Here is a 230,686-nt window from a genome sequence, read left to right as displayed (position 1 = left end):
CTCTGATTTGAAGATTCGTGATGTTGATATTTCTTGCTCCCAATAATGTCGTAATTCGTCCGATTTCGCCAGGGTGGTCCGGGATATCGATATACAAATCGTTCAAAGGAGGTAATGCACCCGTTTTGCGCTCAGGCAAGCTGTCGCGGAATTCTCGTGCCGTTTTGAAGAAGTGCTCGATTCCTTCTGGATCTCCCTGTTCTACGAGGTGAACGACATCTTCCAATGCGTTTGCCCAATCTTTTGCGATTTTGAGGATCGGGTCACGGTTTTGCAGCAAAATATCACGCCACATCTGGGGGTTGCTCGAAGCAATGCGTGTAATGTCACGGAAGCCACCAGCAGCAAGCGTGGTATGCCAAGCATTTTCCTCGTCATACCCTGCCACTAGATTGACCAAAGCAGAAGCGAGGATGTGCGGGAAATGACTAACCGCACCCACGACCTGATCATGCGAAGCCGCGTCCATTTGCACGACTTTTGCACGAGTGAGTGTAAGTAGTTCAGACAATTGCTTTACTTTCTCTACAGATGTTCCCGGCGCTGGTGTCAAAACATAGTAGGCGTTTTCCATCAGACGGTCAGAAGCAGCTTCCACGCCGGATTTGTGCGAGCCGGCCATCGGATGTCCACCAATAAACGTAACATGATCGGGAATGACATCCGCCGCTTGTCTGACAATGCCTGCTTTTGTACTTCCAACATCCGTAATGATCACACCCGGCTGCAGCTCCATTTCCACTAACGAGCGAATGGTTGCAACGATTTGCTCTACAGGTGATGCGAGGAAGATGACATTCGCTTCTCGAACTGCGGTCTGCAAATCTGTTGTGCCAGCGTGAATGACACCTAGAGTCAGTGCTTTATCCAAACAATCCTGACGTAAATCGTAGCCGACTACCCGAATATTTGGATCGCGTCGCATCGACAGCGCAATGGAACCGCCAATTAACCCAACGCCGATTACAGTAATAGTGGTTTTTTTCATCTCCACTCTCTATCCTTCCTTTATCTCTCTTAGACAAAGATGCCGAGGCATGCCCGGCATCTTTGTCCTTTTATTTCAATGCTCCAGTCACGATTTCTTTTAAGACGGAAAGAATCTTATCATTTTGCTCTTTGGTCCCGATAGTAATACGTTGGAAACCCGGGAAACCTAGCGCATTACCAGAACGAACGATGATGCCTTGCGAGAGCAGCTTTTTGAATACCTCATCGGAATCCATTTTCAAATCAACCAAGATAAAGTTAGTCTGAGATGGATAGTAGGAAAGCCCCCACTCGTCAAAGGAATCGGTAAACTGCTTCATGCCTTCACGGTTACGATCGCGGCATGATTTCACAAATTCCTGGTCTTTCAACGCCGCACGTGCTGCTACTTGGCCAAGTGTGCCTGTATTGAACGGCTCACGCACATGTTCCAGAGAGGAAATGAGCTCTTCTGACGCGATCCCGTAGCCTATACGAAGAGCAGCCAGACCGTAAATTTTGGAGAACGTACGCAAAATAATCAGGTTCGGATACTCAGCGAGCATCGGTACTGTTTGTGGATATTCTGGATCAACCACATACTCGTAGTAAGCCTCATCCAAAACGACGAGCACATCTTTTGGAGTCTTTTTCATAAAAGCTTCCAACTCGGATGTTGTTACAATCGTGCCTGACGGATTGTTCGGGTTACATACCCATACGACCTTCGTTTGTTCGTTGATGGCAGCCGCCATCGCTTCGAGATCGTGAACGCCATCTTTCAACGGCACCTCAATCAAGTCTGCACCTTCAATAATCCCATTTGAGCGATATTGCGAGAACGTTTGCGTCGCCATGACTGCATTTGTTCCTTCGCTCAAAAAAGCACGAGAGATCATCAACAGAATTTCATCAGACCCATTGCCGAAAAACAATTGGCTTGGTTTGACCCCGAGGAAGTCAGCAAGATCCCAGCGTAGATTAAGGCTTGCACCGTCAGGATAAAGGGCCAAATTGTCCAACTGTTCCGAAATAGCAGCTTTCGCCTTTGGTGAGGAACCAAAAGGATTTTCGTTGGACGCCAGTTTGATGACTTCGGTTAAACCAAATTCACGTTTCACGTCATCAATGGGCTTGCCAGGTTGATATACCGGGGCATTGAGTATGCGTTGTTTCGGTTGCATCCACGTTCACTCCAGTCACATTTTTCCCACTATTGTAGCGCACTGGCTAACTGATGTACAAAGGTTTTTATTTTTTCTACAGCTACTGGCAGTTGTTTAAGGTCTTTCAGCTGCTCAGCATGCTCCTCGATTTGCTGTACAATGGCGCTTCCCACAATGACACCATCCGCATGGGGTGCTACTGCACGTACTTGATCCGGCGTGGATATTCCGAAGCCTACCGCAGTAGGAACCGATGTGCTGGCCTTTACTCGTTCCAGAAAAACTGCCAAATCCTCTCGCAGGTCCGCCCGGGCACCCGTCACACCGAGCGACGATACACAATAAAGAAATCCGGTTGCTTGCGCGCCAATCGTATTGATTCTGGAACTGGAAGTTGGTGCTACGAGTGAAATGACATGAATGCCATTCTGTTTTGCTGCGGTTATTGCAGGACCGCTTTCCTCAATCGGCAAATCAGGAATGACAACACCGTCCGCCCCATAAGCGGCAAGATCGGCAAAAAAGCGCTCAATGCCATACTGCAAAACCGGATTGAAGTACGTGAACAGGACGATGGAAACCTCCATCCCTGATTCGCGCAGCCTTTTCACCAATTGCAAAGCATCCCCGATCGTCACGCCATTTTTCAGGGCGCGCTCTGAAGCCCGTTGAATCGTTGGGCCGTCTGCCAATGGATCGGAGTAAGGGACGCCGAGCTCAATGAGATCTGCTCCTGCTTCGACCATCGCTTTTACGAGATGAAAGGTTGCTTCTATTGTAGGATCGCCTACGGTTAGAAATGGGATGAATCGTTTGCGATCACGATCCGCGAATAATTGATCGATTCTGTTAAGAGCTGTCGTCATGATTACTCTCCCCCTTCTGCTGTTAGCGCTTCTTGAATAGTTAGTACGTCCTTGTCGCCTCGACCGGATAAACAAATGACTAATAGCTTGTCTGAAGACATCTCTTTCGCACGTTTTATCGCTTCAGCTATGGCATGTGCGCTCTCCAACGCTGGAATGATGCCTTCCGTTTGGCAAAGCACTTGAACTGCCTCGAGTGCTTCTGCATCTGTTACCGAAGTATACGTCACTCTTCCACTGTCTTTGAGATAGGCGTGCTCAGGTCCTACTCCTGGATAATCCAAGCCAGCCGAAATCGAATGCGCTTCTTGCACCTGACCGCTTTCATCTTGCAACAAGTAGGTTAAGGAACCGTGGATGACTCCCGGGCGTCCGAGTGTTAGTGTTGCCGCATGCTTTTCCGTATCCATTCCTTTTCCTGCGGCTTCTACCCCTCTGAGCGCGACAGACTCGTCCTGGATGAACGGATAAAACATACCAATCGCATTACTGCCGCCACCAACACAAGCAACAACCTCATCTGGAAGCCTTCTGAGCATTTGCAGGACTTGGCTGCGCGTCTCTTCTCCGATAATTTTTTGGAATTCGCGAACCATGTATGGGTATGGATGCGGGCCAACCACAGATCCGATGACATAAAACGTGTCATCTACGTGAGAAACCCAATGGCGAATCGCTTCGTTTGTCGCATCCTTAAGTGTACGAGAGCCGGATACCGCAGGGATGACCTCTGCTCCAAGCAGCTTCATCCGAAAAACATTCAACGACTGGCGACGGATATCTTCTTCCCCCATGAATACCTTGCAAGAGAGCCCAAGCTTTGCTGCCACGGTTGCACTTGCCACTCCGTGCTGACCAGCACCCGTTTCGGCAATCATTGATTTTTTGCCCATCCGTTTGGCAAGCAATGCTTGACCCAAAGCATTGTTCAATTTATGTGCGCCCGTATGGTTGAGATCTTCTCTTTTCAAATAGATCTGGGCACCGCCGACCGCTTGCGTCAAACGCTCTGCATAGGTGAGCGGGGTTGGGCGTCCAGCATACTCGCTCAGCAATCCATTCAATTCCTGAACAAATGCCGGGTCACGACGCGCTTCTTCAAAAGCGATCTCGAGCTCTGTCACCGCATTCATCAAGGTTTCCGGAATAAACTTGCCTCCGAAGGCACCAAATCGTCCGTTTTCGTCAGGCACGACTCGCGTAGTTGTTTGAATGTTGTTCATGCGCCTTCACCCTCTCTACCAATGTTTTTATTTTTTGAGCGTCTTTTACGCCATCCGTCTCTACTCCACTGGACACATCGACTATGCCTGCTTGATACTGTCCCATTAATTCTCCGACATTCTCCGCATGAATTCCTCCAGCGATGATGCAGTCTGCTGCCCCGCATGCTGCTTGTAATGCAGGAATTTGCTCCCACGAAAACTTTTTGCCTGTACCACCTGCTTGACTAGGGTCATACGTATCAAATAAAAAGGCACTGACAATACCCTGATAGCATTGAATTGCTAAAGCAGCATCCGCTTCTCCGCCCACAGCCAACGCCTTCCACACCGGAAGAGCGAACCGCTCCTGAACTTTCTGGCAAAATTGTGGCGTCTCCTGTCCATGCAACTGGATCACGGATAACGGTGCCTCGCTTAGTACTTCCTCCAGCTCTTCCATCGTCGGATTAACGAACACGCCAACAGTAGGAGGGTGACCCGGAACGGCTGCAAGCAATTGTCCAGCAGTCTGGGCATCAACTTGTCGCTTACTTGGGGCAAAAACAAGGCCTACGTAATCGACTTCCAGCTCTTTTAACAGTGCAAGTGTTTCCGTCCGCTTGATCCCACATATTTTCAAGCGAGTCATACACTCACCCCCGGTGCCGCTTCTCCCACGAGATCAATAACTGCGCGCTCGACGTCTGTTTGACGCATGAAATGCTCTCCAACCAGCACAGCCCGAGCACCTGCACTCTGTACATTCTCAATATCCGCCGGTGTCGAAATTCCACTTTCGCTCACGATCGTCAGTGACGCAGGCAGTTCTGCAATCAACTCATGCGTAACGGCTAGGTCCGTTTGAAACGTATTTAAGTTTCGATTGTTGATCCCAAGCAATTTCGGTTCCATCGCTTGAAAAACAAGCTCACATTCGCGTTTGTCATGTACCTCAACCAGTACATCCATGCCCAGCTCCTCGGCAGTTTGGTTCAGGTGTCGAAGCGTTTCTTGATCGAGAATCGCAGCAATGAGCAACACACAATCAGCACCTGCTGCTCTTGCTTCCACGACTTGAATTTCATCCAGAAGAAAGTCTTTTCTGAGTAACGGGCGTTCAACTACCTCGTGAATTTGCCGTAGATAGCTTAAACTCCCTTGAAAAAAGGACTCGTCTGTCAAAACAGACAAACATTCTGCTTGAGCGGCCTGATAAGCCTTCGCGATGGTCACTGCCTGGAAATCAGGTCGGATTAACCCTTTGGACGGGGATGCTTTTTTCACTTCGGCAATCACGCTTACAGGCCGTACACTTGTCTCCAATGCTTGACGAAATCCGCGTGGACGTTGGACTTCCTTCGTTGCATAAAGCAATGCTGAAACGGTTGTATCTGTATAAAGACGTGCGATCTCCTCGCGTTTCTTTTCCACGATTTTACGAAGCATGAATCATACCTCCTGCGATGTGACGAACGTGCTCCAGCTTGCGCATGACCAGTCCGCCGTCGATCAGTTCCGCTGCACGTATAACCCCAGTTTCAATCGAGCTAACCCGATCTGCGAGGTAGAGGATCGCACCCGCATTCAGTAAAACGATGTCGCGTGCTGCCCCACGTGCTCCGGAAAACACGTCGTGAATGATCTTGGCATTCTCATTGGCATCACCGCCACGCAAAGCATCCTTCTCATGTCTGCGCAGACCGAACTGCTCTGGCTCGATTTCATATGTCAAAATACGCCCATTCCGCAACTCGGCAATATGACTCGTTCCGGTGACAGTCAATTCATCCAGTCCATCCGAGCCAGCTACAACGAGCGCTCTTTTCACATCGAGCTCGTGTAAGACTGCGGCAACATTCGGAAGCAGCTTGGCATCATAGACGCCCATCAGCTGATGGCTGGCACCTGCGGGATTCGTCAATGGTCCAAGTAAATTAAACACCGTGCGAATCGCCAATTCTTTTCGCGGGCCAGCCGCATGCTTCATCGCTTGGTGGTACAGAGGGGCGAACAGGAAGCAGAGATTGGTCGCACGCAGGCAATCTGCGGCGTCCTTGGGAGATAAATTAACGGGGACTCCCAACGCTTCCAGCACATCAGCACTTCCACTTTTGCTGGAAACCGCACGATTTCCGTGCTTGGCGATGCGTACACCGTCAGCTGCTGCGACTACTGCACTCGCCGTCGAAATGTTAAAGGTATGACTTCCGTCTCCACCTGTTCCGCAGGTGTCTACCAGACCTGGAAGCTCGATGGGAAAATTCATCGCGCGCGCTCTCATGGCTTTGGCAAAACCGATAATCTCTTCCACCTGCTCGCCCTTCAAGCGAAGGCTCGCTAAAAATGCACCAATCTGAGCTGGAGTTGCCTTTCCGTCCATAATCTCGCCCATAGCCTCTTCTGCAACCGTCCGTGTTAAGTGCTTCCCTAGCAGAATTTGTTCCAGCGCGTATGTTAGCATGACAACTCCACCTTTCTGACAAACAGCTGTTCCGCTTTTTCCAACGCAGAGAGCATCGCTGCTGCTTTGTTCACCGTCTCTTGGTACTCACTCGCAGGGACCGAGTCCGCTACGATGCCTGCACCTGCCTGCACATGTGCGTAACCATCCTGAAAGAACAACGTTCGAATCGTGATACAGCTATCGAGTGAACCATCAAATGAAATGTAGCCAATTGCTCCCGCATACAGATGACGTGCGTCAGGCTCAAGCTCTGCAATAATTTCCATTGCCCGCAGCTTGGGAGAACCGGATACCGTACCGGCCGGAAAAGCACTCAGCAATGCATCGAAAGCGTGCAGTCCCTCACGAAGCTTGCCGGTCACATGCGAAACCATATGCATCACATGGGAGTAGTTTTCAATAACCAACGCTTCCTCCACTTTCACGCTTCCGTAAGTAGAGACCTTTCCTACATCGTTGCGCCCCAGATCCAGCAGCATGTAATGCTCGGCTCTCTCCTTTTTATCTGCCAAAAGATCAGCCGCGAACGCTGCATCTTCTTGTGGGGTTGCCCCTCTTTTCCGCGTTCCTGCAATCGGACGCATCTCTACTTTTTCATCTTCTACACGCACGAGTAGTTCTGGTGAAGTCCCGACGACTGTCTCGCCCTCGTATTCGAGATAGTACATGTACGGGGAAGGATTCAATGTACGCAGCAATCGATACACCGCAAAAGGATCGACATCCGTCTTTACGGAAAAACGTTGGGATAACACGACTTGAAAAATGTCGCCGGCTGCAATGTATTCTTTCGCCTGCACGACTAGCTGCTCGTATTGCTCACGCGTCATATTTGGCTGTACGGTCAATGGCGCTGGCGTATCTGTTGCTACTTGAATGCGTTGATCCATTTCAAGCGGAGCCATAACCTTGGCAGCCAGCTCCTCGATTCGTTCGCAGACTTGCTTATATTTTTCGCCAATTGTATCCGCAGTGTCTCCTGGCTTAACATGGAGATTCACAATCAATTGAATTTCCTGCTTCAAATGATCAAAGGCGATCATCTCATCGACAAACAGAAAGCGCATATCCGGCACGCGTACAGCTTCCTTGCGATGTGCTGGCAAATTTTCGAAGTATCGCAGCGTATTGTAGCCAAAAAAGCCTACCGCTCCACCACTGAGACGAGGCAGCCCGGGCAGCTTTGGGCTTTTGTAGCGATCGGTTTCTTCACGCAAAAAGGAAACGGGATTTCCTGTGTGGACATGCTTTTTACCAGTGCGATAGGAAACCGTGATTTCTTCACCTTTTGCTTCCACGATTTGAAAAGGATTCATGCCAATGAACGAAAAACGCGCCCAGCGAGCACCACCCTCTACGCTCTCCAGCAAAAAGGAATCACTTTTGCGAATCTTCTGATACAAACGAATTGGAGTCTCTTGATCTGCCAACAGTTTCATGCTTACAGGGATAAGGGAATACGACGCCGAAAGGGTCTTGACCTCGGCAAGGGAAGGGAAATACATGGACTCTCATCTCCTCAATTAGTGGGAGAGAAAAGGGAATGAGGCATCCACCTTTTCTACACCCGCTTCTAGAGCGAGAGGTAGGGGGAGAAATTTTAGTATACAAAAAAATCCAGACAAAGAGACCTGGATTGGGTGTCAATATGTACCCAGCCTTCTCTTCTCTCCTCAACCTAACTCATCTCAACTCTGCTCAACTCATTCTCTGCTCTCAGCCGGCTTTTGCTTATTACCGGAAAAACGAGGCGCTCTCGTTTCACTTATGGTAAAAGAGAGCACCCTAATTTGTCAACCTCGATTTGTCAAATCCGGGCGCAGCTTGACTGCATCACGCAAAAAGACGTGATGAATTTCTTTTGCTGTCTTGTCCGTATTCACATGCATCATGACACGAATACAAAGCGGCAAGCCACCTGGCACCGGGATTTCTCTTGCGCACATGAGTGGGACGTATTGCCAAGCTTCTCCTTCAAGCAGGCGGGCCGCTTGAGCGGGGAAGGTCGCACAGAGGTCCTCGGTCGTCGTAATAATAATGCTACCAATATCTTCGGGGTTTACTTCGTTGCGGCTTACCATTTCCTCCAGCAACCATTTGGTAGCGGAGACAATCTCTTCGCGCGTATCGGCTTCCACTGTGACCGCGCCTCTGATTCCTCTCGTTCCCATCCTTATCCCTCCACTTCTTCTCTCATAACTCCCAGTATGAGTTCTTCTTCTATATTTTTGACGACTTCAACCTGCCCGATTGCCCTAGGCAGCACCAAGGCCAGCTTTCCGCCTACTGTCTTTTTGTCTCGTTTCATGGCTTCCAGCACAGCTTCTGGCGAGAGATTGCCCGGCCACGCCGTTGGCAGGTGGAACAATTCCAGCATCCGTTTTGTGCGATCGTATACACCTGTCTCGGCAAAACCAATCCGTTCCGCTACCTTTGCAGCCAAACACATCCCAATGGAGATAGCTTCCCCATGATTCAGGGTGGAGTAAGCAGACAGTGCTTCAAACGCATGACCAAACGTATGACCCAAATTCAGCAATGCACGCTGCCCCTGCTCTGTCTCGTCTTGAGAAACAATCGCCGCTTTGACTGCGCAGCCTTTTTCAATGGCTTTCCCTAATAATTCTGAATCGAGCTGCCATAGCCTATCAGCGTTGTCCTCCAGCCAATCGACAAAGGCAGCGTCAGCGATAAGTCCATGCTTCACAACTTCTGCAAAGCCTGCTGCGACTTCCCGCTTCGGCAAGCTATGCAAGGCTTTCGTGTCATAAATAACAACTTTTGGCTGATGGAAAGCCCCGATGAGATTTTTTCCGAGTGGATGATTGATCGCTACTTTTCCGCCAACCGAGCTATCATGTGCGAGCAAGGTAGTCGGCATTTGTACGAAATCAATGCCGCGCATGTACGTAGCAGCCACAAATCCAGCCAAGTCACCGACGACTCCACCACCGAGAGCCAATACAGCAGACTTCCTATCCAGCCCTGCATCAATGGCCTCTGTCATCAATCGCTCGTAGACAGTCAGGCTCTTCGATTGTTCTCCAGCAGCAATGACTGCTGAGTGTGCTTGATACCCATGCTGCCTCAATACACCCAGCAAAGGCTCTAAGTAATGAACGGCTACGTTCTCATCTGTGACAATCATCAGCTTGCTAGTAGAAGCAATCCCTGCCTCTACTAGCAACGCTGCTGCTTGGTGCAAAAGACCATCGCCTATCACAATTTCGTAGGAACGCTCGCCAAGCTCAACAGTCAGCTTCTCCACGCTCATTAGAATTTCTCCGTGTACGCACGGTATTGACGTACGTTTTCTTCCATGTCGTCGAGAGAGTCAGAAGGGAATTTTTCGCACATGGCATTCGCGATCTCCCATGCTACCACTGCCTCCGCAACCACACTTGCCGCTGGAACAGCACAGCTGTCGGAACGCTCAATGCTCGCTGAGAATGGCTCTCTCGAATCAATATCCACACTCATCAGTGGCTTGTACAAGGTAGGGATCGGCTTCATGACACCGCGAACAACTACAGGCATTCCTGTCGTCATTCCGCCTTCGAGTCCTCCTGCACGATTCGTTTTACGGCTGTAGCCAGTTTCTTCATTCCAAACAATCTCGTCATGAACTTGCGAGCCTTTCAGACCGGCTGCCTCGAATCCGATTCCGATTTCAACACCTTTGAAAGCCTGAATGCTCATTATCGCTTGTGCAAGACATCCATCCAGCTTGCGGTCCCATTGCACATGGCTACCCAAGCCAATCGGCACGCCTTCAACGATCACTTCTACGGTACCACCGAGGGAATCCCCGTCTTCTTTTGCTTTGTCAATCGCTGCCATCATTAGCGGCTCCGCTTCTTTATCCAAGCAGCGCACTGGCGATTCTTCTGTGCGCGCAATCAGCTCGTCCAGACTTACTTCTTGTCGCTTCGCCACGATCTCATTAATCTGGAGTACCTGTCCGCCAATACGGATACCAAATTGAGCCAGCAATTGGCGAGCGACTGCACCAACAGCTACGCGGACAGTAGTCTCACGAGCGCTGGAACGTTCCAGAATATTGCGCATATCGCGTTGATGATACTTAATCGCCCCGTTTAAATCAGCATGTCCAGGACGTGGACGGGAAACACGACGCTTTTCTTCAGAGCCTTCCTCTACAGGCTCAGCACTCATGATGCCTTGCCAATGCGTCCAATCCTTATTTTCAACGACCAGTGTGATAGGAGCTCCGGTTGTATATCCATGACGGACACCAGAAAGAATTTTCACCTGATCCTTTTCAATCTGCATTCTTCTGCCGCGGCCATGGCCTTTCTGACGACGTGCCAACTGCTCATTAATTTCCTCAATGGAAATCGGCAGGTTGCTCGGTACGCCTTCAATGATAGCTGTTAATTGCGGCCCGTGGGATTCCCCTGCTGTCAAGTAACGCATCTCTATCCTTCCTCCATCCTCCTGGCAGCCTGTATCCCCTAAAGGCACTCTTTTCGGGGTGCTGTCCTTTATCACTTTTAAGCGCTATAATATCATACCTAGTACGCCGTGGAAATACAAAAGTGACAAACGTTTGCGAAAAACCTTTTGGTCTTACAGGAAAACGCCCCTCCGAATAAGGAGAAGCGCTCTCTTTACGCTACCGCGAATGAACGAAGCGTTTATATTTTCCTACACGTTGAAAAAAGGATTGGGGCTCAGCGGTTTGCGAGTGTGATCCACGCGTATCAAATCATCTAGTTGTGTCCTCTCCGCCCCTAATATCTGACCACACTCTTGCAACGTGATCAAGCCTCGACGGTATGCCTCGATGACCTTGTGTTTGTCCATCTGCTGCCTCCTCTTGCAAAGTAGGTATTCCTAGTCTAGGGAAAAAACAGCAGAGATATACCAAGGCCAACCTGAATCAACCCATTTTTCGATAGAAGAACGTATCCTCTGTCTCCAGTTGGTATTGCTGCGGCTGAAAAATTTGTTCTGTGCTACCTACAAAGAGTACCCCGCCAGGTTTTAGCGCCCGGCTAAACTTATGATACAGCTCATGCTTTGCTTCTTCGGTAAAGTAAATCATCACGTTCCGGCAAATAATTAAATCAAATTGAGAATCAAATGAGTCCGCCAATAAATTATGTTTTTTGAACGTCACTTTTCTCTTCACTTCGTCCGTGATGCGATAGCTGAGTGTATCTTTTTCAAAATACTTCGTAACGAGGTCTTTTGGACAATCTTGCAGGGAACGGTCCGTGTATACCCCTTGCTTTGCTTTTGCCAGTGCACCCTCATCAATATCAGAAGCGAGCACGGTCGCATCCAACTTCTGACGTAACAAAATAAGTGAAAGTGTGTACGGCTCCTCCCCTGTCGAGCATGCCGCACTCCAGCATTTCACCCGCGGGGATTGCTTTGCCAAGCGTGGCAAAATTTTATTCTCGAGAACTTCCCACCGTCCTGGATTTCGGAAAAATTCCGATACGTTGATGGTCATCCGATCGAGGAACTCGTAGAAAAGCTCCTTGTCTTTAGCGATGGCATCGAAATACTGGGCAAATGTGGTGTACCCCCGCTTTTGTCTCAACGAGGTTAGACGGCGCTTCATCTGTGCTTCCTTGTAGAGGGCAAGATCAATTCCAGTCATTTTTTTCACACTAGCTATAAATTGGAGAAAGTCCTTATCTTCCATGCTGAATCGTACCCCCTTTGCAAACTCCCTATTTTCATTCGCTATATTTCGTCATAATCCTATCTGTTTTGACAAAGATTTTGACAAAAAAAAGAAAACCCCAATAAAGGGGCTTTCTCGAACAGTCTTAGATCCAGCGTTGGATAGTTTTCTCGAAGGAGAGAACTTCTTCAGCGGAGAACCACAGGCCGATTTCACGCTCAGCGCTCTCAGGAGAGTCAGAACCGTGGATGATGTTCATGCCAACGGAAGTAGCGAAATCGCCACGGATCGTACCGGAAGCAGCGTCAACTGGGTTTGTTTTGCCCATCATAGCGCGAGCAGTTGTGATTACGTTGTTACCTTGCCATACCATTGCGAATACTGGACCGGAAGTGATGAAGTCAACCAGTTCACCGAAGAAAGGACGCTCTTTGTGCTCTGCATAATGCTCTTCAGCCAGTTCGCGGCTTACTGTCATCAGCTTAGCACCTACGAGTTGGTAGCCTTTTTTCTCAAAACGGGATACGATTTCCCCGATCAGGTTGCGTTGTACGCCATCTGGTTTTACCATAAGGAATGTTTTTTCCATTGTATGTATGCCTCCATTAGAGCTATGTATTGGTGCATAGGACACCAACGAAAATTTTATCAAAACTAGCGTGGTCAAGCAACAGGCAGACGGTCAAAATATCATTAAAATTTGCGATCGACGATATAATTGGCGATACCTGTCAGGGATGTCTTAGCTTGGTTGTTAGGCAAACCGGCGAGAATGGCATGCGCACGGGCGATATAGCGTTCGGCGAGGCGCTGCGAAAAGGCAATGCCCTCATCTTCTCGCACCATACGAACTGCTTCATCCGTATGATCCCAAAACGTATTTTTCGCGATCCATTCCTGGAATTGCGCACGTGCTTTTCCATGATGAGCCGAATAAAGCGCAGGCAACGTAATGTTTCCATGCACCAAATCACTTCCAGCCGGCTTCCCTAATTGCTTCTCCGTCCCTGTAAAGTCCAAAATGTCGTCGGTAATTTGAAAAGCCATCCCCACATTGTAGCCATACCAGTACATTTTGCGGATCATATCAGCTGACGCGCCGCTTGCCACTGCTCCTAATTGACAGCTAATCGCAATTAAAAGCGCCGTTTTTCGTTTAATTCTGCGTAAATAGGTACGGAAGTTTTGGTCCCAGTTATTCAAATCCTTTACTTGCTGGATTTCTCCCTTGCAAACCTCAACGATTGCATTCGAAAGAATTTGGTGCAATTGCGGGATCGGGAGCTGGGAGGCAATGGCCAATGCCCGTGCAAAAATATAGTCGCCGGCGTACATGGCTACTTTGTTATCCCACTTCATTCGAACCGTATCTTTCCCGCGGCGCTTATCCGCATCATCAATTACATCATCATGCACCAGGGAAGCCATGTGGATCAGTTCGAGAGGAACGGCCACATGCTTTAATTTTTTGACGTCGTAATTGCCCCACTTACCGCCAAGCAAAACAAAAACGGGTCGAATCCGCTTTCCTCCTGCCTTGAGCAAGTGAGTCGAGGATAGATACAGCTCTCGAACCGGCGTATCAATTGCTTTCTCCAGTTCATCTTCTATGTATTGGACATCTTTTTTCATCTTGAAGTAAATATCGACTAGATTCATCCGTTCCACCTATCTCGTCAACGTAGTATTGGTCTGTCGGCCGCCAGCTTGCCACAGATCGACGGTTGCAGGTGCCGATAGAAGTCCCAGCTCCGCTGCGCATCGGTAATAGTACTCCAGTCCAATCCGCTGAACGTCACCGAAATCGTGCTGTAATCCTTGGAAATAGTGGATCCATTGCTCTTTCTCTCCACCGAAATGCGTGTGAACGTAGTCAATCAATGGGGCTGTATTTTCCCTTGTCTTCCTTTTGCTCTCTAAAAAAGAGGCATGGACGTCCGCGATCAGGTCATGATGTTCAGCAATAACTGCTCGACGAAGAGCCCAAATGGCAAAGGTCATAGCATAGCCCGTAAATTGATGCCACAGCTCTCCTAGGTCGTAAACATGAAGGTCTTTGGCCGTTCGCTCAGCGGTAATGGCGTCATCCCCGATCAAGAGCGCTGCATCAGCATCCTCCAGCATTTCATGCAAAATAGGTTCCTGTGTAACGTAGGAAATCTCATATTCGTAAAACTTATGGAGAATGATCTTTAAGAGATTCACTGTGGTAGCCGATGTGTTGGTCAAGGCTATTTTGGCACCGTTTACTTGTTCAATCGGCTTTTTGCTGAACAAGAAAAGGGAGCCTACTCTCCCTTTGGCACTGACAGACAGATCTGCCAATGCCACGTATTCGGAGGCATGCTCTGCATAGCTAAACGAAGAAATCGGTCCCAAATCAATCTCGCCTTTTGCCATTGCAGTATTTAACTGGGCAGGAACTTGGCGGATGAATTCGATTCGGTCTTCGAATTTAGCCTGATCAAAATAGAAGTAAACCGGCAATACATTGGTATACAAAATTTGTCCAACACGCAAAGACTTTTGCATGCGTTTATTCCCCCCAACGCCGGAATAGCGAATGTGGTACATCAATTGCATCCAAAGTTTTCCCTACCACAAAATTAATCAGATCATCCATGGTTTGCGGTTTCTGATAGTAGCCTGGCATGGCAGGTAGAATCTTGACTCCCAGACGGCTTAATTTGAGCATGTTCTCGAGCTGAATCGCATTGAGCGGCGTCTCTCTCGGAACAATGACCAATCGCCGACCTTCCTTGATCATGACATCAGCAACGCGCTCCAGCAAATTGCCGGATGCGCCATGTGCGATGCCAGAAACAGTCCCCATCGAGCACGGTACTACGATCATACCGTCACAGCGATAGGAACCACTGGCTGCGGGACAATTAAAATCTCGCAGTCCCCAATAATGTAGCTCACCCGAAAAGTCTTGTTGCAGTTTCTCCTGCAAAAGAGCTTCTCTATCATCCGTGTGCCAATCCAGTTCATCACGAAATACTTGCCAGCCTGCTTCTGTAATCATCAAATGAACGATATGTCCAGCACGCAAAAGCTCCTGGACGACTCGAACACCATAGATAGCACCACTTGCACCTGTTATCCCGACAGCCCACTTTTGGTTGTTCATGCAATCACCAAATCAATCATCGTAAAGGTAAACATCACGACACTCAAGATGCCGTTCATATTAAAGAATGCCATATCCAGCTTGGACAGGTCGGTTGGCTTCACCAGCGTGTGTTCATAGATCAAAATCGCACCAGAAATGAGCACACCTACCAGGAACCAAATCGACAAGTCTGCAACTACATACAACGACATCAGACCAACGAAAGTAAGAACGTGGCATATGCGGGCGATCAGAAGTGCATTGGCAATTCCGAAGCGGCTCGGCATGGAAAAAAGTCCTTCTTTTCGGTCAAAATCAGCGTCCTGGCATGCATAAATGATATCAAAGCCTGCTGTCCAGAACATAACGGATGCAAACAATAGAAGGCCGATGCCATCTACTTGACCCGTTGTCGCTACCCAGCCCCCTAGCGGACCAAATCCGATGGCAACACCGAGAACAAAGTGACAAAGCCAAGTAAAGCGTTTTGTATAAGAATAAAGCACCAGAACGAACACAGCGAGCGGCAACAATTTCACAGCCAAATCATTTAACTGGAATGCAGCAATGAACAACACCGCAAAGGACACCGCGATAAACAAAATGACTTCGACAATCGAAATGAGGCCAGCAGGAATCGCTCGTGTGACGGTCCGAGGATTTTTCGCATCAATTACCCGGTCGATGACACGATTTAAGGACATCGCAGCACTGCGAGCGCCCACCATCGCTACCGTCACCCAAAAAATTTCTGACCAAGTAGGCCATGCATGCTCTACCACAATGCTTCCCAAAACAGCTCCCATAAAAGCAAAAGGCAAGGCAAAAAGGGAGTGCTCGAATTTAATCATTTCCAAGATGATTTTTAATTTACGTAGACCCATTTATGACACTTCCTATCTAGTGAAGAAATACCGGTTTACTCCTCATATTATGGCTTTGTGCCAATATGCAAGGCTGATACGCCGCCCATAAACAATTTGACCTGAACCGGGTCCAAGCCTGCTTTCTGAAACATGCTTGCCAGCTCGCGGCTGTCCGGGAAATTGGTCAGGGACTGTGGCAGCCATGCATACTCTTCGTATTTGTTGACTGTCAGCTTCGCGATCAATGGCAAGATTTTGTAGAAATATAAGTAAAATAGCTTCCGGTACGGAATGAATGGTGGCTTGGACACTTCCAGAGAAACGACTTTGCCCCCTGGCTTCACTACACGTGCCATTTCATTCAACACCTGCTGGACATCCGGCACATTGCGCAGGGCAAATCCGATTGTCACGAAGTCGAATGTATGATCCTCGTAAGGCAGATTCATTGCATCTGCGTTCACTAGCTTTACATTGTTGCCAACACCTGCGTTCGCCACTTTATATGCCCCTACATCCAGCATATTCTGGCTAAAATCAAGGCCAACAACACTGCCTTCTTTCCCAACAGCCTTGGCCAATGCAATCGTCCAGTCTGCTGTACCACAAGCAACATCCAAAGCCGTATGCCCTGACTGGATATTCATCTGCTTCATCGTGTAATTACGCCAAGCAATATGACTGCCAAAGCTGATTACATGATTCATTTTGTCGTAATCGTTTGCAATGCTCTCGAAAACGGAGTGAACGTACTCTGCTTTCTCATTCATCTGTGTCTGGTTCACTTGGCTACATCTCCTCAATTACCTTCTTCAAGCGACTGATCCGATGGGAGTACCGTGCCGTAATGGATGCAAGCATGTTCCGCGTCTCTGCAGGATGCAGCGTACGCACCATTTGCTCACATAAACCGATTAATTCGAGGGCTTTCCCCTCGACGCCTGACAAAACTTGCGTGAGTGTAGCCCCGGGTTTTTGCAGCAAAAAACGGGCAAAACCAAAAGGGACTTGTTCTTGCCATTTGAGCTGCTCCCACTCACCGATCACACTCTCTACCTTGGCTGTTTGCTTCATCAGATCACTCCAGAAACGACGGCGATCCGCTGAATCGGCATACTCCTCTACAACAGCCACGTATAAGCCTGTATCAATCGTATTTCGCAGTTCCCAGTACTCTTCATCTGATAAAGTCTTGCTATCTCGCCCAGCGATGTAGAGTCTCATTTTCGCTTCGTTCACTCGCTGAATAGCTGCCGACAACACTTGAATGGCTTGGATTTCACCCGCTGAAGCCAAAAGGTGATAATAACGACTGCTGTAATAATCACCGGCAAGTACGGTCAGCTGTCGGTTTCGCTCCGCGCTCTGTGAGGAGTCGTACTCATTTTTCACGAGCTCATGGGTGTCCAGTCCCAATTGGACTAGCCCAGTTGCTGTACATAAAACCGAAGCCTTTTCCTTCGGCATGCCTTGTTCCAGCAAAAAAAGGTACAACAGCTCTAGACGATTTTCCGCCATGGAAGGAACGTCAACATAATGTTCTACATAGGAATGGGTGATTCTCTTGTAGATTTGTTCGATAATGGACCGAACCTCTTCTACATTCGGGGAAAGTTCTTTGCTCATGCGTCCTCCTCCACAAGCTGCACAACCTAAAGATGTCTGCCTGTTCCGTACTGTTCCTTACTCTTCGGTCTTCCTCTGCCGTCCGGTCAAAAGGCCGTCTCTACTATCATACCATACTTCTTCCATCAGGGACTAATTCGCTCATAAAAATACGGCTCGATTCGAATAGGAAATGTACTGCTTACAAAGGTCTGAATATCCGAAGGATCGGTCAAAGGTTTGTCTTGTCCTGCAAGCTTTCCAGTTGTCGATTGTATGGCAATCAATAATCTCGATTCTTTTGGTGGATCCGTCTCCTCCAACAAGCGATAGTACACGGGCCCGACATTGTCTGCATAGGTATACAAGTCGTATGTCAAACGGTAAAAATCTTGATAGACGGTGTTTAACTCTACTTTTTCGTCAGGTTTCACCACAAAATCGACATAGATCGATGGGTTTTCCCATTTTATACGCTTAATATTATAATGTGTCGACATCCTTGTAAACAAATCAAGGGCATTTTGCTCGCTTAAGTGAATGGCACGTGCTGACTGAAATGTCGGTATATCCGCTTGCATCCACTGATTTGTGGGAACGAGCGACAGCATCAGAGCCAAGAAAGTGGAAACAGCAATCGCCATCAACAATTGGCGCGGCATAGACATCCCTCCTCTCCTCCATTGTACAAACAAAAAAAGCAGGCTATGCCTGCTTCTTAGCAAAACGACTTGTTCTTTATTCGGTCGTATCCACGACGCCATGCTGCGAGTAAATCACTGCTTTTCCTCGCACTTTAATTGCAGAGGTGTGCTCCGTAAATTGAAAAATCATGACTTCGCCTTTATCGAGCTTCTCTGTATGATGAAAACGCGTATCAGTGCCTCTTGTTAATCCAATCACATGAACGCCATTTTCCTTCGCTTTGACTACGAAATAATCCTGATTAAATCCCGATGATTGTGCCAATGTGTTTCCTCCTGACCAATACGGTATGCGCGTACGTCTAGTATGATGCCCCTTCTGACTCCAGACGGCTCATGATCTTGTCTACATAGCGCTGTGTCTCTTGCGGCAATTGGTCAAACTTCGCTTCTAGCTCGTCATCACTGCTGATTCCCAGACGACTCATCCGACCTGGGCCAGCATTGTAAGCAGCAAGTACTACTTTCACATCTCCATCATAACGATCCAAAAGCGATTTTAAATATTTTGTTCCACCTTCAAGGTTTTCATCAGGGTCGTATACATTGCGGACTTGCATGGCTTTTGCCGTATTGTCCATCAGCTGCATCAAGCCCTTTGCCCCTGCGTGAGATTCTACATTCGGATTGAAATTGGATTCGGCCCTGACGACCTCTCTCACCAGATCAACGTTCACTCCGATCGCTTTCGCTGTCTGATCAATCTTGTCCAAGATTTCCGGAGTAGGAACAGATGGCCCTTTGGCAAAAGACAAGGACTGCTCATTTTGAATCTGCGTAGGAATCTTCCAGCTCCTGGATCCATCTAGTTTGGCCAAAATCTCCTGCGAACTGATTACCCGCTGGCCGGTTGTTGCTAACTGGGACTGCAAGATGTCCGAGAAGAGCCCCTCGTCTCCATACGAAAGCGAAGAGGCATCATAGTTTTGCGGTAATGTTTGCAAATATGGTTGAAGTGATACAGGCACCTTCATAGCATTGAACAACCCTTCCCTAGCTTGTCTACCTATCATTATAAAAAAGAAAGATCAGGAAGCCAATAGCAAATTGGTACTACTTGGGAGAGTAGCAATTATACACATAAAAAAAGAAGCCTCTGTTCAAGGCTTCTGATTGTTATATGCAGATGGTCGGAATGCAGGGATTCGAACCCTGGACCTCACCCACCCCAAGGGTGCGCGCTACCGGGCTGCGCCACATCCCGACTGTACATCCGTACTATACAATATTTTACCTATAGAGTCAATATAATTTCCTTATTTTTGCATTCTGATTAGCGCATCAAACTAATGACTTCTGCACGCGCAGCCGCATCTTTCTCAAACATACCGCGAACAGCAGAGGTGATCGTTTTTGAGCCTGGCTTTTTCACGCCACGCATTGTCATGCACATATGCTCTGCCTCTACTACCACAACTACGCCGTGCGGATCGAGCTTGCGCATAATCGAGTCAGCTACTGTCGCTGTAATTCTTTCCTGCAACTGCGGACGTTTCGCCACGGTATCGACCGCACGCGCGAGCTTGCTCAGTCCTACTACGCGGCCTCCACGCGGTACGTAAGCGACATGCGCTTTTCCGAAGAAGGGAACCAAGTGATGCTCACACATAGAGTAAAACGGAATGTCCTTTACTAACACCATTTCCTCATGATCTTCGCTAAAGACAGTCTCGAAATATTGCTCTTCGTCTATATGCATGCCCTCAAATACTTCGGCGTACATTTTCGCAACTCGCTTAGGGGTATCCAGCACTCCTTCACGATCAGGATCATCCCCCACTGCCTCTAGGATCATGCGAACAGCTTGCTGTATTTTATCTAAGTCGACGTTCATCATTGTACCTCCTACGTAACGGCATACGCCTTGTTTCTCATCACTAAGGTCTGCCTGCTCCAAATCAGTGCCAGACTTAGTGCCTGCTCGCGATCAAAGCCAATCTTACCATATCGTTTAAAAAAAGACAAAAAGATATCCCAGAATTCTCATAGGCAAACTGTATGTAGATAGAAAAAAATCCACATTTTATCAATGTGGATTTTTTTATGTAAGTGCTTCGTTCTCAAAAGAAACAACTACTTGATGGAGTCTTTGAGTTGTTTACCTGGTTTAAACGCAGGTACTTTGCTGGAAGCGATTTCGATCTCTTCACCAGTTTGTGGGTTACGACCTTTACGAGCCGCACGTTCACGAACTTCGAAGTTACCAAAGCCGATCAGTTGGACTTTATCACCAGTTTTCAATGCATCTGCAATTGCGTCAAGAACTGCATCAACTGCTTTTGTTGCATCTTTCTTGGTGAGTTCTGTGGTTTCAGCCACTTTTGCAATCAGTTCTGTTTTGTTCATTATATTCACCTCCCCTCAAAGAACACCAAGTCCTAGCTATTATTTTTCTTAACCGAAACGAAGCGTTTTATACACGAATGGTTGTTTTTACCGATCTGACAAGCTTATAGTAATACACCGATTTCTTAAATTCAAGCCCCTCCTGTCGAAATTGAACGAAATACAAGAAAAAAAGGCATCTCGTCATGTCAGATGCCTTCCCTCTATTTGTTATTTATAGGACTTCAGAACTATTTATTAGAGTATGATCGCTATCAGGCCACCCGATCCCTCGTTGATGATTCGACCCAATGTCTCCTGTAATTTGTATCTGGCGTTGTCTGGCATCATGGTAATTTTCGCCTGAATACCCTCTCTTACGATGGAATGGAGAGAGCGTCCAAAAATATCGGAGTTCCAGATGGAAAGCGGGTCTTTGTCAAAGTCTTGCATTAGATAGCGTACAAGCTCTTCACTCTGCTTCTCTGTACCGATAATTGGAGCAAATTCAGACTCGACATCCACCCGAATCATGTGAATAGATGGCGCTGTTGCTTTAAGTCTGACACCAAAGCGCGGTCCCTGGCGGATTAGTTCAGGTTCGTCCAAGGTCATTTCATGCAACGACGGGGCTGCTATACCGTAGCCCGTACTTCGGACCATGTGCAATGCTTCCGCTACCTGATCAAACTCGCGCTTGGCATGGGCGAACTCCTGCATGATTTTCAGCAAATGATCTTTGCCATTTATCTCTACTCCGACAATTTCCATCAAGATGCGGTCATACAGTTCATCTGGCGCGTAGAGGTCAATCTCTGCGATCCCTTGCCCCATGTGCATACCAGCAAGAGAGGCCCTCTCTACGAAGTCATAGTCATTGAAGAAGCCGACGACACGGTCCACATCGCGTAACCGGCGGATGTCCTGCACGGTCTCACGTACAGCTTCCTCGTAGTTCTGACGCAGCCAGTGCCCGTTTTCCAGCACCATTACCCAGCTCGGTAGATTGACATTTACTTCATGAACTGGGAATTCGAACAGGACTTCTCTCATGAGGAGCAAGATTTCCTGCTCGGTCATATGATCAACCGACAAGGCAACGACTGGTACATCGTATTTTTCTTGGAGTTGTACCCGAAGGTTTTGTGCTTCGTCGGAGCGCGGACGCGTCGAGTTCACAACGATCACGAACGGTTTTCCGACTTCCTTCAGCTCGTTTACAACCCGCTCCTCCGCATCGATGTATCCTACACGCGGTATTTCCGCGATGCTGCCATCCGTTGTCACTACAATCCCGATGGTCGAGTGTTCCTGGATAACCTTGCGCGTTCCGACTTCGGCCGCTTCCTCAAATGGTACAGGCTCTTCATACCAAGGTGTATTTACCATTCTTGGGCCATTGTCGTCTTCAAAGCCCTTTGCCCCTTCTACCGTATAGCCAACGCAGTCAACGAGGCGGACATTGATGCTGAGTCCTTCTGTCACATGTACGTTAACGGCCTGATTCGGAACAAATTTGGGTTCTGTTGTCATGATTGTTCGTCCTGAAGCGCTCTGCGGCAACTCATCTGTCGCTCGTATCCGCTCCGCTTCAGAGTTGATATTCGGGATGACAACTTGCTCCATAAACCGCTTGATAAAGGTCGACTTTCCCGTACGAACAGGGCCTACCACTCCGAGGTAGATGTCTCCGCCCGTCCGCTCGGCAATGTCTTTAAAGATGTCGACTCGTTCCACCATCGATGACCTCCTTCTATTTGTCTATTTTTACACTATGACCGATTTTCCGAATTATCCCTGACCGCCAGTATTTTCGTAGGGAATCTCGTACTAGTTTTGTGGACAGTACAAATATATGTATTTTTGCGTTAACTAGAACAAAAAAAAAACGACCCTGATGCGAGTCGTTTTTCACGAAGTTAATTTAGTTTGAGAAGCTTCGGATCACCATCGACCATTTCATATGGAAACGATTTCGCGGGTACGAACATGGAATTGCGCGCCAGCACGTACCTCGGGTCTGTTTTTTCCGGTACGGTTACTTTTGTATTCCGGAGCAATTGCGCGATATCCGCAGCGTAATCAATTCCGACTTGTCCTTCAGCGTTCATGATCAGTGGCAGTAAGTAAGTCCCCATTGTTGACGGTACTTGCCACGCTTTTAAACCGAGCCGGTCATGATCAATGGAATAGTATCCATTCCCCAAGTCAGCGAGTATAGGTAGCTTTTCGAAATGATTCTTGTAACGGTCTACTTCGCTTTGTACATCCCCCACTGTGCTGACAGCGGTCAAGTGAATGAGCTTCACTGTGGGTTTTGTTTCCACATCAATCAGTACATACTTGTATACGCCGCCTTTTTCAAATGCATTCCCAGGTACATCCGGCATGTATTTCGGAATCATCTTACGGAAATCAATCTCGTATTTTTCAAAAATAGGAGTATCAAGGGATTTCGTTTCGATTGGCAACACTGCTGTGTCTTTCTGGAATTGCTCAACCGCTTTTTGCGTTGCATCTACAAAAAAGGTACTAGGAATTTGATTCTCTGCTCTGCGCTCATCCGGATACAAGCATCCAGATAAAAGGGTAGTCAGAATCGTCAAACTGATCACAAGCTTGAACGATTTTCGCCACGATTGCCACATCTTATGTATACACCTCTTACATTCCATCTTCATTTTCTTTGCGTTGTCGCTCGAGTGCAGCCGCTACCACTGATTTCAGCTTGCTTTCTGGAATCCTGACTGTACAATCCTTTTCTGTCGTTTTTGCCTGACAGGCCAAACGAATCCCATTCGCCAGATCCTTTTCAGGCAGCTTTCGCTTTTCCAATGCCGTTGGCGGGCACAGCAGGCCATTCTCAACGACCACGCGGCACATCAGACAAGATGCGTGTCCACCGCATCTCTGCGGGATTACGACGCGAGCTGACGAAGCTACACCGACCAAGGTTTGCCCTGTCCTCGCCTTCACATTCTTCTTGCTCGGGAGAAAGGTTACTTTCCCCATTCCGTCACTTCCTTTACTAGTACGGCCGATGAGCTACCTTGACTGTTCCTGTTGAAACAACCTTTGTCTGGCAGCCTAATCTGTAGCCGTCTGCGCGTTCAGCCTTTCGCAATCGCAGTTTTTCTTCTGGTGTCACTTCGTTTAAGTACTCTGCCCCTTCCAAAACTTGTGTACGGCATTGTGCACATACCCCTCTTTGGCATGCATGGCCCCACACAATGTTATTGTTTTTCGCAAGATCAACAATGGATTGATTCAACTCGATCGAGACTTCATGACTGCCTGCACGAGTAAGTAGTGTGATTGTTGACATCGTTTATCCTCCCTAGACAAAAATCACAATCAAAATCATGACAAGCACGACAAGTAATAGTAAGAATGCGATGGTCTTCACAAGGAACCGCAAGAACCCATTGGTTATTTTCCTGGCAAAGATCATAAGTAAATTGCAGACGAACATGAGCCCAATGGCGATTAAGGAAATGTTCATCTTTGTCATAGGATCAATATACATCGGGACTGCAGCATCCTTTGCATTTTTTGCTTTATTATACCATATTTCCCCCTCATCGTCTGACGCTTGCGAACCTAATACTAGACATTCGCATAGACTATCCTGATGAATTCGCCCATTGGAGGGATGAAACGTTGAGTAATAAAGTAAGTAATCGAAAATGGCGGAATCCATACGCGCCTATACCCAGCAAAAAGTTAAGCGACCAAGTCGAAAATGTCTCCCTTTCTATTTCACCGAAAAAAATCCTGCCCGCGGTTGATTTGCGCACCTCTGTTTCGAAAATGCGCCATAATATCAAAGGGATCGGCAGCACGATTCGGCAGGTAGAAGACACGATGGATTCGTTGTACGGGGCGATGGAGATGATTGAGAACCTCGGAAAACGCACACCTGAGCCTGAAGTTGTTGCCGAAAAGCCTGCTACTGCTGGCAAACGCAAAGCTGCCCCAGAGCCACAAAAGGCAGTAGAAACACCACCCCCGCAGGAATCAGGCTTAGGCAACCTTTTGGCCAATATAGATATCGGGCAATTACTGGGTCTCCTGCAATCCCCTTTGGTCCAGAACCTGATTACACAGGTAAGCGGCAGCACCAAGGAACGAAAAAAAGAGGGATAAGATCCCTCTTTTTTTCTTGCAATCTGTAGGTCAGCCATGTCCCTGTAGAGCCATGATTGTTCCTAGTCTTACTGTATGACGGTTTTTGTTGCAGGTAACGGGCATAATCGCCCATTTCTCTTATTTGAGCAGCTTGGTCAAGGTCGACATGTCACCTAGATTGATTTCCTGATTGCGAAACATCTCAATGACCTTATCTTCCTTTTCAGGAGTTAATTGCTTGCCACTAAGGGTGGCGAGCGTGCGAATGATTTGACGCAGCTTGGTCTCGTCTTCAAAATCACTGCGCTTGACCTGACCGGCTAGTGAGCGAAGCTTTTCTTCATCGACATTTTCCGTTGCTTTCCCTTGCAAGCGCTCAAAAAGTCGTTTCGACATATTATTCATGTGAAATCTCCTCCTGCACATGGGCTTTCACCCTATGGTATGTGCAGAAGCCTAAATCGGTGATACTTCATTCATGACTTATTCGGCATCGGGATTGAGGTACGCCATTTCAAAGGTTTTTCCGCGCCCCATCAGTTCTTCCACGCCTTGACGAGCTTCTTTTCCTTCAAACAGCATGCCGTACAGAACCGTAGTGATTGGCATTTCAACCTGCTCGCGTTGCGATAACGAAAAGGCTGCATTTGTCGTGCGAACGCCTTCGACGACCATCCCCATCTGTGCCAGTACGTCATCGAGTTTTTTTCCTTGTCCGAGCATATAGCCTGCACGCCAGTTTCGGCTGTGTTTACTCGTACATGTGGCAATCAAATCGCCAACACCAGCCAAACCTGAAAACGTAAGCGGCTTAGCACCGAGCTTGATGCCCAGACGGCTAATTTCCGCCAAGCCACGGGTCAACAGGGCTGCCTTCGCGTTGTCTCCATACCCTAAACCATCCGACATCCCTGCACCAAGTGCAATGATATTCTTCAACGCTCCGGCGATCTCAGCGCCAATCAGGTCCGGGTTGGTATACACACGAAAATTCGTATTCATCAGCAGATCCTGAGAACGCAGCATGCTTTCTTCCGATTCAGACGCCATCACAACTGTTGTTGGTTGCCGTTTGACTACTTCCTCGGCATGGCTCGGTCCTGATAACACTGCCAATCTGGACGCAATCTCTTTCGGCACCTCTTCCGCAATGACTTCTGACATTCGCTTCAAGCTTTGCAATTCAAAGCCTTTTGTCGCATGAATCAAAAGGACATCCGGTTCCAGGTGCGGAGCCACTTGCAGGCAGATTTGGCGCATGGCATGGGAAGGAACAACGAGAAGAACAATGCGCTTCCCTACTACAGCCTCTTGAATGTTGGTCGTCGCCACTATGTTAGCTGAAAGCTTTTCTCCCGGCAGGTATTTTTCATTCACATGCTTGCTGTTTATTTCCTCAGCCAGCCTGGTATCCCGTACCCAAAGCGTGACCTGATGACCGTTGTCCGCCAAGACTGTAGCAAGTGCCGTTCCCCAGCTTCCGGCACCAATCACCGTAACATTTTGAATCAATACGTCCCCCTCCACTTTTCTCATGTCCGTTCGTACATTATCCCAGCTTCCGGTTGGACTTGTCTCCTAGTTTCCGCTCGTTACCTGAAAGAAGATTGCGGATATTATTATAATGACGAATGTAAGCAAAGATTGCGATCGCCAAGCTCGCCCAAATAAAGGAAATGGGTTTGTCCAACAAATAAAGGGTAAATGGAATAACCGTTACGATAACCAATGACCCTAATGAAACAAAGCGAGTGATCGCAATGACTACGACAGCCATCACGGCAGCAATCAAAAATGCCAAGGGAGAAAACCCTAATACGACACCCAGCGTGGTCGCAATGCCTTTCCCTCCGCGAAATCCAAAAAAGATTGGCCAATTGTGACCCGCGATAACAAACAATCCTGCCACTGCGTACGCTGCCGGATCCCCCGTCATCAGGTGAGTCAGTCCCATTGCAGCTATTCCTTTTACTGCATCAAGAAGGAGAACGGCAATGCCGGGGCCTTTTCCTAACACCCTGAGGGTATTGGTTGCACCGGCATTTCCGCTGCCATGAGAACGAATGTCAATTCCTGCGACTTTTTTGGCGATAAGATAGCTAAAGCTAATAGAACCGATTAAATAGCTAAGCACCCAGGATAATAACACCATGGCGTTTTTCTCTCCCTACGTTTTTTTCCGTGTCCAGATTCTAACTGGTGTGCCTTCAAACACAAATGCTTCACGGATCTTGTTCTCTATGTAACGTTCATAGGAGAAGTGCATGAGTTCCGGATCGTTCACAAACAGAATGAACGTCGGCGGTTTCACCGTTGCTTGTGTCGCATAGTTGATCTTCAAGCGTTTGCCGCGATCAGATGGTGGAGGCGTACGGATCGTCGCATCTGTTACCAAATCATTGAGAACCGCGGTAGGAATGCGCATCGTATGTGCTTGAGCTACTTCATTGACCTTCGGTAGAATCGTATGGACACGTTGCTTCGATTTTGCAGACACATACAGGATCGGAGCATAATCCAGGTATTTAAACTCTTCGCGAATCAATTCTGTGAAGCGTTGCATCGTTTTGTCGTCTTTTTCAATCGCATCCCATTTGTTCACGATAATAATGACACCACGACCAGCCTCATGTGCATAACCTGCGATTTTCTTGTCTTGCTCGATAATGCCCTCTTCCCCGTTAATGACAACAAGAACGACGTCGGAATCTTCAATGGAACGCATCGCACGCATTACACTGTATTTTTCCGTTGTTTCATACACTTTTCCACGCTTGCGCATACCTGCCGTGTCTACAAGAACGTAGCTTTGGTCATCACGCTCAAATGGCGTGTCGATCGCATCACGGGTCGTTCCGGCAACCTCACTGACAATGACTCGCTCTTCACCGAGAATCGCATTCGTCAAGGAAGACTTCCCGACGTTTGGACGACCGATGATGGATACACGAATAACATCGTCTCTCTTCTCTTCGTCATCCTCTGCTGGGAAATGCTGACACACTTCTTCCAGCATATCTCCCAAGCCAAGACCATGGCTACCCGAGACAGGGAATGGCTCGCCTAAGCCCAGGGAATAAAAATCGTAAATATCCGCACGCATTTCCGGATTATCCGCTTTGTTCACTGCGAGTACGACAGGTTTTCCCGTCCGATTCAGCATCCGTGACAGTTCCACGTCCGCATCTGTTACACCTGTACGGCTATCAGCAATCATAATGATGACATCTGCTTCGTCAATTGCAAGCTCTGCCTGGTAACGCATCTGTGTAAGAATCTCGTCGGTCTCGCCAAACTCAATTCCACCGGTATCAATCACATGGAAAGTATGCGTTAACCATTCACCTTTCCCGTACAGGCGGTCACGGGTTACACCCGGCATATCCTCCACGATCGCGACTCGTTCGCCAATCAATCTGTTAAAAATCGTGGATTTCCCCACGTTGGGTCTCCCCACAATGGCTACCACTGGTAATCCCATAATCAACAACACTCTCTCTCATTTACGTTTTGACTAGCTAATCATACCATACACTACTTATGCCGAACAATGATAAGGGTATCGGCGCTTACTTCATGCACCATCCCGTCTAGTATCTTTTCCAGCGTGAAAGCTGTTTGCTGCATAAGCTCCGTAGTAGACTCGATAAAAATCGGCACACCACCCGCTATCCTGTCTTTGTTCGTCGTAATCGCCGCCAAGATTACTCCTGTCATGGCCTACAGCTCCTTTTTCATCATTCTAGTCTTCGTTGGCATTCGGAAGACGCTTTCGAGAATCGGGACTGCACGAATGACGGATGTTGCACGTTCCACATCTTTTTCTTGCGGCAATAAAAATACACCCATTCTCCCCGACTTTATATCACGTTTTACCAAGGGTGTTAGCGATGGCTCTCCCGTATCGGTATATACGCCTAGTTGCGTTGCGGCATCGTGCAAAATCGCTTGCCGCTGTCCAGGGTGGGCAAGCGTGACCTTGGCATTGGCATCCCGCGGTGTCAGAATAAAACCTACGCCTTGCTCACCTATGATCTCTTGAGCATCTGCCAACCCGACGTTCATGATGTAAATGTCGTTCACATACAAGTCTCTTCCTTCCATTCTCACTTCCCCCGGCTCGATCTCTGCAATCAGCGATAGTGTTTTTCCAGAGCGCAGCTTGCGAGAAATCAACAAGGCGATGACACCTGCAATGACACCTCCCCACCAATGAAAGAGAATGGTAGCCGTCGTTGTCACCAAAGAGGTAAACATGACCATGTAATTGCGTCCTTCAAACACCATTGCGATCCCTTCGATATAGGGGCCACCACGGGGCACCAGCTCCCGTTTATCGATCTCATTAAGCGTAGTGCGTTCCATGTTCCTCACATCACGGAATTGTTGAGCAGCCAACGTCAAAAATGTGACTGCCGTGTAATTCTCCTTGAGCAGAGCAGGAATCGCTAACGCTCCGAGCGCGGATGCGATCACGCCAAGTGAAACGTGAATAATTTTTCCGTGGGGATAGGTTGGATATTGTCGATAATCTGTTCGCAAAAGATGAATCCGGCACAAAATGCCGAATAGGAACCCCAGAACTAACGGAAACACATAATCATATGCTAGCAATCCCTTCAACACCCTAGCGTCACCTACCCGTATCGGAATGGGAAGACTCTGTTTCTGTTCTACCAAGGATACGACGAATCGCAGACCAGACTATGCTGACAAGAGCCCATAGAGATAGGCTACTCCACAGTAAATCTTGCGCATACTCGGATCCCCACTGACAGGAACCCGACAATTTCCAAAAATATAGCGAATGTATCGCATCTGCGAGAGGCAAGGAGAGCGTCAGCTGAAACAGCTGTCCCAGATGTGTTCTACTCATCAAAAAAATGGTACTGACTCCAACAGCAGGTACGATGATCCGCTCGTCCCAAAACAGCAAGATCGGATCGGTAAAAAACAGCCAGCGTAGCCAAAATAGCAAAAGAGCCGTTGCCAGCGCACTCAGCAAGTACAATCTGCGTATTTTAGAAATGAGCTTGGTGTAAAGGACAATGCTTGCGATCAGTGGCAATATCGTTCCACTTAGACTAACTTGAATAGGGGCAAAATAGATTTTCCAGCTAACAAACGAACAAATTAAAAATGCGCTGATCACTGCGAGCACTCGTCTGCGTTCCATCTTCATGTTTCGCAGCTGCAAGTCAAAGCTTCCCATCCAGACAAGACACAGTAAAGACCACTGGATAAGGATCGCAACGGTTCCCTCGTTCATGTTCATCTCCTCAAAATGATGGTTGTCTCCCAAAAGTATGCCTCAACCAAGGAAATTTCATGAATCGAATGCTCGTCCACTACCTAACGTTGCGCCAGTCTCTCCAATTGCACGTGACGAAGCCTCGCTCTCTCTGCTGTTTTTCCCGTGATCATAACAGGCGTACAAACGGCATCAGCCAGACCTTTCATTCCTAGTGCCGTCATCGCCACACGAATTTGATGATGCCATCTGTCGACGGTAGACAAGCAATCTTCCAGAGATTCACGTTGAACCAGACGCAGCATTGCCCCTGCCATCCCGACAGCGGACGCACCTAAAGAAGCGGCTTTGACTACATCGAGTCCATGACGAACACCACCTGTTGCAATGTATGACACTCCTGAGTGACCGACAGCATTCGCTTCTAGCAAGCTCTCCACCGTCGTGAATCCCCAATCCTCGAACATGGCATTTGGCTGATCATTTCGCATATTTTCGACTTCAGCAAAATTTGTTCCGCCTCGTCCACCCACATCGATTGTTCTGATTCCGATTTCTATGAGCTTCTCGATTGATTCCTTTGCCATTCCAAAGCCGACTTCTTTGACAATAACCGGCACATCCAGACTCTCCCTGATCGCTTGAATCCGCTCCAGATAGCCGCGAAAATCCCGATCCCCCTCAGGCATTAACAGCTCTTGCATGACATTCAGATGGATTTGCAATCCGTTCGCTTCCATCATCTCCACCGCTGCTATTGCCTGCTCCACTGTCGCTTCTGCCCCCACATTTGCAAACAAGATCCCCTGTGGATGTTCCCTTCTGACAATCCGATAGCTATCCGTAACATCTGGATCACGCAAAGCGGCCATTTGTGAGCCAACAGCCATCGCCAGATTTCGTTCCCTCGCAATGATCGCCAGTTTTTGATTGATCTGGGTAGTCCCACCGGCTCCACCCGTCATCGCATTAATCATGATCGGTGAGGAGAGTCGCAAGGATGCGATCTCGGTGTCCAGTGAGGTTTCTGCAAGTGCTACATTCGGCAAGCTGTTCGGAACAAAGCTGACATCATCAAAACTATTTGCCCCATTTTCCCCGGTGATAAGAGCATTTCGAATATGGTCCAATTTTCTAATCGAACGACGATCCATTGTACCCCTCCTAGACTTTCGCTCTCAGAAAAAAGGGATACGCCAGAGCGTATCCCCATGAATCCTACTTTTTATCTTACTTGAACTTGTCTTTCAGATCACCGAACAACTCGCCCAATGTCACGCCCATTGGTTGGTTGTTTTCTTGCGTGAATTGTTGCTGTTCACGCTTGCTCGCACGTTCTGCCTGCTCCACACGGTCTTCTTCTACCGCACGGATACTGAGGCTAATGCGTTGTTCTTGTGGAACAACATCCAAAACCTTCACCTGTACCTCTTGACCCTCTTTCAACACCTCACTAGGTGTATTCACCCGACGATTTGCAATCTGGGAGATGTGTACGAGGCCTTCGATTCCAGGTGCCAGCTCAATAAATGCACCGAAGGACACCAGACGTTTTACCGTTCCATTCAAAATAGAGCCCGCTTTGAAATCTTCTGCAACGTTCGCCCATGGACCTGCTTGCGTTTCCTTGATGCTAAGGCCAATGCGCTCGTTTTCACGGTCAATTTTGAGGACCTTCACTTTTACCTTGTCGCCTTCTTTCACGACATCGGACGGTTTATCTACACGGTTCCAAGCAAGCTCAGATACGTGAACCAATCCATCAACACCACCGATATCTACGAATACGCCGAAATCGGTCATGCGCTGAACCGTTCCTTCCAATACTTGACCCACTTGGATTTTATCCATAATGGATTGCTTATGCACTTTTACTTCGTCTTCCAAAACCGCTTTGTGGGACAGGATGACTTTATTCTTTTCCTTATCCATTTCTACTACTTTCAAAGCCAATGTTTTGCCTTTGTAGTCGGAGAAATCTTCAACAAAATGACGCTCTACCATGGAAGCCGGAATGAAGCCGCGAACGCCTACATCAACAACAAGGCCGCCCTTCACTACTTCTTTCACAGCCGCTTCAATGATTTCACCCGCTTGCATTTTTTGCTCAAGATCAGACCAAGAGGATTCCATTGCTACTGCTTTCTTGGAAACAACGAGCTCTTCTTTCTCGTCGTTTAGTTTGATGACTTTCACTTCGAAAGTATCACCAACTGCTACTACATCAGATACCTTTTCAACATGCAGTGGAGACAGTTCGCTGATAGGAATCAGACCATCGTACTTGTAACCTAGATCTACAAGCGCTTGTTTGTCCTCAACTTTTGTTACGGTTGCCTTTACAACATCTCCTACGGAAATCGTTGTTGCATCCGTCAAGCTTACGTTCGTTTCTTCCATCATTCAAAAGACCTCCTTAATACCATCCAGTCCCAAACGTCTATGTACAGGTTGTGTACAACCTCACTACATGAAGCGGGAGCATGTATATTTTTAACTGTCGCCTGATGGCTGACAGTTAGTACTGATGAAGCCAGTAAGTTCCAGCAGTTTTAGTATTCGTCCCTTTAGCAATTCTATACCGTTTGCTAAGAGAGATGCTGGTTTCGTAATTGCTTGATGTGCTCCATAATCAGATCGCTTGTTTCCTTCAACGTATCAGCGCTTGATTTGGCCTCGCGTAGTTGAGTCAGATCGATCGGTTTACCGTAAACGATCTTGATGGAACGAAACGGTCGATATGGCCCGATAATGGCTACCGGAATGACCACAGCTTCTGACTTGAGAGCGAACATCGCCACACCTGGCATCGCTTCCCCTGGTTCCCCTGTTTTGCTGCGGGTTCCCTCAGGAAAGATTCCAAAGATTTTTCCATCTTCCAGCAATTTGAGAGTCGTGCGAATGGCCGCACGATCTCCTGCACCCCGTTTAACCGGAAATGCACCGAATTTGGTAATGAGAAAGGATAAGACCGGAATTTTGAACAACTCTTCTTTGGCCATGAAAAGAACCTGACGCTCGATGCCACCCCCGAGAAGAGGTGGATCCCATAAAGAAATGTGGTTGGCACAAAGGATCACTGGGCCTTCCTTAGGTATATGTTCACGCCCGATCACTTGCCAACGAAAGACAAGCGAAAAAATGATGCGAAAAAAACCTCTGAATAAACGATAGTAACTCAATGGGTTGACTCTCCCGTTCGCTCGCAGATTTGCAAGATGCGATCGACCACCTGATCAATGGTCATTCCTGTTGTGTCTACCAAAACGGCATCTTCCGCCTGACGCAACGGCGCGACTTCTCTCTGCATGTCCCGTCGATCTCGCTCTTCGATTTCTTTTTCCAGCTCAGCCAAGTCTGTCTGGGTACCTTTTGCGAGTAGTTCCTTCCAGCGGCGTTCTGCACGCTCTTGAATGGAGGCCGTCAGAAATATCTTCACGTCAGCGTCTGGCAAAACATGAGTACCGATATCTCTGCCGTCCATGACGACATTGCCTTGCGTCGCCAATCGTCGCTGGAGCACAAGCATTTGTTCACGTACAGAACCGTAGCTCGCTACAATGGAGGCGTACTGGCTCACTTCTGTGGAACGTATCCAGCTCGTGACATCGATTTCATTCCAGTATACATGTTGCTGTCCATTTTCCCGAACTAGTTGAACCTTGTTTTTTTGCAAAAGTTCGGAAACTGTAGACTCATCGCTGATAGGGAGCTGATGATGGTGGACTGCCCAAGCGAGGGCACGATACATGGCACCCGTGTCAATGTACACGTATTCCAGTTGACCCGCTACTTTTTGGGCGACAGTGCTTTTGCCTGCTCCCGCTGGTCCATCAATGGCAATGTTCATTACTTCTCACCTGCTATGTACGTTAGTTCGGATGGGAATAAAACAAGAAAAGCTTCTGTCGAAGCCCTTTCCCATTCTTTGTGTGATGAAAAAACGATTCAAGACCGTTTTCTATGTTATCTATAATAGTACCATAGTATGGAAGCATGCGCAAACCTTTAGGGCTCTCTGGACACGCCTTCCAAGCGCTCTGTTTCGATTAATACTAATCTTGCGGGTACGTACTGAATGAGGACTTCGCCTATGGTCAGTACAATCGCACATACGACAATTCCAATCATGATGCCTTTTTCTACCCGTTTGGAAAAGCTGCGAAAACGATCGTTGTACTGACTGGTCAATAGGGTCACTTCCTCTGATGAAGCGTCAATCCACAACGCCTTTTTTGCGAAGCTCTAGCTGTCTCTCGTAACACGCTCTAACCACTTTTGCTCGATCTTGCTCACTGATCTGAGTGAACTTACCTGAAATCCATTGGTGCAAACCTTTTTCTTCCGCCGGTTTTTGTCTGACGATTTCCATCACAACAAAAGCATGTTGAACCTGTCCATTTTTACTTGGAAGGGAAATCCAGACGTGCAAGTTGTCTTTTTCCTTCAAATGATAGCTTTCCTCACAGCTAAAAGACAGCCCACCACCACTGATATCTAACGTTCGTGCTAGAAAATGATAACGGCGAATCGGATCATCCAGTTTGACTGCGATGTCTACCGTGGTGTCAATTCTCAAGTAGTTTCGTCGCTGTGTGCGCACAATCTCCTCTTTAGCCGGCAGTTGCAGAAGCAGAACAGGAATGTGATTGTTTTGTCTGCCGACAATCGCAGAGCGGAATTCATAGCGTGAGCCATCCTCACCAACATACCAAACCAAGCATTCTGTCCCTGGTTGAAACACCCCAGTCCGTCCAGTGTTTTCGCTGGTCGGCAACTCGATAGAAGCTACATCCTCCTTCAAATCAGCAACACGGCTTTTGAAGGTTTGCAACTCCGTTTCTTCTGAGGAACTCGTGAAGTTTAGTCTTATTATTTGTCCTATTCGTGGAAGCATCATAAAGTAATTGTTCCTCCCCTTCCTATCACCCTTTCCATTATATACCCTTTTGTTTCGAATCAGCAAATAGGGAAAGCCGCTAAAAAACTAGCTTTCCCCCTATTTTTTTAAGACTATTGTCCTTCGTTCTGTCCCGATCCCGATCCCGTTTCCATTTTCACAACTTCTTCTTCTTCTCCATTCACGGCATTGATGTAGACCATGTACGAATTTCCTTCAAAGCTGCCTGTCATTTCCCACGCCAGCACTTCTTTTCCATCGTTTTTCCCTTCGATTAGGGCAAGTCGCTGATCCGTCACTTTTACACTCGGATTGACTTTTTTCCTTGCTTCTTCTTTCGAGAGGCGGGGCTTGGAGAGAATTCTCTTTTTGTGATTAAACAGATACTCCGTGGAATTATAGGCAGTAACCTCTCCGTTGTCCAACGCAATCTCAACGACCACCCCGTCCGGATAAATTCTGACGCCATCCTGAACTGGCACAAACGTAAAGAGTGCGTTGCGGTCGTAGCTGTCAATCTCAGAGACCTGCATATTGTCAAATCCATGGTTCTGCAAGAACACTCGACCTTTTTCTTCCGCCTGCTTCATGTCCAGCTTTTCCTCGCCAATTCCACGCTCGTTCATCATCCAAACGACTTTTCCACCCCGTTTGGTAACATCAAGGTTAATACCTGTCTTGTGCCCGTTTGGCGTGACATGTACGCTATACGCCGAGTATTCCTGCCCCTTGCCATTATCGTTTACTTCCACTTTCGCATCTCCAGGCTTCAACCCGAGAAACGATAGTGCACTCTTCTCTGCTTCCTCTTTTGTTGCTGGTTTGCCATCGATCCCTTTGATTCGCTGCTGCTTTTTCTTATCGAGACTCTGTATTCCAACGCCCCAGTCTAAATCAGGGTATTCCTGCACTTTTTTCTCAATGGTTTGGAATCCGTCGATGATGGAATTGTCCTCTTTGTTTTTATTGGAGGCCAAAGCCGTCTCGACATCCATCCATCTCAATTGTTTGTCCATCGCGACGGTTTGTACCTTGCGCAGCTCATCCTGGATTTCCTTTGCTTGGGTGTGAAGGCTCTTCAATGTCTTGTATTCACTCTGACTCAATGGCTGCTTGTCGAGGTCACGCACAGCGACGCGATAGGAAAAATCCGCGACCCTCGACAGCATTTCTTCTGTTTTGTTAAATGCCATCAAGGTCAATGGCAGTTGTCCGACATCCGCTTGTGCCGCATAGGAAAGGCGCCAAACACTCGTCAAGATAGGGGTCATTTGTCTGCGCGAGTTGACCACCAGCGATTTGCCAAGCTCATCGTGCAGCTTGTCCACATGATAAGTAAGATCATGGAAAGCCCGTTGGTATGAGTTTTCCGCTTTGATCAAGACCGAGTTCTTCTCATTATGCTCCTGATATCCCCACACGCCAGCGCCTATTAAGGCAACTAGGGCAACGGGAAATAACACGCGTGCTGTTGCTCCATATACCATCCCTTGCCACTCCTCCTTTGATTATGCATCCATTATCTGCAAAAGATATGTTTCCCGATCTTTTTCACCTGCGGCCTGGTCCAAATCCAACCGGATGTTGCTGTATCCGGATTAAAATAGTATGTGCAGCCTCCCGTCGGATCCCAGCCGTTTAGTGCATTCTTCACTGCTTTCGTCGCACTTTCATTCGGAGTAAGCCATATTTGACCATCAGCAACTGCTGTAAAAGCACGTGGTTCGAAAATCACAGCCGAGGGCGTATCAGGAAACGTAGGGCTCTTGACGCGGTTCAATATAACGGCAGCGACAGCAACTTGCCCTTCAAACGGCTCTCCTCTTGACTCCCCGTAAACAGCATTCGCCATGATTTTTAAATCATTGTCAGAGACTCGTGAAGGATGGAAGCTGGCTTTGGTTTTGACCGTCTTATCCTTTGCTGCAGGTGCAGCTATCTGCTCCTCTTGTACGGCAGCTACATTCTTTTCCTTCCAGACAGCCTTGTATCCACTCAAGCCCGCTGCCACCAACATCACCAACACACCTGCGATCCAGATTGTACGCACGGCTGAATCCTCCTTGGCATGTATTGAAATCTTTGCATAGTGTTGGTGGAGGAAGAGTGGATTATGCATGTAAATCTGGATATAGAAAAAGACCGATGCTCTTTGCATCGGCCCACATAGATTTGTCACACTTTTTTAGTTGGGATGGAAAAGATCAGGACTCATCAATCCGAAAATGCTTGTCGTTATCACACAGGCACTGCTTGAACCCTGTTTCTATTTGCCCTCCAGGTTCTCGATGACCACGCAGTGTAAACTTTTCTCCACATACATTGCATTGAATTGTCACTTTTGCTCGATCGGTTTTTAGCACGTACGTCTCCTCCTTACCGTCTATTGTGGACGTGAAGAGAGATTTTTAGAACCGAAATCGTGTGCTCTTTGTACCTTTTTTAAGCCCTGCCACCACAATACAAGCATGAATGGCACAATCACTACCAACCAGTTTTGGACCGCCAAAAAAATCAAGTTGTACAAAGCATGCAAGCCGATCGGCAAGGTAATCGACATCCATAAAAAAAGCCGTTCATGTTTGGCGTCCTTGGAAAACTTGGCCCGTCCGAGATAATAGCCCATCCACACCGCAAACAGCGCATGGCTGGATACCGGCAGAAAGGCACGCCAGATGGCGATATCTGTTCCATTGATAATGAGGTAAAACAAATTCTCCAACGTAGCAAAACCAAGTGACACCGCAACCGCATAAACAATTCCATCGTATGGCTCATCAAATTCGAAATGTTTATAAACCGTAAAATAGATGACCATCCATTTAAAAAATTCTTCCACGACAGCGGATTGGAAAACTTCCGCGACAATGCCATCCCGCCAGTTCCATTCATTCTGCATGATGTACTGTAGTACCATAATCGGTACGACCAGCAGCATACCAAAGATAAACGACCGGATGACCATTGAAATCGGCTCCGGTTCGAGACTGTCACGCAGGTAAAAGTAACTTAAGATGGCGATACCGGGGGCAACTGCCGCGCCGATCAAAGCAATCATCTTTTATTACTCCTTTACACAAGACTATCATTCATCGTACCATGAATAATGGTTGATGAAAACCCGCTACAGGAGAGAGATCATGTCAAAAAAAATTTTGGTAGTGAACACAGGCGGTACAATTGCCATGTCTGTCGATGACTCAGAAGGCGTAAAGCCATTGGATGATCAAGCAGTCAACAAAATCCTTCCTTTTTTAGAAAAACACGCGGATGTCACCATGAAAAATGTACTCAACCTACCTAGCCCTCATATGACTCCTGCGATCATGAATCAGCTGCGTCTCGATATTGAGGAAGCCTTTGAACAAGATCACTATGATGGCATTGTCATTACCCATGGGACTGATACGTTGGAGGAGACCGCATACTTCCTGGATCTGACTTTGTCGGTCAACGTCCCGATTGTCGTAACCGGCGCCATGCGCAGCAGTAATGAGCTCGGAGCTGACGGTCCAGTCAATCTCATTTCTTCCGTTCGTGCAGCCGCAGATTCCGACAGTCTGAACAAAGGGGTTATCGTTGTTTTTAATGACGAAATTCACGCGGCACGTCACGTAACGAAAACACACACGAGCAATGTCGCTACCTTCCAGTCGCCACAATACGGACCGATTGGAACCATTGCGAAAAAAAGCGTGCAATACCACCACGCTCCATTGGATCGCGAGCATTATGCCATTACCCATGCTGATGCGAATGTCCCGTTGATCAAGGCAGTTGCTGGTATGGAGCCTTCTTGGCTACAGTTTTTATTGGAGCAGCAAATTGATGGACTCGTCGTAGAGGCGTTTGGATTGGGAAATCTTCCACCCGCTATCATCCCTACCCTGCAGCAGTTACTGGACAAAGGCGTACCGATCGTCCTCGTCTCCCGCTGCTACAATGGCCAGGTGCAGGATATCTATGACTATGAAGGTGGAGGCCGCAAGCTAAAAGAGATGGGCATCATCTTCTCCAATGGCTTAAATGGGCAAAAGGCTCGTCTCAAGTTAATTGTAACGCTGCAAAAAACACGGACTTTCAAAGAGCTGCAGCTGTTGTTCGACCAGTAAATCATATGACGTAAGCCTCCTGGTTCTTCAGGAGGTTTTTTTTTCCTTAAAAATATAACTTGAACGGTGCTGTTGTGGTGGGGAGGAAACAGGAGAAAACGCTCAGATTCTAGGGCCACCCGCTGGGGGATTGACTGTACGACTCCATGCAAAAAGCGAAACCGCGTCCAAAGTTGTCCCTTCAGGATGTGTTTCAGAGGTGGACGCTTAAGAGCGTGTTTCGCTTTTTGCATTTGCGTCTCGGTCGGTGTCCCTAAGATCTTCGCTTTTTTCTCCTGTTTCCTCTACGAGCTTACCGTTTTAAACAGGTTTTAAATGCCTTAAAAGATTGAAGAGTGTTACCTGTCACGATAGAGAAGAATATTTCCAGGCGTAGCGACTTGTGAAGTCCTCCCAAGCGGAGAAGGGATTCGCGGGTAAAAGAAATGCAACCGTGCCCTCGCGACGTAGCGGCTACCACTTTTGCGTTTCCCCGCGAATCCCTTCGGAGCGGACAGTCTCAACCCCCAGCAGGACGGAGCCTGGAGCCTAGGCTGGAAATATTCTTCTCTACACTACAGCCACATCTCAAGCAGCCAATAAAAAAGGCCCCGCCAAAACGGCGGAGCCATGCTTTCTCAATATATGGAGGGTTGTTTGAAGAATTATACCCAACCGCGGAAGCGAGAAGCCTCAGCCATCTTGCGGGCACCAACCATGTAAGCAGACAGACGCATGTCAATGCGACGAGTTTGAGACATGGAGTATACATTTTCAAACGAACGAACCATTACTTTTTCCAACTTCTCTTCTACTTCTTCTTCAGACCAGTAGTAGCCTTGGTTGTTTTGTACCCACTCGAAGTAGGAAACAGTCACACCACCAGCACTAGCAAGTACGTCTGGAACCAGAAGAATTCCACGCTCGGTCAAAATCTTAGTCGCTTCCAAAGTAGTTGGGCCATTTGCCGCTTCTACTACGATTGACGCCTTGATGTTGTGAGCGTTTGCAGCTGTGATTTGGTTTTCGATTGCTGCCGGAACCAAAATGTCGCATTCCAGTTCAAGAAGCTCTTTGTTGGTAATCGTGTTGTTGAACAGTTTTGTAACTGTACCAAAGGAATCACGACGATCCAACAAGTAGTCGATATCCAAACCGTTTGGATCATGCAGCGCACCGTATGCATCAGAGATACCTACAACTTTAGCGCCTGCATCATGCATGAATTTTGCCAAGTAACTACCAGCGTTACCAAAGCCTTGTACAACTACGCGAGCACCTTTTACATCGATGTTACGACGCTTTGCTGCTTCACGGATGCAAATGGTTACACCTTTTGCAGTAGCTGTTTCGCGGCCATGGGAACCACCCAGCGCAATTGGTTTACCCGTAATGAAACCAGGCGAGTCAAATTCACGGATACGGCTATATTCGTCCATCATCCACGCCATGATCTGTGAGTTCGTAAAGACGTCCGGAGCCGGAATATCTTTAGTAGGGCCCACAAGTTGGCTGATTGCGCGAACGTAACCGCGGCTCAGTCTTTCCAGTTCGCGGAAGGACATTTCACGCGGGTCGCAAATGATACCGCCTTTACCACCGCCATATGGCAGATCGACGATACCTGCTTTGAGGCTCATCCAGATAGAAAGTGCTTTAACTTCATCCTCAGTAACTTCCGGGTGGAAACGAATGCCCCCCTTGGTCGGACCTACTGCATCGTTGTGCTGTGCACGATAGCCCGTAAATACCTTTACTTCGCCATTATCCATGCGAACCGGAATACGTACAGTCAAAACGCGTAGCGGTTCCTTCAAGAGTTCAAACATCGATTCTTGGTAACCTAGTTTCTCCAGTGCTTCCTTGATCACCGTTTGAGTTGAATGGAGCAAGTTCAATGATTCTTGCTTTTCTTTCCCTTCGGTGCTTTCGGTTACCACGTCTTGATTACCCATTACTTACCACCTCAAAAATGTTTTCGGTCAATGCCGCCTTTAGTATACACGCTTGTATCATTTATGAGAAGCTTAAAAATGTTTTTTTTCCATTTCGAAAACGTTTTCGTGCCTTGTTTTGCATAATCATTCAATTATTTACCATTCATTTTGAAATCGCTTTTACAGACACCGTTTTATACCAGTAGCTTCAAATGCACGTCCAGCCATGCTTCTATTGTCCCCAAACTTGTTTCTTTCATTACAGGATTAGTGAATTTATGCCATAATGGAAAAGGTAATGTGGAAGTTTATTCATGGAGGTGTTTTTATGAAAAAAAAATCTGTTTTGTTTATTTTTGCCCATCCCGATGACGAAACGTTTGCTTGTGGGATTTCCATTTCCAAATATAGTGAGACCAAAGTGGCCAGCACACATCTATTATGCGCAACAAAAGGGCAAGCAGGAAAAGCTGGCGAACCACCGTTATGCACACCGGAAGAACTCCCCCGCTTTCGCGAGCAGGAGCTTCGCGACGCTTGTGCCATACTTGGATTCGATCAGGTAGACGTCTGGGAATATCAGGATAAGTTCTTAAACACAGTGCCCGTAGATGAGCTCGTTACTCGTATCCACCAGGCTATTCACCAGATCCAACCGGAAATCGTCGTCACGTTTGCACCGCATGGCATCTCCGGACATCCTGACCACTTAGCGATTAGTCATGCTACCACCCAGGCTGTCCTTTCTTTAGGCCCAGAAACAAGTGTGCGAAAGCTTTATTATGCGACTCGCTCATCCGACGAAGGATTTGGTACGATGAAGCCTCCCTTTACAGATCCAATCGAGAGCATTACGACGATCATTCACGCACCTGAATATATGCCGAAAGTAGCTGATGCCTTGCGGGCACACAGAACACAGCACTTATCAGTAGAGCGCGTATTTCCAGGTGTAACAAAAGGCGAGCACGATTCTGTTCCGCCAAACAATCATTACATCTTGGCTTGGCACAGCCTTCCGAACTATACCCTTCAAGGTAAAGAGGCTGATTTTTTTGACGGCCTAGTATAATCGATACAGACAGCAACAGCACCTAGTTGGTTGACTAGGTGCTGTTTTATATTCCCAGACATTTCTTTTTTGATTACGTGAAATGCCTGCATATTTCTTTTACAGCATCGTCGGCAACGATCACTTTCCCGTATTCTTCCAACACATAAATCGTTATCGGCGTCGCTTCTCCGTACTCAGAGAGGATCGCAATTAGCTTGTGATAACGCTCTTGATCCAAGTCGACTTCCTCCAGCACCAGATGATATTTTCCCTGGTAGAAGTAGGCAGCCCCGCCATTGGTCAAAAGGGCGTTAATGCGGTGGGCGGCTTCAACCATATGCTCAAAGTCCCGGAAGGCATACATGATCAAATCGCTTTCTTCCAATGTTACCTCTAGCTCGTATACATCCTCGTCTTCGAATTCTTCCTCTTTTCCGTCCTTTGAGCCCGTCTTGCCACGCGTTACGATTACGACCATTCCCTGAGCTGGCAAGGCGAACACTTCAACTGCAACAGGCCCTGATACCTCAAACCCTAATTCGTGATAAGCCTGTTCCATCATGTCGTTGAACAGTTCATGAACTTTAGGAATGTCACGCCACATGTCTTCTTTTTCTATCCCGCGCTCTGAGAGGTCGTCAAAAGTTAAAAAGATTCGTATTTTATCTTGACCAAGGCGTTCAACACGCATGACTGTCCCTCCTCGCCATCCAGTCGTACTACAAAATATGATGGTAAGCCTGTAAGAGTTCTCCACATTCTCCGGCGAATACCTGTTGGCATTCATCCATTTTTTGATGGACTGGAAAATACGGGGTAGTCCTATCATATCACATTTAGTTACTGGAACAAAGCTACCATGACACCTACGCAGCATTCGCCTGCCGATGTCGAATCCACTCACGAAAAAAGAAACTTTGTTGTTGTCTGTCACTTCCTGCGCTTTCCCAGGAAAAGTTCCCCTTCATTGTTCTTCTGTATTTATATTTGGTTCTGCTAGTTCGGGTTCCTTCTCGTTCATAAAGGTTTGTACATGAAAAAACGCCCAGAATCAGGCGTTTTTCTACATCTCCAATTCACGCAGCCGCTTTTGAATCCAAATGGCCGCCTGTGTCCCATCTCCCATGGCAATCGACACTTGCTGAGAATGCTCATTGATATCGCCAACAGCCCAGATGTTGGGATGATCCGTTTCTTTTGTTCGCGGGTTCGTTTGGATGTGGCCTTTTTCATGAATTTGCACGGAAAAACCACGTAAAAGCTCTGTCAATGCATGCGCACCAGGAAAAGCAAGAAATGCTCTTTCTACAGACAACTGTTCACCTGAAGATAGCTCGATTTCCTGCAATTGCCCCGCCGTATGATGAAGAGCACATACTTTTTCCTCCCGATACATGATACCTCGTTTGCTCAGTTCAGAGACAGCCTGCCTATCCACCTGCATTTCTGCATGGTTAATGACTGTTAACCTGTTGGTATAATAAATAAGTTCGTCTGCCATCGAAACAGCGTGTGGGCCCGCTCCAATGATTGCCGTGGTTTTGTCAACTGTTTCATAGCCGTCACAGTCGGGACACAAGAAAATCGATATCCCTACACAATCGGAGAAGCCAGGGATGGCTGGGAACGGATCACGCATGCCGGTTGCCAAAACCAGCGTTCGCGAAGTAAGCGTATGTATGCCGCTTTTTGTACCTATCGAAAATAAGCCGCTTGGGTCGGTAGAAAGCTTGGTTACCTCATCTGTTATCAAAATTGCTCCGTATTTTTGTGCTTGCTCCTTGCCTGCATGACGCAAAAAATCGCCACTAACCCCTTCCGAAAATCCGAGGATATTTCGGTAGGCTTTGGCGATTGTTGATCGACCACCTGGCATATCAATGACTGCAACGCGTCGAAGGCATCTTGCAAGTTGAATGGCAGTTTGAAGCCCTGCAATCCCGCCGCCGACAATGACTGTATCATACTCCACTTGCCTCCACCTACTTATCCTTTTCCCGATAGCATGACCAGTGGAGCACGATCTCATTACTGAACGAGTGGAACCAAAACAACTCTTCCTTCGACGAGCCCTGCTTCTGAATGAAGCCCGTTGTATTTTGCGATTCGTCTTACGTTCGAGTTATTTCCATAGTACTTTCGGGACAGCATAAACAACGTTTCCCCCTTCTTCACCACATGCTTGACGATCTTTGATTTTGTTACAGGTGGTGTTGAAGTTGGTTTTCCCGGTGTAGCTACTTTGATAGGAGAAGTACTCGTGATCTGGTTTGTCTTGCTTACAGTTGTACCAGTCGAAGTTTTGGCTGGAACTGGGCTCACAGCTGCTGTCTGTGCGCTTGTTGTCGACTTCACCGTCGGTTCAACCGGCTTTGATTCGATCGTTTTCACTTTGTCAGGAGGGGTGGTCACATTTGCATTAGAATCAGGCGTAGGAGTGAGAACGACGGATACAGGCTCCTTTTCTCCTGCCTTACTCCCTTGCGAGGTGGTAATCGCTTTGCTAACTTCCTTCCCTTCAACATCTTTCACTTCAACACTACCAGAAGCTACTGACTCATTTGGGATATTGGCCCTGTACAACTCAAAACCAATCAACCCGAAAAAGACGAATCCAAACAAGTACAATCCCGGTTGAATCCACTTTTTAAACGAGAACGACGCTTTAGGGCGAGTATGACGGGAGCGTCGGGGTGGTAATGGATTATGCTCAAGATTCATTCTTCCTCCCCCTTTTTCTTGATTGTTTTTTGTAGATAAAATGCTAACATGACGTCAATAAGGATATGAGCCACAATCGAGGGCCAAAGCGACTGATAATGGGAAAACAAGAGCCCCAAGATCAAGCTTGTACCAAATACACTTATGATCATGAGCGGTTTTTTCAAATAACGTACGTGGATCAGTGTAAAAATAAGGCTGCTCCAAAAGTTCCCGGCAAGCGATTGAATCACTCCACGGAATAGCCATTCCTCTCCAACCCCTACTACCATACAGACGAGGATCGTGGTGGATGGTAACATGGCGCCAAAAACTTTTTCATTGATACTGTCATCATCCTGCCATCGCTTCGGCAAGTAACGATCCATCACTATACTCGCGATGATAATACCTGCGGCTACAAACACGGCCCACAGTACGGCATTCCAGCCTGGCAAAGTAAACAAGGACAGAGTAGCATCCCAGCCCAGCACTAATAAGCTACCGGCAGCAGCCACTCCCATCACGATTCCTTGTGTCAACCATAGATTCAGCCGAAGAGTGGCTTCATCCACCTCTAGCCGATCTTCCTTCACTCGATGTTTCTCTCCTTTATTTGTTCGGCAAAAGAGTGTCTAACGCCTGCCGCAAATTCCATTTGATTTGTTCATTCTTTGCGATTGTTTGGTCATTCGTTTGGAAATACGCATCCATAGTTAGGCCACAATTCTTACAGCAGTACAGATCAAATTGATGATCCTTTTCTTTGAAATACGTATTAATGCTCGCACGCAAACAGTTTTCTCCTCTTACGTAAGATACCATTTCTGCTAGCTTTTTTTGCTTAAAGCTTTTTCTCTTTTCTGTTTCCTGCCAAATGGTATGAGCCTTTGGATAGGACTCTCCCGCAGCAGCAGCTTCGTTTAAGCCCAGCACTCTTTCCGTATAAAAGGCAAGGAGAGCGCCCATCTCTTCGGATATATCCATCATCGCCAATGCCTCGTTCGTCAAAGGTACTCCAGTATTGCACAACTGCTCGTATTTTTGAACTTGCGCTTGTGTCGGGTACTCCTTCTCCAGCATGTGCTGATGAATCTGCAAATCGTCCCACGAAAATAAAAGCAGCGCATACCCGGGCTTGCCGTCACGGCCGATCCGTCCGATTTCTTGTGCGTATGCCTCTAAACTGGCTGGCATTTGATAATGGATGACGTAGCGAATATCTGGCTTGTCGATTCCCATACCAAATGCATTGGTTGCAATAATAACATCCAGCTCTCCTGCGAGAAATTGGGATTGAATCAGCATTCGCTCCATGCTGTTCATGCCCCCGTGGTAACCGTGAACGCGTTTTTTTCCTTCGAGTTGATAAGAGGCTGCCAACACATCTACTGCTTGTCGCGTGCTGCAGTAAATGATTCCAGGCCCCTGCAAACGATCGATCTGATCAAATACATACGAACGCCTGTCTGTTTCCTCCCCAACTTCAACCAGATCATAGGCGATATTTGCCCGATTGAGGGACTGCAACACAACATCTTCCTTTTTAATGGAAAATAAGTTGCAAATTTCCTCACGAACAGACGCCGTCGCAGTCGCCGTCACAGCCAGAACAGGAGGTGCACCCAATTGTTTCACGACTTCAGGCAATCGCAAGTAATCTGTGCGAAAGTCATGTCCCCATTGCGAGATACAATGCGCTTCATCAATTGCGATCAGGGACACCCTCGCTCGCTTTAACACTTGTTGGACATAGGTCTGTTGAAGCTTTTCAGGAGAAATATACAGAAGCTTGTACGCACCTTCCGAGAGCCCTTTCAAAATTTCGCGGGACTCTGTCGGATCTTGCAAGCTGTTCAAATAGGTAGCCGGAATTTTTTTTCGCGCTCGAAGCTGCTGCACCTGATCGACCATCAAGGAGATCAATGGGGAAACCACGACGGTCAGACCCGGCAAAAGCATTGCTGGCAGCTGATACGTCACTGATTTCCCACCACCTGTTGCTAATAGCCCGAGAACACTTCGTCCATGTAGTAGACGTTCAATAATAGGCTCCTGACCGGGGCGGAACGAGTCATATCCAAAATGCAGCTTTAATCTGTCGTACATGAGCTGTTTATTCATTTTGCCACCCTCGTCGCCCGTGCCAATGCCAATCGGATCTGCAAATACGTTACTGTTGCTTCCAATTGATCCTTGATGAGCCGGAGTCTGCTTGTATCGAGTCGCTCACTCGTTTCCACGATCTCTTTTGCCAGCTCATTCGGTAAATACGTTGTCATGTCCCATTCCGGACAGCGCAGGGCAATCTCTACCAAATGATCTTCTATTGTACTTTCTTTCATTTGTCGTCTCTTCGCTATTTCCTTTTTGTCACAGCCAGTCTGAAGCATTGCGTACGTTCGGGCAGCACTTTCGGTGAGACGTGGATCAAGTTTGTGGGATTCTGTAACCAGTTTTGATAAAAGAGGATAATGATTGCTCTCTGCAAGCAACGTCTGAATCGACGCGGCTAGCCCATATCGAAATTGCAGCATGAGATAGCTACGACTCGTTTGGCGAATCTCTGCTACTTGCCCCATGGTCTTGCCAACTTGTCCTACTCCTGACAGTTGACAAAACAAAAGCTCCTGCACACCTTCATCCAGGGGCTCCCATAATCGATATAGCTCGTCAGACAATTGCTGTTTCCAAGCATTTCGCAATGTCCCATCAGATAATTGATTTTTTACCCAACGCTGCGCTGGCTTGTCCGAAACGACCGGAATGAAACCGAGATCACCCTGATGCATTTGCGAGATCGTCTGCACCATAAGATGAAGTCTATTCCAAAATAGTTCGATTCGCTCCGCCAAATCAGACTGGGTAAAAGGTGCGAACCATACATCAAACCGATATTTTTGGTACATGTGTTTGGCATGCTGCAATCCTGTATCAGAAAAGGTAAAGGTCGGTTTCGAGTTTGTTCCAACTGCATCAACAGGTAAAATCCAGCCTGCCTGAAATAAAGTTGAAACTATTTTCTCCCAATCCTCTCTTGGAAAACGAGAAAACATCCGATAATACGGATAAAGGGTATACAAATGCACATCTTGCAGTGTCTGATTGGCTTTTCTGCCACGCAGTATGTAGTAGGCTGATTGCAGCGTTCGTTCATTGGCCAGAGGTAACATGGCATTCAAGGCGACCGCACATAAGAGGTCCTGCTCCTCTGCCGCACTGTTCCGACTGTTCATTGGTACTCCTTACATCATTCTATATTTTTCAAAGCTCAAAGTAAGCGAAGTAAACTGCATCATTGTATTTGGAGGATAGTATGACAAAACGATTGAAAAGAACTGAATTTATGATGGCGTACATGATCATCATAACACTTGCATGCACAGTTGGTGGATTTTTTTTCGGGGCCCATTATATGAAGACACAATTGGAGTCGGAACAAGCCGCCGTACTCGAAGCTGAGAAAAAGGAAGCCGAAAAAGAAAAAATGCTACGTGAGCAAAAGCTGTACAACGAACAGGACTTTATCCGATTTTACTATGCCGTTTATGCACCGCTGCTTGATCTGAAGCAAGCACATTTTGATACAATGGATAAGTGGAATCAAATGAACGAAAGTGAACGGACCGAAGGCTTGAAGCATCTTAGCAGTTTAGCTGACCAGACAAGGAAAGAGCTGGAGAAAAACGTTCCCTTGCCGACGTCACCCATGCTGAGACAAGCTCACGCCACCTTTACGAACAGTGTACGGGCGTATTTGGATAGTATGGAGCAGATTCGTTCCGATCAAAATAAGGCTACGACTGCTTCCATTGGAGCTAGCCTGACGCTTTTCCAAAATAACTGGCTAACCGCACAGGAAATGGTGTATCACTCCATCGCGTCTTGGGAATCGGCTTATGTGGTGAAGCAAGGCATGCCGAAGCAATTGCCTGGAACCGTTAACACCGCACAGTGGAAGCAGTATCCGTTCCATTACCGCACCTATCTCGCAGCTGTCGCCATGTCAAAAAGCAATCAATGGAGCAGCTATAGTCCTGAAGACTTGACTGCAAGACTTGATTTGCTCATTGCATCCAACGAAGTTCAGGCACTAGGAATCAAGGATTTAGCCGCTGCCGTGAAGATTTTGAACGCGACAGATGCAGTATCTGCGGGAGATTTTAAACGCTTGAATACACAGCTCTACTCCGTGCTAAGGGCACCTGAAATCCCTCTTTATAAGTAGTCGTACATTTTTAGACTGATTCAATCTTGAAATCTTGTCACCAAGAGCATACAATGATCTATGATAGTGGACGTACCACTTCGGTATGGGAGGTGAAACCACGATGACTACATGGGTAGATAAAGATACTTGTATTGCTTGCGGTGCTTGTGGCGCCACGGCTCCTGACGTCTTTGATTACGACGATGAGGGCCTTGCGTTCAACAAGTTGGATGACAATGCGAACAGCGTTGAAATCCCGGATATCCTGCATGACGATGTTCGTGATGCTGCTGAAGGATGCCCGACCGACTCTATTAAAGTGGAATAGTATTCCATCTACTAATGGAAGAAACCTCTTACGTACTTCGGTATGTAAGAGGTTTTTCATTATGCCCTCCTCTCCTCCATTGAACAAATGATCGACAACTTCCCGTTCTTTCTTTTGTAATTTTTCGATAAGATAATAGCAACAGCAAAATCCGAACATTAAAATGCGTTTTTTCCATTTTTTGTGATGTAAACATCTTAACGTTCGTGTTTTGGTCGTTTTTGTAGTGTTTCCAGCATGAAACTGAGTATTATTCACGAACGATAACCGATATAAAATAATTAATGTTCATTTTTTCTCGTTTTTCTTCTTGACGGTGTTATTTTGACGTGATATCGTAAGTACAAATCTTACGAAACACCTTATAAAACAACAGCGATGACGAAGAAACGCTGTGATTGAGAAATCCCCAGAGAGCCGATGGTTGCTGCGAATCGGCGATTTCTCCCACGGTTAAGCACTTCTGAGCTGCTGCGTTGAAAATGGATTCACCATCCAAGTAGACGCAAACGGTAGAACCGTTATCTCTTTTAGGTCATGTACCTACCAAGGCTCTTTTTTGAGAAAAAAGGAGCGAATGAGGGTGGCACCGCGAAGCAAAGCCTCTCGTCCCTCACTGTTCTGTAATAGGAGCAGTGTGAGAACGGGAGGTTTTTTTGATATGCACTTATTTAGGAGGAGAGAACCATGTTTGCAGACAAAATGATCTTGAGAATCCCTGGCCCTACCCCTATTCCACCACGGGTCCAAAATGCGATGAACCAACCGATGATTGGACACCGCAGCGGCAAATTTTCCGCTCTTTTCGCCCGTACTGCTGAAAGACTGAAGCCTTACTTTGGCACCAAGCAGGACGTATACATCTTGGCAGGTAGCGGAACGAGTGCGCTGGAGATGGGCGTCGTAAACACGCTTCAACCAGGCGATGAAGCTGCCGTCCTCGTCAGCGGTGCATTTGGTGAGCGCTTTGCAAAAATTTGCGAGCGTTACGGTATCATCGCCCATCGCGTGGAAGTACCTTGGGGCGAGGCGGTTACACCTGGGCTGATTGAAACATTCCTGCAAAAAAAGCCACAAATAAAAGCCGTATTTGCTACGTACTGTGAAACATCCACTGGGGTAGAAAATCCGATTGCTGACTTGGCGAAAGCAATCCGCACTCATTCGGACGCCCTCTTCATTGTGGATGCAGTAAGTAACCTTGGTGCGGTTCCATGCGAAATGGACGCTTGGGGTGTCGATATCGTAGTAACTGGCTCGCAAAAAGCTTTCATGTTGCCAACAGGCCTTGCCTTTCTCGCTGCGAGTGAACGCGCATGGCAAGTGATTGAGCAAAACAAATCGCTCGCCTTCTATTTGGACCTGAAAGCATACCGCAAGAGCTTGGCCGAGCAAACAACACCGTATACGCCTGCTGTATCCCTCATTTTCGGTCTCGCCGAGGTATTGGATATCATGGAGGAAGAAGGCTTGCCAGCTATCGTAAAGCGCCATGAACTAATGAGAGACATGACTCGCGCAGCGATGAGGGCATTAAACATAAAACTGATGGCAGAAGATCAGTACGCATCTACGACCGTTACTTCTTGCGATCCTGAGGGTACCTTTCATGCAGAAGCTCTCCGCAAAATGTTAACGCAGCAATTCAATATCACGATTGCTGGCGGCCAGCAGCACCTGAAAGGCAAGATCTTCCGCATCGGGCACATGGGTTATTGTGAGCCATTGGATGTCCTGCAAGTCATTTCTGCGATTGAATTGTCGCTTCACCAAATCGGTGCTCCAGTTGAACTGGGTGCTGGTGTAAAAGCTGCTCAGGAGGTGCTCATCGCACATGTATAAAGTACTCATTACTGATCCACTTAGCGAATTTGGAATTCAACAGCTCTTGGACGCTTCTGATGTAGAAGTGGTTCGTCAAACAAACCTCTCCCCTGCCGAACTGATCGATGTGATTGGCGACTACGATGCACTCCTCGTACGCAGCCAAACCCAAGTAACAGCAGAAGTACTTTCCGCCGGCAAAAGGCTGAAGGCTGTCGGTCGCGCGGGTGTTGGGGTCGATAACATTGATATCAACGCTGCCACCCAAGCAGGTATTCCGGTCATCAACGCTCCGGACGGCAACACCATCTCCACCGCAGAGCATTCGTTTGCCATGCTGATGGCTGTTGCTCGTAACATCCCTCAAGCTCACAAGAAGCTAGTAGACGGTACATGGGATCGCAAAAGCTTCCAAGGGGTTGAGTTGAACAACAAAGTACTCGGAGTCATCGGTATGGGCCGTATCGGTTCTGAGGTTGCGAAGCGTGCGAAAGCATTTGGCATGACCGTCATGGGCTTCGATCCTTTCATGACCGAGGAACGTGCGCAAAAAATGGGTGTAACTAACGCAACTGTGGATGAAATTTGCCGCAATGCAGATTTCATTACCGTCCATACTCCGCTGACAAAAGAAACCCGCCACATCATCAGCACGCGTGAATTCGCGAAAATGAAAGATGGCGTTCGCTTGATCAACTGCGCTCGCGGAGGAATCATTGACGAGAAGGCTCTCTACGAGGCGATTACCGCTGGAAAAGTCGCGGGGGCAGCTCTGGACGTTTTCGAAGAAGAACCACCTGTAGACAACCCTCTCGTCGGTCTGCCTCAAGTGGTAACGACTCCACATCTGGGAGCTTCGACCATTGAAGCACAGGAAAACGTGGCCGTAGACGTATCGGAAGAAATCCTGAAGGTTCTTCGTAACGAGCCATTCAAAAATGCCGTGAATTTGCCTTCGATTCCTGCGCACGTGATGGAAAAAGTCCAACCGTACTTTACGTTGGGTGAAAAGCTGGGCCATTTCCTTGCCCAAGTGACAGTAGGTTCCATTTCGGAAATTTCCATTAAATATAGCGGCGAATTGACGGATGTAGACACGTCTCCGCTGACTCGCACTGTCCTCAAAGGTGTACTGTCCTTCCGTCTAGGAGAGGTAGTCAACTATGTGAACGCCCCGATTCTAGCAAAAGTCCGTGACATCACCGTAACGGAGCAAAAGACAGCACAAAACAAGGGCTTTACGAACTTACTGACTGTTAGCTTAAAAACGACGCAAGAGACACGCACAGTGGCTGGAACGCGACTCAATGGTTACGGTGCACGTATTGTGAAAATTGACGACTTTGCGATTGACGTAGCGCCTGAGGGCTATCTGCTCTACATTCACCATAATGACCGTCCAGGTGTGATCGGACGTGTCGGTTCCATCTTGGGTGAAAACAGCGTGAACATCGCAACGATGCAGGTAGGACGCCGTGATATTGGTGGAGACGCGATCATGATGCTCTCTGTCGACAAACCATTGACGCCGGAGCTTCTCGATACGATGGGTGAGCTGGCGGAAGTGAAAAGCGTTACACAAATCGAGCTGTAGGTTCTCCCTTCCACAGAGAATAGACCTGGCCTTCTGCCGGGTCTTTTTCTTTACCCTGATTTTGGTTAGAGCTATAATGGGACAAGATAATTCTACACACCTAGGAAGGAGCTTCTTATGACGAATCAGGCATTATTCGCTATTGGTATCTTTTTAGTTACCTATGCATTTATTATTAGCGAAAAGTTGCATCGAACCATTGTCGCCATGTCCGGCGGAATTCTCATGGTCTTGTTCGGGATCGTTACACAGGAACAAGCAATTCACCATATCGACTTCAACACGCTCGGCCTACTGATTGGGATGATGATCTTGGTTGCCATTACGGCGCAGACCGGTGTTTTCAAGTATGTAGCCATCCGTGCAGCAAAGGTCGCAAAGGGCAAACCGATTCGTATCCTCGTCTACCTGAGCTTGATCACGGCCATTGCCTCCGCCTTTTTGGACAACGTTACTACTGTACTTCTCATCGTACCTGTGACGTTTAGCATCGCGCGCCAGCTCCAGCTTAATCCGATTCCTTTTTTAATCAGTGAAATTATCGCCTCCAATGCTGGAGGAACTGCTACGTTGATCGGTGATCCACCGAATATCATGATTGGCAGTTCTGTGCCGGAGCTTGATTTTATGAAGTTTCTCGTGAATTTGAGTCCAATTATCATCGTGATTATGGCTGTCACCGTTGTTTGCTTGGTGCTCATATACCGTAAGCAGTTAGTAACATCACCTGAGTTGAGTGCAAAAATCATGCAGTTAAATGAGCGTGATGAGATTACCGACAGCCGTTTACTGAAAAAGTCCTTAACCGTCATGGCGCTAACGATTTTAGGCTTCATGCTGCACGGAGCGCTTCATTTAGAATCGGCCACGATCGCTCTGACAGGTGCTTTTCTCTTACTTCTGCTAACAGGAGAACACTATCTAGAAGATGCGATAAGCAAAGTGGAATGGAATACGATCTTTTTCTTCATTGGTCTATTTGTTCTCGTCTCCGGTTTAGTTGAAACTGGTGTGATTGCAAAACTCGCCAATGAAGCGATGAAACTGACAGGTGGAGATTCAATGAAAACCTCCCTGTTAATTCTCTGGTTGAGCGCAATCGCCTCTGCCTTCGTTGACAACATCCCATTCGTTGCCACCATGATTCCGATGATCAAGGAAATGGGCTCCCTCGGGATCACCAATTTGGAGCCGCTTTGGTGGAGCCTTGCACTCGGGGCGTGTTTAGGTGGTAACGGTACTTTAATTGGGGCTAGTGCCAACGTGATTGTTGCTGGCTTGGCTGCAAAGGAAGGACATCACATCGGCTTTTTCAGCTTTATGAAGATCGCCTTCCCGTTAATGATCCTGTCTATCTTGATTGCTCATGTCTACGTTTATCTACGCTATTTTATTTGGTGAGGAGGAATCACTCTTGTTCCATTACACCTATAATCAAGAGGAAATCGAGATCAAGGAACAAATTTCACAGCAAGATGCTACCTACCAAATTGTCGTAAAATCTGAGTCCATGCGAGCTCGTGTCAAAGAAGTTCGTCGTTATTTTGAAGGGAACAAAGACTATACAGATGTCCTGTTTTTTTCACGAGAGGATGGATCCTTCGAAGTAATCGTCCGTCTCAACATGATTGAATCCTTTTTGATTCATGCCTTTCGCTTCAAATGCTTGCAATCGATTAGTTGGGAATAAAAAAACTCCGCCGTTTCTACATACGGCGGAGTTTTTTATCTACAGAATGGAAAGGATATCGCGCACATCATCGAGAATAAAATCTGCTTTTTCCTCTTCAAACTTGCTGCGCGCATCTTGACCAGACAGTCCAGTCAATGTCGCTGCAAACTTGCAACCGATTGAGCGAGCCGCTAGAAAATCAGCGAGTGAATCGCCGACGATCAGCACCTCTTCTCCATTTTCGATTGGTAATGAAAAATGGACAGCATCACTAATCGGTGCATCGAGTCCGAGCAACCCTTTTACATAGCAATAAGGGTGTGGCTTGGACATCGGCGCAAAGCTAGGAAATGCTTCTTCCGCATCGAGTACGTGAGAGGCAGTTACGACACGGTTCGGGTCAAACCATTCCAGTATGTTCATCTCACTAAGGGGAACATGCGTCTCAATGGTAGGACGCCCGGTTCCAATCCCCAGTGTGTATCCTTTTTCTTGTAACGTGCGGAACAACTCGACCATTTCTGCAGGTGGTACAATCGGAATCTCGTCTGCCAAGAAGCCCTTCTTGCCTGGCTGCATGGTTTCACGCCCAATCGATGCCGCCACACGTTCGTCACCGAGATACCATTCTTGAAACGTCTTTTGAATCAACTGCCATAGATCACTATTGCGAGAGAACATTTCTGTTGCAATACCGCAACGCTCTTTTGCAATCTGATTCAAGTAGAGCAGCATTTCTGCTTTTTGTGCAGAACCTTTGGCAAAATCAGCGGTGAAAGCTGCGTAGTCTACTTGGAAATCAGGCGCATAAGTGGCAGCCCACTCTTTCACTTTTGCCAGTTGCGGTCGATCAATTTGTTCGACAAGAAGGCTCGTTGCTTCTGGAACTTGCGTTTTAACCACTTCAATCAAACGAATCAACTGATAGGAAAACGCGAGGAAAACCATGTCCCAGTTGGAGTTGATTCCACGTGACTTGATAAAGTTTAGCACTTCATCATGAGCGAAAACTTGCTCGCGCACTCGTCTGATTTGCGCTTCTTCAGGAGAAGCACTGAATTCCTCGCCTGCAAGCCCTACATACTGCGGGCTATACAAAAATTCCCACACTGTCAATGCAGAAGCATCAAAGTATCGCTCTTCACTCAACATAACCCCGTCAACATCAAATAAGATCGTTTTGATCATTTCTCTCTACACTCCTATTTGTTTTTATGCATTATCAAGGCGATTGTAAAAGTCGTTCCCTCACCCAGTTTACTTTGCACACTAATGGTGCCCCCATGTGCCTCGACTAGGTTTTTCGCAATGGCTAGTCCAAGACCAGTCCCACCAAGTCGTCCACGTGTACGAGCCTTGTCAGCTTTATAGAATCGCTCAAAAACAAACGGCAAATCTTCTTGCGGAATACCACTGCCTGTATCGCTGATCTCAACCAGCAATGTTTTATCCCCGCGAGCCCGAATGGTGACGCTTCCCCCACTTGGCGTATGTCGCAGCGCATTATCAATCAAGTTCGTTAGCACTTGCTCCATACGATCAGGATCAATGAGCACATGAGTATACGTCGTCGATATTTCAAGGAAGAGATGGATTTCGCGTTCTCTCGCCAGATTGGTGAATTTACGTTGAATGCGCTCCAAATATGGGCGCAACTCCATCGTCTCCTGGAACAATTCAACATGACCTGCTTCCATCCGGGCCAGGCTAAGCAATTCATTCACCAGCTTGGTCATGCGCGCTGACTCGTCATAGATAATCTGCGCCAATTCTTTATGCTCTTCCGGTGTCGCTACGATATCATCCACAATCGCTTCACTGTACCCTTGCAGCATGGATAGAGGTGTTCGCAGCTCATGGGATACGTTCGCCACGAAATCATTACGCATCTTATCCAGCTTACGCTCCTGCGTGATGTCTCGAAGAACAGCAACCGCTCCACGGATTTGATCCTTATCGTTCAAAGGTACCATGACAACAGACCATATCCGCCCTTGAACAGGGATATCCTCTGTCACTTCCTGTCCGGTTTGCAAAACCTGCTGATAGAACGGGAACAGCGGCACAGGCTCATCCGAATGCTCGAAATCCCAATCTCGCAAAAATCGTTCCGCTGGCGGATTCGTCACAGCCAGCTTACCGTTCGCATCTATCATCACAACACCATCTACCATGCTTCTAAGAACGCTTGCCAGCTGCTCCTTCTCTTTGGACAGTGCATCGACTAACTGATTGAGCTTGCTTGCCATCGTGTTAAACGACGCCGCCAGTTCACCAGTCTCGTCTTGGGTCCTGATCGGGATTTCAGCATGAAAGTCCCCTTCCGCAATGCGATGCGCCGTTTCTTTCATCTGACGTAATGGAGTCGCAATACGCGATGAGAGGAAAAAGGCGAATACAGTGGTAGAGACAAATCCGATGACGCCAACCACAAAGATTAAAAATCTGACTTCCCTAACCGTATCATCAAAATCTTCAATCGCCTGATACATGACCACTGCGCCCGTTTTCCCTGCTGCCATTTCTAAAGGAACCGCAACCGCAAGAAGTTCATGCTTGTTATTTGTACGGTCAGCGGATTTATTCACTTCAATATATATCGTTTTGGTTGCCGGATGCTTGCCTGCCAGCGCATCAGTCAAACCCAATGCAGGATTTTGGAGCAAAAGGTCTATTGGAATACGCGGAAGCCCAGCCCCTTCGCTCATACTGACTTGCTTTCCTTTTTCATCTAGAATGACCATGCCCGTATGATGGACCAAGCCAAACCTGGAAGCCATCTCCATAGCGGCTGTCATATCTGGACTTTGCGCCAAACCGACTGCGATACCGTCTGCCAGATCATGCAAATTCTTGGACTGCCGATTGCTATAAAAGCTGTCAAAGGATTGAACGAGCAACAAACTGAAGATCGTCAAGACGAGAGCAAATAATGCAATAATCGTCATCCATAGCTTTCCGACTACACTGCGAAAAATAACGTCCACTTTACTTTGGCACCTCTAGCTTGTATCCGACGCCCCAAACCGTGGCGATCATATTGGCTGCTTGCGGAGAAACACGGTTCAATTTTTCGCGGAGACGCTTGATATGCGTGTCCACCGTACGCAAATCGCCAAAGAATTCATAGTGCCACACATCTTTCAACAGTTCTTCACGCGTAAACACTTTATCCGGCGACAATGCCAGGTAGTGCAGCAGCTCATACTCTTTTGGGGTCAGGCTCACCTCTTGGCCACTTGCGATGACTTTGTGTGCATCGTGGTCAATGGTCAATTCCGGGAAAACAAGAACAGAATGACTGTTGAAAGTCTCTGTCTTCAAATACGCTGTTGCGGAAGAGCGACGAAGAATCGCTTTTACCCGGTACATGACCTCACGTGGGCTGAACGGTTTCACGACATAATCGTCTACCCCTGCCTCAAACCCGTGAACGCGGTTCGTTTCTTCCCCTTTTGCCGTCAGCATAATAATAGGGGTTGCCTTGAATTCACGAACACGCTGGCATACCTCGATCCCGTCCATACCTGGCAGCATCAAGTCGAGCAAAATGATATCATAGTCACTTCCTACAGCCATTTCGACTGCTTGCTCTCCATTATCTGCTTCATCAATCAGGAAGTTTTCTCTTTCCAAGTACATTTTCAGTAGTCTACGAATGCGCTCTTCATCGTCTACAACGAGAATACGTGCCATTTTCTCCATCTGAAACACCTCTTGCTTTCATATTATCGTATAACTGTTAGAAGATAGTCCAAAAAGCTGGTGGTAAAACCAGCTTTTCGAGGAATGTCTACACCCCAGCGTAAGAGTGCAGACCAGCAATGACCAGATTGACCACGACCAGTGTAATCAAAATAATGACAAAGCCGATGACGGACATCCATGCTGATTTTGCACCGATCCATCCTCTGGATAGACGCAAGTGCAGGTAGGCACTGTAGAAGAGCCAGACAACTAATGCCCATACTTCCTTCGGGTCCCACCCCCAGAATCGTCCCCATGCCTCTTCTGCCCAAATCATCGCAAAGATAAGGGCCCCGAGAGTAAACACCGGATATCCGATACTGATTGCTCGATAACTGATTTCGTCCAGAAGCTCAGGATCGACGCCTTCAACTGAAGGCTTGATAGCAGCCCCTAATCGTTTTCGGAAAATCAAACGCAAGCCGCCATACAAAATTGCCCCTGTCAGGACTGACCACAGCATCGTGTTCAATTTGCGTGCGGCGTCTTTTCCTTCCATCCAGGTAGGTGCCTCAAAGAGTGGTGACATTGGGCCTTCCTTGATGATGGTTGAATCAGCAGGCGCAACAATTGCAGGCAGAATGTACTCCACTTTTGGTTTTACCTTCTGACCCACAGCATTCATTTCTTCTTTCTTCATCTCAAATACCGTCTTTTGATCCATCCGCGCAAACGTAGAATCCATCAAAATGAATCCAACGAGCATCAGAACTACGGCCAGCACGATCTCCAGCCATTTCGTGCTTTTGGTGGAAATATGCTGCGGAACGGTACGGATCAAATACATGAGACCCGCTGCAAAACCAACCGCCAAAATACCTTCACCCAGTGCAGCGGTAGTCACGTGAATATGCAACCAGTAGCTCTGTAAAGACGGAATCAATGGGGTGATTTGCTTCGGGAACACGTACGAGTACGCGAGCATGATCACCCCAAGCGGAAGGACAAACGCACCAATCGAGGTCAGCTTGTAAATCCGGTAAATAATTAAGTAGGCCAAGATAATACAGTAATCCAAGAATGCCATAAACTCAAACATGTTACTCGTCGGGCTATGGCCGCCGGCAATCCAGCGAGCAGCCACATACCCTGTTTGCGCCACAAAACCGATAACGGCTAACCAATACGCAATCCGTCCATAGCGCCCTTCATGTTGTTTGGGATCACGCCCTGCCCAGTTTTTACCCGTCACGGCTACAGCGAAGAAGATAGACGAGATCACGTAGAGCAAAAACGCGATATCCAATAACCAGTCACTCAGTTGGATGAGCTGCACGTTGTTAGTACCCCCTTTGAAGCTTTAGGCCTTGGCCTTCGTTTTATCTTCTATCGTGACAGGGAGCTCCGCTTGTTTAACCAGCCCGTCTACTTCTCTACGAAGACCGAACCAGTTTTTATTCGTATGAGCCGCTACCATGATACTTCCCTCTTGCGTTTGTACCCAAACCCGGCGATGTTGCCAGAAAACACCGATTGCAACGCCCGCAAGGAAAATGAACGAACCGAAATAAATCAGTGGCAATGCTTTGTCCACCCGTACATTCAGCCCTGCAATATCGACCAAATCAGGCATTTTGATGTCGAGTCCGTAACGAGGATCATTTTTCTGCGTAAGAATGGTTCCTTCTAGATAAACCAATTTTTCATTATAATTGCCATTATCTCCAATGAGTTCCAATGCGACCATCGGATTTTTTGGCAAATTGGTTTTCGTCGCAGGCTTCCCGTCTTTCCCCATTATAAAATCGGGGAAGTAATCCAAAATCCGTACCGTGAACCCATCTGCAATGGTTTGTTCGGGCTGTGGATTGTACAGATCAATTTTAATAAGGCCGATCTCTTTTTTATTGTTTTTCAAATCGACCACTGTAAAATTGAGCGCTCCAAGCTGCATCTCTTGCACGCCGCTCTGATAAATATAGAGGCTGTCCTGCTCCATCGGATGATTCACGACGATCGGCCCCTTCTGCACTTCTACCAAATCCGGCTTTTTCCCTGGAACGTCAGCGCTTTTATTTTTATACAAAATAGCATCTGTCTGGTAGCTCTTCACGATGGCTCCGCCCTTAAGCTCCAGTTGCTCCGGCATTTCTTCTTCTGACCAATACTCTGTCGTGTAGTTCTCGTTTTTTATGTAATAAGGGGTATTCGGAATCGCCATTGTTTGTCCCTCACGCACCCAGACGTACTCGTCCAAGTAAAAGCCAGGCAGGCTTCGCATTAAGGTACCGACCAAAAACAAAATCAATCCAATGTGATTAATGTAAGGACCCCAACGGCTAAAACGGCCTTTTTCAGCCATAATCGCTCGTTCTGTGCGAAAAATGCGGTATCCTTTTTCTTTCAATGCCAGAGCAGAGGCGTCCAGTATCGCTTCCTGATTGGCTTCTGGAGCAAGCTCACCCTCTGCAAACAGCTTTTGCCCTTTCAAAAAGGACTTGTGCTGGTTCAATCTCGGCTTCTTTAACGCTTTATACAGCGGTACTACCCGGTCCAGACTACAGATAACCAAAGAGGTACCGAGCATAACCAGAAGCGTCACAAACCACCAGGACGAGTACATATTGTGAAATCCAAGGCCGTAAAAAATCGTTCCAATCGTTCCATATGTTTCTGTATAAAAGCGGGCAACATCTGCTTCTGTCGGTACGGGTACTGGTATGTACATTTGCTGCGGAAAGATGGTTCCGACTGCGGACGCCACCAAAATGACAATAATGATACCGATTGCAATTTTGACCGAAGAAAAAAAGTTCCAGACTCGATCGATTACCTTCGTGTTATTCGTTTGAGAACGTCTTGCCATTCCTTCATAACGCATGTCAGGAAACGATGTCTGCTCGTGGACTTCCACATTCAAAGGCTTCCCGCAAGACTCACAGAGCAGCGTCCCAACCGGGTTGGTATGACCGCATTCGCATTTTCGCTGATCCATCATTGCTCCTCACTTACGGCAAGATTTTTGTTATTTTCGACTCAATCATCGCTTCATCTAACTGCCCGATGAAAACTTCCTTCACTTCTCCGTCTGGATCGATGAAAAAGGTCGTCGGAATCGGACCGATTCGATACAGCTTTGTAATTTCCGATTGGCGATCGAGCAAAATAGGGAAGTCAATCCCAAACTGCTTTACAAATGGGTCTACGGCAACTGGCGATTCTCCGATATTGACGCCAAGTACAACCAATCCCTTGTCTTTGAATTTCGTGTATTGTTTTTGCAATGCTGGCATTTCTTTCTTACAGGGTTCACACCATGTGCCCCAGAAATTCAGGATAACGCCCTTTCCTTTCAAACTTTCCAGAGTCAGCTCTGGCCCATTCAATTGTTCCAAACTAAAATTCGGAGCATCGCTTCCTACTTTCACAGCACCGGGGTCCTTCACAAAGCTGGAATAAAGTGCAAAGACCAGCGCTACAAGCAAAACACCCAATACCGCGATCCTGACATATGTACGATTGCTTTTGTTCATGACGCCTACTCCCATCTACTGCTAATAAATTGCATCCTTTTTCCATTCTATTATAGCGTTCCTAGTTTTTCCGACAGCGCACAACTTATGAACAGATTTTGAACGAATCAATGTTTCGAACGCGGGCTGCGTTTCTTTTGAACCAATCCCCGCTTCAAGCTCTCCACTTCCTCATAAGTGAGCTTGCGAAATTCGCCCGGCTTTAGTCCATCTAATGTGAGGAACCCTAAACGGATTCGCTCCAATGTCAACACCGGATGACCGATCGCCTCACACATTCTGCGAACTTGGCGGTTTCGTCCTTCATGTATGGTCAGTTCTACCAATGCTCTCTGGCTACTAGCCTCTGCCTTTAACAATTTTGACTGACCGGGAGAAGTCATGCCGTCTTCCAAACGAATACCGGTTGCCAGCTTGCGCACTTTTTCCGGACTGGGGATTCCCTTTACCCATGCCCGATACACTTTATCAATTTCATAGCTTGGATGGGCCAGCCTGTTGGCGAGCTCCCCGTCGTTCGTCAAGAGCAACAAGCCGGAAGTATCGTAATCCAAGCGACCTACTGGATATACCCGTTCCTGAATTCCCTTCAACAGATCGATCACTACCCTTCTGCCTTGCGGGTCTGTGACGCTCGTAATGACACCCGTAGGCTTGTACAGCAAGAGATAGACATGTTGCTCCAGCTTAACCTGCTGTCCATTCACCACAATTTTGTCTTTGAGCGGATCGACTTTTATTCCCTGCTCTCGTACGACTTGGCCATTTACCTGCACCTTGCCTTGCGCAATCAATTCTTCACAATGGCGACGAGAGGCGACTCCAGCATGCGCCAATACTTTCTGTAAACGTTCCATCGTTGGTTCACCTCTACAACATCATACCCATTCTTACTAGTGTGGACAAGAAAAAGGGAAAAACTTCCCCATAACCATGAGGAAGTTTTCCATACCTACTCTATTTGAGCTCTTTTAAGCGAAAATGTAGGAGACAATGAGCAGTGAGAATATGACACCTGCCAGGTCAGACCACAAGCCTACCTTTAGTGCATACGCTGAATTACGAATGCCAACTGCGCCAAAATAAACGGTTAAGACGTACAGTGTCGTATCTGTACTCCCTTGCATAGTAGCGGCCAGTCTACCCAAAAAAGAATCGGGACCGTACTGCGCGATCAGATCTGTTGCAATCGCAAGTGAGCCTGTTCCCGTCAACGGACGGAGCAGCGCCAACGGGACCAGTTCCTCCGGAAAATGAAGCAGGTCAAGAAGCGGCTTAAGGGCGCGAAGCAGTAGATCCAATGCACCTGACTCCCGAAACATACTCACCGCGACCATCATGGCGATCAGATGCGGGAGTATGCGAATCGTAGTGGTTAAGCCGCCTTTTGCTCCATCTACGAACGTCTCGTAGACGGGGACTTGTTTCCGCCACCCATACAACAAGACAAAAGCAATCGTAACGGGAATGGCCCAAAGAGAGAGCAGGGATACCCATTGGTACATAAGGACTCCCCCTATCTGTGTCTTTGTATATGCCGATAACGATACATCCGATCAATCAACAGGGCGACAATGGTAGCAGCAAAGGAAGATAACAGCGTAGTACCGACGATTTCTACGGGGTTCACGGAGCCATACTGCATGCGGATCGCGATCATCGTCGTAGGAATAATCGTAATGCTTGCCGTATTAATCGCCAGCAGCGTACACATGGCAGGCGAAGCGTTTTGCTTATCTGGATTCAGCTTTTGGAGCTCTTCCATTGCTTTTAGCCCCATTGGAGTTGCTGCATTTCCAAGCCCGAGCAGGTTTGCGCTCATATTTGAGAGGATATAGCCCATGGCAGGATGCCCTTTTGGTACATCGGGAAAAAGGACTTGGATGATCGGAGACAATACCCGCGCCAATAGCTCAAGGAGTCCTGACTTTTCAGCAATCCGCATCATTCCCATCCAAAAGGCGAGAACACTGAGAAGTCCGAGACAAACCGTTACGCCAGTCTTGGCTCCCTCAAACGCTGCTGCGTTGATCGCTTCCATCCGCCCTGTCACGGCCGCAACGACAATGCTAATGACAATGAGCCCGAGCCAGATGACATTAAGCACTCCACAGCCCCCCTGACACTATTCCCCAAAACTGCTCCCACATTGAGCGTGAAGCTTGCGGAGCTGCTAACGTCGGCGTATCCACACGAACCAGCAACGGAACCTGCCCAATCCTCTTTTCCTTTAAATAAAGTTGAAGAAATCCTGCTAGTTGACCATTCATTTTTGATGTTACTGTTGCTTCTCCCATAACGACACGCTTGTGAATCGCCTCTATCTCTGCCGTTTGCAGTGGATACTGAAAAGCGTTTGTTGTGACAAGATGAGTTCCTGCTTCAAGTGTGACTGGCGTGTCAGGCTTTACCTCCTGCCCATTTTTGACCAGTTCTTGTAGCGGATAATTCGCAAAACCCCAGTCCATCAGCTTGGCGGAGTCGTTCCAGTCATCAGAAGCATTTAGAGTAATCGTCGCCAGCTGCCTTCCATTCCGTGTGGCAGAGGAAGCCAGGCAGCGCTTCGCGAGTTTTGTGTATCCCGTTTTCACACCATCAGCACCATTGTAGAGGTGAAGCATCTTGTTTTTGTTCAGTAGGCGCCGGTCCCACTGCTCACCTTCCCATGAAATATCCTTGACTTTCGTGGAGACGATTTGACGAAATACCGGATTATGTAAGGCGTAGGCGGACAGCTTTGCCATGTCTTCCGGAGTAGAGTAATGCTGGTTACTGTCATCTAAACCATGCGGATTGGTGAAATTCGTATGCTCCATTCCAATCATGGCCGCCTTTTCATTCATCAAGTAAGTGAATCCGGGGACTGACCCTCCGATGTGCGTTGCGATGGTGACGGCCGCGTCATTGCCAGATCGCAGCATCAAACCGTATAGCAGTTCTTCCAGCGTGAGCTTCTCCCCATTTTTCAAGTAGATCGATGACCCTTCCACCCCTACTGCTTGTGGTGGTACCGTTACCTGTGCATCCAATTTGCCCATCTCGATTGCAACGATTGCTGTCATCGTTTTGGTCAGACTCGCAATCCTCATTTTTTTCGTACCGTTTTTGGAATAAAGAATCCGTCCACTCTCGACATCGATTAGTGCTGCCCCTTCTGCTGACAAGCCAGGTGGAGCTGCAGCAGCCTTTACCACTGCTGCCGGCGTAAGAAGAGCCATCTGTATAAAAAGAAAAACGACGAGTACGCCGGACAGATATTTTCGTATGTTCATAAACGTCCTCCCCATTTGAAAACTTGGGCTCAACCTTGACTATAAGTCAAGAGAAAAGCCGTCGTTATACCACGATACACAGGTTTGTACCATAGTATATGGGGACGAGTCGTATGATAGTACGAAAAACTATCCGGGCTGTAACTAGTCGTTTGTCGCTTCTTCTGCTTTTCCGAATAGCGCTGATGCTTCTAGACGCGCTTCTTCAATATCAAGATTGACAGGCGGTTCTGGCAAATCCCCCAGTTCCCGTAGACCAAAATGCTCCAAAAATTCTTTAGTGGTCGCGTACAAAATGGGGCGTCCGATCCCCTCTGCTCTCCCCGCTTCGCGAATGAGTTGTTTGGATAAGAGGGTGTTCAGTGCTTTTTCGCATTTAACGCCACGGATTTCTTCAATCTCCGAACGGGTCAGTGGCTGCTTGTACGCAACAATGGCGAGAGTCTCCAATGCTGCTTGGGATAGCGTTGACTGACCTGGCGATGTTGCTAGCCGTTCAAAATAGGGTACATGCTCGGGTAGCGTGGTCAGCTGATACGCTTTTGCCACTTCCACGATTTGAATACCGCGTCCTGCCCGGCGGAAGTCAGCTTTCATGTCTTCAATCAAATCGATGACTTCTTCTTCCGACACCTCAGTGATTTCACTGATTTCTTTGGCATCGATTCCTTCATCACCCGAGATGAACAGCAAGCCCTCGATTACGCCTTTCAGCTTGTCATAGTCCATCGGTATGGGCTCCTTCCGTTCCGTTTTCACATATGATGATGTCTTGAAACAATTGATTTTGTACACACGTAATGTGCTTGGCCTTCATGAGCTCAAGCAAGGCAAGAAAGGTCGTCACAATCTCTGTACGCGTCGCCCCTTGCGTAAACAACTCAGAAAAACGAACCATCCCACCGCTGCGTACCGCTTGGCGTATCTCGGTCATCCGATCCTTGATGGAGATTTCGTCGCGCGACACCGTGGTCATCGGTTCTTTTTCTTTCGTTTTCTTTACCAGCTTTTCCAGCGCGTTGATCAAATCGTAGAGGGTCACATTCGTTACGGTATGATCCTCTTCACGCACATAAGGAGACAAATTCTCTGCGGGACGCGTAAAGACTTGATTACGACCGATTTCCATTTCTCTCAGGTTCTCGGCAAGCATCTTATAGCGCTTGTACTCCAACAGACGCGCAACCAGTTCTTCACGCGGGTCTATCTCGTCTACATCCATATCGAGGAACTGCTGAAAGACATGCTCCTCCTTTTTCGGTAACAGCATCTTGCTTTTAATAGAGAGGAGCGTAGCCGCCATGACTACGAACTCACTGGCCACATCCAGTTGGAGCTCTTGCATCTTGTCAATCGTCGCGAGGTATTGCTCCGTAATTTCCGCTACCGGTATGTCGTAGATGTCCACCTCAGCCTTGTCGATCAGATGGAGCAACAGATCGAGTGGTCCCTCAAAGGAATCAAGTTTGATGCTGTAAGCCAAAAGTCGTCCCTCGTTTCCGTTAGATGAACACGCTTAGGATACTATTTCCAATTCGTTGAACCAATTCTAGAGCAATCCCATGGGGAATACCAAAAACGATTGTGCTGACCCCCGGAATAAAGATGAGTAATAGGAGAATCCACGGCCCGTATACTTCATAATTGTAAAACTTTCCATCCCAACTCCGCGGCGACAAAAATCGCAGTATTTTGTAACCGTCCAATGGCGGAATCGGCAAAAGATTGAAGATGAAAAGAGCTGTATTGATCAAAACAGAAAAACGTAGTGTCCAATCAATTGCGTGAGCCACTTTTTCTTGCATGCCTACCAGCACTCCGGAATTCACTACTACGAAATACACCAGGTAAAACAAAACCGCGAGTATCAGGTTAATGAGTGGACCTGCAAAAGAAACGTAAACAATCCCTAATCGCTTGTTCCCACGGAAATTCAGAGGGTTGATCGGCACTGGTCTCGCCCAACCAAATGGACCAAACAGTATGAGAATCAAACCGAACGGATCAATATGCGGGATTGGATTTAATGTTAAGCGGCCCTCCGATTTCGCCGTATTGTCACCCAGCTTCCAAGCAATAAAGGCATGCGCCCATTCATGCAAAGTGAAAGCGATAACGAACGCAATTAAGCGAAACGGTACCGTTTTCCAATCAAAGTGAAAAAGATCCATTGCTTCCTCCAATCATGCGCGTTCAAAAAGTCATCTTTTTGAACAACCCCAGATAAAAATCGTCTATCTTCTAGCATACCAGCAGATAGTTAGGCTTACAACCCCATTCAAAACTGCCCTAACATGCATCCTGACGAAAAAACACCGACAAGGTTTCCCTCATCGGTGTTCATTTCGCGAAACTTTTATTCGCCTACTTTAACTGTACCCATTTTATCGCCTTGTTTGATTGCATCAATGTGTTCCAAACCGGAAGTGACGCGACCAAATACGGTATGTACGCCATCGAGATGAGGGAAAGAATCGTAGCAGATGAAGAATTGGCTTCCGCCTGTGTCTTTTCCTGCGTGTGCCATGGACAGGTAACCGCGCAGATGCTTATGTGGGTTTCCTTTTGTTTCACATTTGATGGTGTAGCCAGGACCGCCTGTACCTGTTCCGTAAGGGCATCCGCCTTGTGCTACGAAGCCAGGGATAACGCGGTGGAAGGACAGACCGTTGTAGAAGCCTTCGTTAGCCAATTTCTCAAAGTTTGCAACTGTGCCCGGAGCTTCTTGATCGAACAGCTCCAGCTCGATTTGGTTACCATTTTCCATGGTGATGAGCGCCTTTTTCATATGTTGACCTCCATACCTTGTAAAGTTAACGTACCCATTCTACCATGGAGAACGATTGACGTCCAATTTATCCCTCGATGCGGATCTGCTCTTCACCAGGCAACTCACAGTCGGTAATAAATACAGTCCCTGTCCTTGCTTTTGCCAGCATTTTCACGTACGCTGCCTTCTCTGCAATTTGTTCTGCACTGGTGTACTTCCCTACGTAAAGGACGACACCTGCCATCGACATCGAGAGCTCCTGACCGTCCCCCATTCTGCGCTTTTCATAAATGTCGGAAAAGTATGGCGTAAAAGCATCCATGATAAACAAAGCAACATCATTGGCACATTGCGCTGTCGTAATCAAGATAAAATCATCTCCGCCAATATGACCGATGAAGTCAGACCCACTTCCGTACCATTTCGAGGCTTCCCGCAACAAGTTCGCGGTTCGAACAATGATCTGATCTCCCACTTCAAACCCATAGCGGTCGTTAAACCATTTGAAACGGTCGAGATCACAGTAGATGACCACCTGATGATCATTCCGTTTTAGCCGTTGGTTCAATTCTCTTTCAATCTGTACGTTCCCCGGCAATCCTGTTAGCGGATTGGCTGAGCTCGCCATCTCGAGTTTGATGGAAGCCATTTTGTCCAACAGCTTTTGCACGGTAACGATACCGATGTACTCACCATTTTCATCAATAATAATGACCACATCATACAAATGATAAGCATCCCTGGCCATTGCCCGCTTCGCTACCTCATCCAACTTGTCGTCTTTGGTAGCCTTAAGCGGATTGGAATTCATGATTTGAGAAACGGGCCTTTCATAATACAGTGCAATTCCGTATTGACCACCCAGAATTTTATACAGAGAAAACCGCATCACAAGCCCAACCGGTATGCCGTTCTCCAGCACAACCACGCTTTCAATTCGCTGATTTTGTTCAAAAATCTCATGGATGCGTCTTACCTTCACATGCTTTTCAACACTGATTGTCTTCGTCAAAATTTCCGTCATAGCCGGAGTGGGCAGTATTGTTGCTGCTTCCTGCTCAATCCGCTTTTCCATCGAAAACCGCAGAAAGTTCATTGCCTTTCCACATAGCTGCGCCATCCCTTTATCCGGCTTGCCTAAATAGTAACCCTGTCCGTAGATGACACCGACGTCCATGAGCGTTTCCAGCTCACGTTCTGTCTCGATCCCTTCTGCTATGATTTTGCAGTTCACCTTATCAGCAAAGGATACAAACGTTTCCAACAGCGCCTGCTTAATCGGATCGACATCGATATTGCGGATCAAGGACATGTCGAGCTTAATGAAGTCTGGGTAGATTTCTGTAATTGATTCCAAGCTGGAGTACCCTGCTCCCGCATCATCTACGGCAATCATATAGCCCTGCTTGCGGTACTCCTCGATGATTTTTCGAAAGACGGTGTAATTCGTAATCGCGTGGCGCTCTGTAATTTCAAACACAATGTTTTGTGGTGTCAGCTCATACTCTGCTAAAAGCATCTGCACTTTGCCACGCAACAAAAACGGATCGTCAATCGCACGTGGGTCCAAATTGATGAACAGTTTTTCATGAGGCTTCAGGTAGCGGGTATGCTCCAATGCCCGTTTACGACATATATGCTCCAAACGAAACACAGTATCTGTCTCTTGTGCATAATTGAACAAGGCAGCAGGAGTTGCAAAGAGACTGTTGACTGGTCCTCGCGCCAGTGCTTCCCATCCTAAAGCTTCGCCATTTGGCAAATGAATGATCGGCATGAAGTGCATCTGAACGTTTTCTTCTGCAAGCAGCTTGTGAAATTGTCTAATGTGCGCATATTTTTCGGAGGTAATCCCATACTTGGCCATATGTACGGCATGTTTGACAGAGGTATACATCTCTTTCACGATATCTTCTCCGATGATTTCCGAATAGCCGATATGGACACGAAGCTCCTCGCGATTGACGAAGCTCACTTGTCGATTTAACTGCCGTTCAGCCAGCTCCTGAAAATGAATCGATAGCATTTGACAGTCTTCCTCACTCATCATTTTCGAAAAGGAAGTGTAAATGGCAAAATCGTCTCCCCACAGCTTTTGAATTGCGATGATTCTCCCTTTGATTTCAAATGCTTGGCGAGCTACAGCTGGCAAAATGCTTTCGAATATATGAAGAACTCTCTTGGCACTCGTATCTCCGTAGCGATTCTCTACCTCTGTCAGCTTGACGATATCTATATAAAACATGACGACTTTCTTCTCTCTCTCCACTTCTTGCCGAATCATCGCCTTCATCCATTGGCGTTTGTCCAATGAAATATAGGGTATTCGTCGAAACCGCTTCATAAGAGTCGACAACATGATGAATCGCTCCCCCTCACCCTTCCATTATGCCGAGAAAACATTAAGCAATCATGAATGAGAGATGAAGGAAATACAAAACCTTCCCAAACAATCAGGAAGGTTTGTGCATTTTTTATGAAATTTAACGCAGAAGCTGTGCGCGTTTTGGCAAAACATCATGACCGACTACTTCTGCGTACGTTTCGCGTCTTACGACTACTTCTGCTTCTCCGTCCTTTACAAATATAACTGCCGGACGAGCGATTCGGTTGTAGTTATTCGCCATCGAATAACCGTATGCACCTGTACTTGGGACGGCGAGAATATCGCCTGCTTGCGCTTCTGGCAGCTTCACATCCCAGATGAGCATATCACCTGACTCACAGCACTTCCCTGCAATGGATACAACTTCAGTGGCAGGTGCATTCATTTTGTTCGCAATCGCTGCTTCGTATTCTGCATCGTACAAAGCTGGTCGCAGATTGTCTGTCATCCCACCATCGACCGCAATATATTTCCGGACATTGGGAATGTTCTTATGTGACCCAATTCGGTACAAGGTTGTCCCTGCATCGCCTATAATACTGCGACCTGGCTCGATCCAAATCTCAGGTAGAGGAATCGCAAGCGCCGTGAGTTCCTCGCGAACGATATCTGTAATGGCTTTGATATACGTTTCCGCTGGCTGCGGTGTATCGCCTTCTACATACCGAATACCGAAGCCGCCTCCTACATTCAGTACTTCTGGGAGGAATCCCAGCTTTTCTTTTGCTTCGCCCAACAGCTCTGTCAACCGTTTGACAGCGACGAGGAAGCCTTCTGTTTCAAATATTTGTGAACCAATATGACTATGAACTCCCAATAAATGGAGATGATTGCTTTCGTGAGAGAATTGAATCGCTTCAAGAGCCTGGCCGTTTTGCACGTCAAAGCCAAACTTGGAGTCAATCTGCCCTGTAGAAATGTACTCATGGGTATGAGCTTCTACACCCGGCGTGACACGCAAGAGAATGGCGACTTTTTCGTGTCGCTCTTCGGCCAATTGTGCCAACATGTGCAGCTCATAAAAGTTGTCCACAACGAAACAGCCAATTTTGGCATCAAGCGCCATGATTAACTCATCATATGATTTGTTGTTGCCGTGAAAATGGATACGCTCTACGGGGAATCCAGCTTGCAGGGCCGTATACAATTCGCCGCCAGATACTACATCGAGTGACAAACCTTCCTCTTCAACCAGCTTGCACATCGCCATCGTGCAAAATGCTTTGCTCGCGTAAGCAACCTGGAACGAAAAACCCGTATTGTGAAACGCATTGACAAATTCCCGGCATTTGGTGCGAATTTGTTGTTCGTCATACACATATAAAGGTGTTCCGTAAGTAGCAGCTAGCTGTGTCGAATCACAGCCTCCGATTTCCAAGTTTCCTTGTTCATTCACTCGACTTGTCCCGTGTAAGTACATGTTCCGTTTCCTCCCCAATTCGTTCGCACCGATGATGTATATAGACAACTTTTTATAAAGAAAGGCAACCAACAAGGAGCGTCAGTTGCCATACAGAAACTATTGTTCGTAAGGCTTCCCTACAATTTACTACAAGGTTGTGCGTTTGACAATGGGTGATGCCATCCGTTTTCAGAATATTATTGCCGAGAGGAATTTTGCGAGCGAACGATACTCGGCCTGTTGTTTTTGCTTGGCACAGCTAGCCGTACCACAATATCCTTCATCCCTTTGTAGTTGAATGGAATGAACGGCCACAAGTAAGGCGTATTGAGTGAACGGGTGGAAGCCAAGAAAATCAGGATGAGCGTAATCCCGATCATCAGTCCAGGCGTAGAGAAAAAGCCCGCCATAAGTATCAAAAACAAGCGAATAAGTCGATTTGCCAAGCTCATCTCATAGCTAGGAGTCGAGTACATCCCGATTGCCGCCACTGCCAAATACAAAATAACCTCGGGTGCTAGAAGTCCTACCTTGATCGCAACGTCCCCGACCAGAATCGCGGCTAATAAACCTACGGCAATCGAGAGCGGCGCAGGCGTATGAATGGCGGCCATCCGCATCAAGTCCAGACCAAGCTCAGCGATCACGAATTGTGCCAAAATAGGAATGCTGCCCATCTTTTTGATCCCTAAGAAATGAAGCGACTCCGGTATCATGGAAGGGTGCATGACCAATAGCAGCCAGATCGGTAAAATAAAAACCGATGCAAAGATTCCCAGAAAACGAACCCAGCGCAGATAAGCACCGATGACCGGTGTTTGCCGATATTCCTCCGCATGCTGTACATGATGAAAATAGGTGGCGGGTGTGATCATGACACTCGGCGAAGTATCCACATAAATCAGTACGTGACCTTCCAGTAGATGTACAGCAGCCACATCGGGACGTTCTGTATATCGTACTAACGGGAAAGGGTTCAACGTTTTTCCGATGATAAATTCTTCGACGGTTTTTTCTGCCATCGGGATCCCGTCAATCTGGATGTTTTGTAGACGCTCCTTCAACGTATGGACCAGCTCTTCATTCGCTACATCATGCAAGTAGGCAACCGCAACATCTGTCTTGGTACGCTCCCCTATCTGCATGATTTCGAATCGGAGCCGTTCGTCACGTATTCTTCGGCGGGTAAGAGTCGTATTGGTTACGAGTACTTCTGTAAAACCGTCATGCGCTCCGCGTACAATCCTCTCCGTATCTGGCTCCTGCGGTGTGCGATTTGGCAGGATTTTGGCATCGAGGATAATGGCGTGGGAAGATCGGTCAATGATCAGACCTACTTGACCGACGAGCAATTTATCCATAAACTCGTCAGTCGTATCTACCTTACTCAGTTGGTAGAAAGGGATGAATTTGTGAAACAAATGGTCGAAAGCGTTGTCAGCCATATCCCGCTCACGTACATCATTCAGCTCACGCATGATCTGCGAAATCAGTAGGCTTTCCGCGAAGCCGTTTATGTAATACAACAACATGCGTGTATGGCCCACATAAAAATCATGGACCCCAATATCAAAACTCTTGCCGACACCAAGTCTGTCGTTCAAATACTTCTGATTCTCTTCCAGATAAGGCGAGATGGGATGACGTTTTTCAGTGACCTGTGCCATGAGCGCCGCTCCTTTCCATTATCCATTGCACCGCTCTCTTCGTGATGGGACAACCGTTTTGCAAGCTGTCCCTCCCCTCCATTTTGCCTATATCTCCAATACCGATGACATTGGGTACATGCAGAGAATTCAAGATGTCTACGGTATCTCCATAAATATGATGCTGAAGTTGCTCGTCTGCGTACCCGTCCTTGTCCACCGCTTCGTCTACAATTTGTCCTTGGTTATTGACTGAATAAGCGACCGTCGCACCTTTGACCCATTGTGTATTCGAGGCTACTGCTATCGCACCAATTACTTCAATATCAGGATGCTTCACCACGTATTCGAGTGCTTGTTCTCCTCTCCCCTTGCCGTAATCTCCGTTGTCATCGAACATGACGATAACAGGATCATAAGGTGTCATCTTAATCAGTTCGACCATCTGATTCCCTCGCAGTGGAGTCGGGTTCCCGGCAGACAGTGAAATACATCGACCACCAAATTGTTTGGCGACATTCTCGATAACCTTTTGGGCAATATGATCTCCGTCTGTCACCAATATGACTTTCCGGCGTACTGTGTCCATGCTGGGTCACCGCCTTTTACTGCCTAGACTTACCCTTTGGGTTTAAAAATGAGAGAAGCAAAAAATCCGAATGCGATCGCAGCCGATATACCCGCACTCGTAACCTCAAAAATCCCCGTTGCTACACCAATCAATCCATGTTGTTCGGCCTCGCTAATGGCTCCATGATACAAAGAGTGACCAAAGCTTGTAATCGGTACAGTCGCACCTGCGCCTGCGAAATCGATAAATTTGTCATACACGCCGATAAAATCGAGAAAGACTCCTGCCACGACCAGCGTACTCATGACATGAGCAGGAGTTAGCTTGCCAACATCAAGAAGGAGTTGACCCACTACACAAACCAATCCTCCTACTACAAAAGCAATCAGGTATTCCATTAGCTGCCTCCTTCAAGCGCGACCGCATGTGCGATGCACGGTATCGAATTTCCCTGCTGAGTGCTTACCGGGCTTAAAAGTGCTCCCGTGGCGCAAACCAATACGTTTTTCAGTAAGCCTCGGTTTAGCTGATCAATAATGTAGCTATACGTGACCACGGCACTGCTTGCGCAACCGCTCCCACCTGAAAATACATCCTGATCTGGGGAGTAAATCATCAACCCACAATCATTGTAGACTTGATCCATATTATATCCTTCGGTTAACATGAGCTCCTTTAGAATCGGGTACCCGACAGCAGCCAAGTCGCCAGTCACAATCAAGTCATAGGATTGTGGGGAGCGCCCCGTATCTTCAAAATGTGTCTGAATCGTTGATGCAGCAGCTGGAGCCATGGCTGTCCCCATATCGAACGGATCTTTAATCCCCATGTCCACTACTTTTCCCATCGTCGCATATGTAATGCGTGGACCATTTCCCCCGATTCCAACCAATCCTGCACCAGCTCCTGTCACCGTCCACTGGGCACTCGGGGGCTTCTGTCCTCCGTATTCCGTGGGATAACGATACTGCCTCTCCGCTGTGGCATTGTGGCTACTGCAAGCAGCGATCGCCTTATTTGCATAGCCAGCGTTTACCAGAGCCGCCGCATTTGCCAGTGTGAGCATCGAGGTTGAGCACGCTCCGTACATGCCAAGCAGAGGCATCGCCAACTTTTCTGCTGTGAAGTTGGTCGTGATGTTCTGATTCAACAGGTCGCCAGCGAGAATGAGATCCACATCCTTGCCTGTGATGCCCGCCTTTTGCAACAAGGTATTGACTGCATCCTCCATCATCTGGCGTTCTGCGTCTTCCCACGTCTGTTGGCCTGCATACATATCGTCGTGAATTTTATCAAACAAGTGCGCCAGTGGTCCTTCGCCTTCTTTTGGTCCCACAGCAACTGCCGAGCTTTGCAGACGAACATTTTGATCAAAGTGCCAGGTTTGCCGATTGACTCGTTTCACTGGTTGATTGTTTGACACCCGCAGCCCTCCCTTAGAAAAGCATGTTGAACAGGCTCTTTATAATTCCCGCAATGAAAGCAGCAACAACCCCAAATACAATGACCGAACCAGCGAGCTTAAACATATTTCCGCCAACGCCGAGCACCAACCCTTCGCTCCGATGCTCGATGGCAGCAGAAGCGATCGAGTTGGCAAAGCCTGTAACAGGCACGGCTGATCCTGCTCCAGCATACTGCCCGATATTGTCATACACGCCTAATCCTGTCAGCAAAACGGATAGAAAGATAAGCGTCGCAACGGTCGGATTGCTTGCCGTTTTCTCCGTAAATCCAAAGAAGGTAATATACATATTTTGAATGGCCTGACCCAACAAACATATGGTCCCTCCTACCCAGAAAGCACGAAACGAGTTCAGCAGAACGTTTCGTTTGGGCTGGAACTTCGAAGCCTGCTGTTGATACAGTTGTTTGGTCATCTGCATCGATCCGGGATTTTTGGATTTTGTTTTGGTTGCCATGCCCTTTCACTCCCCTTGTATGCTTTCTTCCTATATCCTTCCTTTTTCTAAAGATGCCTATGAATAGTGGTATTTACCAGTTCACAGATGGAGCAGCCATTGTAGTAAGGAACCCGTCACTTTTCCCAAAACAACGGCCATCAACAGAAAGAGAAGACTGCCATCCATGTGGATTCGCTTCGCTAATATCGGGAAGACATTCAGTACCTCCGTTAGGCCTGCGGCGAGTGTCCCCACAAATATCCCTGCAAATATCCCGTAAATGGAAGAAACAATCACTGGCAAATGAGCTCCCCAATGAAAAAAATCAATAAACGTAAAAAAAAGCGCTCCTGCCACCAAGGCCCATTCCAGCGAGCGGATATATCGTTGAGCATTCGTTAATTGTGTCAACCTGGGAATGATGTCCAGAACGGTAATAAATGCGACCAGCCCACTCCCTACTGCAAGTCCTCCACCCAGCCCGATTAAAATAAGCAACAAGCACTTGATGACGCTCATTTCTTCGTCCGTTGGTTTTCCTTGTTTTCATTTTGTATGTAGTATTGATCCAGGCTTTGCTGATACATAAACAATTCCACTTCTAGCGGACTAGGTTCTTCGTTGATTTTTTTCTGGAAGATATGATTGAAAAACAGAATCATCCCCAAGCCGATTCCGATAGAGTAAGGAATTTGCATCCACAAGGGCTGATGGCTTTTTTCACCTGTAATCAAATAGTAGATTCGTTCGTGAACCTGCATCATGCTGACATCGGTATGGAAATTCATGATCGCCAATCCTGAGCCAATAAACAGTAGAAGCCAAACCATCCCCACCAAAATCGGGTTTGCTTTCTTTCGTGGACTAAGCACCTCCACAATGATTTGGGGAGCACCCTGGACGTCCAGTTCCACGTCGGGATAGACTGAACGCAGCCTTTTAATCACCTGCATGATATCGATGATGATCAAATTGCCATCTGTTGGCTTTGCCTGGTAAATGGGCATCCGCTTTAACGCTTCCTCGCGCTCTCCATCCCAGTAAAGCTGGCAAATGTCCCCAAGCGTAATCATGGCTTGTGGCTTTACCGCCAATCGCTTTCTCAGGCGCAGAAACAACGCGTCTTTCATGGTACCTTCCCCTTCCATCACATACCTGATTATTCGCTAGTATGTGCCGAGGCACAAAACCCATGCAGATAAACGGAAATGACCGTTTATTTGCTGACTGCAGGCGCTCACCTTCTGTTTAATGAAAAGCGTCGAGTCGTTATACACAAAACAAAACACCCCAGCCACGTAGTGACCGGAGTGTTTGGATCTGTTAGTGCTCAATTTGGTCTTTGATCGTTTGCAAAATGCGCTTCTCGAGGCGCGATACCTGTACTTGCGAGATTCCCAGTCTCTCCGCTACTTCCGACTGCGTCTGATCTTTGTAGTAGCGCAGGTAGACAATGAGTTGTTCCCGCTCGCTCAATCGACTGATCGCATCCTTGAGCGCAATCTTTTCAAACCATTTGTTGACCCCTTCATCTGCAATCTGATCGATCAGTGTAATGGGGTCCCCATCATTTTCAAAAACCGTTTCATGGATGGAAGAAGGTGCCCGATTTGCCTCTTGGGCAAACACGACTTCTTCTGGTGTAATCCCCACCGCGTCCGCAACCTCAGCAATCGTGGGTGCGCGACCGAATTGCTTGTACAGCTCATCCTTTGTGCGTCGTACCTTATTGGCTGTTTCTTTGAGTGATCGACTTACCTTGACTGTACCGTCATCGCGTAAGAAGCGTTGAATTTCCCCGATAATCATCGGCACAGCATAGGTTGAGAATCGAACATCATAGGAGAGATCAAACTTGTCTACGGCCTTCAATAGGCCAATACAACCGATCTGAAACAAATCATCCGCTTCGTATCCACGGTTGATAAAGCGCTGGACGACGGACCAGACCAGCCGAATATTGCTGTTGACGAGAAGCTCGCGTGCCTCAGTGTCGCCAGCTTGGCTCTTGGCGATTAGCTCTTTTACTTGGTCATTGGTCAGAAATGGTTGACTCGCGTTTTTAATATCGGCACCCATTGGCACTACCCCTAATTTTGCAAGGCTTTGGCAAACGCCAGGCGTTTGGTGAGGCGGACAGTTGTTCCCTTACCCACAACCGTTGCCACTTCCAAAGAATCCATGAAATTCTCCATAATCGTAAAGCCCATCCCAGAGCGCTCCAGCTCCGGTTTCGTCGTATAGAGTGGCTGCATGGCCTGCTCCACATCCTCAATTCCACGTCCATTGTCTTCCACAATCAGATCAATGCTGTCCTCTTGAATTCGCACAGAGATCTGTACCACACCCTCTGGATTTTCGTCATAACCATGGATAATGGCATTCGTAACAGCCTCGGATATAACGGTTTTGATTTCTTCCAGCTCGTCCATCGTAATATCGAGTTGCGAAATGAAGGCTGCAACTGCTACACGTGCGAATGCTTCATTTTGGCTCAATGCTGCAAACGACACTGACATAAAGTTACGCTGTACCATCATTACGCCACCCCCAGAACATGCAAAGCATCCGCTTCATTTTCGCGAAACTTGATTACCTTGAATAACCCGGACATCTCAAATATTCGATAGATCGTTGGATTGATCGAGCAGACATACATTTCTCCAGATCGGGCAGAAATCTGCTTGTATCTTCCCAAAATAACCCCGATACCCGAGCTGTCCATAAACGTCAAGTCAGCTAAACTCAGCACAATATGACGGATAGTAGAGGTACGCAAAAGATCATCCGCCTTCTTGCGCAACTCCTCTGCCGTATGATGATCAAGCTCACCCTGCAAACGGATCACTAGCACGTCCTGCCGTGTCTCCATCGCAACTCGTAAACTCATAGCTGCCACACTCCTTCTCCCTTGATAGAAACTCTCTTTCTTCCTCGGCGAAACCAATTCCTGCCAGCCGACAAAAGAACAAAAAAATCGAGCAGCCGCGCCATTCCATTCGGGGCAACTCGATTCTTTTCGCGCTCATGCTGTCTGCTAGTAGCTAATCAAAATGCTCTTGGTGGTTCGCTTGAGAATCTCCCACATGTTGGCTTTATCTACCTGATCTTCCGGGAACAGATCGATTCGATTTATTTCCTTGCCATCTTTTGTACGGATGAAAATGTGGCCGATTATTTGGTTCTTTGCTATCGGTGCATGAACCGCTTCCTTGATGACAATTTCCTTCTGGAAGGTATCAGCCGATTCTCCTTTTTTCATCAACAAACTAACTGCATGGGGTGTCACCGCATTGATTTGCGATTTCTGCCCCTTATCTACTACGAGTGTGCGCACAGGCTCTCCCTTTTTGTACATCGGCGTCACCTGAAAGTGCGTGAATGCGTAATTGAACATGGTCGATACTTCATTGTTGCGTGTTTTTACATCAGGCTCACCCAAAACGACTGCAATGACACGCATGTTGTTGCGTTTGGCAGTCGCTGTTAAACAGTATTTCGCTTCGCCTGTGTACCCTGTTTTCAAACCGTCCACCCCTTCATAAAAGCGCACCAGCTTGTTCGTATTCACAAGCCAGAAGGGGCTTTCTGTATCTTTTCGCAAGTAGTCTTGGTACGTACCAGTGAACTTCGTGATGCCTTCGTGTTTTAAGAGCTCGCGTGACATGATCGCAATGTCTCCTGCCGATGAGTAGTGATTCGCGGCAGGAAGTCCATTCGAGTTGACAAAATGCGTATTTTTCATGCCGAGCTGCTGTGCCCGTTCATTCATTCGCGTGACAAAACTCTCTTCCGTCCCAGCCAAGTGCTCAGCCATCGCTACAGAGGCATCATTCCCTGAGGCAATCGCAATCCCTTTCAACATGTCCTCTACCGTCATTTCTTCACCGGGCTGTAGAAAGATTTGCGATCCGCCCATCGATGCTGCTCTTTCACTTGTTCGAACCTTATCGGTAAGCTTAAGCTCTCCCCGCTCCACCGCTTCCATGATCAAAAGCATGGTCATTACTTTGGTGATACTGGCGGGTGGCATTTTTTCATTGGCGTTCTTTTCATACAAGACTGTTCCCGTATCCGCTTCGATCATCACTGCGGATGAAGCTTGTGGGGCAAAATGATTGTCACTCTTTTGCTGTCCAGCCTTTTCTTTGGCAATCGCCATCGGAGAAAAGATGGTAAAGCACATAAGGAAGCATAGAGCGAGGTATCCATTCCGTTTCATAGCAGTCTCTTCCCTCCATTCATGGTTTTATTCTCACCATCATGAAAGGAAAATATTCACACAAAAACGGCAAGATTATCTTCTCAAAAGCGAAAAGTCCCTTCCGCTACTAGCAGAAGGGACACTTTCTTAAATGACGAATCGGCTCACATTTTGGGTTAACTCATCCGCCATTTTTTTCAATTGCTCTACGTTTTCATTAATGCGTGCAATTGAATTCAATTGTTCATCCACTGTCTCTACCACACCTGAAATGGATTCACTAATTTCATCTGACATGGTGGCAAGACGTTGCATGGAGTTCGTCACTACCTGATTACCAGCCGCCATCTCTTCCGAGGTCGCCGTCATCGATTCGCTTTGCTCGGCAGCCGATTGAATCTCTGCCACGATATTATGGAAAGCGGTACCCACAGACTCTACAGACTGCAAGCCTCCACTCACCATGGTAACGATCTCGTCCATATGCTTGCTCATATCCATTGCCTCATCATTGATCGAATGGGCAATAGCAGCGATACGCTCAGAGAAGGAGCTACTATCCTCTGCGAGCTTGCGAACCTCACTGGCTACAACTGAGAAGCCTCGTCCAGCATCTCCAGCACGCGCAGCCTCAATGGCTGCATTCAGCGCCAACAAATTCGTCTGTGATGCAATACTCGTAATCATTTCAACGATGCTCGTAATTTCACGAGCCCGCTCACGAAGACTGTGCATTTGCCCAGCAGTACGCTCTACCTCACTAGTGGCACGTCTTACCGTATTGATTACGTTCTCGACTAACTCCATACCGCCTTGCGCTCTCTCAAACGTACGGGTCGTGGCAACCGATGTAGATTCGGCAGCCACAGCAACCTGTTCAACACCTTCCGAGATTTCCGAGACGGTATTAGCCGTTGCTTGCACTTCATTCGTCTGTGTAGAGACGCGTTGGGCAATCGTTGAAATATTATCCGTAATGACGTTAATGGCTCCCTTGTTTTCTTGCGCAAATAGCGTCAGCTCATCTGTCGCTACGTTCAGTTGAGTCGCTTGTCCTTGTACAAGGGCAATCAGCTTGCGGAGTTCAGCCGCCATGTCATTCATTTTGCGGCCAACCATAGCCAGCTCGTCATTTCCGTTTACTTTTACGTTGATATTAAAATGTCCCGCGCCGATTTGATCCATATCCTGCGCGATCGCGAACAGAGACAGTCGAATCCGTTTCGCAAACCACCAGATCGCCCAAACCGAGAGTCCGATGATCGGCAAGCTGAAGAGTACGAAGTACAGCCACATTCCGTCTACTTCACCATACACCTCGTCAGTTCCCGTAGACAAAACGACATTCCATTTCAACAAGGGAATCGGTGCAAAAGCTGCAAATGAATCAATTCCATGGTCCGAGTACAATAAACTGTTACTTGTCTCCTGCTTCATCAGGGCCAGCATCTCTTCATAATCTTTGTCCCCAGCCAGCACGAGCTTGTTGTTGTTGTTCGGATTTTGATGGGCCACAACCAAACCATCTTGGCGAACGACAAATGCGTAGCCATTCTCCATGAAAGAGATCTCAGGAATCTTTTGAATCATTTGATCAATCGTAAAGCCAACAACGAACAACCGGCTTGTATCATCGGCCTTTTCCCCAATGGGTGTCGCAATATAAAGAAAACTCTTGTTGCTACCTTCAACGATTTCTTCATCAGAAACGACCAAGGATTTCGTGGTTAGCGCTCTTTGGAAGTATTGCTTTTGCTTAAAGTCAATCTCATTTGTCCCGGTCAAGGAATATAGGGATTTCCCGGTAGAAGTGTCGATCAGATAGATTCTGGATACTTCTTTATGCGCCTGACGCAATAGGGTAAATTGCTCCATGATAAGCGGTTGCAGCTCTGTCATCATCACACGTTTGGATGCTGCCGATTTGGTCGAGTTCACAATCGCTTTCAAGTCATCTTCCATGCTATTTGCATGCTGGTCAGCCAGCATTTTCGCTTGGTTAGAGGTTATGCTAAACAATGTTGATTTCGAGAAGGAAAGGGCTATGTATTGCAAAGAACCGATAATAATAAGTACAAGAATTAGACCAAACACAATCATCTTTGTGGCAAGTGAGCCTTTTAGCTTTTCCGATGCTACTTGGCTAGTCAGGTTCACTTTTTTTAATAGATTCGATATTCCCTCCTTCTTTTTCCATCGTGGCGACAAAAATTTGCTCATGCTACTTGCCCCCTTTATCACTGCTACGATTTTCCAGTGCAAGAACTCCGAAAAAATACCCCTGAAAAAACTGCCTCTGGGTACAATACCCATTTTTTTCAGAGGTAAAACCTCCCTTATGAAGGGAAACGAGTTCCGGGCTGCACGAGTAGCCTCGGAACTCGCTATTTGTAATTGATTTAGTTATACAAATGACAAGCAGCGAAATGTCCTGGCTCTACTTCTTTCCACACAGGTACGGATGCAGCGCATTCCGGCATTGCTTTCGGGCAACGCGTACGGAAATGGCAACCACTTGGTGGGTTCATTGGGCTAGGTACATCACCTTGCAGTACAATTCGCTCACGGTTACGCTCAATTTCTGGATCCGGGATCGGAATCGCAGACAACAGCGCTTGCGTATACGGATGGAGTGGCTTTTCATACAAAGCATCACTTTCTGCCAGCTCAACCATTTTCCCCAGATACATAACCGCTACACGGTCGGAAATGTATTTTACCATGGACAAGTCATGCGCAATAAACATGTAGGTCAAGCCCATTTTTTCTTGCAGCTGTTCGAGCAGGTTTACAACCTGTGCTTGTACGGATACGTCCAAAGCAGAGATTGGCTCGTCACACACGATGAATTTTGGCTCTACTGCCAATGCACGGGCAATTCCGATACGTTGGCGCTGACCACCTGAAAACTCGTGTGGGAAGCGATTCATATGCTCAGGATTCAAGCTCACCAAGGAAAGGAGCTCCTGAATGCGCTCTTTGCGCTTTTGACCAGATGCCAGGCCATGAATATCCAGCGCCTCGCCAATGATATCCCCGACTGTCATACGCGGATTCAACGAAGCGTAAGGGTCTTGGAAAATCATTTGCATGTTGCGGCGCATCGCCTTCATTTCCTGCTGGTTCAAATTCATGATGCTCTTGCCTTCAAACAGGACGTCCCCTTCAGTCGCATCATACAGTCTCAAGATGGTGCGACCAGCAGTGGACTTTCCACAGCCTGACTCTCCTACTATGCCCAGTGTTTCTCCACGTTTGATCTCAAACGAGATATCATTCACAGCTTTCAGCGTGTTATCGCCAATGGAAAAGAATTTTTTTAGATTGCGTACTTCAATCAAATTTTCACGTTTATCCACTGATATCCCTCCTTCTACGCACGGTTCTGAGCAAGCGGATGTTGAAGCCAACAAGCTGCTCGCTGAGTAGTGCTGATGTCGTTCAGCTCAGGATCGATCTCTTGGCACACACGCATCGCTGATTCGCAACGCGCAGTGAATCCACAGCCAACTGGCGGACGCAGAAGGTCTGGCGGCGTACCAAAAATCGGTGTCAGTGGCTCGTCACGGTTCAAGTCAAGACGTGGTACCGAGCGTAGCAAGCCTTTGGTGTAAGGGTGTTGCGGATTATAGAAAATATCGTCAACGGTTCCAGTCTCGATCACTTTTCCTGCGTACATAACGATTACGCGGTCACACATCTCGGCAACAACACCAAGGTCATGCGTGATCAAGATAATGGAAGTGCCTGTTTTCTTTTGCAATTCTTTCATCAGGTCCAAAATTTGCGCCTGAATCGTTACGTCCAAAGCTGTCGTCGGTTCATCTGCGATCAACAGCTTCGGTGAACAAGCGAGAGCAATCGCGATCATAGCACGTTGACGCATACCGCCAGAGAACTCGTGTGGATATTGCTCCACACGTTTCTCAGGTTGCGGAATACCAACCATAGTCAACAGCTCAATAGCACGATCACGTGCTGCAGCTTTCGACATGTTTTGGTGCTTGATCAAACCCTCGGTAATTTGGCTACCGATGGTCATCGTTGGGTTCAAGGAAGTCATTGGATCTTGGAAAATCATCCCGATATCTTTACCGCGGATCGATTCCATCTCTTTTTTCGACTTCTTGACGATATCCTCGCCATTGAAGAGAATTTGTCCCTTTTTAATTTCACCTGGAGGCATAGGTATCAGCTTCATGAGGGTTTGAGCGGTTACGGATTTACCGCAACCGGACTCCCCTACAATCGCTACAGCCTCTCCGCGGTTGACGTGAAAATTCACACCGCGGACTGCTTTTACTTCACCTGCATACGTATGGAAGGATACGTGCAGGTCTTTTACATCAAGAATGCGTTCCATAACGACTATCCCTCCTATTTACGCAGGCGTGGGTCTACTGCATCGCGCAGACCGTCACCGAACAAGTTAAATGCCAAGATGGTCAATGAAATAAAGATTGCCGGGAATGTCAGACGCCATGGATAGTACTTCATGGCCGGCAAGCCCTCATTGGACATCGTTCCCCACGATGCAATCGGAGCCGAAACCCCTAACCCGATAAAGGACAAGAAGGATTCTGCGAAAATCGCGGAAGGTACAGTCAAGCTCAATGTTACGATGATTGGACCCAAAGCATTAGGAATCAAGTGTTTGAAGATCAGACGGTTAGCGTCAGCACCAAGGGAGCGCGCTGCCAGTACAAACTCTTGATTTTTCAATTGAAGGATCTGACCACGCACAATCCGGGCCATACCGATCCATCCCGTTATCGTTAAGGCAATAATAATCGTTCCGACACCAGGCTCTAACACAACCATCAACAAAATAACAACCAGCAGGTAAGGAATCGCAAACAGGATATCCGCGAAACGCATCATCATTTCATCTACTCTGCCACCATAGAAACCTGCGATACCGCCCCAGATCACACCAATGATCAGATCAATAAACGCTGCGGCAAGACCTACTTGCAGAGAGATACGTGCGCCGTACCAGATGCGCTCAAATACGTCACGACCCAAGTCATCTGAACCAAACCAGTGTTCAGCAGATGGCTTCTTGTTCTTCCCAGCCAAATCGGTCGTAAAATAATCTTGTGGAGTAAGCCATGGAACCACAATGGCACATACGATCAAGGCAATAATGAAGATCATGGAAGCCATTGCAACTTTATTCATTCTCATACGGCGCCAAACGTCAGACCAGAAAGAGAGACTAGGGCGCTTGATTGATTCTGCTTGACGAAGGTCAACGGAAATTGGCTCAAAATGTTCTTTTGTCAAGTTTTGCACGTGTCATTACTCCTTTCCTGCGTCCGAAAGTTTGATCCGTGGGTCTACCAAGGTGTATGCGATGTCAACAATCAGAATCATCACAACCAGGATAATAGAGTAGAACACGGTCGTACCCATGATTACCGTATAGTCGCGGTTTGTAATGGACAATACGAATTCGCGACCAAGACCAGGAACACCGAAAATACGTTCAATAACGAATGCACCTGTCAAAATACCGGCAATCAGTGGACCCAGGTAAGTAACAACTGGCAAGAGCGCATTACGAATTGCGTGTTTTACTGTAATGGCAACAGTGTGCAATCCTTTTGCTTTTGCAGTTTTGATGTAATCTTGACCCATAACTTCAATCATATTGGAACGCGTCAAACGCGCGATAAATGCCATCGGTGATGCGGCGAGTGCCAATGAAGGAAGGATGGTGTACTCGAATCCTTCCCATTTCGCGATTGGAAACCAGCCCAATTGAATAGCGAAAATGTATTGGTAAAAGGACGCCAAAATAAAGCTTGGTACCGATAATCCCAAAACAGCGATAACCATTGCAGAATAGTCTTGCCATCTATTATGGTTTAGTGCTGCGATAACCCCTAACGTAATTCCACCAAAGATAGCGAGCAATAAAGCTTGTGCTCCCAAGTGAGCAGAAACAGGGAAACCACGATTAATCATGTCGTTAACATTCGAAGATTTCTCCGTAAACGACGGACCGAGATCCCAAGTTACTACACCTTTTAAATATTCAAAGTATTGTTCATGCAACGGCAGGTTCAGCTTGTACTTTGCCTCTAGTGCTGCCTTAATTTCCGGCGGGACCTGCTTCTCGGATGTAAATGGACCACCTGGTACTGCTTTCATGATGAAGAAGGTGGCCGTTACAATTAAGAAGAGCGAGATGAGCATAAAAATGATGCGCTTACCGAGATAACGGATCAACTAACTTACCCCCTTGGTAGATTTTTGATTGCTTTCACGTCCCATCTTTACACTGCGGAACGCTGCCGACACAGTGTAAAAATCGGCTGTGTAAATAACCCTTAGATCTCTTGCAATAAAGCTTCTCTCTCTATTTTCTCTTTGCTGGCAATCATGCCAGCTGGTATTTATGGGAAGGGCTTGCATAGCAGAGGGCATATGTGCAACCACATACCCTCTGCTGCAAATCCCGTTTCCTTCGTTATGAAATTACTCGATGTACGCGCCTTTCCAATCCACGTCACCCAGGCCCGTTTGGTGAACACCTTTGACCTCTGGTTTCTGTACCCAAGATTGTGTGTACCAGTAAATTGGCATGATTGGCATTTCATCCATCAGGATTTGCTCCGCATCTGCCAAAATTTTCTTACGTTTCTCGAGGTCGGATTCCTTAGCGGATTGGTTCAACAACTCTTTATATTTTGCATTTTCCCAACGTGTATCGTTGTTTCCACCCATTTTATCCTTGAAGAGTTCCAAGAAGTTGATTGGATCATTGAAGTCACCCAGCCAGCCCATCCGTCCAATCTGGAAGTTACCCTCATGCATATCTTCCAGGTAAACCTTCCATTCTTTATTCTCGAGTTTCACATCTACGCCGAGATTTTTCTTCCATTGGTCTTGGATGGCCTCAGCAATCTTCTTGTGAGCCTCAGATGTATTGTAGGATAAGGTAATCGCTGGCAACTTGCTCATGCCAACCTCTTTCAGTCCCTCTTCCAAAAGCTTTTTCGCATTTTCTAGATCCTTGTCTTTGAAATAGCCATTTGGATTCAGTACCATGGATGGAGGTACAGCGCCTGTTGCCGGGATTTGGCCCGTTTGGAGAATGTTGTCGATCAAGGCTTGTCGATCGATCGAGTAGGCAAATGCTTTTCTTACTTTAATGTTATTAAATGGCGGCTTTTCGGTATTGAATTTGTACCAATACGTACCCGCGATTGGATTGGTTTGAATCTTGCCTTGCTCTTTCAATGCTGAAATCGCATCTGTTGGCAAAGCACTCATCGGCGCGCCAGCCCAATCGATTTCGCCATTTTCGAACATGGAGAGCTCTGTATTTTCGTCTTCTACCATGGAGAATTCGATTTTTTCGAGCTTTACATTGTCTTTATCCCAGTAATTTTCGTTCTTCACGAGCACCATCTTGTTCTTGTGCTCCCAAGATTCGATTTTAAAAGGACCGTTACCGACGTGCGAGCTTGCTTCGCCTGCCCACTTCGGATTTGCATCCAGTACTTTTTTGTTAACTGGGAAGTAGGTACGGAATGCGAGTAATTCCAGGAAGTATGGAGTCGGATTCTCCAGCTTAACTTCCAGCGTTTTATCGTCAAGTGCCTTCACGCCTACTTCATCAAGCTTTGCTTCGCCCTTATTTGCTTTTTCGCCATTCTTCACGTAGTACAGCTGATATGCGTAGTTGGAAGCTGTTTTTGGATCGAGAGCACGCTTCCAAGCATACTCAAAGTCATGTGCTGTTACAGGATCACCATTGCTCCATTTCGCTTCTCTGATTTTAAATGTGTAAGTGAGCTTATCATCAGAGACGGTATAGCTCTCAGCAGCAGCTTCATGCGGCTTGTCATCGGTTCCAATGCGGGTCAAGCCATCAAAGGTTGCCAAGATAATCGCGCCTGAAGTCGTGTCCTCTGCGAGCCCTGGATCAGTTGTAGGTGGCTCCGAGTGTAGGTTCATCTTTAAAACTTGTGGCTTCTTCTCAGCAGCTGGTGTTGCAGGCTGTGAAGGTGCTGGTGTACCTCCTGCCGGTGGAGCGGCAGTTTGTTGTCCTCCTCCGCACCCTGCCAGGGCGGTTCCTAATACAGCAATCGAGCTCACAAGTGCAAACACATTCTTTTTCAACGCAATAACCCCCAGTACGTTTTTCTTTTTTGTCTTTTTTCTGAAAATAAAGGACGAAAAAAAAACGAAAACTATACGAAGCTGCTTGACTTCGGCTGGAAGGCATCAACCCCTTTCATTGCAGGGTCACCTCGTCGTCTTGAACGAAAGAGAAGGTGTCTTTGTACTGCTTCAGTTCCAGTGAAACGTCCGCAGCTGCAATTCCTTCAATTTGAGAGAGTCGTTCATTGACAAAGGTGATCAGCTCATCATTACTATGGAAACACGCTTGGATAATCAAGTCGTGCTTACCGCTATAAGCGCCTACAAAGCGTACTGCAGAAAATTTGCTTAATTTTTCTGCCACTTCTTTCTGCAAACCTAGCTTTGTGGTTAACCCGATGATAGCCTGCACATGTAATCCTAATTTCTCTGGATCGGGTTGTATTACGAATTGGAAGACTCCGTCTTGTAAAAGGCGAGTGATACGTGATCGAATCGTTCCTTCACTCACGCCTAGCTGATGGGCGATTTCTGTATATGGGATACGCCCATCTTCATGGAGGATTTGCAAAATCTGTCTGTCGACATGGTCCAGCTTTTTCATAAATACGATTTTCTGGGAACCTCCATCTTTTTTTTACGAATTTCGCAACAATCTTTTACAAACAGTCTAATACAATAAAAGTAATCGGAAATGATAGCGGTGTCAACGAAATTTGACAAGTAGAATAATAAAACTTTATAAAGTCAATCCGAACAGTAAAATATTTTTTATATAATAAAAAAACGACTTACATCTTACTATTGAATATGAAAAACTAGATTTAATCAACAATATTTTTTCGAGAAACTGTATTTTTACTCATAAAACAAGGCGTGCTCAGGTGCTGTGCACGCCTTGTTTTATTTGATTGATCAACTAATATCCTACAATCTATGCTTCGATAATTTTATAGATCAACGGTTGTTCTCCGTCGATTGCCGTCGAAATCTGGAAGGCACCTTCCATTTCTTTCAACGCATTTTTCAGAAGCTGGTCTTCGTTGGCATGGATGGTGACCAAAACTTCTCCAGCCTTCACCTGATCCCCGCGTTTTTTGTGCAGAACAAGACCTACTGCCAAGTCAATTGGCATTTCTTTTGTCAATCTGCCAGCACCCAGGACAACAGAAGCATGACCGATCGCTTCCGCATCAATCGCACTTACAAAGCCGTCCTGTTCGGCTGTAATGGTATGAATGATCTTTGCTTGCGGCAGACGAGACAAATCATAGACGTCCTGCTTATTGCCGCCTTGAGCTTCTACCATTTCCGCCAGTTTATCTACTGCCTTTCCGGAAGCCATCAGGTCTTCGAGCTTCTTGCGTCCTTCTTCCACATCACCAACAAGGCCCCCCATTACAAGCATACGGGAACCAATAGACAACACCAGCTCGGTCAAATCGCGTGGACCTCTACCTGCAAGTGTCTCCACCGCTTCTTTCACTTCCAGTGCATTGCCCACAGCAAAGCCAAGCGGCTGGTTCATATCGCTGATAACCGCCACCGTTTTACGTCCTACTTGGCTGCCGATTGCAACCATCGCATTTGCTAACGTTTCGGCCTCTTCAATGCTTTTCATGAAAGCGCCCTTCCCTACTTTTACGTCAAGCAGGATGGCATCTGCTCCAGCCGCAATCTTCTTGGACATAATGGAGCTTGCAATCAACGGCACAGCCTCTACAGTAGCTGTCACGTCACGTAGAGCATACAGCTTCTTATCGGCAGGTGTCAGATTGCCAGACTGTCCGATTACGGACACGCCAATATCACGCACCTGCTGCAAAAATTGCTCGCGTGTGCGCTCTACTTCAAAACCTGCGAAGGACTCCAGCTTGTCGATGGTGCCTCCTGAGTATCCAAGGCCTCTTCCAGACATTTTTGCCACAGGAATACCCGCTGCCGCTACCAGTGGCGCAACAACAAGAGTAGTTTTGTCCCCTACTCCGCCTGTACTATGCTTGTCTACCTTAATTCCTTGCAGGGAAGACAGGTCAAGCTGTTCGCCTGACCCTGCCATTGCCAAGGTTAGATCTCCCGTCTCTCTCGCCGTCATGCCACGGAAAAAGACTGCCATTGCCCATGCGGACATTTGGTAGTCAGGAATACTTCCATCTGTATAGCCTGTCACCAGAAATTGAATCTCTTCTGTTGTCAGTTCTCCGCCATCACGTTTTTTGGCGATCATATCGACCATACGCATTGTTAATCCCTCCGAATCCGTTACTTACATTTTGGCTACGATACCGTTGACCAGAGCCAAGAATTGAGATTTTACCTTCTCTGTTGTTTCCATAACTTCATCATGGGACAGAGGCTGTTCCAAAATACCTGCTGCCATGTTGCTAATGCACGAAATACCGAGCACCTTCACACCCATGTGTCGTGCCACGATTACTTCTGGTACAGTTGACATCCCTACAGCATCCCCGCCCAACAGACGAAGCATACGGATTTCCGCAGGAGTTTCGTAGGAAGGACCTAGCAGACCTGCGTATACACCTTCACGAAGCTGGATTCCTTGCTCGGACGCAACTTCATGAGCGAGCTTGCGGAGCTGTTTGGAATAAGCCTCAGACATATCCGGGAAACGCGCTCCCAGTTGTTCATCATTTGCACCGATCAACGGATTGCGGAACGTCATGTTGATGTGATCGGAAATCAGCATGAGGTCGCCTGGATTGTAGCCTTCGTTAATTCCGCCAGCCGCATTGGTCACCATAATGGTTTCTACGCCGAGCAGCTTCATGACACGGATTGGGAATACGACGGCATCCAGACCATGCCCCTCATAAAAGTGGAAACGACCTTGCATGGCAACGACTTGTTTGCCTTGCAGCTTACCAATCACGAGTTGTCCTTTGTGGCCGACAACGGTGGACACAGTGAAGCCAGGGATTTCATGATAAGGAATGATCACTGGATTTTCGATTTCATCTGCCAATACACCAAGCCCTGATCCGAGTACGAGACCAATGGTTGGTTTTTCTGTCAATTTCGGTTCGATATATGCTACTGCGTCATGGGAATTTGCCAATTTAACTCTCTCCTTTTTTGTGTTTCTTCTATTATATAAATGTTTATTTTTACTTTACCTTTATAAACGATTAAGGAAGCTCTTCCCAATCACGGGAGCAGTTACTCCAAAATTGTCTGCGATGGTCGCACCCAAGTCAGCAAATGTCTCGCGGATACCCAAATTTTGTCCAGCTTGAATACCCTTGTGATAAGCAAGCAACGGAACGTATTCTCTGGTATGGTCGCTACCATGGTGTACAGGATCGTTTCCATGGTCTGCCGTGATTACCAGCAAATCATTTTCTTGTAGCGCTTCCAAAAGCTCTGGAATACGAGCATCGAACTCCATCAATGCCTGACCATACCCTTCTGGATCACGGCGATGACCGAACTTCGCATCGAAGTCAACGAGATTGACAAAGGAAAGGCCCGTAAACGATTGTTTCATCGTGCCCAGAATTTGATCTACACCGTCCATGTTATCTTTGGTACGGATAGATTGGGTAACACCCTCTTCTGCGTAGATATCGCTGATTTTGCCAATGGCAATAGAAGCAAGGCCAGCATCCTGCAGACGATTCATGACTGTCGGAGCAAATGGCTTCACGGAATAATCGTGACGATTTGCAGTGCGGCTAAAATTACCTGGCTGCCCCACAAATGGACGCGCGATAACACGAGTAACGGCGAATTCATCACGAAGCGTCAACTCACGAGCTACCTCGCAAATATGGTATAGCTCTTCAAGCGGAACGATCTCTTCGTGTGCTGCCACCTGGAATACACTATCCGCAGATGTATAGACAATCACTGCACCTGTATTCATATGCTCTTCGCCAAGCTCGTCGAGAATGTCTGTTCCTGAAGCGACTTTGTTCCCGAGCACCTTGCGACCGATACGCTGCTCAAATTCCGAGATCAACTCTTGAGGAAATCCGTCTGGATACGTGTTAAACGGAGTAGACACATGCAGACCCATGATTTCCCAATGACCCGTCGTCGTATCTTTGCCCATGGAGATTTCCTGCATTTTTCCATAATGGGCCATAGGAGTTTGAACTGGCGCAACGTTTTGGAGTGCTGCTATATTTCCCAAACCCAATTTTTGCAGGTTGGGCAATGAAAATCCTGCCACTCGTTCCGCAATATGACCTAAGGTATTCGCTCCTGCATCATTGAACTTAGGCGCATCAGGTTGTTCGCCAATCCCTACGCTGTCCATGACGATCAGAAAAACTCGAGAATATTGCATCTTAACGCCTCCTGTTTACCAGTCATTCATTTTCTATCATCAAGTCGTCAGACGTCTGACCTGATTCAGAAAATTTTTCTCCGCCCGACAATCAGGCGGAGTCGATCGTTTTTTCATACTCATGCTCGCGGATGTGTTTTGGCATAGATGTCCTTAATCCGCGTTCTGGTTACATGTGTGTAAATCTGGGTGGTTGAAATATCAGCATGCCCAAGCATCTCTTGAACAGAGCGCAAATCGGCTCCATTTTCCAATAAATGAGTGGCAAAAGAGTGGCGAAGCGTATGGGGTGTAATCTCAGCACGGATGTTTGATTTTTGAGCATATCGCTTAATAATTTTCCAAAAACCTTGCCGTGTAATTTGTTTGCCCAAGTGATTCAGAAATAATGCAGTATCGCCAGTTCCTTTTACCATCTTGGGGCGCCCTGCCTGCAAATAGTGGCGAACCATTTGAATGGCAACTGAGCCTAACGGAATGATTCGCTCTTTTGATCCTTTTCCCAAGCATTTGACAAAGCCCATATCCAGATTCACATCAGCACTATCCAGATTGACTAACTCCGAGACACGAATGCCTGTCGCATATAAGAGCTCAAGCATTGCCTTGTCCCGCAGCCCGGCAGGATGATTGACAGGAGGACTTTCCAAAAGACGTTCCACTTCCTCAACAGAGAGCACTTTCGGCAAGCGTTTCTCGATCTTCGGTGTTTCCAAATGGATGGATGGATCTTTATCTATGTATTTATCCCGAATGAGAAACTGATAAAACGCTCGTATCGATGCCATGTTGCGAGAAAGCGTTGCTGTAGCACGTCCTTTTTCCCGTAAAACAAGTAAGTACCCAATGATGTGCGTCCGAGTAGAATCCTCTACGCGAGTGACACCTTGCTCTTGTAAATACGAGGTAAAGGCCACCATATCCCGTTGATAGGATTCCAGGGTATTTCTCGATAACCCTTTCTCCACAGTCAGGAAATGAATAAACTGATCAATCAGACTGTCCATGAAGTGTCCCCTTCTAGCTGATAAGTATCTTGTATTGCTTTCCACAAAGAAAAAGAAACTCCTGCTTCTCCAAATAAAAAACTCAAACCTGCGCGTTACTCTCCCGTTAAAAAAAAGAGCTGTAGTCGTGCGACATATCCGTCAAAATCCTGCGTCTGAGAGGTATTGATCACTTTTACTACCTTCACCGCGTTACCATGCGGTTCATGATAAGGGTTTGCCGGGAGAAATTTGTCCGCCAGCAACGTAATGATGCCATAGGAGAGCAAGGTACAGGTTATGAATAAAAGCAAGAAACGAAGACCCTCCATCAAGCGGCGATAAGAGACCTTCATCCATAAGCCTCCTTACAGACTTTCTTTCATTTATATGCACTTGTCCCCTGCTCCATTCGAATCGATCCTCTCCTAGGATTCCACAGGAATAGGTCTGCCATTACAAAAGCTCCCAAGGAAAAAAGAAAAACTTCTCCGTTCCCAGAGAAGTCGACTTTATTTGAAGTCCTCCACGTTCACTTTATCTACACAACGATTGCAGATCCCGTAGAAGGTCAATCGGTGGTCGGTAATATAAAAGTTGTAAACATTCTTGACTTTTTCTTCTGCTGTGACAAGCAGATCTTCAAAAATTTCATCCACCGTACCGCAATTAAGGCAAATGAGGTGATGATGGTGATAGGCGGCATTATCATCACGAAGATCGTAACGAGCTACGCCATCGCCAAAATTCATTTTATGAAGGATCTTCAGTTCGCTCAACAGCTCTAATGTCCTGTATACGGTTGCAAGCCCGATTTCCGGTGCTTTATCCTTCACCAGCAAGTAAACATCTTCCGCACTCAAATGATCTTCTTCATTCTCCAACAACACGCGAACAGTGGCTTCACGCTGTGGTGTCAGCTTGTAGTTTTGTGAATGCAACTGCTGCTTAATTTTCTCTAATTTTTCTTCCAACATTAATGCCCCTCCCCGCTCGCATGAAACCTGTTCCTATTATAGTAGAGGGGCATCGAATAAGTCAAATGCATAAGTTCTTACCTGAGAATTATTCTTAATTAAGTACGAGCTGCATCAGCCTTGGGGAAATGAAGGTCTCAAACAAGGCTGCAATCGTCAATACCGCCAGCATGCTAAGAACAAGAACCGTATAGCCCATAAAATGCGGCATGATAACATCCCTTTTACTTAGCACTCTCGTCCGTATGAGTCGAAGCGAGAACGAAATTCCGCTGACGCCTACAATAAAAAGGGCAGGGACGACTAATAAATTTTGCGGGAGAACACCCACCATGGCAAATGTTACCCCTTGCCATTGGAGCTGACTCACCAAAAAACCAACAGTGAAACCAACCACGACTCCTTTTAAGAAGAGCATCAACAAAATCATAGGCAACCCAATAATAGATAATCCCAGCACCCACATGATCGCTATCGTTTTCGCATAATGACCAAACGCCTGCTGAAAATGGGCACTGGTCTCAGGGATGCCATCACTGCCAAGACTGTTGAAAAAATATTGCAGAAAACCGTACAGCTCCTGCTTCTGTGATAATGGCAGTGAATTGACGAGGACGGCTCCGAAAATAATGCCCATCGTAAACAGGACGATCGTGAACCAGTAGAGTGACTGATGCTCTCTCGCATAGGATTGGATAGTTTGTCCGACTCGTGAACGCACGCTTCGTCGCCTCCCGCTTGGCTGATTACTGTACAGCTTATGCGGACGAATTCCACCCTATGACAACCTACATCGGGACAATCTTTCCGTAAGTACCGGCTCCGCCCTTTTGAATAGAGAGCTTTCCCTCCCGTGCTTGTACGATAAGTGAAGCGATTTTCTCTCCGACCACATGGGTGAGCACTTCTTCGTTCGCGCGATGCAGGACGTTCATCTGTGTACCAAACGACCGATACAGCTTATCCAATAATTTCGGACCAACTCCTGGAATGAATTCTAACGGGATTTGCTCGATATAAGGAGGACGGAACGTCGGATGCTGGCCAGCCTCTACATCCGCCAGCTGATCAATGCGCGCTGCAACCCCTCGCACAATTCGTTGAAAGCCGCATTCCGGACATTTGCCTGAGGCATCCGCCGCGAGTAAGGACTGGCACCCTTGGCACGCCGTTTGATGGTACTTTCCAAGCTCGGGATGCAGACCATAATTCACATGAACCCCTCTTCCACCGATGCGCTTAATCGCTTTCACCCACTCTACGAAAGAACGCTCTTGCATATGCATCGCTTGATATTCCCGGCCTATCTTCGCCAGAGAATGGGCATCTGAGTTTGTGAGAAAGGTTTTGTCATGGAGCTCGGATATGCGGTCCGCCATTGTGGTATTCGCGCTCAATCCCAGCTCAACCGCATAAACGAGCGAAGGATCAAGCACTTCGGCCATCGAATCTGTACAACTTCCGTACATCCCTTTATGTGGTGTAAAAATATGTGCCGGGATCATAAGGCCCTGCAATTGGTGGACACAGGCTTGCAATTCCCTCAGTGATGTGTAAATACGCTGAGAGCTTAATTGCACATTTTTGCAGCGTTCGGACAGCCATGCGGTAAAATGCTTCATTTCTTGCAGCTTCGGCAAATAAACGAGAAAATGAGCTGCACCACGTCCCGGCTCTTTGATTTCTACTTCGCACCCCAAGATTAACAACGTATCTTTGTAGGAAATTCCTCCATCCTCCTGTTCAGTCGCTAATCCCTTTTCCAACAGATCTACCAGCTCATCCTGAACCTCCGGCGAATGTGCATCGATAATCCCGATGACATCCATCCCTTTTTTATCTGAGGCCTCCTCCAAAATTTTGGTGAGGGTCATTTGGCGAGAAGCCGTTATTTTCACAGGTTTACCTGTCCACGTACCACCGATGTGAATATGCATGTCACAAAAATACGAGGTAAGCATGGTACTAGCGACGCTCACGCAGCATTTTGTTTTCCCATGCAAACAATGCCACTACTGTCTTGGCATCTCGAATTTCCCCACTTTGATGCAGAGCATGCGCTTCTTCCAGTGTTACTTCTAGCACATCAACGAACTCATCCTCGTCCGGCTTGCTTTCTCCTTTTTTCAAACCAGTAGCCACAAAAACATGTAATATTTCATCCGCGAAGCCTGGCGATGTGTAAAAGGAGCTAAGCGGTGTGTACTGACTCGCAACGTAGCCTGTCTCTTCCTCTAGCTCGCGCATTGCACATGCGAGCGGCTCTTCCCCTGGCTCCAGTTTTCCCGCTGGGATTTCTACAATCGTACGCTCCAATGGCTTGCGGAACTGTCGAACCACAACCATTTTGTTATCATCTGTTATCGGCAATACAGCAACCGCTCCTTGGTGATTCACGATTTCTCGCTTCGCTGTGTTGCCATTTGGCAGAAGTACCTCATCTACCTTGACCTTGATAATTCTTCCGTCATAAATCGGTTGACTCGAAATGGTTTTTTCATATAAGTGATCATATTTACTCACGGTCGTCATCATCCTTTTTTCGTGAAGTCGTTCTAAATCGTCGATTCCCTCCATAAGTTGGGAGCATAGAGCTTGTCCACCTTATTGTATCGGAGGAGATCATGAATGAAAACATATGTTAGCGAAAAGCAATTGCGTATGGTAGGGAAAGCTTGGGAGATCAAGGCTGCGCTTCGTTCCTGGTCAAATAAAGACGCAACCCTTCAAGAGTACTTGCTGAGACGGGCAAATGCGGGACGTCGTTAACGGTTTGGACGATATAGCCCAGACTGTTTCCTACAAAATCGGCTGCCATCCATGCCGTTTGAAAAGGCGCAGGGTCCTCTTGCCAATTTCGCCCCATTGTAGAAAAGGACAAGCCATACCCCTTTTCCAGTGATGCCAGTTCTGACAGGTCTGGGACTTTTCCCTTTATGAAAATGTGCTTCCCCCCAACTTCTATTGTCTTCATTTGCCGCGAAAGGATTTCATCTCTTTCATCCCCGAAAATCGGGATTGTAACCAGAGCAGGGCAAAGAGCAAATCTGTTTATGATCGATATGGTATGGTGACTGACACCGTAATGTCTGGTACGTTGGTCCCCAAAGCTGATTCTGGGAATTAAAAAGGGTGTTCCTCCAACAGTGGATACGGCATGAATGACCTCAGCTAACTGAATTCCTGAGAAGCCATAAGATGTACCCGTACCTGCTACCCCAGGTCCCAGCATACAAATAATGATATCGGCATGCTCTACATGGTGTGCTGCCATTAAGCCACTGTGAATCGTCAATGACTCACGATCTCCGCCCCACGCATGACCAGTCGTCACTGTCGCATCCAAGCCCCCGATTGCTTTTAATCGATGGACGTGCTGGCTCAAGGCAATCGGCAAAGATGCGCCGTCCGGCATCACATATACGATACGGGCATTTGGATTTTTTTTACGCAGGGCAAGGACAGCAACAGGTAGAAGACTGTGCAGCTCGCTGATCAAAACAGGGGTACCCTCCAAGGATAAGTCATCTTGCAGAAACAAATGGTGGTAAGGACTGGCCTGTTCTTCTACCGAATCAACCGCGAGCTGCCATGGCGAATAGCGCATTTTCATGACATGCCCCCACTCATTCGGAAGGACATCCGTTTCCTCTGGTTGTGTGACCTTTCCTACGACAAAGTGATACCCGCCTGTCCCCAATTCAAGGCGAACAGCAGTTGTATTAATCAAAAGTAAATCGCCACTTTTATAATCCTCCTGCAAAAAAGACAGCACTCTCTCCATTTTGAATCCCGCAACCGATTCTATCCGGACTTGTAGTATCTGCATCCCTTTTTGCTTTTCCAGAACTTTTTGGACCGTCCCTACCACCAAACAGAGCACTCAGCCTCCCCCTTTCATTCCTGCCTCGTCCCCGAGCTTTCTATTCAGTCTATGATGAACAGTGGTTGTCTCAATCATGCAAACAAGTAAACGAACAAACAAAAAGGCCGGAACCCCTCGCAAGGAGATTCCGACCTCTTTAGGTTACTCTTGTACTTCTGCAATAACAGCAAGCACCAGCTCAGCCGCTTTGTTCAATTCAGCGATTGGCATGCGCTCGTTTTTTGTATGGATTTCTTCATAGCCAATGGCAAAGTTTACGCTTGGCACGTTGTAGCCGTTAAATACGTTACCGTCGCTTCCGCCACCGCTTGCAACCAGCTCAGGATTGCGGTCTACACGTTTAACTGCTGCAATCGCTTTTTGTACAACTGGCGTTTCTTCGTTGAATTTGTAGCCGTGGTACATAAAAATAACTTCATTTTCGCAAGTCGCACCCATCTCAGCTGCCACTTCTTCAAATGCTGTTGTCATTTTCTTCACTTGCGCTTCCAGCTTGTCCATTACCAAGCTGCGAGCCTCGGACCAAATTTCCACATAATCCGTTACGATATTGTACGCTTTTCCACCTTCAAAGCGACCGATGTTTGCTGTTGTGTCTGCATCGATACGGCCCAACGGCATACGGGAAATTGCTTTACTAGCAACCGTTATAGCACTGATGCCATCCTCTGGATTCACACCTGCATGGGCTGCTTTACCGTGGATTTTGGTTACGATGCGGTATTGACCAGCACCAGCTACTGTAATTTTTCCAACTGGACCTTCCGAATCGAGGATGAAGCCCATTTCTGCCTTCAGCAGGCTGGAATCCATTGCGCGGGAACCAACAAGTCCGGACTCTTCTCCCACAGTCAGTACGACTTGGATCGTTGGATGTGGCAGGTTTTGCTCTTTCAAGCTGCGAATACCTTCAAAGATCGCCGCGATTCCTGCTTTGTCATCTGCACCGAGGATCGTCGTTCCATCAGAATAAATGTAGCCATCGCGAATTTGAGGCTTGATTCCGTTTCCTGGGACGACCGTGTCCATATGGCTGCTAAACAGGATGGTTGGGCCTTTTCCAGTTCCCTCCAACGTTGCGATCAGATTGTTGGCACCATGTCCGGTTTTCGCTGCTGCGTCATCCTCTTCTACGGTAAAGCCCATCTCAATCAGCTTTTCTTTGAGCACCTTGTTGATCTCTGCTTCGTTCTTCGTTTCACTGTCAATCTGGACGAGCTCCAAAAATTCATTTAACAAACGCTCTTGGTTGATCGTACTCACACTCGTTACCTCCTGATTGTACTGCCCGATTTTGGTACATATTCACAAGTTCCAGTATACCGCAAAAAAATTTTTTCTACTACGTAAACGCCTATGATTCTTTCGGATATTGGCACAGCTCATACAAAACGCCATTTGCTGCCTTCGGATGCAAAAATCCAATCAACGCATCATGCGCACCCGCTTTGGGGATCTCGTGAATAAGGGGTACACCTTGCTCTTTTAATGTGGCTAAACGAGCCGTAACGTCATCTACATCAAAAGCAATATGGTGGATGCCTTCGCCGCGCTTTTCCATAAATTTTGCTATCGGACTCTCATCACTCAACGGCTCTAGTAATTCAATATGACTTTCGCCGATCTTTAAAAATGCCACTTGGACTTGTTCGCTCTCTACGATTTCGGTTCCAACCAACTCCAATCCCAATTGCTCGGTATAAAAGGGAAGCGTCTTATCCAAGCTTTTTACCGCAATGCCGATATGGGCAATTTTTTTCGGTGCGCTCATGAATCATCATCCTTTTGTAAGTGGTTGTCTCATTGGCTGCAATTCGGTACAATTTCAGCATGGGCAAAAGAGAAAGCCAATGATATCCTTTTCTTCATTCTAGCACAGCCACTTACAGAATCACCTGATAATTTCTTCTACATTGAAAGGAGGTTTGATTAGAATGAGACACCAATCGCTCTTTGCCAAAATCCTGATCGGCATTCTAATACTCTCACTCATCGTTCCCACGTTTTTTTACTTTCAATAAACGAGTGATGAAAACAATGAAAAACCCCTTTCCGACCAAAAAGCGGAAAGGGGTTTTTCTTTTATCCCAGCTTGTTTTTATTTATAAACGTATACGCTGGAAGTTTTCGCATCCCAGCCAACTTTGTAACCAAGATTATCCGTTACTGTACGGATTGGAATCATTGGCATGCCGTTTTTGAGGACAACAGGTGTTGGCAGTTGAATATCTGTTTTCCCTACTTTTGCTGTTTTCGACCCAACTGTAAACTTCACGACTTTGGTTCCACTGATAACAGCAACACTTGAATTGTTCCATTGTGTAGTCAGTGCCAGTGCTTCTTTAAAGAATTGAGCTGGAACCATGGTCGTATTTCCATCAATGTAAGGAGCTACAGAGAGAGGATACGTTTTTCCATGCAGGGTGAAGTTTGCTGCATTCACTTTAAAGGCAGCCGAGTTCGTAGGAATAGTAGTCGATGGTTGTTGCGGCTGTTGTGGTGTTGGCGTTACAGGCTTTGTTTGAGCCGGGGTAGGCATTCCTACACCAACAATACGAGAAAACAACAAACCTCTTTCTTCGGACGTAAATACGCTAATGCTATATGTGTTTTTCACAGCAGGGTTTACGATGTTCGCTGCTGGATTGATCACGATGTTAGCGTTTGTTGCCGCAGGAATATCCTGAGACGGATAAATCAGAACGTTTTGTCCACGAACTGCAACGAAATTCGAACCTACACCATTCACAGAGATGTTAGCTGGCGCGATATAAGCCGGTACCTTGTAGCCCACTGGGAATACGATCTCGATGAAATCACGCTGCTTTTGTAGACCAACACCCATTCCTTTGATTGCTACATTCACACCCGTCTGCTTGCCAAGTGCATTTTGTGTCAATGCGATGGTTGCGGTGCTATTGTTAATACCAGTATTTGGTGTAGGTACTGGAGTTGTTGGGTTAGTAGGCGTCGGATTGGTTGGCGTCGGGGTCACCGAAGAGCCACCGATGCTGAAGGATTTGGATTCCAAAGTTCTTCCGGAAACAGTAGCCTTCAACGTGTAGCTGCCAGCCGTTTTTGGATTCGAAATCCACGCTCCGTAAGTCACTTCAACCTTCACTTTGCTAGTCGCTTTGAAGCCTGTTGGTGCAACCAAGGCGACTCTGTTTCCGACTGCAGTTGCTTTCCTCGCTGCTTTCCCGTTGATCAAGAAGTCGGATGCTGTCAAAATGCCTGGTACCATATCAGACGACGGGAACTCAAGAATCAGTTCTCCATCTTCTTTCAACTCTTTGCTGCCGAAGTCAGCATCAAACGTGTAGCTAGTGCGAGCTCCTACTCCTGGATCAGACAGATTAACCGTAAAGCTGTCAGAAGCGTTTGAGCTGGAGCCGTTTTTCGTAATTTCGAATGTATCTGACTCATATGTCGTACCATCGTATTTCACTTTGATAACATATTTGTCACCGGAACTTGGATTCTCAATGCCAGCAGCTTTGTCAAATTCCAACGTAATGTAATCATCTGAGTCTGCTCCACTCGGAATCTTGATATCTACCGAGCTACCGCTAACACTAACGGATTTCGCTTTCGTACCGTTTACCTTTACATCGTCTTCATCAATGCTCGAAGGCAGCATGCCTTTCTCTGGGAAAGTGACGGTAATGGTGGAGTTCGTCTCCAGCTCATCGTTACCCTTCAGAGAAATTTTGCCGAGCTTGAGGCTTACTTTATCGCCTGCTGCTTTGCTGCTCAGCGTAACGCTGTAATCGTTTTTAGACTTGCTACTGCTGCTGGAGCTGCTTTTTTTGATCTCAACTTCGTCTGTGTCAGAGCTCTCATTTTCGGTTTCTACTTTTACATCATATGTACCTTTATCATCAGGATTGGTGATCCCGCTTTTAATGGTAAATGAGATTTTATCTCCTTCATCAAAATCCTCATCCACCGTGATAATCACTTCATTGTCATCCACTTCAACTTTTTTGACATCTATACCGGAAATATCTTTCTTACTGATCTTTTTATCCACATCGAAATCATCGTCGAACTCAACCGTGATGGTATCTCCACTCGACAGGTCTTCTTCAAGCGTGAACTTAATATCATAGTCACTTTCTTTACCGGCACCATCGTTGTCAGCTGATACATCCAATTTTTCAATAGCATATGCTTGCGGTACTGCAACAAAAGGTGTAGCGGCCAGCGCTGATGCCAGCACTATTGGTAGTGCTTTTTTACTTTTCTCCATGTTTTTCCTCCCATAATTACCGTTAATCTGGAAAACCCTCTAGCATGACGCTACCAGTCTACCACAAATGCTATCAGGTGGGAATCATTTCTATGTCATTTATGAGACTTCCTGGCTCCAATTGTTAAGACGAAGATGATTCGGAAAAAGTTACATACGAAATGATCCATTTGGAAAATTTTTATGGTGATTCTTTTATCAAAAAAACCAGGTCTTTGCTTGACCTGGTTTTTCGACACTCTAGTACAGCTTGGTATCCGGACCTACATTCTCAAGCTTTTGTTTCACACTCTGCAGGAATCGCCCGCAAACCAGACCATCCAGCACGCGGTGATCCAAGGACATGCACAGATTAACCATAGAACGCACTGCGATCATGTCGTTAATGACGACAGGGCGTTTCACAATGGATTCGACACTAAGAATCGCAGCTTGCGGAGCATTGATAATCGGCTGGGACAAAACAGAGCCAAAGGAGCCTGTGTTGTTAACCGTAAAGGTACCGCCTGTCATGTCATCCATCGTCAATTTCCCTGCACGGGTGCGTGCTGCCAGATCATCGACTGCCTTCGCAATGCCAAGAATTGATTTTTGGTCAGCATGCTTGATGACAGGAACATAGAGAGCCTCTTCCGTAGCTACTGCGATAGAGATGTTGATGTCCTTTTTCACAATGATTTTGTCATGTGCCCATGTGGAATTGATCATCGGGAACTCTTTCAACGCTTCTACAACCGCTTTGATAAAGAACGGCAGGAACGTGAGGTTGAGTCCTTCTTTTTTCGCAAATTCGCCTTTTGCCTGATTACGGAAGTTAACGAGATTGGTCACATCTACTTCGACCATCGTCCAAGCGTGTGGAGCTTCATGCTTGCTCTGTACCATCCGGTTTGCAATCGTACGACGAATCGACGTTACAGGTACAACTTGATCACCACTTGCAACCGGAATATCTACGGGAACAGCAGGAGTCGTAGCTGGTGCTACCGGTGCAGGTGTTGAAACGACAGTAGCTTGTTCGACCGCCGCTACGGGAGCCTGCGCGACTGTTTCTTTTACTGTCTCAGCTGGCTTTTGGCCGCCCGCGTCGATAATCGCTTGGACATCTTTGCGGGTAATGCGACCGCCTGCTCCAGTCCCTACAACGCGGGACAAATCAATGCCATGTTGCTGTGAGAGCATGACAACAGCAGGTGAATAACGTTGTTTTGCCCCATCGACGACTGGTGCTTGTTGAATGGATACAGCGGGTGTAGCTGCCTTTGGCTGCTCGGTTGCAGGCGTTTGTGGAGCCGGAGTTTCCGTCGTGCTAGCAGGCGCTGCAGTTCCACCTTCTGCACCACTTTCTTCTATATAGAGGATCAATGTGCCGACAGCGACTGTCTCGCCTTCTGGCACGACGATCTCCGTAACGCGTCCTGAAACGGTAGAAGGAACCTCTGCGTTTACTTTATCCGTCGTTACTTCAGCCAGTGAATCGTATTTCTTGACTGTGTCGCCTACATTGACCAGCCATTTGCTGATGGTGCCCTCGGTCACGCTCTCTCCGAGCTGGGGCATTAGTACTTTCGTTGCCATGATCCTTGGTCCTCCTCGCCTTAAAAGTTGGCCAGCTCGCGCATTGCTTCCAATACTTTTTCCGGGTTCAGCATAAAGTATTTTTCCATCGGCGGGCTGTATGGCATAGCTGGTACATCTGGACCACAAAGACGTTTAATCGGTGCATCCAAATCGAACAGGCAATGCTCCGCTACAATAGCAGCTACCTCGCCGCCTACGCCGCCTTCTTTGTTGTCCTCGTGTACGATCAATACTTTGCCTGTCTTCGAAGCCGCTTCAACAATCGCTTCTTTGTCCAACGGATACAGTGTGCGCAAATCGAGAACATGCGCGCTGATGCCTTCTTGTGCAAGCTTTTCCGCAGCTTGCAGAGCGAAGTGCAGAGTCAAGCCGTAGGAGATCACTGTGATGTCTGTCCCCTCTCGCTTGACGTCCGCTTTGCCAATCGGCAACACATAGTCGTCCTCAGGCACTTCGCCCTTGATCAAACGATAGCAGCGCTTGTGCTCGAAAAAGAGTACCGGATCTTCATCGCGAATAGCTGCTTTCAGAAGACCTTTTGCATCATAAGGTGTCGAAGGTGCCACTACTTTCAAACCTGGGGTGTTCGTGAACATCGCTTCCACAGATTGTGAGTGGTAGAGTGCACCGTGAACCCCGCCACCGAATGGGGCACGAATCGTGATCGGGCAATGCCAGTCGTTGTTTGAACGATAGCGCATTTTCGCCGCCTCACTGACAATTTGGTTCACAGCTGGCATGATGAAGTCCGCAAACTGAATTTCTGCGATTGGGCGCATACCGTAAGCGGCCGCACCAATCCCTACACCGACAATTGCCGATTCAGCCAGTGGCGTATCAATCACGCGCTCCTCGCCAAACTCTTCAATCAATCCGTTTGTCGCACGGAAAACCCCACCGCGAACGCCAACGTCTTCTCCGAGGATAAACACGTTGGAATCACGACGCATTTCTTCACGCATCGCCATTGTAATTGCATCAATAAAAGAAATGACTGCCATAAAAGATCCCCCCTTATTCCCCGTATACGTATGTCATAGTCGATTCTGGTGTTGGATATGGCGCGTTTTCTGCATATTCAGTGGCTTCATCCACTTCCAGTTGTACGCGAGCAAGCATATCTGCTTCCTTATGTTCATCCAAGAGTCCGATCTCTCTCAAATACTCAGCGAAAACAATCAACGGGTCCTTTTTCTTCGCTTCTTCCACTTCTTCTCTCGTACGATACACACGATCGTCATCGTCGCTAGAGTGCGGAACTAGGCGATACATAACGGCTTCGATTAGCGTCGGCCCTTGACCACTGCGGGCACGTTCAACCGCTTCTTTCATGACACGATATACTTCAATCGGATCGTTTCCGTCCACACTGACTCCCGGGAATCCGTAACCAATCGCACGGTCTGCTACACTTTCACAAGCCAACTGCTTTTTCAGTGGTACAGAGATCGCGTATTTGTTGTTTTCGCAGAAAAAGATAACTGGGAGCTTGTGGACACCCGCAAAGTTCGCACCTTCGTGGAAGTCTCCCTGGTTGCTGGAGCCTTCTCCGAACGAAGCATACACAACAAAATCTTCTTGCTTCATTCTACCCGCCAAAGCCATTCCGACTGCGTGTGGGACTTGAGTCGTCACAGGGCTTGAACCTGTCAAAATATTGTACTTCTTGCCACCGAAGTGACCTGGCATCTGTCTACCACCGCTATTCGGATCTTCTGCTTTCGCAAAAGCGGACAACATACAATCACGGGCTGTTTGGCCAAAGACCAGCACCAAACCAAGATCGCGATAGTACGGGCACAAGAAATCTCTGTCTTTCTCCATGGCAAAAGCGGCTCCCACCTGAGCTGCTTCCTGACCCTGGCAGGAAATCACGAACGGTACTTTGCCCGCACGATTCAACAGCCATTGGCGTTCGTCAATTTTTCTGGCCAATAGCATGTAATAATACATGTCAAGGACTTGCGCATCGGTCAATCCCACTTGCTCATGTCGCTTGGTTGTCATCGTTACATACCCTCCTTGCTAATTGTGTATCGCTTTTCCGTCGACAGCCTGCGCTGCCTCCATGATTGCTTCGGATAAAGATGGATGCGGGTGAATCGTCTGACCGATCTCCCACGGAGTCGCATCCAGTACACGGGCCAAGCCCGCTTCTGAAATCATATCTGTCACATGTGTACCGATCATGTGAACCCCTAACAAATCATTCGTCTTGGCATCAACGACCAACTTCACAAAGCCGTCATTCTCACCGTGAATCAGCGCTTTGCCCAGCGGCTTAAAGCTGAACTTGCCGATTTTCACATCGTAGCCTTGCTCTTTTGCTTCTTTTTCAGTGAGTCCGACATTTGCGACTTCAGGTCGGCTATACGTACATTTCGGAACCTTGGTGTAATCCATCGGGTGCGGGTTTTGTCCAGCCATGTGCTCTACCGCAAGTATTCCTTCATGCGAAGCAACATGCGCCAATTGCAGACCACCAATAACATCACCAATCGCATAAATATGGGGCTCTGCAGTCTGGAAAAATTCATTAACCACGACTACTCCGCGCTCGACTTTGATTTCTGTTGCTTCCAAACCGATGTTTTCTACATTCGCTTGGCGTCCTACTGATACGAGTACCTTTTCAGCTTCAAAGGTTTGGACTCCATCCTTGACTTCCGCCTGAATAGAGACTTTGCCTTCCCCTTTTTCCAACGATTCAGGCAGCACCTTTGCTCCCGTCACGATGTTGACTTTCCGCTTTTTCAAAAGACGAGCCAATTCCTTGCTCACTTCTTCATCCTCAAACGGCAATATACGGTCGGCGTACTCCACAACAGTCACTTCTACCCCGAAATCATTGAGCATGGAAGCCCACTCAATCCCGATGACACCGCCACCAACGATGACAACAGAAGCAGGCAATTGCTCCCACTGCAATGCTTCATCGCTAGTTACCACATAAGCTCCGTCGATGACCAAACCTGGAAGTGTGCGTGGACGTGAACCCGTTGCCAGCAAAAGGAATCGTGGAACGATCATTTCTTGGTCCCCGTTTTCCTTTTCAATGCGCACAGCACCTGCCTGCGGAGAAAAAATGGAAGGCCCCATCACTCTTCCAAAGCCTTCAAAGACAGTAATGCTGCCTTTTTTCATCAGGTATTGAATCCCTTTGTGAAGTTGGTCGATAATGCCCTGCTTACGCTCTTGTATTTTTGTGAAGTCATAGCCTACTGCACCTGCCGAGACTCCGTATTTGTCAGCTTCCTTCAGGGTGGAGAATACTTCTGCACTGCGCAATAGCGCTTTGGATGGGATGCAACCACGGTGTAAGCAAGTACCACCGAGCTTTTCTTTTTCCACGATTGCTACCTTCATTCCCAATTGGGAAGCGCGGATTGCCGCTACATAACCGCCGGTACCTCCCCCGAGGACGACTAAATCAAACTCTTGAGACACCACGATCTCTCCTTTCATTCGGAAAGCTAACCTGCGTATTAACGAGAATATGAATATTCAAAGAAAATCGTTTATGTATTCCTGACCGCCCTCCATCGAAGAGCGGACAGGAGTATGAACTTACTAGAGAAACGAGATTAGCGCTTGTAAACAGTCTTGCCGTTTTGCAGGAAAGTATTACGTGATCTTGCAACACTTGCAATGCGTTCTTCTGCCATGCGGTCAGCAGCTTTGTAGGAAGCCATGCCATCACGTTCAGCGATTTCGTAAATTTTCAGGATGTTGTCATAGATCGTTTCTACTTTTTTCAGTGCACGCTCGCGGTTATAGCCTTGCAGCTCATCTGCCACATTGATTACACCACCAGCATTGATCACGTAGTCAGGTGCGTAGATCAGACCCATTTCGTGAATTTGGTCGCCGTGTTTCTCTTCTTTCAGCTGGTTGTTAGCTGCCCCTGCAATCACTTTTGCTTTGAAGAGCGGAATCGTGTCATCGTTGATGATCGCACCCAATGCGCAAGGAGAGAAGATATCGCACTCTACGCCAAAGATCTCGTTAACGCCAACGGCTTTCGCACCGAAATCGTTCACTGCGCGATCTACGTTTTCTTGATTGATATCCGTTACGATCAAATGCGCGCCTTCTTCATGCAGATGGCGGCACAGATTATACGCTACGTTTCCTACACCTTGTACAGCAATCACTCGTCCGGAGAGAGAGTCGGAACCAAACGCCAATTTAGCAGCAGCTTTCATTCCACGGTAGACACCGTAAGCTGTTACAGGGGATGGATTGCCACTGGAACCGAATGCAGGAGAAACTCCTGTTACGAAATCTGTTTCCAAGTGGATCATATCCATGTCTGCAACGGTTGTTCCTACATCCTCAGCTGTGATGTAACGGCCATTCAGACCTTGAATATAGCGACCGAAAGCACGGAACAGCTCTTCGCTCTTATGCTCGCGTGGATCACCGATGATGACTGCTTTACCACCACCGATGTTCAGTCCTGCTGCTGCGTTTTTGTAAGTCATCCCACGACCAAGGCGCAGTACGTCTACAATCGCCTCTTCTTCTGTTTTATACGGCCACATGCGCGTACCACCGAGTGCTGGTCCTAATGTCGTATCATGAATGCAAATGATTGCTTTCAAACCGGAATTTTCGTCTTGGCAAAATACCAATTGCTCGTAATCGTACTTTTGCATGTAGTCAAAGATGTTCACTGAAGAAACCTCCCTAGTATCTTTCGTTTTCCGCTTAGGTAAGCTGGCGTAACAGTGGGCTCCATTTGGAGAATTTCCCGACAAAAGGTATATGCAAAAGTCATGCCAACAAAACCAAACTTATGAAAGCGCTTTATTTACACGAACGTGGAATGAGTGTCCCTACGTCAAGTCTGCATTTTTTTGCATATGCGCGCAAAGATTTGCGTGCAATATTTTGCATAGTCTCTTTTCTTACTCTTCCTGCACATCCATGATGCCCAATTTTTCCATCTTGTAGTACAAGCTGCGAATCGCGATTCCGAGGCGTTTGGCTGCAAGGGTGCGATTTCCTTTGGCTGCTGCCAGTTCCCGCAATATGTGCTGACGTTCTGCCTTTTCCACCGCTTCTTTTAACGTGGTGCCTGTGGAACCCTCCTGCGGGACCTCTTCCTTTTTGGTCGAGACGATTCTTCTTTCCAGTGGAGGTAAATGCTCGGGCATAATGATTCGCTCGTTAATCCTCATATGAATCATCGCCCTGCCCAGTACATTCTCTAGCTCGCGTACATTGCCTGGCCAGTGATAGGACAGAAGCATCTGCAATGTTTCTTCATGCAGCTCCTCTACATTTCTTCCGTACTCCAGATTGGCTTTTCGTAGCAGATGCATAGCAATCGGCTTAATATCTTCCAAGCGCTGTCGGAGTGGAGGGATATGAAGCGGTACGACGTGGAGACGATAGTACAGATCTTCACGGAAACGTCCCGCTCCAATCGCAGCCTCCAAATTCACATGGGTAGCCGCAATGACGCGAACATCAATGTTGATTGGCTTCGTTCCACCGACTCGCACAACCTCTCGCTCTTGCAGGACGCGCAAAAGCATGACCTGCATGCTCATAGATAGCTCGCCGATCTCGTCCAAAAAGATGGTTCCGCCGCTCGCTTCCTCAAACAGCCCCCGCTTTCCTCCTCGACGGGCACCTGTAAACGCGCCTTCCTCGTAACCGAAAAGCTCACTCTCCAAGAGGCTCTCTGAAATCGCTGCACAATTGACCCGAATAAATTGGTTGTATTTTCTTTCACTTGCATTATGTATGGCGTGGGCAAACAGTTCTTTCCCCGTTCCCGATTCCCCACGAAGAAGGACAGTTGCTGGTGTTGACGCCGCCTTTTTGGCTTGCTCGATCGCTTGCTGCATGGACTCGCTATAGCCGATGATGTCTGCAAAGCTATATTTTGCCTCCAGATTGCGGATGATACGGCGAGCGCTCTCCAGCTCTTCTGTCAGGCGCTTGAATTCGGAGACATCATGAATGACGCCAACGCTTCCTTTCATCTCCCCATCGACGACAACCGGTGCAACATTGACCACAACGTCCTTGCGCTTTGGTCCCAATTTCATAGGGACGCCTCTCACTGCCTTCTTCGTTTTCAGGACTTGCATGTGCATACTATCGCCTTCAGAAATGTCTACCGTCGCTGGTTTTCCGATAATGTCTTCTTGCGAAAAACCCGTAAGCCTCGTGTAGGCCGGGTTGATCAAAAGTCCATTTCCGTATTGGTCAACGACTGATATCGCTTCGTCCGATGATTGAATAATCGCTTGCAGCATGCTCTGCAAATCCTTCAAGTTCGTCACTTCTTCTGCCAACGCCATGATTTCTGTAATATCACGGAAAATGGCAACAGCTCCGACAACTTCCCCCCGATCGTTTCGAACGGGTACGCGGTTTGTAATAATCCGCGTCTGGTTCGGCAAAACCTGCTCTTGATTCAATTCGGGAGAGCCTGTCTTTAATACGATATGTAACCGAGTGTTCGGTATACGCTCCGAAACTTTTGTATCCAGCACTTCACTCGCCTCGATGCCCATCAATCGCTCTGCGGCTTTGTTAAACAACGTAATAATTCCTTGGCGATTGACCCCGATAATCGCATCATGCGTGGAGTTCAGCATCGTTTCCCGCTCCCGCTGATTTTGCATCAAGACTGCAATCAGCTTATCGCGTTCCCGAATCAATTTCATGACGATTCTCGTAAACGTTCCCGGGATGAGCACCGTCTTATCTTTCTTTAATCGCCTGAGATGCTCATACTCCCCCAGGTCCCCTGTAGCTTCTAAAATGACATCCAGATCCTCATCCAAATAAGGCTGATAATCCTGATCGACAGGAATCCCCAATGATTGGGCGAGCAGTATGCCTGGGGCGTCAGGCCGTTGATCAACAACAGCAACGACTTGTAATCGGTCCATCTGGTTTAGCATCCGCAGGAGTGCTGTTCCACCACGTCCCGCACCAACGATGAGCAGCTTGTGCATGCGAGAGATCCCTCACTTTTTGAACAACCTCTTTACGATCCTACTCTTTACGCTCTTACTCGTTACCATTGTACTCCAACAAACCGTTGATGGACAGGCGATCTTCCCTAACGTGCGCTCGTTCGTGTGCAACAGGTACGGTGGACAAGGCTGTTGGCATTCGATATGATGAAATTACCATACTGTAGTTGTTGTAGTTGTTTACGCATTCGAGAAAGGGGTGAAAACCCTTGGTATTTCAGAAAATCATTGCACTCTTAATTATGGTAATCCCGGCGGCAATCGCCATGTACGGAATCAAATTAATCCGTGACGCATTCTTTTTTTCCGCCTCTCCGGATGTTGGATTTTTATGGGGAAAACTCATTCTAGGTATACTGGCTTTCGCTCTCCCTGTATGGTTTATTGCCGGATTTATTCTCCATCATGAACGCAAAAAAAATCGCGTACAGCCCCGTTTCATGGTTCCTGAACCTGATGACGAGGACTAGACCAAGCCGGACGAGCCAGTCTGGTTTTTTTTATTTTCAGCTTCTGTAACTCTCCCCCATTGATCGAGTCGTCGAAGCCAACTGACCTGTTCAATCACGCGGGAAAACGAGCAAAATTCTGCCGCAATCTGAATACACAGGAAAAGCACGAGCATACTCGCCTGAACATAAATCGGTGTCCCGATGACAAAGGAAAAGCCTGCTGAAAAACCCAAGGCATTCGCCCCTGTATCTCCGAGCATGATTTTGCCTCCAACTTCATGGGGAAACATGCGCATACTTGCAAGGAAGACAGGGGTCAAAAAAATCCAGTTTGCCATCCCCGTACTGGCTCCTATTGTCCACAGACTAAAAGCTCCTGCCAATGCTGTCAGGCACCAAAATACTTTAATCGCTCGTCCAGGCCGCAAATCAAACAAGTTAATGATATTGGGTGAGAGCGCAAGTAAACCAAAGGCTACAAAGCCTGCCAACAACGAATCCGAAAGAGCTAGAGTGAGACAAAATGCCGTGCTTGTCCCTCCAATTAACTTCCACATCCCGCTGGTGATTCGCCTCTCTCGCCATAACACGCCAAAATGTCCACGAAAGCCTTTTGCATCTAGATCTGATGCACGATCATCACGCCATCCCCAAAAGGCCATTGTGATCATACCCGTTAGAAATAATAAACCGTGCAGGAGAAGTTCGCTTTTGACCTCTTTGAGCAAAAATAGTCCGATCAGCACGATCCCGGTTATAACGCTCGAACACACGAGGATAAGCCCCCCTGCTGTCAGTACTGGCTCTCCTTCGTAATTGAACCGATTCATCCCTAAAGCTTTGAGCTTTTGCGTGCCGATTTTATACAGCGGACGGTCCAGCACCAGTGGAATAACGACCGCGACGAGCATCATGAGCATCATTATTTTCGTTTCCACGCTTGGCCCTCCCACCATTTCCAGCATAGCGTTCGGCTAATCGCGACAAACTCCTTCCCACGATGACTGAAGCCTGCCCAATCGTTTTTCGTTTCACGATGCGAAAAAAAGACAGGGACCTCTGCTACACGATACCCTGCCCGCAAAGCATCGACAGTGAGCCCCACCTCTAGGCCAAATCCCTTATCCTGACTCCCCAATCGGTCAAGAAGCTCGCGACGTATTGCCCGTTGTCCTGATAAAGGTGCTTTTGCTTCAAAGCCTGTCAAAATCCGGATGCCATGATGGGCCAAGCCTTTTGCTAATCCGAGACCTGCTTTCACTTGCGGAGGTGGAAGAACAGCTACCGCCATATCACAGACATCTTGTAGCACAGGCGTAAGCAAATGTGCTGCTTCTGCTGCGCTGTCTCGCAAATCACCGTCGAGAAGCATGACCACATCCCCACTGGCACACTTCCAGCCCAATTGAACAGCTGCACCTTTCCCTTGATTGCGCGGTGCTCGAATCACCTTATCCGCCCACTTGCTTGCGATGTGTGCCGTCTCATCTTGACTGCCATCATCAACAACGATTAGTTCATCACAAAAAAAACGTTCACGGATGGCACGGAGTGTATCACCGATGGAAGCCTGTTCGTTGAACGCTGGGATGACGACGCTAACTTTTTTCACGCGAGCCCTTCCTCTCAGCCAATCTATTTTGCACTTGCTCCAAAAGTGCCCATTGTTTTGCGGGAGAGTCAGGCACATCTACGACCTGTATCCAGGAATTCACCTGTTTTTCCCGTAGCCAAAGCGGGACTTGTCTTGCTACCACCAAAAGCACCCCATCTCCCCAATTATTACCCTCGTGATAAGAAATCACTTCCATGCCTACTGAATGCATCAGTTGCGTAATCTGTTCAGCAACGTTGCCATCCTCCTGCCAAACATACACCTTGCTTCCTGCAAGTTCATCCACATAGCGTATGCTCATGAGTTGGACGACTTCTTGGTTGCTGCGCGCAACTTCCTTCAGCAAACGATTTATTTGCTGCCTTAATTCATGGTTGCTTTTGAGAGCGCGATCGTACTTTGCTTCCATATTGGAAAGAATGCCTTTTGTTCCTTGCGTTATCCATGAATGGCCTGCGGTCCCTCCTAACAAGATACCTACCCCAAGTGCGACAAATATGGCAGCCAGTGAAATTAAATGATAGCGGAAGGGTATCATGTCTACCTCCATGAAGTGCGTTGTTCATAACGTCCAAGTCCGCCAACTGGTCCAAATCATCTGTACAGCATGACGGGTAATTGGATTAATAACGAGCGCGGCTGAAACAGGCAGAAGCATCGCAACTATACACCAACCCCACAGCTTCCATGACTCGCTCGGCCGATAGAGATGACTGACTCCTTTGGCATCAATTAGCTTTGTCCCAATCTTTGTGCGAACCAATAACGTGCTCGCCATGCCTTTGCGGCCTTTTTCCAGAAAATCAATCATATTGGTATGGGCACCGATCGTGACGATTAGCTCAGCCTCCTTTTCGTACGCTAGCAGCATCGCCACATCCTCACTCGTACCAGGTGCTGGCAAAACATGAAAAGGCAAACCGAGAGCTTTTATGCGAATCGTTCCAGGTGCTGTCCCATCCATGAAAGCATGGACGACGATCTCCGCTCCGCTTTGGAGTGCTCTGTCCGAGACGCTATCCATATCTCCCACAATCAGGTCTGGACGATACCCCGCTTCCATGAGGGCATCTGCACCGCCATCGACCCCGATCAAAACAGGACGATATTCCCGAATATAGGAAGATAGCGTCAGTAAGTCCTCTCTAAAATGTTTCCCGCGAACGACGACTACGACATGTCGCTGTTCCATTTTTGTATGTAATTGCACATGGCAAAGTGGTTTTAAAAACAGGTCTTTCTCCTTGCTGGCGTACAAAAGTGTATTGTCAATAAACGACGAGAGTGTGTCATCCAACTTATCCTGCGCTTCATGCCATCGGTTCAAAACAGAGGGAACTGTCACCTGCTGTAGCCTGTACACATGGACCCACTTCTCTTCCAATAGGATGTACAAATTTTCTTCACGTATCGTTGCATACTTACCCTCGATCCATTCCATGAACGAATCCGACACATCTACATCCAGTACCTCATAAAGTGTGACACCGTTTGCTAAAAGTTGGCGAGCCCCTTCAGCCGGGTATTGCCCCGTCATGAATGGCGAAAGGTTGAGGACGACTTTTACCCCTCTTTCCAGTAGGGACTGTGCTGCTATCTCATCAACGTCCGGATGATCAATGATGGCGATATGACGGGAGTGGAGACGTTTGCACAACTGCTTCGTCTTCAGATCAGCCGCTACGACAGCGGTGTATGAATGTGCTGCAGAACCATTTCGTTTGCCCACTTTTCCACCTCCGCCTTTAGTATGCTAAATATTTCCTCCCCACATGCAAAAAACGGTCAGACCGTTTTTTGCAGACCGCCAGCGGTCCCGTCATGTTCAATGAAAAACATCGAGATGTTTTTCACAAAAAAAGAAGCTGTGCATCAAATGCACAACCTCTTTTAAGCGAAACGTTTTCAGTTTAATCTACGCACCCTTGGCCAGGTAGTAAATGATCAAACCATCAGCGAACAGGAAGACCATCAAAGATACAAAACCAAATAGAATAGCAAAGGTGTTTTTCGCTTTGATGGAATTCAAACAGCCCCAAGCGATAAAGAATGTGAAGATAAACATCAGGATGTCAAATAAAACGATTTTCATTTACGACAACTCCTTCACCATGATGACGCAAACAGGAATACAATGGCAATTCCATTATATAGCTTCAGGTATTATGAGACAAGCATATCCAAATTTGTGAACAAAAAGTTTCACAATTATTTCCCTTTTATTGTGCCACAAGCTACGCTACCTATCCATATACTCCAGCAATCTTGTTCATTCCATTTTTCTTGCCCGGCTACGTGATCATGAATGGTGAGAACGAGGTCATTCAGTTCTTCATCGGTTAACTCATGCAGAATGGAGCGACCTTTTCTTGAAAGCAGGTCAGCTTCCAATTCAGACCAGCTATCGTATTCACGTCTTGTCTCCCATAGTGTCGTCTTGTTCACCTGTTCAAGCCCGACGAGCTTCATCGTGTTCTGCACCATTGTATCATCCGGTCTTCGTGTCTGCTCTATCGTTAGCAAGCGCGGGTATCGAGTAAAGAAAAAACCGCGAAAATGAGTCGGTGAGGCTGGCATTTTGACATCGTCCATTGTCCGGTCCTGGATTAAGCAAATCCCGCCCGGTGCCAATAGCCTGATAACTTCTTTAAAAAACTTCTGCAGATCTTGTTCCGGGAAATGATGGATCAAGGCGCGAGCGAATACAATATCCGCACACTGACTCGGCAATCCGGTTGCGCGGGCATCCCCTTGTGCAAACGAAATCTTCGGATCGTCGGCGCATTGCTGGCTCGCCGCTTCTACCATCACGCGGGAAAAATCAATGCCCGTGACAGAGGCAGCTCCTAGCCTAGACCAAGCCTTACTGTAAATTCCTCCGCCACAACCGATGTCCACGACATTTTTTCCCACGGGATTGACGAGTGACAGGATTGTCTGACTCCACGAATCATCAGCGGTTCTCCCCGTATAGCTCAACTGGTTTTGCTCCGCGTGAAAATCAATTGTCATTCCTGCTTCGCCTCCATGAACTCCAGACGGTTTCCAAATGGGTCCTCTGTGAAAAAGCGAATAAGGTGAGGAATTTCTTCGTCAATCCGAAATGAGATCCCATTTGCTTGCAGATGCTCCATCAGCGAACCAATGTTTTGCACAAGGAACGCCGGATGTGCTTTTTTCGCAGGGATGAATCCTTCCTCTACGCCAATATGAATCATTTGCGCCCCACATTGAAACCATACACCACCTCGAACGAGAAGCTTCGCTGGCTTTGGAACCTCCGGCATTCCCAAAAGCTCACCGAAAAACTTGCGCGCTACGTCCTCTGTACCTGCTGGTGCTGCTAATTGTACATGGTCGAGCCCAATCCATTCATGCTTGGTTGTCATCGTCTTCTTGTCCTCCTCTTTTTTTGCACAGAACCATCCATTCGTCAATCTGATGGGTCATTACTCTGCCTTCGTTTGTGGTAATCCCAAGATACTCCTTTTGTTCATCTGTAGCGTTCAGCAGCAGATTTTCCACATTCACTTCCTGCTCAGATGATTCGGAGGTACGCTGAACCCATGGTAAAAATTCAAACCTTTTTTTGCGTTCCCGCTGCTTTTGCAAAGTCAAGCCATTCGCTTCAAACAAAGCGTGCCATTCACCGACGGAAAGACAACGAACATGACTGGGATCGCGTGTTTTCTCTACTTCATTTATGAATGCGGAAAGCGACGAGTCCTCAGGCGAAACGTTGTCGATGAAGAGAAACAAACCCCCAGGGGTCAGTACGCGACCCACCTCACGAACAAATGCCGCCGGATCTGGAAAATGATGTGCCGCTATTCGGCATGTGACAATCTCAAATGATTCATCGAGAAACGGGAGAGATTCTGCATCAGCCTGCACATACATCACATTATCGACAAGTGCTATTTCATTGGCCGCAGATGCCGCCATGAGCATCGGGCGAGTCAAATCCGTGGCGACGACCAAGCTCACATGAGGAGCCAAAGTCCTCGCTACGTGCCCACCTCCTGTAGCGATATCCAGTGCCCGCCAGTTCTCTCTTGGCTGCATCCACTCTACCATTAGTTCCAGGTCGCAGCCTTTTGCATGCGTCTTGCTTTGCACGTATTGCTCTGCATTTTTTCCAAATTGTGCTTGAACAGCTTGTTTGATCTCCTCATTCTTCATCGGGAACACCTCCTGCCTTTATCATATTCCAATGTTTGTCATCCTTGTTATAGAATACAGATAACTAGTTATCGACAATTTGGATAGGAGGCATCTTACAATGGATCGAGAAAGTCTTGAGGTGTTTTTGACGATTGCTCGTCATGGCTCGATCAATCGCGCTGCACAAGCATTATTTTTGGCGCAATCAACATTGACGCACCGATTGAAGCAGCTAGAGCGCCAGGTTGGGGGTGCGCTGTTTGTTCGTACTGCATCAGGAGTGAGTCTTACAGGCGAAGGACGTCGGTTGCTACCGGTTGCGACGAGCATCGTAGAGCAAATGCGCTCCTTTATCCAGGAGAAAGAACAGCGCCAATCGATGAACATCGTCGCAGGAAAAGCTTTTGTCGCCTATGAACTGCCGCGACTTATCGGGGAGTACCGGATTGCTCATCCCGGCTTTACCTGCTACGTCCGCTCTACGTTGTACGAGGAATCCCTTAGCGCTCTACTAACAGGAACGGCTGATATTGCCTTTCTCGGGAGTGAAATGTATCACCCGCACATCCATCAAGAATTCCTTCCCAGCGATCGACTCCTACTCGTCATGGCGCCCAGTCATCCTTGGGCAAGCGGGTTTCCAGGTTTTCAGGCATGGGGAGCCGAGGAAATGATTGTGTTCGGGAATCACACCGCTCCTTATCGCCAACGAATTGACCGCTATTTGGCCCAGCAGGGAGTTTTTCCGAATATTATTATGGAATTAGACAGTTTCAACGCTGTTAAAAAAATGGTCGAACGTCAGCTAGGAATCACCATCCTGCCGGAAAGGACCATCCAACAAGAGCTGGCGACCGGAAGATTGGTTGCCTACGATATCGCAAACGGCGAATTAGTGCGCCCCACTCTCATCGCTTACCTGCACCCAAAAAAAGAGGACGATGCTTTCCAGCAATTCGTCCAATGGATCAAAGAACATTATTAACAAAAGTTCACTGTAGTGTTAACACCGTAAGCTCTGGGCGGCAAAATAAACGAACAGGCAAGATCGTCGTACCTAATCCTCTATTGGTGTACACAGCCATGCCACCTACCCGATAAAGTCCTTGTACATATTTACGTCCGTATTGAGGCGTCATGAGATGACCAATGAAGGGCAAGCGTACTTGTCCGCCATGGCTGTGGCCGGACAGTTGGAGATGCACGGGATGCTCTGACGCAATATCAGCAAAATCAGGCTCATGCGCCAACAAGATTACGCTGCCCTCCGGCGGGATATTTTCGAGCGCCCTTGAAAGATCAGGTACACCATAGAAAATATCATCGACCCCCGCCATGTATAACTGCTGGCCATCTTTGTGCACGACAACGTGTCGATTATCCAACACTTCGAAGCCTGACGCGACTAAGCCATCTCGAACCTTTTGCTGTTCACCAGCTCGATAATCGTGGTTGCCCAAAACGGCGAATTTGCCTAATGGGGCTAGAAGCTGATTGAAAAGGGGAACGGCGGCGAATAGCGGTCGCGTCACTTCATCAACGATATCCCCTGTGAAGCAAATCAAATCCGGTTTTTCACTCTGGATTACGGCAATAACTGGCTCCAACTCTTTCGGTTCAAAATAATGACCGAGATGGACATCGCTGAAATGAATGAGTTTTGTCCCCTTAAAGCTTTCTGGCAATCCCGGTATCGTGATCGACAATCGTACGATATCCAGTGCTTTTCGTTCCCATACATGACCGTACACGCCAGTCGCTATACCGAGACCAACCAATCCTCCTACCCATTTACTGACTTTGTGGAGAAATGTTTTCCTTGAAATGGGAGCAAGGTTAGGATCATTCACTATCTTTCGTTCGCTCATACCCATTCACGACAACATCCAATCTCCCCGTTACCGGGTCAATGAGTAAACCATGGACGTCCACATTCGGTGGGAGGAGCGGGTGATTTTTAATCGTATCTACGCTATTTTTCACACTTTCTTCAACACGATCAAATCCGTGCAGCCACTTGTGTAAGTTAATCCCTGCATGTTGAAGCGTGGAGAATGTTTGAGCCGAGACTCCTCGCTCCAGCATCTTCTCCATCGTGCGGTTGCTGTCGATCGCACTCATCCCGCAATCATAATGCCCGACGACCATCACTTCTTCGGCATTCAATTCGTAGATTGCAATTAGAATACTGCGCATGATACTCCCAAAAGGATGGGACACGATTGCCCCGGCGCTTTTTACGTGCTTGATATCTCCATTGTGTATGTTCATGGCTTTCGGCAACAGTTCCACCAACCGCGTATCCATGCAAGAGAGCACGACCAGTCGTTTATCAGGAAACTTGGTAGTTTGGTACTTTTCATATTCATGTTTCTCTACAAATTCACGGTTAAATGCGAGAATTTCATCCAAATTGCGCACTTTCACAGCACCTGCCTCGCTATTAGTAGTATGTATTTGTATCGTATGCTTTTCTATTTTACATAGGAGGATCAAAATCTCGCAAGGGACTGTGGCAGTTTCTTATCAAATGGTTCATTTTGTCAGGATGTAATGCTGCTCGTCCAAACGAAATTTTTTTGGTGAGAAGAGTTCCTCAATCGTTGAGTAAATAGGTTTTCTTTTTGTAAAATTCTCACCTATCCATAGACCATACAGTTCAACCTGCGTCTTGTCGTGATCAAGTAGCTCCTCGCACCAAGCACGTAGATGCATCATTCTTGCAATGCTTTTTTGATAGCCCTCTACATATTCTTGATAATAACGAGGCCTCTCCTCTTCTGGGTACATCCCGAGTTTTACTTTATCAGGATGCTTGGAAATGCTAAATCTGCAAGCGCAACCCTCTTCGGTTCTCACCAGCCATGCCTGTTTTTTCGGAAAATGCCTGAAAAAATGAGGACTTTTTTCACGTGATAGCTTGCCTGTCAAAACATAAGGAGAGACTATCGGATTAAGCTCAATTCCTGGTGTTTCTCTTATCATGACGAATAATTCTAGGCACATGGATTCAGTTCCTCCGGAATGAGTACTTTTTTAGCTATAGTAAAAATACCCCAACCTTGGTAAAATGATCAAAAATATAATTAGGAGAGTTGCAGATTGAAATTTAGACTAGCCTTCATACTTGCCCTAGCACTAATCCTTCCAGCCTGTAGTGAAACGGCAGGCACACCAGAAGTGCCGCTACCTGCATATGTATTAGCCATTGACCGATTTGACGAAAGCACCGGAATGTGGATGGTTGCTTTAGCGACAGAATCAAATGATGAAAAGGAATTGCGCGCTTTAGTAGAAAATACTCGGACCTTAGCGAAAGACAAGAAAGAAGAAATTAACTCCGTTTCTGTGACCATTATCAAACCAGATGGAAGGATTCCTTCCACTATTACGGCATTTGGCAGAATTGCCTTGACGAGTAAAGGCATGGAACAAACCGGATTGAGTAGTACCTCCGAAATGGTCTTTGAATATAGAAACGCACCCGCTGCAAGCCCCGAAAAACCACCTACTACACCAGCTAAAGAAACAGCTAAGTGACCTCTGTGATTCTATTTAGTAAAATGGTATATTGATAATCAAAGTCAGGGTTAAAATACCTTGGCTTATTTCTTGTCCCGACACAATAGCCAATTCATCAGGTTAAAACTTGGAAAAGTTTATCTAACTGTTCCTTATTTGCGAATGACTCATCTATCGATAAAAAGGATAATAAGGTAATTGCTTTTTGGGCTTTATTTGCCGCAAACATTTTGTGATGACCATCCAATATAAAATGACTATAAACCCATATCTCATCAAAATGATTCAACGGATATTTTATATCTAGGAAAGAAATGCTCAACGCTGTTGGTGTTTCTTTTAAATCCACTCTGTCCATGTAATCATTAATTGCTATAGGATTTAATGATTCACTGGATTGAATGGGTACTATATATTCTTCCATTTTCCTCATACTGCTAATATTCCTTAACCCAGCCTTGTAGTACTCAGTCCCATGTGCCTCTCTTTTCATCCTAGGATACACCTTCAGCAAAGTTGCAATGTAATGACCATTGGGAATGAGACAGGATAAATCAGACAGGAACTCTTGGTCTAGTGTATTTATCCCTTGATTTAATCGGTTGGATATTTTTGTTGCACTTTTCATATCCATTCCTGAAACGGCGGCATAAAAAAGACAGGTTTCACAATCTATACCTGTATTAGCGATCTCTTTTCCCTCAATGGTTAGAAACCTTTGACGATAACCAGCCTGCTTATATGCAATAGGTGATGTAGAAGAACGAATATGAATTTCTTTGTAGGATAATAGTTTACTCATTTTTCATTATCTCCAAGATCGTATTAACCTTTGTATTTCGAGGGGGTTTCAACATAACTCTCGATAACATAACCACAATGCGTACAGATTCTATGAATGATGGCAGAACCAAGAGGGATAATCTTGCCTAAAGGAAACACTGCCGAATCACCAGCTTGCCTCCCTTTTCCAATCTCATTCCCTCCACATTTTGGGCATTGTTCGATTTGATTTTTCATTTTGTACCTCGCTTTTACTCTGTTTAGATTTCTATTATAGATGACACAAACCAATTTTTGTTAATTTATGCTAAGAAAAAGGAATCTAAAGGAAACCATTCGGTAAACTCTTCTAAGTCCCACCAATACAAAAAGACACTAGCAAGCAAATGCTAATGTCCTTTTATATTGGTAAGGATCTTGAAAATAAGTATCTACATCCTAACTAATCTTCGCCTCAATCCGGAGTTTATCCGCCACCATGGCAATAAACTCACTGTTGGTCGGCTTCGCCTTGGTGTTGGAAATCGTATAACCAAACAAGCTGGAGATGGAGTCCAGATTACCACGGGACCACGCCACTTCAATCGCATGACGGATGGCACGTTCTACACGACTAGCGGTTGTATTGAATTTCTTTGCAATGTCCGGGTACAGGACTTTGGTAATCGAACCAAGCAGCTCGACATCGTTGTATACCATTGTAATCGCTTCCCGCAAATACAAATAACCTTTGATGTGTGCAGGAACTCCAATCTCATGAATGATACTGGTGATGCTCGCGTCCAAATTGCGACCGCGGATTTGTAAGGTAGCTTGCGGTTTCGCAGAAGAAACAAAAGAAGAGGCAGGCTTGGTGGTAATGATTTGGCGGATGCGCTGAGCCAGCACCTCCATATCAAACGGTTTCAAAATGTAGTAAGCTGCTCCCAGCTCTACTGCTTTCTTCGTAATCTCTTCCTGCCCGAAAGCAGTCAACATGATAATTTTAGGTTGAGGACTTAAGCGCATGGCCTGAATTTGCTCCAAAACAGCCAAGCCATCCAGATGTGGCATGATGATATCCAAAATTAATACATCGGGTACACGTTCCTGCAGCAGTCGAACTACCTCATTGCCGTTGTAAGCAACACCCACAACATTCATGTCATACTGGCTACTGATGTACTCTTCTAACAGATTCACAAATTCTCGGTTATCATCTGCCAACAACACTTCAATCTTGCTCAAGGTCGTTCCTCCTAACAATGGACGGTCTTTTGGAAAGAAGGTGGCGTTCTAGAAGTTAACAAATCTAAAGGGTTTAGTCCATACCATCTTTTTCTCTACAAAAATTATTCGACAAAGCAAATTCCATTCCTGCCAATGACGAAAGATTGAATGATTTAACTGATATTTCGACAAAGAATTCTTTCATTCCTAACCGATTCGTCAAAGGACTGCAAAAATCGGAAAAGCCGCCTCGCTTCGTTCGCGTGACGGCACTTTATTCAGGCAGCCTTGGGTGTATGGGTTCGGGATTCAGCAGTATCTCGGACATTCACGCCAGCATCCTGAAGCATCCATTCAATGTAGCAGCCGTATCCCGAAGTCGGATCATTGACAAACACATGCGTGACAGCACCGACGATCTTACCTTTTTGAATGATGGGACTGCCGCTCATTCCTTGTACGATGCCACCTGTCTTTTCCAAAAGGCGTTTGTCCGTGACTTTAATAATCATCCCTTTGGTTGCAGGAAAATGCTGCTTGACCACGTTTGCGATCTCAATATCGAACTCTTCTACCTTTTGACCTTCCACGACAGTAAGAATTTTGGCTGGCCCTTCCTCTACCTGCTCAGCAAGAGCGATTGGTAACGGCTCCTGATAATAGCTGCGTTTGGGCTCGTCCTTCATTTTGCCGAAAATGCCAAAAGGGGTGTTTTTCGTTATATTTCCTAGAACTTCACTTTCATTGTAGAAACGTGCAAATTTCTCCCCTGGGTTGCCACTTTGTCCTTTTTCAATCGATGTGACACTTGCTTGCACGATCTGGCCATCTCCAACGACAATGGCTTGACCAGTATCTACGTCGGATATGACGTGCCCTAATGCCCCGTACGCTTTGGAATTTGGATCATAAAAGGTCAGTGTCCCTACTCCTGCCGCTGAATCCCGAATATAGAGACCCATACGGTATTCACTGTCTTTTTTATCTTTTGCCGGGTGCAAAGTGAGCGATAGCTTTTCCTTGCCACGAACGACAAGCAATTGAACGGAATGATTCTTTTTCCCTGTTTCGTTAATCAGTTTCTTTACGTCGTTCATGTCATTGATGTACATGTCGTTCATTTTGATAATCATGTCACCGACGTGTATACCTGCCTGTTCACCTGGAGAAAACTTGTTTTTCCCATCGTCTACTAAATGATGACCGACAACCAAAACACCCGCTGTTTGCAGCTTCACCCCGATTGACTGTCCACCAGGGTACAACCGCAGATCTGGCAATACATTTACTTTTACAGCAGTCAGCGGAATGTTATGCCACTTCACCTGCAATTGGGCTTCCCCAGCCCTGCGCGGTTCTACAGACATAGGCCTGCTCAAATCAACGGATACCTCACGCGCCTCTGTCCCGTTAACGTGCAAAATATCAGGATTGCTATTGATTAGCGTGCCCATTACCGGCACAGAGACCCGTAGTTGCTCGTGGGACCCTTCCATCAAACGCAATTCACGGGGAAAGGAGGACAGATCGCGGAACGGGGTGGAACTCACGACAAGCGCCGTGATGAGGAGAAGGAGACTTCCCATCCATTTTCTTTTGTTTTGTCGGATCACCAGTAATCACTCCTACCGTTCCCTACCTACACCTGCAAAACAAAACGGTCAGGTCCATTTTGTTTGACCGAAAGCGGTCATGAGGGACACCTCCACCTTGTGTACCTTTAATGTTGCCACCAGCCAAGCGGATTATGTCAGGAAAATAACCCACTCAAAACATTAGAAATCCAGCCTTCACAAGTCCTCGACGAGGCATCATTGTACTTGCCTCCAATAAAAAAAGACCGCCAACCAAATTAGCTGACGGTCTTTCGTTCACGGCCGAGGAGGATCATCTCGCGCGCATGTTCTTCTGTTTTTGCTGTGACCTCTGCCCCGCTTAGCATACGAGCCAGCTCTGATACCCGTTCATCATCAGACAAACGATTCACCCGCGTCTCTGTTTCATTCTCGCTCATTTCCTTTTTAATCAGAAAATGCGCGTCTGCCATGGATGCGACTTGTGGCAAGTGAGTAATGCACAGGACCTGTCGCTGCCCAGCGACTCGAGCGAGCTTTTCTGCTATCGCTTGAGCTGCTCTTCCGCTTACACCCGTGTCGACTTCATCAAAAATAAGGGTCTCCACTTGATCCGTGCCCGCCAAAATCGTTTTAATGGCCAGCATAACGCGAGACAACTCCCCACCAGAAGCAATCTTCGCCAAGGGGCGCAATGGTTCACCCGGGTTAGGTGAGATTAAAAACTCGATCTGATCCATTCCATTCGCATCTACAAAGCGCTTGATTCCGTCGATTTCTACCCCGTCATCATCCGGTGTCTGTCTGACGTCGATGGCAAAACGAGCACGCTCCATGTGCAGTTCTTTTAGCTGCTGCTCGATTTCTTGTGCGAGCTTTCCTGCACATTCGGAACGAATAACCGACAACTCCAATGCCTCCACTGCCAAATCGGCTGCGAACTCCTGCAATTGCTTTTCCACCTGCTGGAGGCGATCTTCGTAGTGATGCATGTCATCCAATTCATCCTGAATCGTGGCCGCGTACTCCAAAATATCGTCTACGCTTTTGCCATACTTGCGTTTTAGCGACTGGATTTGATCAAGGCGGCGCTCTACTTCTGCCAGCTGCTCCGGTTCAAAATCCATTTGGTACGATAATTGACGAAGGTTATGCACCACATCTTCTATCTGATAGTATGCCGATTGGACTATCTCCAAAATCGGAACGAGCTGTTCTTCGTAGTTCACACCACGCTCGAGCTCTCCCATCGCATGTCCCAACCAATCCATGCCCTTCTGGTCACCATGCAATGCACGGTATGCATCTTGAATCGTTGAATAAACTTTTTCAATGTTCATCCACTTTTTCCGCTGCTGCATGAGCTTCTCGTCTTCACCAGGCGTAAGGGTTGCCGATTCAATTTCATCGAGCTGATATTGCAACAGATCGATACGCTGTACCAGCTCCCGATCATTGCGTGCCATACGCTCCAGATCTTGCTTTGTTTTGCGGTACGCCGTATACAGGGTACTGTACTCTTGTTTCGCAGCTCCCAACGCACTTTCCCCATACGCGTCAAGCCAATTGATATGCTTGTCTGACTGCATCAGCATATGCGTATCGTGTTGTCCATGTACCGTAACCAGCCATGGCCCTAACTCACGCAGCATAGCGAGAGTCACGAGCTGTCCATTGATTCGAATGATACTCTTCCCTTGGTTCGATATATCTCGGCGTACCACGACCATTCCGTCTTGCTCAATCTGGACGCCGACATTCTTACAAACGTCAAGTCCAGGGTGACCAGGCGGCAATTCAAACAGTCCTTCCACTTCTGCACGAGGCTCACCATATCGGACAAAATCAGCCGAAGCCCGGCCCCCTAACAACAGTCCCAGTGCATCGATAATGATGGATTTACCGGCACCAGTCTCCCCTGTCAGGATGTTTAAGCCTTTTTGGAATGAGACCGTCACTGATTTGATGATGGCAAAATTTCGGATCGAGAGTTCCACTAGCATCGCGAGCGACCACCTTCTACAACATTTCCATTAAGCGTTTTGTCACTTCATTGGTATTTTCTTTGGAACGGCAAATAATCAGGATGGTGTTGTCGCCACTGATTGTCCCCATGATTTCTTCCCAGGGAAGGTTGTCAATCAGTTCAGCTACCGCATTCGCATGTCCCGAAAGTGTCTTCAGTACAATAAAATGATCGGCCTGGTCAATGCTAATAAAGGAATCCACAAGCATGCGTTTCAGCTTTTGCAGTGGATTGAATTTTTGTTCAGCAGGCATTGAATACTTATATCGTCCATCAGGGAGCGGCACTTTTACCAAATGTAGTTCCTTGATGTCTCGGGATACAGTCGCTTGCGTCACGTTAAAGCCAGCAGTCCGCAAGCGGTCCACCAGATCATCCTGTGTTTCCACCTCTTGATTACTGATGATATCCCGAATACGAATATGTCGTTGCCCTTTGTTCATATGGATTACTCCCATTCCCCTTGTAATTTCGTTCGTATCGCTTCGAAAAAGCCACCTTTTTTCCACTTAATCAGCGGGGTAACACACGGTGACTTTTTAATGTAAATCTGATCGCCGCCCTCGAGTCGATAGCCAAACTGACCGTCAATGGACAGTCCCATCTCCTGATGAATGGCATCCACTTCGACCCGGATCGTTTGATTGCCTGACAATACCATTGGTCGAGCCGTCAAGGAATGAGGAGCCACTGGTGTCAGTAATAGCATGTCCACATTGGGAGCCACTATCGGACCGCCTGCAGAAAGTGAGTATGCCGTTGATCCTGTCGGCGTGGAGACAATGACACCATCTCCACTGAACGTCGCGACGTACTCATCATCCAAAAAGACTGCACATTGAATGATCCGGCAAAATGACCCTTTGGCAATCCCTATATCATTCATGGCCGTGTATGTCCCCAGTGTGATTCCTTTTCGCACCAAACATGCTTCCAGCATCGCTCTCTTTTCAATGTCGTACTTTCCAGAAAGGAGATTGTCGACAGCCTGAGGCAGATGCTCCGGCTCCGCTTCCGACAAAAAGCCCAACGTGCCTAAATTGATTCCAAAGATCGGGATAGAGTGACCGGCAAGCTGGCGAGCAATTCTGAGTAGCGTGCCATCGCCTCCCAATACACAAACCAAATCCGCTTGTTTCCCCATCTCTTCTACAGATGTGCCCAGTTCTGGATGCCCTACATCTGATGCGATATGGTCATCCAGGAATACTTGCGCCCCTCTGTCCTCCAGTAAATACAACAGTTCCCGTGCAACGATACGTGCTTCGGGTTTTCCTTTGTTCGCTATGATTCCAATTTTCTTCACGTGGTCCACCCCAAAACTGGTTGGTTGGAAATCCTTCTTGAACAACCTCATATACAAGTATACAACTTCACATGCATAAATAAAAAGCCTCGATTGTGACAAAACTCCCGAGGCTTTGGTTTTTATCCTATTTCAAATTCGCATGAGCAGACGCAACTACCTCTGTTACGCATTGCAGCCAAGCTTCTGAATCCATGCCGCCTTCACTTTTTTGGACATGCATAACAAATTCAATGTTTCCTTCTCCCCCTGTAATGGGAGAGTAATCCAAGCCCTTTAGCGCGAAACCCAATCCACTGGCAAATTGACCGATGTCAGTCAGTACGCTTTCGTGCACGTCTGGATCACGAACGATTCCATTCTTTCCGACTCTATCCTTGCCAGCTTCAAATTGAGGTTTGATCAGCGCGACGACATCACCGCCATCCGTCAGAAAACGGTACAGCACTGGCAAGATCAATCGCAACGAAATAAACGATACGTCAATCGATGCAGCGTTTGGCCGTTCATGTTCAAACGCATCCGGGTCCATATGACGGAAATTCGTCCGTTCCATGACGACCACTCGTTCATCCTGTCGCAAGCTCCATGCGAGTTGCCCGTACCCGACATCAATGGCGTATACAAGCCGTGCACCGTTTTGTAATGCACAGTCCGTAAATCCGCCAGTGGAGGCCCCGATATCCATCATGACACGATCCTTCATGTCGATTTCAAAGACACGTAATGCTTTTTCCAGCTTGAGGCCACCCCGACTCACATACGGGTGTACCTCGCCCTTCACCGTAATCGCAACATCCTCAGCAAATTTGGTTCCCGGCTTGTCACAGCGGTCACCAGCGACCTGCACAAGGCCTGCCATTACGGCTGCTTTTGCTTTTTCTCTGGTCTCATAATGGCCTCTTTCGACCAAGAGAACATCAATCCGTTCTTTTCTTACACTCATGCTTCCACTACGCCCTTCGAAATTGGCATCAAGGATCGGACACGAGCAGCGATATGATCAGCTGTAAGCCCTACCTCTTGCCGCTGTTCCTTCACACTTCCATGCTCAACAAAATAATCTGGTACCGCGACAACCTGTACATTCATGCCGTGATAGCCTGCACGACTGTAGCATTCAATGACAGCGCTGCCGAAGCCGCCCATTTCACTGCCTTCTTCAACCGTAATGATATCGTAGCCTTCCTTTGCCAGACGGAATAGAAGCTCTTCGTCCAACGGCTTGCAAAAACGTGCATTGACCAGCATCGGTTTGATTCCTTCTTCTTGAAGCTGATTGACCGCCGCCTCCGCAATTTCGAATACGTGACCGAACGAGAGAATCGCCACGTGTTTGCCTTCGCGTACAATCTCCGCTTTTCCGATTGGCAGCACTTGCAGCTCTTCATCCATTTTGACGCCACGAGTCGGCAATCGCGGATAACGATAAGAGATCGGACCGCCTTTATATTCCACTGCTGTCTTCATCATGTGACGCAGCTCATTTTCATCCTTCGGTGCCATGATGACCATATTCGGAATGATGCGCATGAATGCCACATCGTACATCCCTTGGTGTGTCTCCCCGTCTGCTCCGACAAGTCCAGCACGGTCAACGGCGAAAATCACATGGAGCTTTTGTCGTGCGACATCGTGGATCAACTGATCATAGGCTCTTTGCAAGAAAGTCGAATAAATCGCAAAGACCGGCTTCAAACCTTGTGTCGCTAATCCTGCCGCAAATGTACATGCGTGCTGCTCTGCAATCCCAACGTCAAACAGTCTGTCAGGATACTTCTGTCCAAATGGGATCAAGCCTGAACCCGCTGGCATCGCAGGAGTCACAGCCACAATTGAATGGTCTTCATCCGCAAGCTTCATCATGGTATCGGCAAAAACGGATGTATACGTTGGTGCGGATTTCGGTGTATCACCTGACTCGATTTTATACGTACCGATACCGTGCCACTTGACCGAATCAGCTTCAGCTGGGGCATAGCCCAGTCCTTTTTTCGTGATGGCATGGATCAATACAGGTCCTTTTGTATGCTTGGCCGTCTTCAACGTATCGAGCAACAGCTCCATGTTATGTCCGTCAATCGGACCAATATACGTAAAGCCGAGTTCTTCGAAAAGAACGCCAGATACGAGCAGATACTTCATGCTGTCCTTGAAGCGCTCAGCCATATGAGCCAATTTGCCCCCTACAGCCGGTATCGATTTCAACAAGCCTTCGACTTCATCCTTCGCCCACTGATAGTTCTCCGTCGAGCGAATTTTCCCCAAGTAGTTGTGCAAGGCACCTACGTTTGGCGCAATAGACATCTCGTTATCATTTAGCACAACGATGACATTCTTGCGCTCATGACCGATGTGGTTCAAGGCTTCTAAAGCCATACCACCTGTCAAGGCACCGTCACCGATCACAGCAACGACATGGTTCTTTTCCTTTTTCAAATCCCGCGCAGTCGCCATCCCCATTGCGGCAGACAACGAAGTACTGCTATGTCCGGTTTCCCAGACGTCATGCGGGCTTTCCACCATTTTAGGGAACCCGCACAGACCTTTGTACTGGCGCAAGGTCGGAAACATCTCCCGGCGTCCTGTCAGCATTTTATGTACGTATGCTTGATGTCCGACATCCCAAATCAGCTTGTCCTTTGGACTGTCAAAAACATAGTGCAGCGCCAGTGTCAGCTCGACAACTCCCAGATTCGGCGCGAGATGTCCTCCTGTTTTCGAGAGCGTTTCGATTAGAAACTGACGGATCTCGGATGCCAATGTATGTAACTGCGGTTGCGTGCACTTTTTCAAGTCTTGAGGATCATTTATAGTAGTAAGCAGCATTGGTATTCCTCACTTTCCACTGTTCGTTCTCCGGCGATTGTGCATGCTGCATATCAATCAAGCCACTAGAAAACCCGGCTTTCCTTATTGCTATAGCCGATTCCGCTTATTTTCAGCTTGATTCATTATAACGGTTTCTTAATAAAAACACCACTTTTGATCAACATATACGAATAGGAAGGCGATATCTTGTATTTTCTGGTAAGATAATTTTGAATACATACTCCGAACAAAAGAGGTGACGTCCGTGAAGTTCTCACAAATTCAGTATGAGCGCATGGATATGAACGAAGTTGAAGGACAATTCACGCAATTACTGGAAGCGTTTCAACATGCTTCAAGCTTCTCCGAGCAAGATACGATCATGGCTCAATTGAACAAACTGAGACAAAAAGTGGAATCTGCGCGGTATGTCGCACAAATCCGCCACACGATCAATACAGAAGATTCCTTCTACAAGGCGGAGCAGGACTACTGGGATGAAGCCACTCCTGTGTATACCGGTATCGTTTCCCGCTACTATCAAGCGATCGTCGATTCTTCCTTCCGTGCTGAATTGGAGCAAAAATGGGGAGCACAGCTGTTTCGCATCGCGGAGAGCACACTCCGTACATTTTCGCCGGAAGTCATTTCTGATTTGCAGGAAGAAAACCGTTTGGCCAGTCAATATGTCGCACTGAAAGCATCTGCCAAAATCATGTTTGAAGGAGAAGAGCGAAACCTTTCAGAGATGATTCCTTTTACAATTGCGAAAGATAGAGACATGCGCAAACGTGCTAATGAAGCAAAGTATGATTATATGCGGCAGCATACGGACGAATTTGATCGCATCTACGATCAGCTCGTAAAGGTACGCACACGCATCGCCAAAAAACTCGGCTTCAATAGCTTTGTGGAGCTAGCTTATGCACGTTTGAATCGTACCGACTACAATGCAGAAATGGTAGCCAGTTTCCGCCAGCAAGTGCTTGAGCACATCGTTCCAGTAGCATCAAAGCTCGTCGAACGTCAGCGACAACGCATTGATGTGGGTACACTTGAGTATTACGATCTTTCCTTTGATTTTGCTACAGGGAATCCAAGCCCGAAAGGCCCGCCGGAATGGATTGTGGAAAACGGGAAAAAGATGTACGCCGAGTTGTCACCTGAAACGGACGAATTTTACAACTTCATGCTGGACAATGACTGTTTAGATTTATTGAGCAAAAAAGGGAAGGCAACTGGCGGCTACTGTGAATACATCAGCCAATACAGGCTCCCCTTTATTTTCGCTAACTTTAATGGTACGTCCGGTGATATCGACGTACTTACGCACGAGGCAGGACATGCGTTTCAGGTGTATGTAAGCCGAGATTTTGAGGTGCCTGAATATCATTTCCCAACCTTTGAGGCGTGTGAAATACATTCGATGAGCATGGAGTTTTTGACGTGGCCATGGATGGAGCATTTTTTCAAGGAAGATACCGACAAATACAAATTCTCACATCTGAGCAGCGGACTCCAGTTCATACCGTATGGCGTATCTGTTGATGAGTTCCAGCATATTGTCTACGAGAATCCAGATATGACCCCTGCGGAGCGTAAACAGGCTTGGCGTGAAATTGAGCGCAAGTACCTACCGCATCGCAATTACGCACAAAATGCGTATCTTGAGGAGGGCGGGTTCTGGCAGCAGCAAACCCATATTTTCCAAAGCCCCTTCTATTACATCGACTACACACTGGCCCAGATTTGCGCGTTCCAATTTTGGAAACGATCTCAATCTGAGCCAAAACAAGCTTGGGAGGATTATTTGACGCTTTGCCGCGAAGGCGGAAGTAAATCGTTCCTCGAGCTGGTACAAGTGGCGAAGCTCTACTCTCCATTTGAGGACGACTGCATTCCATCGGTGATTGGCGAGATTGAACAATTCTTAAATAGTATTGACGATAAAAGCTTGTAATCAGTAGGTGTACAAAAAAGCTGGCAGTTCCCGTACGGGTTGCCAGCTTTCCCTTATTTATTACGATCACGCACGTAGTCCGCCAACGGGCTGAGTGCAGAGTTCTCAATTCCCGCATCCGCAAGCGCTGCTTTTGCCTCGGCAATCAATGCGTCAAGACGCACCTTCGATTCGGCTAGACCAAGAAGCGATGGGTACGTTGCCTTTTCCCGATCCGCATCGCTGCCAACTGCTTTCCCCAGCTCTTGGGCATCCCCTTCCACATTCAAGATGTCATCCTGAATTTGAAAAGCAAGACCTATGCAAACACCATAGCGTGTCAATGCTTCCATTTGGCCTTCGGATGCTTCTGCGAGGTATCCTCCTCCGCGCAAGGCTGCGATCAAAAGATCACCCGTTTTGTGACGATGGATAAATTCGAGCTGATCCAGATTAAGGCGCTTGCTCTCCCCTTCGATATCCGCCATCTGTCCGCCGACCATGCCAGTTGCTCCTGCACGTTTTCCCAGCTCCGCAATCAGATTCACGGTAGTAGCCGCTGAAACATCGGTGCGATCCATGTAAGCCTCTGCAATGTATGCAAACGCACGGGTCAGCAAGGCATCTCCTGCGAGAATGGCTGTCGCTTCACCGAATACTTTGTGATTGGTCGGTTTACCGCGACGAAGATCATCGTCGTCCATCGCAGGGAGGTCATCGTGAATCAAGGAGTACGTATGTATCATTTCCAGGGCAGCCGCAAATGCCACGCCCCGTTCAATCGGCTTGTCCAATGCTTCGAGGACCGCCAACACCAGCATGGGACGCAACCTTTTTCCGCCTGCCATGAGCGAATACTTCATGGATTCGTACAAGTTTTCCGGAACTCCTTGCTGCTCAAGGGCTGGCAAGAGTCTTTGCTCTATATAGGCGGTCTTTTCCACCAAATAACTCTCGAATGTATGCACGCCGATCATGATTCTCCTTCCACGCGAAACGCCTTCTGCTTTACCTGTCCGTCTTCTTCCACCAACTGGGTAATTTTCGCTTCGATTGCATCCAGCTTTTGACCACAAATTCTGGAAAGAGTTACTCCTTCCTGATATAAGGTAATCGCTTCTTCGAGGGGAATATCTCCTTCTTCAAGTCGATTGACGACTTCTTCTAGGCGCTTCATCGCGTCCTCGAACTGCATATCAGTCTCTTGTTCCGTTTTCTTGCGAGCCACTCTGCTTCTCCTCCTCCCGATTCACTTTTTCCACACGTGCAGTCGCACTGCCATCACTTAATCGTACCATGATCTCGTCGCCAGGGGCAAACTGTTCCACCGATTTCACGAGCTTGTCATTGGTGTATACGAGTGAGAATCCACGCTGCATGACTTTTAGTGGACTCAGTGCTTCCAACGTCGCTATTCTAGCTGCGAATGCCATTCTTTTTTGGTTTAGACGGCCCAGCATCCGTTCGTCCAAAGTGGCGCGGAGCTTAGACAGATTTTTTCTTTTATCTCCAATTTGATCAGCGAGGCGATAGCGCTTGATCTGTTCATCTAATCGCGTATAGCGTTCGCGTCTTCTGTCTAGCAAATGCTTCATGGATTGACGCATCCGCAAATGTGCCCGATCCAATCGTTCTGCCGCTTCCTCCAGCCTACGCTCCGGTTGGCGCATCGCATACGAATTGCCCAAGCGTGTCAAACGATTTCTCTGCTCTGTCATGGTACCACGTACTGCTCGATGCATCCGTATCTCGAGCTGTCGCACTCTTTCGACCCATTCCAAATAATGCGGTACTGCCAATTCAGCTGCGGCTGTCGGCGTAGCTGCCCGTACATCTGCTACGAAATCGGCGATGGTCACATCCGTCTCGTGTCCTACAGCGGAGATGACGGGAATGAGTGAAGTAGCAATTGCCCTCGCGACGTTTTCATCATTAAACGCCCACAACTCCTCGATGGAACCTCCACCACGCCCTACAATGAGAACATCAATATCAGGCTGATCGTTCATGATCCGAATAGCGGAGACAATCGATGCAGGTGCATCCGCACCTTGGACAACGGCTGGTGATAGTACGATTTCTGCTTGCGGATACCGTCTGCGAATCGTCGTGCAAATATCTCGGATGGCAGCTCCTGTCGGAGAAGTGACGACACCGACACGTTTGGGAAAACGTGGGAGCATCCGCTTTCTCTCTGCTGCAAACAACCCTTCTTGCGCCAATTTTTCTTTCAGCTGCTCAAATGCTAAATAAAGCGAGCCGAGACCGTCTGGCTGCATCTCTTTGGCGTAAAACTGATACGCGCCATCCCGTTCGTATGCAGAAATAGACCCTCGCACAATCGCTTTTGCGCCATCCTTGGGCAAGAAACGCAGGAAGCGATTATAACTCGCAAACATGACGACTTTGATACGTGACTGCTTGTCCTTTAGCGTGAAATACATATGACCGCTGGAATGGTGAGTAAAATTGGAGATTTCTCCTCTCACCCATATATCTTGCAGGTGGGGTTCCTTTTCCAGCACCAGCTTAATATAACGATTGAGATCACTGACGGATAAAATATCTTGTAATGCCATGCGGCCCCTCCTTTACAAAAACTTGGCTTTGCCATGCATGCAACAAGGACTATGCAAAAGAATGGATAAAGCTTATGCCTTATCCATTCTATAATAAGTTGCCGATTTTCTTCTATTGTTTTGCTTGCTTTTTCGCCGCCGCAACAGTATTTTTCAGCAGCATCGTAATCGTCATCGGGCCAACACCGCCTGGAACTGGGGTAATAAAGCTAGCCACTTCTTTGACCTCGTCGAACTTGACATCTCCAACCAGCTTACCCGTTTCAATGCGATTCACACCAACATCAATGACGACAGCGCCCGGTTTAACATGCTCCTTGCCGATCATATGAGCCCTACCAGTTGCAACGACGAGGATGTCTGCCTTTTGGGTGTATTCCTCGAGGTTTTGCGTGCGAGAATGACACATGGTTACCGTTGCGTTTTCCTGTTGCAACAGCAATGATACCGGCTTACCAACGATGTTGCTACGTCCGATCACCACGGCGTGTTTGCCTGCCATCTGGGTACCTGTGCGCTTGATCAATTCAATAATCCCATGCGGTGTGCAAGGAAGCATCGTATCATTTCCTAATACCATGTTGCCTATGCTAATCGGATGAAAACCGTCCACATCTTTTTCAGGAGCAATGGCTTCAATGACCGCATGCTCTGAAATATGAGCAGGAAGCGGAAGCTGAACCAAAATCCCATTAACGTTCGGATTTTCGTTCAACTGTTGAATGATAACCAACAACTCTTCCTCTGTGATGTCAGCGTCCTTCCGAATGATCTCGGATGAAATACCGACTTCCTCGCAGCCTTTTGCCTTACCCCGTACATAAGAGTGAGAAGCTGGGTCGTCTCCTACAATGACAACAGTCAATCCCGGTAGGACCCCTTGTTTTTTCAATTCAGCTACTTCGTTCGCCAATTCGGCCCGAATACTCTGTGCGACTTCTTTTCCCTGGAGAATGGTTGCAGCCATGGAGAAAATGCCTCCTTTATCAACGTCGATACGTTAAGTGTACCGATTTCTCCCTCAGCTGTAAAGGCGAATTATAAAAAGTTCTTATTTATTTAATGTTCGCCTTTTGCTTCATCCAACCCAACATTGCGACTCCATAGGCATTATCACCGGAGTAAACGGGGTCACAGAAGTACAGCTTGGCCTTCACAGCAGGGTGTTCCAATCGTTTGATCAGCCGCTCACGAATGTAATAATTAGCAGCTACTCCTCCGACAATCAAGATGTCCTTCGGGTAGCCTTGCTCTACTGCATGGCGCAAGGACTTCTCTAGTGCATTAGCAATACATTGCTCTGTCGCTCGCGCAATCTCAGCAGGGCTCGTACTCCCCTTCTCCACTTCCCGTAAAAGCGATGCTTCTGGACCAGAAAAACTAAAGGAAAGTCCGTCAACCGCCGAAGAAACCCGAAACTCACCTGTTGCTTCCTTTGCTAACTGCTCCAATGCAGGACCTGCAGGAAAGGACAGACCCAGTGCCACACCAATCCGATCGACCAGTTGACCTGCGTGCAGATCGATTGTCCCACCGATTTTCTCAATGGTATATCCGGCTGCATGACGCTCGCACAACAGCAACTCGCTGGTACCTCCAGACAAATGCACAGCCAAAAAGCGGTCTTCTGTCGGACGCACCTCAGCAGTGTATTCCCCTGCCGCAATATGTCCCTCTTGATGAGTCGTCAAGTGCAGCGGAACGCGCAAATAAGTCGCCAATGATTTCGCCAAGCCTTCTCCTACTTTAAATACAGGCATATACGATCCGTCTTGCGGGCGCGGCTTCTCACTCACACAAATCGCGGCAATCTCGTAGTCCTTCCACTTCATCTCATCACTTAATTCCGGCAGGTTCATCACATGCTGAAAGACGGCTTCGGATTGTTGCAGTCCGCGCTTGCCCTCCTTTACTTTCAAAAGGCGTTTTGCTTCTGCGACAATTCGGCCGTCTTCCTCAGCCAAGCACAGTGATGTCCGGTAATTGCTCGTGTCGATTCCCAACATTACCTTACTCATGCTTGTATCTCCTACCTATTACGCCTGCTTGGTTTCACGTGATTGCAAGAAGCTCGACAATACACCGTTAATGTACTTGTGGGACTGCTCGTCGCTAAAGAGCTTCGCGACCTCAATCGCTTCGTTCATCACGACTTTGTCAGGTGTGTCTTCCTCAAACATGATCTCGTAAAAAGCCAGACGAAGAATAGCGCGATCTACATTGGCGATGCGTTCCAATTGCCATCCACGCAGATACTTCTTGATTTCCGCATCAATCTCAGTCAAGTTTTTCAATACACCATCGAGGAGATAACGCAAATACTGTGCATTTTCCTCGGATTCTTCCATGACGAGAGCAACCGCATCTGTTAGCGGAACCTCTGCCATATCAATTTGGAAAAGACATTGAACTGCTTTTTCTCGTGCTGTTCTTCGTTTCATACCATTCATTCACCTACTAATTAAAATGAGCTCGGCCTTTGCTTCTTTCACCGAAACTTGCCTGGCAAAATCTTGTCGAGTATTTCACGCAAGTCTTCTTTATGATCGAGCTTTCGTCCAATATAATAACCGGTCCCGACAAACACAACAAAAACCAGTGTATCCCAAAATCCCACGAGAAGGTAGATGATGCCTAAAAAAAATCCGGCAAAAACCCCCATTAGCTTCCCCTTGTGTTCCCACATTAACTCCCGCATCATTTACTTCACCTTCTATTCCACCCGTTTACGAGACGAGTAGTTTTCCTGCTGAGCTACTTCCGTCACGACAATAGTCACCTCAGAAATGACAACACCAGCAATCCCCTCGACTTGCTCCTTCACGTCAGCCTGTAGCTTCTGTGTCAGTTCAGGCAATGGCGTTTCTCCATCTACCGAAACACGCAGGGTGATAATATTGCCGCTCTCGAGTGCTTTGACTGTCGTTTTCATATCGCGCACGCCTTTTACTCGGCGGGCTGCGCGCTCTGCAATGGTCTGGATCGTCTGAATCGTAATGTTGACCTCACCCAAATCACTGCGCTGACGGATTCCCCGTTCTACTTTAGGCTTGTTAGAGCGGAAAGAACTGAAAAAGAAGCGAAGGCTGACTACGAGGAAAATGATCGCGACAATGAGATAGGTGATGTTCGTACCCGCCAGCATCTGATCCACATATGGACGGAAAAAATCTTGCGAGATCAATCCGCTGGTCGCTGCTATCGCGATGCAGGACAAAACAATGAGCGCAAAGCTATAAATCGTCAAGATAAAGCGGTCAAACAAGTTCACAAGCACCTCTCCTTTCAGCCATGTTTGAAAAAGGAGACAAACACGGCACGCTCCAGAAAACTCCATGAATGTATGCTCTACGCCTAAACAAAAATCACGTTTTCAAATGAGGAAAATGCCCCCTGTTCGTAGGGGGCATCCATCCGCTGCTTGTTAGCGCACGCGCTGGTGTTCTTCAACCGGTACTGGAGCCGGTACTTTTTCTTCTGCTTTCAATTCAACATCAACGATATGTACGTTTACTTCCACTACAGAAAGACCTGTCATGCTCTCAATCGCATTGCGTACACTATCTTGAATATTTCGAGCGACTTCCGGGATGCGATGTCCGTATTTGACAATGATCGAAACATCCACCGCCGCTTCGCGGGAGCCAACCTCTACACGCACACCACGTGCTATATTTTTACGGCCTAATCGTTCAGCTATTTCTCCTACGAAACCGCCGCTCATTTGCGCTACACCTTCTACTTCGGACGCAGCCATGCCGGCGATCACTTCCAACACTTCGGGAGCGATCTGGACTTTACCAAGTTCTGTTCTATCTAAGTCTGGAGTAAACTCTTCCATGCTTCGCACCTCCCTCTAATTTGTAATTCATTATACCAAGCACACCGTATTTTTACAAATCAGCCCTACTTACTCTTCATCCAGGTTCAAGTCGTAGGTTTCCAAGAATTTCGTATCGAAATTCCCGCTGACAAATACTTCGTGCTCCAATACCTTCAAATGGAATGGGATCGTTGTCGTAATACCCTCTACGACGAATTCACCCAATGCACGCTTCATACGGTCTATTGCTTCGTTACGATCCTTGCCCCACACGATCAGCTTGGCGATCATCGAGTCGTAGTATGGTGGAATGGAATATCCTGCATACGCTGCACTGTCTACGCGCACACCAAAGCCGCCTGGCGCCAAATATTCCGTGATACGACCTGGCGAAGGCATGAAGTTTTTCGCAGGATTCTCAGCATTAATGCGGCATTCAATAGCCCAGCCATCCAATACGATATCCTCTTGCGTAAAGGACAATGGTTGGCCTGCCGCTACGGTCAGCTGCTCCTTGATCAGGTCAAAGCCAGTCACCAGCTCGGTTACAGGATGCTCTACCTGAATACGCGTATTCATTTCCATGAAGTAGAACTTTCCATGTTTGTCCAACAAAAACTCGACAGTTCCCGCACCGTGATAAGAAACGGCTTTTGCCGCCGCAACAGCAGCATCCCCCATTTGTCGGCGCAGCTCTTCGCTCAATGCTGGAGATGGCGCTTCCTCGATCAGCTTCTGGTGACGGCGTTGGATAGAGCAGTCGCGCTCACCTAGGTATACGGCATTGCCATGCTTGTCAGCCATGATTTGAATTTCCACATGGCGCGGGCCTTCTACGAACTTCTCCAAGTAAACACCTGGATTGCCAAAAGCCGTTTTCGCTTCGTTTTGCGCCTGACGGATCGCTTTTTCCAAATCTTCATCGTCAACGGCTACGCGCATACCACGTCCGCCGCCACCCGCCGTCGCTTTGACCATGACAGGATAGCCAATCTTGTTTGCGGTAACGACAGCGTCAGCCACATCTTCGATCAGCCCTTCCGTACCTGGTACAGTAGGTACACCTGCCGTTTTCATCGTATCCTTCGCTGTGGACTTGTCCCCCATCTTCACAATGGCTTCTGGGTCTGGACCGATAAAGGTAATGTTACATGCGGCACAAATCTCGGCAAAATCGGCGTTTTCTGCCAAGAAGCCATAACCAGGATGGATGGCGTCTGCCCCTACCTTGGTCGCTACACTCATGATGTTTGCTATATTCAAATAGCTTTCCTTGGATGCCTTGGGACCAATACAGTAGGCTTCGTCGGCCAGCTTCACATGAAGCGCTTCACGATCCGCTTCGGAGTAGACGGCGACCGTACGAATGCCCAGCTCGCGGCATGCACGGATAATACGTACGGCAATCTCCCCGCGATTGGCAATCAATACTTTTTGAAACATTCCGCTCTCCCCCACCTTATTCTGGCTTCACCAAAAACAATGCTTGGCCATACTCAACCAATTGGCCGTCTTCTACGAGCACTTTCACGATCTCTCCGCTTACTTCTGCTTCGATTTCGTTAAAGAGTTTCATGGCTTCCACGATGCAAACAACTTTGCTCGCATTCACTTTGTCACCAGCTTGTACGTAAGCCGGCTTGCCTGGTTCTGGTGCGCTATAGAAAGTCCCTACCATTGGAGATACAATCTTGTGGAGATTTGCGTCATCCGCTGCTTGTACAGCTGCTGCTTTCGGAGCTTCTGCTGCGACTGGCGCTGCCGCGACAACTGGCTGAGCCGGGATATGTGCTACGGGTGCTGCAACAGGAGCTTGAACCGCTGGTTGCGTGACGACAATCGTTTCCGTACCATTGGATTTTTTCAGAGACACCTTGGCACCTTCTGTTTCCAAGTTAAATTCTTGAATGGATGATTGATCAATTAACTTAATAATTTCACGTATTTCATGCATTTTCATTACGAACAAGCACTCCTTCTTTTCTTTCAATAGAGGTTCGTGAAGTCCAGTATGTATCCTTTTGGCAAACCATAAATCCATGGTAGCCTGTTGCCTAAACCACGTCAAGAAAGGATTTCCCCGCTTCTTTTCTAACAGAAGCGAGAAAATCCTTACCATCATGCCCGATTCTCCTATCCCTTATAACGAGAAAGTGCCGTAGCTTTATTAGGATGCCTTGTATTGTACGTTAATGTTTGTCGCCGGGATATTCAGGTGTTGCTTCACGTTGGCAATGATTTCCACTACCTCGTTTGCGCTCAATTTATCTTTTTGTACAATGACTGTCGCAATGTTATTTTGGACAGTAACGACCGCATCCTGATAGCCGCTCGCCTTTAGCATTTCTTCTGCAGTCATCGTAGCACTTTCCATATTGGACAGTTCTTCAAACTTGGCCATCGCTTCAGCGACTGCCTGCGGAGAGGACTCCGTGCTGTTTACGATTGCTAGCTGTTCGTCTTTTTGTTGCGCCAGCATGGCTTCGCGTTTCATTTTGAAACCTTGGAAGATTTCACTCGCCGTTTCTGCTACTGGGACGACCGTGTTCGATGTGGCTGGTTTTGCTTCTGGTGCAGCAGGAGTCTTCGCTCCTTGCGTGCCAGTTTTTCCTTCTACTGGGTTTGCCTTTGGAGCTTGATCGACAGGCGTTGCTTGTGGGGCGTGATCTACTTGCTTGGATTCAACCACCACACCGGAAATTTGCTCTTGCTTCTGGACAGCGTGCTCTTGTCCTGATGTTGGGACCTGTTCTTGCGGTCCCTTCACCAAGTAATATCCAGAGAGCACAACCATGACAGCAAGCATTGTCAACAACCAAACCGTTTGCTTTCGCAGAATCATTCGCCATTACCTCCTACCCTTTTTTGGGCAAAATGGATATTTTATAAGCGGGAACATCCAAAACCTTTTGAACGGCTTCAGTGATCCACGCTTTAACCTGGATGTTATCGGCCCCTTTTGCTACTACCAGGACCCCGCGGACTTTCGGCTTCAACGTCTTCACAATAACAGGGGCATCTTGCTTGCCGCCTTGCACGATGACGACCTGCTCATCTCGTGACTGGTCATTTTGATTGCGGGTTGCCTTTTCTTTGTCCATTTCCTGATTGGTTGAGGAACGAATGTTGCGATTTTTTTCTACAACCAGCTCTGGTGTTGATTCCAGATTGACCATGACCTGTACTTCACCGACACCGACAACAGAAGCGAGGATCTCACGAAGCTGTGTCTCGTAAATGTTTTCATACTCTGCAATGATATCTGTAGTCGGTGATCCCCCTAACACCTGGGAAGTTGCATCGCCTCCAGAAGGACCTGGCGCCTCACTCCCTATATCTCCAAATCCGAGTGGCTGGTCTTTTTCCACTCTGAGGAAGTCCGTCAGAATCATGATGGCAACGCCAATTCCCAATATGACGATGAAATAATGTAGCGGCTTTAGCTTTTGGTTTTTCCCCTTGCTCCCCACCACGATTTTCTTTTCTTCCTGCATCGTCTCGCCTTGTTTCTTCATGAGCAGACTTTTCAGCTTTTCCCACAATTGGTTCATTGTTTTCACCTCGCTTCACTGACTGTATCCGCTACTGCTTCTCTCTTTCTCTCGATTCGTCTTTGATGATGACCTGGCTCTTCGAAAGCCCCCACTCTTTGGCGACATCGTTTGTGATTTGCGCGTAAAGTGGATTGTCATAATGAGCTGTTGCTGCCATATCTGCTTTGGGATCAGGTTGCATTTCAATGGGTTTGCCAATCGTAATCTCAACTGGTTGGACAGGCTTAATCGGTTCAATCGTGCTCTGCCCTTTTTGCTCTTCCTTGTTCGCGTCACTGACTACCAGCTCGATTCGTTCAAGAATTGGCTGTTCCGGATTTTGCTGATTGACGGTAATCGTGACATCATCGACAGTTACGCCGTACTGCTCTTTGACACTAGCTTTTACCGATGACGCTACCTGTGACTGAACGTAAGCCGTCATCTGTTGGTTTTGTTGACCGAGCAGCTTGTCAGTGATGCGTTTCCATTCTGCCGAAGCAGGCTTGTTCAGCTCTTGTTGGTATCGATCCAGACGAAAGGCCAGATCTTCCTGCGAGAGACTGAACAGACTGAACACGGGAGAAATGATCGTCAGCAAGAGAATCAAGCCCATCACCATTTTTACGTAGCGTTGCAGTGTCGTATTGGGCAGGATCAGATCGAGGAAGGCAGCCAAAAGGACGAGCAGGATAATTTTTTTCAACCACAGGGTTAACCACGTCATCTCATCACCTACCGAACCATCATGGAGATGTTGCCCGCCGCAATAATGATCGTAATCGCCAGAAAGAACATCAAGCCGACCGTTGCCAAAGCAGCGAAGACGAACAAAAGACTTTTCCCAATCGTACCTAGCGCACTGATGATTGGGCTGTTTCCAAGCGGTTGGAGTACGGCAGATGACAGATTGTAGATCAGAGCCAGTACCAGTATCTTCAAAGCCGGAAACGCGCATAGCATGATCAGGATCAAAACACCCGCCAAGCCTACGGCATTTTTGACCAGTAGCGAGGCATTGAGTACGGTATCTGCCGCATCGGAGAACACACGACCTACTATCGGGATGAAATTGCCTGTGATGTATTTCGCTGTTCGGAGAGTGACCCCGTCCGCAACCGCTGAAGTGGCTCCTTGTATGGAAATGATGGCGAGAAAGATCGTCAGAAATGAACCAAGGACACCCATTGCAATATTGCGTAGCAAGGTCGCTAGCTGCGTGACTTTGTACCTCTCTGAAAACAGGCTGACGATAGAGAGCATCGCAGAGAGAAACAGAAGCGGGAACACGACATAAGAGATCATCATGCCGCTGGTGTTGATCATGAAGATAATCAGCGGGTGAAACATTGTGGCGGATGCCAGATTGCCTACCGAAGCCAGTAGCGCGATTACCAGTGGGATCATGGCCAGCATGAAATCAGACATGTTTGCGATTGCGTCTTTTGCATAGGTAATGGCGACATGAAAGCTGTTGATCGCAAGTACCATCAAGACGAGATACGTAATCGAGTACGCCACTGTCGATACCGCATTGCGTTCAAAGGCGTTCTGCATCGTTTCGAGAATCATCGCGAAGACCGTAATGATAATGATGGAGCTGAGCAGCTTGCCATTCATCAAAATCTCATGAAAGATAAACTTGCCCATTCCTTGCAGGACTCCTGAAATACTGAAGTCACCTTGCTGCATGAGGATTTGGATAAAGCCTTCCGATTTCAAATCGGGCAAGTACCCTTTATAGTCGCGTAACAACTGTTTCCAATACTGTTCGACTCGGTCTAGCTGCAAGTGATCGACCTGTTGTTGCACGATTTGATTGATTGGACCGGCTGCGGGTGCCACAGCGGGTGTCGCAGTAGCTGACACGGCAACTGGAAACAAGGCAAGGAACAGAAACCAGAACAGGATCAGCTTGCAAGTGTGTGCCATGGACATCCCACCTCCCTTACGCCGGCAACAAGTCGATCACTGTTTCGATAATGATTTGGATGATCGGTACAGCCATAACCAGGATGAGGACTTTTCCAGCGAGCTCGATTTTCGAAGCAATCGCACCTTGTCCAGCATCTCGGGTCATCTGTGCACCGAATTCAGCGATGTAGGCAATTCCGATGATTTTTAGAATTGTTTCCAGAAACACAAGGTTCAAATCTGCTTGAACCGCCAATCTTTCCAAAATCCGAATAACCTCTGCTATTTTTCCGACGAGAAAGTAAAAGATGATGACCCCGCTCGCGATCGCCAGCAAAAAGGCGAACATCGGCTTCTGTTCCTTAATGACTAGCGCGAGAATCGTAGCCACCAGTCCTAGTCCGACAATTTGTACAATCTCCATCTGGAGCCCCTCCTCAGTTGAACAGGAAGACGCGTTTTACCTCGGAGAACAAGTCACCGATGTAATGGGACACCATGTACAGGACAATGATGAATCCGACCAGAGTTGCCCAATGCGCAATATCTTCCTTGCCCGCCTGCTTCAGGACCGTATGCAGGATGGCTGTAATGAAACCTACTGCTCCTATCTGGAAAACAGGTGTCAAATCAAAATCCACTGTGAACACCTCGCCTTTAGAACATCAGGATGACGACCAAGAGTCCACCTAAAAAGCCCAAACTCTTGTACATTTTTTCGTACTTTTCCTGTTCCGCACGAGCCTCCTCTTCCAGCCCTCGCAAGTGGGTGACAGCTAAGCGCAAATGCTTTTGCTGGTCTTCCCGATCGGATGATCCGAGTACCTGACCTAGACTCTCAAGCACCTCTCGCTCTTGTCTGCGCAAGGCGGTTTGGGTCCAGAGTCTATTCATTGCTTGTTGCAAGGCTTCCTCAGCCGAATGCACCTTTTCTGTCTGTAGGAATTCCGCGGCCAGAAGAAATACTTTCCCTACCTCTTCGGAAACGCGATGACCGACCTTCACAAACGCTCGCTGTAATGGCGTCATCCCGAACACGATTTCCGTTTCGAGCATTTGTAGAGCAACGAGCAGAGCCCGAAGCTGAACGGGACGATTCGCGTAATACTTGCCGATCTGCCAACCAACCATCGACGCCGAAAACAGGATGAGTACGGCTCCCATCAGCTTGACCATGCAGCCTTCTCCCTTTCAACCAGGTTCATGCTTTGATCGTAGATGGCCTGGATTGTTCCGACACCTTTTGCGCGGCTGAGTACGATATAGCGGGAAAAGGCACCATATCGAATCAGCTTGCCTAGCATAGGACGTTCGGCAACTTCCTTGACGCTCGCTCCATGCGCAGAGCAAATGACGGCTACACCCGCATGAATCGCTTCCCAGACTGCGTCGCCATCCTCCGCTCTTCCTACCTCGTCCACAATCAGAACATCAGGAGACATGGAGCGAATCAGCATCATCATCCCGACAGCTTTTGGGCAAGCGTCCAGCACATCCGTTCGCGGACCAACATCTCGTTGAGGAACTCCTTGCAAGCATCCCGCCAACTCAGAACGCTCGTCCACAATTCCTACCTTGCGACTTGAAGACCACTCGCTCCCGTAGCTGATGGTTCGTGCGATATCACGCAACAAGGTTGTCTTCCCGCATTGGGGTGGGGAGATGAGCAGCGTGTTTTGCAATTTGCCATCCTCAAACAAATACGACATGACCTTTTTGGCCGCGCCCTTTTTCTCGCGGGCAATCCGGATGTTGAAGCTGGTCACATCTCTGATTCCCTTCACTTCACCTTTGTCCAGCACCACTTTCCCCGCAATGCCAATTCGATGACCGCCAACTACCGTGATGTAACCCCTTTTCAACTCTTCCTCCAAGGCATAAAGAGAATGCTGGCTGACCTGGTTTAAGAGTTTTGCTGCCTCTTCTGCTGAAAATAGCCATCCTTGTGCGGGTATCGAGGTGATTTGCCCCGACGATGTCACATAGCTGGATTGTTGGCCAAACCGGACTTCTAGCGGCTGGTTTTGCCGAAGCCGAATCTCTTCCAGATTCTCTCTTACCGCGATAGGAAGGGCCGTCAAAATCGTTCGTAAAGTTGCTGGCAAAATCGTCAAGATCTCATTCATCAGGTACCCTCCTTTTTGCAGCCTTCTGCCTTTGTCCACTTTGACTTACCTCCATCCTATGCAGAGGTGGACGAGATTTATGCAAAAAAAATAGCTTGCTCTCGTGCTAGAAAGACGAGTGCAAGCTTTTCCTATTGGAATCATCGATTATCCGATTTCTTGTTATCCACCGGCTCTATTACATAGTGTCTGAAACCTTCCTCATCTTTGCCCTCGTGCAGATAGATTTCTTTCTGGCAGCTAGGGCATGCAAACTCGTAAGTCGTTTCGAGATGGGGATCTACTTGTGCTTCGTATTGTTGTGCGTCTTCATCATCATCCAAATCGTAGAAAGTCGCGTACTCGTCGTCATCATCCTCACAATCGACAACGGTTTCATACAAGTCATCATCATCTTCAAAAAGATACAGCTCAATGTCCTCTAAGTCTTCATCCAAGGCCTCCACATAATCCTCCGCCTCTTCCACTCGCGCGTGAAGCTCTCGTAGCTGACCCTGCACCTCATTTAGAATCTCAATCATCTCTACCATTATTTTTCCTTCGGGGCTCTTCTCCCCCACTTCCAATCCATCTGCCAACCCTTGCAAGTATGCGATTCGATTCGCCAATGATTCTGGCATCCACATTCCCTCCCATCCAATCTCTCCCACTTATCGTTCCCCATCGTGATGCCATTTACGAATGGAAGGATATGGGTAATTATTTGCGGACGCCAATCAGGATGCACGAGATCCCCACCAGAATCCAGGCTATTTTGGCGAAGCTAACCCGATCCGACATGCCTAATAAACCGATTGTCGTTGTGGTGATCAAGATAATTGGCCCAACAATCGCAAGCCCTGAATTAATGAGCAGAGCTTTTTCGACCTGGTTCACTTTTAAAATGAGCAAAGCTGCAATGATCTCGATACTGCCTGAAAAGACCCTAAGTGCTGCCATACCCATAATCGCTTTTTCCAACATACCGTCTCGTCCTCCCCTCCTTTCACTCTATGCCTGTACCACATCATTTCAGCACTTTTTGAATCATCTCTATAGGCTTTTGCCCTCACTCCTCCCCTTCACTGGGCATACACTGAACCATACGCCTAGAAGAAATGAGGAACTTGCCGATGGTAGAGTGTGATCAATCGTTTTTACCTGATAGCTGGGCAAACCCGTCCGGGCAAATACGAGAGAAGCCCCGTGTGAAGGGCTTAACCATGGTGATTGACAAAGGCCTTGGACTTACTGCATATTCCGACTTGTTCGCGCTGGCTGCTCCCTATATCGATCTATACAAACTCGGCTTTGGCACCCTTGCTCTGTACCCCCTCGAAATACTCAACCAAAAGCTGACCCTTGCAAAACAATTTGGTGTACACATCATGCCTGGAGGAACTTTTTTTGAAATCGCCATTCGCCACAATTCAATTGCAGATTATATGAAGCTGATTCGCTCTCTCGGTTTTTCTGCGGTGGAAATATCCGATGGAACGTTCCCCTTATCCTTTGCACAGCGCCAGGAAGCCATCAATTACGCGTTAGACAACGATCTAGTGGTCTACACAGAGGTCGGAAAAAAAGCTGCCGACTATCGCACTTGTCGAGAGGAATTGCTGGAGACGCTTAGCTTCGACCTGCACAATGGTGCCAGTCACGTGATTGTAGAAGCGAGAGAAAGTGGCACCGTCGGCGTGTGTGACGGGGATGGCAAGATTGACGATTCCTTCGTTTTAGACATTGTCGCGGCGGCCAAAGAAAAGGCCTCCCGTCTAATCTGGGAAGCACCACAAAAAGATCAACAGGTCTGCTTCATCAAGGCCATTGGCAGCGACGTGAACCTCGGAAATATTGCCTATACGGATGTATTCTCTTTGGAGACGCTACGGCGCGGATTGCGCGGCGATACAGCCCTAATCATGGATAGAGGGAGGTGTTTTCCGTGCGAATAGAGGTGGTGCCGACCGTGGAAGAAATTCGTTTTGAACAGATCAGCAATCATGTAGTCATCGTCATCGATGTGCTTCGTGCCTCCAGTACGATTGTCACGGCATTAGGTAATGGATTTCGCAGCGTCATCCCGGTCGAAACCATTGGGCAAGCGAACTCCCTACGCACGAGCGACTGTATTTTGGCCGGGGAACGCCACTGCAAGAAAATCCCCGAATTCGACTGCAATAACTCACCAACCGAAATCGCAGGTTTGGGGAAAACGGGGAGCCAGCTTATTCTCACCACGACGAACGGGACTCGCGCGATCCAAAAAGCAGAACGTGCCACTGCTCTCTTGATCGGCTGCTTCTTGAATGCCACCGCATGCATGCGGCACGCTCTTTCGTATCATCTCGACATAACTCTGTACTGTGCAGGTACCCGGTCGGAATTCGCTCTGGAAGACGGTCTAGCTGCCGGCTTGATGATTGCACAGGCACAACAATCGTTACCGAGCATCCAAATTTGTGATCTGGGTGAAGTGCTAAAGGCGAGCTACCTTTATTACGCGGGAAAACTGAGCGAGCTGTTACCCCACACGACAACAGGAAAAAGGCTCATCCAGCACCATCTCGCAAGCGACATACGGTACTGTGCTCAAGTGGATCAGTATCAAATCGTTCCCTACATCAAGGAGAAACGCATACTCCCACACCTTGTCTCATAATGTGAAAAGAGAACAGGGACAGGGGTTTTGATGCCAATGATGTCTGGAGAAGTAATGCTGGTCATCCTAATCGTTATCGGTCTTATTGGGCGCTCACCGATTATTGCGACTGCCGCAAGTATATTGTTGGTGTTGAAGCTAACGGCACTGGAGCGTTTTTTCCCAACAGTAGAACGGCGCGGATTGGAGCTCGGGCTGCTCTTTTTGACCATTTCCGTACTGGTTCCATTCGCCAGCGAAAAAATATCATGGAAAGACGTCACGCCTCTTTTCACTACGGTTGTCGGCTTAACCGCACTGGCTGGTGGGGCCATTGCCACCTGGATGAATGGAAAAGGACTCGATTTGCTACGCACGGAGCCACATATGATCGTTGGTCTAGTGATTGGCTCGATTATTGGCATTGTGTTTTTTCGGGGTATTCCCGTCGGGCCTTTGATGGCTGCTGGTATTACAGCGTTTGTGTTGAAGCTGTGGGAATGGTTTGGAAGCAGATAAAAACGAAATCCCCCTCTTTTACATCCAGGAGGGGGATTTGTCTATGTTGTTTTAGCGTTTAGTGTTATTGGACGTGTCAAACGGAACTTCCCAGTTGAGGTCTTGGTATTGGCGTTGTTGAATAGCGTGAGACAGCTTTAACTCTTTTGGCTGTTTTTCAAGGTCGCGGATGAAGAATGTTCCTGTAACATGTACTCTTCCGTCCTTGCCTCTTGTATATGTTGTTCCGTTAAGAGATACCTTGTATGTTTGTTTGGACTCATCCAGTGCCGACCATTCAGTCGTGTAGACGATCCCTTCTGGAAGAATGGCCGAAAACGAGATCAGTGCACCCTTTCCAAAATAGGTCTCATTTCCGATTATTTCATCTTCCTCCGTTGTTTTTAAGGTAAAGCCCGTTAAGGTATAGGTACTGTCACTATTCGTCACGGTTACCTTATCCTTTAACAGGGTATCAATCGGGATGGTTGCCTGAAACTTCGCTGGCTCATACAGGTACAGAGAATGCATTTTTATTTTGTACGTTTGATCCTTTGCTAGTGGAGTTATCCCATTCCATTTCGTAACTCCTTTGCCGTCATCATGCACTTTTCCACGGTACGAGTGCTCTACGTTGTTCTTTCGAATTTGGTTAAGTTCTTCATGCAACGCATCGTCCCATCCTGCTACCACATTCCCTTTTTCATCAAATATTTGGAATGCTACCCCCATGTCGATGAAATACCTCTCCATCCTCTCGGCTTCTGTGAATGCACCTGTTTTTGGCCCTTTTACAATCCAACCGTTTTGCTCTTTCCATTTTTGGATTTGTTCTTCTCTTTCTTTTGTCCAGTCTATTTCCAACTCCATCATACTTGTGCTCGGTACCGTCATAATGTTTTGCAACATGATCTCGATTCCATTCGGAGTCATATATTTTTGTCCAATCTTGGTGTAGTTTGCCACTGCCCTTGCCTTTTTCATATCAACTGGAAACTCTACCTTCCAGCTACCTTCTTTCCCACCTAACATGGTAGCTTCGACACCGACGATGATCTCATCCGGCAATGTCTTGCTATCTTTCAGGAATCGGAAAATATCATGGCTGACGACAAGATACTCTCCTTCCTCACCGTAGGTATAGCCCCCTCCCCCAGGATTCAGATCTTCACCTGACTTGTTTTTGTAAGTAAGGGACAATCCGTCTTTTTCCACATCAAACGGGATTCGCTTGCCATTTTGATCCACGATATTTGCAATGATCGCCATCCGTACTGGATCCGCAACTACTTCTTTTACAACCAGTGTAATTCCTTGATCCGTCACCTTTTTATTGATTTCCTGAACATAACCCTTCTCAGCTGCCTGCTTCATTCCTTGGTCGATACCTTGTATGGATTGTATGACACTGTTTACGTAGCTCGCAAAAGTCGGAGACACCATGGACCCAAACGTAATGATTGCTGTGACACTCGCCACAGCTAACGCTGTTTTCTTCAAAATGTTTACACTCCTTTTTTTCCAGTTTGGTTTTGGTTTTGGCAATTGCACTTGCTCTAACGCCGTCATCACCTGGGAAGTAAAATCTGTGGGCAACGCGCTTGGAACGTGCAGGCTCGGGAACTCCTCGTCGCTATCCTCTTCCTCCATCATCAGCCTCTGACAGAGCAGGCAGTCTTCGACATGTCGTTCCAGCAGTCTAGCATCACCTTCAGATAGCTCACCAGACAAATACCTGCGCAACTCTTCAGTTTTGGAGCAATTCATAGATAGCTGCACCTCCTGACATTTCTTGCGCGATACTAGCCCGGAGCTTTTTCTTGGCGTGATGGATACGCATTTGTACAGTTGTAACCGGAACATGCAAAATTTCGCTAATCTCTTTGTAGCTCATCTGTTCCAAGTATTTCAGCATAAACACAACGCGGTATTCTTCCCCCAACGCCATGATTTGCTGCTGCAAGGTATCTTGCTTTTCTTTTTCCAAATACGCTTTTTCGGGTGTATCAGATTCAATCAGCCTTGTCTCTTCCAAAGGTGTTTTGGCGTAGTGCTTGTTCTTGCGCCACGCGTCTATACACAAGTTGGACGCAATCCGATACAGCCAGGCCAAAAAAGCATCTGTCGGCTTATATTTATCGAGTTGACAGTACGCTTTGATGAAAGCCTCTTGTGTCAGGTCTTGAGCATCCTGCTGCTGTCCCGTCATTCGATAAAGATAGCTGTATAACCGTTCTTTGTACTTGTCGACCAGGTGCGCGTAGGCATCCCGATTCCCTTTTTGTACCTGTTGTATGAGCAACCAATCATCCTGCAAAGGAAATCCTCCCATTTCAAAAAAGTTCGCTGCGCAGCGTTCGTTTTGGCAGGTTCATATGGATTAACGGATCATTTTGTATTTTCTTTCCAAAAATGAATGCATTTTTTAAAAAAAGTTTGAGTCAACATTGTGGAGGAGAAGAAAAAGCACAGTGCTCTTCGACTCTGACACGCCAGCAAGGGGGAATCACTGGCCGTCTACACTTAAAAAAGGGGACCGTCGAGCCAAAGCCACCCTACGGGCGGAAGAATTTCAAAGAAGAAGTGTTCGACAGGCGTGGTCTCCTTTTTTAAGTTCCGACTGGGTAGGCGTTGTCAAGGTCTACGAGCTCTGTGCTTTTTCTTCTCGTCAGCTTTGTTGGTCGAGCGTCTACAAAACATAAGAAAACCGCCCTTGATAAAAGGCGGTTGAGTTCCATCCATCACTTCCATGAATGGTAGATATGTTCCGCGTATTTGGTAATGGCTTCATCGTAAGCTGGATACGGATATTCGAGATTTTCTGCCACCGCTTTGGAGTACTTTCGAAATAGCTCATAGCAAGTGAATAACGATTCCCACATCTGCGGGTAGCCGTTTTCGTTATAGCTGGATAGTAACGCTTCCCAATCTTCTTTTGGAAGATAGCGGTCGATAAATTTGTAGTTTTTCCCGACACTAAAGGTAAATCCTTTCTCACATCCGATTTGCCAAGCCATCATGCGGAGCAAATTTGGTCGGGCAATTTCATTGAGATGGTCAATCGCAAACAGAATTTCTTTTCTCGCCAAACCTTTGACAACATAAGTAGAGACCATCCAAAATTCATTGCAGCAGTCATCAAACTCTCTAGCACTTGGCTTCCGGGTCCAATATTGGCGATCGGAAGGGAGCACCTCGTGTTTGATAAGCTCGTCTTTATCCAGCAAAATCTCAACCAGACCGTCGCTATCTGCAAAATACTGCTCTGTCTCGTCTATCGGAATCAGCGTCAGATCCACTTTATTTCCATCCTCCAATAGCATGAGATAGGAAAACCAATTCCCTAACTCGGACGGAAAAAGCTCCATATCCTCCGGTTTTTGCATCATGATCCGATTCCCAAAAGCATCGAGCCATTGATCATTTTCCTTGAAAGAAGCCATCTCAGTCACAAAATACGAAATATCATAATCTTGGAAAGGATCAGCGGGTATATTTTTGTTCGTGCGTGACCCTTCCAAGGTTACCAAGCGGATTTGATCATCCTTCCTAGCGAAATCAACCAGCATGTTCATCATTTCTTGTTCCGTTCTCAAAGCCATGCCCCTCCACATTACTATTTCTCTGTACTACTAAATGTAGTGGAATTGCATAATTTTTACAATCCCACATCGAGAGGAGAAGCAAATAAAAAAAGCTGCACCCAATTGGGCACAGCTTTTTCTTGCAATCTGTACTTTTACGCGCGGGAAACGTATGCTTCCGTACGAGTATCGATGATCAGACGCTCTCCTTCTTCTACGAAGAGAGGAACGTTTACTACGAAACCAGTTTCCAAGGTTGCTTTCTTTGTTACGTTAGAAGCAGTGTCACCTTTTACACCTGGCTCACATTCAGTTACAACGAGTTCAACCGTATTCGGCAATTGAATACCGATTGTTTCTCCGTTGTACTGCATGATTTGCACGTTCATGTTTTCCTTAAGGAAACGCAGTTCACGCTCGATTTGCTTTTGAGTGAACGTCATTTGCTCATATGTTTCAGTATTCATGAAAGTGTACTCGTCTCCGCTCGCATACAGGTATTGCATCGTGCTGGATTCGATGCGGGCAGGGTTAACTTTTTCACCGCCGCGGAAGGTCATTTCTGTTGTGTTGCCGCTACGCAGATTGCGCAGTTTGGAGCGAACGAATGCCGCACCTTTACCTGGTTTTACGTGTTGGAATTCTAGCACGGTAAAAATATTGCCATCCACTTCGATTGTCAAACCGGTACGAAAATCGTTTACAGAGATCATGGTAGTCCTCCCAAATCAATCAATAACAGAATAAGTATAAATTACACAGGCAAAATGAGCAACTCTTTCGTAGACTTGTTCAGGTTCTCATGGCCATCAGCTGTAATCCACACATCGTCTTCGATTCGAACGCCACCAAGTCCTGTCACGTAAATGCCTGGCTCCATCGTTACGAGCATACCTGGCTCCAATACGAAGGTGCTCACAGTCGACAGCCCTGGCAGCTCGTGAACTTCCAATCCGAGACCATGACCTGCGCTATGTCCATAGGCATCCCCATAGCCTGCTGCTGTGATGAGATCTCTCGTTGCTGCGTCAGCGTCTTTTGCGGATACACCTGGCTTCAGTGCTTCTAAACCTGCCAGCTGGGCACGCAGAACGATATCGTAGATTTCACGCATTTTCGGGTCTGGTTCTCCTACAGACAATGTGCGTGTGATATCGGAATGATAGCCCCGATAAGCAGCACCAAAGTCGAGTGTAACCATTTCCCCTGCCTGAATCACTTTCTCGGACGCACGTCCATGTGGCAGAGCGCCGCGCACACCTGACGCTACGATTATATCAAAAGCAGAGCCTGTCGCACCTTGCTTGCGCATGAAGTACTCCAATTCCAAGGCAACATCGGCTTCACGCACACCTGGCTTGATGTAGCCTTGAATATGCGTAAATGCTGCTTCCGCGATACGAACCGCTTCACGAATGATAACCATCTCGGATTCGTCTTTAAACATGCGAATTTTTTCAAGCAGACCGCTTGTTGGCACCAGCTCTACTCCGTCGAATCCTTTGTTCCATTCCTGATACGTGCTAAAGGACACGCTGCTCTCGAATGCCAAGCGCTTGATCCCTTTTTCTTGCAAGAGCTTTGCCATCGCTTCCACAGCTTTTCTCTCGTTATTGACCACTGTAAATTCAGGTGCCTGTTCTTGCGCTTGTTCCACATAGCGGAAATCAGTGACGAGAAACGCTTCTGTTTCCGTGACAATTACCCATCCCGTTGATCCAGTGAAACCGCTCAAGTAGAAGCGATTCTCTGTTTTTTCGGTAATAAACGCCTCTGCTCCAACTTGTGTAAGTGCATCGCGCAATTTATGCAGACGTAGTTTCATGGCAGCCTTTTCCCCTTTTTGAAAGCTTTTATTTTTTTTCGACTTTACGGACGAGTGCTCTTAACGCCCATTCATATCCATCGATCCCCAACCCGACAACTTGTCCAATCGTAATAGGTGCGATGACTGAGTGATGGCGAAATGGTTCCCGTGTATGAATATTGGAAATATGTACTTCAATCGTCGGAAGAGCTACACTGGCCAAAGCGTCTCGGATCGCATAGCTGTAATGGGTGAATGCGCCTGGATTGATCAGAATGCCGTCATGGACACCTCTCGCTTGATGAATCGCGTCGATGAGGGCACCTTCGTGATTCGATTGGAGATGCTCAAGCTTTCCGCCCAACTCATTCATGACACCAGTCAGGATTGTCACCACATCCTCCAGCGTTTCCCTTCCGTAAACATCCGGCTCCCTCGTCCCCAATAAATTCAAGTTTGGCCCGTTCAATAACAAGACGGAAGTCATCGACCATCCCTCTCCCTATAAAAGTTTTTTTATTAATGAAACATTTTACCACAAGCCGCTCTGAATCCAAAGTAGACATTCGCCAAAGCAACATTTCGAACATTGCTACATCCATTTTGACAAGGAACGGAGAAATCCTCCTACCTTGTGTACTCATTCCATGCATGATTCTCGTCTGATTGCTCGAGCATGATTGTCATCCCAAGGAACAAGCCAAACGTCAAATACCAAGCGCCTTCCGTACTTAAGGTGGCAACCTCCCAATTTCCGATATGAAAGAAGAAACCCGCTATCCCTAACATGACTGCCCCGTAGACGAGCCCCAACCACCACACACGGATCCGACTAAATAGCAAGCTGAATACAAATGAAGCAACGAAAGTTTCAACGAACAGCACGATACCACCAAGGCACACGCTCGTAAACGTATTTTCGTCCTCGATACCGATAAAGGGACGAGCAAATGCTCCGACTCCGTACGGGGTCATGTGCAAAAAGTGAGCCATCAATCGAACGAGCCCCCAAATAATCGTTCCCCAGAATGCCACCTCCAAAATCTTCGAGAAGGAGACTCTTTTACTCCCTTGCCTGCCTTCTTCTGTATGGGATATGCGTGCTTGCTTGTGCCTTCGTCCTGTCTTGCTTATTTCCATTTCCATCACCTCTGTTCTCTAGTATGCTCTTCCTTTAAGCTTTTCACTTCCGCTTTACATTTGTTGGAAAAATACGAACTCCTTGTAGCTTCAAGTCGCCATTTCCGTTAATATAGTGGTAAGGATGGTGATTGAATTGGCGCAACAAAACGTACCTAGCTACGGCGGTCAGGCCGTCATCGAAGGTGTTATGTTCGGTGGCAAAACCACGACCGTTACAGCTGTTCGCAAAAAAAATCATGAAATTGAGTATTTTGAATCCCCAAGGTCCGAATATAAATGGATTACTACGCTAAAAAAGATTCCGTTTTTGCGTGGGATTGTTGGTTTGGTTGAAGCCAGCGCCAATGGGGCCAAACATCTCAACTTCGCCTCTGAACAATACAGTAAGGAGTCTGGAGAAGAAGCCTCCGAAAGTCCATCGAAGCTCACCATGATTTTAGGTGTTGCTGTCGTCGGAGTACTTTCCTTCCTGTTCGGGAAATTCGTGTTTACACTCGTTCCCGTTTTCCTGGCAGACTTTTTACTAGGAAAATGGGTACCGGATGGCGTTCCTCAAACGTTGGCTGAAGGCGGATTTAAAATTTTGCTCCTCCTCGGCTACATTACTGCCATTGCACAAACGCCGTTGATTAAAAGGCTTTTTCAATACCATGGAGCCGAGCATAAAGTGATTAACGCGTTCGAATCCGGGGTAGAATTAACAGTAGCCAATGTGCAAAAATTTTCCGCTCTGCATTATCGTTGCGGGAGCAGCTTTCTCATTTTTTCAGTGTTCGTCGGTGTTGTGATTTACTCCCTGTTTAGTTATGACTCCCTGACGGAGAGGGTCGTACAACGCATTGTTCTTTTGCCACTGGTAATCGGCGTCTCTTATGAGGTTTTGCAGTGGACAAACAAGCTCCGTGATGTACCCGTCCTACGTTACCTTGGTTATCCAGGATTGTGGTTGCAAAAGATCACAACTCGTGAACCAGATGACAGCCAAGTCGAGGTAGCCATCGCTTCCTTCCAAAAGATGCGGGAGCTTGATCAGAAGCACGTGCAGGAAAGAATGGTTACGACCGGATAACGTGAGGCATTTTTATTCCCATAGAGGTGAAGCCCTATGTTACGCCGCATTCCACCAGTGATTCTGATAGTGATTGTATTGGCGATTTACGGATTTTTGGTCACCCTCTTCAATGATCCTATCAGTACGATTGTCATCTTGGGATTATCCGTTGTCCTTTTCTTGGTCGTGCGCAACTATTTACAAACCGGCTCCTTCTTTTCACAAGGCGCTGGAGCAGGCAAACCTAGACAACCAAAGGTCAAGGTGAAGCAAAAGCCCTCCATCGCTCGGCAAGCAGTGAAAAAGCAGTCGACTCCTCCTAGAAAAGATCATCCGTTTCGTGTGATCGAAGGCAGCAAAGGGAAGCAAAAAGAGAAACCAGACGAAAAATCGCAAAATAATATCTCCCACTAAAAAACAGGTTGCCTGAATCGGCGACCTGTTTTTTTGTTAGACCAGTATTTTCGGTGAATGATTGCGAAACACTTTGACGTAATCTTCAAAATCCCATTGTGCCAAAAATTTGTGAGCCGCTGCCTCCCCTGACTCAAACAATTGTTGCCTGATTTCTTTTGACAGCTGAAATTGAGTGGTTCTCACCCCTAATGTATGGATGAAAATCGTCCGAACGGCTTTTGCCTTTTCTACATACAGGCGGTCATGAGCATCGAGCATAGTCGCCAGCAATCCCCGGGATAAGGAAAAAAGACCTTTGATTCTAGTCGCTTCTCTCTTGTCTTGATCATCAGTCAGACGAAAACCAATCGTCGGCCACCGCGGAGTCCCTGGTACATCAAACAACCAAACGGGGTAGTTGCTCAATAATGCGCCATCGACGATGTAATGCACATGTCCAGCACTTGTCAGCTTTGCAGGCTGAAAAAAGAACGGAATGGAGGAAGACATGCGAACAGCTCGTGCCACCGGGAAATGATCGGGTTCTACACCATACCGTGCCAAATCATCGGGAAGGATAAGCATTTTTCCGTTTGTGACATCAGATGCGACAACCTTCAGCTTACCAGGAGGAAGATCTCCGAATGTTCGTACTCCTTTTCGTAATAACAACTCCTCTATGAACAACTCGATTCGATCTGCTCGATAAATCCCTTCTCGCACGACTAGTTCATAGATTGGTCCGATGAGAGGAAGCCTGACCAGCCCTGAGCGTTTGAGAAAGTGAAGGTAATCCAGCTCTTCAAAGATCGGTTTCAACTCATGGCTGGAATAGCCTGCGCCGAGCAAAGCTGCAACAATGGAGCCTGCCGAGGTACCTGCGAGTCTTTCCCAGGAGTATCCATTCTCCTCCATGACTCGCAAGGCACCGATAAAAGCAATTCCTTTTACGCCGCCACCTTCAAAGACTGCATCCGCTTTCACCTTGTTTTCCCCTCCCTAAAATTCCTCCCCATTTTCCATGTATAAGACGACAGCTTTTCCGTTACCACAAAGAAAAAACGCAAGCCTGATCGGCTTGCGCTATAATACGATAACGAGATAGACTATTCCTCTTTTTGCTCATCTAACAAACGAATGTTACGAAGCTCTTCTATACGCTTTGGATCTGCCTCGAAGTACTGAACCAGATACTCCAGACATGTAATCGATTCCCAGCTCAGGTGATGCTCGATTCCTTCCACATCCTGATAAATATGCTCTTCATCTAAGCCAATGATCCGCATAAATTCTTCTAGAAGAGTGTGACGGTCCACAAGGCGTTTCCCGATTTTCTTCCCTTTTGGCGTCAAGACAAGCCCACGGTATTTTTCATAAACGAGATACTTGTCTTTGTCTAGTTTCTGAACCATTTTCGTGACCGAAGAGGGATGTACTTCCAACGCTTCAGCAATATCGGAGACACGAGCATAGCCCTTTTCTTCAATTAAGTTGTAAATGCGTTCCAAATAGTCTTCCATACTCGGCGTCGGCGGCATTGTGAACCCCTCATTTCCAAACCGTTATTTCATCTTGCCAAAAAAGGCACGTAGAAATATGATACCGCGTAATGAGAAGCATTTGCAAGAGAAAAGTACCTATCGCAGCTGTTTTTCTGTTGTTGGATTCATCATTTGGACATATTGTACGAGTTGTTGACCCAACTGCTCCATGCGCGCCTGCAATCGCTCATCCTTGAGCTTGCCTTCTGGTGTAAAGGCATTGTAAGCACTTGGGATGGAAGGGCTAGATGGCAGCGGCCATGCATGTAAATTGCGCATGATTAACTGCAAGGTGTTGACCGTGTTCGTAGCACCCATGCTTCCACCAGCGACACCAATGATGGCAACCTGCTTGTCACGCAAAATGCGCCCTTCCAGGAAGTCAATGGCGTTTTTCAAAGCACCTGTCATTGTGCCATGGTATTCAGGCGAACCGATCACAAGTCCATCTGCTTCAGAAACCGTTTTGACAAATCGATGGACAATTTCAGGGTACGTACTGGTATCGTCACGATCATCGTACAGCGGCAGCTTCCAGTCCGCCAGATGAATCATTTCAACATCGGCACCTGCAGCCTTTGCGGCTTCAAGAACAATATGAATCGCTTGTTTTGTCGTAGAATTGGCATTCATGCTTCCGGCTATTCCTACAATTTTCATGGTTTCACCTCATCGATAATCTAAATACTGGTATGTTCCTCATTATATTCCATTAAGTATAATTTGTAAACATTTATGTTTATTTAATATCATCTGTTCTGAACAAGCCTGTTTGCTTCATACACTTGTACCAAGTTGCAAGTGAGGATGATGCCTATGGACAAAGTCGCTTGGAATATCGCCGTGCTTTTTGCAGGGTCTGCGTTAGGTGGATTCTACTTGGGCGGATATGAATGGTTACGCTTTTTTACTTATTTCGGTTCCTGGGGGACAATAGGCATTGCCCTTGCGGCTCTTGGCCTCGGCTGGTTCGGCGTCCAGCTGTTGACCTTTTGCCATCGCAAGCAAATTCGCTCCCTGTACGAGCTGTACTACGTATTGTTTGGCGAAGCGTTCGCTTCTAGCCTATCTGCCATCACCCACATTCTGCTATTGGGGTATACAGGAGTCATGCTTGGCCAACAGGCAGATTTCCTCTTGGAGGAGTTCTCTCCCCTATGGTTCATCCTTCTGACCATTGCAGCCGTCTTCTTTATCTTAAATCGTTGGCGATGGATTGTCACCGCAACAGCCATATCTCTATCCGGCGGTTTATTATTATTCGGATTGATTTTCAGCGCACAATCCCATGTACCAATACCGAGCTTGGGCTATCAACTGAATGTGAACTGGCTGATTCACGCCGTATTTTTCCTAGCCTTGCATTTTCTCATCGGCTTTGCCACGACTTTACCACTGGCAGTACATGCGTCCCATGAGCGAACGGTTCGGATGGGCGCAATGATCGGAGCCGGAATCTTCCTTTTGTTCACGCTGTTAGGTCAAGCTATTCTTCTTGCCCACTGGCATGATTCCCACGCCTCTGTACTGCCCATTAAACAAATTTTAGTTCAAATGATGCCAGGTGGCGATTGGCTTCTCGCTATCCTCTCATTTGTGCATGGAGGAGTCATCGTCGCCGCCCTACTCTATTCGTTGTCACATCCAATAGCGACACGTCAACATCTGCAAATGCTTCCGCTGATTGTCGCCATGCTGCTTACCGTATTTGTATTCTCTCTTCTCACACTCGTTGTTCCATGGAGTATGTCTGCCATCGCCAGTGCAGCGACCTATTGCGGCATGTTCTTAATGGGCTGGTACGTTTGGAAGCAACCGAATTGACCTGATCGTTTACTCGTAGCTCCTGTGGCCAAGACAGAGTCTTGGCCACTTTTTTCACACTATAGGAGTGAATTCACTATTCCAACCACGACCAAGAACACAAGGATAAACACCAAAATATTCAACGGATTCATCGTCACGTAGGCCTCCTCTATCCATGGTTTCTCTCCCTCATTTTACCACAAATGAAAAACGTCCCCCGAAGGAGACGTTTACTGCAGGGCCTCACTTTCCGCTCTTAGCTGTCCCCCATTTGGAGATCCCATCGGATAAGCTGGCGTTGTATGTTCTGTCATTTTGTGAATTGCTGAAAGGACCGCCTTCGTCGCCTTTGCAATTTGTTCCCAATCCATCTGTGCGATAGAGTCATCTGTTGCTTGTCCCGCCCCTGCGCTCGTCACAAGTGCGGTAGGAATACCTGCGGCGGCTAAAGAGTCTGCCGCGCCGATTCGTTCACGCGTCCCAGCCTTATCGCTAGGAGACAACCCCGCTGCTCTTAGGAGTTGGATTGGCAAATTTTCCTTACCCAGCGGATTGGTTGCAACGAGCTCTGTCTTTTGGCTGCCCACCCCTTCGACATAGAAGGCTGCTATCATGGCTTGTCGCTCTTTGGCTGATAAGGCATTCGCATAAGCAATTGGGCCTCTGCTTCCCGACGTAACCGCGCCAAAGCTGACAAACCTCACTTCGGTATCAATCGGCTTGTCAGCCATATTACGAGCTATCTCAAGCAAGGCCGCTACACCGGAGCCATTGTGATTTGCCCCAGCTGATATCCCGGCGGAATCATGGTGAGCAGAAATCATGACGACCTGCCCGGTGTCATTTTGATTGGGCTTTCGGCTTGCCACGATATTATACGAGGTTTGCTTGGTTGTTACGGCTCCTTCTACCTTGACGGTTCCCTTTACGGGCCGCTTGTCCATGATGCGTTTTTGGAGCTTCGTGCCATCCGCATTGGACAAAGCGATTACAGGAACAGCGATATCCAAGGGTTCGCCCAGGGAAGCATTCCAGCCTTCCTCCCGATCATTCCAGATGATCAGTCCAACAGCTCCGGCAGCCGCTGCTTGGCGTACTTTTTCTCCGAACGGAATCTCGCCTCTCTTGACCAAGGCAATCTTTCCCCGGGAGGCATCATTCGCAAAATCAACCGCCCTACCCAAGCCTGCATCCACCACCTCTGCTGTCGAGGTTCCATTGATCCCAAAAGTAAATCCACTTATTGTCCATTTTTGACCCGGCCATTCTTCCATCGTCAGGGATAGAGTCGTTGGCTTTCGGTACGTATAATAAGAAAAAGGATCGAGCTTTGTCTTGTACCCGTAAGAGCGAAGTGTATTTTCCACATAGACAGCTGCCGCAAATTCCGTTTCAGTAGCAGGTGGACGGGCTGTTCTTGCCAATTGCTCGACATGGCTGTACAAGCGTTCACTATCGATCCAATCTTGAGCTTCCTCTGCATGAACACGATGGGAAAGGAAAGGTATCGGCAATATCGTTCCACAGGCAAGCAGGGCACATAGCGCGTAATGACGGACAGATCGCATGGCATTCTCCCTTTCCTTCGCTCTTTGCTCTTTATTATGGGCGTTTACGACAAACCGAGTCTAGTCAGAATAGTTAGTCAAATAACTTCATCCTGCGCCATCCCTGGACAGCTTTCGCTTTGTTCTGCCCAAAACGTCGATTTTTCGCGTGACTTCCTTCCATATGAAATCTTAATAGAAAGGGGCTTTACTCCGTAAAATTATTGATAAAGAAAAGGCGACTTTCAAATTGACCGATGTCCTTGCCTTTTGCTAAGGTGGAATCAACAAAAAACCGTTTGAAAGAAACGGAATGGAATCCATTGAGGGGGAAGTACCATGCTCTATGTAGATGGGAAATGGGTAGAAGAAGGGCAAGTCGCAGTTCATCCAGAAGACCGCGGTTATAACTTTGGGGATGGCATCTATGAGGTAGTACGCATTTATAAGGGGCGCATGTATCAATGGGATGGACATCTAACCCGATTGTTTCGAAGTGCCAAAGAAATAAAAATGGAGCTTCCATGGAGCGCAGAAGAGCTGACAGACTTAGCGAATCAGCTGATCACCAAGAACAACATCACGGAGAATGACGACGCCAGCCTTTACTTGCAAGTATCTCGTGGCTCCGCTCCACGTGTACACGATATTCCCTCCGGAATCCAGCCTGTGATAATGGGCTTTGTCCATCGTAAGGACCGCCCTGTCGCCGATATGAAGAAAGGCTTGACTGCTCAGCTCGTTGAAGATATCCGCTGGCTGCGTTGCGATATCAAAACGCTCAACCTGCTAGGCGCTGTTCTAGTCAAACAATACGCAAAGGATGTAGGTGCCCAAGAATCGATTTTGCACCGCAACGGCGTCATCACAGAGTGTAGCGCTTCTAATTTGTTCGTCGTAAAAAATGGCGAACTGTATACGCATCAGGCTGACAATCTGATCCTGCACGGAATTACTCGCCAAGTGGTGATTGATTTGGCTCGGAACAATGGCATCGCTGTCCATGAAGAAGCATTCGACATTCCTTTCTTAAAGCAAGCCGATGAAGTATTCCTCACCAGCACGACCGCGGAAATCATGCCGCTCATCTCGGTAGATGGTGTCGCAGTCGGCAACGGACAGCCAGGAGCTGTCGTGCTTACGCTACAAAACTTGTTTGAACAGCATATCAACACAAGTGTACTCGTGTAATGAAAATAACGTTTTAGTCTGGAGTTATTGATCTAACGCGGTTTTTCAAATATATTCGGCAGTCTTTGCAAAATAAGTTTAAGACTGGTGCAATAAAAGAAACAGCCGCGGACTAAGATGTGAAATATAAAGTCTTAGACTGCCGCTGCTATTTCGGCCTATGAATGAACTAACGTCTTCGTTAGTTCTTCTTTTTTTGGCAAAGGCCATTTCTTAGCCTTTACAGGGGATGTTTAATTGAATGGCCGAAAATATTCATTTACTTTAAAAGCAGTGATTTAATTACTGGCACTATTTCCAATGGTTTCGTCGTTGTTTCGTATCTTCCGTATACATGACCGTTCCGTTCGATCAAAAACTTTGTGAAATTCCACTTGATCTCAACACCAGCGTATATGTCAGGATACTTTTCTTGCAGAAAGCTCTGCATCCATTGACCGTCCGAGGTCTGAGTATCAAAAACCTTGAAATGGCGCTTGCTCTGTTAAAAATTGAAATAATGGATGAGCAGTCTGACCTCTAACCTCCATCTTCTCAAATAACGGAAAGGTCACTCCAAAGTTGCTCTCACAATATTCCCGCACTTCCGAGTTGTTCCCTGGCTCTTTCTCGTTGAATTGGTTACAAGGAAACCCAAGTATTTCAAACCCCTGCTCATGGTAACTTTCGTAAAGCTTTTGAAGACCAGCGAATTGACGAGAATAGCTGCACCTACTGGCAGTGTTGACTATAAGGAGAACTTTCCCTCGGTAAGCTGACAATTCAACAAGCTTTCCATTAATTGAGGTGACTTGAAAATCATAAATCGACATGATATCGTTCCTCCCCTATGATGTTGCCTTTGCAAAACCGAAATTTAGACGTCCGCAGTTTAATTACATAATAAGGCCACGTCCACTATTGGCCTAATATATAGTATTAATAATGTTAATAGGAATAAACTATATCATCCAAATCATTCGGTGCCTTGAAATACTAGGACTGGACTTTTCAGTGAACAACGACGCCCATGCTAGGCGCACCAAAAAACAGCCGATATTGCTGCGAGAGCAAATCGGCTGTTACGTCATTTATTGGCGGGACACCTTGACGAGCTCCCCTGTCGAAGCATCGATAAAGCTGTAGCCATTCTTCCATTTGCGCTGATAGACCAACTGCGGTTCGGGAGCTCTTTGACCATCATACTGCTCCCACACGTAGACCAGTTCTAGGTCAATTTCTTGTTGGATCGTTTCTTTTGCTTCTGCTGCACTTACAATCTTCTTTGAATCTGGAAGGGTAATGCGCGGGTTGAGAGGGGTGGAGGTTTAACTCAGCAATCGTACCCGTTGCCTTGTCTACACCCACCATATAAGACTCGTCAGATACTTCGACCCCGTTGCGTTTTCCGAGGAAAGTGAATGAATACGCATTATCCTCTTCCTTATCCAGCTTGTTCTTGTCTACCCACTCCGGAATATCTTCTTCAGGAGTCTCTACGATAAGCGATAGCTCCGTTAACGCAGGGTCAAGATAAGGTACGAGTGCTGCGATCTCTTTTTTCTTCGCTTCCTCTACACTGATTTTCTGCTCTGTTTTTCGTTGGTCTGGCAAATTCAGATCGAAGTCGATGAGCCGGTCACTCTGTTCATCTGTCGTGAGGCTAACCAGATCAAATGCAGGAGTACCTTTATTTGAATCGTTCATCGAACTTTGCCGGTTAGAGCATCGATCCAACCAATGGTAAGACGGATGGGCAATTATTTGCGTCGCATATCATTCCAATATCCCCATATAATCCCATACTTCTATTTAAAAACACGCCCTCGTGTTAATCGACGAGGACGTGTTGGTGACCACTCTATGTTGTGAACATTTGTTTGGTTTACTCAAAATCAAGCCAGCCCTACATCTTCTTGGTACGATTGAGGACTGATATTTCACGAAGGTCAGATCATTTATTACTGTTGAGAGCTACATTCCAATCAACTTGACGCATGGGACTGTGCCTAGAGGCGAGCAGCTTGGTGTAGAAACCTCGATTTTCTTTAGCAGTTTGGAAAGACGTATCCGGAATCAAAAAATCAATTCCTGCCACAAAACCGGCAATATATTCACTCCATCCGGAATACGCTTGTTGTGCCAGTCTTGCAGCACTTAACATATATTCCATTGCCTGATCCTTTTGCAAGTAACCGAGTTTCAAACCAGCTCTGGATAAAAGGACGCACCAAGCATAGTCATGAGCAGCAATCCCCTCTGAAGGTAGACATCTCGAATAGTAATCGACAAGAATCAACTGAGATTTCGATTGATGGTCCTCGGGTAACGCTTGAATGTATGCCGTTCGTTCTGATTCGGAAAAAGCAAATAAGAAATGACGGAGACGATTGAATTCTTCCCTCTTCCCTTCCGATATGAGCCATTTTATTGTATCAATTAGTGCGGTCTTATCTGTAATCTGTTTTTCCTTAAGAAGAAATAGGCACGTTCGTCTACTTAAATTTTCATGATATAACGCATAATAGTAGGCTCCACTTTTGCTAAAGCAAACGACGAAAGAGCTCGCAGAAATAATCTGTGACCCTTCTGATTATATGTAAGAAGGTGGGTGCCATCGGTTCCTCCTTATTAGAATCGGACCGTTTTGTAGGTCCTGACAATCAGTCGAAGCAACAATGCATAGAGAACTAGTAACAATACGGAATAAATCACTGCTTTGACGGGAACTTCATTAGTGACATTATGTACAACAATTAGTTTATCGACAACAAATTTGGAATCTTTGTATTTGGATCCAAATTCTGTAATCTGCAAAACTTCCCATACATACTCAGGTAACTCTTGCGGCATTTTCACGATTGTTCCTGGCGAATCAATGAAATTACTTTTTTGTATTTGCACTGCCTGATTGGCATCTGAGACCAATAAAACGATTGATGAGTTATCAAGCTTAGCAACATAAAACCACCCTGTGGGGAGAATGCTTCGAGCCCAATTACGTTGCTTACTGTAGGAAGAATTATATCGAGTACTGATAGCACCGGTTTGGGCTTTTAAATGATACTCTGTTATTCCTAGAAAATGAACACTGGGAAGCTTTATTTGGGCGATATCAGAATAATCCAGTTGATTCAGCACCTCAGTGGAAGATAGTTCTACAGGATGAATCCTATTTTTTAGATAGGAGATAGGTGTTAATCCGGAATCATTAATGAAAGGATTAGATAACAAAACATGTAGAAAAAAAATTAAGGATAGAATGAATACGACACCTGCTTTGGGCAACTGCATCCAAAACAGTTTCACACTGCCAAAAAAATTTGGCTTCCCAAGCTTTTTATACAATCTCTTTATGACTGATCTTCTGGTGAAAAAGGTCCTCCGCTTGGCCCGCTCCACCATCTCAGAACGGATATGGGCAAGGCTGGTTATGGCATCGATATCATTCGGAAAACTCTCCAATATCTTCAAGTAGTTCTCCTCTGCCTTCTCTAACTCACCAAGCTGAATGAAGCATTTCCCCAACAGACGCAGGGCACCCATATTGGCAGGCATACGTGAGAGGACGTACAGACATTCGTCTTTTGCTTCTACGAATTGATGGGTTTCATACCATATCCGAGATCGAATCAGATACCAGTCGATGTCATCTGGATAAATGCGGATTCCGTGTTCCATTGCAGCAAGAGCAGACTCCTTTTCACCCATTCGAAGGAAGTATTCACCCTGTAGCCGAAGCAAGTCAGGATCATCTGAATACATCGCATAGGCTTCATCAAGCGATTGACCTGCCAGTTCCAGATTGTTTTCCTTAAGTGCCTGATATGCCGTCTCCCGCTTGTTCAGAAACACATCGTAGTCTAAATCAGCTGCATGCTGTATAAAGGTATAACGAAGAGCAGGTTCATCCAATTGTCTACAATAAAAATGGTAAAACTCTTCGGTGAAATGCTCCATTCGATCGTCCGGATCTTCTGTTGCTAGTTCACGCCAACGAAAACAGTATTCGATGGATTCCCAAACTCTCTTAGGGAGAAACCGATGTTCATGCAAGAAATCCAATAATGTTACTTCTACTATTTCATTGAGCCTTACATTCCAGACAATATCGTTATTTAAAAGCTTTGACCATTGTTCATGGCTGATACGGGAAGAGAAATCAGAATACACCTCTTCAACTTGTTCCATGAATTCATCTACTGGGTCAATCTCTTCTGGTCGGTCTATCGTTTCAACTGTTAGCTCGACCGTGTTGGGAGGATTGGGCCAGATATGGATGTTGCTTTCATCGCTGAACGACGGGCCTGTTTCTTTGATGGCTCCCTTTTTCGCAGCCTTCATTGCATAGTCATATGCTTCTCTTAGCCTTTGATAGCCTTCCGGATCATCCTCGGGGTGGTGAACCTTCAGTTTTTGGGAGTAGGCTTTTTTAATCGATGGAATATCTTCTGTGGGTTCAATCTCCAGTACTTCCCACACACCCATTAGTAGTCGAACCACCCTTCTAAATGATCCAGTTGTTTTTTAAACGCTAAAGTTGCCTTTTTTATCAGTTGCTGATCTTGTGTGGCTAACACAGCTTCGAACTTTTCCAGTAAATATGCAATTTCTGTGCGTTTGTCCCCAAGGGATTCTTCATACATCCGTTCCCCCCGAGCAAGCAACAGTCTATTTTCGGCCCTGTCACGCGGATGGATTTTGATATCTCTCAATTCGTTAAGACGAGCTTCGATCTCCTCAGGTGACAGGCTTCCTGGGTTTTTCTCGATAATCATGTTCTTTTTCAAGCCAGTACTGACTATAGTAACTTCAACCTCCAAAATCCCATTAATATCATAGGTGTAGCGGATATCTATAGACTGCTGGCCTGCGGGACCTTTTGGCACCTCTACTTTGAGCTCCCCCAGTTTGATGTTGTTCTCGACACGGCGGCTCTCCCCCTGGTATATTTCGGTGAGAATCGCAGTCTGATCATCATTGACTGTATACAGACGCTTTACTTTGCTCACAGGTATGGGCGTGTTACGTTCAATGATCGGCAGATAATGTACCATCCTCAAAGCCGCTTGCCGTTCTTTTCACAATATCGGTTCCAAGCGTATAAGGGCATACATCCGTCAGAATAATCTCTTTTAAGGCTTCGTTTCTCTCCTTGAGAGCAACTTGAATCGCAGCTCCAATCGCTACCGCTTCATCTGGGTTGATTTGCGAGTAGGGCAAGCGTCCAAACATTTTGCTAACAGTCGACTTGATTATCGGCATTCTGGTGGCACCACCGATGAGAATGATAGCATCCAGCTCCTCAGGAGTAAGAGATGCGTCTCTCAATGCTCGCTCGATCGGGTGGCGCAAACGAAGCAAGAGCTGGCTTGCAAGCTTCTCAAATTCATTTCGATCCAAGCTGATTTCATGTGTTTTGCCATTTATGGTAAAGCTCATTTTTCCGATCAGATCCCGGCCGATCATCCGTTTACAAAGTTCCGCCTGTTTGGCAATGGCAGAGTGTGCCTTGGCATCTAGAGCCCCAGAATCCATCCCTGTTTTTTCAACAAAATAGGCAGCGAGTATCTTTGTGAAGTCCTCGCCACCAAGATAGTTATCTCCTGCTATCGATTTCACCTCCATGACTCCTTCAAAAAATTCGAGTATAGAAACGTCAAAGGTTCCTCCACCTAAATCAAAGACCAGGAATTTGGTATCGGACTTTTCCTGATGAAGTCCATACGCGATCGCAGCGGCAGTAGGTTCACTGATGAGTCTCTCTACTTTTAACCCGGCTAATTCGGCAGCACGCTTGGTTGCCTTTCGCTGAGAGTCATTAAAATAAGCCGGAACGCTAATCACCGCTTCCGTAACCTCATATCCAAAAAATGCTTCAGCATCTGCCTTCAAGGCTTTCAGGACGAAAGAGGACAGCTCTTCAGGAGAAAATGAATACTGCCCTAACTTAAACAGCTTTTCTGTACCCATATACCGTTTGAAGGCTGCTGCAGTTACATGGGGATGGGTAATGAGACGCTCTTTTGCAATTTGGCCGACCAGAATTTCACCATTGTCATCGATGCTTACAACAGATGAAGTAAGGTGTTCTCCCAACACATTCGGTATTAGCTCGGGACCGTTATCACACCAAAAAGCTACCAGACTATTCGATGTTCCCAAATCAATACCTATTGTTGTCATAGAATATGAATACCCTCATTTCTCATGTAATGTATAACAACTCAACCGTTATTTAGTAATTATATTCAATAGTATTTATAGTATTAAAAATCGATCAAAAACAAAAGGTTTATAATATGGTTCCTGTCATTCTTCGACATTGAAGGACTATAACGATATTCTGTTGGTCGCGAAAAAAATTGGAATCGAAAATCCATTCCTCCCAACGAAAGGCACAGCTACTGACTGTGTAATGTCTGTGGACCAAGAACCCGATACATTGAAAGTGCCATTTCCACGTTTTGTTATTCGTCAATCCATGAACGAAGTCATTAGGCTTTTCAAAAGAGAATAATGTATACGAAGTTTCGCTTCCGAATAATTATGCTTCTTCAAACCATAAAGACTTTATAACCGAACTCCAAGTACAAATAGAGTAATGACACGTTACAAAAAAGGGTGGGGACTAAATCAAAAATAGTGCATTTTCTCCATCCACTGTATTTGATCATCCTGCCCGTAAATTCGATTTAGTACATTATTTTCACTGGACATACTCGTGTAATGAAAAAAGCTCTCCCGGTATACACATAAATCCGAGAGAGCTACTCTTTTTTAACGACGCAGATTCCATTCGTCTGTGGCATAGCGCGTGCGCACAAGTTCTTCTGCCAAAGCGAGTTCTTCGTCCGTAGGCGTTGAAGGGATCAGCTCCACTTCCAGTCCTGATGCAAAACCTTTCGAGAATGCCTCGACCGATTCTTGGAGACTAATTGGCCGAGGGCTTACTTCATTGATCGTCACTGCTTTTTGTCGGAAGCTATCGATCATCCGTTGTTTTACCCGCTCCGACGGGAAATGTAAGAGTGAGAATAGCAAATCCACATCCATATCAAGTAGGATAGAGCCGTGCTGAAGAATAACACCCTTTTGCCGGGTCTGCGCGCTTCCCGCTACTTTTTTCCCCTCTACCACGAGTTCATACCAGGAGGGAGAATCAAAGCAGGCCGATGACCCTGGAGAATTGTACTTTTCCTTCTCCTCTTCACTTGCTAAGGAGACCATTTCCGCCGAGAGTCCAAGGTTTTGGAATCCGTGCAGCAGTCCCAAGCTGATGATTTTGTAGGCTTCCGTCACGCTCGAAGGCATTTTCGGATGCTCTTCGGATACGATGACACTGTATGTTAGCTCCTGATCGTGGAGAACAGCACGCCCCCCTGTCGCTCTGCGAACAAAGCCTAATCCTCTATTTTGAACTTCCTCCAGGTTGATTTCCTTGATGGCCTTCTGGAAATAACCAATTGACAGTGTCGCTGGGTCCCACGTGTAAAAACGAACGGTCGGGGGAACCTTCCCCTCACTGTGCAACTGCAAAATTGCTTCATCTACTGCCATATTCATTGCGGGTGACATGGCTTCCGTCACGATATAGCGCCACTGTTCCATCTATGTACCTCCTCATTCACAACGCCTTCATTGTACGCTTCTGGCACGAGGGACGGCAAGCCTCGGATGCGCTATTTTGAGCGAGCTGTCTGCTGTAAAATCGCCATGACCTGCGCCAATGCCTCTGTTTTCTTCTCATTCTCTTCGCGCATTCGCTGCAAGATGGACTCCCTGTTCGTTTGCAAGTCATTCACCGCTTGATAAAAGCGATCATCCGTTAGCTCTTCTTCCAGCAGAACATGACACAAGCCCTGCCTTTCAAAGGACTGAGCATTTAAAATCTGATCACCCCGACTTGCTTCACGGGACAACGGTATCAAGAGCATAGGCTTTTGGAGGGCTAAAAACTCATAAATGGCATTGGAGCCAGCACGAGACACAACAAGATCTGCCATCGCCAGCAAATCAGGCAGCTCCTCCTGAACATACTCGAATTGCTTGTAGCCTGTTACCTGAATCGTTTCATCCACTTGATTTTTGCCACAAATATGTACAACGGAAAAATGCTCCAGCAGGTTATCCAATGTGCGACGTACCGCCTCGTTGATTCGGCGCGCTCCCAAGCTTCCTCCCATGACAAGCAGGACAGGCTTTTTTGTGGGAAAGGAGCAGTACGCCAAGCCTGCTTCTTTTCGCCCCTGCTTCAACTCTTCTCTCACGACTGCGCCTACGTGAATCCCTTTGCTTCTCGGTACTTTCGAAAGCGAATCCGGAAATGTTACGCAGACCTTGTTAGAAAAAGGGACAGCCAGCTTGTTTGCGAGACCGGGTGTCAGATCAGATTCATGGATGACAACGGGAAGACGGTTTAGCCACCCCCCAAATACGACCGGTACGGAAACGAAGCCTCCTTTGGAAAAAATCACATCCGGCTTCCATTTGCCGAGAAAGCGAAAAGCTTGCCAAATGCCTTTGAGGACTCGCAGCGGGTCACTCATGTTTTTCCAATCAAAGTAACGTCGCAGTTTTCCTGAAGAAATGCCAATATAGCGGACATCCGGATGGTTGGCGACGAGCTCACGTTCGATTCCATTCACAGAACCAATGTAGGCGACTTCCCAGCCCAGCTTGATAAAATGGGGGATGAGCGCAAGATTCACAGTAACATGACCTGCCGAACCACCACCGGTAAAAACAATCCTTCTCTTCATTCGGTTCGAACCCTCCCCTACTTTTCCCCCATGATAGCATCAACCAGAAAGAAAAGCCGCCCGTAACAACAGGCGACTTTCCTGGAATCTAGAATTATGCTTGCGGTTGATAACGTAGGATGGGCTTTCTTGCCGCTGTCGCTTCATCCAAACGTTTGACCACAGTGGTATGAGGAGCTTCCTGAACGATTTCTGGCGTTTCCTCGCACTCGCGGGCAATTTGCAGCATGACGTCAATGAACTCATCGAGCGTTTCTTTTGTCTCGGTTTCAGTCGGTTCGATCATGAGGCACTCGTCGACGATCAATGGGAAGTAGATCGTTGGCGGGTGATAACCGAAGTCGAGCAAGCGTTTTGCGATATCGAGCGTGCGTACGCCCAGCTTCTTCTGGTTCACTCCAGACAGAACGAACTCGTGCTTGCAGACGCGATCAAATGGCAGATGATAAGCCGTTGCCAATCGACGCATCATGTAATTGGCGGAGAGCACCGCATTTTGGGAAACTTGCAGCAAGCCTTCTGGCCCCATTGTACGGATATAGCTGTATGCACGAACGAGAATACCGAAGTTTCCGTTGTAGCCTTTTACGCGTCCGATGGAAGCTGGACGATTGCTGTCCCAGTAGAAGCTTCCGTCTTCCTTCTTCGCTACGATTGGTGTAGGCAGGAATGGCTCGAGAACTTTTTTCACGCCGACCGGACCAGCACCCGGACCACCGCCGCCGTGAGGTCCTGTAAACGTTTTGTGCAAGTTCAGATGCACTACGTCGAAGCCCATGTCTCCCGGACGGGCAATTCCTAAAATCGCGTTCGCATTCGCACCATCATAGTACAAGAGGCCGCCAGCTTCATGGACGATTTTCGCCATTTCCACGATATCTTCTTCAAACAATCCGAGAGTGTTCGGGTTCGTCAGCATCAAAGCAGCCGTGTCAGGTCCTACTGCATCGCGCAGCGCTTGAATGTCAACCAATCCACGCTCGTCAGATGCAATGGTTACGGTATCCAAACCAGCTACAGCAGCAGATGCCGGATTCGTACCGTGTGCGGAGTTCGGCACGATTACTTTGGTACGGTGCGCTTCCCCACGGCTCTCGTGGTAAGCGCGGATCATCATCAAACCTGTCCACTCACCCGCAGCACCAGCAGCTGGTTGCAGGGTAACTGCGTCCATGCCTGTAATTTCACCCAGCTCTTCTTGCAGGTTGTACAACAGCTCCAAAGCGCCCTGTACAGTTTCTTCCGGTTGGTACGGATGTGTCTGCGCAAAGCCTGCGTAACGAGCAACGTCTTCGTTAATTTTCGGGTTGTATTTCATCGTGCAAGAACCAAGCGGATAGAAGCCATTGTCTACCCCGTGGTTGCGACGAGACAGTTCGGTATAGTGACGAACCAATTGCAGCTCAGATACCTCTGGCAGCTCAGCCGGCGTTTCGCGGATGAGGTGCTTTGGCAAAAGGCTTGCTACTTCTACTTCTGGAACATCCAATGCCGGCAAATTGTAGCCCACACGGCCTGGTTTGCTCATTTCAAAGATCAGTGCTTTCTCCTGGTCGTTACGCACGTGTGATCGCCTCCAATTCAGCCGCCAATGTGTCGATTTCTTCTTTGGTACGCAGCTCAGTTACTGCAAGCAAGGTATGATTTGCAAACTCTGGATAGTCCAGACCGAGATCGAAGCCTCCAATGATTCCAGCAGCCAGCAGGCCTTTGTTTACTTCTGCAACTGGTTTGTTCAGCTTCACTACAAACTCGTTAAAGAATGGAGAAGTGAATACGATCTCCAAGCCTTTTGCTTGCAGGGCATTCTTGGCGTAATGAGCTTTTTGCAGGTTCATCATTGCCATTTCTTGTACACCCTGCTTGCCGAGTGCTGTCATGGCAATGGAAGCAGCCAATGCGAGCAGCGCTTGGTTCGAGCAGATATTGGAAGTCGCTTTTTCACGACGAATATGTTGTTCACGCGCTTGCAGCGTCAATACGAAGCCGCGCTTGCCATTTTCGTCCTTTGTTTGACCGACGATACGACCTGGCATTTTGCGCATCAGTTTGGATGTGGTAGCAAAGTATCCGCAATGTGGTCCGCCAAAGGATGCTGGAATACCGAATGGCTGCATGTCACCCACTACGATATCTGCGCCCAATTTGCCCGGCGCCTCCAGTACACCCAGCGCAAGCGGATTGGAGGATGTGATCAACAGTGCGCCTTTTCCGTGCGCAATTGGTTCAATCGCTCCCAAGTCCTCTACGTTTCCGAAGAAGTTCGGATACTGCACGATGATTGCTGCTGTATTTTCATCAACAAGCGCTTCCAGAGCCGCTGTATCCGTAACGCCATCGCTGTTGATACCTACCTCAACCAGCTCAACGTTTTGTCCATACGCATATGTTTTCAAAACACCACGCGCTTCTGGATGTACAGCGCGGGAAACGATTACGCGCTTTTTGCCAGTGTGTCCAGCAGCCATCATCGCTGCCTCTGCCAAAGAAGTTGCGCCGTCATACATCGAGGAGTTCGCTACCTCCATGCCAGTCAGCTCACATACCATCGTTTGGAACTCGAAAATAGCTTGCAGCTCACCTTGGCTGATCTCTGGCTGGTACGGTGTATAAGCGGTAAAGAATTCACCGCGAAGCAGCATGTGATTAACTGTGCTCGGCGTGTAATGTTGATAAACACCCGCACCTAGAAAGTTAACATGTGTGCTGAAATTTACGTTTTTATTTGCGAGGTGTGTAAAATACTTCACCAAATCTGGCTCGGAAAGTGCTTCTGGAATATTCAATGCACCTTTAAAGCGTACTTCTTCCGGAATATCTGCAAACAGTTCTTCTACACTTGAAATGCCGAGCGTTTCCAGCATTTCGCGCTTGTCCTGATCAGTTTGGGGCAGGTAGCGGTATTTCACGGACGTTGTCCTCCTCTAAAAGGATGTATGTGGTGTATCGTTTAGTTTTTTGGGCGTTTATAAAATGGAGCGGCAACAACTTCTGCTTTCAGACGTTTTCCGCGAATTTCTACTTCTACTGGTGTACCTAACGCAGCATGCTCGGTTTTTACGAGAGCGAGACCGACGTTTTTCTTCAAGGTTGGAGATTGTGTTCCCGTCGTCACTTCGCCAATGAGCTCTTCCCCCACATAGACAGGGTAATGCGTGCGCGGAATCCCACGGTCGATCATTTCAATCCCTACCAGCTTGCGTAGGGCACCGTTTTCTTTTTGTGCCTTCAGCACTTCTTGACCGATGAACGGCACCTCTTTGTCTACCTTGACAGCAAAGCCAATGCCCGCTTCGATCGGCGTAATGTCTTTACTGAGCTCTTGTCCGTACAGTGGCAGCTTGGCTTCAAAACGAAGCGTATCGCGCGCACCGAGACCGCACGGCAACAGACCTTCTTCTTTTCCAGCATCCAGCAAGATGTCCCACAGCTCTGCTGCACGATCGGCATCCAAATAAATCTCGAAGCCATCTTCGCCAGTATAGCCAGTGCGGGAGACCAAACCTGGAATACCGCTCACTTGCACATCACGCTCAAAACGGAAAAAGCCGATTTGAGACAAGTCTGTAGTCGTCAGCTTTTGCAGAATGGATTCTGCCAGAGGACCTTGAATGGCGATTTGTGCTGTTTGTGGCGAAATATTCTCAATCGTTACGCCTGGAATCAGATGTTCTTCTAGCCACGCATAGTCTTTGTCGATATTCCCCGCGTTGATGACGAGCAAGTAATGATCATCTGCATACTTGTAAACAAGCAGATCGTCTACCGTTCCCCCATCTGGGTAACAAAGCACACTGTACTGCGCCTGCCCGACGGCCAGCTTAGACACGTCATTCGTAGTCACACGCTGGAGATAAGAAAGAGCGTTTTCCCCTTTTACGTCCACTTCTCCCATATGGGAAACATCAAATAGACCAGCTTTTGTCCGAACGGCTTCATGCTCTTGACCAATGCTTGTAAACTGCACCGGCAGATCCCAACCACCGAAGTCGATGGTTTTCGCGCCATACTTTGCATAAGAATCAAATAGTGGCGTACGTTTCAAATTGGACATGTGGCACCTCCTGTGAACAATAAGAATCCAAAACAAAACAGAGGGGGAAAAACGGGTACACCAAAATAATGGTGCCCATTTCTCCTCCTCTGTCCTTGGTACCTGAGAGTTACCTTGCGAATCAGGTGGGGGTATATCGTTCCCACTTGCAAGTTTCCCCTTTGGTGGCTCATATGAATGTGAGCTCTCTCCAGAGTTGCGTCCAGTAGAGGTACTTTTGCCTGAGAGATTCACCGTTACCGGCTTGCTCCTTCGGCGCTGCCAAACGTTCCAGCAGTCTCTCCCTACTACCTTCATTCGCGGTTGTTTCATGGTCATACATAAGTTTTTGCTAACATTTCCATACTAGTGGATGTACTACCTCTTTATCCTACCATGAGAGTCCAAAGTTGAAAATATACAAATTAACACTCAGATTCAGAAAAACTTAACAAAACACATTGACAATAGATAAATGTTCAGTTTTTTGGCGTTAACCATGAAAGTTATGGCAGAGCTATGAAAAGGAGTATCTTATATGCCGAATGTTCCTATTTCATTTGATACGAGTTGGATCAATCCGCTAACAGAACGAATGCAAGAAGATGGTCCCTGGGATAAGTGGGAGCTGTTCAAGCTCTCATTGGAAGCCGAGGAAGCGATGGCTGTTCACGATTTTGACCAGCTACAATGTCTGAAATACCTTCCACTCTTATCGCCATTTCCTCACCAGTTGGAGACAGCCAAACGCGTCCTGTTAGAGATGCGTGGTCGTGCCATTCTCGCAGATGAGGTCGGTTTGGGAAAGACGATCGAAGCAGGGTTGATCATGAAGGAGTATATGGTTCGCGGCTTGGCTAAAAAAATTCTCGTCCTGGTTCCTGCCTCTCTCGTAATTCAATGGACAAAAGAGCTTCATCAAAAATTCGGCATTGCAGCAGTCGCGCAAAAAAAGGAATATATGTGGCGGCAGCACGAAGTCGTTGTCGCATCCATAGATACAGCAAAACGCGATCCACACAGACGTCACGTACTCGACATCGATTACGACATGCTCATCATCGACGAGGCCCATAAACTCAAAAATAAACGGACACGCAACTATCAGTTCGTCAAAGAGATCCGCAAAAAATATTGCCTGCTCCTTACTGCCACTCCCATTCAAAACGAGATGGACGAGCTGTACAACCTCATCAATTTGTTAAAGCCAGGTCACCTCGGCCATACATCCACCTTCTCTACCAATTACGTAGAGGGCAAACGCCAATCCAAAAACAGCGAGAAATTGCGGGAAGAAATTGAAAAGGTCATGATTCGCAACAAACGAAGTGATGGCGGTATCCAATTCACCAGCCGTCGTGTTCAGTCGATCCCGATTGACCTTACCCCTGAGGAAATGACCTTGTACGAAGGGGTGACCCGCTTTGTCCGCGAGCAATACCAAACAGGTTTTGGGGTAGGTGGCTTCAACTCTCTCGCTTTGATTACCTTGCAGCGTGAGGTCTGCTCCAGTAAGGAAGCCGCGTTTATGACACTGTACAACATGCACCAGCGTACTGGCGAGGACTCTCCTTTGCGCACGCAAATTCTTGAGCTAGTTGAGATGATCAAACAAATAGAGACGCATTCCAAGGCCGCCAAAACAGTTGAGCTCATTCAACAAATCAACGACAAAGTGATCATTTTTACAGAGTACCGAGCAACACAAAACTATCTACAAAAGTATTTGCACGACCACGGCATTACTTCTGTCCCCTTCCGCGGTGGCTTTAAACGCAGCAAAAAGGACTGGATGACGGATCTTTTCCAAAATCGTGCACAAGTCCTGATCGCGACGGAAGCGGGCGGCGAAGGGATCAATTTGCAGTTCTGCAACCAAGTCATCAATTACGATATGCCTTGGAACCCCATGCGAGTGGAGCAACGAATCGGCCGCGTCCATCGGCTGGGACAAAAGAGGGATGTGCACATTTACAATTTATCGACAACAGGAACGATCGAGGAGCATATTCTCAAACTACTGTATGAAAAAATCGACCTGTTTGAAATGGTCATCGGTGAGCTCGATGATATTGTGGAACGCCTGAATCTAAATCACTCCTTGGAAAACAATCTGATTCAAATCATTATGGATTCTCGATCCACCAAAGAAATGGCGCTAAAGCTCGATAACATTGGACACGCGATTCGAGCAAGCAAAATAACAAAAGAAGACGTCCCGCTTTCTGAGGCGGCTGACCAATAACTCTTGTTGGAAACGAAAAAGAAATGAGGTCTCCTGATGCAGCAACAACAGGTCAGACAATTTGTCGAGCGCTATTTGGCGACTTTTTCTGCCCATATCGTCGAATCTCACCCGGATTATTTCACAGTCAAACTCCCTGTTGAGGTGGACAAAGATATCGGCAATCGCCCTTTTTACTGGAGCTGGGTGGATAAAATGAACTTGGCTTATCAGCCATTGGTGCTCACCTTTACTTTTCATCCGGATTGCACGCCTGAAGGATTGCGATCCGAGCATCTGCATCTTGGGGCTACCCGTATGCAACAAATTTTCGCTTCAACCAAAAAGCATGGCAGCTTTGTCTGTATGTACGAGCAACAAGGGGGGCTTTTAGGCAATGCCGGCAAGCGTCGCTCAACCCCTCTAATTCCTTGGCTCGGGATGAACTTGAAGGTTTCTCTGCTCTGTGACAAGCGACGTGACATTTTATTGTACCTGGGGATTAATTTGCATCAGCCGCGGTTGGTGACGGATTTCACTTCGTTTTTATTTTCACTTTCCTTGACCCCTGCGATCCCTGACTACTATTACACGTTGGATCGAAAGGTAACCATACAGGAAGCCCTCCAAATGGCACAACAGGAAGTCGAACATACATTGGAACAAGAAGATCAGCATTGGGCAGAGGAAGCGCGCACACGTTTGAGCGAAGAATTGGCTATCTTGGAAGCGTACTATGAAGAATTGGCACGGCGCGAACCAGAAAAGGAGCAGTCAAAAGCAGACGAAACCGAAGAAGAAGCAGAGCAGACAGAAGCGCAGCCGTCACTCGAGCAAGAACCGCTCCACCCTGAGCCTGATCCAACTGGACCAGCTTCTGTCGAACAGCCCACATCTTTTGACGAATACCGGGCGTCTGGCGGACGAATCCTCGACTTTTTACGTACAAACGGAATCCAAACCACCCCACGCGCAGAGATTCATCTAGCAGAGTGGAAAAAGAGCACGCCAGATGAGGAGAGACAACGCCGAAAAGACGAGCTGGTATGGCAATACGAGCCGCGGATCGAGGTTTCGTTCATCAACGGTGGTTTGTTCTATTTATCTTCCGTTCCTCCGCTCATGCGGTCTTCGAAAGCAAAAAGCATGCGACATCTCCCCGCATCAGGGCGAATCATGTAAAAGATCAACGAGAAAATGTGAAACAGAAAAGACACGTTGCAACAAATCTTTTTGTCATAGCTGGTTACAATAGGAATAGGTTAAGCCTTTACAAAAGGTGGTGCATAGTTGTGACCAGACGATTTCTCCCTTTTATCGCTGCTCTTTTGTCTCTCATGCTGCTTTCCTCACTAGCATATGCGCAAGACGAAGCAAGCTGGGACAAGCAGTTCCAAAAACAAATTCGAGAATGGATGGATGCAATCGCAAGCCGAGACCCTCAATTCAAGCAATGGCAGGACGCCAAGACGGATGTGCAAACACTTGGTGCAGGGCAGCATCAATGGCTGGTAAGTATAAAAAAAGCGGACAAGCAGGTAGGGTATTTGGTGATAGGAGAATCACCTGATTCCACTTCCCATGAGAAATTTGTTCTATTGGAATACGGTGTCGGGGAGTACATCTTGTTCGATGACGCCTTTGCTCCGAAGGAAATCGCGGCGGAGCCCGTTTATGACGGGTTCGCTTCCTACTGGCTGATCACCCAGAAGTCAGATACACAAATGGTCAATGCAAAAACGGGAGAAATGTATCCCACTTCCTTTCAAATTAGCGAGCCCGCTATCGATGCTTTTGCAGGCGAGCAGCTCATACAAAATGGTCAACGCCTGACTCAAATGAGAATTTTAAGCGCAGCCGAGTCTGATCCTTTTGATCATATCGGGTGGGTCAGCCAATTGAGTACAACGGACACAGACGTGTCCTGGAACCAATTGTGGAAACAAAATTATGCCTCACCGGTAACATTGGCCGTCCCAATTCACCAGTCACAGGTTTTGGCCCCCTTTGTCGTAGGGTCCCTGCATTTATGGAATGACCAAAATGCTTATGTCGGTGTATGGGATGAGGGTCTGCGCTTTGTCCCGTATTCCTATGCCCATCGCGTCGGACGATTTTTCGTAAACGAAACAAGCTCTCCTGCCGAATAACCGGTTGGAGAGCTTGTTTTTTACGTTTTCTATTCACCGATGTTCTGTAGGAGAGAGACGCTCATGAACGGCATGAAAAATTTCATGGGCGGTCATTCCCTCTGCATTAATGACGGGAGCTCCTGTAATCGTTTTGTTTTGATCACCCAGTACGTTGATATCCTGTCCTGTAATGACAATCGCGTCTACCACCTGCTGCCAGTTGCCTAAATCAACAACTTCGTAACCATTTTGACGCAGCATCTTGCACACTTCAGACAGGGAATTTTCTACCGCTACTCTCGCCATATGCACCCTCCGTCTCGTTCATGATAGGTTCCACGAATTTTATTTGCGCCACAACAGTCGTATGGACATAGGAATGGCACCAAACCAGCGTGACGACCAGGACTCGCGTGGAGTCTTACGTAAACGGCGTTCATCTTTTGGAGTATCCATGTACTGCACAAACAGTTTCGTCAGGTACTTTAAATATTCCTGAAAGGACATCGCACTTGACCTCCTTCTTACTCGCGGTTCACACCACGGCGCAAGCGCTGTCCCCTCTATTGTTCCCCGTCCTGTGTTCTTTCAACCACTTGCCTTGTAATTTCCCGTACAATATCGGAAAGGCTCTTTCCTGTCGTATCCACCTGAATGGGCGCGAAATCGTATACACCTGCGCGCTCCGCCATTAAGGTTTTTACCCTTGTCGCGACTCCTCCTGCCAACAACGGACGGCCTGTATCCTTTTCCAAACGCTTGATGAGCTCTTCTTCCGTAGCATGCAGCGCGATTACGATGCCATGCTCCAACATCATCTCTACGTTTTGCTTCCGTAATACAGCTCCTCCCCCAGTTGTTACTACCTGAGATCCTACTGCCAGTAATTGCGCCAGACGTTGAGTCTCGACGTCTCGGAAATACGCTTCACCTTGATCCGTGAAGATTTCCGGAATACTGCGACCTTCCCATTCTACGATTGCATCATCCAAGTCCGTATGCTTCATTTCTAAAGAGGCAGCGAGTGCGGCTCCAACCGTGGTTTTTCCCGTTCCCATAAATCCGACTAACACCAGGTTTTTCATTTCATTACTGCCCCTTTCCGATCGTTGGGTAGGTATTAATCTTCACCGTTTTTTGTTGTTGATTATACTCCGTCTCATATCCCAATGCTTTTTCAAAAAAGGACAGTGGAACCATCGTACGTTCTTTGATTTCGATTAGCGGGCTGCCTAAATCTATTCGCTTGCCATCAACTTCAGCAAAGCGCTCCCGTTCCTTTATAAATACTTCGCGTCCATTTCCATATACGCGAATCATTTGTTTCTTGTCGTCCCAGCTAATCGCTACTCCCATTTTCTCGCCAAGCTCACGCAATGGAATATAAACCGTATTGTGGGTGACCCGAGCAGGAATCGATGGATAAAAGCTCATGTTATTGATGATTGTGGTGATATAAGGTTCCAGTTGTACAGCACCAAAGCCATTCTTATTTGCACTATTGGTATACAGGGTGAAGTATTTGGCTTCCCCTTGCAAGGTTTGTCCAAGCGCCTGATCGAGATGCTCTGCACCAATGACACTGCCATGATAATTTTGCTGGACGCGCTGTAAGAATCGCTTATAGGCATCGTCACCGATTTTGCGGCGCAGGTTGTCGAACAGAAGTGCTCCCCGAGAATACCAGGTCAGCTTAAACTCTTCTTCGGTAGAAAACTTCTGCAATGGCTTGTCCAGCTTTCCATTTGGATAACGCTCTTGTAAACGTTTGACATCCCGGTTGTACGTATCCAGCAGAGTCGTAGCTGATTGGGCACCATAACGCTTCTGCAAGTAATGGGACACACCCAGCTCCACCAGACCCTCATCAAGCCACCCGTGCGAGGACTCCAATGTAGCCACACTGTTGTACCACCAAAGATGCCCTACCTCATGCGGCAGCCAATGATCAATCAGATTGTTGTAATGCATGTCTCTTTTGAATACGGCGAGGTTTGCGTATTCCATGGCGTACGTCGTCCCCGTACTTGTTTCCGCAATCGCCACGTTCGGATACGGCAACGGCCCATACATATCGATGAAAGTAGGAAAGACCGATTGGGCAATGGTTTTGATTCTTTCAATGTTGCCTTTATCAACGGAAGCAATGTCAACCGTTAAATTCGGAGCAAATTGAATCGTTTCAATGTGATAAAGAGGACTTCCCACCAGTCCAAAGTTCAACAGTTTTTTGGCTTGATAATGGACTTGCTGCTTATTGCCACCGATTGACTTCGTTTGCCCTCTGCCCCATGAACTGACCCATTTGTAGCCTTGTGGAGAAGTAAATGACACATCATAATCTCCATAGTGGTAAACGAATGGATCACCAAAATCAACTCGTTGCGGTGGGTCATACCAAACGCCTTTTTGGTTTTGGGCACCGAGCATCGGGTACCATGTCGTCAACGTCCAAATATCGTCTTTCACCCCAAAACGTGTGCCTCTGCGTGGAACCGGGTTCTCGAATTCAATGGTTAAAGCGCCACGAAGCTCCTTGCCAAGCGGGTTTGTCAGCTTCACCAGCGATTGACCACGTTCAAAAGAAAGCGGCTTGTCCTTGTAGCGAATCGACTTTACCGTCATTTTGTTCCAAAGGTAATCGTAAATATACAATCGTACATCTGGCGTTTTCGGATTGTCGAACTCCAAGGTCATGTTTCCGGTTATTTTTGCTTCGGACGTATGTAATTCAGCTTGAATCTTATAGACAGGGTTCAAATCCTTAACATAAGACGGCAGAGGCGGATCATAGGAAAATGGATCAACGAACTTTTGCGCCTCCTCAGGTGAATGATTCATGGCAATGATTTGAGAAATAGCTGGCCAATACGCGACGACTCCAACTGAGCCAAAAAAAGTGAGGATCGTCACACATACTAGTAAGCTCGTTTTATGTAGTGATTTCATGACAGCCCCCAAATAATAAACCGCCCGGCGGCAGGCGCTAAATGTTTTTGTTTCATTGTAGCAAATATAAGTCAAACTGAGTAGAAATTCAGGAGATTCTGTAGAGAAACCCCCATATTTGACAATGATCTGTATCTGCTGAAAATAAAAAAAGCCGCCACTCATTGTATCGTAATGATTGGCTGCTTTCTTTAGTATTTACCAGGTTTCGTACATAATTTTTCCGGTCTGGCTAAGATCATAGCCCCCGACTGCTTCCAATTCCTTTTGAAATGGACGCGACCCGAGAACATCAAGAACAGCCTGAATGAGCTGCTCGTTGTCCTTGTTTTTCAACAAGACGAGGTCATATCGCTCACGCACAGTTGGGACAAACTCCACTCCCACGAGTGAAGCCGCCTTTTCAATGCCCACTCCTATATCTGCTTCGCGCCGGGCCACTACTCCTGCGACTGCCAGATGATTGGACTCTTCCCGTTCATAGCCAATCACGTCACTCCCCGCTATCTTTGCCAGTCGAAACTGCTCTTCAATCAACGTGCGTGCACCGGACCCTTTTTCCCGATTGACCATGCGAATGCCCGGCTTCGTAAAATCACTCCATGCTTTGATCTGTTTTGGATTGCCTGCCTGAACGTAGAATCCGGCCCAACGTGACAACATATTGATGACAACAAAACGATGTCCACACAAAATGCGACGAATATACGGGACATTGTATTCATTGGTATCCCCATCGTACAAGTGCGTGCTGACGATATCAGCCTTACCCGTATACATCGCCACGAGGCTGTTAAGTGAGCCCACGTACGAGCGAAGCGGTCGGTATGCCTCATCCTTTTTCTCCAAATGCCCCGCCAGTAGGTCCAAGCTCACATCCTGCCCGCTAATAATGATATTGCGGCCTGTACCACTCTGCTCATATCGTGCCGATTGTTGGGCTTGTTCTGTTTGCGGGATGCTGACGGCTGAGGCTTGTCTGTATACTCCCTTTGCCTTCGCCTTGTACGCTTCCAGATCACTTTCGTCCACGCGCATTTGCCTACCGACGCGATATGCGGGCAGCTCTCCTTTTTTTATGAGATCGTAGACCGTCAGCTTGGAAATACGTAAAATTTTCGCTATTTCTTCGGTGGTGTAAGAATTTTGTTGACTCATGTCCCGCCTCCGTTATCTCCTTTGCTCTATTGTCAAACAAGTGTCGTAAAATCGCAATTGATTATTCATTACGATTCCATATAATCTAGTTATGTCCAGTTATAATTACTTATAACTAAATATAATTATGGAGGTCTTTTTTTATGAAGAAGCACTGGTTTGCCATATTGACAGTATTTTGCTTGATGCTAACTGCTTGCTCGACAACACAAACCGCACCACAAGCAAGTGAGCCAGCCAAAACCGATGCAGCAAAGGTAGAACTGATGATTTCTGCTGCTGCTAGCTTGACGGATGCCTTGAATGAGTTGAAAACGCAATACGAAACGGAACACCCGGGAACGACCCTCACCTTTAACTTCGGAGGCTCGGGCAAACTCGCCACACAAATTACGCAAGGTGCTCCGTCTGACGTATTTTTGTCTGCTAGCAAAAAAGACATGGACGGTCTAGAGGAACAGCAACTGATCGCCAAAGACACACGCCAAGACTTCACGAAAAACTCGCTTGTTCTCATTGCAGGTACCAAAAGTGCTGTCGCTATCTCTTCTTTTGAAGAGCTGAACAGCGCAGCGATCAAGCATATTGCCGTCGGTGAGCCTGAGACAGTCCCCGCTGGGCGATATGCGAAAGAAACATTGGATACGCTGAAAATGTGGGATTCTCTTTCCGCACAAATGGTATTTGGCAGTGATGTTCGCCAAGTTTTGACCTTCGTAGAATCTGGTAACGCGGATGTCGGTATTGTCTATTCCAGTGATGCTGCTGCTTCGAAAGATGTTAAGATATTGGCGACAGCCAAACCTGAATGGCACAAGCCGATCGTTTATCCAGGTGCGGTCGTCAGCGCTTCGAAGAACCAAGATGCAGCAAAAGCTTTTCTAGCCTACTTGACAAGCGACAAAGGAAAAGCGATCTTACAGAAGTACGGGTTTCAATAAACGAACGGAATGGAATGGGAGGTGGCAAGCGTGATTGAAACTAATCTTACTCCTTTGATGCTCTCCCTTAAAGTAGCTGCGCTCTCCACCTCCTTTGTTTTTATCCTCGGGATGGTTTCTGCAAGGTGGATGACACAAAAGGATTTTTTGGGGAAGAATGTGCTGGAGTCCTTCTTTTTGCTTCCGCTTGTCCTCCCTCCCACTGTTGTTGGCTTCGGTCTGTTGCTTCTTTTCGGAAAAAACGGTTTTCTCGGTCAGCTTCTGCATGATTGGTTCAATATTACCGTCGTCTTTACCCTGACAGGCGCCGTTATTGCCTCGATTGTCGTTTCCTTTCCGCTGATGTATCAGAGTGCAGTCGCTGCCTTCACAGGAGTGGATCGTCGTTTGGAGAATGCGGCACGCACGATGGGGGCTTCGGAATGGCGCTTATTCTGGACCGTTACCTTTCCCTTGGCTTGGCCTGGCCTGTTGGCTGGATTTGTTCTTTCTTTTGCCCGTGGTTTAGGGGAGTTTGGTGCTACGCTGATGCTCGCAGGCTACATCCCTGGGAAAACCGATACGATTCCCGTCGCCATTTATTTTGCTGTTGAGGCTGGTCAAATGGATAAGGCATTGTTTTGGGTCATCATCATTGTTTCCTTGGGGATGGGTACGACTCTCTGGCTGAATTGGTGGAGTCGTCGCAATGTGCGCAGGTACGCCAATCAAAAGTAAGGCAGGTGAATGGGAATTGCTCTTTCTCGACATACAGAAGCGTTTGCCTGATTTCATTTTGGATGTGTCCTTTACGGTGCAAAAGGAAATTGCTGTGCTGTTTGGACCATCCGGCTCTGGCAAAACAACGATATTGAACAGTATTGCAGGTCTGGTTCATCCTGATACTGGCGTGATCCAATTAAACGAGAACGTCTTTTATCGCGAAGGACAGAAGCCGCTTCCTGTACAAAAACGCAGCATCGGGTATTTATTTCAAGATTATGCTCTGTTCCCTCACATGACCGTTGAGCAAAATGTTCGATACGGCTTAAAAAAGGGGCATGAACTGAATTTGGCTCCATTGTTGTCCTCAGTGGGAATCGATCATCTGTTGCAAAAATATCCTCACCAGTTATCCGGGGGACAAAAACAACGGGTGGCACTCGTACGTGCACTTGCGACTGAACCAGACATTCTGCTCCTTGATGAGCCTTTATCGGCGCTGGACGCGGATACGCGTAAACAATGCCAGGATGAGTTGCTTCGCCTTCACGCTATGTGGAACATCCCTTTTCTGCTGGTCACCCATGATCGTGAAGAAGCCGAGAAGCTCGCAGATGTCATTTTCCTGATCGATAATGGCACAATCAAAGAACGGAAAAATGAAAAAAGCCATTCAGCAACCTCCATCTCCCGATAATGGGATGGCATTGCTGGATGGCTTTTTACCTATCGCGCTGTGATTGGTTCAATCTTCACATCGTTTTGTTTTGCCCACTTATGTACTTCGCCGAGGAATTGCAGGACGTCATGGCTCTCGTGATGGACACAAAGGGTATCGGCCGCCAAGTCAATGTGCTCGCCATTGACCGTCATTACTCTTTGTTTTAAAACGAGCTGACGTGTCTGCTCCATGCGTTCTTCCTTGCTGATCAGAACGCTTCCTTCCAGATCACGCGGGGCTAATCGACCATTCGGCAAATAAGCCCGCTCTGCAAATACTTCCTCTGCCACCTGAAGCCCGTGTTCCAAGCCAGCCTCTACAAGCTTACTGCCAGAGAGTGCATAGAGGATCAGATCTTCATCAATATCCGCAATGGCTTGGACAACCGCTTCGGCGAGCTCTGGCCGTTCGGCCGCTTCGTTATATAGCGCGCCATGCAATTTCACATGGTGAAGCTCCCCGCCGAGTGCTTTTGTAGTCCCTGCCAAGGCTGCAATTTGATACAACACCAGCTCATACACTTCATTGACAGACAAGTTCATCGAACGACGTCCGAAGCCTTGAATATCTGCATAGCCGGGATGTGCCCCGATTTTCACATCATGCTTGAGTGCAGCTTCGATTGTTCTGCAAATAATATGGGGATCCCCTGCATGCAATCCGCAAGCAATATTAACGGAGGTGATCCATTTCATAATTCCCAAATCCTCTGATTGTCGACCTCTGCTGAAGCCCTCTGCCATATCGCAGTTAATATCCAGATGAATCATGTATGCTCACCTTTCTTTCGCTACTCTATCTTTTGAAAACGCATTCATACGCGTGGCTTCTCGTTTTCTTCCACTTTAGCATACCATGTACGCCAGTTTAACAAAAGCAAAAAAGCTGCCGAAAAATGGCAGCTTATGAACAACTATGTCGAACCAACGGTTGCTTGACTGCTTTCTTCTGTCTGTAAGGTCTCTGCTAGTGCCATTACCTGGTTCTTTTCTTGTTTATAATCGTATTCCTTTGCCTTATCCGGTCTGGCATTGTTGTACTCTACCGGGATCTCATGGCGATGGGAACGTTCAATTTTCGTTACAAAGTGCAGCTTCTCCATAATGCGAATCGTTTCGTCCAACAAATTGGCATCCACATACATCGAAACGTAATTTAAGCGCTTGGAGATGTAATGAATGGTGCCAAATTTGCGTAAATTTTTGGCGGCACGCGTGTTTTTCACCCACACGGCGACCCCCAGACGTCGCTCTCTCATGTTTTGCCGTCGGTCTCCTTCCTAATCGTGGTATACTTACTGGTGAAAGCTTATACAGAAAGGAATCGTGGTCTATGCTGGCTACGTTTTATCATCAATTCGAGGAAGCGCTTCACCGCGAAAAAATCGTGACCCATAGCAGTTGGCAAACCTATGCGGGCCAGCTCTTTTTCTATGTATGCAGTACGCTCCCTGCTCCTCTGCTTACAAACCAGCTCATGGAAACAGGAGAGCGCCTGACCACTGATACCAAATTACAGCCAGAATGCATTTACGTGCGTTCTGATGACGTGCAGCATGTGTATCGCTTCCGCTTTCGCGTACCTGACGAAAAGCAGTTTTGCTGCGGCAATCTTTGTGAAGACTGCTTTCTGCTACGCCAAAATGAATCGGGAACAGCGTAAATTACGATGGCTTTTTCACGCTACAGCCACAGCTTCCGCCTGTTCCGCAACCGCTGCCCTGCGCCTCTAAAAATGGATTGTTGCTCGGAACCTTGATCGTTTCCGAGACGGAATGAGCAATGGTTCTACTCACCTGATACAAGAGCTCATCCAGAGCATCCTCTGCTCGCTTGAACGCCTGTACGGAATCCCTCAGTTCAATGTTGCGCTTCAGTTCCCGTACTTCTTTGGATATATGATTGTAATCCGGGTGATACTTCCCGAACCGTTGCACATCTTCGTACTGTTCCTTCTTAGCCTCGAACACGACGAGCAGACGTTGCACTTCCTCATCTGCTTCCATTTGGCGTTTGGCCTCCAGATACTCCGAGACCTCGCGCGATTGGTTAATCATTGTGGACAGCTCATGAGAACCCATGATCAACTGCGTAATATCCACTGCTTCCAATGTTTCCATAAAGCGAGACCTCCTTTCGCCGCAAAGCTTGAAACTTTACGTCATTCCTGATTGTATCACGATGCACACCCTTAGTACAGATATTCGGGCACTACAATGCGCACTCGCTCGATGCTATCGAGACGGTAACACTGTTTGCCTCCCTGTCCAGCAATCGTAACCATCCAGTACCCCATTTCCAGGCGTACTTCTGTCGGTAGCCCGCGCAGCTTATCTTTTCCACCTTGCTGGATCTCGACTTCCAGCTTCAGTTCGATTGCGCGCTTAAATAAATCCCGCATGGATTGTGGATGATACGATTGAAAATGCTTCGTCCACATTTTAGGAAGCGCTGCGATTTGCTCATTTTGCTCAGGGAACGTGTTCTCTATAGCATAACCGTCCCAAGGCCGTTCGATGAGAAGCAAGCCCTTATTCCCGGCGTGACTGTTTGGGAGTGGCGGGAGCTCTTTGCTTGCACTAGCAATATGTGATAGCACTTGTGGCTCATAACCGAACTGTCGTAGTAAACGGATTAATTCTTTTTCCTGCGAGAACGGAATCAAAAACGTAGTGGGCGAGACCACTTGGGCAAGAAATGGACGAAAGTCAGGAATTTCGCGCCATTCCTCCAGAAATCCGGCATGTGCTGTCCGCACGAGGAAGTACGGCTCCATTTGAATCTGCCTCGCAGTTCTCGCCCATTGGCTCACAACCTCAACCAAGCTCTCAGGCAACGGATGAACACAGGAGGCCCGGAGCTTTTCAATGACTTGCTCCTCCGTCCCTCCTTGAGCCAAATACGATTGCAGCAGCCTTGCTTGCAATTCACCCCGAATCAATTGCCCATCAAATTGGAGCTGGCAAAATTGACTGATCTCCCATACATCCAGCAACGGGACAAGCGGAGGGATTGTAATGGCACCTGTGGGGTCCACAAACCAGCCTTCCTCTGACGATAATCGCGGCAAGCTGCTCCAACGCCAAAAAATCCCACGCTCCTCGTCCATTCCGAGCTGAATCCATCCCATGCCTAACAGTACATGCAGCCATTGCTCCACAATAAGCTCCTCTGCATTGTCGGGCAAAGGAAATCCTGCTTCTTTTAGCATGCGTAATTGTTCATGAATGGAACACCACTGCTCGACAGGAACCTGTCTCATCAATTGAATGAAAAATTCCCACCAGTCACCGTGCGGCAAAAATTGTTCCATGACAAGTTGATACAACTCTTCCCAACGTACGAGCGGCGGTTGATGCAGCCATTGCTTCGTTCGGTGGAGATCGAGTACGAGTTCTCGCTCCTCCCTATACACCAAGCCAAGTCTGAGCGCAATATCAAGAACAACCGTCAAGGATAAGCCCTCTCTTTGTTCCTGATCGAGCGGCGGAATCACGATTCCTTTTACATGCTCATCTGTAAACGAGAGTAGCGGCAGCATTTTTTGCGACATCCTGCGATGAATGCTTCCTTTTTGCGTAATGGGAATGTGGTTGTCTCGAACAAACAACAAAAGCCCAAAAAGATCCAGCTGTATCCCTCTGCCTGCTGATATATAATAAGGGAGCGTTTTTGAAAGAGAAACAAAAGCCTGAGAGGCTTCCGGCAGCATTTGATTCGTCAACTGTTCCCGAACCTCTTGTGGCATCAAATAGCCGATTTCACTCCACATTTTCCGTACAGTCAAGATCAGTCCAAGCCGTCGCAATTTCGTCAAGCCGACTGACAGATGCCTGTGCTCTTTTGCCGTTTCGCGTTCCCACGTTCGTTTGCTAAAAAAGCCTCTCGTCGCTTTGGTTACGAAAAGCCGGATAACGGTTCGTTCCAGCTCATCTGCCTGTTCCCATGCTTTGCCAATAAAAACGGGGTCCAATAATCTCGCTGTTAAATCTTGCTCTTCGGCAATCTGATATCGTTTGGTTTGTTCATGTAGAATCGCTTGTCGCGTTGATTCGGACAGGTATTCCAGCGAATTCTTCACACGCACGCCTGTCACCTCAGTCTATATGATGATCGATTCATTACTTTTACCAATTGGAGGGATCTTGATGTTGCAAGTATTTCCTAGCTTACTCTTAACCGCAACCTTGGCAGTAACCGGTACACAAGTCTTGTCACCTCAACATCCTATCGTATCTAAGCCTGTGGCGAAAGAGGCTGTACAAGCAAATGCTGGTTATGAGGCCGTTGCTGCTCCCTATCCACCGGCTGTCCAGGAAGCTTTGAAGACAGTTCGAAAAAATGGCGGACACACCATTGTTCGTGCCAACGGAAAATCCTATGTAGTCGTGGGTGCAGGACAGCGCCCTACAGGAGGATATCGTTTAGTGGCGGACCAAGTCAAGCGGACTGGCCCTCATGACTTCGCCGTACACGTTCGGGTACAAGCACCAGCTCCGGGTTCGATGAAAATCCAAGTCATCAGCTATCCGACTTTGGTGATTGCCCTGCCAGACCAGCAAGCAAAAGTCAGCGTGCTCATGCGCTAGTCTATTCACGAAAAAAGCCGACAGTTCGAAAGCCACAAGGCGCATCGAAGTCGGCTTTTTTCCTTTTCCCAACAGTTACCCTTGCTTATCAGGGCTTTACCTCAATGGAAAAGCTCTCTGCTACACCATACGACTCGTGGTTATTATGTGCCAATTCTACCTTGACCTCATGCTTCCCAGCAGGGATATCCTTCATGACATAGCTAGACTCAAATACTTTGGCGATTTTTTTGCCGTCGAGGTACAAATGAACATGGCCTTCTCCGTGCTTGTTTTCTTTCCCCATGTTTTCGAGGGAAAAAGAAAAGTTCGTCACGGCCAATTTGAGTTGCAAATCATCTTTTACAAGGGTATGCGTCACAGCGAGTGTCGGCGCTGCATGATGAGCGTGCGACTCGTCTGCTACCACTTCGGTTTGCGCTTGTTGGTTCGCGTACACAAACCATTCCACACCAGCCGCAATCGCAATCAATAGAAACAAGCGGAAAAGAAATCGTTTGGTTTTCACCGGAGCTGCTCCCTTCCAAAATGAGTCTTACCCCAGTGTGCCCGACTCCTGATTGCTTCATTCATCCATTTTTGCCTCTTGATCTCACCTGTTATCCATACATACTCAGCATTCCAATAGGTAAAAGTAACCACAAGATCCTTTAGGGAGGTCATTACTGCGTATGAATGCATGGGATGAAACTCTTTCTATTTTTGCTTTAGGAGGAGTATATGAAATCGGCAAAAACATGTATGGGATTCAATATGGGGATGAAATTGTCCTCATCGATTGTGGCTCGAAGTTTCCGGATGAGAGTTATTTAGGAATTGATCTGATCATACCGGACATTAGTTATCTGCTAGAAAATCAAGAAAAAGTACGTGCCTTGATCGTCACGCATGGGCATGAGGATCACATCGGGGGTATCCCATATTTTTTGCGACAATTAAACGTCCCTGTTTACGGTACCCGCTTAACGTTAGGTCTTATCGAATTAAAGCTGAAGGAGCATAATTTGCTTCATCAGTCCACCCTCATCTCCATCGATCGTGACTCTACCATTTCATTTGGCTCGCTCACAATCAGCTTTTTTCAGACGAACCATAGCATTCCAGATTGCTTGGGTGTTGTATTTGAAACAAAAGCAGGCGCTATTGTGCATACGGGCGATTTTAAATTTGATTTAACGCCGGTGCATAAGCAATCCCCCGATTTGCACAGAATGGCTGAAATCGGGCAGAAAGGTGTATTGGCCTTATTGTCAGAGAGTACCAATGCGGAGCGCCCAGGCTTTACTCCATCAGAAAAACACGTGGGCGATCGTCTGTTAGAAGCATTCAGTAAGGCACATCAGAAAATATTTGTCTCGACGTTTGCCTCCAATGTATACCGGCTCCAACAAGTTATTGATGCCGTAGAAGCGACGAATCGAAAGCTGGCATTATTGGGTCGAAGTATGGTCAATGTGGTCAAAATCGCTTCGGAACAAGGCTATTTGCATATACCAGAAGGCATGTTGGTGGAAATAGAAGAAGTGGGCGAGCTCGATCCTGCCCGTGTCGCTATTCTATGCACCGGAAGTCAAGGCGAACCCATGGCTGCTTTATCACGGTTGTCGACCTCCGGGTATCGGCACGTAAAAGTAGAACGAGGCGATACCGTCATCCTCTCTTCCTCCCCCATTCCAGGGAACGAACGAAATGTAGCGCGCATCGTCGACAACTTGTTTATTATGGGAGCCAACGTTATTTATGGCTCTGGAACAGGCATGCATGTATCCGGTCATGGCTTCCAGGAAGAGTTGAAGCTCATGCTCACTCTCATGAAGCCACAATACTTTATCCCCATTCACGGCGAGTATCGGATGCTCCATCAACATCGTCAGTTGGCTGAATCCGTCGGCGTTGATTTTGAGTCCATTTTCATAATAAATAACGGGGATGTCGTGGATATTCAGTATGGTGTGGCTGTGCAGGAAAGAAAAATCCCTGCCGGCAATACCTTGGTGGATGGTTTAGGAATCGGGGATGTAGGGAATGGAATATTACGGGATCGCAAACATCTTTCGGAAGATGGCATTCTCGTGATCGTTGTGACGCGCAGTAAAACCGACGGCAAGATTTTGTCGGGTCCTGACCTTATTTCTCGCGGATTCATTCATGCCCCGGAATCAGAGGGCCTGTTGGAAGAAGCGACTCGCCTTGCATCCGAGGTGATCACCAATTTACAGGAAGCAAATGTGAGTCAATGGAACCGCCTGAAGCAAGGAATGCGGGAATCGATTGGGAAATTCGTGTATGCCAAAACAAAGCGCAGACCCATGATCCTGCCGATTATTATGGATGTGTGAGGGAAAAGCCTTCTTTTAGGAGGGCTTTTCCAGCATGTTATTTTCAATCTTGGGGTGATTTGAAATGGTGAAAATGGTTAGACTTTTAGCGTGCTTTCTTGCAATCTTTTTTATTTTCTTTGCTTCAGTTCCAGAGTCTGAAGGGGCAGAACTCAAGGCAAATGTCATTGTAGATTCAATGATTTATGGAAGATCAGAGGACAACAACACGTTTTTTATTTATGCCCTATTACTTAATCTAGGTGAAGCAACCGCTACAAATTTTAGCTACGCAGGTCTCTCATTTGAGGGCAAAAACGGAATGGACCACTTCTACCCCGAAACTAGCCACACTGTTATCAATTCATCGTTGAAGCTAGAGCCGGGACATTTTGTAGAAGCAAAATTTGAACTGCCCTTAGATTTTATTGATTCTAGGTTTAAAAACATAAATGACATCAGAAAAATTAGTATTTTCATTATCCGCGATAACTCTGCTCCTTATAAAGACGACTCAGCAGTGACTGTGACCGTAAATAATAAAAAGCTTGTGCAACAAACATTTATTGAAAATGATGTCACTTATGTTTCCCTTCGCGAGTTAGCCGACGTTCTTGGTGCTACAATCCAGTGGAATGATCCTACCCAAACGGCAACGCTCATCCTGAGAGACAACTTCATGGAATACGATAGACAAATAGTCATACCGGTTGGCAGTGATCGCTTTATTGATCAAGGTCGCGAAACTACTGTGTCGGGAAAAGCGAAGCTGTACAATAACACCACCCTGGTTGTACCTTTACGAGATATTGTAGAAATGCTGGATTACTATGTTGTTTTTGAACATAAAGGGAGTCAGAAAACCATCGTCGTCATTCCGAATGATCTTATCTTTACAGATGAGTAGAGACAAGTTTTCTTTTACGTATGAGAGCTTAGCACCTTATAAAGATACAGCCCTAAGTGTGACAGTTAATAGAGACCTACCCGGGAAGCGCAATTCGGATTACCATTCCAGCAGGAAGTAATCAATTCATAATCAATAATTACCCAGTTACTGCATCGGTAAAAGCAAAGCTGCACAATAATACTATTCTTGTGGTCCCGTTACGAGAAGTTGCAGAAATGTTAGAGTGCGAGGTTATTTTTGTTCATAAATGGGGGCAGAAATCCATTATAGTGATCCCATACGATTTTAGCGAAGATTAACGACTTCAATCACCTTCGCCAGCTATGGGATAGAATAAATTAGAAAAAGAGAGCCCACCAGCTCTCTTTTTTCCCCCTCAAAATATCTTCTTCGCATTCTGCTCTTCCTTCAAAATCTCTACAGCCTCGCGGAAACGCATAGAGTGGACGACTTCCCGCTCCCGCAAAAACTTCAAGCTGTCCTGCAAATCAACATCGTCGGTCATGTCGATCAGCCATTGATACGTCGCGCGGGCTTTTTCTTCTGCTGCGATATCCTCATACAAATCAGCGATTGGATCGCCCTTGGCAGCGATGTAGGCAGCCGTCCACGGTACACCACTGGCATTGTTGTAAAAGAGCGCCCGATCATGATTGGCGTAATGGTCACCCAGACCAGCTTCCTTCAATTCTTCTACCGTCGCGTCTTTGGTCAGCTTATACACCATCGTAGCAATCATTTCGAGATGCGCAAACTCTTCGGTAGCGATATCCGTTAATAATCCGACCACCTTATTCGGGATCGTATACCGCTGGTTCATATAGCGCAGAGCGGCTGCCAGCTCTCCATCCGCCCCTCCGTATTGTTCAATCAAATATTTCGCCATTCTCACATCGCACTTACTGACACGAACCGGATACTGCAGTTTTTTTTCATAGATCCACATCGGTTTCGTTATCCCTCTCTTCTAAACTTGCCAAGGCCATGGATCATCATTCCACTGCCACGGATAGCCTGAATAACTACGGCCAAGATTTTGCAGAGGCCCGTACAATTTCTCATATTCGTTTGCCAAAACCCAGCGTTGCTCTGTTAAATCATTAAACTGCTGGAGCGCATTCTGATCGGTTGGATGCGTATCTAAATAAAGATTGAGCTCTACCAGTACAAAATCGATCGCTTGTAGCTGTTCAAGCAATGCGTAATATTGTTCGTCGCCAAATCTATTTTCAGCTGTCATGAGTGCCCCCTCCCCAAATGACTCAGTCTGGGATCATAGGGGCTAAAAAGTGCCGGCCATAACGTACCTAATTTCAACGCTTCCATCGGGCTATATTGTGGTAAGTTCTCCGGCTGAAATGTCATGAACAGCTGAGGGGGGACCTGGTACGTCTTCACCCGAATTGGCGGACAAGGATCGAAGGGACCAACGTACGGAAAGTAGTCGCGTGTTTGCGAATGCAATGCCAATATCCTCCTCCAACTTGCAATGTCTGTTCCTTCATGACTACACTATGCAGCCCACCCAGTAGGCGTGATTGCTACCCCAAAAAGAAAAACCGCTCGCAAAAGAAAGGCACTCTCCTCCCCCTTTGCTTCAACCCGTCACTTGCAAACGCCCAATCATACCGCTTTCTTTGTGTCCCGGGATTGTACAATAAAATTCGTAGGTTCCTTCCTCCAATGCCTTCCACACTGTTTCAACAGACTCTCCCGGTTTGGCGTGCAAATGTACAACGTCCTTAGCCATTCCTCCATGACGATGTTCGCTGCTTGATTCTGAAATCGTTACAATTTTCCCATACGAGACAACCTGAATATCGTGCTCTACATTGCCATCATTTTGAAAGACGACTTTGATCTCCGTATCTTTTTTAACGGTAAATTGGTTCGGTTTATAGGAAAAGTCGACCGCTGTGAGGTTGATTTCTGTCGTGCTATCACCAGCAAAAAGAGCCGGGGATGGAAACGGTAATGATTGATACCAGAAGAAGACAGCGAGGAGCAATATAGCTGGAGTGCTTGGATGATGAAAAAAGGAGGACCACTTCGTTTCTTTTTTATGAAAATCAATCAGCTTGGCTACGAGCAGTATACATACGGTAAAGAGCATGACGAAAACAAACAGGAGAGACTCTACTTTTTCACTGGGTACCATCTCTCCCAGCATGGCACCCATCATCCCGCCCATGACGCCCGATAAGATTCCTTCTACAATACTCAGGATCGACAGAGGAACTCCTAGCAGAAAACCAGACAGTCCACCTGCCAGCATTCCCCACATGGTGGATACATAAAGGTCTCCCCTGTAAACATCGCCGAAGATCAACCCTCCGATCAAGCCAATCGTCATGCTGACAGACATCGTGCTCATCATGCCTTGCATATGATCGATACCCTGCTTTCGTCGCCAGATAAACCATGTGAAACAAACGTAAGCGAAACCGACGTAGATCAGGATCTGATACACCGCGCTCAAGATACCACCCCCGAGTATATTCTCCTCCTTGTAAAGTATGTCCTACGCCAACTAAATAGGACAAAACGAACGCGAAAACCCTCTGACTACTGTCGAGAGGGCTCACACTTTTTCTTATTTTCGCCATTATAAAAAAGCTTCATTTCTGAAGCTTTTATTTCATCAGCTTATTCATCGTGGTTAACAGCTCGTCAATGACTGTGTTGTCCCCTTCTTGGATGCGTTCAATCACACAGGATTTCATATGTCCTTCCAAAAGAATACGTCCCACTGAATTTAAGGCGGATTGTACCGCAGCTATTTGATTCAAGACATCATCACAATAAGCATCCTTCTCCACCATGCCTTTAATCCCGCGAATCTGTCCTTCAATCCGATTAAGACGCGCCTGCAAGTTTTGCTTGGTTTTTTCCGAATGATGACTGTTTCGATCAGACATATGACAAGACTGTACAATGTTCAATTCTGCACTTGACAATGCAATTCCTCCTCTACTCTTCCTCGCAAACACCTGTCAGGAAGATAGACCCAATTCTTTTCGGACATTTTCCAATCCATATCGCTCGACAAACTTGAAAAACTTCTCTCTCTTTTTCCCTTGCGTCTGATACAGTGAAATGATGCTTTGGACGATGGAAGATAATTGTTCTTCCTTCACCTGCTCGACCAGGAGCTCGGCTGTTCTGGCCTCCATTGTTTTCGATTGGCCTCCGACGTAGATTTCAAAGGTTTCTTTTCGCTTGACGATCCCGATATCTTTTACCAACGGCTCTCCACAGGCATTTGGACAGCCCGTATAACCGACTCTTATCGTAAAAGGAACGGCCATCCCTGCAATCGTATCATTCAAATTTCTCGCTGCCTCAAGCCCTTCAATCTCTGCTCCTTTACAAAAAGAACAGACAGACAAATTCTTCACAACAGAACCCGTTTCGTACACGCGTAAGCCTTTCTCACGCAGCGCTTTTTTGGCATCCTCAGCCTTCTCTTCATTCATCTCGATAATCAGCTGCTGAAATATCGAAAGTTCAATTTGTGCATCCTCGCCAACGATTTGACCGATCACTACCATTTCTGCTGGAGTAAGCACAGAACCGCCGACACGAATTTCTGGACTTACGGCAAACTGCACACGCTTCAAAAGGCATTCCTCCTAGAGTGATTGGATTCGTAATATTCAGTCAAACAATAGGTGTAAGAAAGGCTACCATTCTACACTCACAGCCCTTCCCGCAACTTTTGCTTAAACGACATCGTATCCTTGATCTTCAATCGTCTCTTTCACATTGTCCAGCGAAACAACGGATTCATCAAAAGTCACGCTTACCTGATTGTCAGCAAGGCTTACCGTTGCTTTGCTAACCCCGTCTAGTTTTTGAAGAGCACCTTCTATGGAGATGACGCAGTGATTGCAGGACATTCCCTGTACGTTCAAAGTGACATTCATTTTACATCCTCCTTAGTTTTTGGGAAGCTTAACTTGATTTTATTTTACAATACCCCTGTAGGGTATGCAATACCCGATTTTACATTTCCTGCTGTGTATATGTAAAAAACTCCCCATCGATAAAAGACAGGGAGTTTTGCTTACGCTTCTTGGCTGAAATGCGTTCTTATCGGTACAAAAAACGATTGCTCCACCTCATTCGCAGATAATGGGCGACTGTAATAGTACCCCTGAATTTCCTTGCAATGATTTTCTGTCAAAATATCCAACTGATCCTTCGTTTCAATGCCTTCTGCAATTACATCCAATTTCAGATGCTTCGCCATCGAAATGATAGTGGCCACAATGGCTTTATCGTTTTCATTTCGAGACAGGTCTGTTATGAAGGAACGGTCAATCTTTAGCTTGTGGATCGGGAACTTTTTCAAATAGCTCAATGAGCTGTAACCGGTTCCAAAATCATCCAAGCTGATTCTTGTTCCGATTTTGTTTAACTCATGAAGGATGCTGATCGATACTGCCGGGTCCATCATCATGCTCTCTGTGATTTCCAACTCCAAAAAGTGCGGGGCAAGCTTGGTTTCCTCGAGAATATTTTTGATGTACTGGACCAAGTTCCGTTGGTGGAATTGATGGGAGGACAAATTGACAGAGACGGGTATCAACGGCCCCCCTTTATCATGCCACTGCTTCATTTGCCTGCACGCTTCCCGAAGCACCCATGTACCGATCTCATAAATCAATCCTGTCTCTTCAGCAATAGGGATAAACACTCCTGGTGAAAGCATCCCTTTGGTTGGATGATTCCACCTGACGAGCGCCTCCACTCCGATCATGCGATTACTTTCCGAATGAAATTGAGGTTGGTAGTACACCACCAGCTCTTTTCGTTCAATTGCTTTTCTGAGATCACGTTCTATTTCAATATTTTCCAGCAATTGGGCGTCAAAATCTGTCGTGTAGAACAGATGACCATTTTTCCCCTGTTTTTTCACCTCGTACATAGCTGTATCCGCTTTTTTGAGCAACGCGACAGCATCCGTGCCGTGGTCTGGGAATATCGCCGTTCCAATACTTGCGGATATGTAAAATTCACTGTCTTTTAGCGTGAATGGCTGTTTCAATGCATCAATGATCTTATCGGCTAAACTCGCTGCTTCCCTGCCATCCGCTCCCGTTTCGCAGAGGATGGTAAATTCATCTCCACCCATCCGGGCAATTGTTGCGTGGTACCCTTTCGCACTCTTTGAGATTCTGTCGCTGACCCCCTGCAAAAAGATATCGCCGTAGGAGTGACCCAAGGAATCATTGATCATTTTGAAACGATCGATGTCGATAACCATGACGGCAAAGCTCGATGAATCTTGGCTGCTTTTTTCAATGGATTGATGCAGAACTTGATTAAACTTTCTTCGGTTCGGTAAGTCGGTCAGCTCATCGTGATAGGCCAAATACCTGATTTTTTCTTTCACGCGATTCTCTTCGGTAATATCCTTCACAATGATGTGATTCCCCACCACTTCTCCCTCAATCTCAACCGGGACATTGAGTACACTCAGCTCAACGCGTTTTCCGTTCGGATGAAAGATGGTCGTCTCAAAATTATTTCGATTGGGCGCAAAAGACTGGGCGAAAGAATTTTTCGTGAGTTCCCTTTGCTCCTCAACAATATGCATACGAATTTTCGATACATGCTGGTTGATGAATTCTTCCTCCCGCAGTCCGCCAATCTTCGTGACAGCTGGGTTCATTTTGATAATACATCCACCTGAATCTAAGGAAATAATGCCGTACTCATTATTTTTATAAAGGGAACGATACCAGCTTTCACTTTCTTGAATGACCGTATCCTTTTGCGAGAGTCGTTTGTTAATAAACAAGCCGAACAATGTAATACCGATCAGTAAAAAAGTGACCAAGACGATGATATAGGCCAAGCTCTCCGGCTCAATCTGCGTCCCCACTTGTTTTGTCGGCTGTTCCGTTCCGTAGAAATGCGCTGCAGCCATCCCGGTGTAATGCATACCCGCGATGGCGGCCCCCATAATGAGTGAGCTACCCAATTTATATAAATACGCGTATTTCGACTGATCACGGCGAAAGTAAAACAAGAGCCATAGTGCCGCTGCCGAAGCAGTCGCTGCGATCATAATGGATAAAATGACAATCCTTGTATCGTATGTAATTTCGATCATCATCGCGGTCATTCCAACGTAGTGCATCCCAGATATTCCAGCAGCCATAAGAATTCCCGCGATACCTAGCTGTCTCGCATGTAAGTTGCGTTTCGTGATGGTAAACAAGGCTATGCTTGAGACGAAAATGGCAAGGATGACGGATAGAATGACATACTCCATGTCATACAGAACCTTAATGGGGAGGGTAAGTGCCAGCATTCCGACAAAATGCATGGACCATATTCCAAGCCCCATCGTTGTGGCACCAAACATCAACCAGAGTAGCTGATGCTTCCCTTTACTTTTACTCACTCTGGCTGCCAGGTTGAGAGCAGAAAAAGAAGCTGCAACCGCGATTAAATAAGACAGTATCACAAGGAAACTATCGTACGTCCCATGTATCTGGTGATCCAAGCTCCTTCACCGCTTTCCTTTTGTTAATCTCGATGGTCTCACTTAAACCATGCTGCCTGATTCACCATAACGATTTACCTGCAAGAAGGAATCGATTTCTTTCGTGGGCAGCGGTTTACTGTAAAAGTACCCTTGGACTTCATTACACAATTGTTCCTTTAGAAAATCAACGTGTTCATGTGTTTCTACACCCTCTGCAATAACAGCAATTTTCATGTTATGTGCCATATGGATGATCGTTTTAATAATCGCTTGATTCTGTGGATTCAAATTCCTTAGAAAGGATTGGTCGATTTTGAGCCGATCGATCGGGAATTGACTCAGATAGCTTAAAGAACTGTAGCCCGTCCCGAAATCATCGATACTGATGCTAACCCCGAGAGCTTTCAAGCGATTCAAAATCCGAATCGTATAGTCTACGTTTAGCGCCATGCTTTCCGTGATTTCCAGCTCCAAGTATTGCGGAGCTAACCCCGTTTCTTCAAGGATCGAGGTAATCATCTCAATGAGATTGTTTTGCATAAATTGGCGTAAGGATATATTGACCGCAACAGCCAGCTGTGTAAAGCCTGCTTCCTGCCACGCTTTTGTCTGTTGGCAAGCCGTTCGCATTACCCATTCTCCAAGCGGTACAATTAAGCCTGTTTCTTCTGCGATCGGAATAAATTGAATAGGCGGGATGAGACCAAGGTCTGGATGGTCCCACCGAATCAGCGCCTCCATACCAATAATCTGGCCCGTCTGCAAATGAATCTTCGGTTGGTAGTGCAGCGTAAACTGTTTCTCATCTAAAGCTTTTCGCAGCTCTCTTTCAAGCTGTAGTTTTTTCGCTAAAACCTGATGCAGCTCCTCCGAGAAAAATTGATAATTATTTTTCCCTTGCTCTTTTGCCAAATACATGGCAGCGTCTGCATGCTTCAGTAGCGCTTCAATATCGTCTCCATCATCCGGATACATGCTGATGCCGATACTTGGTGTGATAAAGATTTCGATATGGTCTAACGTAATCGATTCGGACATGCTCGTGATGATTCGTTGCGCAATTTCACCAGCCTCCTTGTGCGTGGCACCTGTGAGAAAAATGGCGAACTCATCTCCACCTAGTCGAGAAACAGAATCTTCTTTTCGCAAACAACAAATAAGACGATTTGCTACTGCTTGTAAAAGGACATCCCCAATAGAGTGACCAAGCGTGTCATTGATGTTTTTAAATCGATCCAAATCGATGAACATAACACCGATTTTCTCATCTTTTTGTTTTGCTTTGAGCATCGCCTCTGCTAATTTTTCATGAAATAGCGTACGATTAGGCAGGTTGGTTAAGGAATCGTAATGAGCCATGTAGCGAATTGTTTCTTCTGCCTTTTTTCGCTCAGTGATGTCAATCATGGAGCCTACCATTTCCATGATTTCTCCGTTTTCCTCAATAGGTGACAACGTAATGTAATAATCATTTCCGGATAGTTGAAGCTCGAAGGTGACAGACTCGCCAGCAAATGCTCTGCGAAAATTGCTTTCCATTTGCTCCGCAACCTCATAAGGAAAGATTTCATACGACGTTTTTCTCAACATCCTCTCAGACGTTAGCCCGAGCGCTTCGGCAATTTTCCCTTCACACAAGGTATACGTGATGCTCCCTTTCTGATCTGTCACGATTTTGAACACACAGTTTTGCAAGTTTTGGACCGTCCTGCGAAAATCGTTCTGCAAGGCTTCTGCCAAAGCTGCCTCTGCTTCAATCCGGTCGGTAATGTCCGTACGAATCGAAACATATTGATACGGAACCCCCCGGTCGTCTAGAAATGGCACGATGGTCGTATTCATCCAGTATTCAGTGCCATCTTTGGCGCGATTCTTCACTTCGCCCTTCCAGACACGTCCTTGCTTGATCGTTTCCCACATTAATTTAAAAAACGACTTGGAATGATAGCGAGAGTTAATGACCCGATGTGTATTTCCAACTAATTCATCCACTTCGTATCTGGAGATTTCACAAAACTTGTCATTTACATAAGTAATGACGCCTTTGTCGTCTGTAATCGCTACAATCGAAGATTCATCCAGTGCATTTTTGATATCATGCAAGTCCTTCATCGTTTTTGCAAGAGACTCTTCCATCAGCTTTCGTTTCGTGATGTCCGTCCCGATTGCTACATACTGATATAGGAATCCACTATCGTTCATGAACGGAACTAATGTCATGCTAAGCCAATATTCCGTCCCGTCCTTTCCCCGGTTTTTCATCTCACCTTTCCATACTTTTCCTCGGCTGATGGTATCCCATAGCGATTTAAAATAGTTTCGTGGGTGGAAACCGGAATCGACAATGTTATGGCTCTTTCCGATTAATTCCTCTCTATTAAACTTGGATAGTTGACAAAAGTTGTGATTGACGTAGGTGATAATTCCCTTTTCATCTGTTATCGAAATAACAGATGACTCTTCCAATGCAGATAATGCATACTTTACATCTCTGATATGATTAAACACATGGCACCCCCGCCTGTTTTCGCATTACAATTGAAACTTCCGGATGGAATGCTGCAGCTCTTCTGCCATTTCGGCGAGTGTGCTAGAAGCGGTTGTAATCTGTTCCATAGAAGCTGTTTGTTCTTGTACAGAAGCAACTACGCTTTGCGTGTTTTCCGCTGCCATTCTTGAAACATGCGCAATTCCCTCTATGAATTCTACAACGGAAACCGTTCCGTCATTGGCTTTATTGATTTGTCCCGACATTTCTTGTGTTCTTTTCGAGACTTCGTCTACTACCTCCAAAATTTTATGGAAGGCAACCCCAGCTTGTTCGATCATGATGACTCCTTCTTGAACAGCTCCGTCCCCTTGACTCATGACGTGGATCGCCGTTTCCGTATCTCTTTGAATATCCCCAATGATGGAAGCGATCTGCGAAGCGGCTTGCGCGGATTGCTCTGCTAATTTGCGAACTTCATCTGCGACGACCGCAAAGCCTCTTCCCTGTTCTCCCGCTCTCGCCGCTTCAATCGCTGCGTTCAACGCTAATAAATTCGTTTGACTCGCGATTTCCGTAATAATCGAAACGATTGAGCCAACTTCTTTTGATTTTTCGCCGAGCATATTGACCACTTCGGTAGAAGAGCTCACTCTTTGATTAATCTCATTCATTTGTTCGATTGATCTGGCAACCACTTCATTACCTTCCGTTGCTGTTTTGTTCGCTTCAACGGATGAGCTGATCGCATGCTCCATGCTCGTTGATACTTGCTGCATAACCTGCGAGATGCTCACAGCAATCTGCGTTGCATTCTCTGCATCATTTACTTGCTGCTCAGCACCTGCTGCAATACCTTGGATCGATTGGGATACGTGCTCTGCTGTCTGATGTGTTAGTTCGGAGCTGGCTATCAATTCCTCGGAGGATGCGGCCACTTGTTGTGAATGGAAGGAGACTCGTTCTAATAAATCTTGCAAATTGTGCTTCATTTGGGTAAAATGGCGGGCAAGTTCGCCGATTTCGTCACGATTTTTGATCGAAATATCTGCTTGTGCCAAGTTCCCAGCGGCAATTTGTTCTGCGGCCTGCGTGATCAGTAAAACGGGATGAGAAATGGCACGTCCAATCATGAAGGCGATACCGACTCCTGTGAGAAGGGCCAGCGCGCTAAGCAAGACAACCAGGAGCTTCGTAGATTGAATACCGCTTTCCAGCTCCACTATATCTTGTTCCAATAGCTTCTGTTCAAGAGCAACAAATTCCTGGGCTTTTTGAATAAACAATTCGCCGACTGGCGTACATTCATCCCTGACCAAGCGCGTGTACTCTTCTACTTTGTTTTGTTGTTTTAATGCGACGACCCGATCAATAATTTCCTCGTGTTGGGTATGTAGCTCGTTCATCTCTGTAACGAGCTTTTGCCCTTCAGATGTCATGCCCAAACGGAATAATTCTGCTGTGAGCTCTTTATAACGGTCGTTGGCTTTTGAATACCCTGTTAGGTAGCTGCCATCGCCTACAATGACATATCCTCGTGCATACTTTTGTCGTTCACTGACACTGGCAATAATGTCCTTGGACAACATCTCCTTGTGGATTCTGTCTTCAATTATCCTCCCATAACGGGAATCGATGGAAGAAATCTGAGAAAAACCAATCCCTGCTACCGCCACTAAAAGTAATAACACGGCCAAAAATCCTAAAAAAAGCTTTCTCCTTACCGTCAACTTCATAATAGTTGTTTCCTCCATCGTAATTCTACGAATGATTTCTTCTTTCTGTGAAAATGCAAGTAATTTTATAATCCCTTTCTCTTATATAACGGCATTTTATATAGGACTTTTGACCTTTTTTATCATATAACATCGTTCTGTAACATTTCTAAAATTCTTTTCGACAAGGAAAAAGCCCCGACTGCCAAAGCAGACGAGGCTTGCGTTTCCATTTATGCAGCTCATGTTCCTTACATGTCTTATCGTTTTGGCGCTCGAAAACCTGCTTGCTGCGCTTCTTCCTCCGTCGCAAACCACGTTTCCGCATTTGTTTGCTCATAGCTAGCGGAGCCAGGAACGTGATAGATTTTCTCGCCCTTGCTATTGATATTGCCCTTGATCGTCTTGCCTTCTGGTGGTGCAGTATCTGCTACGGTATTACTATTGGACTGTTTTTTTGGCTTGGCTTTTTCCTTAGGAGCCTCTGCCTGCTTCCCTTCTAAAGCCCACAATCCGCGATTCTGCTCCCGCGCCTCCCGCTCTGCTGCCAAGAACAGCTCTGCTTGGGCTACATTTGGTGGGATTGTCATGATCCGGGCGTAGCCGTCACGAACGAGCTTTTCATTGACAAAGGTGCCGTCTTCCAAATATACGTAAGCAAGCAAACGCTTGTATTTGTCATAGGGCTCGACATCGAACTTCAACTTAACCTTTTTGCCCGTTAAAAGCTCTTTGGAGTAATTGCTCGCTTCTTTCCCATACGGTTCGACTGGATGGTTGGGTTTCACTGTCTCCGGGGTATCTACGCCAATCATACGGACTTTTTCTCCGCTATCCAGCTCGAATGTATCGCCATCAACCACTCGTTTGATCACAGCATCCATCTCTCCGTTAGCTTCTGGTTGGCCGGACGCTCCACATGCCGTTAGCAAAAGAGTAAGTACGAGCAGATACATAGCAAATCGTCTCATAAACTTCCTTCTCCTCTTCTATGTTGCATTGTTTTCCAGCGTAGTGGATTTGCCCGCGCAGGTCAATAGGAGAGAAAAAAGTACAAACACTCAAGGTTTTTGGTAAAATAATGAAAATGAAAAGGGAGCGATTCTTGATGGGTTGGGCTGAATTTCAACTTGTACCAAACCAGTACAACGACGAATGCAAAAAAATCGACGAGAGTATTCTTCAGCTACTTCGTGAGCGAAAAATGCTTGCAAACGGGAAAAGATTAACCCCACCCCAGGAAATCCGACAGGAATGGGCTGAGAAATACGGTATGGATGAAGCTGAACTTGGTTGGTTTCTGCACACATTAAATTCTGAAATAAGGCCTGTATTCCCTGATAAATACGGTGAATTGATCGGTGTGCTGCCTATTATGAAAACAACTGTGCTTGATGGTTTTACCTACACATTGACACATGCGATGCAACACAAAAATTTGAGCATCGTTCATGTCGAGATAAAATCGGGATTGACCGATGATGAAGACATTGGTATGCTACGTCCACATCTCATGCTTGAAATCAAAAGCTCACAGGAGCACCATGTACGCAAAAGCGGAGCGCGCGGCTCTGACCGAGGAATCTCCCTGCAGTTTATGGTCAGCCCTGCCCTTCCCGATCAACTCGATCGTGTTGGCTTCTCCTTGACCCCCTACGCATCGCGACGGGAACTGCCACCGCGCGAGCATGTTTTGGATCGAGAAGTCCATTTTGGGTAACGAAAAAAACGACCTTCGCCCAAGGTCGTTTTGTCTATACGTCCAGATTTTAATCACGATCGGCACTAAACAAGAACAACAGGACGACCACGACAATAATAATCCATATAAATTCCTCGTTTTCGCGATCAAAAAAACCGTCGAACAGACCCATGGTGGAGTCCTCCTTTCCTTCTCGTTACAGCCTATGCAAAAGGCTAGACACGTGTCAGTAGTTGGAAGAGCCCAAAAGTGAAATTCGTATTCGAAAAAATGTATTACGAACAAGTAGACAAGATTAAATGCGTATAGGTACCTAGCTGTCTTACTTCATTCGTAAAACCAAGATGAACAAGCTCCTGTAGCAATCGGGAGCGATCTGCATAACAGCGGTCCTGAATATCTGCTATCACTCTCGTATGTCCTGCTTCCTCTAGGGCTTCCAGATGAGCTTGTCTATGCGTCTGATCCTCAAACATCAAATCGGCAATGACCAACCGTCCCCCTGGTTTTAATACCCGGCGACATTCCGCCAAGGCAAGCTGCTTTTGGTCATCCGTCAAATGGTGCAAGGCGTAACTCGTAGCCACAAAGTCAAACCGATTTTCTAAAAACGGAAAGGCGAAAAAGGTTCCCAGCTTCGTCTCGACCTCCGCGTGTTTTGCTCTGCATTGCTTCAGCATTTGCGGAGATTGGTCGAACCCGCTCATCTTGGCTCCTTTTTTCACGAGACGCCCTGCGAGGTTCCCAGTTCCCGTTCCAGCATCCAAGCCGCATTCTCCTGGATTGACTGCAACGGCTGCTACCACCTCATCCAGTACGTTCTCGTACGATTCATGACCATTCCCGCCATGTACCCATTCGTCATAGCGGTCCGCCCATTCATTAAAATTCCATCGATCCACCCAGTTATCCCGCGTCTGCTTCAATCGCTTGTTCGCCTCTGCCAATGTAAACAGCTCTGCTGGATCAATCGATTCCTTACCCTTTACCCGCTCAATCATTGCTTCTGTCGTTTGGATGACCTTGCTCATTTCTACCCACCTTGTATACATAAACGAACGCTGCAGCTCTAAATAATGGAGAAGAGTGCCTTCCTGATCTTTCATATGAATCAGAAGCTCCCGTATGTCTTCTACCGCCATCCCGACCTCGCGCAGGGTAATGATGGTTTGCAGCCTCCAGACATCTTCCTCCGTGAATTGGCGATACCCGGACGCATCTGCTTTTGATGGCTTGATCAGCCCTTTTTCTTCATAATATCGAATCGCACGCGGGGTTATTTGCAAGCGATGGGCCATGTCTTTAATTTGCATGGAACTCTCTCCCTGTTTCATTCTTTCCTTATCATAAACCTTGACGCAGCGTGAATGTACAGACAGAAAGAAAAAAAGCTGCCGGATTCCTCCCGACAGCTGATTTCTATCTTATTAATGTGGCGCTGGCTCAGAAATTTGTTGGAGAGCGTCACTCGCTTCATCGTGATGGACTTGACGAACAGCCATGTCTGCCAACGCCACAATTCCAACCAGCTTGCCATGCTCGACAACGGGCAGGCGACGAATTTGATGCTGAGCCATAACCCTTGCCGCTTCATCAACCGTCATCCCCGGCTGACCGAGAATAATGTCTCGGGTCATGACCACCTCCGTGGCAGTCGATCCTTCATGCTTTTCAGCCAAACCGCGAATCACAATATCGCGGTCTGTAATGACACCGATCACATCTTCTTTTTCATCCACAACCGGAATGACCCCTACATTCCAATCGCGCATTTTGCAAGCCACTTCATACACATTATCCTTAAGCGTCACAGTAGCGACATCTTTAGTCATAATTTCTCGAAGGGTACGATTTTCCAGCTTTGCCATTTCATTCTCCTCCTTTTGCTAATCAACGATTGTAGTTTGTCCGCTCATCTATCGTTTCATTCGCAAGAAAGAGTATGATATATTGCGCTTCTTCCAAAAACAGACTATGATTAAATGAGTGAATATCTCACCCATTTTTAGGAGGAAAAAGAATGGTCATTAAGGACACGGGTATTGGCACGAAAGAAGTCTTTTTCGCCGATCTGGAGCATTATATGAGCGAACTCGGCTTTGATCGCGGCGCTTGGGATTACAAGCATGCTACATACGATTATAAAATCCAAGATAAAGGCAACGTCTTCTACCTGCGCATCGAAGCGAACGTGACGCAAGGCAAGCTTGAGGATACGCACGCAGTACTGAAGCTCGAAGATCCTTACATGGGCAAACACCTTTTCCCACACGGGCTGGATTACGATTACCCAATGCCAGACTCCGTTGTAAAAACAGCGAAGCTGAAGCTGCAATTGCTGGGTGAAAAGCTGTCCTCACATTAAAAATTGAAATGCATGGTGTGCAGAGAGGAATCCCCTCTCTGTTTCACGTAGAGGGGGGTATTTTTTATGAAGACGAGGGGCGTACCTGACTTCTTGCTCCTGTTTTTGACCGCCCTACTTGTTGGGTTTGGGATAACCATGGTACTCAGCTCCAGCTCCATTTTCGCGTTGACGAGCTTTACAAGCGGCGGCTGTGATTACTGTGGTGGAGATGAGCTTTATTTCGTGAAGCGTCAATCCGTTTTCTTGCTGCTCGGTGGCGTTGGGATGCTGGTGGCCATGAACATTCCCTTCTCCTTTTATAAGAGAAACTTCTTATTGATTGCGCTCGTCAGTTTCTTTTCTTTGCTCCTGGTTCTTGTTCCGGGTATTGGTAAGGAAGTGAACGGAGCTCGATCATGGTTTGAAATCGGTTCTGCAACTATTCAGCCTGCGGAGTTTGCCAAGCTTGGTCTTATTCTCTACTTGGCAGCGATCATCTCCAAAAAAGGGAACGGGATACAAAAGCTGAAATCTGGATTGATGCCCCCACTGATGGTAACGGGAATGTTTTTTTTGATGATTGTCGTCCAGCCTGACCTCGGTTCTGCTGCCATCCTGCTCGGGTGCGCTTTGATTGTTATGATCTGCGGTGGGGCAAAAATCCGTCAACTGGTTGGTCTCGGTGCACCAGCTGTGACTGTTGCGCTTTTGGTATACATCACAGCAAAGCCCCATGCCTTGAATCGGATTTCTTCCTACCTCGATCCATGGAGTGATATGAGTGGCACTGGCTACAACATTATTCAATCCTGGATTGCGATTGCACATGGCGGCCTGACTGGGACAGGCTTTGGAAAAAGCATTCAAAAGTATTTGTATTTGCCTGAGAGGCATACCGATTTTATTTTCTCGATCATGACAGAGGAGCTTGGCTTTATCGGTGCCTCTGTGTTCCTCTTGATTTTCTTGCTTTTCCTGCTGCGTGGCATCCATATTTGTCTGCGCGTAAAAGACACCTTTGCCAGTCTCGCAGGAATCGGTGTGGTCAGCATGTTCGCCATTCAGGCGATCTTAAACATTGGCGGAGTAACGGGTCTGATTCCATTGACAGGTGTACCATTGCCGTTTATCAGTTATGGTGGTTCCTCCTTACTCGTATGTCTGCTCGCCACAGGCTTTTTGCTCAGTATATCGCGGGAAGTCAGTCGCCAGAAGGTAGAAGAGCAATTACAAAAACAGCCATACGCCATGTAAAAAACAAGCATAAGGGATACCGGATGAGTCCAGTATCCCTTTTTTCTTACTCATTTCGAAGGAGTTCGATTGCCTCCACCCGTACATTCACGGCTTCCACATAAAGACCTGTCAATGTTTCCACTGCTTCTTTTACTTTTTCCTGTAGGACATGACAGACCTGATGAATCTGCGCCCCATAACGGACGGACACACGCATGTCAATGGTCACTCTGTCTTCTATTACGGATACGGTAATGCCTTTCGCGCCGCCATTCAGCTTTTTCGCCAAATCTTGATAAATCCCGCCTGAACGGACTGTGACTTCCAACACTTCTTCTACAGCAACGCCAGCAATGATTGCGATCACCTGATCTGCTACTCGGATTTCGCCAAGTCTGTCAGCCATCAGGACGCCCTCCTCTTCGCCCGTTTCTTTCTTCCCCCACTGGTTTCATTTGCCTTTTCTATCATTATAAACAAATCATGCTTGGGCTTGGAAGGAAATTTGTTTTTTTCTCTCCGTTAGTGTCGGAGATGTGCAATGAATGTCAATGAGTGTCAACTGTTCTGCAGCAAGCGCCTCCCGCAATACAGGCTCCAGAGCTTGTACTTCTTTAACAACCTTGCTACTGATCCCGCAAGCTTTCGCCAATTGTTGAAAATCTGGATTATGCAATTTCACTCCAAAAGGGATCAAGCCCGCCTGACTCATTTTGACCTCTTCCAATCCTAATGTCCCATTGTTCACCACGAGAATGACAATCGGAAGCTGGAGCTGGGCCGCTGTCATCAATTCCGCCAGATTCATTTGCAATCCCCCATCCCCGGCAATGCAGACGACCTGCTTCTCAGGATAGGTTAGCTTTGCAGCCACAGCGGCAGGCAACCCGAATCCCATTGTTCGCCACTTTCCTGAAAAGAGTGGGGTCTGTTTTTTTCCACGGAACGCACGATTAAACCAGATCGTGTGCTCACCCGTATCCAGGACGATAATCGCATCTTCATTGACCACTCCCCCAAGCGTATGCATCAAGGTTTGTGGCTTTACTTGTTCACTCGCTTGCTGAATGACAGCTTGCTCTGTCTCCTCGCCAAACTCGCCATGCCAACGCTTGATTTGTTCCTGCCACGCATCGTCCTGTCTGCGCGATTGCAAACGTCTCATCCAGATCGGCAGGACATCGTCCAATTCGGCCGTGACAGACTGAAGGTAGGGATGTGCATGTATCGATCCAGGCTGATGATCTACTTGAATGACGGACAGTTTCTTTGGCAAAAAAGCGCGGGGGAACCAGCTGGCTCCCAAAATTAGCAACAAATCAGCTTCCGCTAAAGCATGTAAAGCTGTTTCGCTGCCCCCCTCTCCCAATCCGCCGATCACAAGTGGATGTGTTTCCTCTATCGTTCCTTTTGCTCCGAGCGACAGCAACACGCCTGCCCCTAGCTGTTCCGCTAGCTTCACACACAAATCCGCCGACTTGCGGGCACCGATTCCAAGTAGAACGAGAGGCTTTTGCGCCTTTGCAACCTGCTCGGCTGAGAGCTCAATCTCCATCCGATCCGGATAAATGGCATGTGGAATGCGTGGAAGTGCTGCAAGGACAGCTTCTGAAGTCGTTTGGGTAAAGACATCCTTGCAAATGGCGAGATGTGTCACTCCTTTTTGCTGCATAGCCGTGACAAATGCTTTGTGCAGAACACTTTGGATTGCATCTGGATGCGTAATCGTCGTCGAATAAAAACTGATGGGACGTATCATGTCTTCCTGAGAGATAAACTGCTTGTACGCTCCACCCAGCTTGTATGTCTCCACTTGACCTGTAATCGCAATGACGGGTGCACGATCCGTATGCGCATCTGCAAGTCCATTCAGCAGATTGACGAAACCCGGCCCCATCGTCGCGGTACAAACAGCTGGATTCCCTGTCAGCTTTGCTTCCGCACTTGCCATCATGGCCGCAGCAGATTCATGCTTGCAAGCAACGTATTGGATGTCGGATTGCTTCGCGATCTGATCCAGCCAGGCAAAGATTCCGTCACCTGCCACCCCATATATTCGTTTTACTCCCCAACGAATCAATTGTTCCGTCAAATATTGCGCGACCTGCATCAAAATCTTCCCCTTCCAGGACAAAGTTCAAATACCTGTACTCGTAGTCTACGCATTCTCCAATATTTTACTAAATCCAAAATGACGGAAGTTGGAGAACCTAACAATAATCAACTGATATTCAAATCCATACCCGAAGGAGGGTAAGAAATGAAACAGCCTGTCAAATGGCTGCTAGCTGTAGTAGTATTCGCACTTCTGGTTACAACGGCGGTTATGGTATCTCCCTTACGCTCAGATGCATTCAGTGAACAGATCGTTAAAGTAGGAGAAGAAGGCTCTGACGTGCGTGAGATGCAGTATCGCTTGAAGCATCTTGGATTTTATACGGGAAAAGTAGACGGCGTATTCGGGTGGCGTTCTTATTGGGCGCTGCGTAACTTTCAGTATGAGTTTGGCTTACCCATAGACGGTGTCCTTGGCGCGCAGACGAAAGTAAAGCTGTACAACGCAACGAAAAATTATAAGCCCACTGCTTCTGATCTCGGGGTGCCACAAACCGCAACCCCTGCACCATCGACGCCTTCTGCGCCTTCTAAACCTACGTATCACGTAGCCGGAGTATCGGAGAACGACCTGCGTTTGATGGCGAATGCCGTGTACGGAGAATCGCGTGGAGAGCCCTACATTGGCCAAGTCGCAGTGGCGGCTGTTATTCTAAACCGGACGAAAAACGCGTCCTTTCCCAATACACCAGCGGGGGTTATCTTCGAACCTCGGGCCTTTACGGCTGTGGCGGATGGTCAGATTTGGCTAACACCGAACGAGCAGGCAAAAAAAGCAGTGAATGACGCGCTCAAAGGTTGGGACCCAACAGACGGAGCTATTTATTATTTCAACCCGGATACAGCTACATCGGGTTGGATTTGGAGCCGCCCTCAAATCAAAAAGATCGGCAGACACATTTTTTGCCGCTAGCATTCCATAAAAAACAGGCACGACAGTCGTAAACTGCGTGCCTGTTTTCCTTTTCGAGTTTTCATTTCGAACGTTGTGTTTGCATATGCTGGGCCATTTTGACGAATCGCTCTTCCGGTTCTGTGGTCCCGCAAACGCCACATTGTATCATGTAGTGCTCACCTTTGTACGGCTGGTGAAACATATCAAGCTCTTCTTGATGGAGTTCTGCTACGACTTCGCCTGACTGTGGGTCCAGTCTTATATAGCGAGGGGTCTGCTCAATGACAGTGAACCTCATCCGATTCGATTTACATGTCGGGCACAACAAAGGCTGGGTCATAAAAAAACACCTCACTTTTCTAGTTCATGGTTAGTTTTGTCCAGAACAGGAACTCTATACCTATGAGGTTCTAGGGATGAGTAAAAATCGTAGAGGTGATGAAATGAACTTGAAACTCTTTTTCTCATTAGTAGGTGGGAGCATGGCATTAGCTGTCTACGCCCACTATTTTTCTGGAAATGAAATGCTCCAATTCGTCACAGCTTCACTGGCCATCATTTTTTTGGCGGCTTGGCTCGGAAAATCGACAGAGAGCGTCGCCCATTATGCTGGAGACCGAATCGGGGGCTTTCTTAACGCTACCTTCGGAAATGCCGCAGAACTTATTATTGCTTTTTTTCTGGTGAAAGAAGGCTTGTTCGATATGGTCAAAGCCTCTATTACGGGTGCGATCATCGGAAATATGCTGTTGGTTCTCGGCTTGAGTACATTATTGGGTGGTCTTAAGTACAAGGAACAAACCTTCAATAGCAGGCTCGCCAGTCACAATGCTTCGTTGATGACTCTCGCAATCGTCGCTTTGTTCATTCCGGCTGTCTTCATGTTCGATCTGCCCGTGATCAAGGTGGAGATCATCAGCATCGTCATCGCCAGCCTGCTCATCATTGCCTACATTTTGTGGCTCATCTTTTCCATGATTACCCATAGCGATTTTTTATCGGATATCGAGCCGCAAGAAAGTGATGCGGTATGGCCAAAGGGTGTCTCTCTCTTGATGCTTGCTGTCTCTACCTTTTTCGTTGCGGTTGTCTCGGAATGGCTGGTAGAGGGCGTACAGCATGTCTCCGAATCGTTAGGATGGTCGGAGTTATTCGTCGGGGCTTTTGTCATTGCGATCATCGGGAATGCCGCAGAGCACAGTGCTGCCATGCTGTTGGCACTAAAAGGACGCATCGGTGCAGCAGTCGAAATCGCGATCGGCTCCAGCCTGCAGATCGCCTTGTTTGTAGCCCCGACTCTGGTCATCATGAGTCTCTTGCTAGGCAATCCGATGGACATCGTGTTCTCTACCTTTGAATTGGCTGCGATCGGAGTTGCTACCTTTATTACGATTTCCATCACACGGGATGGCGCCACGAACTGGTTTGAAGGCGTCCTTCTATTGACCGTGTATATTATTTTGGGTACGGTCTTTTTTTTCGCGTAGGGCACAGGAACAAAACAAAGGCTCCGCCATCTTAAAGTGGCGAAGCCTTTCGTTGTTTTACCAGAAACCCAGCATTTGCAGGAAAACGGCGAGAATCGCGATAGGTGCGACATATTTAATCAGGAGAAGCCAAATGATAAACATGCGTTTGCCCAGAGAAGTATGCGCCCCCAGCTCGTTTATCAAAGTCTCACGCTTCATTTTCAGCGGAACGAAGATCGCAATGAGCAACGCTCCCAACGGCATCAAGATATTACTGACCAAAAAGTCCATCGCATCAAAGATAGATTTGCCGAACAGCGTAACCTCGCTCCATACACCGAATGACAAAGCCGACGGAACACCTACGATAAAAATCAGCAGACCAATCACCCAGGCAAGACGCTTGCGCTTTGCTTCGTCCCCTTTTGCAAGAGATGCAACAATAATTTCCAGCATCGAAAAAGCCGAAGTCAATGTAGCAAAAAGGAAAAGAGCCAAAAAGATTAACAGAAAAATGTTACCGAAGGCAATTTGTTCAAACACAGAAGGCAGTACGATAAACAGCAATCCCGGCCCTGCTTCTGGCTCTACTCCAAGGGAGAAGACGGCAGGGAAAATCGCCAAACCGGCAAATAGCGATACGAGCAGATTCAAACTGACAATCGATCCAGCAGAACGAACCAGACTTTCGTTTTTGGCAAGGTACGAGCTGTACGTGACCATGACGGACACCCCGACGCTCAGCGCGAAAAAGGATTGACCCAATGCGTAAAGGATCGATTGCGCACTCAGCTTGGTAAAATCAGGACTCAGAAAGAAGGAAACGCCCTCCATCGCCCCATCCAATGTCAAGGAACGAACCATCAATACCATGAATAAAAGGAACAAACCAGGCATCATGTACTTGTTTGCGGACTCAATTCCACTCGATACGCCTCTCGCGACTACCCATGCGGTAATGAGCATGAAAACCAACTGCGCAACTACTGCACCAACAGGATCACCGATAACTTCACCAAACACTTTGTCATAAGCTGGCCCTTGCAATTGACCAGTAAACCCGCGAAGAAGATAACTAAGAATCCATCCTCCCACTACACTGTAAAAGGACAAGAGCAAGAAGCAAGTGGTCACCCCAAGGCGACCAATCCAATGCCAGAGTGAGCCGGGCGCAATTGTTTTATACGCACTGATCGCCTCTTTTTGTGTACTACGTCCGATTGTGAATTCCCCTAACAACAGTGGAAGACCAATTGCTAGCGTAAAGATAATGAATAGCAGAAAGAACGCTCCTCCACCGCTCGTTCCGACCATGTATGGAAATTTCCAAATGGCCCCTAGTCCAATCGCCGAGCCTGCTGCTGCCAAGATGAAGCCGAGCCTGCTCGTCCATTGTTCCGCTTGTTTCATAATTTTCACCCTCCAAAGATATTCTCATTCTTAAAAATGGATACAAAAAAACCCGCCCCAAAAAGGGACGAGTTATTTATTTCTCGCGGTACCACCCTACTTAGACATCCCTGATAGGGAATGCCTCGCTTCGTCATTGATAACGGGTATGACCCGGACTCTCCTACTGGCGGCGCCTGCGTTCAGAGATCAGCTCAAGAGTGAATTCAACGGGGCTTACATCAGGCTACTCTCAGTCTATGGCAGCCTTCCCTGTCATGCAGCAGGTCCGTTTACTAGTCTCTTTCCTTGCTTGTTTCTATGATTCAGTTGTTGGGCTTTTCCGAAATAAAAAAAACCCGTCCAAAAAAGGGACGAGTTATTCGCGGTACCACCCTGATTAAGTGCACGGGATAAAGATTCCCTACGCACTTCTCTCCATCATTGATAACGGGAATGACCCGATTCCTCCTACTAGGCAAACTGCCATTTAGAGGGCTGCTCAGGAGGGAATTCTACGGGGCGCGCTTCAAAGCTGCTTTCAGTCTAAGGCAGCTTCTCCCTGACAAGCGGTGATTCCGCATACTAGTCTCCGTCATCGCATTTCAAAATTAATAAAAAATTATAGACTTTAATTTAATATAAATACGTGAAATAGGCAAGAGTTTTTTCTCTCAATAAAATGAAAAGCGAGGATAATCGCCGCTCTCCTCGCCTTACCTTTGATTAAACAGTTCATGAAGATGGGCCAATTTACGCTCCAATGAACCCATAATTTCTCGACCAATGTCGTCGCTAATCAGTCCTAAGCGGACCGCATACTCTACTTCACGAGAAAGCCCGAACATTTGGGTATCCAGCACTTCTTCATACAGTGGGCACTGCGGCATGGTCAGGTTTTCCATCTGTACGTCGATCAGCTTGTAAATTTTGTCGGCGTCTGCTTGAAGCAACGCTAGCGCTTTTTGTTCCAGATCGGGAACCTTAATTTCTGTCAAAACCTATCCCTCCGTTTGCCTCCATCCTTATCATACATAGTACGCGATTCTGGGCCATTTGAAAAGGGGAGAAGACAGATCAACTGCAAGAAGCTAAAAGATACCAAGCTTCCACTCTTTTGAGAGCAGCTCCAACAGCTTGACACCGGCTACTGAATTTCCTTTTTCATCCAGGGACGGACCGAACACACCAATCCCCATACGCTGTGGCACGGTTGCCATAATGCCGCCGGCAACCCCACTTTTCGCGGGAATTCCTACGTCAATCGCAAACTCCCCAGAGGCATTGTACATCCCACAAGTCACCATGAAAGTCTTGCAGATTCGCGCTACCTCTTCTGGAATCACTCGCTCACCCGTATTCACGAGAATTCCGTCTGCTGCAAGCACCATCCCTAGTGTAGCTACTTCCTTCGCTGTCACCTCTATCGAGCAATGGCGAAAATACAGATCAAGCGTCTCTTCTACATCCGTTTCCAGTATGCCACTGTCCTTTAGAAACCAAGCGAGGGCACGATTTCGATCAGCCGTTTTCTTTTCCGAACAATAAACAGCTTGATTGATAGAAAGATGAGGATTCCCCGTCATTTTCCGCATTAAAGCCAGCACAGCATCTAGCCGCTCGTCCACGTTGGCACCACGAATCATCCCCGCAACGGCAATGGCTCCTGCATTGATCATCGGGTTCAGTGGTTTATGAGATTCGGTCGTCTCCAGTTTTATAATCGAATTAAACGGGTCTCCCGTTGGTTCTTTCCCCACATGCCGAAACACGTAGTCCTTCCCGTTTTGGCATAAGGCGACGATCAGAGAGAAAATCTTGGAGATGCTTTGCATCGAGAATGGCACATCTGCATCTCCAGCAGAAAGGATCGTCCCATCGGGCAAGCATACAGCTACTCCTAATTGGTGTCGTTCGACTTTTGCCAATTCAGGGATATAGGACGCTACACTCCCCATGTATGTAAACTCAAGTGATTGGTTGCGTATTTGCTCCAATTGATCGGACGCTTGTTTCAAATCCATTGAAAATCCCCTCAGTCTATTACGTCGATGTATACAGATTCGATTGTAGATTTCTACATGGGACATGTCAAATGATCCCTACTTATGAACAGCGTGCTCCAATCGTTCCATCGCTTCGACTAGAATCGATCTCGGGCAAGCAAAATTAATTCGCATGAAGCCTGCACCATCTGGCCCAAACGTCGTGCCATCGTGCAAACCGAGCTTTGCATCTTCGCGAATCAGTTTGTTCAACTCCGCCTGATTACATCCTAACTGTCTAAAATCCATCCATCCCAGGTATGTCGCTTCTGGAATTGCCATGGATACCCCCGGAATACGAGTCGATAAAAACTCATGTACAAAGGCTGCATTCTTCCGTAAGTAGATCAACAGTTCTTCCAGCCATGCTTCTCCATGTTGGTAGGCTGCAATCGTTGCTTCCATCCCAAACAGATTTAGGTTCTCATAGCCCATTTTGGATGCTGTGACCTGGAAGTTCCGCAATAACTGCTGATTTTCTGTCATCAAATAAGAAGTGTACAGACCAGCCAAATTAAATGTTTTGGCGGCTGATAGAAAAGTAACGCTCTGGTTGGCTAATTCCGGTGCCAGCGAATAGTAAGGCGTATGAACATTTGGCTCATAGACCAAATCTGAATGAATCTCGTCGGCAACCACGAGGACGCCATTTTCTACACACAATCTTCCCAAGCGCTCCAGCTCTTCTTTGGTCCACACTCGCCCGATCGGATTATGCGGTGTACAAAGCAGCATGAGCTTCACCCGCGGGTCGCTCAGCTTTTGTGCGAGATCATCCCAATTCATTTCATAACGGCCGTCACGTTCCAAGAGTGGGCTGGTAACGACATGACGTCCGCGGTTTTCGACTGCATGATAAAAAGGATGATACACAGGTGTCTGGATCAAGACATTATCTCCGGGGGCTGTGTAAGCCTCTACCGCTACGTGTATGCCGGGAACGACTCCAGGAATCCCTGTCATCCAGCTCACTTCTACCTCTACACCAAATCGCTTGTGTATCCACTCTTTCAAGCTCTGATAAAAGGCATTTGACTTCAATGTGTATCCGTATATCGGGTGATTCGCTCGTTTGATCAATGCCTCCGTGATTTCAGGAGCGCAAGCAAAATCCATATCCGCCACCCACAGCGGAAGCATCCCTTCTCCGTTCACTTTCGGATTCTGAATCTCCCATTTGACACTATCTGTCCCTCTGCGTTCGATGCGCTGACCAAAATCGTACACGCTCGTTCCCTCCCCGTAGTCCCTTCCCTTACCTACACAGCATAAACCGTTTTTTCCAATTGTCCAAGCTCTCTTGCCAACGAAAAAAGAGCCACTTCGATGAGTGGCTCTCGGCTCTTCATTCATGCATCTTTTAGCGAGCGTATACACCGGGACCGAACGGGAGATCCAGGAAGTACCATGCTGTCAATTGCAAGATCCATACAACCAAGAAAACGATCGCAAATGGCGTCATGGTAGAGAAAATCGTTCCCATCCCTGCATTCTTATTATACTTCTGATAGAAAGCCAAGAAGAGCGGGATGTACGGATTCACAGGTGAGATCGTATTGGTTGCAGAGTCTGCAATCCGATAAGCGACTTGGATAAATGCCGGATTGTAATCCAACAGCATCAGCATTGGCATGAATACAGGTGCCAGGATCGCCCACAGCGCTGAACCACTCGTGATAAACAAGCTACAGATACCTGTGAAAAGTGTGAAGGCAATAATGATTGGCAAGCCTGTCAGTCCCATGCTTGTCATGTATTCTGCACCATTGACAGCCATCAAAATCCCAATATTGCTCCAGTTAAAGAACGCGATGAACTGTGCTGCTGTAAACGCTAACACAATAAAGCCGGACATATCCTTGATGGCTTCGGACATGTAATGCGGAATGTCCTTCGATGTTTTAATCAGTCCCATTGTTCTCCCGTACACGAACGATACGGTCACGAAGAACAGCAGGATGATGGGAATGATCCCTTTCAAAAACGGTGAGGTCAAGAAGTCTCCTGTCTTTGGATCGCGCAGCAGGGAACCTTCTGGAATGACCAGCAATCCTACCATGAGTACGAAAATCAACGCTGCGATGCCAGCTTTGCGCAGTGCTTCGTTTTCTTGCGGAGTTACTTCTTCGAATTGTACGTTTCGATCTCCGTGATACGTACCAAGACGTGGTTCGATCATTTTATCGGTAATCCATCCTCCAAAGAATGCGAGGATCACAACGGAAGCTGACATAAAGAACCAGTTATCTACTGGTGTAACCATTGCATTTGGATCAATCGTTTTCGCTACTTCGGTACTGATCCCTGCCAAGAGAGCATCTGTACCGGCAATGAAAAAATTCGCTGTAAAACCGGAGGATACACCCGCCATACCAGCTGCAAAGCCTGCAATCGGGTGACGCCCCATTGCCAAGAACACGAGACCGCCAAGCGGAGGAATAATAACCATGGCTGCATCAGAAGCAAGATTTCCTAAAATACCAACAAAGACAATGGCATAACTGACAACCGCTGCCGGAATGCCTGCCATCATTTTGCGTAGAACTGTCGTCAAAAGGCCGATTTTTTCTGCCAGTCCAATTCCAAGCGTCATCGCCAGAACGAGACCAAGTGCTGGAAATTCAATAAAGTTTTTCAGCATACTCGTTAAAATCCAGTGAATACCTTCGACGCTAAGCAAGCTCTTAACGGCAACCTCTTCGCCTTTTGCAGGATGTATGACCGAAAAATCCATCGCTGCGAGGATTGCAGAGACTACCATCAATACGCCACACAAAATAATGAACAATACAAATGGGTGCGGGAGCTTATTCCCTACCGTTTCAATCCACTTTAGGATACCTTTTTGCTTCATCAGATCTACCTGCACATTCGTGCCTTTCGCCATCGTTTTGCCTCCTAAATCGTTTGAATTACCTGAACATTTACGCGACCTTGCAACAATCCTCGGGATGAATGATGTGGGTTCCCTTTCTCTAGCGCTCATCGCCGCTAATACCTTTTATGAAAGCCCTTTCAAAAATAGAAAAGCTTGTACACAATGCCTTATATCTGCCCCCAGCTTTTTAGCAGGAATCTACATATCACAGGAAAAGTTCACTCTCACATAATAACTTTCTAATATGATTATATAATCTATAAAAAGCATGTCAATAATTTTTAGACTATTTTAAGAATTTTTCGCTTTTTGGATAATTGCTGTCATTTGCGAGTCTATAGTAATATAGAGATTGATTATGAATGACCACGGAGGAATGACGTATGTCTGATGTTATCGTGTTCAAAGGGGCCATTTCTTTCCCTATTACATTGGATCCAACCGTTTGGGTTTTTGATGAACGTAAATTCGATCTGAAAACATACTCAGGCGAAGATGATAGCTCACTGGCTACGCAAGCAAAGTATTTGGCTGGCACGGGAACGCAGTGGGATAAGGAATTACGCGAAGGGGCTACGCTTCCTTCTGAGAGAAGAAGCTTAGCCGAAGAACGTAAAGTGCTCGAAGGCGAATACGCAATCCGTCTTGATCCCTTCATTACAAATGCTGAGCCCCTACCAGAGGTGACTCATGTCCGTCTTCACCGCGAGGATCAGGAAGCGGTCGTTCTTCCACTTGCCGAGGCAAGAAGAGCCATCCTCCAATTCTCTAAAAACGGCAGGCCTATTAAAGAGGACGGTCCTGTGTATTTTTATTTGCCGGAAGTGTTGCTTGCCAAAGAAGAACCGATTAAAGGAATTACTGCTTTTGAGTTTATCACGGAGCAAGCGTAAGATAACAAAAGCCATCCTCCTTCGAAAAAAGAGGATGGCTTTTGCCATATGTTACGTATGTGTGATGATTTTGCTCTTAGGCGCTGAACTGCGTGATACGGATATTCCGATGCTGTAGTTCTTCGCGAAGCAATTCGATAAAAGCTGCATCTAGTTGAAGGTCGACAGCTCGATGATATACTTCTATCAACATTTGGTCGCTTAAGTATTTCACCTTCGCTCACCTCCATTTCTAATATGAGCCCATTGTACCAGATAGGTTTGTATCGAACAACCGTTCGGATATCCACAAGCAATGTGGACATCTTGTTGGTAACATGTGGGCAAATTGTGCGTAACTCATAAGCATCCAAGCATTTCCTTTGTGGATTGTTTTTTTCCTTTTATCCACAGTCAGTCGAAATTTGTCGAACGAATGATGCGACTATTCTGTCATAATGACCCCACATAAAAAAGCCACCCTACACAGGATGGCTTATCTTGTTGCTTTTATTCTGTCACGTGCAGAACTTGCTTGATGCGATCAATTGCCCAATCCAAGTCTTCTTTGCTGATAACGAGTGGTGGTGCAAAGCGAATGGTTGTCTCATGTGTTTCTTTGCACAGGAGTCCCAGTTCTTTTAGTTTTTCGCAATATGGACGAGCTGCTGTAGTCAGCTCCAAGCCGATGAACAGACCGCGACCGCGAATTTCCTTGATGATCGGGTTATTGATTTCTTTCAATTTCTCCATGAAGTATGCGCCCATTTCCAGGGAGCGCTGTACAAGACCTTCGTCAGCCAATACATCCATAGCTGCGATAGCAACTGCACATCCGAGTGGATTTCCGCCAAAGGTAGAACCGTGGGAGCCTGGCTCAAATACGCTCAAGATTTCTTTATCTGCGGCTACTGCGGAGATCGGGAACACGCCACCACCAAGAGCTTTCCCCATGATGTACATGTCTGGTACTACATTTTCCCAATCGCTGGCAAACATTTTACCTGTACGACCGAAGCCCGTTTGGATCTCATCGCTGACCAAGAGTACATTGTTTGCTTTACATACCTCTTGTGCCTGCTTCAAGAAGCCCTCTTGCGGAATGATGATCCCTGCTTCGCCTTGGATTGGCTCCAGCATGAATGCTGCTGTATTCGGTGTAATCGCTTGCTTAAGCGCTTCGATATCGCCATAAGGAATGATTTTGAAACCAGGTGTGAATGGTCCAAAGCCACGTCTGTATTCTTCTGCAGAGGAGAAGGAAGTCACTGTGACAGTACGACCATGGAAGTTGCCTTCACAAACGATGATTTCTGCTTGGTTTTCCGGTACTTTTTTCACATCATAAGCCCAGCGACGAACTGCTTTGAGAGCCGTCTCTACTGCTTCAGCACCCGTGTTCATTGGCAGGATCATTTCTTTTCTTGTCACGGCAGAGAGCTTTTCGTAGAATTCACCCAGTTGGTCATTGTAAAAAGCACGGGAAGTGAGCGTTACTTTATCTGCTTGATCTTTCAGAGCTTGGATGATACGTGGATGACGATGTCCTTGGTTCAGCGCAGAATATGCACTCAGCATATCCAGATATTTATTGCCCTCCGGATCGTGTACCCATACGCCTTCTGCTTTGGAAATAACGATCGGTAGCGGATGATAGTTGTGCGCACCGAATTTTTCTGTTTGTTCAATAACCACGTTTGTTTTACTCATGTCGTTAGCCTCCTTCAAGATCACTTGCTAAAATTATCTAGCAAGAACGATGCCAAACAAGAAAACCCCACAAAGTCGGTCCAATCCGATCTAATGAGCAAAATAATTTTGCATCTCGAATTCATATTCTTTTGCAGTGCATAATGTTTTTGCACTCATTCCCTTTATGCTATGATACCCTCATAAGGAAAGGCTGGTGACCACAGTGTCGTCTTCTACGCATAATTCTTCTGCTGACACTCTCTTGCGCATTTATGAACATATTTTGGACAAAATGAATGAAGGTGTACATGTCATCGATTCGGACGGGACAACGATTGTCTACAATTCCAAAATGACCGAGCTGGAATTGATGACCAGACAAGACGTTTTGCACAAACCTTTGGCAGAGGTTTTTCAGTTCCCTTCCGGACAGGAAAGTACCTTGCTTACATGCTTGCGTACCGGAAATAGCATTCGCAATACACGCCAAACGTATTTCAATGACAAGCAAAAAGAAATTTCAACCATCAACAATACGTACCCCATCATTGAAAATGGCAAGGTCATCGGCGCGATGGAAATCGCAAATGATGTTACCAAAATGGAACGATTGATCAGAGAAAACCTGCTGCAAAAAAACGGGTCACGCTACACATTCGAGCACATTATCGGGAGAAGCGGTCCTATTCTCGATGTCATAGAGAATGCCAAACGCGCAGCACGCACCTCCTCATCCGTATTGGTAGTCGGTGAAACTGGTGCCGGGAAAGAATTGTTCGTGCAAAGCATTCATAATGCCAGTCTGCGTGCATCTGGTCCCCTTATTTCACAAAACTGCGCTGCGCTTCCAGATAGCCTGATTGAAGGGCTTTTGTTTGGAACGGCTCGTGGAGCATTTACCGGGGCAGTAGAGCGACCTGGATTGTTTGAGCAAGCGGAAGGCGGAACACTCTTTCTCGACGAAATCAACTCGCTTAGTATGCCACTACAGGCAAAATTGTTGCGTGCTCTGCAAGAGAAGTCGATTAGACGTATTGGTGACACAAAGGATCGAACGATTGATGTACGCATCATTGCGGCTATCAATGAAGATCCTGTTGAAGCAATCGCCAATTCGCATTTGCGAAAAGATTTGTACTATCGTCTCGGAGTCGTCACGTTATTTCTTCCCCCGCTTCGGGATCGCAAAGAAGATATTCCGATGCTGGTCAGCCATTTTATCGAAAAATACAATGAGCTATTCCAAATGGAGGTAAGAAGCATCAGTGACGAGGTTCTGCAATTTTTTATCCAGCATGACTGGCCTGGCAATGTGCGTGAACTTCAGCACTTGATCGAGGGGGCCATGAATCTGATGATTGACGAATCAACCATACGTTATGAGCACTTGCCCTTACACTTTCTGCGTCGGACGCCAGCCGTTCCCGTAACAATCGAACAACCCTCCCCTCACACGTTGCCATTTTTGGATGAAGGAAAGCCGTTGAAGGAAACGATGCAAGAATTTGAAACAGCATATATTCACCATGTTGTGGAACGCTATAACGGAAATATTTCACGAGCAGCCAAGGAATTGCAAATCAGTCGTCAAAGCTTGCAATATCGTTTGCGTAAGCTGGGGATTAAGGGATAAAGCATATGAGTCAACATAGTGGAGGAGAAGAAAAAGCACAGATCTCTTCGACTCTGACACATCCGCAAGGGTGATTCACTGCTCGTCTCCATTTCAAAAAGGGGACCGTCGAGCCAAAGCCACCCTACGGGCGGACGTTTCTCAAGAAGAAGTGTTCGACAAGCGTGGCCCCCTTTTTGAAGTTCCGACTGGGTAGGCGTTGTCAAGGTCTACGAGCCCTGCACTTTTTCTTCTCACCAGCTTGGTTGGTTCATCGTTACCTTCTAAAAAACTTGCACAGTCCAATTATTACCTTATCATTTTTAATAAACGCCAAGATATTTGGCGTTTTTTTAATTATTTTGCATCTACATGCCGAATCTTTTTGCGCTTTTTGCCAGCAAATACCTCAAAAATAATATTTTCATAAAGTATTTCATTTGGTATCATTCTTGCAGAGCATATATGGCTATCGCGCTGAAAACGCATACATCCATTTAACATACTCGCGTGAAGGAGAGGGTTATATGTCCCAAAGCAACATGGAACAGCACAATCAATTGAAACGCACGATGAACAGCAGACACCTCTTTATGATTTCTCTTGGCGGCGTAATCGGAACCGGGTTATTCCTCGGATCAGGTTATACAATTAGTCAGGCAGGACCAGTTGGTGCCATTCTCTCCTATTTAGTCGGCGGCTTTATCATGTATCTGACTATGCTATGTCTGGGCGAACTGACAGTTGCCATGCCAGTGGCCGGTTCGTTCCAAACATATATGACTCGCTTTGTTAGCCCATCACTTGGGTTTGGTGTAGGCTGGTTGTATTGGCTTGGTTGGGCCGTGACCGTTGCTTTAGAGTTGTTGTCATCAGGATTGCTGATGCAACGTTGGTTCCCTGACTCACCTGTTTGGATGTGGTGTGCGATCTTCGGTGTAGTGCTCTTCTTATTAAATGCTTTATCGGCTCGAGCGTTCGGTGAATCTGAGTTTTGGTTTTCCAGCATTAAAGTAAGCGCTATCATCTTGTTCATCATCTTGGGTGGAGCGGCGATGTTTGGCTTCATTGACCTGAAAAACGGTCAGCCTGCACCAATGCTCACCAATTTTACAGAAAGCCCGCTTCTCCCCTTTGGAATTACAGGCTTGCTGATGACAATGATCACCGTGAACTTCTCCTTCCAAGGTACCGAGCTAATCGGGATTGCGGCTGGAGAAAGTGAGGATCCAGAGAAGACGATCCCGAAGGCCATTCGTACGACGGTTTGGCGTACACTCGTGTTCTTCATTCTGGCGATTGCCATTGTGGCTGGGATGATTCCACACCAACAGGCGGGTGTGATTGAAAGTCCGTTTGTCGTCGTATTTGACAGCATTGGGATTCCTTATGCAGCTGATATTATGAACTTCGTTGTCCTGACAGCACTTCTGTCTGTGGCCAACTCTGGTTTGTACGCAGCAACTCGTATGCTTTACTCCCTGTCCAAAGAAGGAATGGCTTCGAAAAAGCTTGGGGCTGTAAATGGAAAAGGGATTCCGATGAACGCTTTGTTGATTACGTTTGCAATCGCTCTCTTGTCTCTTCTCTCCGGTATTTTTGCCGAAGATACGGTGTTCATGGTACTGTTGTCTATCGCTGGTCTCGGCGCACAGGTAGGATGGATCTCCATCTCCGCTTCGCAGCTCGCATTCCGTCGTCATTACCTGAAAAACGGAGGCAAGCTGGAGGATCTGAAGTTCCGTACACCTTTGTACCCTATACTGCCTTTGATTTCCTTGATCTTGAACTTGCTCGTTCTCGTGAGTCTGGCATTCGATCCAGAACAGCGCATCGCCTTGTACTGCGGGGTTCCGTTCATGATCATTGCGATCTGCGTGTATCAATTCCATTTTAAAAAGAAACTCGAAGCGTAAATCAAAAGAAAAGCTTGCAGCCCCCTTTCAAGAAGGGACTGCAAGCTTTTCGTGCTTTATATGCGATGCGTTAGGCTTGGCAATGCTACAATGAGATTCGGACAATTTCCGTAACGACTACCATGGCAAAGACTGCAAATCCAAGGGAACTCGTTACCAGCAACATGCGCTTCAGCTTTTTCATATCTTCCATAAAATTCCCTCACTTTCTTGCGCCAATCATCTCTATCGTTATATACGTATGAACGATGGAAAATGTTTCATTTCGCCCAAAAATATTTACGATCGAGCTATTTTCTTTAGATCATTCCCGATTTGCCCGGTTTGTTGTTCCATGCGATGCAGCATCCAGGCCACCCAAAACCCGATGACCAAACAAATGGTCCACGGCAGCCATGGCGTTTGCAAACGTAGCCCGACATCGTACACCCATCCTCCCGCTACCTGTCCACATGAACCCCCGATGGCAATCGAATACCCGTTGAAGCCATAATAGGCGCCCACCAAATCCTTGGGAGCAAAACGGGGAACGACATCCACCAGATTCGGAACAGCAATCATGGTACCCAGTGCAAAAAGGAACACATCCAAGAGAATGAGCCACAAGGAATCGGCAAACGTGAACAAAAATAGTCCCACGCTCATAAACAACGTCCCGATGCCAATCAAGGTAAGCCTTTGCGGATAACCCTCCAGCAATTGTGTCACTTTCATTTGAAATAAGATCACAAACAGCGAAAGCGCAGAAAGCACGATCCCTACATTCACCTTGCTATGTGTAACATTTTCAACAAACAGCGGAATCGTTAAAAACACCTGCATATTCAAGTAATAATACCCCATCAAAATAAAGGTATATCGTACAAACAGCTTGTCCTTCACTACCGTAGACATACTTTCCCATATACTATGCCGTGTATTCGTGGCGCGAATCGGTGGGAAGAAAAAGAAGATCACGATGGTATTCACTCCGAAAACGGCCCCTGCAAACAGCGAGATGTACGTAAAATCAATAGCGGAGAGTGCTGTCCCCACGATTTGGGAACCGACAACCGCAATATTGCCTAGCACATTGCGAAGGGAGAATACTTCTTTTCGAATGGCCTCAGGTGTAATAATGGCGTAGGCAGCAGAGCAAGCAGGCTCAAACAACGCCCCACCCAAACCGGAAAGAATCGCGGCAACAAAAAAGTGCCATGTCTCGGTACAAAAAGCGAACATCGCAAAACCAACGGCACGTACGCCCAATCCGAGGAACATCGCCCCTTTGTATCCGAAGGCATCCGCGATCACACCACCTAAAAAGGCAAGACCTTGCTGGGAGAACTGTCTGACACTCAGAACAATCCCTGCCATCGCCAGGGTCCAGCCGATGCTACCCGTCAAATACAAAGTGAGATAGGGGATTAATGCATAAAAACCCATATTCATCATAAAAGATGTACTTAACAAGAGCTTCACTGAAAAGGGCGTTTCTCGCCACCATTCCCACTTCATTCCAATACCCCTCGCTCTCCCGATAGCCCACATGAAATAAGGATATCCCCAGCTTAGCGAACAGGGTATAATTTGGGAAACGAACATTTTTGTATATGGTAATCAAATATTTAGATAAGAGGGATTCCAACTGTATGGACTTCGAACAATTACGCGCTTTCTACACATTGGCCCAAACGAAAAATTTCACCAAGGCTGCGGAAATGCTCCACTTAGTCCAGTCTACGGTGACAATGCGAATCAAGCAACTGGAAGAAAAAGTTGGCAAACCTCTTTTCATTCGTGATAAAAGAAGTGTTGAAATTACGCAAGCGGGCTTAACCCTATTACCGTATGCAGAGAGAATCCTCAAACTGTCCCATGAAGCCCTAAATGAAGTTGCTTCACTCCAGCCTTATGAAGACTATTTATCAATCGGCAGCTTAAATGCGATCTGGACTTCTACCCTCGAGCCGATCTTGAAAGAGTACCACTATCGGTATCCACAAATTGCAATCAGCACAAAGACAGGCCACTCGTCCGATGTCATCCAGTATTTGCTGGACAACGTGATTCAAATCGGAATCGTATACGTTCCCCCATCCTTGCCCAACTTTGACGTCATTCCAACGTGGGATGATGAAATTGTCCTAGTGTGCTCTCCAGAGAGCCCCATTGCCGCATCTACACAGGTCAATTCGCGCGAGCTGCGCAATCTGCCGTTGCTGTACATGAATTGGGGCCCTCCGTTTAACGAGTGGATTAGACAGACACTGCCGCGTAATTATGTACCCAAGCTAACTGTAGACAAAGCGGAGCTCGCCATCGATCTGATAAAAGAAGGTCTCGGCGTGAGCTTGTTGACGCGCTCTACCGTCAAAGCCGATCTTGCGGCTGGTACCTTGAAGGAACTGATCATAACAGGCAATAAGCCTCCCAAACGCTCGGCGTACATCGTCTTGCCGAAGGACAAAAAAAATAAACCCAGCGTAGAAAAATGGCTGAGTTTAATGAGTGAATTAGGGTATTCCACCTAGCTTCATGATTATCTGGAATGAGGTACGGGGTCGACGACTGTGCTTCGTCTCCCCATCCTCTCTTCATAGCCAAGACGAAGGAGAAAGTACCAGCACATCGATAGAAACAAGCCGGTAAGAACATCACTCAAATAATGAACGCCCAAATACACACGGCTGAACGCGAGCAATGCTACAAAAATAAAAACCGCAGGCTGCACGAGCGACGACC

General features: G+C 47.1%; 242 protein-coding genes, 1 tRNA gene, 3 pseudogenes, 2 riboswitches and 3 other annotated features (2 of these 251 only partly in view). Of the genes and pseudogenes, 41 read left to right on the top strand and 205 right to left on the bottom strand.

The features are described 5' to 3' along the window. From ODZ53_RS14660 to ODZ53_RS14510, 31 genes are all read right to left on the bottom strand, one after another. Window positions 1-988 carry the 5' portion of a prephenate dehydrogenase gene (locus ODZ53_RS14660; RefSeq protein WP_142496162.1) on the bottom strand. 116 nt of this gene lie to the left of the window's left edge, so 988 of the gene's 1,104 nt are visible here — the first part of the coding sequence; it begins with the start codon at window positions 986-988; the stop codon falls past the left edge of the window. A gap of 70 nt (window positions 989-1,058) precedes the next feature. Continuing rightward, the gene (hisC, locus tag ODZ53_RS14655) at window positions 1,059-2,153 is read right to left on the bottom strand and encodes a histidinol-phosphate transaminase (protein WP_012686163.1); all 1,095 of its coding nucleotides are present in this window, start codon (window positions 2,151-2,153) and stop codon (window positions 1,059-1,061) included. Between the two features lie 29 nt (window positions 2,154-2,182). Next, window positions 2,183-3,001: a tryptophan synthase subunit alpha gene (trpA, locus tag ODZ53_RS14650; RefSeq protein ID WP_372677900.1), complete on the bottom strand. Its 819-nt coding sequence runs from the start codon at window positions 2,999-3,001 to the stop codon at window positions 2,183-2,185. Between the two features lie 2 nt (window positions 3,002-3,003). Beyond that, the gene (trpB, locus tag ODZ53_RS14645) at window positions 3,004-4,224 is read right to left on the bottom strand and encodes a tryptophan synthase subunit beta (RefSeq protein WP_372677898.1); all 1,221 of its coding nucleotides are present in this window, start codon (window positions 4,222-4,224) and stop codon (window positions 3,004-3,006) included. Beyond that, window positions 4,187-4,855, bottom strand: coding sequence for a phosphoribosylanthranilate isomerase (locus ODZ53_RS14640; protein WP_372677896.1), 669 nt, complete (start codon window positions 4,853-4,855; stop codon window positions 4,187-4,189). The genes trpB and ODZ53_RS14640 overlap by 38 nt, the downstream gene beginning before the upstream one ends. Continuing rightward, complete coding sequence (gene trpC / locus ODZ53_RS14635; protein WP_372677894.1) at window positions 4,852-5,652, bottom strand: indole-3-glycerol phosphate synthase TrpC; 801 nt, start codon at window positions 5,650-5,652, stop codon at window positions 4,852-4,854. The genes ODZ53_RS14640 and trpC overlap by 4 nt, the downstream gene beginning before the upstream one ends. Then, a complete protein-coding gene (gene trpD, locus ODZ53_RS14630) occupies window positions 5,642-6,667 on the bottom strand; it encodes an anthranilate phosphoribosyltransferase (protein ID WP_372677892.1) in 1,026 nt (341 codons plus the stop codon). Before trpD ends, trpC begins: the two co-directional genes overlap by 11 nt. After that, the gene (trpE, locus tag ODZ53_RS14625) at window positions 6,661-8,175 is read right to left on the bottom strand and encodes an anthranilate synthase component I (RefSeq protein ID WP_372677890.1); all 1,515 of its coding nucleotides are present in this window, start codon (window positions 8,173-8,175) and stop codon (window positions 6,661-6,663) included. Before trpE ends, trpD begins: the two co-directional genes overlap by 7 nt. Before the next feature lie 288 nt (window positions 8,176-8,463). Then, entirely contained in the window at window positions 8,464-8,841 is a 378-nt protein-coding gene (gene aroH, locus ODZ53_RS14620; protein WP_372677888.1) for a chorismate mutase, read from the bottom strand. 2 nt (window positions 8,842-8,843) lie between these two features. Then, window positions 8,844-9,944 carry a 3-dehydroquinate synthase gene (gene aroB, locus ODZ53_RS14615; RefSeq protein WP_372677886.1) on the bottom strand — a complete coding sequence of 367 codons (1,101 nt, stop codon included), beginning with the start codon at window positions 9,942-9,944 and terminating at the stop codon, window positions 8,844-8,846. Beyond that, window positions 9,944-11,107, bottom strand: a complete 1,164-nt coding sequence (gene aroC / locus ODZ53_RS14610; RefSeq protein WP_372677884.1) for a chorismate synthase — start codon at window positions 11,105-11,107, stop codon at window positions 9,944-9,946. Before aroC ends, aroB begins: the two co-directional genes overlap by 1 nt. 231 nt (window positions 11,108-11,338) lie before the next feature. Further along, a complete protein-coding gene (locus tag ODZ53_RS14605; RefSeq protein WP_007716564.1) occupies window positions 11,339-11,497 on the bottom strand; it encodes a hypothetical protein in 159 nt (52 codons plus the stop codon). Window positions 11,498-11,573: 76 nt separating this feature from the next. Beyond that, a complete protein-coding gene (locus ODZ53_RS14600) occupies window positions 11,574-12,347 on the bottom strand; it encodes a CheR family methyltransferase (RefSeq protein WP_012686153.1) in 774 nt (257 codons plus the stop codon). Between the two features lie 127 nt (window positions 12,348-12,474). Further along, window positions 12,475-12,918, bottom strand: a complete 444-nt coding sequence (gene ndk / locus ODZ53_RS14595; protein WP_007716560.1) for a nucleoside-diphosphate kinase — start codon at window positions 12,916-12,918, stop codon at window positions 12,475-12,477. A gap of 104 nt (window positions 12,919-13,022) precedes the next feature. Next, the gene (locus tag ODZ53_RS14590) at window positions 13,023-13,988 is read right to left on the bottom strand and encodes a polyprenyl synthetase family protein (RefSeq protein WP_372677881.1); all 966 of its coding nucleotides are present in this window, start codon (window positions 13,986-13,988) and stop codon (window positions 13,023-13,025) included. Window positions 13,989-13,997: 9 nt separating this feature from the next. Next, window positions 13,998-14,861, bottom strand: a complete 864-nt coding sequence (locus tag ODZ53_RS14585; RefSeq protein WP_372677879.1) for a menaquinone biosynthesis protein — start codon at window positions 14,859-14,861, stop codon at window positions 13,998-14,000. A gap of 4 nt (window positions 14,862-14,865) precedes the next feature. Continuing rightward, window positions 14,866-15,462: a UbiX family flavin prenyltransferase gene (locus tag ODZ53_RS14580; protein ID WP_012686150.1), complete on the bottom strand. Its 597-nt coding sequence runs from the start codon at window positions 15,460-15,462 to the stop codon at window positions 14,866-14,868. Continuing rightward, on the bottom strand, window positions 15,459-16,328 hold the full coding sequence (locus ODZ53_RS14575) for a UbiA-like polyprenyltransferase (protein ID WP_234127863.1): 870 nt from the start codon (window positions 16,326-16,328) through the stop codon (window positions 15,459-15,461). Before ODZ53_RS14575 ends, ODZ53_RS14580 begins: the two co-directional genes overlap by 4 nt. 47 nt (window positions 16,329-16,375) lie before the next feature. Beyond that, complete coding sequence (locus ODZ53_RS14570; RefSeq protein ID WP_372677876.1) at window positions 16,376-17,095, bottom strand: demethylmenaquinone methyltransferase; 720 nt, start codon at window positions 17,093-17,095, stop codon at window positions 16,376-16,378. A gap of 4 nt (window positions 17,096-17,099) precedes the next feature. After that, window positions 17,100-17,936, bottom strand: a complete 837-nt coding sequence (locus ODZ53_RS14565; protein ID WP_372677874.1) for a heptaprenyl diphosphate synthase component 1 — start codon at window positions 17,934-17,936, stop codon at window positions 17,100-17,102. A 125-nt stretch (window positions 17,937-18,061) separates the two neighbouring features. Then, a complete protein-coding gene (locus ODZ53_RS14560) occupies window positions 18,062-18,577 on the bottom strand; it encodes a hypothetical protein (RefSeq protein WP_372677872.1) in 516 nt (171 codons plus the stop codon). Between the two features lie 76 nt (window positions 18,578-18,653). Next, window positions 18,654-18,884 carry a trp RNA-binding attenuation protein MtrB gene (gene mtrB / locus ODZ53_RS14555; protein WP_012686146.1) on the bottom strand — a complete coding sequence of 77 codons (231 nt, stop codon included), beginning with the start codon at window positions 18,882-18,884 and terminating at the stop codon, window positions 18,654-18,656. A 37-nt stretch (window positions 18,885-18,921) separates the two neighbouring features. Next, complete coding sequence (locus tag ODZ53_RS14550) at window positions 18,922-19,632, bottom strand: lytic transglycosylase domain-containing protein (RefSeq protein WP_372677870.1); 711 nt, start codon at window positions 19,630-19,632, stop codon at window positions 18,922-18,924. A 114-nt stretch (window positions 19,633-19,746) separates the two neighbouring features. Then, window positions 19,747-19,823, bottom strand: a tRNA-Pro gene (locus ODZ53_RS14545). Window positions 19,824-19,892: 69 nt separating this feature from the next. Then, the gene (folE, locus tag ODZ53_RS14540) at window positions 19,893-20,456 is read right to left on the bottom strand and encodes a GTP cyclohydrolase I FolE (protein WP_012686144.1); all 564 of its coding nucleotides are present in this window, start codon (window positions 20,454-20,456) and stop codon (window positions 19,893-19,895) included. A 236-nt stretch (window positions 20,457-20,692) separates the two neighbouring features. After that, the gene (locus tag ODZ53_RS14535; RefSeq protein WP_005831316.1) at window positions 20,693-20,965 is read right to left on the bottom strand and encodes an HU family DNA-binding protein; all 273 of its coding nucleotides are present in this window, start codon (window positions 20,963-20,965) and stop codon (window positions 20,693-20,695) included. Between the two features lie 237 nt (window positions 20,966-21,202). Next, on the bottom strand, window positions 21,203-22,681 hold the full coding sequence (gene spoIVA / locus ODZ53_RS14530; RefSeq protein WP_026133991.1) for a stage IV sporulation protein A: 1,479 nt from the start codon (window positions 22,679-22,681) through the stop codon (window positions 21,203-21,205). A 182-nt stretch (window positions 22,682-22,863) separates the two neighbouring features. Further along, window positions 22,864-23,592: a hypothetical protein gene (locus ODZ53_RS14525; RefSeq protein WP_372677867.1), complete on the bottom strand. Its 729-nt coding sequence runs from the start codon at window positions 23,590-23,592 to the stop codon at window positions 22,864-22,866. A 16-nt stretch (window positions 23,593-23,608) separates the two neighbouring features. Beyond that, a complete protein-coding gene (locus ODZ53_RS14520; protein ID WP_372677865.1) occupies window positions 23,609-23,956 on the bottom strand; it encodes a 2Fe-2S iron-sulfur cluster-binding protein in 348 nt (115 codons plus the stop codon). Between the two features lie 16 nt (window positions 23,957-23,972). Continuing rightward, window positions 23,973-24,269 carry a 2Fe-2S iron-sulfur cluster-binding protein gene (locus ODZ53_RS14515; protein WP_087348352.1) on the bottom strand — a complete coding sequence of 99 codons (297 nt, stop codon included), beginning with the start codon at window positions 24,267-24,269 and terminating at the stop codon, window positions 23,973-23,975. Window positions 24,270-24,281: 12 nt separating this feature from the next. Then, complete coding sequence (locus tag ODZ53_RS14510; RefSeq protein WP_256435327.1) at window positions 24,282-24,446, bottom strand: DUF2768 family protein; 165 nt, start codon at window positions 24,444-24,446, stop codon at window positions 24,282-24,284. Between the two features lie 158 nt (window positions 24,447-24,604). On the opposite strand from ODZ53_RS14510, the gene ODZ53_RS14505 reads away from it, so the two are divergent. Next, window positions 24,605-25,090, top strand: coding sequence for a hypothetical protein (locus tag ODZ53_RS14505; protein WP_372677863.1), 486 nt, complete (start codon window positions 24,605-24,607; stop codon window positions 25,088-25,090). A gap of 120 nt (window positions 25,091-25,210) precedes the next feature. On the opposite strand, the gene ODZ53_RS14500 is transcribed toward ODZ53_RS14505, so the two are convergent. The 17 genes from ODZ53_RS14500 to prsW form a co-directional block, all read right to left on the bottom strand. Beyond that, window positions 25,211-25,477 carry a stage VI sporulation protein F gene (locus tag ODZ53_RS14500; protein ID WP_007716506.1) on the bottom strand — a complete coding sequence of 89 codons (267 nt, stop codon included), beginning with the start codon at window positions 25,475-25,477 and terminating at the stop codon, window positions 25,211-25,213. A gap of 78 nt (window positions 25,478-25,555) precedes the next feature. After that, on the bottom strand, window positions 25,556-26,608 hold the full coding sequence (locus ODZ53_RS14495; protein WP_372677861.1) for an NAD(P)H-dependent glycerol-3-phosphate dehydrogenase: 1,053 nt from the start codon (window positions 26,606-26,608) through the stop codon (window positions 25,556-25,558). 13 nt (window positions 26,609-26,621) lie between these two features. After that, complete coding sequence (plsY, locus tag ODZ53_RS14490) at window positions 26,622-27,224, bottom strand: glycerol-3-phosphate 1-O-acyltransferase PlsY (RefSeq protein WP_372677859.1); 603 nt, start codon at window positions 27,222-27,224, stop codon at window positions 26,622-26,624. 15 nt (window positions 27,225-27,239) lie between these two features. Beyond that, window positions 27,240-28,553, bottom strand: coding sequence for a ribosome biogenesis GTPase Der (gene der / locus ODZ53_RS14485; RefSeq protein ID WP_372677857.1), 1,314 nt, complete (start codon window positions 28,551-28,553; stop codon window positions 27,240-27,242). Window positions 28,554-28,606: 53 nt separating this feature from the next. Further along, window positions 28,607-28,789, bottom strand: coding sequence for a capping complex subunit for YIEGIA (locus ODZ53_RS14480; protein ID WP_064199963.1), 183 nt, complete (start codon window positions 28,787-28,789; stop codon window positions 28,607-28,609). A gap of 3 nt (window positions 28,790-28,792) precedes the next feature. Beyond that, window positions 28,793-29,698, bottom strand: coding sequence for a YIEGIA family protein (locus tag ODZ53_RS14475; protein WP_372677855.1), 906 nt, complete (start codon window positions 29,696-29,698; stop codon window positions 28,793-28,795). 7 nt (window positions 29,699-29,705) lie between these two features. After that, window positions 29,706-30,341, bottom strand: a complete 636-nt coding sequence (locus ODZ53_RS14470; protein ID WP_199927080.1) for a YphA family membrane protein — start codon at window positions 30,339-30,341, stop codon at window positions 29,706-29,708. A gap of 83 nt (window positions 30,342-30,424) precedes the next feature. Then, window positions 30,425-31,477: a type 2 isopentenyl-diphosphate Delta-isomerase gene (fni, locus tag ODZ53_RS14465; RefSeq protein WP_372677853.1), complete on the bottom strand. Its 1,053-nt coding sequence runs from the start codon at window positions 31,475-31,477 to the stop codon at window positions 30,425-30,427. A gap of 76 nt (window positions 31,478-31,553) precedes the next feature. After that, a complete protein-coding gene (gene rpsA / locus ODZ53_RS14460) occupies window positions 31,554-32,726 on the bottom strand; it encodes a 30S ribosomal protein S1 (protein ID WP_372677851.1) in 1,173 nt (390 codons plus the stop codon). A 185-nt stretch (window positions 32,727-32,911) separates the two neighbouring features. Beyond that, complete coding sequence (locus ODZ53_RS14455; RefSeq protein ID WP_012686129.1) at window positions 32,912-33,505, bottom strand: lysophospholipid acyltransferase family protein; 594 nt, start codon at window positions 33,503-33,505, stop codon at window positions 32,912-32,914. Then, window positions 33,502-34,173 (bottom strand): (d)CMP kinase, encoded by a 672-nt coding sequence (gene cmk, locus ODZ53_RS14450; RefSeq protein WP_012686128.1) that lies wholly within the window; start codon window positions 34,171-34,173, stop codon window positions 33,502-33,504. The genes ODZ53_RS14455 and cmk overlap by 4 nt, the downstream gene beginning before the upstream one ends. A gap of 158 nt (window positions 34,174-34,331) precedes the next feature. Then, entirely contained in the window at window positions 34,332-34,523 is a 192-nt protein-coding gene (locus ODZ53_RS14445; RefSeq protein WP_229088044.1) for a hypothetical protein, read from the bottom strand. 16 nt (window positions 34,524-34,539) lie between these two features. Next, window positions 34,540-35,220 carry a flagellar brake protein gene (locus tag ODZ53_RS14440; protein ID WP_372677968.1) on the bottom strand — a complete coding sequence of 227 codons (681 nt, stop codon included), beginning with the start codon at window positions 35,218-35,220 and terminating at the stop codon, window positions 34,540-34,542. A gap of 116 nt (window positions 35,221-35,336) precedes the next feature. Next, window positions 35,337-36,710 carry a germination protein YpeB gene (ypeB, locus tag ODZ53_RS14435; protein WP_199927084.1) on the bottom strand — a complete coding sequence of 458 codons (1,374 nt, stop codon included), beginning with the start codon at window positions 36,708-36,710 and terminating at the stop codon, window positions 35,337-35,339. 32 nt (window positions 36,711-36,742) lie between these two features. Continuing rightward, the gene (locus ODZ53_RS14430; RefSeq protein ID WP_188068036.1) at window positions 36,743-37,402 is read right to left on the bottom strand and encodes a cell wall hydrolase; all 660 of its coding nucleotides are present in this window, start codon (window positions 37,400-37,402) and stop codon (window positions 36,743-36,745) included. Between the two features lie 25 nt (window positions 37,403-37,427). After that, on the bottom strand, window positions 37,428-37,586 hold the full coding sequence (locus tag ODZ53_RS14425; RefSeq protein ID WP_012686124.1) for a hypothetical protein: 159 nt from the start codon (window positions 37,584-37,586) through the stop codon (window positions 37,428-37,430). A gap of 20 nt (window positions 37,587-37,606) precedes the next feature. Next, window positions 37,607-38,281 (bottom strand): glutamic-type intramembrane protease PrsW, encoded by a 675-nt coding sequence (gene prsW / locus ODZ53_RS14420; RefSeq protein ID WP_012686123.1) that lies wholly within the window; start codon window positions 38,279-38,281, stop codon window positions 37,607-37,609. Between the two features lie 82 nt (window positions 38,282-38,363). Between prsW and ODZ53_RS14415 the strand changes: the two genes are divergently transcribed. Then, window positions 38,364-39,335, top strand: a complete 972-nt coding sequence (locus ODZ53_RS14415) for an asparaginase (protein ID WP_016740002.1) — start codon at window positions 38,364-38,366, stop codon at window positions 39,333-39,335. A 644-nt stretch (window positions 39,336-39,979) separates the two neighbouring features. On the opposite strand, the gene ODZ53_RS14410 is transcribed toward ODZ53_RS14415, so the two are convergent. Further along, entirely contained in the window at window positions 39,980-41,269 is a 1,290-nt protein-coding gene (locus tag ODZ53_RS14410) for a Glu/Leu/Phe/Val family dehydrogenase (RefSeq protein ID WP_007723992.1), read from the bottom strand. 310 nt (window positions 41,270-41,579) lie between these two features. On the opposite strand from ODZ53_RS14410, the gene ODZ53_RS14405 reads away from it, so the two are divergent. Next, window positions 41,580-42,323, top strand: coding sequence for a PIG-L deacetylase family protein (locus ODZ53_RS14405; protein ID WP_372677846.1), 744 nt, complete (start codon window positions 41,580-41,582; stop codon window positions 42,321-42,323). Window positions 42,324-42,396: 73 nt separating this feature from the next. On the opposite strand, the gene ODZ53_RS14400 is transcribed toward ODZ53_RS14405, so the two are convergent. From ODZ53_RS14400 to ODZ53_RS14375, 6 genes are all read right to left on the bottom strand, one after another. Next, entirely contained in the window at window positions 42,397-42,996 is a 600-nt protein-coding gene (locus ODZ53_RS14400) for a genetic competence negative regulator (protein ID WP_007723994.1), read from the bottom strand. A 372-nt stretch (window positions 42,997-43,368) separates the two neighbouring features. After that, window positions 43,369-44,277, bottom strand: a complete 909-nt coding sequence (locus ODZ53_RS14395; RefSeq protein ID WP_372677844.1) for an NAD(P)/FAD-dependent oxidoreductase — start codon at window positions 44,275-44,277, stop codon at window positions 43,369-43,371. Between the two features lie 56 nt (window positions 44,278-44,333). Continuing rightward, window positions 44,334-45,026, bottom strand: a complete 693-nt coding sequence (locus ODZ53_RS14390) for a LysM peptidoglycan-binding domain-containing protein (RefSeq protein ID WP_372677842.1) — start codon at window positions 45,024-45,026, stop codon at window positions 44,334-44,336. After that, on the bottom strand, window positions 45,023-45,601 hold the full coding sequence (locus ODZ53_RS14385; RefSeq protein WP_199927089.1) for a CPBP family intramembrane glutamic endopeptidase: 579 nt from the start codon (window positions 45,599-45,601) through the stop codon (window positions 45,023-45,025). Before ODZ53_RS14385 ends, ODZ53_RS14390 begins: the two co-directional genes overlap by 4 nt. A 16-nt stretch (window positions 45,602-45,617) precedes the next feature. Further along, window positions 45,618-47,129: a RecQ family ATP-dependent DNA helicase gene (locus ODZ53_RS14380; RefSeq protein WP_372677840.1), complete on the bottom strand. Its 1,512-nt coding sequence runs from the start codon at window positions 47,127-47,129 to the stop codon at window positions 45,618-45,620. Continuing rightward, window positions 47,126-48,241, bottom strand: a complete 1,116-nt coding sequence (locus ODZ53_RS14375) for a YpbB family protein (protein WP_372677838.1) — start codon at window positions 48,239-48,241, stop codon at window positions 47,126-47,128. The genes ODZ53_RS14380 and ODZ53_RS14375 overlap by 4 nt, the downstream gene beginning before the upstream one ends. Before the next feature lie 80 nt (window positions 48,242-48,321). On the opposite strand from ODZ53_RS14375, the gene ODZ53_RS14370 reads away from it, so the two are divergent. From ODZ53_RS14370 to ODZ53_RS14345, 6 genes are all read left to right on the top strand, one after another. Continuing rightward, on the top strand, window positions 48,322-49,233 hold the full coding sequence (locus tag ODZ53_RS14370; RefSeq protein WP_372677836.1) for a hypothetical protein: 912 nt from the start codon (window positions 48,322-48,324) through the stop codon (window positions 49,231-49,233). A gap of 103 nt (window positions 49,234-49,336) precedes the next feature. Beyond that, window positions 49,337-49,543, top strand: coding sequence for a ferredoxin (locus tag ODZ53_RS14365; protein ID WP_007724004.1), 207 nt, complete (start codon window positions 49,337-49,339; stop codon window positions 49,541-49,543). 369 nt (window positions 49,544-49,912) lie between these two features. Further along, window positions 49,913-50,160 (top strand) — a binding site (T-box leader). A 70-nt stretch (window positions 50,161-50,230) separates the two neighbouring features. Then, window positions 50,231-51,385: a pyridoxal-phosphate-dependent aminotransferase family protein gene (locus ODZ53_RS14360; RefSeq protein ID WP_372677834.1), complete on the top strand. Its 1,155-nt coding sequence runs from the start codon at window positions 50,231-50,233 to the stop codon at window positions 51,383-51,385. Then, a complete protein-coding gene (gene serA / locus ODZ53_RS14355) occupies window positions 51,378-52,961 on the top strand; it encodes a phosphoglycerate dehydrogenase (RefSeq protein ID WP_372677832.1) in 1,584 nt (527 codons plus the stop codon). Before ODZ53_RS14360 ends, serA begins: the two co-directional genes overlap by 8 nt. Before the next feature lie 117 nt (window positions 52,962-53,078). Further along, a complete protein-coding gene (locus ODZ53_RS14350; RefSeq protein WP_372677830.1) occupies window positions 53,079-54,362 on the top strand; it encodes an ArsB/NhaD family transporter in 1,284 nt (427 codons plus the stop codon). 13 nt (window positions 54,363-54,375) lie between these two features. Further along, window positions 54,376-54,651 (top strand): hypothetical protein, encoded by a 276-nt coding sequence (locus ODZ53_RS14345; RefSeq protein WP_372677828.1) that lies wholly within the window; start codon window positions 54,376-54,378, stop codon window positions 54,649-54,651. 39 nt (window positions 54,652-54,690) lie between these two features. Here ODZ53_RS14345 and ODZ53_RS14340 read toward each other — a convergent pair whose 3' ends face one another. The 43 genes from ODZ53_RS14340 to ODZ53_RS14130 all read right to left on the bottom strand — a co-directional run bounded on the left by ODZ53_RS14340 (window position 54,691) and on the right by ODZ53_RS14130 (window position 96,918). Further along, window positions 54,691-55,821: an HAD family hydrolase gene (locus ODZ53_RS14340; RefSeq protein ID WP_372677826.1), complete on the bottom strand. Its 1,131-nt coding sequence runs from the start codon at window positions 55,819-55,821 to the stop codon at window positions 54,691-54,693. A gap of 14 nt (window positions 55,822-55,835) precedes the next feature. Continuing rightward, the gene (locus ODZ53_RS14335; protein ID WP_199927097.1) at window positions 55,836-57,620 is read right to left on the bottom strand and encodes an ATP-binding protein; all 1,785 of its coding nucleotides are present in this window, start codon (window positions 57,618-57,620) and stop codon (window positions 55,836-55,838) included. A gap of 1 nt (window position 57,621) precedes the next feature. After that, the gene (locus ODZ53_RS14330; RefSeq protein WP_012686105.1) at window positions 57,622-58,338 is read right to left on the bottom strand and encodes a response regulator transcription factor; all 717 of its coding nucleotides are present in this window, start codon (window positions 58,336-58,338) and stop codon (window positions 57,622-57,624) included. Between the two features lie 88 nt (window positions 58,339-58,426). After that, a complete protein-coding gene (gene ccsB / locus ODZ53_RS14325; protein WP_012686104.1) occupies window positions 58,427-59,656 on the bottom strand; it encodes a c-type cytochrome biogenesis protein CcsB in 1,230 nt (409 codons plus the stop codon). Window positions 59,657-59,680: 24 nt separating this feature from the next. Then, complete coding sequence (gene resB, locus ODZ53_RS14320) at window positions 59,681-61,315, bottom strand: cytochrome c biogenesis protein ResB (protein ID WP_372677966.1); 1,635 nt, start codon at window positions 61,313-61,315, stop codon at window positions 59,681-59,683. Between the two features lie 13 nt (window positions 61,316-61,328). Further along, the gene (resA, locus tag ODZ53_RS14315) at window positions 61,329-61,853 is read right to left on the bottom strand and encodes a thiol-disulfide oxidoreductase ResA (RefSeq protein ID WP_012686102.1); all 525 of its coding nucleotides are present in this window, start codon (window positions 61,851-61,853) and stop codon (window positions 61,329-61,331) included. Between the two features lie 107 nt (window positions 61,854-61,960). Beyond that, window positions 61,961-62,710: a pseudouridine synthase gene (locus tag ODZ53_RS14310; RefSeq protein WP_372677823.1), complete on the bottom strand. Its 750-nt coding sequence runs from the start codon at window positions 62,708-62,710 to the stop codon at window positions 61,961-61,963. Between the two features lie 114 nt (window positions 62,711-62,824). Next, window positions 62,825-63,358, bottom strand: a complete 534-nt coding sequence (locus ODZ53_RS14305) for a spore maturation protein (RefSeq protein WP_007724050.1) — start codon at window positions 63,356-63,358, stop codon at window positions 62,825-62,827. A gap of 11 nt (window positions 63,359-63,369) precedes the next feature. Further along, window positions 63,370-63,960 carry a nucleoside recognition domain-containing protein gene (locus ODZ53_RS14300; protein ID WP_372677821.1) on the bottom strand — a complete coding sequence of 197 codons (591 nt, stop codon included), beginning with the start codon at window positions 63,958-63,960 and terminating at the stop codon, window positions 63,370-63,372. After that, entirely contained in the window at window positions 63,953-65,125 is a 1,173-nt protein-coding gene (locus ODZ53_RS14295) for a D-alanyl-D-alanine carboxypeptidase family protein (protein WP_372677819.1), read from the bottom strand. The genes ODZ53_RS14300 and ODZ53_RS14295 overlap by 8 nt, the downstream gene beginning before the upstream one ends. Before the next feature lie 144 nt (window positions 65,126-65,269). Further along, entirely contained in the window at window positions 65,270-65,854 is a 585-nt protein-coding gene (gene scpB, locus ODZ53_RS14290; RefSeq protein ID WP_016739982.1) for an SMC-Scp complex subunit ScpB, read from the bottom strand. Then, window positions 65,844-66,608 (bottom strand): segregation/condensation protein A, encoded by a 765-nt coding sequence (locus tag ODZ53_RS14285; RefSeq protein WP_012686097.1) that lies wholly within the window; start codon window positions 66,606-66,608, stop codon window positions 65,844-65,846. The genes scpB and ODZ53_RS14285 overlap by 11 nt, the downstream gene beginning before the upstream one ends. 19 nt (window positions 66,609-66,627) lie before the next feature. Further along, on the bottom strand, window positions 66,628-67,296 hold the full coding sequence (locus tag ODZ53_RS14280) for a site-2 protease family protein (RefSeq protein WP_372677817.1): 669 nt from the start codon (window positions 67,294-67,296) through the stop codon (window positions 66,628-66,630). A gap of 185 nt (window positions 67,297-67,481) precedes the next feature. Then, on the bottom strand, window positions 67,482-67,913 hold the full coding sequence (locus tag ODZ53_RS14275; RefSeq protein ID WP_372677815.1) for a peptidylprolyl isomerase: 432 nt from the start codon (window positions 67,911-67,913) through the stop codon (window positions 67,482-67,484). A gap of 67 nt (window positions 67,914-67,980) precedes the next feature. Further along, window positions 67,981-70,254: a GGDEF domain-containing protein gene (locus ODZ53_RS14270; protein ID WP_372677813.1), complete on the bottom strand. Its 2,274-nt coding sequence runs from the start codon at window positions 70,252-70,254 to the stop codon at window positions 67,981-67,983. A 124-nt stretch (window positions 70,255-70,378) separates the two neighbouring features. Further along, window positions 70,379-71,701: a diaminopimelate decarboxylase gene (gene lysA / locus ODZ53_RS14265; protein WP_372677811.1), complete on the bottom strand. Its 1,323-nt coding sequence runs from the start codon at window positions 71,699-71,701 to the stop codon at window positions 70,379-70,381. 179 nt (window positions 71,702-71,880) lie between these two features. Continuing rightward, window positions 71,881-73,350, bottom strand: a complete 1,470-nt coding sequence (locus tag ODZ53_RS14260; RefSeq protein ID WP_372677809.1) for a spore germination protein — start codon at window positions 73,348-73,350, stop codon at window positions 71,881-71,883. Next, window positions 73,334-73,918: a stage V sporulation protein SpoVABEA gene (gene spoVAEA / locus ODZ53_RS14255; RefSeq protein WP_016739976.1), complete on the bottom strand. Its 585-nt coding sequence runs from the start codon at window positions 73,916-73,918 to the stop codon at window positions 73,334-73,336. Before spoVAEA ends, ODZ53_RS14260 begins: the two co-directional genes overlap by 17 nt. A gap of 29 nt (window positions 73,919-73,947) precedes the next feature. Continuing rightward, the gene (spoVAE, locus tag ODZ53_RS14250; RefSeq protein ID WP_007724093.1) at window positions 73,948-74,298 is read right to left on the bottom strand and encodes a stage V sporulation protein AE; all 351 of its coding nucleotides are present in this window, start codon (window positions 74,296-74,298) and stop codon (window positions 73,948-73,950) included. After that, entirely contained in the window at window positions 74,298-75,323 is a 1,026-nt protein-coding gene (gene spoVAD, locus ODZ53_RS14245; protein WP_199927105.1) for a stage V sporulation protein AD, read from the bottom strand. The genes spoVAE and spoVAD overlap by 1 nt, the downstream gene beginning before the upstream one ends. 13 nt (window positions 75,324-75,336) lie before the next feature. Then, a complete protein-coding gene (spoVAC, locus tag ODZ53_RS14240) occupies window positions 75,337-75,822 on the bottom strand; it encodes a stage V sporulation protein AC (RefSeq protein ID WP_016739973.1) in 486 nt (161 codons plus the stop codon). 81 nt (window positions 75,823-75,903) lie between these two features. After that, complete coding sequence (locus tag ODZ53_RS14235; RefSeq protein ID WP_012686088.1) at window positions 75,904-76,323, bottom strand: stage V sporulation protein AB; 420 nt, start codon at window positions 76,321-76,323, stop codon at window positions 75,904-75,906. After that, on the bottom strand, window positions 76,320-76,934 hold the full coding sequence (locus ODZ53_RS14230) for a stage V sporulation protein AA (protein ID WP_087343636.1): 615 nt from the start codon (window positions 76,932-76,934) through the stop codon (window positions 76,320-76,322). Before ODZ53_RS14230 ends, ODZ53_RS14235 begins: the two co-directional genes overlap by 4 nt. 193 nt (window positions 76,935-77,127) lie before the next feature. After that, complete coding sequence (sigF, locus tag ODZ53_RS14225) at window positions 77,128-77,883, bottom strand: RNA polymerase sporulation sigma factor SigF (protein WP_005827375.1); 756 nt, start codon at window positions 77,881-77,883, stop codon at window positions 77,128-77,130. An 11-nt stretch (window positions 77,884-77,894) separates the two neighbouring features. Continuing rightward, window positions 77,895-78,344 (bottom strand): anti-sigma F factor, encoded by a 450-nt coding sequence (gene spoIIAB / locus ODZ53_RS14220; RefSeq protein WP_007724107.1) that lies wholly within the window; start codon window positions 78,342-78,344, stop codon window positions 77,895-77,897. After that, a complete protein-coding gene (spoIIAA, locus tag ODZ53_RS14215; protein WP_007724108.1) occupies window positions 78,344-78,694 on the bottom strand; it encodes an anti-sigma F factor antagonist in 351 nt (116 codons plus the stop codon). The genes spoIIAB and spoIIAA overlap by 1 nt, the downstream gene beginning before the upstream one ends. Before the next feature lie 147 nt (window positions 78,695-78,841). Next, complete coding sequence (locus ODZ53_RS14210) at window positions 78,842-80,026, bottom strand: D-alanyl-D-alanine carboxypeptidase family protein (protein WP_372677805.1); 1,185 nt, start codon at window positions 80,024-80,026, stop codon at window positions 78,842-78,844. A gap of 129 nt (window positions 80,027-80,155) precedes the next feature. Further along, entirely contained in the window at window positions 80,156-82,228 is a 2,073-nt protein-coding gene (locus ODZ53_RS14205) for a methyl-accepting chemotaxis protein (RefSeq protein ID WP_199927106.1), read from the bottom strand. Between the two features lie 179 nt (window positions 82,229-82,407). Further along, window positions 82,408-83,367, bottom strand: coding sequence for an ABC transporter ATP-binding protein (locus ODZ53_RS14200; RefSeq protein ID WP_012686082.1), 960 nt, complete (start codon window positions 83,365-83,367; stop codon window positions 82,408-82,410). Between the two features lie 14 nt (window positions 83,368-83,381). Beyond that, a complete protein-coding gene (locus ODZ53_RS14195; RefSeq protein ID WP_012686081.1) occupies window positions 83,382-84,371 on the bottom strand; it encodes an ABC transporter ATP-binding protein in 990 nt (329 codons plus the stop codon). Between the two features lie 14 nt (window positions 84,372-84,385). Beyond that, entirely contained in the window at window positions 84,386-85,303 is a 918-nt protein-coding gene (locus ODZ53_RS14190; protein WP_012686080.1) for an ABC transporter permease, read from the bottom strand. Window positions 85,304-85,309: 6 nt separating this feature from the next. Further along, window positions 85,310-86,242, bottom strand: a complete 933-nt coding sequence (locus ODZ53_RS14185; protein ID WP_016739967.1) for an ABC transporter permease — start codon at window positions 86,240-86,242, stop codon at window positions 85,310-85,312. Between the two features lie 249 nt (window positions 86,243-86,491). Next, on the bottom strand, window positions 86,492-88,141 hold the full coding sequence (locus ODZ53_RS14180; RefSeq protein WP_199927107.1) for a peptide ABC transporter substrate-binding protein: 1,650 nt from the start codon (window positions 88,139-88,141) through the stop codon (window positions 86,492-86,494). Between the two features lie 115 nt (window positions 88,142-88,256). Then, window positions 88,257-88,727 (bottom strand): Lrp/AsnC family transcriptional regulator, encoded by a 471-nt coding sequence (locus ODZ53_RS14175; protein ID WP_012686077.1) that lies wholly within the window; start codon window positions 88,725-88,727, stop codon window positions 88,257-88,259. 330 nt (window positions 88,728-89,057) lie between these two features. Beyond that, the gene (locus tag ODZ53_RS14170; protein ID WP_199927108.1) at window positions 89,058-90,365 is read right to left on the bottom strand and encodes a pyrimidine-nucleoside phosphorylase; all 1,308 of its coding nucleotides are present in this window, start codon (window positions 90,363-90,365) and stop codon (window positions 89,058-89,060) included. A gap of 24 nt (window positions 90,366-90,389) precedes the next feature. Further along, complete coding sequence (locus ODZ53_RS14165; RefSeq protein ID WP_372677802.1) at window positions 90,390-91,199, bottom strand: purine-nucleoside phosphorylase; 810 nt, start codon at window positions 91,197-91,199, stop codon at window positions 90,390-90,392. A 60-nt stretch (window positions 91,200-91,259) separates the two neighbouring features. After that, window positions 91,260-92,432, bottom strand: a complete 1,173-nt coding sequence (gene deoB / locus ODZ53_RS14160; RefSeq protein WP_372677800.1) for a phosphopentomutase — start codon at window positions 92,430-92,432, stop codon at window positions 91,260-91,262. 119 nt (window positions 92,433-92,551) lie between these two features. Continuing rightward, complete coding sequence (gene xerD / locus ODZ53_RS14155; RefSeq protein WP_012686073.1) at window positions 92,552-93,439, bottom strand: site-specific tyrosine recombinase XerD; 888 nt, start codon at window positions 93,437-93,439, stop codon at window positions 92,552-92,554. A 95-nt stretch (window positions 93,440-93,534) separates the two neighbouring features. Continuing rightward, window positions 93,535-93,774 carry a YqzK family protein gene (locus tag ODZ53_RS14150; RefSeq protein ID WP_012686072.1) on the bottom strand — a complete coding sequence of 80 codons (240 nt, stop codon included), beginning with the start codon at window positions 93,772-93,774 and terminating at the stop codon, window positions 93,535-93,537. A 156-nt stretch (window positions 93,775-93,930) separates the two neighbouring features. Beyond that, window positions 93,931-94,395 (bottom strand): ferric iron uptake transcriptional regulator, encoded by a 465-nt coding sequence (fur, locus tag ODZ53_RS14145; protein WP_007720739.1) that lies wholly within the window; start codon window positions 94,393-94,395, stop codon window positions 93,931-93,933. A gap of 94 nt (window positions 94,396-94,489) precedes the next feature. Further along, window positions 94,490-95,116 carry a stage II sporulation protein M gene (gene spoIIM, locus ODZ53_RS14140; RefSeq protein WP_016739960.1) on the bottom strand — a complete coding sequence of 209 codons (627 nt, stop codon included), beginning with the start codon at window positions 95,114-95,116 and terminating at the stop codon, window positions 94,490-94,492. Between the two features lie 67 nt (window positions 95,117-95,183). Further along, complete coding sequence (locus tag ODZ53_RS14135; protein ID WP_372677964.1) at window positions 95,184-96,356, bottom strand: endonuclease Q family protein; 1,173 nt, start codon at window positions 96,354-96,356, stop codon at window positions 95,184-95,186. Window positions 96,357-96,360: 4 nt separating this feature from the next. Beyond that, complete coding sequence (locus tag ODZ53_RS14130) at window positions 96,361-96,918, bottom strand: NUDIX domain-containing protein (RefSeq protein ID WP_026133985.1); 558 nt, start codon at window positions 96,916-96,918, stop codon at window positions 96,361-96,363. 105 nt (window positions 96,919-97,023) lie between these two features. On the opposite strand from ODZ53_RS14130, the pseudogene mciZ reads away from it, so the two are divergent. Then, a pseudogene (mciZ, locus tag ODZ53_RS14125) lies at window positions 97,024-97,080 on the top strand (Z-ring formation inhibitor MciZ); the annotation flags it as partial. Here the strand turns inward: mciZ and ODZ53_RS14120 are convergent. The 10 genes from ODZ53_RS14120 to ODZ53_RS14075 all read right to left on the bottom strand — a co-directional run bounded on the left by ODZ53_RS14120 (window position 97,079) and on the right by ODZ53_RS14075 (window position 111,094). Further along, entirely contained in the window at window positions 97,079-98,278 is a 1,200-nt protein-coding gene (locus ODZ53_RS14120) for a DUF3866 family protein (protein WP_372677796.1), read from the bottom strand. The pseudogene mciZ and the gene ODZ53_RS14120 sit on opposite strands and share 2 nt — an antisense overlap. Window positions 98,279-98,422: 144 nt before the next feature. Next, window positions 98,423-99,544 (bottom strand): M20/M25/M40 family metallo-hydrolase, encoded by a 1,122-nt coding sequence (locus tag ODZ53_RS14115; RefSeq protein ID WP_012686067.1) that lies wholly within the window; start codon window positions 99,542-99,544, stop codon window positions 98,423-98,425. Between the two features lie 91 nt (window positions 99,545-99,635). Then, window positions 99,636-100,052, bottom strand: a complete 417-nt coding sequence (mce, locus tag ODZ53_RS14110; RefSeq protein ID WP_012686066.1) for a methylmalonyl-CoA epimerase — start codon at window positions 100,050-100,052, stop codon at window positions 99,636-99,638. 327 nt (window positions 100,053-100,379) lie between these two features. Then, complete coding sequence (locus ODZ53_RS14105) at window positions 100,380-102,533, bottom strand: copper amine oxidase N-terminal domain-containing protein (protein ID WP_372677794.1); 2,154 nt, start codon at window positions 102,531-102,533, stop codon at window positions 100,380-100,382. 240 nt (window positions 102,534-102,773) lie between these two features. Beyond that, window positions 102,774-104,111: a dihydrolipoamide acetyltransferase family protein gene (locus ODZ53_RS14100; protein ID WP_372677792.1), complete on the bottom strand. Its 1,338-nt coding sequence runs from the start codon at window positions 104,109-104,111 to the stop codon at window positions 102,774-102,776. Between the two features lie 20 nt (window positions 104,112-104,131). Next, window positions 104,132-105,115, bottom strand: coding sequence for an alpha-ketoacid dehydrogenase subunit beta (locus ODZ53_RS14095; protein WP_007720847.1), 984 nt, complete (start codon window positions 105,113-105,115; stop codon window positions 104,132-104,134). Window positions 105,116-105,128: 13 nt separating this feature from the next. After that, window positions 105,129-106,121, bottom strand: coding sequence for a thiamine pyrophosphate-dependent dehydrogenase E1 component subunit alpha (locus ODZ53_RS14090; protein WP_012686063.1), 993 nt, complete (start codon window positions 106,119-106,121; stop codon window positions 105,129-105,131). A gap of 18 nt (window positions 106,122-106,139) precedes the next feature. Further along, window positions 106,140-107,561 carry a dihydrolipoyl dehydrogenase gene (gene lpdA / locus ODZ53_RS14085; RefSeq protein ID WP_173603833.1) on the bottom strand — a complete coding sequence of 474 codons (1,422 nt, stop codon included), beginning with the start codon at window positions 107,559-107,561 and terminating at the stop codon, window positions 106,140-106,142. Window positions 107,562-107,698: 137 nt separating this feature from the next. After that, the gene (locus tag ODZ53_RS14080; protein ID WP_012686061.1) at window positions 107,699-108,790 is read right to left on the bottom strand and encodes a Glu/Leu/Phe/Val dehydrogenase dimerization domain-containing protein; all 1,092 of its coding nucleotides are present in this window, start codon (window positions 108,788-108,790) and stop codon (window positions 107,699-107,701) included. 234 nt (window positions 108,791-109,024) lie between these two features. After that, on the bottom strand, window positions 109,025-111,094 hold the full coding sequence (locus ODZ53_RS14075) for a sigma 54-interacting transcriptional regulator (protein ID WP_372677789.1): 2,070 nt from the start codon (window positions 111,092-111,094) through the stop codon (window positions 109,025-109,027). A gap of 230 nt (window positions 111,095-111,324) precedes the next feature. Here ODZ53_RS14075 and ODZ53_RS14070 point away from each other — a divergent pair, with 230 nt between their 5' ends. Then, window positions 111,325-111,585, top strand: a complete 261-nt coding sequence (locus ODZ53_RS14070) for a DUF2627 domain-containing protein (protein WP_372677787.1) — start codon at window positions 111,325-111,327, stop codon at window positions 111,583-111,585. Here ODZ53_RS14070 and ODZ53_RS14065 read toward each other — a convergent pair. The 8 genes from ODZ53_RS14065 to ODZ53_RS14030 all read right to left on the bottom strand — a co-directional run bounded on the left by ODZ53_RS14065 (window position 111,582) and on the right by ODZ53_RS14030 (window position 117,364). Further along, entirely contained in the window at window positions 111,582-112,505 is a 924-nt protein-coding gene (locus ODZ53_RS14065; RefSeq protein ID WP_372677785.1) for a UDP-N-acetylmuramyl pentapeptide phosphotransferase, read from the bottom strand. The genes ODZ53_RS14070 and ODZ53_RS14065 overlap by 4 nt on opposite strands. Next, on the bottom strand, window positions 112,490-113,179 hold the full coding sequence (locus tag ODZ53_RS14060; protein ID WP_372677783.1) for a glycosyltransferase family 2 protein: 690 nt from the start codon (window positions 113,177-113,179) through the stop codon (window positions 112,490-112,492). The genes ODZ53_RS14065 and ODZ53_RS14060 overlap by 16 nt, the downstream gene beginning before the upstream one ends. Then, entirely contained in the window at window positions 113,166-113,720 is a 555-nt protein-coding gene (locus tag ODZ53_RS14055; protein ID WP_188068009.1) for a copper transporter, read from the bottom strand. The genes ODZ53_RS14060 and ODZ53_RS14055 overlap by 14 nt, the downstream gene beginning before the upstream one ends. Window positions 113,721-113,744: 24 nt before the next feature. Continuing rightward, window positions 113,745-114,911: a putative cytokinetic ring protein SteA gene (gene steA / locus ODZ53_RS14050; RefSeq protein WP_372677781.1), complete on the bottom strand. Its 1,167-nt coding sequence runs from the start codon at window positions 114,909-114,911 to the stop codon at window positions 113,745-113,747. A 186-nt stretch (window positions 114,912-115,097) separates the two neighbouring features. After that, window positions 115,098-115,274, bottom strand: a complete 177-nt coding sequence (locus tag ODZ53_RS14045; RefSeq protein ID WP_064506648.1) for a DUF2759 family protein — start codon at window positions 115,272-115,274, stop codon at window positions 115,098-115,100. Between the two features lie 116 nt (window positions 115,275-115,390). Next, window positions 115,391-116,194: a class I SAM-dependent methyltransferase gene (locus tag ODZ53_RS14040; RefSeq protein ID WP_372677779.1), complete on the bottom strand. Its 804-nt coding sequence runs from the start codon at window positions 116,192-116,194 to the stop codon at window positions 115,391-115,393. Further along, entirely contained in the window at window positions 116,191-116,571 is a 381-nt protein-coding gene (locus ODZ53_RS14035) for a VOC family protein (RefSeq protein ID WP_012686053.1), read from the bottom strand. Before ODZ53_RS14035 ends, ODZ53_RS14040 begins: the two co-directional genes overlap by 4 nt. Then, window positions 116,555-117,364 carry a class I SAM-dependent methyltransferase gene (locus ODZ53_RS14030; protein WP_372677777.1) on the bottom strand — a complete coding sequence of 270 codons (810 nt, stop codon included), beginning with the start codon at window positions 117,362-117,364 and terminating at the stop codon, window positions 116,555-116,557. Before ODZ53_RS14030 ends, ODZ53_RS14035 begins: the two co-directional genes overlap by 17 nt. Before the next feature lie 100 nt (window positions 117,365-117,464). Between ODZ53_RS14030 and ODZ53_RS14025 the strand changes: the two genes are divergently transcribed. Next, window positions 117,465-118,331 (top strand): LysR family transcriptional regulator, encoded by an 867-nt coding sequence (locus tag ODZ53_RS14025; RefSeq protein WP_372677775.1) that lies wholly within the window; start codon window positions 117,465-117,467, stop codon window positions 118,329-118,331. 7 nt (window positions 118,332-118,338) lie between these two features. Here ODZ53_RS14025 and ODZ53_RS14020 read toward each other — a convergent pair whose 3' ends face one another. From ODZ53_RS14020 to ODZ53_RS14010, 3 genes are all read right to left on the bottom strand, one after another. Then, window positions 118,339-119,220 (bottom strand): metallophosphoesterase, encoded by an 882-nt coding sequence (locus tag ODZ53_RS14020; RefSeq protein WP_372677773.1) that lies wholly within the window; start codon window positions 119,218-119,220, stop codon window positions 118,339-118,341. Continuing rightward, window positions 119,189-119,767 (bottom strand): beta-class carbonic anhydrase, encoded by a 579-nt coding sequence (locus tag ODZ53_RS14015; protein ID WP_372677962.1) that lies wholly within the window; start codon window positions 119,765-119,767, stop codon window positions 119,189-119,191. Before ODZ53_RS14015 ends, ODZ53_RS14020 begins: the two co-directional genes overlap by 32 nt. Window positions 119,768-119,881: 114 nt before the next feature. Next, window positions 119,882-120,352, bottom strand: coding sequence for a hypothetical protein (locus ODZ53_RS14010; RefSeq protein ID WP_372677771.1), 471 nt, complete (start codon window positions 120,350-120,352; stop codon window positions 119,882-119,884). Between the two features lie 96 nt (window positions 120,353-120,448). On the opposite strand from ODZ53_RS14010, the gene ODZ53_RS14005 reads away from it, so the two are divergent. After that, the gene (locus ODZ53_RS14005) at window positions 120,449-120,886 is read left to right on the top strand and encodes a hypothetical protein (protein WP_372677769.1); all 438 of its coding nucleotides are present in this window, start codon (window positions 120,449-120,451) and stop codon (window positions 120,884-120,886) included. Between the two features lie 97 nt (window positions 120,887-120,983). Here ODZ53_RS14005 and ODZ53_RS14000 read toward each other — a convergent pair whose 3' ends face one another. The 9 genes from ODZ53_RS14000 to dxs form a co-directional block, all read right to left on the bottom strand. Further along, window positions 120,984-121,670: a hypothetical protein gene (locus ODZ53_RS14000; RefSeq protein WP_372677767.1), complete on the bottom strand. Its 687-nt coding sequence runs from the start codon at window positions 121,668-121,670 to the stop codon at window positions 120,984-120,986. Window positions 121,671-121,693: 23 nt separating this feature from the next. Continuing rightward, window positions 121,694-121,888, bottom strand: a complete 195-nt coding sequence (locus ODZ53_RS13995) for a transcription initiation factor TFIIIB (RefSeq protein WP_372677765.1) — start codon at window positions 121,886-121,888, stop codon at window positions 121,694-121,696. A gap of 201 nt (window positions 121,889-122,089) precedes the next feature. Continuing rightward, window positions 122,090-122,878, bottom strand: coding sequence for a sporulation transcription factor Spo0A (gene spo0A, locus ODZ53_RS13990; protein WP_016739922.1), 789 nt, complete (start codon window positions 122,876-122,878; stop codon window positions 122,090-122,092). Window positions 122,879-123,138: 260 nt separating this feature from the next. Then, the gene (spoIVB, locus tag ODZ53_RS13985; RefSeq protein ID WP_012686042.1) at window positions 123,139-124,473 is read right to left on the bottom strand and encodes a SpoIVB peptidase; all 1,335 of its coding nucleotides are present in this window, start codon (window positions 124,471-124,473) and stop codon (window positions 123,139-123,141) included. A gap of 239 nt (window positions 124,474-124,712) precedes the next feature. Further along, the gene (gene recN / locus ODZ53_RS13980) at window positions 124,713-126,437 is read right to left on the bottom strand and encodes a DNA repair protein RecN (RefSeq protein WP_372677763.1); all 1,725 of its coding nucleotides are present in this window, start codon (window positions 126,435-126,437) and stop codon (window positions 124,713-124,715) included. A 16-nt stretch (window positions 126,438-126,453) separates the two neighbouring features. Continuing rightward, window positions 126,454-126,903, bottom strand: a complete 450-nt coding sequence (gene ahrC, locus ODZ53_RS13975; RefSeq protein ID WP_012686040.1) for a transcriptional regulator AhrC/ArgR — start codon at window positions 126,901-126,903, stop codon at window positions 126,454-126,456. Window positions 126,904-126,908: 5 nt separating this feature from the next. Continuing rightward, window positions 126,909-127,766, bottom strand: coding sequence for an NAD(+)/NADH kinase (locus ODZ53_RS13970; protein WP_012686039.1), 858 nt, complete (start codon window positions 127,764-127,766; stop codon window positions 126,909-126,911). A 127-nt stretch (window positions 127,767-127,893) separates the two neighbouring features. Beyond that, window positions 127,894-128,712 carry a TlyA family RNA methyltransferase gene (locus tag ODZ53_RS13965; protein WP_012686038.1) on the bottom strand — a complete coding sequence of 273 codons (819 nt, stop codon included), beginning with the start codon at window positions 128,710-128,712 and terminating at the stop codon, window positions 127,894-127,896. After that, window positions 128,709-130,595, bottom strand: a complete 1,887-nt coding sequence (gene dxs / locus ODZ53_RS13960) for a 1-deoxy-D-xylulose-5-phosphate synthase (RefSeq protein WP_016739918.1) — start codon at window positions 130,593-130,595, stop codon at window positions 128,709-128,711. Before dxs ends, ODZ53_RS13965 begins: the two co-directional genes overlap by 4 nt. Window positions 130,596-130,842: 247 nt before the next feature. Between dxs and ODZ53_RS13955 the strand changes: the two genes are divergently transcribed. Then, window positions 130,843-132,537 (top strand): M3 family oligoendopeptidase, encoded by a 1,695-nt coding sequence (locus tag ODZ53_RS13955; protein ID WP_372677760.1) that lies wholly within the window; start codon window positions 130,843-130,845, stop codon window positions 132,535-132,537. 53 nt (window positions 132,538-132,590) lie between these two features. On the opposite strand, the gene ODZ53_RS13950 is transcribed toward ODZ53_RS13955, so the two are convergent. From ODZ53_RS13950 to ODZ53_RS13850, 21 genes are all read right to left on the bottom strand, one after another. Next, entirely contained in the window at window positions 132,591-133,493 is a 903-nt protein-coding gene (locus ODZ53_RS13950) for a polyprenyl synthetase family protein (RefSeq protein ID WP_372677758.1), read from the bottom strand. Beyond that, a complete protein-coding gene (gene xseB, locus ODZ53_RS13945) occupies window positions 133,490-133,744 on the bottom strand; it encodes an exodeoxyribonuclease VII small subunit (RefSeq protein WP_048032540.1) in 255 nt (84 codons plus the stop codon). Before xseB ends, ODZ53_RS13950 begins: the two co-directional genes overlap by 4 nt. After that, a complete protein-coding gene (gene xseA, locus ODZ53_RS13940; protein WP_372677756.1) occupies window positions 133,713-135,095 on the bottom strand; it encodes an exodeoxyribonuclease VII large subunit in 1,383 nt (460 codons plus the stop codon). Before xseA ends, xseB begins: the two co-directional genes overlap by 32 nt. A gap of 112 nt (window positions 135,096-135,207) precedes the next feature. Beyond that, window positions 135,208-136,062 carry a bifunctional methylenetetrahydrofolate dehydrogenase/methenyltetrahydrofolate cyclohydrolase FolD gene (gene folD, locus ODZ53_RS13935; protein ID WP_372677754.1) on the bottom strand — a complete coding sequence of 285 codons (855 nt, stop codon included), beginning with the start codon at window positions 136,060-136,062 and terminating at the stop codon, window positions 135,208-135,210. An 88-nt stretch (window positions 136,063-136,150) separates the two neighbouring features. Continuing rightward, complete coding sequence (locus ODZ53_RS13930; RefSeq protein WP_012686031.1) at window positions 136,151-137,113, bottom strand: tRNA (adenosine(37)-N6)-threonylcarbamoyltransferase complex transferase subunit TsaD; 963 nt, start codon at window positions 137,111-137,113, stop codon at window positions 136,151-136,153. An 18-nt stretch (window positions 137,114-137,131) separates the two neighbouring features. Next, on the bottom strand, window positions 137,132-137,536 hold the full coding sequence (gene nusB / locus ODZ53_RS13925) for a transcription antitermination factor NusB (RefSeq protein ID WP_199927131.1): 405 nt from the start codon (window positions 137,534-137,536) through the stop codon (window positions 137,132-137,134). 47 nt (window positions 137,537-137,583) lie between these two features. Further along, window positions 137,584-137,796, bottom strand: coding sequence for a DUF2273 domain-containing protein (locus ODZ53_RS13920; protein ID WP_372677752.1), 213 nt, complete (start codon window positions 137,794-137,796; stop codon window positions 137,584-137,586). 12 nt (window positions 137,797-137,808) lie between these two features. Then, complete coding sequence (amaP, locus tag ODZ53_RS13915) at window positions 137,809-138,366, bottom strand: alkaline shock response membrane anchor protein AmaP (RefSeq protein ID WP_087343749.1); 558 nt, start codon at window positions 138,364-138,366, stop codon at window positions 137,809-137,811. A 153-nt stretch (window positions 138,367-138,519) separates the two neighbouring features. After that, a complete protein-coding gene (locus ODZ53_RS13910; protein WP_012686027.1) occupies window positions 138,520-138,936 on the bottom strand; it encodes an Asp23/Gls24 family envelope stress response protein in 417 nt (138 codons plus the stop codon). Between the two features lie 69 nt (window positions 138,937-139,005). After that, window positions 139,006-140,361, bottom strand: a complete 1,356-nt coding sequence (accC, locus tag ODZ53_RS13905; protein WP_087343752.1) for an acetyl-CoA carboxylase biotin carboxylase subunit — start codon at window positions 140,359-140,361, stop codon at window positions 139,006-139,008. A 16-nt stretch (window positions 140,362-140,377) separates the two neighbouring features. Further along, window positions 140,378-140,878 (bottom strand): acetyl-CoA carboxylase biotin carboxyl carrier protein, encoded by a 501-nt coding sequence (gene accB / locus ODZ53_RS13900; RefSeq protein WP_012686025.1) that lies wholly within the window; start codon window positions 140,876-140,878, stop codon window positions 140,378-140,380. A gap of 207 nt (window positions 140,879-141,085) precedes the next feature. Continuing rightward, a complete protein-coding gene (locus tag ODZ53_RS13895; protein WP_372677749.1) occupies window positions 141,086-141,760 on the bottom strand; it encodes a SpoIIIAH-like family protein in 675 nt (224 codons plus the stop codon). A 13-nt stretch (window positions 141,761-141,773) separates the two neighbouring features. After that, a complete protein-coding gene (gene spoIIIAG, locus ODZ53_RS13890) occupies window positions 141,774-142,469 on the bottom strand; it encodes a stage III sporulation protein AG (RefSeq protein ID WP_372677747.1) in 696 nt (231 codons plus the stop codon). 31 nt (window positions 142,470-142,500) lie between these two features. Continuing rightward, entirely contained in the window at window positions 142,501-143,178 is a 678-nt protein-coding gene (gene spoIIIAF / locus ODZ53_RS13885) for a stage III sporulation protein AF (RefSeq protein ID WP_199927134.1), read from the bottom strand. A gap of 8 nt (window positions 143,179-143,186) precedes the next feature. Next, a complete protein-coding gene (gene spoIIIAE, locus ODZ53_RS13880; RefSeq protein ID WP_087343766.1) occupies window positions 143,187-144,383 on the bottom strand; it encodes a stage III sporulation protein AE in 1,197 nt (398 codons plus the stop codon). A 16-nt stretch (window positions 144,384-144,399) separates the two neighbouring features. Next, window positions 144,400-144,789: a stage III sporulation protein AD gene (gene spoIIIAD, locus ODZ53_RS13875; RefSeq protein ID WP_005827266.1), complete on the bottom strand. Its 390-nt coding sequence runs from the start codon at window positions 144,787-144,789 to the stop codon at window positions 144,400-144,402. A 13-nt stretch (window positions 144,790-144,802) separates the two neighbouring features. Further along, window positions 144,803-145,006 (bottom strand): stage III sporulation protein AC, encoded by a 204-nt coding sequence (gene spoIIIAC, locus ODZ53_RS13870; RefSeq protein ID WP_007725726.1) that lies wholly within the window; start codon window positions 145,004-145,006, stop codon window positions 144,803-144,805. A 16-nt stretch (window positions 145,007-145,022) separates the two neighbouring features. Further along, on the bottom strand, window positions 145,023-145,541 hold the full coding sequence (gene spoIIIAB, locus ODZ53_RS13865; RefSeq protein ID WP_137029466.1) for a stage III sporulation protein SpoIIIAB: 519 nt from the start codon (window positions 145,539-145,541) through the stop codon (window positions 145,023-145,025). Further along, the gene (spoIIIAA, locus tag ODZ53_RS13860) at window positions 145,529-146,491 is read right to left on the bottom strand and encodes a stage III sporulation protein AA (RefSeq protein WP_087343770.1); all 963 of its coding nucleotides are present in this window, start codon (window positions 146,489-146,491) and stop codon (window positions 145,529-145,531) included. The genes spoIIIAB and spoIIIAA overlap by 13 nt, the downstream gene beginning before the upstream one ends. 140 nt (window positions 146,492-146,631) lie before the next feature. Continuing rightward, window positions 146,632-147,111: a CD1247 N-terminal domain-containing protein gene (locus ODZ53_RS13855; RefSeq protein WP_372677743.1), complete on the bottom strand. Its 480-nt coding sequence runs from the start codon at window positions 147,109-147,111 to the stop codon at window positions 146,632-146,634. Window positions 147,112-147,190: 79 nt separating this feature from the next. Then, window positions 147,191-147,454: a YqhV family protein gene (locus ODZ53_RS13850; RefSeq protein ID WP_007725730.1), complete on the bottom strand. Its 264-nt coding sequence runs from the start codon at window positions 147,452-147,454 to the stop codon at window positions 147,191-147,193. 149 nt (window positions 147,455-147,603) lie between these two features. On the opposite strand from ODZ53_RS13850, the gene comA reads away from it, so the two are divergent. The 3 genes from comA to ODZ53_RS13835 are packed head-to-tail and all read left to right on the top strand — an operon-like array spanning window position 147,604 to window position 149,630. Further along, the gene (comA, locus tag ODZ53_RS13845) at window positions 147,604-148,425 is read left to right on the top strand and encodes a phosphosulfolactate synthase (protein ID WP_064199883.1); all 822 of its coding nucleotides are present in this window, start codon (window positions 147,604-147,606) and stop codon (window positions 148,423-148,425) included. Continuing rightward, a complete protein-coding gene (locus tag ODZ53_RS13840) occupies window positions 148,416-149,132 on the top strand; it encodes a 2-phosphosulfolactate phosphatase (RefSeq protein ID WP_012686016.1) in 717 nt (238 codons plus the stop codon). Before comA ends, ODZ53_RS13840 begins: the two co-directional genes overlap by 10 nt. A gap of 36 nt (window positions 149,133-149,168) precedes the next feature. Then, window positions 149,169-149,630: a DUF441 domain-containing protein gene (locus ODZ53_RS13835; RefSeq protein ID WP_106837651.1), complete on the top strand. Its 462-nt coding sequence runs from the start codon at window positions 149,169-149,171 to the stop codon at window positions 149,628-149,630. A 51-nt stretch (window positions 149,631-149,681) separates the two neighbouring features. On the opposite strand, the gene ODZ53_RS13830 is transcribed toward ODZ53_RS13835, so the two are convergent. The 7 genes from ODZ53_RS13830 to ODZ53_RS13800 all read right to left on the bottom strand — a co-directional run bounded on the left by ODZ53_RS13830 (window position 149,682) and on the right by ODZ53_RS13800 (window position 156,140). Beyond that, the gene (locus ODZ53_RS13830; RefSeq protein WP_372677740.1) at window positions 149,682-151,376 is read right to left on the bottom strand and encodes a DUF4179 domain-containing protein; all 1,695 of its coding nucleotides are present in this window, start codon (window positions 151,374-151,376) and stop codon (window positions 149,682-149,684) included. Further along, the gene (locus ODZ53_RS13825) at window positions 151,357-151,926 is read right to left on the bottom strand and encodes an RNA polymerase sigma factor (protein WP_064199881.1); all 570 of its coding nucleotides are present in this window, start codon (window positions 151,924-151,926) and stop codon (window positions 151,357-151,359) included. Before ODZ53_RS13825 ends, ODZ53_RS13830 begins: the two co-directional genes overlap by 20 nt. Before the next feature lie 424 nt (window positions 151,927-152,350). Beyond that, window positions 152,351-153,205, bottom strand: coding sequence for an aminoglycoside 6-adenylyltransferase (gene ant(6) / locus ODZ53_RS13820; protein ID WP_372677960.1), 855 nt, complete (start codon window positions 153,203-153,205; stop codon window positions 152,351-152,353). A 143-nt stretch (window positions 153,206-153,348) separates the two neighbouring features. Then, window positions 153,349-153,906, bottom strand: a complete 558-nt coding sequence (efp, locus tag ODZ53_RS13815) for an elongation factor P (RefSeq protein WP_007725738.1) — start codon at window positions 153,904-153,906, stop codon at window positions 153,349-153,351. 41 nt (window positions 153,907-153,947) lie between these two features. After that, entirely contained in the window at window positions 153,948-155,018 is a 1,071-nt protein-coding gene (locus ODZ53_RS13810; RefSeq protein WP_372677737.1) for a M24 family metallopeptidase, read from the bottom strand. Between the two features lie 28 nt (window positions 155,019-155,046). Then, window positions 155,047-155,487, bottom strand: coding sequence for a type II 3-dehydroquinate dehydratase (aroQ, locus tag ODZ53_RS13805; RefSeq protein WP_199927140.1), 441 nt, complete (start codon window positions 155,485-155,487; stop codon window positions 155,047-155,049). 140 nt (window positions 155,488-155,627) lie between these two features. Next, entirely contained in the window at window positions 155,628-156,140 is a 513-nt protein-coding gene (locus ODZ53_RS13800; protein WP_372677735.1) for a YqhR family membrane protein, read from the bottom strand. Between the two features lie 124 nt (window positions 156,141-156,264). Between ODZ53_RS13800 and ODZ53_RS13795 the strand changes: the two genes are divergently transcribed. Together ODZ53_RS13795 and ODZ53_RS13790 are read left to right on the top strand one after the other, a co-directional pair. Then, the gene (locus ODZ53_RS13795; RefSeq protein ID WP_050763827.1) at window positions 156,265-157,212 is read left to right on the top strand and encodes a DUF1385 domain-containing protein; all 948 of its coding nucleotides are present in this window, start codon (window positions 156,265-156,267) and stop codon (window positions 157,210-157,212) included. Between the two features lie 36 nt (window positions 157,213-157,248). Continuing rightward, a complete protein-coding gene (locus tag ODZ53_RS13790; protein ID WP_012686006.1) occupies window positions 157,249-157,608 on the top strand; it encodes an ABC transporter C family protein in 360 nt (119 codons plus the stop codon). A gap of 36 nt (window positions 157,609-157,644) precedes the next feature. Here ODZ53_RS13790 and ODZ53_RS13785 read toward each other — a convergent pair whose 3' ends face one another. The 3 genes from ODZ53_RS13785 to ODZ53_RS13775 all read right to left on the bottom strand — a co-directional run bounded on the left by ODZ53_RS13785 (window position 157,645) and on the right by ODZ53_RS13775 (window position 159,791). Then, window positions 157,645-158,574, bottom strand: a complete 930-nt coding sequence (locus tag ODZ53_RS13785; RefSeq protein WP_372677733.1) for a patatin-like phospholipase family protein — start codon at window positions 158,572-158,574, stop codon at window positions 157,645-157,647. 122 nt (window positions 158,575-158,696) lie between these two features. Next, a complete protein-coding gene (gene mntR / locus ODZ53_RS13780) occupies window positions 158,697-159,128 on the bottom strand; it encodes a transcriptional regulator MntR (RefSeq protein WP_016739887.1) in 432 nt (143 codons plus the stop codon). A gap of 99 nt (window positions 159,129-159,227) precedes the next feature. Next, the gene (locus ODZ53_RS13775; RefSeq protein WP_372677731.1) at window positions 159,228-159,791 is read right to left on the bottom strand and encodes an NADPH-dependent FMN reductase; all 564 of its coding nucleotides are present in this window, start codon (window positions 159,789-159,791) and stop codon (window positions 159,228-159,230) included. A gap of 156 nt (window positions 159,792-159,947) precedes the next feature. On the opposite strand from ODZ53_RS13775, the gene ODZ53_RS13770 reads away from it, so the two are divergent. Next, window positions 159,948-160,955: a hypothetical protein gene (locus ODZ53_RS13770; RefSeq protein WP_372677729.1), complete on the top strand. Its 1,008-nt coding sequence runs from the start codon at window positions 159,948-159,950 to the stop codon at window positions 160,953-160,955. 212 nt (window positions 160,956-161,167) lie between these two features. On the opposite strand, the gene ODZ53_RS13765 is transcribed toward ODZ53_RS13770, so the two are convergent. Then, window positions 161,168-162,505: a M28 family peptidase gene (locus tag ODZ53_RS13765; protein ID WP_372677727.1), complete on the bottom strand. Its 1,338-nt coding sequence runs from the start codon at window positions 162,503-162,505 to the stop codon at window positions 161,168-161,170. Between the two features lie 318 nt (window positions 162,506-162,823). Between ODZ53_RS13765 and dat the strand changes: the two genes are divergently transcribed. Continuing rightward, window positions 162,824-163,675 (top strand): D-amino-acid transaminase, encoded by an 852-nt coding sequence (gene dat, locus ODZ53_RS13760; protein ID WP_372677725.1) that lies wholly within the window; start codon window positions 162,824-162,826, stop codon window positions 163,673-163,675. Between the two features lie 259 nt (window positions 163,676-163,934). On the opposite strand, the pseudogene ODZ53_RS13755 reads toward dat, so the two are convergent. The 10 genes and pseudogenes from ODZ53_RS13755 to gcvT all read right to left on the bottom strand — a co-directional run bounded on the left by ODZ53_RS13755 (window position 163,935) and on the right by gcvT (window position 176,470). Next, window positions 163,935-164,487 (bottom strand): annotated as a pseudogene (locus tag ODZ53_RS13755) (glutathione peroxidase). 400 nt (window positions 164,488-164,887) lie between these two features. Beyond that, on the bottom strand, window positions 164,888-165,361 hold the full coding sequence (locus tag ODZ53_RS13750) for a YcdB/YcdC domain-containing protein (RefSeq protein WP_372677723.1): 474 nt from the start codon (window positions 165,359-165,361) through the stop codon (window positions 164,888-164,890). A 247-nt stretch (window positions 165,362-165,608) separates the two neighbouring features. Continuing rightward, window positions 165,609-166,115 (bottom strand): DUF1266 domain-containing protein, encoded by a 507-nt coding sequence (locus tag ODZ53_RS13745; RefSeq protein ID WP_372677958.1) that lies wholly within the window; start codon window positions 166,113-166,115, stop codon window positions 165,609-165,611. A gap of 170 nt (window positions 166,116-166,285) precedes the next feature. Beyond that, complete coding sequence (locus ODZ53_RS13740; RefSeq protein WP_372677721.1) at window positions 166,286-168,142, bottom strand: J domain-containing protein; 1,857 nt, start codon at window positions 168,140-168,142, stop codon at window positions 166,286-166,288. Continuing rightward, window positions 168,142-169,840, bottom strand: a pseudogene (locus tag ODZ53_RS13735) (molecular chaperone HscC). The gene ODZ53_RS13740 and the pseudogene ODZ53_RS13735 overlap by 1 nt, the downstream one beginning before the upstream one ends. Window positions 169,841-170,434: 594 nt before the next feature. Then, window positions 170,435-171,265 (bottom strand): lipoate--protein ligase family protein, encoded by an 831-nt coding sequence (locus ODZ53_RS13730; protein ID WP_372677719.1) that lies wholly within the window; start codon window positions 171,263-171,265, stop codon window positions 170,435-170,437. Window positions 171,266-171,336: 71 nt separating this feature from the next. Then, on the bottom strand, window positions 171,337-172,416 hold the full coding sequence (locus ODZ53_RS13725; RefSeq protein ID WP_372677717.1) for an undecaprenyldiphospho-muramoylpentapeptide beta-N-acetylglucosaminyltransferase: 1,080 nt from the start codon (window positions 172,414-172,416) through the stop codon (window positions 171,337-171,339). Between the two features lie 94 nt (window positions 172,417-172,510). Then, window positions 172,511-173,980: an aminomethyl-transferring glycine dehydrogenase subunit GcvPB gene (gcvPB, locus tag ODZ53_RS13720; RefSeq protein WP_012685997.1), complete on the bottom strand. Its 1,470-nt coding sequence runs from the start codon at window positions 173,978-173,980 to the stop codon at window positions 172,511-172,513. After that, window positions 173,973-175,325, bottom strand: coding sequence for an aminomethyl-transferring glycine dehydrogenase subunit GcvPA (gcvPA, locus tag ODZ53_RS13715; RefSeq protein WP_372677715.1), 1,353 nt, complete (start codon window positions 175,323-175,325; stop codon window positions 173,973-173,975). Before gcvPA ends, gcvPB begins: the two co-directional genes overlap by 8 nt. A gap of 41 nt (window positions 175,326-175,366) precedes the next feature. Then, entirely contained in the window at window positions 175,367-176,470 is a 1,104-nt protein-coding gene (gene gcvT / locus ODZ53_RS13710; protein WP_372677713.1) for a glycine cleavage system aminomethyltransferase GcvT, read from the bottom strand. Between the two features lie 79 nt (window positions 176,471-176,549). Further along, window positions 176,550-176,669, bottom strand: a riboswitch (glycine riboswitch). Between the two features lies 1 nt (window position 176,670). Next, window positions 176,671-176,766: riboswitch (glycine riboswitch) on the bottom strand. Window positions 176,767-176,987: 221 nt separating this feature from the next. Between gcvT and ODZ53_RS13705 the strand changes: the two genes are divergently transcribed. From ODZ53_RS13705 to ODZ53_RS13695, 3 genes are all read left to right on the top strand, one after another. Next, window positions 176,988-178,694 carry a DEAD/DEAH box helicase gene (locus ODZ53_RS13705; RefSeq protein ID WP_372677711.1) on the top strand — a complete coding sequence of 569 codons (1,707 nt, stop codon included), beginning with the start codon at window positions 176,988-176,990 and terminating at the stop codon, window positions 178,692-178,694. Window positions 178,695-178,730: 36 nt separating this feature from the next. Then, window positions 178,731-179,855: a YqhG family protein gene (locus ODZ53_RS13700; RefSeq protein ID WP_372677709.1), complete on the top strand. Its 1,125-nt coding sequence runs from the start codon at window positions 178,731-178,733 to the stop codon at window positions 179,853-179,855. 110 nt (window positions 179,856-179,965) lie between these two features. Further along, the gene (locus ODZ53_RS13695) at window positions 179,966-180,823 is read left to right on the top strand and encodes a hypothetical protein (protein WP_372677707.1); all 858 of its coding nucleotides are present in this window, start codon (window positions 179,966-179,968) and stop codon (window positions 180,821-180,823) included. Window positions 180,824-180,856: 33 nt separating this feature from the next. On the opposite strand, the gene ODZ53_RS13690 is transcribed toward ODZ53_RS13695, so the two are convergent. The 5 genes from ODZ53_RS13690 to ODZ53_RS13670 form a co-directional block, all read right to left on the bottom strand. After that, complete coding sequence (locus tag ODZ53_RS13690; RefSeq protein WP_012685991.1) at window positions 180,857-181,111, bottom strand: YkuS family protein; 255 nt, start codon at window positions 181,109-181,111, stop codon at window positions 180,857-180,859. A 39-nt stretch (window positions 181,112-181,150) separates the two neighbouring features. Further along, window positions 181,151-181,312, bottom strand: coding sequence for a YqzE family protein (locus ODZ53_RS13685; protein WP_007725773.1), 162 nt, complete (start codon window positions 181,310-181,312; stop codon window positions 181,151-181,153). Window positions 181,313-181,368: 56 nt separating this feature from the next. Then, on the bottom strand, window positions 181,369-181,890 hold the full coding sequence (locus ODZ53_RS13680) for a shikimate kinase (RefSeq protein ID WP_199927154.1): 522 nt from the start codon (window positions 181,888-181,890) through the stop codon (window positions 181,369-181,371). A 4-nt stretch (window positions 181,891-181,894) separates the two neighbouring features. Then, entirely contained in the window at window positions 181,895-183,754 is a 1,860-nt protein-coding gene (locus ODZ53_RS13675) for a stalk domain-containing protein (RefSeq protein ID WP_372677705.1), read from the bottom strand. A 198-nt stretch (window positions 183,755-183,952) separates the two neighbouring features. Then, window positions 183,953-184,912, bottom strand: coding sequence for a substrate-binding domain-containing protein (locus ODZ53_RS13670; RefSeq protein WP_372677703.1), 960 nt, complete (start codon window positions 184,910-184,912; stop codon window positions 183,953-183,955). 143 nt (window positions 184,913-185,055) lie between these two features. Between ODZ53_RS13670 and modA the strand changes: the two genes are divergently transcribed. The 3 genes from modA to ODZ53_RS13655 are packed head-to-tail and all read left to right on the top strand — an operon-like array spanning window position 185,056 to window position 187,252. Beyond that, window positions 185,056-185,853, top strand: a complete 798-nt coding sequence (gene modA / locus ODZ53_RS13665; RefSeq protein ID WP_372677701.1) for a molybdate ABC transporter substrate-binding protein — start codon at window positions 185,056-185,058, stop codon at window positions 185,851-185,853. 30 nt (window positions 185,854-185,883) lie between these two features. After that, on the top strand, window positions 185,884-186,570 hold the full coding sequence (gene modB, locus ODZ53_RS13660; RefSeq protein ID WP_372677699.1) for a molybdate ABC transporter permease subunit: 687 nt from the start codon (window positions 185,884-185,886) through the stop codon (window positions 186,568-186,570). A gap of 16 nt (window positions 186,571-186,586) precedes the next feature. Further along, entirely contained in the window at window positions 186,587-187,252 is a 666-nt protein-coding gene (locus ODZ53_RS13655) for an ABC transporter ATP-binding protein (protein ID WP_173604399.1), read from the top strand. A gap of 29 nt (window positions 187,253-187,281) precedes the next feature. On the opposite strand, the gene ODZ53_RS13650 is transcribed toward ODZ53_RS13655, so the two are convergent. Both ODZ53_RS13650 and ODZ53_RS13645 read right to left on the bottom strand, forming a co-directional pair. Continuing rightward, entirely contained in the window at window positions 187,282-188,046 is a 765-nt protein-coding gene (locus tag ODZ53_RS13650) for a LamB/YcsF family protein (RefSeq protein WP_016739869.1), read from the bottom strand. 143 nt (window positions 188,047-188,189) lie between these two features. Further along, window positions 188,190-188,534 carry a YlbG family protein gene (locus tag ODZ53_RS13645; protein WP_007725782.1) on the bottom strand — a complete coding sequence of 115 codons (345 nt, stop codon included), beginning with the start codon at window positions 188,532-188,534 and terminating at the stop codon, window positions 188,190-188,192. A gap of 74 nt (window positions 188,535-188,608) precedes the next feature. On the opposite strand from ODZ53_RS13645, the gene ODZ53_RS13640 reads away from it, so the two are divergent. After that, window positions 188,609-188,938: a hypothetical protein gene (locus ODZ53_RS13640; protein WP_012685983.1), complete on the top strand. Its 330-nt coding sequence runs from the start codon at window positions 188,609-188,611 to the stop codon at window positions 188,936-188,938. Between the two features lies 1 nt (window position 188,939). On the opposite strand, the gene ODZ53_RS13635 is transcribed toward ODZ53_RS13640, so the two are convergent. Beyond that, window positions 188,940-189,395 carry a YlbF/YmcA family competence regulator gene (locus ODZ53_RS13635; RefSeq protein WP_372677697.1) on the bottom strand — a complete coding sequence of 152 codons (456 nt, stop codon included), beginning with the start codon at window positions 189,393-189,395 and terminating at the stop codon, window positions 188,940-188,942. Between the two features lie 71 nt (window positions 189,396-189,466). Next, window positions 189,467-191,362 carry a hypothetical protein gene (locus ODZ53_RS13630; protein ID WP_372677695.1) on the bottom strand — a complete coding sequence of 632 codons (1,896 nt, stop codon included), beginning with the start codon at window positions 191,360-191,362 and terminating at the stop codon, window positions 189,467-189,469. Between the two features lie 61 nt (window positions 191,363-191,423). Here ODZ53_RS13630 and ODZ53_RS13625 point away from each other — a divergent pair, with 61 nt between their 5' ends. Next, on the top strand, window positions 191,424-191,864 hold the full coding sequence (locus ODZ53_RS13625) for a protease complex subunit PrcB family protein (protein WP_372677693.1): 441 nt from the start codon (window positions 191,424-191,426) through the stop codon (window positions 191,862-191,864). Between the two features lie 88 nt (window positions 191,865-191,952). On the opposite strand, the gene ODZ53_RS13620 is transcribed toward ODZ53_RS13625, so the two are convergent. Next, window positions 191,953-192,372, bottom strand: a complete 420-nt coding sequence (locus ODZ53_RS13620; RefSeq protein WP_016739866.1) for a thioredoxin domain-containing protein — start codon at window positions 192,370-192,372, stop codon at window positions 191,953-191,955. Window positions 192,373-192,535: 163 nt separating this feature from the next. Between ODZ53_RS13620 and ODZ53_RS13615 the strand changes: the two genes are divergently transcribed. From ODZ53_RS13615 to ODZ53_RS13605, 3 genes are all read left to right on the top strand, one after another. After that, window positions 192,536-194,203 (top strand): ribonuclease J, encoded by a 1,668-nt coding sequence (locus ODZ53_RS13615; RefSeq protein ID WP_372677691.1) that lies wholly within the window; start codon window positions 192,536-192,538, stop codon window positions 194,201-194,203. A gap of 64 nt (window positions 194,204-194,267) precedes the next feature. Continuing rightward, the gene (locus ODZ53_RS13610; protein ID WP_372677689.1) at window positions 194,268-195,089 is read left to right on the top strand and encodes a copper amine oxidase N-terminal domain-containing protein; all 822 of its coding nucleotides are present in this window, start codon (window positions 194,268-194,270) and stop codon (window positions 195,087-195,089) included. 68 nt (window positions 195,090-195,157) lie between these two features. Then, on the top strand, window positions 195,158-195,391 hold the full coding sequence (locus ODZ53_RS13605) for a stalk domain-containing protein (protein WP_372677956.1): 234 nt from the start codon (window positions 195,158-195,160) through the stop codon (window positions 195,389-195,391). Window positions 195,392-195,468: 77 nt separating this feature from the next. Here the strand turns inward: ODZ53_RS13605 and ODZ53_RS13600 are convergent, their stop codons facing one another. The 11 genes from ODZ53_RS13600 to ODZ53_RS13550 all read right to left on the bottom strand — a co-directional run bounded on the left by ODZ53_RS13600 (window position 195,469) and on the right by ODZ53_RS13550 (window position 206,765). After that, window positions 195,469-196,038 carry a manganese catalase family protein gene (locus tag ODZ53_RS13600; protein WP_173604295.1) on the bottom strand — a complete coding sequence of 190 codons (570 nt, stop codon included), beginning with the start codon at window positions 196,036-196,038 and terminating at the stop codon, window positions 195,469-195,471. A gap of 21 nt (window positions 196,039-196,059) precedes the next feature. Continuing rightward, the gene (locus ODZ53_RS13595; protein ID WP_064199847.1) at window positions 196,060-196,332 is read right to left on the bottom strand and encodes a spore coat protein CotJB; all 273 of its coding nucleotides are present in this window, start codon (window positions 196,330-196,332) and stop codon (window positions 196,060-196,062) included. Continuing rightward, window positions 196,329-196,556 (bottom strand): spore coat associated protein CotJA, encoded by a 228-nt coding sequence (locus ODZ53_RS13590; RefSeq protein ID WP_012685974.1) that lies wholly within the window; start codon window positions 196,554-196,556, stop codon window positions 196,329-196,331. Before ODZ53_RS13590 ends, ODZ53_RS13595 begins: the two co-directional genes overlap by 4 nt. A gap of 133 nt (window positions 196,557-196,689) precedes the next feature. Further along, window positions 196,690-197,562 carry a cupredoxin domain-containing protein gene (locus ODZ53_RS13585; RefSeq protein WP_372677954.1) on the bottom strand — a complete coding sequence of 291 codons (873 nt, stop codon included), beginning with the start codon at window positions 197,560-197,562 and terminating at the stop codon, window positions 196,690-196,692. 163 nt (window positions 197,563-197,725) lie between these two features. After that, entirely contained in the window at window positions 197,726-198,049 is a 324-nt protein-coding gene (locus ODZ53_RS13580; RefSeq protein ID WP_275552952.1) for a metal-sensitive transcriptional regulator, read from the bottom strand. A gap of 36 nt (window positions 198,050-198,085) precedes the next feature. Beyond that, window positions 198,086-198,703, bottom strand: coding sequence for a nitrite reductase (locus ODZ53_RS13575; protein WP_372677952.1), 618 nt, complete (start codon window positions 198,701-198,703; stop codon window positions 198,086-198,088). A gap of 111 nt (window positions 198,704-198,814) precedes the next feature. Continuing rightward, window positions 198,815-199,018, bottom strand: a complete 204-nt coding sequence (gene copZ, locus ODZ53_RS13570; protein WP_007725825.1) for a copper chaperone CopZ — start codon at window positions 199,016-199,018, stop codon at window positions 198,815-198,817. A 140-nt stretch (window positions 199,019-199,158) separates the two neighbouring features. Further along, a complete protein-coding gene (locus ODZ53_RS13565; RefSeq protein WP_372677686.1) occupies window positions 199,159-201,609 on the bottom strand; it encodes a bifunctional diguanylate cyclase/phosphodiesterase in 2,451 nt (816 codons plus the stop codon). Between the two features lie 42 nt (window positions 201,610-201,651). Further along, window positions 201,652-204,099, bottom strand: a complete 2,448-nt coding sequence (locus ODZ53_RS13560; RefSeq protein ID WP_372677684.1) for an EAL domain-containing protein — start codon at window positions 204,097-204,099, stop codon at window positions 201,652-201,654. 24 nt (window positions 204,100-204,123) lie between these two features. Continuing rightward, window positions 204,124-205,815, bottom strand: coding sequence for a methyl-accepting chemotaxis protein (locus ODZ53_RS13555; protein ID WP_372677682.1), 1,692 nt, complete (start codon window positions 205,813-205,815; stop codon window positions 204,124-204,126). A 239-nt stretch (window positions 205,816-206,054) separates the two neighbouring features. Then, complete coding sequence (locus tag ODZ53_RS13550) at window positions 206,055-206,765, bottom strand: thermonuclease family protein (RefSeq protein WP_199927169.1); 711 nt, start codon at window positions 206,763-206,765, stop codon at window positions 206,055-206,057. A 137-nt stretch (window positions 206,766-206,902) separates the two neighbouring features. Here ODZ53_RS13550 and ODZ53_RS13545 point away from each other — a divergent pair, with 137 nt between their 5' ends. Then, on the top strand, window positions 206,903-207,514 hold the full coding sequence (locus ODZ53_RS13545; protein WP_372677680.1) for a hypothetical protein: 612 nt from the start codon (window positions 206,903-206,905) through the stop codon (window positions 207,512-207,514). Window positions 207,515-207,771: 257 nt separating this feature from the next. On the opposite strand, the gene ODZ53_RS13540 is transcribed toward ODZ53_RS13545, so the two are convergent. Both ODZ53_RS13540 and ODZ53_RS13535 read right to left on the bottom strand, forming a co-directional pair. Next, on the bottom strand, window positions 207,772-208,809 hold the full coding sequence (locus ODZ53_RS13540) for a MerR family transcriptional regulator (RefSeq protein WP_372677678.1): 1,038 nt from the start codon (window positions 208,807-208,809) through the stop codon (window positions 207,772-207,774). A 114-nt stretch (window positions 208,810-208,923) separates the two neighbouring features. Further along, a complete protein-coding gene (locus ODZ53_RS13535) occupies window positions 208,924-209,364 on the bottom strand; it encodes a CBS domain-containing protein (protein ID WP_012685964.1) in 441 nt (146 codons plus the stop codon). Window positions 209,365-209,516: 152 nt separating this feature from the next. On the opposite strand from ODZ53_RS13535, the gene ODZ53_RS13530 reads away from it, so the two are divergent. Together ODZ53_RS13530 and ftsW are read left to right on the top strand one after the other, a co-directional pair. Beyond that, window positions 209,517-209,861 (top strand): YugN family protein, encoded by a 345-nt coding sequence (locus tag ODZ53_RS13530; protein WP_016739853.1) that lies wholly within the window; start codon window positions 209,517-209,519, stop codon window positions 209,859-209,861. 66 nt (window positions 209,862-209,927) lie between these two features. Beyond that, a complete protein-coding gene (gene ftsW / locus ODZ53_RS13525; protein ID WP_372677676.1) occupies window positions 209,928-211,097 on the top strand; it encodes a putative lipid II flippase FtsW in 1,170 nt (389 codons plus the stop codon). Between the two features lie 46 nt (window positions 211,098-211,143). Here ftsW and ODZ53_RS13520 read toward each other — a convergent pair whose 3' ends face one another. Further along, window positions 211,144-211,485 (bottom strand): Asp23/Gls24 family envelope stress response protein, encoded by a 342-nt coding sequence (locus ODZ53_RS13520; protein ID WP_372677674.1) that lies wholly within the window; start codon window positions 211,483-211,485, stop codon window positions 211,144-211,146. Between the two features lie 75 nt (window positions 211,486-211,560). Then, entirely contained in the window at window positions 211,561-213,189 is a 1,629-nt protein-coding gene (locus ODZ53_RS13515) for a thiamine pyrophosphate-binding protein (protein WP_372677672.1), read from the bottom strand. Window positions 213,190-213,339: 150 nt separating this feature from the next. Between ODZ53_RS13515 and sleB the strand changes: the two genes are divergently transcribed. Next, on the top strand, window positions 213,340-214,107 hold the full coding sequence (gene sleB, locus ODZ53_RS13510; RefSeq protein WP_372677670.1) for a spore cortex-lytic enzyme: 768 nt from the start codon (window positions 213,340-213,342) through the stop codon (window positions 214,105-214,107). A gap of 61 nt (window positions 214,108-214,168) precedes the next feature. Here sleB and ODZ53_RS13505 read toward each other — a convergent pair whose 3' ends face one another. Further along, complete coding sequence (locus ODZ53_RS13505; protein ID WP_012685958.1) at window positions 214,169-214,429, bottom strand: hypothetical protein; 261 nt, start codon at window positions 214,427-214,429, stop codon at window positions 214,169-214,171. Between the two features lie 103 nt (window positions 214,430-214,532). Here ODZ53_RS13505 and cax point away from each other — a divergent pair, with 103 nt between their 5' ends. After that, window positions 214,533-215,576 carry a calcium/proton exchanger gene (cax, locus tag ODZ53_RS13500; protein WP_041749828.1) on the top strand — a complete coding sequence of 348 codons (1,044 nt, stop codon included), beginning with the start codon at window positions 214,533-214,535 and terminating at the stop codon, window positions 215,574-215,576. 57 nt (window positions 215,577-215,633) lie between these two features. On the opposite strand, the gene ODZ53_RS13495 is transcribed toward cax, so the two are convergent. From ODZ53_RS13495 to ODZ53_RS13475, 5 genes are all read right to left on the bottom strand, one after another. Beyond that, on the bottom strand, window positions 215,634-216,968 hold the full coding sequence (locus ODZ53_RS13495; RefSeq protein WP_372677668.1) for a sodium-dependent transporter: 1,335 nt from the start codon (window positions 216,966-216,968) through the stop codon (window positions 215,634-215,636). A gap of 60 nt (window positions 216,969-217,028) precedes the next feature. Beyond that, window positions 217,029-217,266 (bottom strand) — a binding site (T-box leader). Window positions 217,267-217,314: 48 nt separating this feature from the next. Beyond that, window positions 217,315-217,555: a binding site (T-box leader), on the bottom strand. 108 nt (window positions 217,556-217,663) lie between these two features. Then, window positions 217,664-217,945 (bottom strand): Fpa/YlaN family protein, encoded by a 282-nt coding sequence (locus tag ODZ53_RS13490; RefSeq protein ID WP_012685955.1) that lies wholly within the window; start codon window positions 217,943-217,945, stop codon window positions 217,664-217,666. 93 nt (window positions 217,946-218,038) lie between these two features. Further along, complete coding sequence (gene glsA, locus ODZ53_RS13485) at window positions 218,039-218,971, bottom strand: glutaminase A (protein WP_016739844.1); 933 nt, start codon at window positions 218,969-218,971, stop codon at window positions 218,039-218,041. A gap of 78 nt (window positions 218,972-219,049) precedes the next feature. Next, window positions 219,050-220,219: a MalY/PatB family protein gene (locus tag ODZ53_RS13480; protein ID WP_372677666.1), complete on the bottom strand. Its 1,170-nt coding sequence runs from the start codon at window positions 220,217-220,219 to the stop codon at window positions 219,050-219,052. Between the two features lie 133 nt (window positions 220,220-220,352). Beyond that, a complete protein-coding gene (locus tag ODZ53_RS13475) occupies window positions 220,353-221,879 on the bottom strand; it encodes an AbgT family transporter (RefSeq protein ID WP_372677664.1) in 1,527 nt (508 codons plus the stop codon). A 374-nt stretch (window positions 221,880-222,253) separates the two neighbouring features. On the opposite strand from ODZ53_RS13475, the gene ODZ53_RS13470 reads away from it, so the two are divergent. Next, window positions 222,254-222,763 carry a molybdopterin-binding protein gene (locus ODZ53_RS13470; RefSeq protein ID WP_372677662.1) on the top strand — a complete coding sequence of 170 codons (510 nt, stop codon included), beginning with the start codon at window positions 222,254-222,256 and terminating at the stop codon, window positions 222,761-222,763. A 76-nt stretch (window positions 222,764-222,839) separates the two neighbouring features. On the opposite strand, the gene sda is transcribed toward ODZ53_RS13470, so the two are convergent. Further along, window positions 222,840-222,977, bottom strand: coding sequence for a sporulation histidine kinase inhibitor Sda (gene sda / locus ODZ53_RS13465; RefSeq protein WP_007725857.1), 138 nt, complete (start codon window positions 222,975-222,977; stop codon window positions 222,840-222,842). A gap of 275 nt (window positions 222,978-223,252) precedes the next feature. After that, on the bottom strand, window positions 223,253-224,452 hold the full coding sequence (locus tag ODZ53_RS13460) for an ornithine--oxo-acid transaminase (RefSeq protein ID WP_087343907.1): 1,200 nt from the start codon (window positions 224,450-224,452) through the stop codon (window positions 223,253-223,255). 196 nt (window positions 224,453-224,648) lie between these two features. Between ODZ53_RS13460 and ODZ53_RS13455 the strand changes: the two genes are divergently transcribed. Together ODZ53_RS13455 and ODZ53_RS13450 are read left to right on the top strand one after the other, a co-directional pair. After that, a complete protein-coding gene (locus tag ODZ53_RS13455; protein WP_372677660.1) occupies window positions 224,649-226,067 on the top strand; it encodes a sigma-54 interaction domain-containing protein in 1,419 nt (472 codons plus the stop codon). A gap of 506 nt (window positions 226,068-226,573) precedes the next feature. After that, window positions 226,574-227,962 (top strand): amino acid permease, encoded by a 1,389-nt coding sequence (locus tag ODZ53_RS13450; RefSeq protein ID WP_372677658.1) that lies wholly within the window; start codon window positions 226,574-226,576, stop codon window positions 227,960-227,962. A gap of 279 nt (window positions 227,963-228,241) precedes the next feature. Here ODZ53_RS13450 and ODZ53_RS13445 read toward each other — a convergent pair whose 3' ends face one another. Beyond that, complete coding sequence (locus tag ODZ53_RS13445; protein WP_372677656.1) at window positions 228,242-229,459, bottom strand: MDR family MFS transporter; 1,218 nt, start codon at window positions 229,457-229,459, stop codon at window positions 228,242-228,244. Between the two features lie 134 nt (window positions 229,460-229,593). Here ODZ53_RS13445 and ODZ53_RS13440 point away from each other — a divergent pair, with 134 nt between their 5' ends. After that, complete coding sequence (locus ODZ53_RS13440) at window positions 229,594-230,475, top strand: LysR family transcriptional regulator (protein WP_012685945.1); 882 nt, start codon at window positions 229,594-229,596, stop codon at window positions 230,473-230,475. 8 nt (window positions 230,476-230,483) lie between these two features. Here ODZ53_RS13440 and ODZ53_RS13435 read toward each other — a convergent pair whose 3' ends face one another. Beyond that, window positions 230,484-230,686: the final stretch of a phosphatase PAP2 family protein gene (locus ODZ53_RS13435; RefSeq protein ID WP_372677653.1), read on the bottom strand. The gene runs 466 nt beyond the window's last position; 203 of the gene's 669 nt are visible here — the last part of the coding sequence; its start codon lies off the right edge, out of view — the gene reads right to left on this strand; the stop codon is at window positions 230,484-230,486.

The organism is Brevibacillus sp. BD137 (assembly GCF_041644655.1).
In the GTDB taxonomy this organism is placed as follows: domain Bacteria; phylum Bacillota; class Bacilli; order Brevibacillales; family Brevibacillaceae; genus Brevibacillus; species Brevibacillus brevis_D.
This window is presented reverse-complemented; position numbering and strand designations above follow the sequence as displayed.

Coding starts and splice junctions, on each gene's coding strand:
- hisC (WP_012686163.1), bottom strand. CDS start 2,153: ATGCAACCGAAACAACGCATACTCAATGCCCCGGTATATCAACCTGGC.
- trpA (WP_372677900.1), bottom strand. CDS start 3,001: ATGACGACAGCTCTTAACAGAATCGATCAATTATTCGCGGATCGTGAT.
- trpB (WP_372677898.1), bottom strand. CDS start 4,224: ATGAACAACATTCAAACAACTACGCGAGTCGTGCCTGACGAAAACGGA.
- ODZ53_RS14640 (WP_372677896.1), bottom strand. CDS start 4,855: ATGACTCGCTTGAAAATATGTGGGATCAAGCGGACGGAAACACTTGCA.
- trpC (WP_372677894.1), bottom strand. CDS start 5,652: ATGCTTCGTAAAATCGTGGAAAAGAAACGCGAGGAGATCGCACGTCTT.
- trpD (WP_372677892.1), bottom strand. CDS start 6,667: ATGCTAACATACGCGCTGGAACAAATTCTGCTAGGGAAGCACTTAACA.
- trpE (WP_372677890.1), bottom strand. CDS start 8,175: ATGTATTTCCCTTCCCTTGCCGAGGTCAAGACCCTTTCGGCGTCGTAT.
- aroH (WP_372677888.1), bottom strand. CDS start 8,841: ATGGGAACGAGAGGAATCAGAGGCGCGGTCACAGTGGAAGCCGATACG.
- aroB (WP_372677886.1), bottom strand. CDS start 9,944: ATGAGCGTGGAGAAGCTGACTGTTGAGCTTGGCGAGCGTTCCTACGAA.
- aroC (WP_372677884.1), bottom strand. CDS start 11,107: ATGCGTTACTTGACAGCAGGGGAATCCCACGGGCCGCAATTAACAGCT.
- ODZ53_RS14605 (WP_007716564.1), bottom strand. CDS start 11,497: ATGGACAAACACAAGGTCATCGAGGCATACCGTCGAGGCTTGATCACG.
- ODZ53_RS14600 (WP_012686153.1), bottom strand. CDS start 12,347: ATGGAAGATAAGGACTTTCTCCAATTTATAGCTAGTGTGAAAAAAATG.
- ndk (WP_007716560.1), bottom strand. CDS start 12,918: ATGGAAAAAACATTCCTTATGGTAAAACCAGATGGCGTACAACGCAAC.
- ODZ53_RS14590 (WP_372677881.1), bottom strand. CDS start 13,988: ATGAATCTAGTCGATATTTACTTCAAGATGAAAAAAGATGTCCAATAC.
- ODZ53_RS14585 (WP_372677879.1), bottom strand. CDS start 14,861: ATGCAAAAGTCTTTGCGTGTTGGACAAATTTTGTATACCAATGTATTG.
- ODZ53_RS14580 (WP_012686150.1), bottom strand. CDS start 15,462: ATGAACAACCAAAAGTGGGCTGTCGGGATAACAGGTGCAAGTGGTGCT.
- ODZ53_RS14575 (WP_234127863.1), bottom strand. CDS start 16,328: ATGGGTCTACGTAAATTAAAAATCATCTTGGAAATGATTAAATTCGAG.
- ODZ53_RS14565 (WP_372677874.1), bottom strand. CDS start 17,936: ATGAGCAAAGAACTTTCCCCGAATGTAGAAGAGGTTCGGTCCATTATC.
- ODZ53_RS14560 (WP_372677872.1), bottom strand. CDS start 18,577: ATGCCGCGCCAATTGTTGATGGCGATTGCTGTTTCCACTTTCTTGGCT.
- ODZ53_RS14550 (WP_372677870.1), bottom strand. CDS start 19,632: ATGATAGGTAGACAAGCTAGGGAAGGGTTGTTCAATGCTATGAAGGTG.
- folE (WP_012686144.1), bottom strand. CDS start 20,456: ATGATGAACGTCGACTTAGATAAAATACAGCAAGCTGTTCGCATGATC.
- ODZ53_RS14535 (WP_005831316.1), bottom strand. CDS start 20,965: ATGAACAAAACAGAACTGATTGCAAAAGTGGCTGAAACCACAGAACTC.
- ODZ53_RS14525 (WP_372677867.1), bottom strand. CDS start 23,592: ATGTGGCAATCGTGGCGAAAATCGTTCAAGCTTGTGATCAGTTTGACG.
- ODZ53_RS14520 (WP_372677865.1), bottom strand. CDS start 23,956: ATGGGGAAAGTAACCTTTCTCCCGAGCAAGAAGAATGTGAAGGCGAGG.
- ODZ53_RS14515 (WP_087348352.1), bottom strand. CDS start 24,269: ATGTCAACAATCACACTACTTACTCGTGCAGGCAGTCATGAAGTCTCG.
- ODZ53_RS14510 (WP_256435327.1), bottom strand. CDS start 24,446: ATGAACATTTCCTTAATCGCCATTGGGCTCATGTTCGTCTGCAATTTA.
- ODZ53_RS14500 (WP_007716506.1), bottom strand. CDS start 25,477: ATGAATAATATGTCGAAACGACTTTTTGAGCGCTTGCAAGGGAAAGCA.
- ODZ53_RS14495 (WP_372677861.1), bottom strand. CDS start 26,608: ATGAGAAAAGTGGAGGGGGACGTATTGATTCAAAATGTTACGGTGATT.
- plsY (WP_372677859.1), bottom strand. CDS start 27,224: ATGGTGTTATTATCCTGGGTGCTTAGCTATTTAATCGGTTCTATTAGC.
- der (WP_372677857.1), bottom strand. CDS start 28,553: ATGGGATTACCAGTGGTAGCCATTGTGGGGAGACCCAACGTGGGGAAA.
- ODZ53_RS14480 (WP_064199963.1), bottom strand. CDS start 28,789: ATGACAGGAGTAATCTTGGCGGCGATTACGACGAACAAAGACAGGATA.
- ODZ53_RS14470 (WP_199927080.1), bottom strand. CDS start 30,341: ATGAACGAGGGAACCGTTGCGATCCTTATCCAGTGGTCTTTACTGTGT.
- fni (WP_372677853.1), bottom strand. CDS start 31,477: ATGGATCGTCGTTCGATTAGAAAATTGGACCATATTCGAAATGCTCTT.
- rpsA (WP_372677851.1), bottom strand. CDS start 32,726: ATGATGGAAGAAACGAACGTAAGCTTGACGGATGCAACAACGATTTCC.
- cmk (WP_012686128.1), bottom strand. CDS start 34,173: ATGAACATTGCCATTGATGGACCAGCGGGAGCAGGCAAAAGCACTGTC.
- ODZ53_RS14440 (WP_372677968.1), bottom strand. CDS start 35,220: ATGCTTCCACGAATAGGACAAATAATAAGACTAAACTTCACGAGTTCC.
- ypeB (WP_199927084.1), bottom strand. CDS start 36,710: ATGGTATATGGAGCAACAGCACGCGTGTTATTTCCCGTTGCCCTAGTT.
- prsW (WP_012686123.1), bottom strand. CDS start 38,281: ATGATTGCTTTGATCGGCGCGGCAGTTGCCCCCGGTATCGCCATCTTA.
- ODZ53_RS14415 (WP_016740002.1), top strand. CDS start 38,364: ATGTCAAAAAAAATTTTGGTAGTGAACACAGGCGGTACAATTGCCATG.
- ODZ53_RS14410 (WP_007723992.1), bottom strand. CDS start 41,269: ATGGGTAATCAAGACGTGGTAACCGAAAGCACCGAAGGGAAAGAAAAG.
- ODZ53_RS14405 (WP_372677846.1), top strand. CDS start 41,580: ATGAAAAAAAAATCTGTTTTGTTTATTTTTGCCCATCCCGATGACGAA.
- ODZ53_RS14400 (WP_007723994.1), bottom strand. CDS start 42,996: ATGCGTGTTGAACGCCTTGGTCAAGATAAAATACGAATCTTTTTAACT.
- ODZ53_RS14390 (WP_372677842.1), bottom strand. CDS start 45,026: ATGAATCTTGAGCATAATCCATTACCACCCCGACGCTCCCGTCATACT.
- ODZ53_RS14380 (WP_372677840.1), bottom strand. CDS start 47,129: ATGAATAAACAGCTCATGTACGACAGATTAAAGCTGCATTTTGGATAT.
- ODZ53_RS14375 (WP_372677838.1), bottom strand. CDS start 48,241: ATGAACAGTCGGAACAGTGCGGCAGAGGAGCAGGACCTCTTATGTGCG.
- ODZ53_RS14370 (WP_372677836.1), top strand. CDS start 48,322: ATGACAAAACGATTGAAAAGAACTGAATTTATGATGGCGTACATGATC.
- ODZ53_RS14365 (WP_007724004.1), top strand. CDS start 49,337: ATGACTACATGGGTAGATAAAGATACTTGTATTGCTTGCGGTGCTTGT.
- ODZ53_RS14360 (WP_372677834.1), top strand. CDS start 50,231: ATGTTTGCAGACAAAATGATCTTGAGAATCCCTGGCCCTACCCCTATT.
- serA (WP_372677832.1), top strand. CDS start 51,378: ATGTATAAAGTACTCATTACTGATCCACTTAGCGAATTTGGAATTCAA.
- ODZ53_RS14350 (WP_372677830.1), top strand. CDS start 53,079: ATGACGAATCAGGCATTATTCGCTATTGGTATCTTTTTAGTTACCTAT.
- ODZ53_RS14340 (WP_372677826.1), bottom strand. CDS start 55,821: ATGATCAAAACGATCTTATTTGATGTTGACGGGGTTATGTTGAGTGAA.
- ODZ53_RS14330 (WP_012686105.1), bottom strand. CDS start 58,338: ATGGAGAAAATGGCACGTATTCTCGTTGTAGACGATGAAGAGCGCATT.
- resB (WP_372677966.1), bottom strand. CDS start 61,315: ATGGATCAGCGAAAATGCGAATGCGGTCATACCAACCCGGTTGGGACG.
- resA (WP_012686102.1), bottom strand. CDS start 61,853: ATGAACAAAAGCAATCGTACATATGTCAGGATCGCGGTATTGGGTGTT.
- ODZ53_RS14310 (WP_372677823.1), bottom strand. CDS start 62,710: ATGGAACGTTTACAGAAAGTATTGGCGCATGCTGGAGTCGCCTCTCGT.
- ODZ53_RS14305 (WP_007724050.1), bottom strand. CDS start 63,358: ATGTACCAATGGGTATCCCTGCTCTCTCTTTGGGCCATTCCCGTTACG.
- ODZ53_RS14295 (WP_372677819.1), bottom strand. CDS start 65,125: ATGAACATACGAAAATATCTGTCCGGCGTACTCGTCGTTTTTCTTTTT.
- scpB (WP_016739982.1), bottom strand. CDS start 65,854: ATGGACTATGACAAGCTGAAAGGCGTAATCGAGGGCTTGCTGTTCATC.
- ODZ53_RS14280 (WP_372677817.1), bottom strand. CDS start 67,296: ATGGATCTTTTTCACTTTGATTGGAAAACGGTACCGTTTCGCTTAATT.
- ODZ53_RS14275 (WP_372677815.1), bottom strand. CDS start 67,913: ATGAAAAAGGCGCTCATCACCATGGAAAATGGTAACCAAATCGAGCTG.
- ODZ53_RS14270 (WP_372677813.1), bottom strand. CDS start 70,254: ATGTTGTCGACTCTTATGAAGCGGTTTCGACGAATACCCTATATTTCA.
- lysA (WP_372677811.1), bottom strand. CDS start 71,701: ATGTACTTACACGGGACAAGTCGAGTGAATGAACAAGGAAACTTGGAA.
- ODZ53_RS14260 (WP_372677809.1), bottom strand. CDS start 73,350: ATGGCACAGGTCACTGAAAAACGTCATCCCATCTCGCCTTATCTGGAA.
- spoVAEA (WP_016739976.1), bottom strand. CDS start 73,918: ATGGACACAGTACGCCGGAAAGTCATATTGGTGACAGACGGAGATCAT.
- spoVAE (WP_007724093.1), bottom strand. CDS start 74,298: ATGGAATACCTGATTGCTTTTGTAGTAGGAGGATTGGTTTGTGTAGTG.
- spoVAC (WP_016739973.1), bottom strand. CDS start 75,822: ATGGCAACCAAAACAAAATCCAAAAATCCCGGATCGATGCAGATGACC.
- ODZ53_RS14235 (WP_012686088.1), bottom strand. CDS start 76,323: ATGAGCGTCATCAAGTGCTTGTTGCTTATTTTAATCGGGCTGGGTGGA.
- ODZ53_RS14230 (WP_087343636.1), bottom strand. CDS start 76,934: ATGAAAGACGCGTTGTTTCTGCGCCTGAGAAAGCGATTGGCGGTAAAG.
- sigF (WP_005827375.1), bottom strand. CDS start 77,883: ATGGGTGCCGATATTAAAAACGCGAGTCAACCATTTCTGACCAATGAC.
- spoIIAB (WP_007724107.1), bottom strand. CDS start 78,344: ATGATGGTACAGCGTAACTTTATGTCAGTGTCGTTTGCAGCATTGAGC.
- spoIIAA (WP_007724108.1), bottom strand. CDS start 78,694: ATGAGTTTACGAGTTGCGATGGAGACACGGCAGGACGTGCTAGTGATC.
- ODZ53_RS14210 (WP_372677805.1), bottom strand. CDS start 80,026: ATGAAACGGAATGGATACCTCGCTCTATGCTTCCTTATGTGCTTTACC.
- ODZ53_RS14205 (WP_199927106.1), bottom strand. CDS start 82,228: ATGAGCAAATTTTTGTCGCCACGATGGAAAAAGAAGGAGGGAATATCG.
- ODZ53_RS14195 (WP_012686081.1), bottom strand. CDS start 84,371: ATGGAACGCATTCTTGATGTAAAAGACCTGCACGTATCCTTCCATACG.
- ODZ53_RS14175 (WP_012686077.1), bottom strand. CDS start 88,727: ATGAAAAAGCTGGACCATGTCGACAGACAGATTTTGCAAATCCTCCAT.
- ODZ53_RS14170 (WP_199927108.1), bottom strand. CDS start 90,365: ATGCGTATGGTCGATATGATCGCCAAAAAACGTGATGGCGGAGAACTG.
- deoB (WP_372677800.1), bottom strand. CDS start 92,432: ATGCAATATTCTCGAGTTTTTCTGATCGTCATGGACAGCGTAGGGATT.
- xerD (WP_012686073.1), bottom strand. CDS start 93,439: ATGGACAGTCTGATTGATCAGTTTATTCATTTCCTGACTGTGGAGAAA.
- ODZ53_RS14150 (WP_012686072.1), bottom strand. CDS start 93,774: ATGAAGGTCTCTTATCGCCGCTTGATGGAGGGTCTTCGTTTCTTGCTT.
- fur (WP_007720739.1), bottom strand. CDS start 94,395: ATGTTGGAAGAAAAATTAGAGAAAATTAAGCAGCAGTTGCATTCACAA.
- ODZ53_RS14135 (WP_372677964.1), bottom strand. CDS start 96,356: ATGCTTACCTCGTATTTTTGTGACATGCATATTCACATCGGTGGTACG.
- mce (WP_012686066.1), bottom strand. CDS start 100,052: ATGAGCGCACCGAAAAAAATTGCCCATATCGGCATTGCGGTAAAAAGC.
- ODZ53_RS14105 (WP_372677794.1), bottom strand. CDS start 102,533: ATGGAGAAAAGTAAAAAAGCACTACCAATAGTGCTGGCATCAGCGCTG.
- ODZ53_RS14100 (WP_372677792.1), bottom strand. CDS start 104,111: ATGGCAACGAAAGTACTAATGCCCCAGCTCGGAGAGAGCGTGACCGAG.
- ODZ53_RS14095 (WP_007720847.1), bottom strand. CDS start 105,115: ATGGCAGTCATTTCTTTTATTGATGCAATTACAATGGCGATGCGTGAA.
- ODZ53_RS14090 (WP_012686063.1), bottom strand. CDS start 106,121: ATGACAACCAAGCGACATGAGCAAGTGGGATTGACCGATGCGCAAGTC.
- ODZ53_RS14075 (WP_372677789.1), bottom strand. CDS start 111,094: ATGCACAAGCTGCTCATCGTTGGTGCGGGACGTGGTGGAACAGCACTC.
- ODZ53_RS14055 (WP_188068009.1), bottom strand. CDS start 113,720: ATGATACCCTTCCGCTATCATTTAATTTCACTGGCTGCCATATTTGTC.
- ODZ53_RS14045 (WP_064506648.1), bottom strand. CDS start 115,274: ATGAAAATCGTTTTATTTGACATCCTGATGTTTATCTTCACATTCTTT.
- ODZ53_RS14040 (WP_372677779.1), bottom strand. CDS start 116,194: ATGACAATTGATTTTCACGCGGAGCAAAACCAGTTGAGCTATACGGGG.
- ODZ53_RS14035 (WP_012686053.1), bottom strand. CDS start 116,571: ATGACAACCAAGCATGAATGGATTGGGCTCGACCATGTACAATTAGCA.
- ODZ53_RS14030 (WP_372677777.1), bottom strand. CDS start 117,364: ATGAAGAATGAGGAGATCAAACAAGCTGTTCAAGCACAATTTGGAAAA.
- ODZ53_RS14025 (WP_372677775.1), top strand. CDS start 117,465: ATGGATCGAGAAAGTCTTGAGGTGTTTTTGACGATTGCTCGTCATGGC.
- ODZ53_RS14020 (WP_372677773.1), bottom strand. CDS start 119,220: ATGGGTATGAGCGAACGAAAGATAGTGAATGATCCTAACCTTGCTCCC.
- ODZ53_RS14010 (WP_372677771.1), bottom strand. CDS start 120,352: ATGTGCCTAGAATTATTCGTCATGATAAGAGAAACACCAGGAATTGAG.
- ODZ53_RS14000 (WP_372677767.1), bottom strand. CDS start 121,670: ATGAGTAAACTATTATCCTACAAAGAAATTCATATTCGTTCTTCTACA.
- ODZ53_RS13995 (WP_372677765.1), bottom strand. CDS start 121,888: ATGAAAAATCAAATCGAACAATGCCCAAAATGTGGAGGGAATGAGATT.
- recN (WP_372677763.1), bottom strand. CDS start 126,437: ATGCTAGTGGAACTCTCGATCCGAAATTTTGCCATCATCAAATCAGTG.
- ahrC (WP_012686040.1), bottom strand. CDS start 126,903: ATGAACAAAGGGCAACGACATATTCGTATTCGGGATATCATCAGTAAT.
- ODZ53_RS13965 (WP_012686038.1), bottom strand. CDS start 128,712: ATGAGTGTAAGAAAAGAACGGATTGATGTTCTCTTGGTCGAAAGAGGC.
- dxs (WP_016739918.1), bottom strand. CDS start 130,595: ATGCTGCTTACTACTATAAATGATCCTCAAGACTTGAAAAAGTGCACG.
- ODZ53_RS13950 (WP_372677758.1), bottom strand. CDS start 133,493: ATGATCGGCGTGCATACATTCGAGAGTTATTTGGTGGAAAAGACCGCC.
- xseA (WP_372677756.1), bottom strand. CDS start 135,095: ATGGCATTACAAGATATTTTATCCGTCAGTGATCTCAATCGTTATATT.
- folD (WP_372677754.1), bottom strand. CDS start 136,062: ATGGCTGCAACCATTCTCCAGGGAAAAGAAGTCGCACAGAGTATTCGG.
- ODZ53_RS13930 (WP_012686031.1), bottom strand. CDS start 137,113: ATGAGTAAGGTAATGTTGGGAATCGACACGAGCAATTACCGGACATCA.
- nusB (WP_199927131.1), bottom strand. CDS start 137,536: ATGAAACGAAGAACAGCACGAGAAAAAGCAGTTCAATGTCTTTTCCAA.
- ODZ53_RS13920 (WP_372677752.1), bottom strand. CDS start 137,796: ATGATGCGGGAGTTAATGTGGGAACACAAGGGGAAGCTAATGGGGGTT.
- ODZ53_RS13910 (WP_012686027.1), bottom strand. CDS start 138,936: ATGGAAGAGTTTACTCCAGACTTAGATAGAACAGAACTTGGTAAAGTC.
- accC (WP_087343752.1), bottom strand. CDS start 140,361: ATGTTTCAAAAAGTATTGATTGCCAATCGCGGGGAGATTGCCGTACGT.
- accB (WP_012686025.1), bottom strand. CDS start 140,878: ATGAAAATGCATGAAATACGTGAAATTATTAAGTTAATTGATCAATCA.
- ODZ53_RS13895 (WP_372677749.1), bottom strand. CDS start 141,760: ATGATTCTGCGAAAGCAAACGGTTTGGTTGTTGACAATGCTTGCTGTC.
- spoIIIAG (WP_372677747.1), bottom strand. CDS start 142,469: ATGAACCAATTGTGGGAAAAGCTGAAAAGTCTGCTCATGAAGAAACAA.
- spoIIIAF (WP_199927134.1), bottom strand. CDS start 143,178: ATGACGTGGTTAACCCTGTGGTTGAAAAAAATTATCCTGCTCGTCCTT.
- spoIIIAE (WP_087343766.1), bottom strand. CDS start 144,383: ATGGCACACACTTGCAAGCTGATCCTGTTCTGGTTTCTGTTCCTTGCC.
- spoIIIAD (WP_005827266.1), bottom strand. CDS start 144,789: ATGGAGATTGTACAAATTGTCGGACTAGGACTGGTGGCTACGATTCTC.
- spoIIIAB (WP_137029466.1), bottom strand. CDS start 145,541: ATGGTCAAGCTGATGGGAGCCGTACTCATCCTGTTTTCGGCGTCGATG.
- spoIIIAA (WP_087343770.1), bottom strand. CDS start 146,491: ATGAATGAGATCTTGACGATTTTGCCAGCAACTTTACGAACGATTTTG.
- ODZ53_RS13855 (WP_372677743.1), bottom strand. CDS start 147,111: ATGCCAGAATCATTGGCGAATCGAATCGCATACTTGCAAGGGTTGGCA.
- ODZ53_RS13850 (WP_007725730.1), bottom strand. CDS start 147,454: ATGTTGGAAAAAGCGATTATGGGTATGGCAGCACTTAGGGTCTTTTCA.
- comA (WP_064199883.1), top strand. CDS start 147,604: ATGGTAGAGTGTGATCAATCGTTTTTACCTGATAGCTGGGCAAACCCG.
- ODZ53_RS13835 (WP_106837651.1), top strand. CDS start 149,169: ATGATGTCTGGAGAAGTAATGCTGGTCATCCTAATCGTTATCGGTCTT.
- ODZ53_RS13830 (WP_372677740.1), bottom strand. CDS start 151,376: ATGAATTGCTCCAAAACTGAAGAGTTGCGCAGGTATTTGTCTGGTGAG.
- efp (WP_007725738.1), bottom strand. CDS start 153,906: ATGATCTCTGTAAACGATTTTCGTACCGGTTTGACAATCGAAGTGGAT.
- ODZ53_RS13810 (WP_372677737.1), bottom strand. CDS start 155,018: ATGAAACTACGTCTGCATAAATTGCGCGATGCACTTACACAAGTTGGA.
- aroQ (WP_199927140.1), bottom strand. CDS start 155,487: ATGACTTCCGTCTTGTTATTGAACGGGCCAAACTTGAATTTATTGGGG.
- ODZ53_RS13800 (WP_372677735.1), bottom strand. CDS start 156,140: ATGGAAATAAGCAAGACAGGACGAAGGCACAAGCAAGCACGCATATCC.
- ODZ53_RS13795 (WP_050763827.1), top strand. CDS start 156,265: ATGGTGATTGAATTGGCGCAACAAAACGTACCTAGCTACGGCGGTCAG.
- ODZ53_RS13790 (WP_012686006.1), top strand. CDS start 157,249: ATGTTACGCCGCATTCCACCAGTGATTCTGATAGTGATTGTATTGGCG.
- mntR (WP_016739887.1), bottom strand. CDS start 159,128: ATGCCGCCGACGCCGAGTATGGAAGACTATTTGGAACGCATTTACAAC.
- ODZ53_RS13775 (WP_372677731.1), bottom strand. CDS start 159,791: ATGAAAATTGTAGGAATAGCCGGAAGCATGAATGCCAATTCTACGACA.
- ODZ53_RS13770 (WP_372677729.1), top strand. CDS start 159,948: ATGGACAAAGTCGCTTGGAATATCGCCGTGCTTTTTGCAGGGTCTGCG.
- ODZ53_RS13765 (WP_372677727.1), bottom strand. CDS start 162,505: ATGCGATCTGTCCGTCATTACGCGCTATGTGCCCTGCTTGCCTGTGGA.
- dat (WP_372677725.1), top strand. CDS start 162,824: ATGCTCTATGTAGATGGGAAATGGGTAGAAGAAGGGCAAGTCGCAGTT.
- ODZ53_RS13750 (WP_372677723.1), bottom strand. CDS start 165,361: ATGAACGATTCAAATAAAGGTACTCCTGCATTTGATCTGGTTAGCCTC.
- ODZ53_RS13740 (WP_372677721.1), bottom strand. CDS start 168,142: ATGGGTGTGTGGGAAGTACTGGAGATTGAACCCACAGAAGATATTCCA.
- ODZ53_RS13730 (WP_372677719.1), bottom strand. CDS start 171,265: ATGGAACAGTGGCGCTATATCGTGACGGAAGCCATGTCACCCGCAATG.
- ODZ53_RS13725 (WP_372677717.1), bottom strand. CDS start 172,416: ATGAAGAGAAGGATTGTTTTTACCGGTGGTGGTTCGGCAGGTCATGTT.
- gcvT (WP_372677713.1), bottom strand. CDS start 176,470: ATGTCCAATTTGAAACGTACGCCACTATTTGATTCTTATGCAAAGTAT.
- ODZ53_RS13705 (WP_372677711.1), top strand. CDS start 176,988: ATGCCGAATGTTCCTATTTCATTTGATACGAGTTGGATCAATCCGCTA.
- ODZ53_RS13700 (WP_372677709.1), top strand. CDS start 178,731: ATGCAGCAACAACAGGTCAGACAATTTGTCGAGCGCTATTTGGCGACT.
- ODZ53_RS13690 (WP_012685991.1), bottom strand. CDS start 181,111: ATGGCGAGAGTAGCGGTAGAAAATTCCCTGTCTGAAGTGTGCAAGATG.
- ODZ53_RS13685 (WP_007725773.1), bottom strand. CDS start 181,312: ATGTCCTTTCAGGAATATTTAAAGTACCTGACGAAACTGTTTGTGCAG.
- ODZ53_RS13680 (WP_199927154.1), bottom strand. CDS start 181,890: ATGAAAAACCTGGTGTTAGTCGGATTTATGGGAACGGGAAAAACCACG.
- ODZ53_RS13675 (WP_372677705.1), bottom strand. CDS start 183,754: ATGAAATCACTACATAAAACGAGCTTACTAGTATGTGTGACGATCCTC.
- ODZ53_RS13670 (WP_372677703.1), bottom strand. CDS start 184,912: ATGAGTCAACAAAATTCTTACACCACCGAAGAAATAGCGAAAATTTTA.
- modA (WP_372677701.1), top strand. CDS start 185,056: ATGAAGAAGCACTGGTTTGCCATATTGACAGTATTTTGCTTGATGCTA.
- ODZ53_RS13650 (WP_016739869.1), bottom strand. CDS start 188,046: ATGATTCATCTGGATATTAACTGCGATATGGCAGAGGGCTTCAGCAGA.
- ODZ53_RS13645 (WP_007725782.1), bottom strand. CDS start 188,534: ATGAGAGAGCGACGTCTGGGGGTCGCCGTGTGGGTGAAAAACACGCGT.
- ODZ53_RS13640 (WP_012685983.1), top strand. CDS start 188,609: ATGCTGGCTACGTTTTATCATCAATTCGAGGAAGCGCTTCACCGCGAA.
- ODZ53_RS13635 (WP_372677697.1), bottom strand. CDS start 189,395: ATGGAAACATTGGAAGCAGTGGATATTACGCAGTTGATCATGGGTTCT.
- ODZ53_RS13625 (WP_372677693.1), top strand. CDS start 191,424: ATGTTGCAAGTATTTCCTAGCTTACTCTTAACCGCAACCTTGGCAGTA.
- ODZ53_RS13615 (WP_372677691.1), top strand. CDS start 192,536: ATGAATGCATGGGATGAAACTCTTTCTATTTTTGCTTTAGGAGGAGTA.
- ODZ53_RS13610 (WP_372677689.1), top strand. CDS start 194,268: ATGGTGAAAATGGTTAGACTTTTAGCGTGCTTTCTTGCAATCTTTTTT.
- ODZ53_RS13600 (WP_173604295.1), bottom strand. CDS start 196,038: ATGTGGATCTATGAAAAAAAACTGCAGTATCCGGTTCGTGTCAGTAAG.
- ODZ53_RS13595 (WP_064199847.1), bottom strand. CDS start 196,332: ATGACAGCTGAAAATAGATTTGGCGACGAACAATATTACGCATTGCTT.
- copZ (WP_007725825.1), bottom strand. CDS start 199,018: ATGAATGTCACTTTGAACGTACAGGGAATGTCCTGCAATCACTGCGTC.
- ODZ53_RS13555 (WP_372677682.1), bottom strand. CDS start 205,815: ATGAAGTTGACGGTAAGGAGAAAGCTTTTTTTAGGATTTTTGGCCGTG.
- ODZ53_RS13550 (WP_199927169.1), bottom strand. CDS start 206,765: ATGAGACGATTTGCTATGTATCTGCTCGTACTTACTCTTTTGCTAACG.
- ODZ53_RS13545 (WP_372677680.1), top strand. CDS start 206,903: ATGGGTTGGGCTGAATTTCAACTTGTACCAAACCAGTACAACGACGAA.
- ODZ53_RS13540 (WP_372677678.1), bottom strand. CDS start 208,809: ATGCAAATTAAAGACATGGCCCATCGCTTGCAAATAACCCCGCGTGCG.
- ODZ53_RS13535 (WP_012685964.1), bottom strand. CDS start 209,364: ATGGCAAAGCTGGAAAATCGTACCCTTCGAGAAATTATGACTAAAGAT.
- ODZ53_RS13530 (WP_016739853.1), top strand. CDS start 209,517: ATGGTCATTAAGGACACGGGTATTGGCACGAAAGAAGTCTTTTTCGCC.
- ftsW (WP_372677676.1), top strand. CDS start 209,928: ATGAAGACGAGGGGCGTACCTGACTTCTTGCTCCTGTTTTTGACCGCC.
- ODZ53_RS13520 (WP_372677674.1), bottom strand. CDS start 211,485: ATGGCTGACAGACTTGGCGAAATCCGAGTAGCAGATCAGGTGATCGCA.
- ODZ53_RS13515 (WP_372677672.1), bottom strand. CDS start 213,189: ATGCAGGTCGCGCAATATTTGACGGAACAATTGATTCGTTGGGGAGTA.
- sleB (WP_372677670.1), top strand. CDS start 213,340: ATGAAACAGCCTGTCAAATGGCTGCTAGCTGTAGTAGTATTCGCACTT.
- ODZ53_RS13505 (WP_012685958.1), bottom strand. CDS start 214,429: ATGACCCAGCCTTTGTTGTGCCCGACATGTAAATCGAATCGGATGAGG.
- cax (WP_041749828.1), top strand. CDS start 214,533: ATGAACTTGAAACTCTTTTTCTCATTAGTAGGTGGGAGCATGGCATTA.
- ODZ53_RS13495 (WP_372677668.1), bottom strand. CDS start 216,968: ATGAAACAAGCGGAACAATGGACGAGCAGGCTCGGCTTCATCTTGGCA.
- glsA (WP_016739844.1), bottom strand. CDS start 218,971: ATGGATTTGAAACAAGCGTCCGATCAATTGGAGCAAATACGCAACCAA.
- ODZ53_RS13475 (WP_372677664.1), bottom strand. CDS start 221,879: ATGGCGAAAGGCACGAATGTGCAGGTAGATCTGATGAAGCAAAAAGGT.
- ODZ53_RS13470 (WP_372677662.1), top strand. CDS start 222,254: ATGTCTGATGTTATCGTGTTCAAAGGGGCCATTTCTTTCCCTATTACA.
- ODZ53_RS13460 (WP_087343907.1), bottom strand. CDS start 224,452: ATGAGTAAAACAAACGTGGTTATTGAACAAACAGAAAAATTCGGTGCG.
- ODZ53_RS13450 (WP_372677658.1), top strand. CDS start 226,574: ATGTCCCAAAGCAACATGGAACAGCACAATCAATTGAAACGCACGATG.
- ODZ53_RS13445 (WP_372677656.1), bottom strand. CDS start 229,459: ATGAAGTGGGAATGGTGGCGAGAAACGCCCTTTTCAGTGAAGCTCTTG.
- ODZ53_RS13440 (WP_012685945.1), top strand. CDS start 229,594: ATGGACTTCGAACAATTACGCGCTTTCTACACATTGGCCCAAACGAAA.